Below are 181,858 nucleotides of genomic sequence, written 5' to 3' on the forward strand. Positions count from 1 at the left end.
GCTCTGGCTGTCATTGAGCATTATCAAAAGGCGGGCAAGCTCGCGACGCATCGCGATTAGAAATAGTCGGGCGTGAATTACCCTGTTTTTGACCGTTCAGGTTTTCAGTTGTGGCTGGGTTGGATGGCCTGCTGAAGGGGGCACTGAGCGTTGCAGTGTGGGCAGGATGGGGGGATCGAGTGCTATTGGACGTCGAGGCGGGGCAGTGACCGTGTTGGCGCTTCACGGAGTCGGTCGGCCGCCTGCGCGGCCGACATCGCTTCGTCAACCTCGTCGCTACGCTCCTTCGGTTTCCCTCGCTCGACTCCGAGGCGCGCCAACACGGTCACTGCCCCGCCTCGACTCGCAGAGTCTCTGATTCCCTCATCGCTGGCACGGCTGATCTACGTAGGCTTCGTAGGCACAGGCGTTTGCAAGGAGGAAGATCTTGCAGGGCCGCTATTCATGGCCGCCTACGGGCGCGGCCATGAATAGCGTTCGGGATCTGCATGCGAAGGCTTTGGCATCGGAGATGAACAGAAGATCTCTCGAGCTACGATTTCGTTATACCTAGAGATGAGCTGCGCATCATCGTCGCATGCATCAACTCTGGCCAAGCAGATCTTCCAAACTGGCAACACGCCACCCCGCCGCATGCCCGGACCGATTGCCTCGGCTCGACGTCCATAAGCACACCACCCTAGCCCCACCTAAACCCCTGACAAAACCCACAAGACAACAACCCCGCATTATCTCTATCGATACCCGCAATCGCTGTATTCAAGACCAATGAAATAAAAACGGCCAGCCCCCGCAGGAACTGGCCGTTTGATGGAATGACGGCGTCAATCAGCGCGGCAATTCGCTTGCACCCATCAGATACTCATCCACCGAGCGAGCGCATTGACGTCCTTCGCGAATGGCCCAGACCACCAGCGATTGGCCGCGACGCATGTCGCCAGCGGCAAAGACCTTATCGACATTGGTGCGATAGTCGTCAGTATTCGCGCGCACATTGTCACGTGCATCGCGATCCACGCCAAAGGCGTCCAACACCTGCTGCACAGGCGAAACAAAGCCCATTGCCAACAGCACCAGATCGGCCTGGATTTCGAATTCCGAGCCTTCGACCTCGCGCATTTTCATCTGGCCGGTGGCTTCGTCCTTGAACCATTCGACACGCGCGCCGACCAGCTTCTCGACTTTGCCGTTACTGCCTTTGAGCAGCTTGGTCGTTATCGACCAGTCGCGTTCGCAGCCCTCTTCGTGCGACGACGAGGTGCGCATCTTCAAGGGCCAGTACGGCCACACGAGCGGCTTGTTTTCCGACTCGGGCGGTTGAGGCATCAGTTCGAACTGCGTGACCGAAGCCGCGCCATGGCGGTTGCTGGTGCCCACGCAATCCGAGCCCGTATCACCGCCGCCGATCACGACGACGTGCTTGCCCTTGGCCAGCGTTTGCTTGGTCAGGCGATCGCCTGCGACGGCCTTATTCTGCTGACGCAGGAAGTCCATGGCAAAGTACACGCCCTCGAGCTCGCGGCCCGGCACGGGCAGATCGCGCGGCGTTTCCGAGCCGCCCGTCATGACGACAGCATCGAATTCATCAATCAACGATTGTGGCGTGCGCACCGTCAGTCCATCGGCTACGGCGTCGCTGGCATTGCCCACATATGTGGAGGGTGAGAACTCGACGCCTTCGGCTTCCATCTGCGCGATGCGGCGGTCGATCTGCGATTTCTCCAGCTTGAAATCAGGGATGCCGTAGCGTAGCAATCCACCGATGCGGTCGCTTTTCTCGAACACCGTCACGGCATGGCCCACGCGTGCCAACTGTTGTGCGCATGCCAGGCCGGAGGGGCCGGAGCCTACGACCGCGACTTTCTTGCCGGTCTTGCGGGCAGGGACTTGAGGCACTACCCAGCCTTCGGCCCAGCCCTTGTCGATGATGGCGTGCTCGATCGATTTGATGCCCACCGCATCGCTGTTGATGTTGAGGGTACAGGCCGCCTCGCACGGCGCCGGACAAATGCGCCCGGTGAACTCCGGAAAGTTGTTCGTCGAATGCAAGACATGCAGCGCGCGGCGCCATTCCTGACGGTAGACCAGGTCGTTCCAGTCAGGAATGATGTTGTTGACCGGGCAGCCGTTGTTGCAGAACGGAATGCCGCAGTCCATACAGCGAGCCGCTTGCTGCTTGGACTGTTCATCGGTCAGGTGCAGAACGAATTCACGCCAGTTTTTCAGGCGTTTTTGCGGAACTTCAGAGGCTTCCTGCAGCCGCTGATATTCCATAAAGCCAGTGATTTTTCCCATGATCGGTCCTTAGGCCTTATGCAGCCAATTGTTCAGGATTGGCTGCACGCCACATTTCGCCCAATGCGCGGCGGTACTCCGTCGGCATTACTTTGATGAACTTACCGCGCGAGGTTTCCCAGTCGCCCAGGATTTCCCGGGCGCGGAAGCTGCCGGTATAACGGAAGTGATCTTCGATCAGCTTGCGCAGGATCGCCTCGTCGGTGTCGCGTTCGCCACCGCGCTGGGCACTGTGCCAGCCCGATTGATCGTTCTGCGCCAGTTGCTCCGCGTGCGGCACGATGCCTTCCAGTTCGACCATCGACAGGTTGCAACGGTGTTTGAAGCTGCGATCCGGATCCCAGACGTAGGCCACGCCGCCCGACATCCCGGCCGCGAAGTTGCGGCCGGTTTCACCCAGCACCACGACCGTACCGCCGGTCATGTATTCGCAACCATGGTCGCCGGTGCCTTCGACAACGGTGGCCGCGCCCGAGTTACGCACGGCAAAGCGCTCACCTGCTACGCCATTGAAGAACGCCTCGCCAGCCAAAGCGCCGTACAGCACCGTATTACCGACGATGATGTGATCGGGACCGAAGCCGCGGAAGTCATTAGGCGAGCGCACGATGATGCGGCCGCCCGACAGGCCCTTGCCCACGTAGTCGTTGCCTTCGCCCACCAGATCCAGCGTGATGCCATGAGCCAGGAACGCGCCAAAGCTCTGTCCTGCCGTGCCATTGCACTGAATGTGGATGGTGTCGTCAGGCAGGCCATCGTGACCGTAGCGTGCCGCGACCGCGCCTGACAGCATGGCGCCGATCGTACGATTGCGGTTGCGCACCGGCGTGATGAACGAGACTTTCTCGCCGCGTTCCAGCGCAGGCTTGCTGCGTTCGATCAACAGGTGATCCAGCGCGCCGGCCAGGCCGTGGTCTTGCGTTTCGGTTTGACGCTTTTCGGTATCGATCTGCGGCTGATAGAACACGCGGCCGAAATCCAGGCCTTGCGCTTTCCAGTGCTCGATGCCGGCACGCATGTCCAGCAGGTCCGAACGGCCGATCAGGTCGTCGAATTTGCGGATGCCCAGCTGCGCCATGATTTCGCGGACCTCTTCGGCGATAAAGAAGAAGAAGTTCACGACGTGTTCAGGCTTGCCCTGGAATTTGCGGCGCAGGACGGGGTCCTGCGTGGCCACACCCACCGGGCAGGTGTTCAGGTGGCATTTGCGCATCATGATGCAGCCTTCCACGACCAGCGGTGCGGTCGCAAAGCCGAATTCGTCCGCACCCAGCAGCGCGCCGATGACGACGTCGCGGCCGGTCTTCATTTGACCGTCGGCCTGCACGCGAATGCGGCTGCGCAGACGGTTGAGCACCAGCGTCTGCTGCGTTTCGGCCAGGCCCAGCTCCCAGGGCGTGCCCACATGCTTGATCGACGAGACGGGCGATGCGCCAGTGCCGCCGTCATGGCCGGCGATCACCACGTGATCGGCTTTCGCCTTGGCCACACCCGCGGCCACAGTGCCCACGCCCACTTCGGACACGAGCTTGACCGAGATCGACGACTTGCTGTTGACGTTCTTCAGATCGTGAATCAGCTGAGCCAGATCCTCGATCGAATAAATGTCGTGGTGCGGTGGGGGCGAAATCAGGCCGACGCCAGGCACCGAGTAACGCAGCTTGGCGATGTAGTCCGTGACCTTGTGGCCTGGCAATTGACCGCCCTCGCCGGGCTTGGCGCCCTGCGCCATCTTGATCTGGATCTGATCGGCGCTGCTCAGGTATTCGGCAGTGACGCCAAAACGGCCGGACGCAACTTGTTTAATGCGCGAGCGTAGCGAGTCGCCGGCCTTCAGCGGGACATCGGCTTCGATGCGCTCGGAGCCCAGGACGGAAGCCAGCGTATCGCCATCTTTGATGGTGCTCTTGCCATCACGCATTTCGGCGCGGTAACGCAGCTCGTCTTCGCCGCCTTCGCCCGTGTTCGATTTACCGCCGATGCGGTTCATCGCGACAGCCAGCACCGAGTGGGCTTCTGTAGAGATAGAGCCCAGCGACATGGCGCCCGTGGCAAAACGTTTGACGATTTCCTTGGCCGGTTCGACGTCTTCCAGGGGAATCGCGCGCGAGGGATCAAAACGGAATTCGAACAAGCCGCGCAGCGTCATGTGGCGGCGAGTTTGATCGTTGATGATCTGCGCGTATTCCTTGTACGTGCGGTAGTTGTTCGCACGCGAAGCGTGCTGCAGCTTGGCGATCGAGTCCGGCGTCCACATGTGCTCTTCGCCGCGGATACGGAATGCGTACTCGCCGCCTGCATCCAGGTCGTTGGCCAACACGGGATCGCTGCTGAAGGCCGCGCGATGCTGGCGCAGGGCTTCTTCAGCGACCTCGAAAATGCCGATGCCTTCGACGTTCGAAGCCGTACCGGTGAAGTATTTATCAACCAGGCTGCGTTGCAGGCCGACGGCTTCGAAAATCTGCGCGCCGGTGTACGACATGTAGGTCGAGATGCCCATCTTGGACATGACCTTGTTCAGGCCCTTGCCGATGGCCTTGATGAAGTTCTTGACCGCTTTTTCCGGATCGGCCATGCGTCCCAGCGATTCCAGCGCCAGATACGGGTGGATTGCTTCGGCGCCGTAGCCGCCCAGCAGCGCGAAATGATGCACCTCGCGGGCTGAGCCGGTTTCCACGACCAGGCCCGTTGCTGTGCGCAGGCCCGAACGGATCAGGTGCTGGTGGACTGCCGACGTGGCTAGCAACGCCGGGATAGCGACGCGCTCGCTGTCGACCAGACGGTCAGACACGATCAGAATGTTGTAGCCGCTTTGTACGGCATCCACTGCACGAGCGCACAACGCGGCCACGCGGGCCTCGATGCCCTCGGAACCCCAGGCGGCCGGATAGGTGATATCCAGCTCGTAGCTGCGGAATTTCTTGCCGGTGACCTGCTCGATGTCGCGGATCTGCGCCATGGCCGCGAAATCCAGCACCGGCTGCGAGACTTCCAGGCGCAGCGGCGGATTCACGTTGTTGATGTCCAGCAGGTTCGGCTTGGGACCGATGAACGACACCAACGACATCACCATCTGTTCGCGGATGGGGTCGATCGGCGGGTTGGTCACCTGCGCGAACAACTGGCGGAAATAGTTGTAGAACGGCTTGGCGCGGTTCGACAGCACGGCCAGGGGGGCGTCGTTGCCCATCGAGCCGATGACTTCTTCACCAGACGTTGCCATCGGCTCCAGAATGAACTTGTAGTCTTCCTGGGTCCAGCCAAATGCTTGCTGGCGATCGAGCAACGAAATCGAGGATTCGGGCGCTTGCGCAGCCTGACGCGGTGTGGGCAGCGCCTCCAGTTTGAGCTGCAGGCGTTCGATCCATTGGCGGTACGGGCGGCTGTTGGCCAGCTGCAGCTTGATTTCCGTGTCGTCGATGATGCGGCCTTGTTCCAGATCGATCAGGAACATCTTGCCCGGCTGCAGGCGCCATTTTTTGACGATGCGATTTTCAGGGATCGACAGCGTGCCGGCTTCGGACGCCATGATGACCATATCGTCATCGGTAATCAGGTAGCGTGCGGGACGCAGGCCGTTGCGGTCCAGCGTGGCGCCGATCTGGCGGCCATCGGTGAAGGCCACGGCGGCAGGGCCGTCCCACGGTTCCATCATGGCCGCGTGATACTCGTAGAACGCACGGCGGCTCGCGTCCATCTGCGTATGCTGTTCCCAGGCCTCCGGGATCATCATCATCATCGCGTGCGACAGCGAATAGCCCGAGTTCACGAGCAGTTCCAGGCAGTTGTCGAACGTTGCCGTGTCAGACTGCCCTTCGTACACAATGGGGTACAGCTTTTTCAGATCATCGCCCAGCACGGCCGACTGCATCATGCCTTCGCGAGCGCGCAGCCAGTTGAAGTTGCCTTTCACGGTGTTGATCTCACCGTTGTGGGCAATCATGCGATAGGGGTGTGCCAGCGGCCAGGCGGGGAACGTATTGGTCGAGAAACGCTGGTGCACCAGCGCCAGAGCCGAAACTGTGCGCGGATCGGCCAGGTCGCGGTAGTAGCGGCCGACCTGATCGGCCAGCAACAAGCCTTTGTACACGACGGTGCGCACCGAGGCCGACGGCACGAAATATTCTTTGCCATGCGCCAGCTTCATTGCCTGGATGGCGTGGCTGGCGGTCTTGCGAATGACGTAGAGCTTGCGTTCCAGCGCGTCGGGCACCATCACGTCGGCGCCACGGCCGATGAACAACTGGCGGATGACAGGTTCGACCGAGCGCACCGTCGGCGACATCGGCATGTCGACGTCCACCGGCACGTCGCGCCAGCCCAGCACAATCTGGCCCTCGGCGCGCACGGCGCGTTCGAGTTCCTGCTCACAGGCCAGTCGCGAGGCGGTTTCCTTGGGCAGGAACATCATGGCCACACCGTATTCACCGGGCGGGGGCAGCGTGATGCCTTGCTGGCTCATTTCGTCGCGATAGAGAGCGTCCGGAATCTGAATCAGAATACCGGCACCATCGCCCATCAACTTGTCGGCGCCCACGGCACCGCGGTGATCCAGGTTTTCCAGGATCTTCAGGCCTTGTTGAATGATGGCGTGGCTCTTGCGCCCTTTAATATGTGCAACAAACCCGACGCCACAGGCGTCGTGCTCATGCTGCGGGCTGTACAGACCCTGTGCGGCGGGAATGCCGATGCGGGTTGCATCAATGGGCGTCGCCACCGGGCGACAGGAATCGGTTTGGGAATTCGAGGACATAGCGCGCTCCGCAGAGAACTGCGTCGGAATGTTGCAGTGCAAGGTCTCGACGATACTGCGGTACGGGTTAGGGTGCAACAAGAATAAATGTGGTACGTCCCTAATTTAAATGAGGCACTATTTTGGTGCTTGTATATGGGGACGTATTAAAAATTCATAATAATCAAATAGTTATAATTCGGTATTAATCCGTGTCAGAGGAAGTCGTGCTGTGATACGGCCAATCCGACATATTGCGTCCCCATTTTATTGCGATTTTTTGTTGCGGATTGGCGGCGCAGCGCTTGAATGAGCGAGCTCGCGGCCCCTCGTCATCGCCTTATGGTGCGGCGCATGAACTGATGTTTTGAGAAGAGCCGGCGCGTTGGCTCCGCAGAGCTATGAAGCTTTTGTTTCGACGGGTGTTTTGCGCGGGCGGCCTCGTCGGCCGGGGGCGACGCGGCGGCTGGCAGTATGAGTCAGGCTGGCAATGAAATCGGCGCCGCCTAGTGCCCACTGTCCAGACACCGCCTGGTCGATGCGTTGGCTTTCCTCGCGCGACAAACCCTCTTGCAGGCGTCGACGGTAATTCGCCTGACGATCAAACGGCGTATTGCCGCAGGCCCAGTAATCAGCATGATCCGACTGCCAAGGCGATGGGGGTGTGGCCGCTGCCGTATTGCCCGTGTGGCTGCCCGCCGATGACCAGGGCCAGGAATCGGGATCATGTGCCGCACCGCTGCGTACCGGATAAGTCTCGAGCCAGACCAAGGCGGGCAGCACCCACACGCCGGGCTCCAGCAAGGCTGATCGATAACGCCCGGCAAAAACCCGTCCGCCGCGCAAGCGAGCCGCCAGATTGCGGCCTAGCGTCTGCATCAAGCGAGGCAAACCCTCCTCGTCGCTGGGCGTTGCCAGCAGCAGGATGCGATCGTTGGCCAACACCCATCCGTGCACCGCAACGCGGTGCCGCTGAGCAGAATCGCCAAGCCAGGAGGCCAATTGGTTGAGCACTTCTTGGGGCGCCGGCTGCGAGGGCGCTGCCAGCGGCTGAACGAAGTTGGCCTGTACCAGTTGCGGTAACCCGGGGGCGTACAAACGGGGCAGTCGAGCCATAGCGTGTAGGGGCACCAAGCCAGAAAGAACGGTGGTGTTGACCACTATATATAAATAGTGCCACAGCCGTCGAGAGGGGATGGTACCCGTAGACAATTGTTTTTCTCTCTGCCAGCGCGGTCAGATACGCAGGTTAACATCGGCCGTATACGCAACTAGTAAGGAAAACCCTGCGCCATGGCAGACTTGGAATTGATCTCCCAGCACCGTTGCTTCGGCGGATGGCAACGTTATTACCGCCACGATTCGGTCCAGATCGGCTTGCCCATGAGGTTCTCGGTGTATGTACCCCCACAGGCGGAACAGGGGCCAGTGCCGGTGTTGTTTTATCTCGCCGGCCTGACCTGCACTGAGGAAACATTCATGATCAAGGGCGGCGCGCAACGGCTGGCTGCCGAATACGGCTTGATGCTGGTGGCCCCGGACACGAGTCCCCGCGGCGCGGGCATCGCCGGCGAGGATCAGGACTGGGATTTCGGCACCGGAGCGGGCTTTTATCTGGACGCCACGGCGCAGCCCTGGAGTACCCATTATCGGATGGAAAGCTATGTAACCGACGAGCTGTACGGCATCGTCACCCGGGAGTTGCCCGGTGATGTCCGACGCGTAGGGATATTTGGCCATTCCATGGGCGGGCATGGCGCGCTGGTGCTGGCATTGCGCCATCCTGACAAGTTCCGTTCCGTCTCCGCCTTTGCGCCGATCGCGGCACCGACCCGTTGTCCATGGGGCCAAAAGGCCTTCAACGGCTATTTGGGGCCCGATATGAACGCCTGGAAGGCCTACGACGCCAGCGAGCTCATGTCGCGCGCGCAGCAGCCTTTCCCGCATGGCATTCTGATTGATCAGGGGCTGGCGGATGGCTTTCTGGCCGAGCAACTGTATCCCGAAGTATTCGAGCAGGCATGCCAAGAGGCCGGCCAGCCACTGACGTTGAGGCGTCATGCTGATTACGACCACGGGTACTACTTTATTTCTACCTTCATGCAGGATCACGTGCGGTTTCACGCTGATCAACATTGTTAACGGTACGCCAGGAAATCAAGCTATTGTTGACGGCGGCTGCCTTGCTGTCGGTTTAGCAGGGCCGCCCTCGCCCACAAACGTGAGGATTGCCTAGTGATCAATGGTTTTGCCCCCTTCGTCTGGATGGCCCTGGCGGCCTTGGTAGTGTTGATACCGGGGATGGTCCTATTATTCGGGCGTGGCGGGCCGCGAGATGCTTCCGGGCGCCGGGTATTCAGGCTGCGGCCGATACGGCGCCTGTTCGGCGTTCTGCTGATCGCCCTGGCGGGCGTATCGGCCATGTTGGCGTTGACGCTGGTTCAGTTCGTCCGATTGACTACCGATGTGCCGGTCGCGACGGTAACCATGCATGAGCAGGCGCCGGGGCAGTTCCTGGTCACCACAGACGTCTCCGGCAAAGGCGAGCGTATCTATCCCCTCTCGGGCGATCAATGGCAGATCGATGCCAAGGTCGTACGCTGGCGCCTGCCCGCTATGCTCGCAGGTGCGCCCCCCTTGTACGCGTTTGAGCGCCTCTCCGGCCGCTACCGCGACGTCGAGCAGGAAAAAACAGCGGCACGTACCGTTCACGATTTATCCGATTGGCCCGTACCCGACCTCGCCCAGCTGAAAAAGGTATTCCCGAACTGGCTGCCGTTTGTTGACGTTCAATATGGCAGCGCTGCCTACATGCCCATGGTCGACGGCGCGCGTTACCGGGTCTACATGGACCCTCGGGGCGGCGTCGTCATCCGGCCCGACGGCCAGATAACCGAGGATGCGTTGCGCCAGCAGGGATGGTAGGGGGGAATTGAACTTTGATGCACTGCGGCAGTCGAATTAGCACTCGTATAGATAGAGTGCTAATATCAGCTGATGCCCCTGTCAATTTCCATCTTGGAGGACGCAACCATGAAGCAACCCAGTAGCTCGTTGGCCCTGTCCGGCAACGCCCTGGCGTTGGCCGTTGCCAATCCAGGCTCACTAGGTACGATCGAAGCCTACATCTCGGCCGTCAACCACCTGCCGGTATTGACCGCCGAACGCGAAACCGAACTCGGCCGCCGTTTGCGCGACCGGGACGACCTCGAGGCCGCCCGCGAGTTGGTGCTGTCGCACCTGCGACTGGTGGTATCCGTCGCGCGTCAGTATCTGGGCTATGGCCTGCCCCACGCCGACCTCATCCAGGAGGGCAACGTGGGCCTGATGAAGGCCGTCAAGCGCTTTGACCCGGAACGCGGAGTGCGCTTGGTGTCGTTCGCCGTGCACTGGATCAAGGCCGAAATTCACGAGTTCATCATCCGCAACTGGCGCATGGTCAAGGTGGCCACCACCAAGGCGCAGCGCAAACTGTTTTTCAATCTCCGCAGCATGCGTCCCGACGGCCATACGCTCGACCCCGAGCAAGTCGATCGGATTGCCCAGGAACTGAACGTGCGTCGCGAAGACGTCAGCGAAATGGAGGTCCGCCTGTCGGGCCGTGACCTGTCGCTGGAAAAACAGGACGACGAGGACGAGGCGTATGCGCCTATCTCGTATCTGTCCGACGAGGGCCACGCAGAGCCGACGCGCGTGCTTGATCGCCGTGAACACGATGATCTGCAAGGCGAAGGTTTGGCGAACGCCTTGCAAGCCCTGGACGCACGCTCACGTCGCATCATCGAGGCCCGCTGGCTCCAAGACGACGGCGGAACCACGCTGCAAGAGCTGGCACAAGAGTTCGGCGTCTCGGCAGAGCGAATCCGCCAGATCGAAGCCGCTGCGCTAAAGAAAATGCGTGGCGCCTTGGCTGCCGCCTGATCTGTCAGTCCTGTTCTACGCAAAAAAGCCTCGGCATAGCGATGCCGGGGCTTTCGCGTTTTGGCAGTGGGCATTGTTGCAGCATAATCTTCGTTATAGATACAATTTGATTCAATTTTCCGGTGCTGAAGACGGTTCCCACCGGAAACTTATTCGACGCCGCAGAGACTAAATACCTGTAGACCGCAATTGCCGCATCCCGGCGTGTAGTCTTGCATCCGTTTCGGCTTCTCCTCTTCCCCTCCCCTATGAAACGGATGCTTGCAGGGCACCTCGCATATCGGTGCCCTATTTTTTTGCCTGCAGCCAGGCGGCGTCGCTCAGGCGACGGACGCCGGTCGCCAGCGATCCGTCGCGGTACAGTTTGAGCCAGCGATAGCCTGGTGGCGAGTCGTCCAGCACATGCTGGCCATTACGAATGCTGAACTGAAAGCATGTCGACGGGGTAGCCAGCAGGCGCATGTGATGGCGACGGCGATCGAATGCCTGGTGGACATGGCCCCACAACAGCACACGCGCGCGCGGCAGATTGGCCAGACGCTGAAACAGAGCTTGCGCATTGTCCACCATCATCTTGTCGGGAAAGCTGCTGTCCATTTGCACCGGGTTGTGGTGCAGCGCAACGAGTACATGGCGGTCGCCCGCCAAAGCCGATGCTTGTTCCAGCAGGTCGAATTGTTCTTCACTGATATGACCCGCGTTCGAGTCGGGCACCGTGGAATCCAGCAAAATGATGCGCCAGGCGCCGATGTCCGTGACGGGCTGTGCCCAGAGTCCCATGGTTTCGCGCAGGAGTCGTGGATCATCGTGATTGCCAGGCAGGCAGCGAACCGGCCAGTCGGTCTGCTCCAGCAGGCTGCGCAGACGTTGATAGGCCTGCGCAGAACCATCTTGCGCTAGATCTCCCGTGGCCAGCAATAGATCAGGGCGATGCCCATTGGCGCGAACCAGGTCCATCACCGCACGCAAACTGGCATCGGTATTGACTTGGCACATGACGCTTTCTGGTTCAGCCATCAGATGCAAATCCGTCAGCTGCACCAGCAGTGTTGGCGCGTCGGCGCGGCCCGCGCTGGTAGTCGAACCCGGCAAGAGGCCTCCTGAATATCCAATAAAGCTCAGTACCATACCCAAAAAGCGTCCCCACTGGACCATTTGAACAAGCCAGAGCGGTAACGAAACGTGCGCGGCAGCGGCCTCTCCGCTGGAACGCCGTAAAAAAAGCTATCCTTGTTCTCTGTCTGATACGTTTGCGGCTTGTACACCCTTCATGGATATAGGTTTTATTGTTTTCGGTTTATCCGGACTACTTACATTGGTGTGCTTCATGCCGCCCTTGGCCGGTCGCGTCAAGCTGCCCTATTCAGTCCTGTTGGCCATTGTGGGTTGCCTGCTGGGTATCGGACTGCACTTGCATGGTTGGGCTCCTCCGGTGCTGGGGGATCTGTTCGACACCATCGAACGTTTCGAGATTTCGTCCGAAACTTTCTTGATGGTATTCCTGCCGGTGCTGTTGTTTGAAACCGCTCTGGCCATGAATGTGCGCCGCTTGATGGACGATATCGGTCCTATTTTGATGATGGCCATTGTGGCGGTGGTGGTGTGTACCGTCGTGGTCGGTTTCGCCGTCAATGCCGTGTCGTCCTACGGATTGGTGGCGTGTCTGCTGCTGGGGGCTATCGTGGCGACGACGGACCCGGTGGCCGTGGTGGGGATATTCCGCGAGGTCGGAGCGCCCAAGCGATTGACTACCCTCGTCGAGGGCGAAAGTCTGTTCAACGATGCCGCGTCGATCGCTCTGTATTCCGTGCTGCTCGCGGTGCTGGGCGGCACGGGTACCTTGTCGGTCAGCGGCATATTCACTGACTTCGTCGTGCACTTTATCGGCGGCGGCTTGGCGGGTTATGTTATGGGCCGCGGGGCATGCTTTCTATTTGCCTGGTTGCGCGGGTTCCCTACAGCAGAAATCACGCTGACGCTGACCTTGGCGTATCTGTCGTTTTTCATTTCCGAACATTATTTGGGCGTATCTGGCGTGGTCGCCACAGTGATTGCGGGGCTGGTGGTGGGCTCGACCGGACGGACCCGCATGTCGCCAGTCACGTTCGAGCATCTGGCCAGTTCCTGGGAGCAGTTCGGGTTCTGGGCGAACTCGTTGATCTTTATTTTTGCCGCGATGCTGGTCCCCAAGCTGATGGCCGCGACCGACCTGCAAGAACTGCTGCTGGTGGTCGTGGTCTTTGTGGTGACGCTGCTGGCACGCGGCATCGTCGTGTTCGGCCTGTTGCCGCTGCTCGGATTGACGCCGCTCGGCACCAAAGTCAGTACGCCCTACAAGCTTGTCATGATGTGGGGTGGCTTGCGGGGCGCCGTATCGTTGGCCCTGGCCCTGGCCGTGACCGAGCAAGCGGCGGTGCCCGAGGACGCGCGGCACTTTATCGCGGTTGTCACGACTGGCTTTGTGTTGTCGACTCTGTTTGTTAATGGCATGACCTTGCGTCCGTTGATCCGCATGCTGGGGTTGAACCAGCTATCGATGGTCGAACGCACGATCCGCAATCAGGCGCTGGTGGTTGCGCTCGAGGATCTGCAGGACAAGGCCGATGACATCGCGAAAACAGACCATATCAGCCCGGAGGCTCGCGATCGCATTCACGCGGTGTTCGATGCGAGCCTGGCCAGTGTGCACGATGGTCAGGTGAGCCAGATGACCGACGAGCAACGCGTTGCGGTGGGGCTGGTCATCCTCGCGCAGCGCGAGCAGGAAATGTTCTTTGATATTCTGAAAGCGCAGATTGTGGATTGGCGCATGGCGGAATCTTTGCTGGCTCGCTCCGAGCGTCTGGAGGATGCCATACGCTCGGGCGGGCTGGAGGGTTTTGAACGCGGCATCGTGGCGGACGTACGCTATTCGAGAGCGTTTCGCCTGGCTCTGCGCACGCACTACACGTTTGGCTTTCAAAGCTGGCTGGCCTATGAACTGGGCAAGCGTTTCGCCAGTCTGTTGACCAAGCAATCCGTGGCCCAGCGGCTGATTGTTTTCTCGCGAGAACAGATCGCACCGTTATTGGGCGAGACGGCCGCTCAGCAGATTGTGGCGGTACATCAGCGGCGTTTGGATCTGATCGCTCATGCGCTGCAGGCGCTCAATCTGCAATACCCTTCTTATGCGTTGTGGCTGCAAGAAAGTTATCTGGGACGCACGGCGCGCGAGCTCGAGCGCATCCGTTATCACGACATGCTGGAGCAATTCCTCATCAGCGGCGAGGTATATGCAGATTTGATGAACCAGTTAAAGAGCCGCTGGCGTCACATTGACAAGCATCCCCCTCTGGATATGGAGCTCGGCGCTGCAGAGTTGATTACCCGGGTGCCTTTGTTCGAGGGCTTGAGTGCGGATTCATTGCGTGCCATCAGCCGATTGCTCAAACCACGTCTGGCCTTGCCCGATCAACCCGTCTTGACGCGCGGTCGGCATGGTCTGGAAATGTGTTTCGTAGCCTCGGGGGCGGTGTCTGTGCAGTTGCCTGATGGCACGGCGATCGAGCTGGGCAGCGGTGAGTTTTTTGGCGAGCTGGCGCTATTGGGCGAACAACAAATCATGCCCGATGTCTACTCGTTGGGCTACAGCAAATTACTGATGCTCTCGCTGCGTGATTTCGAGGCCCTGTTGGCGCGGGACGTGAACTTGCGCGAACGAGTCCAGGTCGTGGCCAAACAGCGCTTGCGCGCCATCGAAGTCTGGCGGCAGTTTTCCCAGACTGGGACGACGTCGCCTTCGGCGACGCCCGTCCCGCAAGTGACTGCGCCGCTGCCCGAAACGCCTTCCGCTGCGCCCACTGAGGCAGCATCGCCGAATCCAGCGACTGCGGCTGTATCTGAGGGCAGTGCACCGTCAAAACCGGCGCCTGCGGCTGCATCCGAGGCGGAGACCCGGGCGAGGCCGCCGTCGCCCCCTTCGGCTGCCCAAGAATCGTGAGCCTCAGATTTCGCCGTGGGCGCGGCGCTGGGTGATGTCCTCGAGGATCACCAGTGCTGCTTCGACGGTGAATTCGCCATCGGCGATCTGACGCACGGCCTCGGCAACTGTGATGTGGGCGATTTCCATGACTTCGCCATCCTGGTTTGTCGGTTGTGTGTCAGCCGGCAGGACGCAGGTGCTGGTCAGCAGGTCCTCGACCTGATACCCCTCCGGCAATCGACGCTGCACGCGCAGTATCGTACGCAGCGGCGTGCGTGTCGTAAGAGACTCGGGCGCGAGGCCGGCTTCTTCTGCGCATTCTCGCAACAGTCCTTGTTCCAGATCTTCCTGGGTACTGACCAGGCCGCCTACCAAGGTGTCCCACATGCCGGGGTCCGTGGATTTGCTGAGTGCGCGTCGCGCTACCCACAGGCGGCCATCCGGCGTCCATGCATTCAGGTGTACTGCGCGCGTCAGCAGCCCGAGCGGGCGCATTGCGGCGCGCTCGATGATGCCCAGGCATCCGTCAGGGCCGAGGACGTCCATCAACTCGTCACGCCAACCACGCAGGCAGTCTGCCTCGCGTAGCGTTTGCGCAACCTGAGCCAATAAGGCGTTCAGCTCAGGTCCGATGGCGAGCCCGGCGCCGATGCGCAGCGCATCGGCCTCGACCTGTACTTTCGGCAGTCGCCTGAGCGCGTCGCAGGCGGCGTGCGTCGCCCACCCGCAACACTGACCGGCGATGTACAACGGCCGTGCCAACTCGGGGGGCGGCTCCTGTACACGTTGCGTGAATTGCGCGTACAGCGCGGCCATCTGGGCCGGTTCGTGATGAAAAGAAGTCGTCAACATGAGGCGATTTTAGTGCACCGCGAGCGCCGCAGACGGGCCGATCGCGCACAGTTGTGTATGATGCTAGAGCGCTGGATAACATCGGCGGTGGTGCGTCCGCTATAATTCCGCGGTTCTTTGTGATTCGAGTGGGGTAAACCGACTTCGAGTCTGTTTCGCACCTGCCGTCTTAAATAATTGCGTGGATTCCGCCCTCTCGCGGCTAAGCGGGCGCGGAAGAGCCCGCGACATGTTTCGGAGTAAGCATGAAGAAGTGGTGGAGAGGGATACTGGGCGCCTGTGTATTGCTGTTTAGCTGTGCCGTTGGTGCGCAGGTACAAGACATGCCCGGCGGCCCAAAAGTTGATCAGCTGAACCTGCACGAAGGCGTTACTCAGATTGCACAGGATGTCATGTGGCTGCATTGGCTGCTGCTGATAATCTGTGGTGTGATTTTCATTGGCGTCTTTGGCGTCATGTTCTACTCCATTTGGGCGCACCGAAAATCACGCGGCCATCAAGCCTCCACCTTCCATGAGCATCTGGGCGTCGAAGTCGCCTGGACCGTCATCCCCTTTATCATCGTGATCGCCATGGCGTTGCCGGCTACCAAGACGGTCGTCGCCATGAAAGACACGTCCAGCCCCGACCTGACCGTCAAGGTTACCGGTTATCAGTGGAAATGGGGCTACGAATACCTCGATGGGCCCGCTGCCGGCGTCAAGTTCCTGGCGACCTTGTCCACGCCTCGCGCCCAGATCGAGGGCCGCGAACCCAAGGGCCAGTTCTATTTGATGGAGACCGACAACCACCTCGTGGTGCCGGTCGACAAAAAGATCCGCATTGTCCTGACGGCCGGCGATGTCATCCATTCCTGGATGATCCCCGATTTTGGCGTCAAGCAGGACGCGATTCCCGGGTTCCTGCGCGACACCTGGTTCCGTGCCCAAAAACCTGGTATCTACCGTGGCCAGTGTGCGGAACTCTGTGGCAAGGATCACGCCTTCATGCCTATCGTGGTCGAGGTCCTGCCTCAGGCCGAGTACGAGGCGTGGGCCGAAGACCAGCGGAAAAAAATGGCCGCCAACGCAGACGATCCCAACAAGGAATGGACCAAAGAAGAACTCATCGCCCGTGGCGAGAAAGTCTACGGCGCCAACTGCGTGGCCTGTCACCAGGCCAACGGCAAGGGGGTACCCGGTTCATTCCCCGCACTTGATGGCGACAAGACTGTGCTAGGTCCCAAGGACGCGCAGTTGCAGACGGTGCTGCACGGCCGTCCCGGTACGGCGATGGCGGCCTTTGCCGGCCAACTGAACGACGTGGAAATCGCCGCCGTCATTACCTATACGCGCCATGCCTGGAGCAACGCGGGCAAGGGCCAAGACCCCGTGGTACAGCCCAAGGACTCGGTGGCCAAGCGCTAGTCGCTGGCCCCGGCCCTTGTTGTAGTCGCACCCGTTACGAGACACACTGGCCTCTTTAAAAGAGGCCGGCACATAGCAGGAAGGAGTCGATCATGAGCAGCGTCACTGTAGACCACGTGTCGCCAGGCCACGGACAGGGCCACGACCACGACCACGGCCACGATGACCATCACCACGCGATCCCCACGGGATGGCGCCGCTGGCTATTTGCGACCAACCACAAAGACATCGGGACGATGTATCTCATCTTCTCGTTTGTCATGCTGCTCGAGGGCGGCACGTTGGCGCTGTTGCTGCGTACCGAGCTCTTTGAGCCCGGCCTGCAGTTCTTCCAGCCTGAGCTGTTCAATCAGTTCACCACCATGCACGGTCTGATCATGGTGTTCGGTGCGATCATGCCGTCGTTCGTGGGCTTTGCCAACTGGATGATTCCGATGCAGATCGGCGCGTCCGACATGGCTTTTGCCCGCATGAACAACTTCAGCTTCTGGCTGCTGCCCGTGGCCGCCATCATGCTGACGGCATCGTTCTTTGTGCCGGGCGGCGCGACGGCTGCCGGCTGGACGCTGTATGCCCCGTTGTCGGCTCAGATGGGCCCCGGTATGGACTTGGCTATTTTTGCCGTGCACATCATGGGTGCGTCGTCCATCATGGGCGCGATCAACGTCATCGTTACGATTCTGAACATGCGTGCGCCGGGCATGACGCTGATGAAGATGCCCATGTTCTGCTGGACCTGGCTGATCACGGCGTTCTTGCTGATTGCCGTGATGCCCGTGCTGGCAGCCGCCATCACCATGGTGCTGACCGATCGCCATTTCGGTACCGGCTTTTTCAACGCGGCTGCGGGCGGTGACCCGGTGCTTTATCAGCACGTGTTCTGGTTCTTCGGGCATCCCGAGGTTTACATCATGATTTTGCCGGCGTTCGGCATCGTGTCGGCCATCGTGCCGGCCTTTGCGCGCAAAAAGCTGTTCGGCTATGCCTCCATGGTGTATGCGACCTCGGCGATCGCGGTGCTGTCGTTCATTGTGTGGGCTCACCACATGTTTACGACCGGCATGCCGGTCACCGGCCAGCTGTATTTCATGTACGCCACCATGTTGATTTCCATCCCGACCGGGGTAAAGGTCTTCAACTGGATTGCGACCATGTGGCGCGGCTCGATGACCTTTGAAACCCCGATGCTGTTCGCGGTGGGCTTTATCTTCGTGTTCACCATGGGCGGTTTTACGGGCCTGATTCTGTCGGTCGCGCCCATCGATATTCAGGTGCACGATACCTATTACGTGGTGGCGCATTTCCATTACGTGCTGGTGGCTGGCTCGTTGTTCGCCCTGTTTGCAGGCGCCTATTACTGGGTGCCCAAATGGACGGGCCGCATGTACAACGAAAAACTCGGCAAATGGCATTTCTGGTCGACGCTGATTTCGTTCAACGTGACGTTCTTCCCGATGCACTTCCTGGGTCTGGCCGGCATGCCGCGCCGTTATGCGGACTACGCCGCCCAGTTCACGACGTTCCACCAGATCGCCACCATCGGGGCATTCTGGTTCGGCCTATCGCAATTGCTGTTCCTGTACGTCATCCTGCGTTGCTACCGTGGCAAAGGCGAGGTCGCTGCCGCAAAACCCTGGGAAGGCGCCGAGGGGCTGGAGTGGACCGTGCCATCGCCGGCGCCGTTCCATACCTTTGAAACGCCGCCCGAGGTCAAGTGAATCCGACTCGCAGGTTGTCATGACTCCAGAACAACGTCGTCGTAATCGGATTATCGGGTTGGTCTTGCTGGCGCTGGTGGTTGCGATCTTTGCCTGGACCTTCTTTCGAGGTTCGGCGACGCTGGGCGGCGTAGCCGTCAAGTAGGTGGTTATGACACACGACATCCGGGATGCCTCGCGACGCAAGTTGAATTTCCTGCAAACGCTCAAAGCCGTGTTGTGGGGCATGTTCGGTGTGCGGCGTGGGGCGGGCTACCAAGAGGATGCGGGCAAACTGAACCCCGTGCATCTGATCGTGGCTGGGGTGTTGGCTGGCGTGATTTTTGTGTTGGTGCTAGTCGCTATCGTGCGATGGGCCGTGGCTAGTTTGAGCTAAGGAGAAGACCATGAGTGCAAGCCACTCGGTTCAAGGAAAAGAGGCACCGTACTACTACGTACCGGCGGATTCTGCTCATCCCGTGCGCAGCGCTGTGGCTTTGCTGGCGACAGGGATAGGCGCCGCTGCCTGGGTCAACGATGTCAGCTGGGGCAAGTGGCTGGTACTCGCTGGGATACTCGGTCTGATTGTCGTGCTGTATTTCTGGTTCGGAGACGCGATACACGAGTCCGAGACCGGCATGAACAGCAAGCGCATCGATCTGTCGTATCGCTGGGGCATGAGCTGGTTCATCTTTTCCGAGGTCATGTTCTTTGCGGGTTTTTTCGGCGCGCTCTGGTACGTGCGTACGATCACGACACCCTGGCTGGGGGACCTGGATCACAAGCTGATGCTATGGCCGGATTTCCAGGCGGCATGGCCGAATTTCGGGCCGGCAGGCGTCGTTGAGCATTTCCAGACCGTCGGCCCGTTCTGGCTGCCCACCATCAACACCGCCTTGCTGCTGTCCTCTGGTGTGACGCTGACCATTGCGCACCATGCGTTGCGTGAAAACCATCGCGGCAAAACCATGTTCTGGTTGTTTGCCACCGTGGTATTGGGCTTTGTGTTTGTGGCCTGCCAGGCTTATGAATACCATCACGCCATCACCGAGCTGAATCTGAAATTCAATTCAGGCGTGTATGGATCGCTGTTCTACATGTTGACCGGCTTTCACGGCTTTCACGTCATCATGGGCGCGACCATGCTGACGGTGATCCTGATTCGTTTGATGCGCGGGCACTTTACGGCCGACCATCATTTCGGTTTTGAGGGCGCAGCCTGGTATTGGCACTTTGTGGACGTGGTCTGGCTCGGTCTGTACCTGTTCGTGTATTGGTTCTAAATCGTCTGAGCGAGACCGCGAATGCCCCCGTCAGGGGGCATTCGCACACCAGCGATTGTGATTTGCTACGACGGATAGCACCATTCACTGGCCCTGCTGCGGCTCGCCAGCCAGGATGGTGCTCATCGATAACCGGTGCTTTCGATCCAGCCCATATGATGGGCGAACAAGACAAACAGAAACAGGGCGACCGACAGCCCGATACGTACGGTCAGTGCGTTGACGGTCCGATTGGTCGTGCCCTTGTCTTTCATCAAATAAATCAGCGCAGAGGCGAGACTGGCCAAAATACCGATGAATGCCAAGACGACAAATATGCGCATTTTGGCCTCCGGGTAAAACGGAATTATTGCAGACATGGCTCATTCAGTTCGGCGTATCTTTGTGGCTTTGGTATTGCTGGGCGTAGCCGTTGCAGTGCTGGCGTCACTGGGGGCGTGGCAATTGCGCCGCGCCGACGAACGGCGAGCCATTGCCGCCAGTATCGAGGCAGGGCGGGCACAGCCGCCATTGGTATTGACCCCCGAGACGCAGGACGATGCGCTGACTGCGTGGCGGCCGGCACAGGCCACCGGGCAATGGCTGAATCAATACAGCGTCCTGCTGGATAACCGCAATCAGGATGGCAAGCCCGGCTATTGGCTGGCGACGCCGCTATTGCTGGACGCAACGAGTCATCAGGCGGTGCTGGTTCTGCGAGGCTGGTTGCCGCGCTCGCTGTCCCCACCATCGTCTTCATCTGCCTCGCCCATGTCATCGGCGCCGCAGTTACCCGACACGCCGGCTGGTGTGCAGTCCGTCACCGGCGAACTGTCTGCGCGCGTGCCCCGTTTGTTCGAACTCTGGTCATTAGGCGGCACGTCGCAGGGGCAGTTGCCGGACATGCTGCCTGCCGCGGACGGTGGGGTGCCCCAAGTCCAGAATCTGGAATTACCCGCCTATGCCAGAGCTACCGGCCTGAGCCTGCTGCCGGCCGTGCTGATGCAAACACGCGGCGCGGATACACTGGTGCGCGATTGGCCCCAACCTTCGATCGATTACAACCAGAATCGGGGTTATGCCTTGCAGTGGTTCTCGTTCGCTGCGATTGCGGCGGCTGCCTGGTTGGTGCTGGCGTGGCGTGCCTTGCGCCGTGGGCGCGAACGTCAATTCGATGATTCCCAGAACCCTTGAGTATGTCGCCGGTCTGATCATTCATTCTTGCACAGGAAAATGCGCGTGGCCCAAGTAACCCCTACTGCTCCTGCAAAAAAACGCTCGCTGATACCGCTGGTATTGGTATTCCTGTGCACCCTGGCACCGATCCTGGCGGCCTTTGTCATGTACAACAACCCGCAATGGTGGCCGGAGGGCTCCAGCAATTACGGCACCTTGATCGAGCCGCAGCGCCCCATGCCGAGCGCGAGCGAGCTGCAATTGACTACACTAGAGGGCAAGCCTTTCGATCTGCAAAGCTTGAAAGGCAAATGGTTGCTGCTCAGTGTGGACGAGGCGGCCTGCCCAGAATCCTGCGCCCGCAAGCTTTTCATCACCCGTAATTCGCATGCCAGCCAGGGAAAGAACGTCGATCGTCTGGCGCGTGTGTGGTTCATCACCGACGACGGCGACGTTCCCGCCAAAGTGCTGGAGGCCTACCAAGGCACCATCATGGTCCGGGCGCGGCCCGAGCAATTGGCACGTTTCCTGGTGGCGCGGGGTGCCGGGGCGTCTACCACTCCCACATCTGGCCAACCGTCTGATTCACCTGTTCCATCGTTATCGAATTCATCTTTATCCGGTCAATCCACTTCATCCGCCCCTTCGGACTTATTAGGGCCCATCTGGGTCATTGATCCTCTGGGTAACCTCATGCTGCAGTTTCCCCCAGAGGCCGATGGCGTCAAGGTGCGCAAAGACATCAGCAAACTGATCTATAGCTCGCGCATTGGCTGACGGCCGGTCTTACTATGCAACACATCAAACAACGTTATCGCAAGCTGGTTTTCTTCACTTGGTTTCTGACGCTCGATCTGATCATGTTCGGTGCGTTTGTGCGCTTGACCGATTCCGGGCTCGGTTGCCCGGACTGGCCCGGCTGCTATGGCAAGGTGACGCCACTGGGCGCCATGGGCGACATTCATCAGGCCACGCAATCCATGCCCTACGGTCCCGTCACGCTTTCCAAAGCCTGGATCGAGATGATTCACCGCTATGTCGGTGCGTTTCTGGGCATGTTGATCATTGCGATCGTGTTCATGGCCTGGCGTTATCGCCGGGAACTGGGGCGTTCTCCGGTGTTGGCGGTCGTGACGCTGGTCGCGGTCTGCGTGCAGGGAGCCTTTGGCGCCTGGACGGTGACGCACAAGCTCATGCCCGCCGTGGTGACCGCGCATTTAGTACTGGGTTTGTCGCTGCTGGCGCTGATGACCTGGCTGTCGGCCCGTGAGCGCCCGCATGCGCCGCTGCCGGCCTCGGCCATCCGATGGCGTCCTTGGTTGATCGTGGGCGTTGCGCTGTTGGCGGTGCAAGTCGCCCTGGGGGGCTGGGTCAGTACAAACTATGCCGCGCTGGCATGTCTGGATTTCCCGACCTGTCACGGGCAATGGCTGCCGGATATGGATTTTCACGGTGGCTTTTCCATCATCCGGGGGCTGGGTGAATTGCCCTCGGGCGAGATGATTTCCCAGCATGCCCTGACAGCGATTCACTGGGTACACCGAAACTTTGCGTTTGTCGTGTTGATTTACCTGGGGATATTGGCGTGGCGTCTGCGGGCGGAGCCGGGCCTGAGGGGGCCGGCCACCTTGACCTTGGCCCTGCTGGCGGCACAGTTGTGCACCGGCTTGACCACGATTTTCTTCCAGTGGCCCTTGTTGATTGCCGTGTTACATAATGGGGGAGCCGCCGGGCTGACCTTGGCCTGCGTGGTCATGCTGGTGCGTCTTTCCAACGCCGGGCGCCCTGCTCCGACCGCCTGATGGCCGCCAGCGTTTAAAATAGCCCCATTATGTCCAGTCTTGCCGCTCCTCAACCCGGCCTGCTACGCCAGTATCTCGTGCTGACCAAACCGCGCGTGACGCAACTGGCGGTGTTCTGTGCCGTCATTGGTATGTTCCTGGCCGTGCCAGGCCTACCTGATCTGAACCATGTCGTTTTTGGCACGCTCGGTATTTGGCTCTTGGCCGCCGCGGCCTTCGCCATCAACTGCCTGATCGAACAGGAAGTCGACGCGCGCATGCTGCGCACGGCTCGCCGCGCTACGGCGCAGGGTACGATTTCGTCCGCCCAGGTCATTACGTTGTCGGGCTTGCTCGGCGGGGCAGGCATGCTGGTGCTGTATCACTTGGTCAACCCGCTGACCATGTGGCTGACGTTCGCCACCTTTGTGGGTTACGCGATCATCTACACCATCATTCTCAAGCCGCGCACACCGCAGAATATCGTCATCGGCGGGCTATCGGGTGCGATGCCGCCGGCCCTGGGCTGGGCAGCAGTTGCGAATTCCGTGCCCGCCGAGGCGTGGATACTGGTGTTGATCATATTCATCTGGACGCCGCCGCATTTCTGGGCGCTGGCCCTGTATCGCAGGCACGATTACGTCAAATCGGGCCTGCCCATGCTGCCGGTCACCCATGGGCAGAAATACACGCAGTTGCAGATCCTGCTGTATAGCCTGGTGCTGCTGGCTTCGACCACGCTGCCCTATATCATCCGCATGAGCGGGTTATTCTATTTGGCATCGGCGCTTGTGTTGGGCGCCATGTTTGTTGCCTATGCCTGGCGGCTTTATCGTGAATACAGCGACGAGCTGGCGCGCCGGCTGTTCCGCTTTTCGATCCTGTATCTGTCGCTGTTGTTCGCCGCGTTGTTGGTGGACCACTGGGCCGGCATATTGCTCTGACCTGGGAGATCCCGTTTCATGTCCGTGTTTTCTACCCATCGCCGTGCCGTGCTGCGTCGCGCGGCCGCTCTTGTGTTGACGAGTGCTCTCGCTGCCTGCGGTGATCCCGCGCCGAAATTCAAAGGTAACGACATCTCCGGCACGCAATTGGGTAAAGCACTGGCTCTGAATGACCATAACGGCCAGGCGCGCACGCTGCAGGATTTCGCCGGGAAAGTCGTCGTGGCATTTTTCGGCTTTACGCAATGCCCCGATGTCTGCCCTACGGCCTTGGCAGAGCTGTCGCAGGTCATGCAGAAACTGGGGCCCGATGCCGATCGCGTCCAGGTGTTGCTGATCAGTGTGGATCCCGAGCGCGATACGCCGGAGATCCTCAAACAATACGTCACGACCTTTGACCCACGTTTCTTGGGGTTGACCGGCACCCCCGATCAGGTCAAGGCCACGGCCGCCTCATTCAAGGCTTATTACGCCAAGGTCCCGACCGAGGGCGGCAAGAACTACACCATGGATCACACCGCCGCGTTTTACCTGTTTGACGGTAAAGGCGAGTCGCGCGTGCTGGCCAACAGCACCATCGGCGTTGACGCGATGGTGCACGATATCAAGCTACTGCTCGACTGATTGTCGGCCTACTTGTCGATCCAGGGCGACTCCTGCCAGAGCTTGCGAAAATTGGCTTCGCCCGTCTCCAGTTCCTTGGCGTATTCCGCTGGCGGCAGATAGCGCAGCGGGGCAAACATATCGCGCGCCTTGGCCTGGAACTCGGGATCTTGCATGGTCTTGTTCAAGGCGTCGACCAGCTTGCCGCGCACATCTGCCGGCAGACCCTTGGGGGCCGCCAGGCCGCGTAATGACGCCAGCTCGATATCGAAACCCTGTTCTTTAAAGGTGGGAACATCGGGCAGCGCTGACGAACGCGTCGAGCCCATCTGTCCCAGGAAATGCAGCGGTGTGCCGCCTTTTTTGTATTGCAGGACTTCGCCGACGTTGATGGCGCCGATCATGATTTCGCCCCCCGCCACGGCGCCGCGCACTTCGCCTGCGCCTTTATACGGGACATGAGTCAGCTTGGCGCCCGATGCGCGCGCGAATTGCAGCATCGCCAAATGATCGTCAGAGCCTGTGCCGGTCGTGCCGACGGTGGCCTCCCCGGGTTTTTGCTTGGCGTAGGCAGTCAGATCTGCCAAGGTTTTCACTTGGTTGGTCTCGAGCACCGCGAAAGCCCCGGGATCATCGACAACGTTGCCAATGAGATCAAAGCTCTTCCAGGTGAAAGAGGTTTCGCGCTCAATGGGGATCGTGAGCAGATTCGGGGTGTTGATGAAACCGATGGTGTAGCCATCGGGCTTCGCACGCGCGAGTTCCGCAAAACCGATGGCGCCGCCCGCGCCGGGCCGGTTCAGCACCACAATGCGGCTGTCGCTGCCCAAGTATTTCTGTAGAAACGGCGCCATCATGCGGGCTACCAGATCCGTGCCGCCGCCGGGGCCATACGACACGATGAAATTAATGGGGTGCGAGGGATAGCCGGCGGCCTGCGCCGTGCTTGCCAGACCTGCTGCTGCGCAAAGGCAGGCTGCGCTAGCCGTCAAGCGAATGAAGCGGCGCCGCAAATTCAGAGTTTGCATAAGGTTGTCTCCTGGTGATGGCGGATGTCCCGCTCGTTTTCAGAAAGAATGCTGGCCAAGCCGTTCTAGAAATCGTGGCCAGACATTGGGGTTCAACAGGCGCGGCGGGCGTTCGCCGCGCAGCATCATGACGAGTTGTTCTGCCGCGCCTCGCGCGACGTTGCGCCGGGCTTCGTGCGTCACGCCCGCCGTATGAAAACTTCCTACGACGTTGTCATGCTGCAGCAGCGGGGCGTCGTTGCCCGGCGGTTCCTGATCCCAGACATCCAGACCGGCACCCGCCAAGTGGCCGCTGCTCAGGGCCGCATTGAGCGCGGCTTCGTCGTGAATGCCGCCACGGGCCGTGGTGATAAATACCGATCCGGGCTTCATGGCGGAAAACTGATGCGTGCCGAACATCCCGCGGGTCTGAGCATTCAGCGGGCAATGCAGCGAGACGACGTCCGCGGTCGCCAGCAGCGAGTCCAGATCCATCGGTTCGGCTCCGCGTTCGCGGATCGTCGCTTCATCCAGCAACGGGTCATAGGCGCAGACACGCATGCCAAAACCCTGCGCGATCCGCACTACCCGGCGGCCGATTTCGCCGACGCCGATCAGACCTATGCAGGTGCCTCGTATTTCATGGCCCATCAGCGATTCACGGCTAAAGCCCGTCGCTGTGCGCAGCTGCTGATGAGACAGCACGATGCGCCGCTGTACGGCCAGCAGCAGGGCAAACGTGTGTTCGGCCACCGAATCCGCATTCATACCCGCCTGGTTCACCACCGCTACGCCCGCCTCGGTGCAGGCGGCCACATCGATGGTGTCGTAGCCGGCTCCTGACGACGAGACGCAAAGCAACTGGGGGCAGTCGCGCAACAATTCGCGTGAGACAAACCATTCGCGCGGGAGCTCGTCCTTGGCGGCCGAAGCCAGATAAGCATGTGCCTGCTGCAACTGGGCTAGCGTGTGATCGTTGTGGCCGCGGGCGGGCAATATCGATAGCGTGGCCGATTGCGCGATCAGTTCATCAAAAATCGGATTGACCCACAGGTCCAACCGGCAAACAAGAGGTGTCATTCTCAAACTGTCCTTTAACGTGCGGTGCGAGCCACGCAGCCGCGCTCGGACAAGCATGGACAATGCGCGGGGCCGGATGCCAACTCAGGCAGTCGCAGCGCAATGTCTCCATGATGTCATTTCGGCGACTGTACGGGACTGATGTTGTGAAATAAAGCGAATATTTTTCGTCGAAATAAAACGCTTTTAGGAAACAAAATTAGGGAAGAAAGCGAAAGGTCCGCGCTCGGGCGGCCGACTCAGATCATGCAACTGGGCGCGTGAAAATCAACGGTCTCCACAGCCAGTTTGCGCATGCTCTCCAACATGGGCCGGGTATCGTCGCGCCGCCATTCAAAGCAGTACTGCAGCGGCGCGAGCGGTGGAAACTCCGCCAGCAGCACCATTTCGCCGCGTTGACACAGCAGCTGTGCCCAGGCGCTCGGCAAAAAGCCTACGCCCAATCCCTGCCGGATGATTCCCGCCACTGCGCCCCAACTGTTGCACGATAGCGTACGCCCGGGGGCGAGCCGGTTTTGGGTCAGCCATTCGTCCAGGATACGGATGACGCCAGAATTATGCGGCAGCGTCACTAACGTCAGCTCGGACAGTTGGGCGGGCAGTGTCGGGCCGCGCCGACCGAGCGCGCGCCGAGTGCCCACCCATGAGAATTCCACTTGCCCAATCGTGCTCGAGGCAATGGCTGGCCGCGACGACGGGCCGCCGATGATCGCGAAATCGAGCTCTCCTTCCTCTAGCTTGTCTTCCACCAGATGGCCGACATCTGCAAAGGGCTCGACGCGTAGATCGGGATGATCGCGCTGAATGGCCTCGATAAACTGCGGCATCCACGTCCACGAGGTCAATTCCCCCACGCCGAAACAGCAGCGCCCCGAGTAGTTCAGATGCGTGCCGGCTTGCTGCATGAACAGGTCTGCCCCGCGCAGCAACTCCTTCGCATGAGGCAGCAGGTGATCGCCCAAGGGTGTCAGTGTTGCGGTCCGTGCGCTGCGATTAAAGAGTTGCGCACCCAGCGACGTCTCCAGTTCGCCGATGCGTTTGGAGAGCGACGAGACGGAGATATTCAAACGGTTGGCGGCAACGGCGAAGTTTTTGCAGATCGCGGCCCAGTAGAAGGCTTCCAGTTGTTTGAGAGTCATATCTCGCGCGACGATGGGAAAAAGCGAAATCAAATATATCAATAAATTCGCTTTTTTGAGATGAATCGTCGCGGACGCTGCGCCGGCGGTGCCCTTTCATCCATGTGCCGCGCGCCACGCCTGGTATGCGGCTAGCGCTGCAGGCGTCAACTCGGCTGGCGTGATCTCGCGCTGGTGTCCCATGATCATCAACGCGTAAGGCGTAGCCAGGGCGGCAGCCTCGGCACATAGGCGGGCCTCCTCGCCTTGCGAGGGCAGCCGGTTGCGCCAATAATTGATGGCTTGCTCCAGATCAGGCAATGAGATGGGCGTATTCATACTGGTATTGTCCCAGAACGACGCGTGACAAGTCCGCCACGGTTTGCAAAGCGTCACGATAGCAACACGCCGATACGGCGGCCAGATGCTATATAACGGGCCGTGTTGTCGATGGAGGCACATCATGAATACTCAAGTCCCTACCCCAAGCGAAACGCCGCGTCGCCGTTTGCACCCGTTGGTGGCTGCCGCCGCCGTGTCGGTCATCGTGCTGTCCACAGTCGCAGTGGCCTCGTTGCTGGGCTGGATTCCCACGCCCGGGGCTGAACCCACCGGCCAGACGCCCGTGCACGAAGCTCAAGTCCAGGCCGAAGCCGAGGCGGAGGCGCAGCAAGCCTCCGCTGACCCGGATGCTTCATCGGGCGTCGTAGGCCAAGGGGAGGCTGCTCCCCCTGCCGCCCAGGCCGATGCGTCCGCGCAAGGCCGCACCGAAGCCCCATCGCCTGCGCCCGCGCCAGCCAAGTCCGCCAGCGCCTCAAAATCGTCTGCCTCTCAAACCTCGGTAGCCGGCAAATCGTCGGCCACTTGTGCGAACTGCGGCGTGGTGGAGACCGTACGAACTGTCCAGGTCCCCAAGAAGAACGAAGGCTATAACGTGGTGGGCACCGTCGCCGGCGGTGTTGTCGGAGGTGTGGTGGGCCATCAGTTTGGCGGGGGCAGCGGCAAAGACGCACTGACCGTGCTGGGTGCCGTAGGGGGCGCTTTGGCAGGTCATGAAATCGAGCGTAATATCAGACAGCAACAGACCGTGACGCACTACGAGCTGACGGTGCGCATGGATAATGGCAGCAAGCGCACGTTTCGCAGCTCGCAGCCGTTTGCCTATGCGTCCGGCGATCACGTTCGCGTCGAAAACGACCAACTGCTGCCACGCTGAGCATTGTCTTCTGGAGACTGCATGTCCACGTCCAATACCAATCCCTTTGTTTTGCCTGGTTTAGGGCAGGACGGCGACCTTTCGGGTAACCCGTTGCTAGCCAGCATGGAGATGATGCGCAAGGCATGGGCGGGGCTGGCGGGTCCGGGGGGCTTGGCGCAGTCATTGCCTATCGCCCCCCCGATGAATATCGAGGAGCTCGAACGCCGCATTGCCGAACTGCGTACCGTCGAGAGTTGGCTGCGCATGAACCTGTCGATGTTGAGCAGCGCCATCCAAGGCATGGAGGTTCAGCGTTCCACCATTACAACCTTGCGCTCCTTTATGACCGGCGCAGCCGGAAACGGGCCATCTCCCCTGGAGGTCGTGCTGGGGCTTAAACCTGCTCAGGGAGCGGCCAAGCCTGCGCCGGCATCGACGGGGGCATCCTCCCGTTCCGAAACCCGCTCATCATCAACGGCCGAGGCATCGGCTTCCTCTGGCGATGACGGACCGGCCGCGCCCGCTGGTGTCGACACTGCCAGCATGGCCGATCAGATGAGCCAGGCCTCGCAAGCGTGGTGGAATCTGCTGCAGCAGCAATTCAATCAGATCGCGACAGCCACGGCCTCCAGCATGCCCGATCCCGCCGCCATGCAAGCGGCAGCCGATGCAGCTGCTCAAGCGGCGACCGGGACGCCTCCTGCGCAGGCGAACACTGTACCACCCGCTGCGTCGGCAGCGCCTGCGGCTCCTCGCAAGCGTGCACCGCGCAAAGCCGCAGCCAAACGCGCGCCCGCTGCACCGAAGTCATAACCTTTCTATTCAATCGTGCGATGAGCCTGTCGCTTGTCGCCCCAAAGCTGTTTCCTGAATTCTTATGCTAAACGTCGTTATTCTTGCCGCCGGACTGGGTAAACGCATGCAGTCCGATCTGCCCAAAGTCTTGCACCCTCTCGCGGGCAAACCCATGCTCGAGCACGTGCTCGATAGCGCCAGCCAACTGAATCCCGGCCGCATCACGATCGTGGTCGGACATGGAGCCGAACGTGTTCGTGGGGCGTTCGATGGCCGTGCAGACCTGAGCTTTGCCTTGCAACAGCCGCAACAGGGCACAGGCCATGCCGTTCAGCAGGCAGTTCCATTCCTGCAAGAGGACGGCAAAGACGATGTGACGCTGGTGCTATACGGCGATGTGCCGCTGGTGCAGCCCGACACACTGCGCCGCTTGCTTGAAGCGCGCGGCGAGGGCGCTGCCGTATTGACCGAAATTCTGGACGATGCAACCGGTTATGGCCGTATTGTGCGCAACGACCAGGGCCAGGTCACGCGCATCGTCGAACACAAAGACGCCAGCGAAGCCGAACGCGCCATTCGCGAGGTCAATACGGGTATTCTGGTGGCTCCCACCGCCAAGCTCAAGGACTGGCTCAGCCGTATCGACAACAACAACGCCCAGGGCGAGTACTACCTGACCGACGTGGTCGGCCTGGCTGTCGCCGATGGTGTGCCAGTAGGTGCTGCCCAGCCTGCCGCAGGCTGGGAGACGCTGGGTGTAAACAGCCGCGTGCAGCAAGCCGAGTTGGAACGCCGCTACCAGCAAGAACAGGCCCGCCGCCTGCTCGAGGCTGGCGTGACGCTAGCTGACCCTGCACGTTTCGATGTGCGCGGTTCTCTGACGTGCGGACGCGATGTAGTCATCGACGTGGGTTGCGTATTCGAGGGCAAGGTCGAGTTGGCCGACGGCGTGCGTGTCGGCCCGCATTGCGTCTTGCGCGACGTTTCAGTGGGCGCCGGCACGCAGATCGAGGCATTCAGCCATATTCAGCAGGCCGTTGTCGGCAGCGACGCGCGTATAGGCCCCTATGCCCGGCTGCGTCCCGGCGCACAGTTGGGCGATCGCACGCACGTAGGCAACTTTGTCGAGATCAAAAACAGTGTGCTGGACGTGGACAGCAAAGCCAACCATTTGGCGTATATCGGTGACGCCGATGTCGGCGCTCGCGTCAACGTTGGCGCAGGGGTCATCACCTGCAACTACGACGGCGCCAACAAGTTCCGCACGACCATCGAGGACGATGCCTTCATCGGCTCGGATACCCAACTGGTCGCTCCAGTACGCGTCGGCCGCGGCGCCACGCTGGGCGCTGGCACCACATTGACCACCGACGCACCGGCTGGCAAGCTGACCATCTCACCGCGGGCGCGGCCGAGCACGATCGAGGGCTGGCAGCGCCCCCAGAAAAAGTCGTGAGCGCCGCAGCACCGGACGAACCGGAACCTCGCGAAGAGCCTCGCCCCCGTCCTACATTGCCTGATGGCCTGCCCACACCACGGCGATATTGGGCGGCAGCTACAGTCCTGACGGGCATCAGCCTGTCGGTGCTGGATACCTCCATTGCCAATGTGGCGCTGCCCACCATTTCCGTCGATCTGCAGGCGCAGCCCTCGCAGGCGGTTTGGGTGGTCAACGCCTACAACTTGGCGGTGGTGATGCTGTTGCTGCCGTTGTCGGCGTTATCGGAGCGCATTGGGTTTCGGCGCATGTTTTCGATCGGCTTGGCCTTGTTCACCGTTGCGTCGTTATGCGGTGCAATCTCGACCTCGTTGTGGCAGCTGACCGCAGCGCGCGTCGTGCAGGGCATAGGCGCGGCTTCGTTGATGTGCATGTTCGGTGGCCTCGTGCGCAACATCTATCCGCTGCGCATGCTCGGGCGAGGTATCAGCATCAATGCTACCGCCGTGGCAGTCATGTCCGTCCTGGGGCCCACCATAGGCTCGGTGATCCTCGAGGTCGCACATTGGCGCTGGATCTTTGCCATTAATCTTCCCATCTGCATCGGCGTGATGTTTGGGCTACGTCACCTGCCTGAGGTTCCGCGCAGCAACATACGTCTGGATTGGCGCAGTGCCTTGCTATGCATGTTGACACTTGGCGTCTTTATTTCAGGCGTGGACACATTGGGCCAAAGCGCCTGGCGTGGTGTCTTGCTCATCGCGGTGGCGATTGTGGCGGGGTGCATACTGGTGCGTCGTGTGAGTCATCAACCCGCACCCCTGGTCCCTGTCGATCTGTTGCGGATTCGATCGGTCGCCTATGCGGTAGCAGCGTCCGCATGTACTTTCGCGGCACAGATGGCCTCGTTTGTGTCGCTGCCGTTTTATTTTCAACAAGTTCTGGGCCGGCCCTATCTAGAGGTCGGCATGCTGATGGGCGCGTGGCCCGTCGGTACTGCCATCGTCGCGCCATTGGCCGGCCGCATGTCCGATCGTTATTCGGCCGCCATGCTCAGTGGCGCGGGGGCGGCGGCCATGGTGTTGGGGCTGGCCACCTTGGCATTCTTGCCGCTCAGTGCGAGTAATACCTGGATCATGGTTGCGATGTTCATTACGGGTATGGGCTTCGGTTTTTTCCAGACGCCCAATAACCGTGCCATGCTGTCCTCGGCCCCGCGCCAACGCAGCGGTGCCGCAGGCGGTATGCAGGCAACGACACGCGTGTTTGGCCAGAGTTTCGGTACGGCGTTGGTCGCTATCGCCTTTGGCATGGGCGGGGCTCACGGACCGTCTGTCGCCTTGATATTGGCAACCCTATGCGCGGCGCTGGCAATAGGCGTCAACACGGTACGGGCCAACAAGCTTCGGACAGATTGAAACGCAGGAGTATCCTCGGCGCATCGTCCTCCTATAATGCGCCGATATAGGCTTCCTTAGACCCTGCGCATGAAAATCCTGCAACTCAATTTTGAAAAAGGCTGGCGCGGCGGTGAACGTCAAACTCTGTATTGCATGCGCGCCTTTCGTGCTGCGGGCCACGATGTAGAGGTGCTATGCCGTGCGGGCGCACCGCTGCAGGCACGTGCCGCCGAGGACGGCTTCGTCGCACACGGGGTACGCAACGTATTTGCGCAGCTCGCCTATCTGGCGCGTGCCGGCCATCGCTACGACATCATCCACGCGCAGACGGCCAATACCGTGACCTGGGCGGTGCTGACCAAGGCTCTGCATCGCCGCCCTGTCGTGTTCTCCCGTCGTACCTCATTCGTGGTCAAACCCAACGAAGAATGGAAGACCGGTGCCAAGTGGCGGCGTGTCGATTGCTTTGTCGCCATCAGCGAAATGGCCGCTTCCGAGCCGCGCCGCCTCGGTTTGCATCCCGTCATCATCCGCAGTGCGGTCGAGCCGCACACCATCGATACCGGCAACGTCGAGCGCCTGGTTGCCGAGTTGGGGCTGCAAGGTAAAAAGGTCTTGGCGACCTCAGCAGCGCTCATTCACGACAAAGATCCCATCACGCTGATCCGTGCCGTCGGCGAATTGGCTCGCACGCGTGACGACTTTGTTTTTGTGCACTTTGGCGCAGGAGGCGATCGCGAGGCGCAGGCTCGAGCAGAGGTCGAGGCACTCGGATTACAAGATATCTATCTGTTTGCCGGCTTTCGTAAAGGCATCGAGGACTATTACAGCATCTTTGACGTCTTTGTCATGAGCTCGCTCGAAGAAGCCCTGGGCAGCAGTGTGCTCGACGCCTTTCTGCAGCGTGTGCCTGTGGTCTCAACCGACGCCGGGGGCCTGAAAGAAAGCCTCGCAGAGGGCCGTGGCGTGTTGTGCGCGGTGGGAGATGTGCAAGGCATGGCGCAAGGCATGGCCCGTTGCCTGGATGACGCGGCTTTTCGCGCCGACTGCACCCGACGCGCCTACGATTACGTGCGCACCGAGCACGATGTCACCGAGATGGGACGGCGCTACCTCGCACAGTTCGACAGACTGCTGGCCTCACGTCGAGCGTGATCGACGCTATGCATCGGGTACTTCGACTCGTGTCTCGAACTTTGCCCGATGCACTGAAAAAAACGTGCGTACGTTGCGTACATTCGCCTGTGCCGTAAACGCCCGATGCACTAGCGCATGATAGGCGGGCATATCCCGCACCTGCACGATCACGACAAAATCTGGCCCTGTCGATACCCGATAGCATTGCTGTACAGCCTGTTCATCCATCAGGCTGCGTTCAAACGCTTCCAGACTTTCGGCCGCCTGCACATCGAGTGTGATTTCCACGATCGCCGTCAAACTGCTGCCCAGCTTTTCCGGCGCCAGGATAGCCACCTGCCGTGCGATCACACCAGATTCCACCAGTCGCCGCACCCGGCGCAGACAGGTCGGTGGCGATGCGTGCACCCGCGCCGCCAATTCCTGGTTCGTCAGCGCGCTGTCATGCTGCAGCTGATTCAGGATGCGGCGATCCAAATCATCCAGTTCAAGGGGGATGGAGTCATTGTCTTGCATTTTTATTTCACAAATACATATCACACGAAAATATATTTAATCACGTTTGTGTAAGAAAATAAGATTTCATATGTAATGAAATAAGGAAATCAAATTTCATTCCATCCGGCGCACAATCTGCCCCATACCCCAATTATTGGAGATCCACCTTATGTGCGGCATCGTTGGCGCCGTCGCTCAGCGCGACATTACCCCCATCCTGGTCGAGGGCCTGAAGCGGCTCGAATACCGTGGCTACGATTCGTGCGGCGTCGCGCTGTACATGGACGGACATCTGCGCCGTACGCGCAGCACGCAGCGCGTCGCCGAGCTGGGCGATCAGATTGCTCAAGACAAACTGTCCGGCTTCACCGGCATCGCGCACACCCGTTGGGCCACCCACGGCGTGCCCGCCACGCATAACGCCCACCCGCACTTTTCTCATCTCGGTAATGACGAGCCGCGTATTGCACTGGTACACAACGGCATCATCGAGAATCACGATGAGTTGCGCGCCGAGCTGCAGGCCGCCGGCTATGTTTTCGAAAGCCAGACCGACACCGAGGTCATTGCTCATCTGGTCAATCACCTGTACAACGGCGACTTATTCGACGCTGTGCAACAGGCTGTCCGCCGCCTGCATGGCGCCTACGCGATCGCCGTGTTCTGCCGTGACGAACCGCACCGCGTGGTCGGCGCACGCCAGGGTTCGCCCTTGGTCGTTGGCGTAGGCCAGAACGAAAACTTCCTCGCCTCTGATGCCTTGGCCCTGGCTGGCACCACCGATCAGATCATCTATCTGGAAGACGGCGACGTCGTCGATCTGCAACTGTCGCGCGTCTGGATCACCGACACCGAAGGCAAGCCCGTAGAACGTAAAGTTCATACCGTGCAGGTACACACTGGCGCTGCCGAGCTCGGCCCCTATCGCCACTACATGCAAAAAGAGATCTTCGAGCAGCCGCGCGCAGTGGGCGATACCTTGCAAGACATCGAGACCATCACGCCCGAGCTATTCGGCGACGAGGCGTACAAGGTCTTCAAAGACATCGATTCGCTGCTGATTCTGGCGTGCGGCACCAGCTACTACGCCGGGTTGACAGCCAAGTACTGGATCGAATCCGTCGCAAAGATTCCCGTCGCCGTCGAGATCGCCAGCGAGTATCGCTATCGCGACAGCGTGCCCAACCCGCGTTCGCTGGTCGTCACCATCTCGCAATCCGGCGAGACGGCCGACACGCTGGCCGCGTTGAAACACGCTCGTTCGCTGGGCATGGAGCACACGCTGACCATCTGCAACGTGGCCACCAGCGCGATGGTGCGTGAATGCAAGCTGTCATACATCACGCGCGCGGGTGTAGAGATCGGCGTTGCATCGACCAAGGCCTTCACCACGCAATTGACCGCCTTGTTCTTGCTGACGCTGGCCTTGGCCCAAGTGCGCGGCACACTGAATGCCGAACAAGAAGCCGAGCATCTGAAAGCCTTGCGTCACTTGCCCGTCGCAATCGGTTCAGTGTTGGCGCTCGAGCCTCAGATCATGGCGTGGGCCGATCGCTTTGCGACCAAGGAAAACGCCTTGTTCCTCGGACGCGGCATGCATTATCCCATCGCGCTGGAAGGCGCGCTGAAGCTGAAAGAAATCAGCTACATCCACGCCGAGGCCTATCCGGCTGGTGAGCTCAAGCACGGCCCGCTGGCATTGGTCACCGAACATATGCCCGTCGTGACCATCGCCCCGCGCGATGCCTTGCTTGAGAAACTGAAATCCAACATGCAGGAAGTCCGCGCCCGCGGCGGTGAGTTGTATGTGTTTGCCGATGCCGACAGCCGTATTACCAATGCCGAAGGCATGCACGTGATCCGTATGCCGGAACACTATGGCGTGTTGTCGCCGATCCTGCATACGATCCCGCTGCAGTTGTTGTCGTATCACACGGCATGCGCGCGTGGGACCGATGTGGATAAGCCGCGGAATCTGGCCAAGAGTGTGACGGTGGAGTGATCTGGGCGAGGTAGCGGCGATGTGTGAAAACGATAAATAAAGTCGGTTGCGTTTGGTACAGCGCTCTTTCTCATCTATTTCGCATGCGTAGTGGGGTGCAAGACATCCTCGTCGGCGTAGATTCCGACGAGGGCCTGCTTTCAAAACCGACGAACGTATAGCATCACATCTCGCGTGCCAATCGGTACGCCACCTGTATGCGCGTGGTATCGCCTCGCTGCAAACATCGGAACAAAAGCGACTCGCCGCTGTTGCCAACCTGCTGCGCAAACGGTTGTCGGCACGTGCGCTATTTAACGCAGCTCATCATGGCATTCCAATCCGGAATGAGCATGTCCACTTTTCATCTCCGTCTACCGATCTTCATGACATAGTGAAGGCTCATCAAAAAGCAAAACCGGATATCGGAGGAGAACACCATGAAGCTGCATCCCAACAGTCGGGCTACTCGTACGCAACGTCCGTGGGCGAGCCTGTCAGCCGTATTTCTGATTTTGGCGTGCTTCGGCCTTTCGCCTGTCGCGGCGGCCGCGCCGTCAGAATGGCCGTCCAAGCCCGTACGCCTCGTGGTTCCCTATGCACCCGGCGGCATTGCCGATATCGCTGCGCGCTCGGCCGCGCAAAAGATGGCCGAGCAGACCGGCCAGCCTTTCGTAGTCGAGAACAAACCTGGCGCTGATACGCGCATTGGCACGGAATATGTTGCCCGTGCCAAGGGGGATGCGTACGTCCTGTTGCTGGCCGGTGGCGGCTTTGCTGTCAACAATGCCTTGTTCGACAATCTGCCTTATGACACGGTCCGTGACTTTGTACCCGTCGGCCTGGTCGTGTCCAATCCTTTGTTGCTGGTGACGGCCGCCGACAAGCCCTATCAGAACGTTGGCGATCTGGTGCAGGCCGCCAAGAAAGGTGAGGTCATTACGCTGGCCTCCGGTGGGCGTGGCACGCTCAGTCATATGTCCATGGAGCTGTTGGCGTCGTCGACCGGGGTGCCCATTACGCATGTGCCCTACAAGGGTGGTTCGGCGCATACTGCCGATGTGGTCAGCGGGCTAGTGTCGGGTATCTTCGAGAACCCCAGTTCGGCCTTACCGTTGGTGCGTTCAGGCAAGTACAAGCCCTTGGCCGTGACCGGTGCGCAGCGCAACTCGGCGTTGCCGGACGTGCCGACGGTGATGGAAAGTGGTGTAGAGGGCTTCGAAGTGATTAACTGGTTTGGCATGTTTGCACCGGCAGGCATCGAGCCGGCAACTGCTCAGCAGATGGCGGCTGTGTTAGAGCGGGCGCTGCAGGATGAGTCTTTGCGCACGCGTTTTTCCAGCGAGGGGGTGACGGTCGGCGGCCCGCTCGGATCTGAGTTTGGCAGTTTTGTGGCTGACGAAACCAAGAAATGGGCCACCATCGTGGAAAGCAGGAATATCCGTGACAACCAATAGCATGAGCGTTTCCTTGGGTGGCCTTGATGCCGAACTGCATGCTTTTCTGCAGAAAGTAAGCAACCTGGACGCCAGTCTGATCGACAGCGGTCTGGATGATACGCAGCGTCGCCGGCACGTGAGCGAGCTAATTGCGCTGGCCTTACCGTCGCCGCCGGATATGGGTGTTGCGCGTCGCGACACTTATATCGGTGCGGCGGGCCGGGAGATTCCCGTGCGGCTGTATCTACCGCCAGGTGGGCAGGCCACTCGTCGTCGGCTGATGGTGTATTTTCATGGTGGCGGTTGGATGGTGGGCAGTGTGGCGACCCACGATGCGCTGTGTGCACAACTGGCTCTGGAATTGGGTTACGTCGTGGCGAGTGTGCATTACCGTCGCGCGCCGGAGAATCCCTTTCCGGCGCCGTTGGACGATGGCTGGGAGGCGGTGCGCTGGCTGTCGAAGCATGGTGGATTGTTCGGCGCCGACCCGCAGACGCCGCTGGCGCTTGGCGGTGATAGCGCCGGGGCGCACCTCGCTCTGGGCTGCGCCATGCAAGCCAGCGATCAGGGCGATCCTGCCATTGATCGCTTGCTGCTGTTCTATCCGCCTGTGCACAGGCATGCGGATACGCCTAGTCTGCGCGAGTTCGACCGTGGCCCCGGATTGTCGACCGCCACAATGCGCCATTTCTGGGATGCCTACATCGGTGATCCGCACAAACATGCAGACGATCCGCGCTTGCATCTCGATCTCTGGACGCGGCCGGCATCTCTTCCTCCGGCCGTCATCATGACCGCTGCCTGCGATATTCTGCGCGATGAAGGCGAAGCCTATGCACACCGGCTTGCTGAAGGTGGACTCAAAGTGGTTCTGTTGCGCGCGGCGGCCATGCCACATGGTTTTGCGCGCATGCTCACAGCCAGCGCCCAGGCTCGCGCGCACGTGAGGCAGGCATGCGTCGAATTGCTGGCGCTGGTCTAGCCATACTGCTCAGATCGGTACACCAACCACATTTTCGAGTCGCACAGTATCCCGAACGAGGCCGGGATACTGTGCTCACCGCCTTGCTTTGCTGCCGCTGTAGTGCACTCTCGTCGTCACGTTTTTTAGCCATTCGCTGGCTAACTCGTCAGCGCGCGCCTTAAGCCAATCTCCCACTTGGCGCAGCGCGCCGGCTGCGCCGACGGAGCCATCTCGCAGCACCAGGTAGTAACCGCTGCTGCCCAGCATCACTTCATCGAAAGGTGCAACCAGTTCGCCGTTGGCCAGCACCTTACGCACTAGCAGCCTGGGCACGATGCCGATACCCAGTTGTGCCTGAATGGCTTCGATCATTACCGAATAGTGGTCGTAGAACTGACCATCTTGGGTGGGCGAGAAACCGGCATTCATCGCTAAAGCCCATTCCGACCATGCGGCGGGGTAGAGCGTGTGACTGAAGCGGCGCATATGCGCGAGATCGGCGGGCGTGCGCAGTGCCTGTCGCTCCAGTAGTGCGGGGCTGGCCACCACGCACATCTCGCGGCCGAACAGATAGCGCGCCCAAACGCCCTGACCGATGCCAGCGCCAAAACGGATCTCCGCATCCAGGTCTAAGCGGGGCGACCGGGCGCTCAATAGACGCGGCGTGAGCCGCAGGTCTATATCGGGGTGCTCGAGTTCAAAGCGCGGTAGTAAGGCAATCAGCCAATACTGCAGCACGGCGGGCGGTGCCAGCAAGCTGATGACGGTCTGCTCAGTATGGGGTTGGGCGATGCGCTGCGCTGCGCGGGTGATCTGATCCAGCGGGGGTTCGATGGCTTCTAGGAACTGTTGGCCTGCTTCGGTAAGGGTCACGCCGCCCGAGCGGGTCAGCAGCGGCACGCCCAGTTGCGACTCCAGCAGACCGATATGTTTGCTCACCGCGCTTTGTGTGAGATGCACAGACTCTGCCGCGCGTGTGAAGCTGCCCAGGCGCGCAACCGCTACGAACACGTGTAGCGTGGTCAGAGAGAAAGACGGACGGTTACGGCTTGCAGGGTACATAGACTAGGCAGGTTTCTTCACGTGGGTAGTTTCGATTAATTTGGGTAAACAACGCTAGTGTGAACAACTCTTGAGTTACAAATAAGATTGTAAAAATCGCGCCGTGCCGAGATACTTCGAGTAGCAACAGACAAACCATGGACGCCATTCATCTCACAATAGGAGCAGTCGCCAAGCGCGCAGGTATCACTGTACGCACGCTGCATCACTACGACCACATCGGATTGGTATGTCCCGGCGCCAGGAGCGAATCAGGATACCGCCTCTACAGTCCAAAGGACATCGAGCGGTTGCATGCTGTTCAGTCTCTCAAGCAATTGGGACTCAGTCTCGAAGCGATTGCCGCGATGCTGGCTGAGCGCAAGTTCACGCCACAAGAGTTGCTGCGCCATCAGGTGGCAGAGGTCAGTCGCAAGCTCGAGGAAATCAAGCAGCTCAAAGACAAGCTGCAGTTTCTGGAGCACAGCGTTTCCGGAAAAAACGCCTGCGCCGCGGATTTGCTCGATGGTATCCGCCTGCTTGAAGCCCACGAGCTATACCTGCCTGTTCAACACGTACGGAAACTGCTCGGACGCTGGCATCGCGCCAAATCTCGATGGGAACCAATTGCCGAGCATTTGAATGCTTGTCTAGCCAGCGGCACTCCTGTGGATGACGCGCAAGTTCAGTTGCTCGCACAGCGCTGGATGAACATCGCGATGTCGGTCTTCGGTGGCCGGCTTGGTGTCATTTTCGACTGGGTGCGAATGCATCAGGAGGCCCCTGAAACTGCCAGGCATGCCGGACTCGACCCGGAACTCATGCAATATCTTGAACAGGCCATCGGATTGCGTCTGGCGGCGTTGCGACGCCACCTCACGCCAGCGGAACTCGAGCGCCTGGATGGTTCCACCGGACCAGAGTGGGAGTCCTTTGCCGCGCAAGGAGAGAAGCTGCTTGCAGCATCTGTCTCTCCCAAGGCGGATGCTGCGCGCGCGTTGCTGGCTCGCTATCGCGAACTCTCGCTTCGAACCGTCGCGCAAGATAGGTCGCTTGCGGTCAAACTGGCGCAGGCCTATGCCTCGGAGCCTATATTGGCGCTCGGTCACTTCGTCAGTCCGCAGTTGAGAGCCTATCTGGACGCGGCAGCCTCTTGACCCTGACGTTACGTCAGGCATGAAAGTACTCCGTTCGTTGAACCGAGCAAAGGAGTATTCCAGTGAAACCGATTGATTGCCCAAGTCCGTCAGCGATGCGCGTTGCTACTGCGCGAGCGGCCCATCAGATTCTAGAAGACGACCTGGTATTCAAAGACCCTTTTGCCGTCGCATCGCTGGGCAGTGCCAATGCGGCATCGCTGATACGAGAGCCGCTTGTACACAACGACGTCTCCTCGCGCTCGATGCGAGCGGCAATGGTCGCCCGTACACGATTCGCGGAAGACTCCTTATTGAGCGCCATCGCCAACGGGACCGTGCAATACTGCGTGGTGGGCGCTGGCCTCGATACCTGGGCATTGCGTGCCGCATCCACGCTGCCGGCTGTCGCCACGTTTGAACTGGACCAGCCTTCGATGCAGCACTGGAAAGCTCGTCTTTATGCAGAAAACAAATGGGCTCAACCAGAAAACCTGCGGTATGTCGCTACGGATCTGCGTGAGATGTCTGCCGTTGATGGTCTTCGCGCCGGCGGAGCCGACCTCTCCAAGCCTGTCAGTCTGTCTGTGCTGGGGGTGCTTGTATACCTCGACAACGATATCGTCGAGCGCGAGATTGCAACGTTGGAGCAGCTCGCTGTGGGCTCGACTATTTCGCTTGACTACCGGCTGGACGAGACACAGTTGCATCCCATGGAACAGGTCATGATGCAGTTCACGGCCAGTATGATGGCCGCCGGTGGCGAGCCGTGGAAATCATCTTGCACGCCACAGCGCATGGGCGAGCTGCTGGCACGTGCAGGCTTTCGGGTCGACGAAGACCTGGGTGCCAGCGATCTCAATGCCCGTTATTTCGCGGGCCGTAGAGATGGCCTGCAGATTGCAGGCGAGGGCTTTCGTTGTCTGAGCGCTATCAAGGATTAGGCGTATCGAAGGGCGCAGCGACAGCTGGCACCGCATCCATCGACGTCGTGTCAGGCGCACGCCTGCCGCCTTTTGATTGGTTGAATCGCCCCCGGGGCTCGTTCGAGCCTGGGGCGATTATTTTTGTTAAAACAGGATTGGAGTAGAAATTTACAGGCCCTATTGAGCGGTATAGGTAATAATTCAGCCTGCCTTTCGATAGCGTGGAGCAGTTCTTGAGCGAAAACAAAGTCCCCAAAAGAAGTATTCTTGCAGCAGTGATCGGCAATGCCCTGGAATGGTATGACTTCCTGGTGTTTGCCTTCATGACGCCCATCGTGGCAAAGCTGTTTTTCCCGAGCAACCCAGCCAATCCCGACGACAACATCAACCAGATTCTGCTGACGACGGCAGTATTTGGCGTCGGCTTTTTCATGAGGCCCGTCGGTGGCATCGTGCTGGGCATCTATGGCGACCGCAAGGGCAGAAAAGCCGCGATGGTCACCGTGACGGGATTGATGGCCGTGGCCATTGCCGTCATTACATTGGCCCCCACCTATGCTGCGGTCGGGATTCTGGCCCCCTTGTTGATCGTCATCGCCCGCTTGCTGCAAGGATTCGCAGCAGGCGGCGAGTTCGGCACCTCGACGGCCTTGCTGATTGAATTAGCGCCGCCTGGCAAGCGGGGTTTCTACGGTGCTTGGCAGATGACAGGACAGATGATTGCGCTGCTGCTTGGCGCCATGGTCGGGACGCTCATCACTGACATTTTCAGCCAGGAAGAACTCATGGCATGGGCCTGGCGTATTCCGTTTGCCTTTGGTCTGCTCATCGTGCCTGTCGCGATCTATATCCGCCGCCATGTCGACGAGCCGGAAACATTCAAGCGTCTGGTGGCTGCCAAAGCCGCCGGCACCGTCAAAGAAATGGGCTTGATGGAGATGCTTCGCACCCATGCTCGCGAAACGCTGACAGGCATGGGCCTGGTGGTGACTTGCACGGTTTCCATCTACATCACGTTCACCTACCTCATCACTTTTTCCACGGTCACGCTGAAACTTCCCCTGCATGACACGTTCTTGGTCCAGATGGCAGGTGCCGCCCTCATGGTGGTGTTGATGCCGTTCATGGGGGCTTTGTCGGATCGCATAGGGCGGCGTCCGCTACTGATCACGTCGTTGCTTGGCTATCTGGTCATCCTCTATCCGCTTTATGCGTGGTTGGTTGCAGAACCCAGCATCGGGAAACTGCTGACCGTTCAGCTAATCATCAGTTTGTTTGTTTCCGCGTTCTTTGGCGTTTTCTCGACGGTCATGGCAGAGCTGTTCCCTGCCAACGTCCGTTCGGCCGGTATGTCCATGGCTTACAACATCGCGGTCATGGTCTTCGGCGGTTTTGCGCAATTCATTGTGACTTGGCTGATTCGCGCGACGGGCTCGGCCATGTCACCTGCGTATTACGTGATGTTCGGGGTCGTACTCGGTGTGATTTCCGCTTTCATGATCAAAGAGCGGGCACACGAGACGCATATTGACGACCACTAAGAAAGGAGTTGTCTGACCCGATGCACCGCAAGCCCCGCCGGTTTCACGTGCGGGGTGGATGTGGCGGGCCACCGCTCATGGATTCGTAGCATCCTGAGGGTCTTGAGCGGCTATCGCCCGCAATCCCCCCAACGAAAAGCGGCACAGATGATCGACGATCGCATCTCGCGACATCTGGCGAGCCTCTTGCAGCGGCCCGGGGATACCGCGCGCGCCTACCAGCAGCATCAGACAGGGGGCCGCAACGCTGAGCAGGCAGCGCGTTAACGCAGGGTCGTCCGGCGGGATATTTGTGATGTCGCTGAGGATCTGCCGGACGACAGCGAGCTTTGGCTGCAGCACATTTTGAACCAGCAACTGCAGATGTGAGCTCGGCGCGAGCAGCTCACGAGCCAGCACATGCAAATGCCAGCCTTCTGGCTGGCCAATTGCGCGGTCTACCAGCAAGTCAATGAAAATCCTCAGCTTCTGGGGCGGCGAGGCCGTGCTGCCAGCGATCTGCTGCAGATCGGCATAGTTGACGAGTTGATGATGCGCTTCGACCAGCACCGCCTGATAAAGCCCGCTGCGGCTGCCGAAATGATAGTTGATCGATGCCAGGTCGACCTGTGCCTGAGTGGCGATTTCCTTGCTTGTCGTCTCGGCGTATCCCGTGGCTGCAAATAGCGCTCCGGCGGCTTGCAGTATTCGGTTGCGGGTCGCCTCTCCATCGGCACGAGGTCCGCGCGAGGCCTTAATCATCGGTGCAATCTCCTGGGCATCACAGCTTGCATTTTCTTCGATCATAAATTTAAAATCAATTTAACTTTAATCTAATGTCTGCCCCTTCTTGGAGCCATGGATGAAAAAGCCCCTCATCGCCATTGTGGCCATCGTCGTGTTGGCCCTGGGAGGCGGAGCGTGGTGGTACTTCCGCGATACCGGTGCAAACGGCACATTGGTCTTGCATGGCAACGTGGACATCAGGCAGATTGCGCTGGCCTTCGACGGCAATGGCCGGGTGATGGCGTTGCGCGTCGATGAAGGCGACCACGTCAAGGCAGGCATGGTATTGGGCATACTCGATACTCGTACCCTGCAATTACAGGCCGCTCAAGCACGCGCGCAGATCGACGTGCAGCGGCAGAATCTGGCGCGCCTGAGGAACGGATCGCGTCCGGAAGAAATCGCTCAGGCGCGCAGCCGGCTGGCCGCCTCGAAGGCTGAGGCCACGCGCGCGCAGCAGGATCTGACCCGTCTGCAAGGGATCGCAGCCAACACGCAAGGACGTGGCGTCAGTGCCCAGGATCTCGACCGCGCTCGCAGCAGTGTCCAGGTAGCCAGAGCCAGGCTGGCGGAGCAAGAGGAAGCCTTGCGCCTGACAGAAGTCGGGCCGCGCCAGGAGGATATCGACGCCGCTGCGGCTCAACTGCAGGTCTCGCAAGCACAACTGGCGTTGCTGGAACACCAAATCGCGCAGGGTGAACTCAAGGCCCCGGCCGATGCCGTCATTCGGTCCCGGCTGCTCGAGCCCGGCGATATGGCGACGCCCCAGAAGGCCGTGTTCGCCTTGGCGCTGACTCAACCCAAATGGGTGCGCGTGTATGTCAGTGAACCTGATCTAGGCAAGCTCCAGTCGGGCATGGCCGCAGAGGTCTACACGGACAGTCATCCTGATCAGGCGGTCGAAGGCACGGTCGGCTACATCTCCTCAGTGGCCGAATTCACCCCCAAGTCGGTACAAACCGAGGAGTTACGCACCAGTCTGGTTTATGAGGTGCGCGTGCTGGTCGAGGATGCAGAAGACCGGTTGCGGCTCGGACAGCCCGCCACCGTACGCTTCGCTACGGGCGAGTAGCGTCATGAGCGATGGCGACGCGATAGTCCTTGCTCGGCAATTGAGCAAGACGTTCGACTCTCCGGCAGGCGAACCGCTGCACGCGGTAGACGCCATTTCGTTGACGGTCCATCGGGGCATGTTGACCGCCCTGGTCGGTCCGGATGGCGCGGGCAAGACTACCCTGTTGCGTATGACAGCTGGTCTGCTCAAACCTGATGCGGGGAGCCTGCACGTACTGGGTCTCGACGTGGCTAGCAATCCGCAAGCCGTGCAGGACAGGATCAGCTACATGCCGCAGCGCTTTGGCCTGTACGAAGATCTCGGCGTACAAGAAAATCTCGATCTTTACGCCGACTTGCATGGCGTGCCGCACGATGTGCGCCGCGAACGTTTTGCGCGGCTCCTTGACATGACAGATCTGGCGCCTTTTACGAGGCGGCCGGCCGGCAAGCTCTCTGGCGGCATGAAGCAAAAACTCGGTCTGGCCTGCACGCTGGTGCGTTCGCCTGATCTCCTGCTGCTGGACGAACCCAGCGTGGGCGTTGATCCGCTGTCGCGGCGCGAACTATGGAAAATTCTGCAGCAGTTAGTCGCGGACGAACAGCTCAGCGTCATGGTGAGCACGGCCTATATGGACGAGGCCGAACGCTGCGCCCAGGTATTCGTAATGAATCAGGGCAAGGTATTGGCCCAGGGAAAACCGGCGGCGCTGGCCGAACAAGCGCGCGGTTTGACCTTCGTCGTGACGCCTGCCGGCGACATGCCTGCGCGCGATCTGCAGGCGCGGTTGGTCGACGCCGATGAGTTGATCGTCGACGCCGTGCCAAAGGGCGGAGCCGTACGCTTTATTCGACAGGGAAAGGCGGATGGCAAGCGGCTCGACGCCTTGCTCGGGGGCCTCACGCCAACGCCTCGTCCAGAAGAACTCGAAGACGCCTTCATGATGCTGCTGCGGCAGCATCAGGACGACGGCGATGCTGCCTCACCTCCGCACGCCGGCACATCGCAGGGCTCAGTCATAACCCGCGAGGAAAAACCGGTCATCGTGGTGCGTGATCTGGTGCGAAAATTCGGCGACTTCACCGCGGTGGCGAGCACATCGTTCGACGTGGCGCGCGGCGAAATCTTTGGCCTGCTTGGCCCCAATGGCGCGGGCAAGACGACGACCTTTCGCATGTTGTGCGGGCTGCTGCCTGCATCGAGCGGCCATCTGGAAGTCGTCGGCGTCGATCTGCGAACTGCACGTGCGCAGGCACGCGCGCGTATCGGTTATGTGTCGCAAAAATTCGCCCTATACAGCAACCTGACGGTGCGCGAAAACCTGGAGTTTTTCGGTGGCGCATACGGCCTGCGCGGACAAGGGCTGCGGCAGCGTGTCGCTGCCGTCATCGAGCAATTTCATTTGCCTGGCGACGCTGTCAGCGGCCTATTGCCTGGCGGCTATAAACAGCGCCTGGCGATGGCCGCAGCCCTGTTGCACCAACCGGAAATCCTGTTCCTGGATGAGCCTACAAGTGGCATCGATCCGCTGGCGCGGCGCGCGTTCTGGCGCACCATTACTGCCTTGGCTCAGGAAGGTGTAACCATCATCATTACCACCCACTTTATGGAGGAAGCAGAATATTGCGACCGCATCGCCATTCAGGACGCGGGCAAGATGCTGGCCTTGGGTACGCCGCTAGAGGTGCGTAACCAGGCCGGTGCTCCGCATAGTGGAGAAAAAGACATGGATATGAATAGTGCTTTCATCGCCATCGTCGAACAAAGCCGCGCTCGCGCCACCAGTCAGCCGGCACAGGGAGCGGCGTCATGATTGTGCGAGAACCGGCAAGCCGCGCGAGTGCCAGCAAGCGCAGCGCATCGTCGTACGCCTCCGGTTTTTATCGCCGATTTCTTGCCTTGCTGCGCAAGGAAGTCAGGCAGGTGCTGCGTGACAAGAGCAACCTTGCGGTTGGACTCTTGTTGCCCGTGGCGTTGATCCTGTTGTTTGGATATGGCCTGTCGTTCGACGTCAAACACGCGCCCTTGGCTGTAGTCATGGAAGATCAGTCTCCAACCGCGCGCGAAGCGGTCGATGGCTTGCGAGGCTCGGATTATCTGGCGTCGGTATTCGTATCAGACATGAGCGAAGCGCAACGCATGATGCGGTCGGGATCGGTGGATGGCATCCTGCGCGTGCCCATGGATTTTTCGCGTCGCCTCAATCATGGCGATGCACGCCTGCAACTGATACTCAATGGCGTGGATTCCAGCTCGGCTTCTACGATAGAGGGATACGTGAATGGCGCGATAGGCCTCTGGGCGCAGCGGCAGGCCGACCGCAGCGGAAATAAGCCGCCTGCCTCCGGCAGTGTCGAAGTCGTGCAGCGCATGTGGTTCAACGAAGCGGCAGAAAGCCGCTGGTATTTGGTGCCAGGCCTCATCGTATTGGTGCTGACCCTGGTAGGTGCCTTCCTGACCTCACTATTGATCGCCCGAGAGTGGGAACGCGGTACCTTGGAGTCGCTGTTTGTTACCCCGGTGCGGCCACTGGAAATCGTGCTCTCAAAAATCGCGCCGTACCTGGTGATCGGGGCCATCGATCTGTTGATGTGTCTGCTGGCTTCCCATTTTCTTTTCCATGTACCGGTGCGCGGCTCGCTTGCCATCATCGTGATGGTGTCTATGCTGTACCTGGTCGTGTCGCTGCTGCTGGGGCTGTTTATCTCCGCCGTCGTACGCAACCAGTTCCAGGCCAGCCAGGTCGCCCTGCTGGCCAGTTTCATGCCCGCCTTGATGCTCTCCGGTTTTGTATTTGATCTGCGTAATACGCCTGTATTCATTCAGGTCATCAGCCAGGTGCTGCCCGCGACGCATTTTATGGCGCTCATAAAGACCCTGTTTTTAGCGGGTAATCATTGGCCGACCATCATGTGGAGCGTTGGCATACTGACACTCTACGCTGTGGTGCTGACGGTTGCGACTCGCGCCCAGTTGCGCAAAACGTTGGAATGATGCCATGACTGCCTGGATCGCCACCCTCGCGCAGATCGGCGCATTGATACGTAAAGAGATCCTCGCGTTACTGAAGGATCCGTCCAGCCGGGTGGTTCTATTTGCGCCGGCGTTGATTCAAGCCTTGTTGTTCGGCTACGGGGCGACGTTCGACCTGACGAACGTTCCTTATGCGGTACTCGATCAGAGCCTAGGTCAGGCTGCCTCTCAATTGATAGCGAGACTGGACGGCACAGGGGTGTTTCATCGCGCGGCCACGCTCAGTTCGTCCACGCAGATCGCCCAGGTTATCGACAGCAATAAAGCGCTGGTGGTCATCGCGATTCCGGCGGATTTTGACCGGCGCCTCAATGCCGGTCAGCGTGCGCCACTACAGGTGATTCTGGATGGGCGCAACTCCTCTACTGCGGCTTTGGCAGCTGGCTACGTGGGCTCCATCGTCGCCAGCTACAACGCCTCGATAGGTGCCGGAGGGCGAGGGATCACTATCGAGCGGCGTGCCTGGTTCAATCCTAATCTGGAGTCTCGTTGGAACATCATGCCCGCGCTGATCGGCGCACTGAGCATGCTGCAGACTTTGCTGATCTCCGCGCTGTCCGTAGCGCGCGAACGCGAACAAGGCACGTTTGATCAGTTATTGGTGACGCCGCTTACGCCGATGCAGATCCTGATCGGCAAGGCCATCCCAGCCATTCTCATCGGGTTGCTCCAGTCCACAATCATTTTTCTCGTCATTCGATTCTGGTTCCAGATACCGATGAGTGGATCGATCGCGCTACTGTATCTGGGGCTGCTCACATTCACCATCGCGTCGGTGGGGCTCGGCCTTTCAATTTCGGCATTGTCGCTGACCATGCAGCAGGCCATGCTCTATACCTTCTTGCTGATCATGCCCTTGATGCTGTTGTCGGGGCTGATCACCTCGGTGAAAAACATGCCCGAGATCCTGCAGATGGCGACATACGCCAATCCGCTGCGCTTCGGCACCAGCATTGTGCGGCGTGTGTATCTAGAGGGCGCCGGCTTGGCCGATGTCGCGCTCGACTTTGTTCCCTTGCTGGTGACGGGGGCTATTACCCTGCCCTTCGCAGCTTGGTTGTTTCGTCATCGGCTTTCTTGATTCAGGTATTCGCCATGTCTGGTTATCGTCCTTTGAATCGATCGTCCACGCTTCTTGCGTCGTGCCTGGCCGTCTTGATGATAGCCGGGTGTGCTGTCGGCCCCGACTTTGCCACGCCCTCGCCCGAGGCGCCCGACGATTGGACGAGTTGGCGCAGTGCGGATGACAGTTTGCGTAGTTCAGCGATGACCAGCGCCATGTTGCCCGCAGATTGGTGGCGGGCATTTGGCGATCCCGTACTTGATGGATTGGAACGGCGCGCCTTCGAAGGCAGCCCCGATCTGCAGACCGCTGCATTGCGTCTCGCGCAGGCGCGGACACAACGCTCTGTCACTGCGGCGCAGCGGGGGCCCGATATTAACGCCAGCGGTGGCGTGAACCGGCAGCGTCAGAGTGAATACGGCGCAAGCGTGCGCTTGATTGATGCCGTGGCCGCAGAGGGCAATCGGGATGATCTCGTCAAACTGCTATCGGAGCCTTTCACCTTGTACCAGGCGGGATTTGACGCCTCTTGGGAGTTGGACTTGTGGGGACGTGTACGTCGGTCCGTCGAGGCTGCCGATGCAGATGTCGCCCAGCAGAGCGCTTTATTGGACTTGACCCGACTGACCTTGGTGAGCGACGTTGCGCGCAACTATTTCGATCTACGGACCACGCAGAACCAGATCCGTTTGACGCGCGAGGATATCGCAACCTTGCAGGATCGTCTGGAACTCCTGGAGGCACAAGTACGCGGAGGAACGATCAATCACTTGAATCTGGAGCAGCAGCGTGCTGAACTGTCGGCGTTCAAGGCACAACTGCCCGGATTGCTGGCACAGGAAGGGTCAGGCATCAACCAGATTGCCCTGCTGTTGGGACAACGGCCGGGCTCGTTGCGTGCCGAACTGACGGCGCCAGTCGCCCCGGAGCAGCCTGCATTACCCGATTTGGCTTTAGGGCTGCCCTCAGAGGTGGCATTGCGCCGGCCCGATATCCGCGCGGCCGAAGCTCGTTTGCATAGCGCCACCGCTGCCATCGGCATCGCCAAAGCGGATCTATACCCGAGTATTCGACTGGGTGCGCGATTCGGATACGAGAGCTACCTTAGCGGCGAGTTTTCGGATTGGGGCAGCCGCACATGGTCGATCGGTCCTACTTTGAACCTCCCTATCTTCGATCACGGCAGACGTACGAGCGTGGTGCAACTGCGCGAACTGCAGCAGCAGGAAGCCGCGGTGAACTATCAACAAACTGTGCTCAAGGCCTGGCAGGAAATCGATGATGCGTTGAGCGGCTACACCGCCGAACAGCAAAACCTCAGGGAGCTCGAGCGTCGCGTGCATGCGGCGCAACAGGCTTATCAGCTGGCGCAGGTCCAATACGACGGCGGTGTCGTCGATTTCATGATCGTGCTGGATACTCAGCGCGGTTATGTTGCCGCGCGCCGTGATTTGGCGCTCAGCCAGGGACGCCTGAACACTCGCTTTATCGCAGTGAACAAAGTGCTCGGCAACATACCACTTGTTTCGGACGCATCGCAAATGACAGTCCGGCAGTGATGAGGTGTTGCGTGCCAGAATCAGGCCGTGGCGTCTTGCTCGAATTGGCGAAGCTTGCGCACGGCGATCTCATGATGTAATCGTTCAACCATCATGCCGTCGAGACTGATCACGCCGGCGTTTGCGTTCTCGGGCAGGTCGTAGGCTGCCACTATTTTTCTCCACCAGGCAATTTGCTCTTCGCTGGGGCTGAATGCCTTGTTCACCGTTTCGACCTGAGCGGGGTGGATAATGGTTTTTCCGTTCATTCCCAGCGCACGTGCGACTTCGCATTCTGCACGTAGTGCATCCGTGTTTTTGATATCGTTGAGTACACCGTCGATGACCGCCATATCGAACGATTTTGCCACCAGCATGACGTGGCTGAACCAGGGCATCAGATTGCAGCGGTCTTTTCCGGGATCGATATCGCTATCCTTGACGAGGTCATTGGTACCGAGGATCAAGCATTCGAGGCCGGAATTTTTGCCTTGCTCGACGATGTTTTCCAATCGGAGGATACCGAGAGGGTTTTCCACCATGCTCCATATCTTTGGCGGCTGACGGGTCTGTGCAGAGAGCTCCACATACGCGTCATGTATATGCTGCGGCGTCGTCACTTTAGGCAGGAGCACCGCATCAGGCATGATCCGGGCCGCGACGGCGAGATCGTCTTTCCAGTAATCGGTATCATCGGCATTGGCGCGTATGACCAGATACTTTCCCTGGAAACTGGCGCGCTCCTTTGTCAGAAACTCAGCGAGTCCGGATCTCGCCTGTGCCTTCTGTTCCGGGAGAACACTGTCTTCCAGGTCAAAGATGACCGCGTCGACATGCAGGGTTGCCGCCTTACGCATGGCCTTTTCGTTGATGGCGGGTACATAAATAACGCTGCGTAGTTTTCTGTTCATATCGTTCAGGACGGGTTTGGGGCTCGTTTGATAGTATGCCAGACGTGGTTTCGTTACCTTCGTTCTCGCTACGCCCGACGGCGGCTTGAAAATGCATTCCGGGAGCCACCGCTGGAGCTTTTTGGAAGCATGGATTAAAAAGGGAGAATCCCTTTTGGAGACGCCACCCATGAACCGCTCACTAACGTCCCTTTCTCCCGAAACACAAGCTGATGCCGCTTGGCTTGCCCGAGTTCATCTTGCCGCAGCGAATCGGCTCGCCGTTCATGATCAATTGGAAGAAGGCATCGACAATCATTTCACCATGATGGTGCCCGGATATGAAGACCGCTACCTGGTACTGCCGTTCGGCCGCCATTGGTCAGAGGCCCGGGCCAGCGATCTCATCGTCTTCGACGAGAACGGACAGGTGTTGGAAGGTGACGGAGACCTGGAGCTGAGCGCGTTCTGTATTCATGCGCCGCTGCATCGGATCACCGGAGCCAAGGTCATCCTGCACACACACCAAACCTGGGCATTGGCGCTGAACATGCTGGAGGACAACCGTCTACTGCCATGCAGCCAGACAGCGGCGTTTTTCACTAAAAATATTGCGTATGACGATGACTACACGGGTCTGGCAGACACCCTGAGCGAAGGAGAGCGGCTGGCTGCCCTGATTGGCGACAAGCACGTGCTCTTTATGAAAAATCATGGCGTCCTCGTGGTCGGCGATACCGTCGCACAGGCGTACCGCCGCCTGTACAAACTCGAGAGAGTCTGCAGGGCTCAGATACTGGCGATGTCGGCGGGCAAGCCCCTTTCGGTGCTGCCGGACGCGCTCGTTGACCGGGTGGACACTCCCAACCCTAAAGACAGCCACTCGCGCGCTGAACGTGACAGGCTTTATTTCGAGGCCATGATGCGCGTGTTGGATCGGGTCATGCCTGGCTACGCGGAATAAGGTCCCGGCGCGCACGCTCATCCGCCGCGGCGGCTCCATGCTTTAGCCGGGTTTACGAAAGTCATTCTCAACCCAAGCCGTGGCTGTGCCCAGCGTGAACTTGTAGTTCGGCGCGACCGTGACCTCTGCAATGGTTTCGCCGTATTCATCCACGGCGCTGAGCATTGCAAAGGGCTGATCTTCGTCCGGGACGATGTCCAGTTTGACCGTCAGTGTGGCCTCCGGCGTTGTCACTCTGACGCTCTTGTGCAACTGCGCGTGCAGTTGTTGCTCGTGCCTGCGGATCACCTCGGATGCCGTCTTGACCAAAGTGCGAAAGGCGGTGGGGTCCAAGGGCTTAGGGTTTTTTTTGTCGCGCCCCATCGTCCAGGGGCCCACCAGCGCCGGTTCGGATTCGCCTTCGCGGGTCATCTCGACGGCCCAGCCGTCGTCTTCCTCGTTCTTGATGACGCGTGCCGTCCAGCCGTTGTCACGCCACAAGTGCGGTTCGTGAATGCTGTCGTCCGTCGTGTTGTCACCCTCGTGCTCGAGGGTGGGTGTGTCATGGCGTGTGCCCACAGTGGATGCTCCGTGTTGCGATGCCAGTCATCCAGAGTGGATACTGAAGATTCATCCACTATTATCGCAGAGCGTGCGCCCACCCTTGGGTATGCGTGGCCAAGTGTGGACGCCGCGTGCCTCCCGTCTACGAATGCGTAATGTTCGTCCCTAACACTTTCATGCACTCGCGCATGAACGCAGCCAGGCCAGTCCAGCCTTTTGCCGACACCATGGTCCCATCCACATAAGCTTCGTGTGGCTTCACATCGATGTAGGTGCCACCGGCAAGGATAACCTCGGGCTCGCAGGCGCCCAGTGCGGCTACCTTCTTCCCTCGGATCACGCCCTCTACTGCGACCAGGATCTGCACCCCATGGCATATGGTGAAGATCGGTTTTTTAGCCTCATGGAAGTGGCGCACCATGGCTTGGATACGCTTGTCAGTGCGGATATATTCCGGGCCGCGGCCGCCTGCGCAGTAGACCGCATCATATTCCTCGACGTTCACCTCGGAGAACGTCTTGTTGATTTCGGCCAGATGGCCAAATCGCTCGATATAGGTTTGATGTCCTTCGAAATCGTGCAGCGAGGTCTGGATCATTTCACCCGCTTTCTTGTCCGGGCAGATCACATGGACGGTATGGCCTACGGCCTCCATTCCTTGCTGGAACACATAGATTTCATATTCTTCGGTGAATTCACCGCAGAGCATCAGAATTTTCTTGCCTCTCATTTGGTTCTCCTTTTGGCTTTTATCACGACCGGATGGTGGTCCGGTCAACTGTCGTCAGAATGGGCTGTCAGGGAAATAGAACTGGTCGGCGTTCTCGGGGGTGATCAATGGCGCGTCGAGCTTGAAATTGCCACGCATCGGCGCCTGACCGCTGAGCTGGGCCGCCGTCATATAGATGGCCGATTTGATCATCGACGGCGGATAGGGCGTCGAGATCGGGGTGACCGGGTTCTTGGCCTTTACCAGTTCGATCACGTCTTTCATGCCGTTGCCGCCTAGCGCATATTTGATCTCGGTACGGCCGGATTGCTTGATCGCTTCCAACACACCCAGCAGCATGTCGTCGTCATTGGCCCAGACGGCGTCGATCTGGGGATACTTGGCCAGATAGTCCTGCATCAGCGTAAAGGCCTGATCCTGGTTCCAGTTGGCATACTGAATATCGAGTATCTTGATGTCTGTGCCCTTGATGACGTCGGTGAACCCCTTGATTCGTTCATCGTCAATGACGGTCGGGATGCCTCGCAGCACGACGATTTTTCCTTTTTTGCCCAACTTTTCTGCCAGCCACTTCGCCGTGTTCGCGCCGACGGCGATATTGTCGCCCGCGACATATAGATCCTGAATCGTGGGATCAGTCAGACCGCGATCCACGACTGCGATAAAGGCGCCGCCTGCCTTGACCTGTGCGACGGGGCCGGTCAGTTCTTCTGAGGTGAACGGCAGGATGACCAACGCGTCGAGGTTTCGGCCGGCGGATAGATCTTCCAATGCCGATACCTGCGCAGTCGCCGAAGGCGATGTCTTTACCACGACGTCGATATTCGGAAATGCGGCTTTTATCTCTTTCGCAGCCTGTTCTGCGTGATAAACAACGCCTCCCGTCCAGCCGTGGGTGGCCGCCGGGATGGAAACGGCAATGGTCTTTTTGCTCTGTGCCAAAGCACTGGTTGCGGTACATGCCATAAGGCTGACTGTCAGCATGGCGAGCACACGCTTGGTCATGGATGTCATTTTGTGTCTCCTGATTATGGTTGTCATTTCGTGTCTACTCTGAAAGCATCCATCCTTCGTCGTGATGGTTATTTGATGAAGCGGTGGGCCAACATGGCAAGGATGATGATTACGCCTTGTACGGCTGCGACGAGGTATTCCGAAACCATGTTGGATAGCACCATCAGATTGGCGATCATCTCCAGAATCAATGCGCCGGCGACAGTTCCCCAAATTCGCGCCTTGCCGCCTCGAAGTAAGGTGCCGCCGATCACAACGGCGGTGATGACCTGCAATTCCCACAGTTGGCCTGTCGTTGGTGTCGCGGCGCCGAGTCGAGGGATGTAGCAGATCGCCGCAATGGCGACACATAGCCCCTGTATCACAAAGGCTATGGTGCGGACCTTCGTGACCGAAATGCCCGAAAAGCGAGCTACATCGGCATTTGAGCCGACGGCCATGCAGCGGCGTCCGTATTTGGTCCGGTACAGAATGAACGCGCCGATCAGGGCAACGATCAATGTGATGGCCACCGGTATCGGAATGCCCAGCACATCGCCGAAATAGACGGGCCGGTAGGGTTCGCGTAGCGCCCGGGCCATCGGAATCGAACCACCATCGGACATCCACGTGATCAGCGCGCGAAAGATTCCCATCGTGCCAAGCGTGGCGATGAACGGTTCGATTTTGCCGACCGTCACGATCAGTCCATTGAGCAACCCACAGGCCGCACCGACCAGGATTCCCACGACCGCACCGACCAAGATAGCGTTTGCGCCGATCGATGGCTCAAGCCGGTTCATCGTCAGAATCATGATGCCCGTCACGAATGCCATCATCGATCCGACCGACAAGTCGAGACAGCGAGATGAGATCACGAACGTGGCGCCCACTGCGATGATGGCAATGAACGCCGATCGCGTGACGACATTCGCCATATTGGTCCCGGTCGCGAAGTTCGAGTTCAGCACCATGCCGGCCAACATCACCACGGCTAACGCGATGAACGGGCCCATGGCGGCCCAGCGGATGCGCCGCGGCGCTTTAATGATCGCGATATGCGTCGTCGCGCTTGTCATTCTGATCTCCTACCTTATTTATCGTTATGTGGTCTTGCTGGTCCGTCTCGTACGCGTTCCCACTGGTGGCCGCATAGACGACGTTATGCTCGGTAATCTGATCGCCGGTGAGTTCGGCGGCGATGCGTCCTCCACGCATCACCAGAACCCTATCTGCCAAGCCGACAAGCTCCGGCAGCTCTGATGAGATCACGATGCAAGCCTTATTCGATCGAACCAGGTGATCGATGAAGTCATAGATCTGGCTTTTGTTGCCGATGTCGATGCCGCGTGTCGGCTCATCGATGATGACAACGCAAGGGTCGGTCATCATCACCTTTGCCAGCAGCAGCTTTTGCTGATTGCCTCCGGACAGTTGGCCCGCGTTCAAATGGACCGATCGGGCGCGAATGTCGTAGTCGCGAACGGCTTTGTCCAGTGCGGCGGCCTCTTTGTCGCGATTTAGCGCGAGGCGCGGATGGATCCGGTCAAGAGCTTGTAAGGTCAGGTTCGGGGCCAGTGGCTCGTCCAGCAGAAGCCCCTTTCCCTTGCGGTCCTCGGTGAGATAAACCAGGCCCAGTTCTCGCCAGTCCTTGACAGAGCGGTGCTCGACGGCAGTACCCGCCAGCTCGACGCGGGTTGCTTCGGCGGGCCGCAGGCCCATCAACCCTTCAAACAATTCGGTCCGGCCAGAACCGATCATGCCGCCGATACCCAGCACCTCGCCGCGACGAACCGTCAGGCTTGCTTGGACTGCGCCATGATCGACCGATAGCTGTTCGACGGCCAGCAGCGGTGTGCCTGAAGGCTGCGAGCGTTTAGGGGGATACAAGACATCGAGTTGGCGACCGACCATGAGCTCGGCCATGCGGCGTTGCGACAGGTCAGCCGCGGGCCATGTGCCGATCATCTTTCCATCTCGCAGTACGGTGACGCGGTCGGCCAGTGCCTCGACCTCGTCCAGACGGTGCGAAATATATAGGACAGCGACTCCTTGAGCCCTCAGTCCCCGCACGACTTCCAGCAATGCGGCGACTTCGTCGTTGGCCAGGACGGCGGTGGGCTCATCAAAAATCACGACCTTGCGTGGTTGCAGCAGCGCCCGGCCGATTTGTACTAATTGCCGCTGTGCCAATGGCAGATCGCCCACATGGTCGCGCGGGTGGCAATGCGCGCCGATAGACGCCAGCACTTCGGCGGTGCGTTGGTCCATGGTGCGATCATCGATCAGGATGCCACGCGATAACTCCCGGCCAAGAAACAGGTTCTCTGCAACGGTCAGATCCGGTGCCAGCAGGATTTCCTGATGCACCAGGACCACGCCCGCGGCCTCTGCCGCAGCAGCATCGGGGAAAGCGATGGGCTGCCCCCGCATGAGCAGATGACCCGCGGTGGGACTCACGTAGCCGGCCAACAGCTTCATCAGCGTTGATTTTCCGGCTCCGTTTTCACCTATGACCGCGTGGACCTCGCCGGCGCGAATATCCAGCGTGACATCGGACAGGACGGTGACCGGTCCATAGACTTTCGTCAGGCCCTCCGCGGCAAGCGCCGCAGCGGTACGCGCTTCTGCCGCCAACGGGATGGTGGCCGATAGCGATAGCGCGTCCACGGCATTCATTCGAAGGCCGCCATCAGGCGATCACGTGAACACAGGATGTGTTCACGCATCGCCGCTTGCGCAGCGGTCGCGTCCCCCGCCCGGAACGCGGCCAGCAGCTTCTCGTGTTCTTCCAGCGCCTCTTGGGTGACGCGGCTGTGGAACATCAGGCGAAACAGGTGCAGGTGGACATGCTGGTTGAAAAGCGTGGTGCGGATGACCTCGTTTCCAGCAATTCGCATGATCTCGTCGTGAAAGTGCGAGTCGATCCGAGCAAAGCGTGAATAACGGCTGGTCCGATCTATCGGCGTTCCGCCGTCCGCCATGTCGGCGGCAATGCTTTCAAGCTGCTCCAGCGCGGCGGGGGTCATATTGAGCGCCGCTAGACGTGCGCCTTCCGGCTCGACGAGCAAGCGAAAGTTGAACAAGTCCTCGAATTGCTTGCGGCCCAACTGCGGAGCGGCGCTGTAGCCGATGAGGTGTGCCTTGTGGACCAACCCTTCGCGTTCCAGGCGCGAAAGGGCTTCCCGCACAGGTGTCTGTGAAACGTTCAGTTCTCGCGCGATCAAGTCGATGGGAATGCGGGCGCCGGGCGCAATGGCGAGCGACATCAGCCTTTCATTGATGGCGTCATAGACGTCGTCAACCACGCTGGAGCGGCGTACGGATACACCAGTTTGAGTTTCTCGTAGTACAGCCATTTTGCTCGCGCACACCCTGTAAGTTGACCTTGACATGCCCGAATGGTGACAAATACCATATCGAATGTCAAATAAAATATCCTATACGATATGATTTTTTAGGTCCGGCCGACACCCGGATGGCACGCGAACAGCGGCGGCCGACAACAATGAGGGGTCAGTGATGGTGAATTTCGGTGCAATAAGATCGCCGGGCGAAGTGATATTTGGCTGCGGACAACGCAAGGCTCTGGGACTCGTGGCGAAACGGCTGGGGCGGCGGGCGCTGGTCGTCACAGACCAACGCCTCGCCGCGGATGCCGATTTCCAGGCCATGGTGGTGGATTTGAAAACCAGCGGCCTGACCGTGCGAATCGAAAGGGGCACCTTGCCGGACGTGCCGGTCCGAGCCGCGGTCCTTGCTGCCGACGCGGCCCGCGAGTTTGCCGCCGACGTGGTGATAGGTGTCGGCGGAGGCTCTTGCCTGGACATGGCTAAATGCCTCGCGCTGCTGCTGAGCCATGGCGGGCAACCTCAGGATTACTACGGCGAACTGAAGGTGCCTGGCCCGATTCTGCCGGTGATTGCGGTCCCGACGACCGCCGGGACCGGGTCAGAGGTCACCCCGGTCGCTGTCCTGTCAGATGACCAGCGCACACTCAAGGTGGGCATCTCCAGTCCCTATCTAATCCCCATGGTGGCGATCTGCGATCCTGAGTTGACGTTGACTTGTCCGTCGACGTTGACCGCCATCGCCGGCGCCGATGCGCTGACCCATGCGATCGAGGCTTTCACCGCCGCGCGTCGCGAGGTGACGCCAGGTCTAACTCAGGAAAGGGTGTTCATCGGCAAAAATGCCTTATCAGATCAGTTTGCGCTGACCGCGATCTCACTGTTGTGGCAAGGACTCGAGGCTGTTTGCGCTGATGGCGGCAACCTGGCTGCACGATCTCAAGTCATGCAGGGGGCGACGTTCGCGGGCTTGGCTTTTGGTGTCGCCGGCACGGCCGCAGCCCATGCAATTCAATACCCCGTTGGGGCAGTTACCCACACCGCGCATGGTGCGGGGGTGGCCTGCTTGATGCCCTGGGTGATGGAGTGGAATCGTCCGGTGATCGGCACGGAGCTGGATCAAATGGCTGCCGTCATGAACCTGGCTGACGGTGGCGCCGTGATCCCCGCCGTCGCAGCGCTATTCGCCCGTATCGGGATTCCATCCACGCTAACGCAGCTTGGGTTGACCGAAGACCAACTGGATTGGGTTGCGGATCAAGCGTGCGGCATCGAGCGGCTGATCCAGAACAATCCTCGTCCGCTTGATCGCAGTAACATGCGAAAGCTGCTCGAGGCATCTTTTTTCGGTGTTGCGGATTTGATGCAGGACGTAGAGGTGGCGTAGCTGGCGCGCTCGAATTCACATAATCGCAGCATTTCACGGTGGACTTTCAACGATGGCCCAGGACCTTTATCGAAACCGTGATTTCATTCCGGACTTCGACGAGATCATTGCCGAGACGGCTGCGCGCTCTCGTGAGTTCGTCAGAGGTGTCGATATGCGGCGCGACGTGCCCTATGGTTCGGGCCCGCGTGAACGGATGGACATCATTCTTCCGCCTCGTATGGCAAAGGGTGCGCCGATCCATGTGTTCATTCACGGCGGCTACTGGCGCTCGGGCAGCAAAGAAGATCACTGGCTGGTCGCTGCGCCGGTGTTGGCCGCGGGCGGTGTTGCCGTCCTTGTCACGTACGACCTCATGCCTGGCACGAGACTGGGCACCATCGTTTCCCAAGTTCGCGCGGCTGTCCGGCATATAGTCACAATGGCTGCCGATATTGGGGCGGATTCCACCAAGCTCACTGCCAGCGGCCATTCGGCAGGCGCACATTTGGCGAGTTATTTAGCCGCGCAGGGGCCCGAGGAAGGTTCACCACCAGACTTGCCTGCGCCTCGCGGCCTGTTGCTTGTCAGTGGCATTTACAACCTGACCGATATTCCAGGCAGTTTCCTGAAGAGCGAAGCGCAGATGACGCCGGCCGAGGCCGCGGCATGGTCGCCTCTGACCTCTCGTCAATTTCCCGGTCCTCGGCGTATCGTGATGGTCAGTGAAATGGACTCCACGCCATTTCATTCTCAAGGCCACGAGTTTGCCTCTTTTCTCGAGCGCACCACGCATGACGGGCAGTTCCGGATGGAAGCTGGCCTGAACCATCTCACTGTCGTTCTCGCCTTGGGAGATCCCAAGAGTCCCGCAGGGCTTTGTCTCTCGGATTTGGTTACTGGCTGAGGTCCGCCAGTCCGGTCAAATGCGGCTATCCTCTAGTACGCAAGAGGCGTTTCGTGCCTTATCGTGATTTTGCGCATCACGGCCCCACGTTCTCTGATCGCGGGGATTCATGCCTGACCGATCATTAAGGAGACACCATGCTTTCTCATGATATTTCTAAGAAACGAGCGGTCTTCCGTGAGTTGCATCAGTCAGGTTGTTTCGTGATGCCCAATCCTTGGGACGCCGGCAGTGCCGCCTTGCTGGCGGGACTTGGTTTCAAGGCATTGGCCACTACCAGCGCTGGCTACGCCTGGTCGTGTGGCCGCGCAGACGGACAACTGACGCGTGCTGACGTGCTGGCGCATATGCGTGCAATGGTTCTGGCCACTGACCTGCCCATCAATGCCGATTTCGAGAGCGGATTTGGTGAGACGGCTGAAGGCGTAGGCGAAAGTGTGCGGATGGCGGTAGACACCGGCGTAGCCGGCATTTCCATCGAAGACTCGACAGGAAATCAGACTATGCCGTTGCGAGGAATTGACGAGTCCGTCGAACGAATACGCGCGGCACGTGAGGCAATAGACGCCAGCGGCGGCGATACGCTGTTGGTTGGCCGTGCAGAAAATTTTTTCGTCGGACAACCTGATCTCGACGACACCCTTATCCGCCTCAAGGCCTACGCCGATGCGGGGGCGGACTGTCTCTACGCCCCAGGCATCAAAACGCGTGAACAAATCACGGCGGTCGTGTCGGCCGTCGCGCCCAAGCCTGTCAATGTATTGATCGGCTGGGACAGCGATCTGACGCTGCAGGACTTGGCCGGCCTTGGTGTCAGACGCATCAGCCTCGGCGGCGCGTTGGCGCGTGCAGCATGGGGCGGCGTTTTGCAAGTCGCGCGCTCAATCGCCGAACAGGGACGGTTCGATGGCTTTGCGAACGCACCGTCCGGGCGGGAGCTCAACGTCCTGTTCGGAAAATAAGCGCCATGCTGCTGTATCGCGGACGGCGTTGACCAGGATGCTCCGGTGCGGCGAGTGAAAACTCGCCCGCTGGATTTCGCGGCAAACTCAAGACGTGTTGTGACGATTCAGGTCAATGGCCAATTCGCTGCCGAGCCAATTGATGAAGTAATGGAGCGACCGTTTAATTGTCGCAGCGATGGGAAAGACCAGTGTGTGGTTACATGCCTGAATATCGATAGATCTCCCAGTTAATGGCGCCACAAGCTTGCCTTCTGCGATCTCCCGTTGTGCAATCAGCGAAGACTCGAGCGCAACGCCTAGACCGTCTACTGCTGCGCGGACGCACAAGAAATTGCGATCGAAACTCAGCCCTTTGATTGTTGGCGCAGCAACGCCGTTGTCCGAAAACCATTGCATCCAACGGACTTGTCGGTTGTAGCTGTCCAATAGCGGCAGTTTGAGCAGATCCGCGGGCTTCTTTATCCGGCGCGCCAGATCCGGCGAGCACAAAGGCGCAATGATTTCATTGCCCAGGGGCAGTTCGCAGAGGCCGTCCGCAGATCTGTGATCAAAGACGATGTCGGCATCGAATTCATGGCGTTGAAATCGTAAATAGTCGGTGTCGGCCGACAAATGCAGCTCGATGCTCGGATATCGAGAGAGGAATGACGTCAGTCGCGGCGTCAGCCACTGTGCGGCAAAACTGGGAGCGCAATGCAAGCGCAGGCGTTCGGGTGTAGCGCCGGAAATCGCCTCTATCCCTCGGCGCAGATCATCGAATCCACGCCCCACGTACAGCATCAAGGCTTCGCCATCCGGAGTCAGTTGGACGCTTCTGCCTTCGCGTTGAAACAAGCTCGTCCCCAACTGCGCCTCCAGTTTTCGCACTGCATGACTGACGGCGCTAGGCGTCAGAAACAGCTCCGCGGCTGCTTTCGTAATCGAGTGGGTGCGTGCAGCGGCTTCGAAGCTACGCAGCAGTACGACCGGGATGTGGTTTGTCATAGTCAATATGTGAATTCAATTCAACTATTTATGTATATAACGCGTTTGTGAAAACAGCTGGGGTATCGCAGAATGAATTGAGCTGCCTATAGACAAAAAAGGCGGTGCCCGGCAGTGCCGGAGAAAAACAATAACCTACTTGGAGACAACAGAGACATGAATTCAATTTTCCGATGCTTGGCCATTGCAGCCGCCGTCATGGCGATCGCGCCATCCGCCCTCGCGCAGACCAAGGCGCGCCTCGGTCACGTATTCGCACAGGGATCGCCCGCCGATGTCGCCAGCCATAAATTCGCGGACTTAGTGAAGGAACGCACGAACGGCGAAGTGCAGATCACCATTTTTCCCAACAACCAATTGGGCGGTGACGAGGCCTTGGGCCGGGACTTGAGCCGCGGCTCGCTGGAGTTCGCCTTTCTCAATCCGGGGTCGTTAGCGGGCTTGGACCCTCTGCTGGATTTTCACTATCTCCCTTATATCGCCAGCACGTTTGAGCAAGTAGACAAACTCTTCTTCAATCCGGACGGCATTCTGCAAAAGACGTTGAGCGCTGCACTTATCAAACAGAATATGACGCCGCTCGCGTTCTTCGAGTTGGAGTTTCGTGCCGTGACCAACTCAAAGCGGCCCGTCGTATCGCCTGCCGATCTGAAAGGGCTGAAGGTTCGCGTTCCGGGCTCGGCCTCGATACGCAGCTTCTTTGAGGCTGCGGGCACGCAGACGGTGACCATGCCGTTCTCGAATTTGTTTGTCGCGCTGCAGCAGGGAACTGTGGACGGACAGGACAACGGCGCCACGATCACCTACAACTCGCGGTTGTTCGAAGCACAGAAATACATGACGTTGACCAATCATGTTTACGCCATGGGGACCGTGACGGCCAGTCAGCGATTCTGGAAACGACTGACCGACAAGCAACGTGAAATCATTACCCAGGCGGCGATCGAGGCGGCTGCAGAAGAAGTCAAGAACAGCAGAGCAATGAATGGCGAATATCTCGACAAAATCGCGGCGTCTGGCGTCAAAGTGACCCGCCTCAAACCTGAGGAAATGGCGGAATTCGTTAAGGTGGGTCAGATCGGTTGGGAGCAACTGGCATCGACCTACGGCAAAGATCGGATTCAAGCGCTCAAAGACGAAATCGCGGCTGCCTCGCGTCCCTAGGAGGCCCTCATGTCTCACCATGATGTTGGCAGGGAGGCAGGCGCCCTGGCGTCGCCGCGCCCGCTCAAATCCTGCTTGCAAAGCGCATTGGATAGATTGATGCGATTCGAACTGATCGTGGCCAGGGTGGAAAGCAAGATCGCCATGGCCAGTTGGTTGGTGGCGACGCTATCCGTCCTGGCTTCGCTGGTCATTCGCGCTTTTGCACTGCCTATCCCCGACACAGGGGAATGGGCGCTGGTTGCGATGTCCCCGCTGACATTTGTGGGTGCCGCTCTGTGTAGTCATCTGCACAAGCATTTGACGGCAGACATTGTCGAGATGCTGCCGCGCGGCGCGTTGTTGCAGATACTGGAGGCTGTTATCGCCCTCCTGTTCATTATTTTTTCGGTGTTTCTTTCCGCTTTGGCGCTCGACCTGTTTGACTATGCCTTGTCCTCCAATGAGCGGCTGACCGATCTGGGCACCCCGCTTGCCGTGCCGGTCGCGTTCATATTGCTGGGTGCCCTTCTCATGGGGTTTCACGCGATTGTTGATCTGCTGCGGGCCTGTGCGGGCCGCGAGCCTGGAGGGATCAATCCATGGTGATGATTTTCTTCCTGATGGGCATCATATTGCTTGTCGGTGCGCCGCTGGCGGTGGGATTTGGCCTGCCGATTTTTTTCAGTCTCGATGCACTGGGTCTGTCGATCACTAGCCTCAGCAATATTCCTTACGAGGAAATATCCGCCTTCTCGCTGATCGCCATCCCCTTGTTCATGTTCACCGGCGGCCTCATGAGCGCCAGTGGAATGGCCAAGGAATTGATTGCGCTTTCGGACGTGGCCTTGGGGCGGATTCGTGGCGCGTTCGGTTATATCGCCATTGCCGCGTCAGCGCTCTTGGGCGCGATCACCGGATCGTCCGTGGCCACCGTCGCCGCGGTTGGCGGCATCGTGAGTCCCGAGATGATACGGCGAGGTTATCCCGCGGGGTACGTGGCCGCATTGACAGCGACAGCAGGTCTGTTGGGCGTCTTGTTGCCCCCGTCCATTCCGCTCATCCTGTATGGCGCGACCGTAGGCGTATCGGTTTCGCAATTGTTCACGGCGACACTGTTGCCCGCCGCATTGATGGCGGCACTGTTTCTGGTCGTGCATGTGTTGCTATCACGCCGTCTCTTGCCCCAAGGCGTGGAGCAGCGCACGTCAGAAAATAACGCCGCGCTTGATCATCAGGCTGTCACCCCGTTACGGATAGCTGGCAGAGCGAGCTCCGTGCTGCTGTTGCCGTTCATTATCCTGGGCGGCATCTATGGCGGCATCATGACCCCGACCGAGGCAGCGGCGGTTGGCTGTCTATATGCAGTAGTCGTCGTGGTTCTGCGCCGCATGGTCAGCCACAAGGTGATGGCCGGCGCATTGCGCGAGGCAGTCATCACCGGCGCGGGAATCTTGTTCGTCATCGCCCTGACGGGGGTTTTCAATCGCGCCATGGTGTTGAACCAGGTGCCCCAGGATCTGGCGATATGGGTCGCTACGCACATCGAGAGTCCGCTTGTTTTTCTGCTCACCGTCAATGTCGTATTGCTAGTGGTCGGTTCGTTTATGGAAACGAATGCCTCGATCTTGTTGATGGGGCCGTTACTGGCGCCCGCCGCCGCGCAATTCAACATCGACCCGGTCCATTTCGGAATCATTGTGGCGACCAATCTAGAGATTGGCCTGCTCACTCCTCCGATGGCGGCCAACCTCTATGTCGCAGCACGCGCGGCCAATGTGCCGATGCTGAAGATGCTGCGGTATCTCGCGTATTTCTTCACTGCAGCATTGATCGGCCAGGCGCTGATCACCTATGTCCCCTTCTTTACCCTCTGGTTCCGATAACTTTCCCCCGTATTGAAATCACAGATGAATGATGACAACGAAACATACCTGGGCGCGGCGCTGCCCAGGTTTTCCAAGGCTGCAGTCGTGCGAGCATTCGGCACACCACTGGAAATCAAAGACGTGCCGATTCCGACAGAGGTAGAACCTGGCGCACTGATCGTCAAGACCTCTGCTTGCTCGATTTGCGGCACCGATGTGCATTTGGCACGAGGTAATTTGGCACTGAAAGTCGACCTGCCCGTGATCCTGGGGCATGAGATGGTTGGCCGTGTGGTTGCTATCGGCCAAGGGGCTGAGCGCGATAGCGTCGGTCAACCCGTGCGGATCGGCGACCGCATTTTATGGACGCACACTTCCTGCGGTTCCTGCTATTTCTGCACGGTCGCCAATCAGCCGACGTTGTGCGAAAACAGACGCGCCTACATGTACGAGAGCAGCGAAAAGCCTCCTTATCTGCTGGGCGGCTTTTCAGAGTACGGCTATGTATTGCCCGAGTCTGGCCGTGTTCGTGTCCCTGACAATCTGGACGATGCCGTGGCGAGCCTGTGCAGTTGTGCATTTCGATCGGTCATGAATGCGTTCGACAATCTGGGCCCGATCGACCCCTCAGAGCACGTCGCCATCCAGGGCGCGGGACCGCTCGGGATTCTCGCTGCGGCAGTGGCGCGAGTGGCTGGCGCGCGTACAGTCAGTGTGATTGGCGCGCCCGCTAGCCGGCTGCAAATGGCCGAGGATTTCGGCGCGACCCATACTTTCAATCTGGAAGGCTCCACGCACGAGGAGCGCGCAGAACAACTACGCGCCATGACGGGAGGCCGTGGGCCCGACATGGTGCTGGAGTTCACAGGGTTTCCCGGCGCGTTCAACGAGGGGCTGGATCTGGTTCGCAAGGGAGGGCGCTATCTCACCGTGGGCCAGCTTGGCGCTGGCGCGACGACATTCAGTCCCTCTCTCATCGTCAAGAAGAACATTCGCGTCATCGGTTCATTCTCAGGTGATGTAAAGTCATATTGGAAAGCCCTGCAGTTCGCGTCGGCGCATATCGATCACATTCCGTTCAGAAAAATGATCTCCGGTACTTACAAGCTGGAGGACGTGAATGTGGCTCTGGAAAAGATGCACCGCTTGGAAGAAATCAAGCCGTTGATCTTGATGGAGTGAGGCCTACGCCGAGCACTCGTTCGCCTTTTTTCCTACTTATTGGACAATCATGAAAACTTACAGCAATTTCATTGATGGCAAGGCTGTTGAACCCGTAGGCCAAACTTGGATGGACACGGTGAATCCCTATACCGGCGAGGTGTGGGCAAAGATTCCCCGCAGCGATCAACGCGATGTCGATCTGGCGGTCCAGGCCGCAAAGCGCGCTATGACAGAAGGCCCGTTTTCCAAAATGACGGCGACTCAGCGCGGCCAGATGATGTATCGTCTGGCACAGTTGATCGCTGACAATGCCAAGCGTCTGGCCGAAATCGAGGTGCGCGATAACGGCAAGCTGATTGCCGAGATGCAAGGCCAGTTGAACTACGTTCCCGAGTGGTGGCGCTACTACGGCGGGCTCGCCGACAAGATCGAGGGCTCGGTCATGCCCATCGACAAGGCTGATCACTTCGCCTACACCACGCACGAACCCGTCGGCGTCGTGGGCGCATTGACCGCGTGGAACTCGCCACTGCTGTTCGTGGGCTGGAAATGCGCGCCTGCCATCGCTGCGGGCTGCGCGGTTGTAATCAAACCCTCTGAATTCACTTCGGCTTCCACGTTAGAGTTTGCCGAGTTGACTAAACAAGCGGGCTTTCCCGACGGGGTATTCAACGTCGTGACAGGCCTGGGCCAGGAAACCGGCGCGGCGCTGGTAGAGCATCCTGACGTAGCCAAAATCACCTTCACGGGATCCGATGCAACGGGCCGCTTGATCTATGCCCAGGCTGCCAAAACGATGAAGCGAATCACCTTGGAGTTGGGCGGAAAATCGCCCAATATTGTGTTCGCCGATTGTGACGTCGACAAAGCTGCAGCGGGGGTGATCTCGGGCATTTTCGCGGCCACAGGCCAGACCTGCATCGCCGGCTCACGCCTGCTGGTACAGAACTCCATCAAGGAGGAGTTCGTGCAGCGCCTGATCAAACTAGGTACCACGGCCAAGAAAGGCAATCCCATGGAGGCCGACACCAACATCGGCCCGGTCACCACGCCGCCGCAGTATAAGAAAATCCTCGACTACATTGACATCGCCAAGCGCGAAGGCGCTCGATGCGTCTTGGGCGGGCAGGCCGCCTCCAGTATGCCCGGCGGCCAGTTCGTGGAGCCAACGATATTTGTGGATGTGACGCCTGATATGCGCGTGGCACGCGAGGAGATTTTCGGCCCCGTGTTGGCGGTGATGGGATTTGAGGATGAGGCAGAGGCCATCCGCATCGCCAACGATACGATCTATGGTTTAGGCGCGGGAGTCTGGACGGAAGACATTGGCCGGGCACACCGGGTCTCAAAGGCTTTGAAAGCCGGTACCGTATGGGTCAACACCTATCGCGCCGTCAGCTACATGATGCCATTTGGCGGAATGAAACAATCCGGCCTAGGCCGGGAAAGTGGCGTCGAATCCATACGCCACTATCTAGAAACCAAAAGCACCTGGATATCCTACGCGCAAGGCGCTCCCGCCAATCCGTTCATCATGCGCTGAGCATCCCTATCACGACACAGAACGTGGAAAGGGGCGCTTTGCTAGGCGAACAAATGGCAATATAGGCCGCTTCGCTTGGGGAGATTGCCCCAGCGAGCGGCGCCGGTACTGCACTGACCCATCCTTGCAACGATGTGATTTTTTTTTGATTACGGGAGCCTGGAAACAATAAACGAAACCTCGTATTGATGGTTCGGGTATTGGCTGTTCACCCAGGCGGAAAACTCCTCTTTCGTGACGCGATGATGGTAGGCGTTATGCAGCCATACCATGAACTCCTCTTCCTGCGCCTCAGTGTCCAGCGGCAGGCGTCTGTATTTTGGATCGGCTTTGACCTGAGTTAGGAGGGTGTTGAGCCAGCTGTTAAAAGGCTTGTCCGTCTCTGCGGCCACGACGCGCGGATCGCTCGGGCTGCTGGTGGCGCAGCCTTGGAGCAACGGGATAGTCAGTGCAAACGCGGTTACGACAGCAGCGCTCGCACGGCCAAATCGGGTCATCATGATTGGATTCCTTGTTAGTGAGTTTTAACGAAAAGACTACAGACAAGCCTTTGAGGAACACGCCTCCCTGCACGAGATCAGCTCGATTCGGGCCTTATACCTTAACTGATCTAAATGACTATCGACAGATTGCCCCGCTTCGCGTCAAACTACGGGGACCCGTTTGAAATGGCTCACCGGAGATCCCATGCCGCTGCAATTACGATCGCTTGTTCGACCCGACGCCACGCTGGAACTGTCTCTGGTCGATGTACCCATGCCAACTCCCGCCACTGCCGACGAAGTGATTGTGCGCATGGAGGCCGCTCCCTTGAATCCATCAGATATGGGGCTGATGCTGACGGGCGCGGATGTGACTCGAGCTCGCCAATCCGGCACTGCCGAGCGCCCCGTGATCACCGCCCCTTTGTCGGCGGCGGCGATGGCAGCGGTATCGGCCAGAGTCGGCCAGGCCATGCCTATAGGCAACGAGGGCGCCGGTACCGTGGTCGCTGCAGGAGACTCGCCCGCGGCTCAAGCATTGGTGGGGAAAAAGGTTGCGCTGCTGGGTGGCGCCATGTACGCCGAATACCGGGCGCTGCCTGCCAAACAGTGCCTGGCCTTGCCGGACGGCGTGACGGCAGCCCAGGGGGCATCATGCTTTGTGAATCCCCTGACATCTCTGGGCATGGTGGAGACTATGCGTATCGAGGGGCACCGCGCACTCGTGCACACTGTGGGCGCGTCCAACTTGGGTCAAATGCTGAACCGCATTTGTCTCAAGGATGGTATCCCATTGGTCAACATCGTGCGCAAACCTGAGCAAGCAGCGTTGCTGACGCAGCAGGGCGCGAAACATGTTGTCGATAGCAGCGCAGAGGATTTCAAAACCAAGCTCGTCGAGGCGCTTGCCGTCACGGGCGCGACTATCGCTTTCGATGCGATCGGCGGAGGCCGGCTTGCCGGGCAACTGCTGCACGCCATGGAGGCAGCACTGCTGCAACGACCGGGACGCGTTTACAGCCGTTATGGCACCGACACACATAAACAGGTCTATGTGTACGGCAGCCTGGATCGGTCACCGATCGAGTTTGAGCGCAACTTTGGATCGGCGTGGGGAATGGGCGGATGGCTGCTATTTCCCTTCCTGCAGCGGGTCGGCCCGCAACGTGTACAGCAACTGGAACAACGCATCCTGGACGAACTGACCAGCACGTTTGCCAGTCACTACACACAGGAAATTACGCTGCCGCAGGTGCTGACGCTCGATGCGATGAAAAGCTATTCACGTATGGCGACCGGAGAAAAAACGTTGGTCCGCATTGCGCCAGGTTGATTTGTCCAAACGACGTACGTTTATGCGGGCTGCATGTGATCTGTTCACTCAATGATGATGCCCGCTTTACGCACCACCGCTCCCCACAGGTCAATCTGCTCCTTGATAAAGGCAGCAAACTGCTCCGAACTATTGGACATGGGTTCCAAACCTTCTGCACGGAACTGCGCCAACGTTTCGGGCTCAGCCAATGCTTTGACCACCGCGGCATTCAATTTATCGACGATAGGTTTTGGTGTTCCGGCTTTCGTCAGGATGCCATACCATTGATCCGCCTGAAATCCTTCGAGCCCTTTGGTCTCGCTGATAGTCGGGACGTCCGGCAACTGCGGCAAGCGCTTCGCTGAGGCAACCGCAATCGGACGCAACCGTCCCGAAGAAAGGAACGGAGCCAGCGGTGGATAGCCCGTCAGCACGAGAGACGTCACCCCGCCAACCAGGTCGTTTAACGCCGGCGCAGTGCCTTTGTAGGGGATGTGCTGGATTTTCACATTGGCGCGCAGCGCAAAATATTCGGTGGCCAGATGCGCGGCGCTGCCGCTTCCGCCCGATGCATAGTCATAACCGTTGGGCTTGGCCCGTACGGCCTGAATCAATTCGTCTACGTTGTGCACATCCAGCTTGGCCGGATTCACCGCCAGGACATTGGGTACACCGGCAACGAGCGAAATCGGTGTGAAGTCTTTCACCGGATCATAGGGCAGACGTTTGTACAACGTCGCATTGGCACCGAATGTCCCGATGGCCCCCATCAGCAGCGTATAGCCGTCAGCCGGTTGTGACTTCGCGTATTGCACGCCGACAATGCCGCCAGCGCCAGGCCGATTTTCCACTACGACGGATTGGCCCAGGATCTCGCCAAGCTGTTTGCCCATCACACGTGCAATGATGTCGGTGCTGCCGCCGGGCGTGAACGGTACGACCAGCGTGATCGGCCGTGAAGGGTAAGTTTCCGCAGCTTGCGACGCAGCGGAGCCAACCGCCGTGAGCGTCAAGAGCGATGCAAACACGAACTTATGGAACATTTTTATCGTCTCCTCGGGGGTTGCGCGTCGTTCGTTCTATGCGGGCACGCCCAGATGGTGCGACGCTGTGCGACGGTTGATTTTCAAGCTGCTGAACAATGGTTGACAGTCGCTCCGCTTTCCAGCATGGCTTCAATCTCCCCGTCGCTGACTCCGACGCTGCGCAGCAGTTCTACACTGTGTTGTCCGATCAGCGGTGCAGGCCATTTCAGTGATGGTTCGTAGCTGGAAAACTGGACGGGATTGCGTAGATTGATGATCTTTCCCTCGGTCGGATGGTCGATCGGTTGGAATAGCCCCGTCTCGGCGAGATGCGGATCCTCCAGCACAGAGTCCAGCGTGTGCAACGGCATCGCAGGGACATCGGCAGCCTCCAGTATTTCCAGCCATTGCGCGGTGGTGCGGCTCACAAAGATCTCATTGCGGATACGGAACATCTCCCCAATGTTCTCGAAACGTGCACGCTTTTCCGCAAAACGTGGATCAGTACGCAGATCGGAGCGGCCCATCGCATCAAACATCGCGAATACCTGCTCGTCTGTATTGGCCGTCACACAGATATACCCATCGGCAGTGCGAATGGGCCGCGAATTGGGATTGAGCAGACGCGAGTCTCCTGTTTCCCCCAAGGGTGGATCAAAGGTCTTTAAAAACAAATGCTCGGCCAATACGAATGCAGTCATGCTTTCGAACATCGGTACTTCGATGATTTGCGGCCCGCCATGGCGTAGCCGCTGCACCACCGCCATCAGGATCGTGTTGGCAACCATGATGCCGACCGTACGATCAGCGATCACCATGGGGACGAACCGCGGCTCGCCGTCTCCCCCATTGTTGATCGCAGCCAGTCCGGATGCGCCTTGGATGATCGAGTCATAGGCCGGCTTGTCCTTGTAGCGCCCACCCTGTCCGAATCCTACGACACTGCAATAGATCAGATCGGGTTTGAGCTCCAACAGATTCTGTGCAGACAGTCCCAGGCGAGCTGCCGCGGAAGGCCGCATGTTGTGTATCACGACGTCGGCAGTGGCGATGAGTTTCTTCAGCGCTTCTGCGGCACCGGGTTTTTTTAAATCGAGCGCAATGCTTTTCTTGTTGCGATTCAAATGCAGGTACTTCGCCGCCATGCCGGGCGTCGTGGATTTGCCTCCTATCCAGCGAGCCAGATCACCTGTCGGATGCTCGATCTTGATGACTTCTGCACCAAAGTCCGCGAGGAACTGCGTGGCATAAGGACCCACTACGACTTGGGTCAAGTCGATGACGCGTAGTCCTTCCAGAGGGGCTTTTGCTGCGTTGGATATATCGGGAGCGGATCGCATATGGCTCATGTCGAAACTCCCGTGGCCGAACCGCGCAGCGTCGTGACGCCAGTTTGTGACACAACGCGGAATTCAACGTCACCATCACGCTCCCCGGCGCGGCTTTCTACATGAAAACTCTGTCCCTCGAATAGCGGTGCAACGTTGCGCGTCGTGATATGGGAGAACGACATACCATTCCAGGCCTGATGCAGATGTTCCGTCGCACATAGCGCCGAGAGTCCGCCGTTGACGACCAGGCCGGGATAACCCTCTACCTGCGTGGCATAGGGGTAGTCGTAGTGGATACGATGGCCGTTGAAACACAACGCGCTATAGCGAAAAATCATCACAGTATCTGCGACGATGGGCGCTGATCGGTAGCGCGCTTCGAAAGTGTCCGCAGCGGGCGTTTGGGCTGTACCTTGGCCTTTCTTACTGGCGCTCTCACGGTACACGACATCCTGTTCCTCTATGACGCAGACGCCCGCCGCGCTGCTGATCGTGTGCCGAACCGTGACAAACACCAACTGCCCCGTGCTGCCTTGCTTCGGCGTAATCGACGCAATGGTCGACACCCGTCGCAATTCATCTCCGATCAGAATGGGATTAACAAACTGGATGCGTTTGCCGGCAAACATCCGCTTGGGCAGCGGCACCGGCGGCAGAAAATCCCCGAGGGCTGGATGTCCGTCATTCCCGATTTTGGATCGCGGCACTACTCGTGGAAAAAGCACGGAATACCACATCTGCGGAAATTCGACACCGCGCTCGAACCTCATGTCGCGAGCGGATTCCAGTGTCGCCAACAATCGTTCGGTCAACTGCGGGGTCACGATATCGGTGGTCTCTTCGCTGCGATTTATCCAGGATTGCAGGGCTTGGAGCGCTTCAGGGGTTGTCTCAGAGGTCACGTTTCTTCGTTGGAATAGTTGTCCAGATGCCCATCCTAGTTCCTCGCGGGATTTCCAAAAAGTGATAGATTGTGGATGTCAATTCCTAATTGGAATACATTCCTTTCACAGACAAAAAGGTCTCAGGCCTGGCGCGCTCGAGGGCGGCCCGCGCCGGAAGCCACCCAAGGAGACGGTGTGAACCTGCAACAGATACGCGCGTTCTGCGCGCTTGTGGAAAACGACATGAATGTCTCACGCACCGCGCTGGCGCTGTACACCAGCCAATCGGCCGTGAGCAAGCAGATCGCACAGCTAGAGGAAAGACTCGGTACTGCGCTGTTGATTCGTTCCAAGAGCCGTATCCTGGCGCTGACCGAAGTGGGAGACCAGGTTTTGCGATGCATGCGGACGATGATTGCGGCGACCGAGGACATCTCCAACATCGTCGCCGACCAACAGCTCAAGGCGCAAGGGCGCTTGGCTATCGCGACCACGCATACACACGCGCGCTACGCACTGCAGGATATCGTGCCGGAATTCTGCAGGCGGAATCCAAGCGTGGCGTTGTGCTTGATTCAGGCGACACCTCTGGAGATTGCCGACCTCGTCGCCACGGGCAAAGTAGACATAGGTCTGTCTACTGTGCCACCCGTCCTGCCGCCGTCTCTGGCGGCGATCCCGTGCTACGAACTCAACCATGTGCTGGTCAGCAAACGAGGTCATCCTGTTCTCAAGGACAAACGCCTGACATTAGAGCGCATCGCGCGCTACCCCTTGATTACGTATAGCGAACAACACGCCATCGGCCGGCATATCACCCAGGCGTTCGACGCCGCAGGGCTGGCGCCAAAAATCGCAGTACAAGGCACGGACGTCGAGATCATGAAGCACTACGCCGCGTCAGGTGTAGGCCTGGCCATCATTCCCGTGATCGCGTTTTCTCAGTCCGCCGATAGAGGGCTGCAGGCTCAATCCGTCGATCATCTATTTCCGATCAGTATCGTCCATGTCCTGGCCCGACGCGGCGCCTATTGGCCGCGTCATTTATATGACTTCCTCGGGAAGCTTGCGCCGGATCTTACGCCTGGTGCGTTAGAGGAGGCGCTGATCGGCTGAGCCGCTATTCAAGCATTCGACAGGCACTTCGAACTCGGCTGCAGCAAATAACTCATCACCATTTCGCACACGTGCTGCAGGCGAGCCTCTACGCGTTCCTGCGCGCCGAGATCTACCCCCAGCACAAACGACAAGGTATACCGGTTCGATATCGAATACGACCCCAGGCCTGATATCGATACATAGAGGTCGACCCAGTCCGCGTCGGCACGAAATACGCCTTGCCTTTTGCCTCGTTCCAGAATCTCTGCCAACGCGCTCTTGAGCGGATTGAACATCGCTGGAATCACTTTGGATTTCCGGATGTGTTCGGCCTTGTGCAAGTTTTCCGTGCTCAACAGCTGAATGAATTCCGGATGCTCAATGAAATGCCGAATCGTCTGCATGACCAAGGTCCGCATGTCTTCGACAGGGTTATCGCCCAGCAAGCCGAACTGATTCTGCCGTTCTCTCATGGCGGAGTATGCCCGCTCCATGACCTCGATAAAGAGCGCTTCTTTACTTTCGAAGTAGTGGTAGACGAGGTTCTTGCTGATCTTGCTGCGTGCCACGATGCTGTCGACGCGCGCACCGTCATAGCCTTTAGAGGCAAATTCACGCGCGGCCATCTGAAGGATTTTTTCCCGCGTGGCCGCCGCGTCACGGGGCTTTGATTTTCCGCTGGGTTTCGTCGTTGGCATGGGTCCTGTCTGTCTCATTAGCGGTTCTGCCGTGCTTCTTTGATACTGCATCGGCTAACTAGTTGGTTAGTCTACACCGGATCGGGGGTGCCGCAATGGTGCCGAAATTTCAATCCCTGCAATACGTTAGGCTACGTGAAAACCCGAATTGGCTGGCCCGTTTTTCACGCTTATTGTACTGACTAGTTAGTTAGTAACTGAACGCGATCACGGCCTTGAAGCCAGTCCATCCAGGCATAGCAGTGGCTGCGTCCCCTTTTCCTTGGAGTTGCACGATGCAAGCAGGAACCAGTGCAGGCGCCCGCGTCGGGTGCGATATCGGCGGGACTTTTACGGACATCGTCCTGTCATTACCGAATGGGCAGCTCTTTGTGAACAAGACGTCCACAACGCCCCACGACCTTGGGGAGGCCATCGTTACCGGCCTGGGCGCACTGATCGAGCAGGCAGGCATCCAGCCGGGCGACATCACGGAGATCGTCCATGGCACCACCACGGCGTCCAATACGATCCTTCAAAAAGTCGGCGCCCGCACTGGCGTACTGACCACCGCTGGTTTCCGGGACGTACTCGAAATCGGCCGTATTCGTACACCCACCATGTTTGACCTGGGTTGGCAAAAACCACAACCGCTGGCCGCCCGCCGTTACCGTCGAGGCATTAATGAGAGGATGGATGCGCGTGGAAACGTCATCGTTCCCTTGAATGCCGATGAGGTCCTGTCCGTTGCCCGCGATCTGGTCGATGAAGGGGTCGAGGCGTTGGCGGTCTGCTTCTTGAACAGCTACATCAACCCTGCCCACGAGTTAGAAGCCAAGGCACTGCTGGAGCGCGAGTTTCCCCAACTGCTCGTCACGGCGTCGTGCGATGTTCTGCCGGAAATCAAGGAGTACGAGCGCACGAGTACTACGGTGGTGAACGCCTACATTCTGCCGGCGATGCGCACGTATCTGCGCCGGTTGAAAGACGATCTTGGGCGCATGGGAGTCAAAGCATCATTGCAGGTGATGGCCTCCAACGGTGGCATGATGGGCGTCGATAGCGCCAGTGAAAAACCCGTCTTTGCCGTGGCTTCCGGGCCGGCAGGAGGAGTGGCGGGCGCTGCGCAGATAGGCGCGCTTGGCGACGGCAAGGATCTCATTGTTTTTGATATGGGCGGCACGACCGCGAAAGCGTCCATCATCATGGGAGGCGTGCCCTCATTGACCAACGAATACGAATTCCGGGATGGAATCAGCGCCCCGAGCCGCTTTGTAAAGGGCGGCGGCTACGTGCTCAAGGTCCCCGCCATTGACATCGCCGAAGTCGGTGCCGGCGGCGGCTCTTTGGCCGGTATCGACCCTGGCGGCCTGTTGTGCGTCGGCCCCGAATCTGCCGGCGCGAATCCTGGGCCGGCATGCTACGGACGTGGCAACGACCGTCCTACCGTCACGGACGCCAACATGGCCTTGGGTTTCCTGAATCCCACGGCGCTGGCAGGAGGCAGTCTCAAGGTCGATCCCGAGAAATCGCAGCATGCTATTGCGACGCATATCGGCGAGCCGTTGGGGCTGGATATGCTGGCAGCCGCACACGGCATCCGTCATGTTGCCAATGTGAGTATGGCGCGTGCGCTGCGTGCGGTGACTGTCGAACGCGGCCGCGATCCGCGCGATATGACGATGATCGCATTCGGCGGCGGTGGCCCGTTGCATGCCGTCGATGTCGCCAAATTGCTAGGTATCAAGCGTGTGATTGCACCTGTGATGGCCGGCGTATTCTGCTCGGCAGGCATGCTGGGGGCAGATGCCGAGCACAACTTTGTCAAAGCGATCCTGCGTCCACTCGCCAACTGCGATAAGGAAACCATCAACGCTGCGATTGCCGAACTGCGTACTCAAGGGCTCTCTGTCCTGGCACAAGAGGGTTATTCCAAAGACGCCGTTGAGATGGCAGTCAGCTTGGATCTACGCTATCTCGGCCAGAGTTCCGAGCTCACCATTGCATTACGCAGTCCGGCAGAGCAAGCGATCGACGATGCGGCCATTACTCAATTGGTCGAAGATTTCGGCGATCAATATCGGCAGACCTTTGGTTACGGTAACGACGAACCTCTGGAACTCGTGAACATCAGGCTGAGCGCCTACGGCCGTAGCGATCAACGGCTGAAATTCAACGAGATTCGCGTTGACGCAAGCGCGCTGCAAGGCGTCTCGGGTACTCGCCAGGTTAGTTTCGAGCGCGATCAGCCGCCGTATGAGACTCGCCTGGTGCCTCGCTCGGCCATCAAGGAGGAACCTTGGCATGGCCCGCTCGTCATCGAGTCATATGACACCACGATTGTTGTGCCGCCTGGCGCCTCGGCCCATGCAGACAAGATCGGCAACATCATCATCGATATCGCCCAGGAGCAAGCATGAGTACGCAATTCGATCCCGTTACCTTTGCCGTCGTCAAAAATGCGATGGATTCCATAGTTGACGAAATCGCATACACCGTCATCCGCACTGCGCGATCGGAAATCGTCAAAGACGTGATGGACTATTCGGCAGCCATATGCGATCGCCACGGCCGCATGGTCGCGCAGGCAAAAACCATTGCTTTGCATTTAGGCGCCATTCCAGAAGCCATGGCGGCGCTGCAGCAGCGTTATGGCAATACACTGCAGCCCGGAGACGCCGTGATCGTGAACGATCCCTATGAGGGAGGAATGCACCTTCCGGACATCTTCATGTTCGTTCCCTTCTTCTACCGAGGCGAGATAGAAGGATACTGCGTAGTTATCTGCCATCACACCGATGTGGGCGGACGCGTGCCTGGCTCAAATGCCAGCGATTCAACAGAGATCTACCAGGAAGGCCTGCGGATTCCAGTGCTGAAGCTCTATGAGGCCGGCAAGGTCAACGAAACGTTGGAGCGCATCATTGCGCAGAATGTCCGTGTGCCAGATCGCGTCCTCGGTGATCTGAAGGCTCAGTATGCAGCCACTCAGATCGGAGTGCGCGAATTGACAGCCCTATTTGATCGCTATGGCAGAGATGATTCACGAGCGTACTTGAACGAGCTGTTGGACTATGCAGAACGCTTGACGCGAGAAGAGATCAGAAAGTGGCCCAAAGGAACGTTTCATTTCGTCGACTATATTGATGACGACGGACTATCGCCAGACCCCATCCGTATCGAGGTGGCGCTGACCGTACACGAAGACCGTGTGTCGGCGGACTATACGGGATCCTCACCACAGGTCCGTGCAGCCATCAATTCCACGTTGTCATATACAAAGTCATGCACCTATTTGAGTGTGCGTTGTGCATTGATCGGAGATGTCCCAAACAACGCAGGCGTATTCCGCTGCATTGATGTGCATGTGCCCGAGGGCTCGGTATTGAATCCGCTGCCTCCCAGCGCCGTGGCGGCTCGCGCTCTAACGGGTTACCGCGTATTTGATGCCATGCTTGGTGCGCTGGCTCAAGTCGTGCCGCATCGGATCCCGGCCGCAGGCGAGGGCGGCAACACCGTAGTATGCCTGTCTGGAAAAAGTGACGAAGGCAAGCCGTACATTATTGTCGACATGATCTGCGGTGCATGGGGCGGCCGCCCCGCCAGCGACGGAATTGAAGCCATCACCAATGCTTCACAGAACCTTTCGAATACTCCTGTAGAAACCTTGGAGGCTCAACATCCGGTGCGGGTCGAAGCCTACGAGCTGGTCGAGGACTCGTGCGGCGCCGGCCAATATCGCGGCGGGCTAGGTATCCGCCGCAGTTATCGCGTGTTGGCGCCAGATGCGCTGTTGCAACTTCGTGCCGATCGCATGAAATTCTCGCCTTATGGCTTGGCGGGCGGCACGCCGGCGAGCCCTGCTCGCAACGTGCTGCAGCATGGGGATGAACTGATCGAGTTGCCCAGCAAAGTCGGAATGACGATCGCACGCAACGATGTGGTGACGCATATTCAACCCGGAGGCGGCGGCTTTGGTGATCCCATGGATCGTGACTGGGATCGCATCCGCGAAGACGTGTGGAACCACAAGTTGACCGCGAAATACGTCCTTCAACATTACAAGGTCGTGGTAGATCCCCATACCGGAGCGGTGGATCACGCAGCCAGCGACGCGCTGCGCCGCAATGCCATGGCGCAGGCGGCATAGCGAGCTGCTCGGAAAAAAGCCCCGACTTCTGTTTGACGTCACCTACACATGCTCACGAGGATTACAAAATGCGTTCGTCTTTTCTGAACCGGATCCACCGGACCGTTCTGGCGGCAACGATGTTGTTCGCTTTCACCGCAACGAGTGCGCATGCGGACAGCGAGAAACTGCGAGTGCGACTGGATTTCTCCGCGTGGGGTATGCATGCGGCCATGCACCTGGCGCAACAGAAGGGCTGGTTTAAAGACGCAGGCCTAGATGTAGAAATTCAAGATGGCACAGGGACGATCAACACACTGCAACTGGTGGCCGTCGGGCAGATGGATATCGGTCAAGTGCAATTGGGCACGATGGCCATCGCCAAAGAGAACGGATTGGATCTCATCTCTATCGCTGGCTTTGCCAGGAAAGGCGACCTCGCTGTGCTGGTGGACGAAAAGCTGGACGTCAAATCTCCCGCAGATTTGATCGGCAAGAAGCTCGTATGCTTTACGACAAGTCCCTGGGCGCCTTTTATCGATCCCTATTTCAAGGCCAGTGACGTACCAAAATCCAAGACCAATGTCGTGATGGTCGCGCCTAGTGCCATGATTTCGACTTACGCGTCGGGCAATAGTGACGGGTTCCTGTCACAAGCCCCCTTTGGCCAGCCGATGGTGGCAAAGGTGCGGCCGGCCAAGACACTGCTGCTGGCCGATAGCGGGATCAATTTTCCCAGCTATGGCTTGGTGACCACGCCGAAAGCGTTGGGTGAGCGCGCGGAAGCGATCAAGAAGTTCACGCAGATTCAGGTCAAGGCATGGCAGTACATCTATGCAGGCCATGAAGACGAGGCAGTCGCCGCCATCGTCGCTCAACGGCCGAACGCGAAGCTTGATCCGGAGATTCTGCGGGCGCAGATCGTCGCGTACCGCGAGTTCTTCGAAAGCCCTTCGCAGAAAGGTGCGCCCTTTGGTGCCCAAAATGATAATGACTGGGTCGCGGCAATCCAGTCTATGGAGCAGGTAGGCGCTATCAAGCCGGGCCATAAGCCGTCCGACTATTACACCAACGCAATGTTGGAAAACTGACGAGACAGGGGCGAACATGTCGGCATTCTTAGAGATAGGCCAGCTCAACAAAATCTACCGCTCTCAGCGCGACCCGCTCTACGCGCTCAAGGACGTGAGCCTCGATATCAAACAGGGCGAGTTTGTGAGCATTGTCGGGCCGAGCGGCTGTGGCAAAAGCACCTTATTGAAATGCGTGGCGGGACTTGAGCCAATCTCGAGCGGACATCTTGCCCTGCAGGGTGACCCCATCGTCTGTCCGCCGTCGAATATGGGCGTCGTTTTTCAGCGCGATTTGCTCTTGGATTGGCGCACCATTCTCGACAATGTATTGATCTCCGCAGAGTTTCATAATCTGAATCGAAAGGACTACGAAGAAAGAGCCCGCGCGGTGTTGAATCTGTTCGGGCTGGGCGCCTTTGCCGATCGATTTCCATGGGAACTGTCGGGCGGCATGCGGCAACGCGCCTCGATCTGTCGTGCATTGCTGGTCGATCCTCAGCTGTTGCTGATGGACGAGCCCTTTGGGGCGCTCGATCCTTTTACTCGGGACGAACTGAATGAAGAGCTGCAGCGTACCTGGATGGATACGGGCAAGACGGTGCTCTTTATCACGCATTCTATTTCCGAGGCTGTCTACCTGAGTGATCGCGTGGTCGTGATGTCACGTAATCCTGGTGGTGTGGCGGCGGTCGTGCCCATCGAGCTAGATAGACCGCGCGGTTTGGCCATTCGTGAAACAAAGGCCTTTGCCGACTATGTGTCACAGATCCGCGGGATTTTCCGCGAACTCGGAATCTACAAGGGGTAGGCGATGAAAGGCTTATGGAAACGCGCCGAGGACAGCCGGCTGGCTATTTTGACGATGCTCGTTATTCTCGTGTTGTGGGAGGGCGGCGTCAGATGGTTTGCTGTCAGGGAATTCTTGTTGCCGGCACCTAGCAAGATCTTTGCCGAGTTCATGGCGCAGCCCGGGTTTCTATTAATGCAGACCCTGGATACCTTGCAGACTACGATGGCGGGCTTTGTTCTGGCCGTCGTGCTCGGCGTTGGAGCGGCTATTGGTATTGTCTATTCTCGATTTCTTGACCGTACTTTGTATTCCTTGATGGTTGCGCTGAACGCTGTACCGAAAGTCGCACTCGCGCCGTTGTTTGTCATCTGGCTCGGTACAGGTTCCGCACCAAAAATCGCCATTGCCATGCTGATCGCTATTTTCCCGATTCTGATCGATACAGTACTGGGTCTGAAATCTATCGATCCTGAAATGCTCAACATGGCGCGTGCAAATCAAGCCTCGCGCCGCAAAGTGCTGTGGAAGATCCGTTTCCCAAACGCATTGCCCAGCATCTTTGCCGGTATGAAGGTCGGTATTTCGTTTGCGCTCGTCGGTACGATTGTGGGCGAGTTCGTCGCCGGCGGCAGTGGATTGGGCTATGTCATCCTTGTCGCCCAGGGCAGTTTTGACACGCCGACAGTCTTCGTGGCGTTGGCGCTGCTTTGCATACTGGGTGTGATCTTGTTCAAAGCGCTGGAGATCGTCGAGGAACATCTATTGCCTTGGCATGCTTCTCAGCGTGGAAGACCGATTGCCGAGTCGCCATCATCCGCGCAACAGGACAAGCAGATGCCCCTGTTGGCCGAGGCAAAGCGCTGACAAACTCCGTGAGGCTCATGTTGCTTGATGAGTCGGGCGTAAGATCGATCTGATCTGACGCAGAATCTGGCTAAATATCCAGCTGTTAAGCCTTAAATAGGTAGGCTTTGGGCCGTGGGTACCTGACTTGGCACTGGTAGCTATCCGCTGTGGACGTTTTGCCAGATTATATAAAATTTTGTATGATTCACACTGTAGTCGACCCTAAGCCAATCGAGTTCTGTGGAAATTCTCTTGATGATCTTCGAGCTTTTCCGCTCTCAGCTAGACGCGAAGCAGGGCATCAGCTTGATCAGGTGCAGCGTGGCCATGAGCCTGATGATTGGAAGCCGGTGAATAGTATCGGCCGTGGTGTAAAAGAGATTCGTATTTGGAGTGCGTCGGGAACGTTTCGAGTCATTTATGTTGCTAAATTTGCTGACGGGATTTACGTGCTGCACTGTTTCCAAAAGAAGACCCAGCAAATCAGTACATCAGATTTGGATTTGGCCTCGAAGCGCTATCGTGCTTTATTAAAGGAGTTGGGTCATGAGTAATCCGCGGTTTGCCAGCGTATGGGACGCCATTGAGGATACTCCAGAAGAGGCAGAGAACATGAAGTTGCGTTCTATCTTGATGACGGCTCTGAAAAATCACCTTGCTCGTACCGGAATGAGCCAGGCACAAGCTGCAAAGCTCTTTGGTGTGACACAGCCAAGAGTCTCTGATCTAATGCGCGGCAAGATCAATTTGTTCGCTCTCGATGCCTTAGTCAACATGGCCGCTGCTGCCGGGCTTCACATTGAGATGCGAGTCCTCGAAGCAGCTTGATCTTAGATGTTGGCCAATCAGCGCCTCCTCATCCACCCGTGTTTCCACCATTCGCCCATTCACTCCACACGGCAGATGGAGGCACCGATTCGCTACCCAGCGAAAAATGTGCCTGCAAATGTTTGACGAGAATATCGAGAAACGCCGTGGCTTTGGCCGAGATTACGCGGCTTTCAAATAGCGCATACAGCATGGCAGAGGACAACTCCCAATCAGGAAGCACCCGTTCCAGCCGGTAACTCTGCAGTAATTGGTTGCCAGAGAAAGGGTAGGGAACGGGAGTGATGCCTAGGTCCCTGCCGGCGAGCTGTAGATTCAAAAGGATCTGGTTGCTGGAAAATTTCGGGCTGAGCCGAACCGTCTCGATTTCTGTGCCTCTTCTGAGCTCCCATGTGTCTGTCCCATGCATGCAAATATGCGCATGATGCTGAAGCTCGGCGGGCGTTTCAGGATGTCCCATTCGCTGCAAATAGTCATGCGAAGCCACAAGGATGAGACGAAAATTCACGAGCGGCTTTTGGATAAGAGGAGAGTCCTCTTGGCGCCCCGCCCGGATGTACAAATCCATGCCGGAAAGGTCGTTGATTTTTGTTGAGCTGCTGAGATCGAAATCGCAGCTGATTTTTGGAAAACGTTCGTGCAGCTCTTCCGAGACGCCCGGCAACAAAGGCGCCAGACCGGGCATGATCGAGACCCGCAATTTTCCCTCAGGCGACTCGAGGTATGTCTTGACCTTTTCGTGCGCGTTCAGAATGCCTTCGATTTGAGACACGCATTCGTCGAAGTAGCGTGTGCCCAAGTCGGTCAACGATACCTTGCGTGTTGTGCGTAGAAACAGCGCATATCCGAGATTCTTTTCCAGTTCCGAAATGCGTCTGGAAAGTGTAGCGACTGGCATATCCAACGCCGCGGCGGTGGCGCTGAAGCTCCCGCGCTTTGCGACTTCGACAAAGTACCAGATGTCGTTTAAAGAAATGCCTTTTTCCATTGAAAATCGCTTTTATCAGAGCACAAGCTATGGCACGGGTGACTTACCCGATCTACTCGATACTGTTTTGTAGTGCTTTCAGCCAATACGCTACGGCGACAGCGCCACCATCCGGAATGCCGACGGCTCGCTCGCCCAGGTAACTGGCGCGGCCTAGACGGGGTCGCATATGGGCAGTGTCCGCGGCGGCTTTCTCGGCTGCCTGTACAGCCTGGCTAAACGCCTCCTTGCCTGCAGAGCCAGCCGCCAACGCCGAATGCCACGCATCGTCGGCCGCCGTGAGGGCGTCGACCATTGTGCGATCGCCCGCTTTAGCGCCTCCCATCTCCATCACGGCAGCTACCGCGGCGGAGAAGGCTTTCTGCCATTGCGCCGGTGACGGCTCGGCGAGGTCTGCCAGTTCGCGACTGGCGCGTAGCAACCCTACGGCGTAGAACGGCCCGGAACTGCCCGCGATCGCCCTGCGCATCGCTTGCGCCGCCGAGGCAAAAAACTGGCTGGGCGTGTGAAAGGCCTCGGGAGCCAAGTCGAGTATGGCCTGGCCGCCACGTGCCATGCTGGCGCCCAAATCGCCGTCACCGGCTTTGGCATCCAGTTCGCCGAGCTCGGCTTCGGCGGCTATCAGTACATGCGCGACGCCTTTTGCTACTCGTTCCAGCGTTGCGGCCAACGGGCCGGCAGGCATGGATGCGAGATTTGTCTCGAGGCCACTGGGCACAGGCACAGTCGTACGCTCTGCATTGATCCGGCCGGCGTGTGTCCACGCCGGAGCGCCGCAAGGCGCATCCAGCAGCTCCAGCAGTTCGTCGTCCACAGGCAATACCGAAAGCGAACATCCGGGCATTTCCAGTGCGGTCATGTAGTTGCCCACCCAGGCGCGCGTCGGCGTCAGACCTTTGGCGCGTAAAGTAGCCAACGCGTGGCGCGCGATAATCTGCAGCTCTACGGGTGGAGTCCCTCCCAGACCGTTGACCAGCAACGCGACTCGACTGGCATTGTCAGGTACCTCGGCCAATATCTGCGCCAGGATATCGTCCACAATCGCATCTGCGGGCTTCATCTCGACGCGGCGTACCCCTTTCTCGCCGTGTATACCCAGGCCGTATTCGATTTCGGTGTCGCCCAGCGAAAAGCTGGGCGTACCAGCAGAAGGTACCGTGCAGGCACCCAGGCCAACCCCCATGGAACCTACCGCCGCTGCAGCGCGTGCGGCGACGGCCGCCACTTTTTCCAAGGGCCAGCCTTTGGCGGCGGCGGCTCCCGCGATCTTGTGCACGAATACGGTCCCGGCAATACCGCGACGGCGATCGGTGGGAACCATGTCGCGCAACGATACGTCATCGGCCACCAGGACGACTTCGACCGGAATGCCTTTTTCTCGCGCGAGCTCAGCGGCTAAACCAAAGTTCAGCCGATCGCCGGTGTAGTTTTTGACGACCAGCAAGGCACCAGCCGGACCGGCGACAGAGACGATTGCCGCCAGTACCGCATCGACGCTCGGAGACGTAAATACATCGCCCGCGATCGCCGCGGTGAGCATGCCTATGCCGACATATCCGGCATGAGCAGGCTCGTGACCACTGCCGCCACCAGAGAGCACTGCCACGGGGCGTGCCGCAAGACCGGGTAAATCACGCTGTATGACGATATTCTCGCCTTGAACCAGCGCCAAATGATCCGTGGTGTCGACCAAGCCCTCGAGTGCTTCCCGCACGATGTGGCGTGGGTCGTTGATAAGTTTCTTCATGCGGGCTCCGGCACATAAATTGGTAAGTCACCCAGCCGCCTGTCATGCTATGGACGGTTAACGCTGCGACCGTGGTGTGCAGACAAGGCAATAATAGCTGCTGCCCTTATCTGAGTGAAACATGCATGTCTCTGCGGTACTACCACGCGTGCAGCGCATTGTCTGGAAATATTCCATCCTTGACGGCGCTCACATAAGCGGAAAATGCGTTATGTACGTCACCGGTATCGTCCATAAAGTTGCGAACAAACTTCGGCATGCGCCCGATATTGATCCCCAGCATGTCATGCATCACGAGCACCTGACCTGCCGTACCCGATCCTGCGCCTATGCCGATCGTCGCGCAGGTTTGCATCTGGCTAGTGAGATCCGCCGCGAGTTTCGCCGGAATCATTTCCAGCACCAACAACGATGCGCCAGCGGCTTCCAACGCTTTCGCGTCACGCATCAGCTTTGCGGCGCCATTGTCGTCCTTGCCTTGCACGCGAAAACCGCCCAATGCCGATACGGTTTGAGGCGTCAGGCCTAGATGCCCGCATACCGGAACGCCGCGCTCGACGAGAAACTGAACCACCTCGGTTGTCCAGCCCCCGCCTTCGAGTTTGATCATTTGCGCGCCCGCTTCCATGAGGCGTACGGACGATGCCATCGCCTGATCTCGTGACTGATGGTACGAGCCGAAGGGGAGATCGGCGACGAGCAGTGCGGCGCCGTCGGCCTTTTCCAAGCCCTTGGCCACACACCGCGTGTGATACGCCATCTCATCGAGTGACACGCCCACGGTACTGTTTTTACCCTGGCAGACCATGCCGAGTGAGTCGCCCACCAGGATGCAATCAACACCTGCCGCGTCTTCGATGGCAGCAAAGGTGGCGTCGTAGGCCGTCAGCATGGCGATTTTCTCGCCCTGCCGATGCATGTCCGCAAGCCGTACCGTCGTTACTTTTTTTCGCTTTGGTATGTCAACGGAACGGCTCTGAATCCCGTAAGGCGCGGCCGTCTCTGTTCCAGCTGCCGGAGTCTCTTTCTTATCTAATGTCGTCATTGCGCGTGGAGTGAGGGTAAGAACACTGAGAGACTCCAGTGTGCCATAGGCCGGCACCCACGCGCTGATTACCCTGTTATCAGAATCGGTAGCCGATTCCCAGGCTGCCGAACACATTCGTCTTGCGTTCGGTCAACGGGCTATCGCGCGCGTCGCCCAGTACGGTACTGACGCCTAATGTGCTCATTACCGTCCAGTCCTTATTCAACTGGTAGGTCCAGTTGGCGAACAATGCGGCATTTTTGAATCCGGACGAAGCCGAGTAGGGAGACAGGTGTTCCCGGCTACGCGCTGCGTCAGATGTGCTGACGCCATACCAGGTCTGCATGTCGCTGCTATTGGCCCATTGCGTACTGACGCCCAAGCGCAATTGTTGCTGTTCGGTTTGCACCACCGCATAGGACGTGCGTATTTCCAGCGTGCCGCCGTAACCGGATTTCGCGGCTTGGCGATAGGCGGCCCCGAGCGAGTAGCGGCCCGGTGTCCATTCTAAAAAGGCGCCGTATGCGCCGTGGAAATCGATATCGTCCAGACCACGGGTGCGATCCGAATCATCCGAGTCTCGGCCCAGGCCCAGACCGACGAACACCCCGCCCTCGAGGTCGGGGGCGAACTCATAGCTCAGTCCCATCGCTGGCAAGCCTGCCCGCGGCGTAATGAAAAAATGTCCGGATCGATAGTTGATCAACGGTGTGGGGACGGCTCGATACTCGTCAGAGCCGGCATAGATGGGCACCACGCCCACTCCTATACCGATCAGATTCGTGCCCTCTGCGATGGCTGGGCCAGCTGCTGCGGCCAGGGTCATGGCGACCGCACCGCGTGTCATCGTGATTGCTTTCATGCTATTTCCCGGGATCTGAATTGACCGGCCGCCTGACAGGCGGCCCGATTTCAGCCGCTATACTGCCTTGACAGTTTTAGGAATTCTTTAAGCCTCGTATGGGTCTTAAACCAGATTTAATCCGTTGGCGTAACAATGTCGCGCGATGACGAGGACGGATCCCATGCGCACACTATTAGTCGAGGACGACGCCATGTTGGCCGAGGCGCTCCAGCTGGCGCTGCGCCGTGAAGGCGCGAGCGTCGATATTGCGACCGATGCAAGGTTGGCGCAGACGGCGCTGGTCGACCATGACTACGAATTGATATTGCTGGATTTGGGCCTGCCTGGCGGATCCGGCATGGGGATCCTGGCGCAATTGCGTGCTCGTTATGACACAACACCCGTAATTATCATGACGGCCAGGGATCGGTTGAGCGAGCGTATCGCAGGGTTGGATGCGGGGGCGGATGATTATCTGGTCAAGCCGTTTCAGATCGATGAGCTGCTTGCGCGCGCCCGCGCGACTGTCCGGCGCAGCAAGGGGCGCGTCGCGCCCGTTCTGATGGCAGGCGACGTAACCGTGGACCCCGCCAACCAAACGGTGTTTCTTGCGGGCGACGCTGTTGCGCTGAGCTTGCTGGAATACCGCACCCTGCTTGCATTGGTGGAGCGGGGTGGCCGGGCCGTCTCTCGCGCCGCGCTCGAAAGCGCCGTCTACGGTGACAGCGGCGCTACAGGGAGCAATACGGTGGCCGTTTACGTTCACCAGCTACGCCGCAAGCTGGGTGACGATCTCATTGAAACGGTGCATGGTTACGGCTACCGTGTGAAAGGGATGTAGCTCATGATCCGTATTCCTTCGCATCGATCGTTACGATGGCGTTTGTTGGTCGGCATGCTGGTGACGGTGATGGTGGCTTGGCTGATCTTGCTCACCTGGTACCAGCGTGATCAGACGCTCGAGCGCACGGGCGATTGGGATCGGAGTCTGGAGCGTGCCGGACAGATTGCCTTGCGGACCCTGCCTCAGGGGTTGGAAGCCATTGCGTTGCCGCAAGGCTATCAACTGGCGACTCAAGCAGCCTCGAAAGATAACGAGGCAGACCTGGTGTTGCAGGTCTACTCGCTCATCAATGGCCGGTTGCTGCTGCGTTCTCCGAATGCTCCGGCAGAGCCCTTTACGGCGTCACGCCAGGATGGATTCGCCACCAGCATGGCAGGCGGAGAGGCATGGCGTACTTATGCCGTCTCCGACGAAGGCGGCCGCATTCAAGTTCAAGTCGGCAAGTCGTTGAACGACCTGAAGCACGAATTGCATCACAAAATGCGGAATGCGTTGATTTTCATGGCTGCGCTGTTTTTCCCGCTGGCGGCAGTAGCGTGGGCGGTTACGTACACTGCCTTCCGGCCTGTCTTGCGGCTGTCGACATTGTTACGCCGGCGTCATCCCCTTGACCTGGATCTCTTGGCAACCCAGGATCTGCCTGACGAGATCAAGCCCTTAGTCGAATCTTTTAATCAGCAATTGGCCAGAGTCGAAGCAGCAGTAGAGAACGAGCGCCGCTTTTTGCAAGACGCCGCACATGAACTACGTACCCCTTTAGCGGTGCTGTCGTTGCAGGCTGACAATGCATTGCGCAGCCAGAATATCGACGAGGTTCATCATTCCGTTCGGCAGATACACCAGGCGACACAACGCAGTGCGCGGATCTCCGAACAATTATTGGACATGGCGATACTGGAATCGACAGGGCTGCAGGAAGCCGCTGCGCGTATCGATCTGGGCGCTGTCGCGCGCGCCGTCGTTCAGGACTATCGGCAGCGGGTGCAGGCGCGCGATCAGACCCTCACCGAAGACATCGAGTCCTGCTTTGTGCAAGGCCACGTGGATAGCTTGGGTATCTTATTGCGCAATCTGTTGGATAACGCCACGCGTTATAGCGGACATGGCAGCAAAATCCGTATCTTGTGTCGCCAGGCGGGCACCGATAATCACGTTCAACTGTCCGTGCAAGACGATGGCCCAGGCGTGCCGGCAGAATATCGCGAACGTATTCTCGATCGATTCTTTCGAATGCCCAAGGCCGAAGGGCATGGCAGCGGTATCGGCCTGTCGCTGGTTGAGCGAATTGCGCGTTTGCATGATGCAGATATCGAGGTCGGCGCGGGCATGGGCGGCAGAGGTTTGAGCATTACGCTGCATTTTGCTTCTGCAGAATAGCCATGGGCCACGCCCCGATTTCTCATGATGTTCAAAAGGCCGACGCAACATCAGTGCGCCGGCCTTTCGTTTCCCCGCATTTACAAGCTATCTGCTAGGCAGTCTGCAACTGCTCAGCGTTGCCCTTGTTTTTCCTTTTGCCTCGTCGCAGGAATGCCCAGACCTGGACCAGGATCAGCAGTGCACTGGCGCCGATGAACCAGGCGCTGATGGGATGCTCGATGAACACCGCCATATCACCTCGAGACAGCAGCAACGCACGCCGGAAGTTTTCTTCGACCATCGGTCCCAGCACGAAACCCAGCAAAATAGGTGCAACGGAAAACTCCAGCGTCATCAAGAGCGCGCCAATCAAGCCGAATGCCAGGACTTCCCAGATCTGAAATAGGTTGTTCTGCGTGCTGAACACCCCGACCGCGATAAAAAAGAGTGCCGATGGAAAGAGATAACGGTACGGCACTTGAAGAAGCTTCACCCACACGCCAATGAGCGGAACGTTCAATACCATCAGCAGTACGTTGCCCACCCAGAAACTAGCAATCAGCCCCCAGAAAATGTCCGGATGCTCGGTAATGAGTTGTGGCCCAGGTTGAATTCCTTGAATCAGCAAGGCGCCGAGGATCAATGCCATCACCGCATCACCCGGGATGCCGAGGCTCATCGTCGGGATAAAGTCTACCTGTGTCTTCGAATGGGATGAGGCTTCGGGTGAGGCTACGCCCGCGATCATCCCGGTACCGAATTTCTCCGGTGTTTTGGAGAGCTTGCGCTCTAGCGCATACGAGATGAACGTGGTGATCGTCGGACCCGTGCCGGGCATGGCGCCAAACAGTGTGCCGACCAGCGTGCCACGGACCATGGGCATGAAGGCCGTCTTCATTTCCGCTTTGGATGGACGCATATCGCGCAACTTCAGCTTGGCGCCGCTGCCGATGATGCTCATGCGATTGACGCTCATGAGGAAATCGGCAACCCCGAACAAACCCATCGAAATGGCGACCAACTCCAAGCCATCCGACAGATCCAGCAAACCAAAAGAAAGACGGATGGTGCCGGTATTCACGTCCGTTCCGACCACGCCGCACAGCAAGCCAAAGAGCGTCATCGCCACGCCCTTGAGTGCGGAGCCGCGCGACATGGTGGCCCCTGCCAACAAACCGAGCAACATGATCGAAAAGATCTCGGTAGGTCCGAACTTGAACGCAACCTCAACCAGCAGCGGCGAGGCAAAAATCATGACGATAATGCCCACCGATGCGGCAAAGAACGAGCAGATCATCGTGATGCCCAGGGCTGTTCCTCCCTTGCCTTGTTTGGTCAGAGGGTAGCCATCCAGGCAGGTCACCGCGTGAGGCGGATGCGACGGTAGATTCAGCAGAATGGCGCCGATTGCGCCACCATACTGCGAACCATAGAAGATCCCTGCCAACATGAGAATGGCGGGCACCGGCGACATGACATAGGTCAGCGGCAACAGAATCGAAATCGCCGACAGCGCGCCCATTCCGGGCAATACGCCGATGAGGTTACCCACCAGCACGCCGAAGAACGACCAAGCGAGATTGTGCCATTGAAAGGCAATGCCAAAGCCGTACCAAAGGTCCATCAAGGATTGTGAAATCATGGCGCATCAACCCCAACGAAAGAGGGGAAGCTGCAATTGCAGCGCCCACCAGAACACAACAATCGCTACCAATGACATCAGTACTGATAGTATGAGGGCTTGTTTGACCGTATTCTTGCGATCGCCCAGCGCAGAGATGAATACGATGGCGAATGTGGCTGGCAGCAGGCCGCCGTATTCCCCCAATAACAAAAACGCCAGGATGCCGAGCACGATGCAGACGCCGCCGCGCAGATCCGGTAACCCGTGCCCATGCCCTTCGCCAGGCACACTTTCACTGGGTTGGCCCGAGCGCGCTGAAAGCGCGATGAGCAGCCCCGTAATGGCCAGCAAGCCTCCCAAGGCCGCGGGAAAAAATCCCGGCCCCATATGGCTGAGAGACCCGACGTGATAATCGGTCCCCGCGTATATCGCTCCTAATCCGACTAGCACCATCAGGGCGCCGCCGTAATAGTCCTTTCTATTTATTGCCTTCTGCACGCTATCCTCCAGAAAACCGCGTCGTATCGACCTCGACGTTGCGTTCGAAACGAACGCAGCTTGGGCTTTAATGACGGTTCGGCGCACAGATTACGGAGGCAAGCTGTTGATCCGCTTTCTGTGCGCTGTCGGTTTCCTGAATTTCAGGGTATTCCCTGACGGGGCTGCAGGGGCAGACTGGCTGGAGGCGGCCGATCAGTTGTCTGCTGACTTGACGGCGGAGAGCATGTATCCCAGGCCACGTACGGTGACGATGCACACATCGCTGCCGGCCAGCTTCTTGCGCAGGCGGTGCAGAATCACTTCGATGGCGTCAGGGCTGGCATCGCTGTCGTGAGAAAAGACTTTCTCGAATAACTGATTTTTCTCGACCGGATATCCCACGCGGATCAAGAGCGCGGCCAGGGTAGCGTGCTCTCGCGGAGTGAGCATCAGCATTGAACCATCCAGCGTAAAGAGATGGCTCCCGCTGTCGTAACTGAGCGAACCGCACTGCAGTCTCGGATGATCGCGGCCGCGGCTGCGCCGTACCAGTGCGGTCAAGCGGGCTTCCAGCTCTTCGAGGGCAAAAGGCTTTGTCAGGAAATCGTCAGCGCCCATATTCAAGCCGCGCACTCGATCTTGCAGCGACCCTTGCGCGGTCAGCACCAACACCGGTGTACGGTCGTCGCGCTCGCGCATGTCGCGCAGCACGTTTAATCCGTGTTTGTCAGGCAAACGTAAGTCCAGAACAACGGCATCGTATTCACTGCCCACCATATAGCCTTCGGCGTTACGGGCATCGGCAGCGTGATCGGAAACAAAACCACTCTGTGCGAGAGCTCGACGCAGCCAGAGGGCCATGTCGACTTCGTCTTCAACTAGCAAAATGCGCATGGTATTCAAAATCACCAAGCAGGTATTAAGCATGACACCGTCACCATAGAACGGGGCATTGTCATGTGTTCACGGGAGTCGCGAGCCCTGTGAGCAGCGCAGAATGTATGGCGAAACCTGGAGGTGTGTCAAACGCCGATCTGTCTTACTTGCCTGCCTGCGCCGAACTACTGCGTTGATCTCGCGGCAGGCACACGAGTACGAGCAGTGAACATGCGCCAGCACAAACGAACGCATAGTCATAGCGTCCGCTGACGGCAACAAATGCTGCAAAAAGCGTGGGCGCCACCATGTTCATCAAGTTCACCAGTATGCTGGAGCCGGCTGACGTTTCCGAGATCATGTGTGGCGGCGAGCGCCGTGCGACTTCAGCGATTTGTACGCCATTCCAACTGGCCGCCGAGCACCCTGCGACAAACGCCAAGGCAATCACGGACCATAGCGGCCAGTCGGCACTGGTCAATCCTAGCAGTGCAGTGGTCACTGCGGAAAAAACTGCTGCAATCGTCAAGGTGATATTGGCCGAGCGCAAGTAATCCGATAGCCAGCCCAGTACGATGCGGCCGATGACGCCGCCTGCCTGCATGACGGCAAAGACCATGCCGGCCAAGGCTAGCGGATAGCCGAGCTGGTCTACAAGATAAATGACGGTGAACGTGAACCAACAGCTCTGAGCGATGGCAAAGAGGCTGCCCACCACGGATATTTTCATCAGGCCGCGATTGTGCCGTAAAGAGGCCAGCGGCACGGTGAGCGTACGCAGAGAGTCCAGCGTCGGGAAATGAAAGAAGTGATCCTTCTTGTCCGGTGTCTCGTCCAGACTGGCGCTCAAGCGCCAGGTCATCAGGGTCGGCAGCAGTACGATGAGTGCGCAAAAGAAGAGAGCAATGCGCCAACCTGTCAGCACAACCAGCAGTGGCACGAGCAGGCCCGCGATCACGCCGCCCAGAGGGACTCCAGCCTGTTTGATGGAGAACATCAGGTTTCGTTTGCCGGGAGGAGAATATTTTTGCAGGACTTCGCTGCCTGCGGGATTGGCAGCACCACCGCTCAATCCCATGAACAGGCATGCTATCAGCGCGATGGCAATACTCGGGATCAATAGCCATGCCATACAAGCGGCCCCGATCAGCAAAGTCAATTGCAATGTACGCATGCCGCCGATTTGTTTGAGCATGGCAGACCCTGCGACCAGGATCGCCAGACCTCCCAGGGAGTTGCTGGCGGTCAGATAACCGATTGTGCTGCCGCTCCAGCCGAAGTCCTCGGACATGGCCGGGGCCAATATGGGAATGAGCCGATTCAAGAACGCCGAGATGGTTTGTAGCGTGAAAATTGCCACGATGGGCATTAGCCATGTCGGTGCTGCTCGATTCATTGCGTCTACTGAGTTGTTTTTCTGAGGCTGTGGCAGGGCGACCATAGTCGCCGCCATCGGCGGGATGCCTTCTCCTTCCCCTTGATGATACTCCCACTCGCTGGCGGCTGCAGATGCGGTGCGTAGGGATGTGCCTCTGCAGCTGTGTGCGATGATCGGCCTTGGACGTGGATTTATTCCAGATCCGGATGTCTGTCTGTCAGCCGTTGGCGTCGCGCTTTCAGCTTTTCGATCTGCTGCTCCAGCACTTCGATTTCTGCGTCGACGTCTTGCACCGTTTGCTCGATATGATCGAGGGCTTGTTGCAACAGGGCTTTGGCTTCGCGCCGATTGGATGCATTAGGTGTGTCACCGCGCAATGGCCGGTTGGCGGTCTCCGGCAGGTAGAGTGAGGTGATCAAACCGATCACCGAGGCGACCATCAGATAGACTGCGGGCACCATCAGATTGCCCGTTGTTTCTACCAGCCAGGCTGCAGCGGTCGGCGTCAGGCCGGCAATGATGATCGCGATGTTGAATGAACTGGCCAACGCGCTGTATCGGATACGGGTGGGAAATAGCGCCGGCAACGTCGATGCCATCACGCCAATCATGCAATTGAGGACTATCGCAATCAATAGCAGGCCGAGGAAAATCAGGCCGATGTTGTCGCTGCCAATGAGATGGAAGGCCGGCAACGCAATCACAAACAGCCCCAGGCTGCCGACGAGCAAAAATGGCTTGCGGCCGATTTTGTCGCTAAAGAATCCGACAACGGGCTGTACGAACAGCATCCCTATCATGACCACGACGATGATGAGTACGCCATGATCCTCGGAGTAGCCCAGGCTGCTGGACAAATAGGTCGGCATATAGGTCAGCAGCATGTAATAGGTGATGTTGGTGACCAGCACCATGCCGATGCAGACCAGCAATGCCTTACGGTATTTGGAGAAGATTTCGCGAAAAGAGATGGTGGGCTTCTCTTTTACCGCCTCGCGATCTTCTTGCTCCATTTTTTCCAGTTGTTGAGTGAATGCAGGCGTTTCTTCTGCGGCATGGCGCAGATATAGACCAAGCAGCCCCAAAGGACCTGCGATGAAGAAAGGCACGCGCCACCCCCATTCCAGGAACGTCGCATCGCCCAGGATTGTCTGCAGCAGCACAACGAGGCCCGCGCCTAATACAAAGCCTGCGATCGAACCGAAGTCCAGCCAACTGCCCAGGAATCCGCGTCGCCGGTCCGGCGCATATTCGGCCACAAAGACTGCAGCGCCTGTGTATTCTCCGCCGACGGAAAACCCCTGAGCGAGCTTGCACAGCAGCAGCAGGATGGGCGCCCACAGGCCGATGCTCGCGTAGGAGGGGATCAGGCCAATGCAGAAGGTGCTGATGGCCATGATGATGATGGTGAGCGAGAGTACTTTTTGCCGCCCGAACTTGTCACCCATCACGCCGAAAAATACGCCGCCTAAAGGCCGAACCAGAAATGGCACGGAAAACGTGCCAAGCGCAGCAATGGTCTGCACCGCGGGTGATGCGTCGGGGAAAAATACTTTACCTAATGCAAACGCGACAAAACCATAGACGCCAAAATCGAACCACTCCATGGCATTGCCCAGAGCAGCGGCTGTGACGGCCTTTTTAAGCTTGCTATCGTCAATGACGGTGATGTCGTCTATCTGGAGGGGCCGGACTTCTGGTGACGCAGGGACGGTTTGAGTCATATCAGCTTCCTGTGCTGGCTAGGGATAGCGATGTGTGCGTGCTTGCCTTACTCAACGTAAAAATTCTACTTCCGATACTGTGCCCTGAGCGCAGAATTCGCGCTGTTGCGTTACTTTCAGCCAACGCGGCTCGATAATTGGCTGGCGGCGCGCCGTACCGCTGTCACATGAGCGGGGTTGTAGCGATGGACGGGAACGGTCAGTGTCACGGCGGCCGCGATGGTACCTGCCGCTGAAAACACAGGGGCCGATATGCCGGCGACCTCGGAGAGGCGATCGCCTATCGCGGCAAAATAGCCGTCGCTGCGGATCTTTCGGTACAGCTCCTGGTCCGGGCCGGGAGCGTTGCCTAGAATGTCGTCGAAGGCCGTCAGGATACGGCCGCCACTGCCTCGATCCAGAGGCAGCAAATCGCCCGCACGAATGTGATCCCGCACAGGGTGGGGAGAGTCAACGCGATACAGGCATAACCGTGCATCGCCTTGACGCACGTGGTAGGCAGCGCTTTCTCCTGTGGTGGCGACTAACTCGCGCAGCACTGGGATGACAACACGCTCCAGTGAGAACGATGCCGAGTAGATACCGTGCAATCTCGCGACCTCGGGGCCGAGGGCGTACCGTCCGTCTTCGAGGCGTTGAATCCATTGCGCGTGTTCCAGCGATGCCAAGAGCCTCAATACCGTGCTTTTGTATAGCCTGGTCCGTTCTGCGAGCTCGCGCAGGGACAACGCATGGTCGCTGCTGGTGAACACCGACATCAGGCTGAGCGCACGATCAACCGCAGCGACACCGCCTTGGGCTGCATCGGCGTCGGCGATGGATTCCGTCACAGCTTTGCGGGGCATTTTGTGTTCCGTCAATTCAGAGTTCGAGGATTCTATCTTATAGAACGTCTGGGGTCTTTGTTCGAATTTATTAGCGCCCTTATGGGGCTCACCCCGGGAAAATCGGGGCGGTTGACACGGGGCGAGGCTTGTATTTTAATTTCATACAAGAGAATGATGTTCTATCTTTTAGAATTTTACAAGCGAGACGTATATGCCGAGCCGTACCCCTCAGCCCGAGGTCTTGATTAGCGAAGTCGGCCCGCGTGACGGATTGCAGTCGGTCAAGGCCACCATGCCGACGGCAGACAAGTTCAAATGGATCGACGCACTGGTGGCGGCTGGCATTCGGGAGATCGAGGTGGCTTCGTTTGTGCCTGCCCGCTTGCTGCCTCAAATGGCGGATGCAGCCGAGGTAGTGAAATACGCGACCACGGCACATCCCAGTGTCACCATCATGGCGTTGGTGCCGAACCTACGCGGCGCACAAGCCGCGTTGGAGGCAGGCGTGCACAAGCTGACCATGCCCGTATCGGCGAGCCATGCTCACTCGCTCGCGAATGTGCGCAAGACACCGCAGGAAATGGTGCAAGAGGTGCAAGCCATCGCACAGTTACGCGATGAGCTTGCGCCGTCCGTCAAACTCGAGGCCGGCATATCCACCGCGTTCGGATGCACATTGCAGGGTGAAGTGCCAGAGGATGATGTCATCAAGCTCGCGGTCATGTGTGTACAGGCGGGGGCGGACGAGTCGGGGTTGTCGGACACCGTGGGTTATGCGAATCCCGCGCAGGTACGCCGTCTGTTTCGGCGGTTGCGGCAAGAGCTGGGCGAGCACGCTGGCGCCGCACACATGCACAACACTCGGGGACTGGGGTTGGCGAACTGTCTCGCCGCATGGGACGAGGGCGTGCGTACGTTCGATAGCTCACTGGGTGGACTGGGCGGTTGTCCTTATGCGCCCGGCGCCTCTGGCAATGTGGTGACCGAAGATCTCGTCTTCATGTTCGAGGCGATGGGCGTTTCAACTGGCGTCGATATCGAGAAGCTCGTCGCCGCCCGCGTCCCCCTCGCTGCCGGGCTGCCGGGCGAGGCGCTGTATGGAATGACGCCGGACGCCGGTTTGCCGAAAGGCTTTACTCAACACGCCTAGCATCGGCGGGATTGTCAGGCCCTTTTCTCAACATAGGTTGCAAACCCATGTCTAACAACACCGCGTCCCGTCTTCCGTACGAAGGCATCCGCGTTATCGAATTCACCCATATGGTCATGGGGCCCTCCTGCGGCATGTTGCTGGCGGATCTCGGGGCCGAGGTGATCAAGGTCGAACCGCTGGGCGGCGATTCCACGCGCAGGCTGCTGGGGTCGGGCGCAGGCTTCTTTCCGATGTTCAACCGGAACAAGAAAAGCATTGTGCTGGACCTCAAACAACCCGAAGGCAAAGAGGCGGCATTGCGTTTGATTGATTCCGCAGACATCGTCAGCGAGAACTTCAAATCGGGCGTCATGGACAAACTTGGTTTGGGATATACCGCCCTGAAGGCGCGAAACCCGAAAATCGTCTACGTCAGTCATAAAGGTTTCTTGCCCGGTCCCTATGAACATCGCACTGCATTGGACGAGGTCGTGCAGATGATGGGAGGTCTGGCCTATATGACAGGGCGTGCGGGCGACCCCTTACGCGCCGGCACGAGCGTCAACGACATCATGGGCGGCATGTTTGGTGCGATGGGTGCCATGGCGGCGTTGGCTCAACGCGCAGTCACCGGCGAGGGCATGGAAGTGCAGACCTCGCTATTCGAGAACAACGTCTTTCTCGTCGGACAGCACATGATGCAGTACGCCGTGACGGGACGTGCGGCTGCTCCCATGCCCAGCCGAATCTCCGCCTGGGCGATCTACGACGTGTTTACTGTCAAGAACGGTGAGCAGATTTTTCTGGCCGTCGTCAGCGACAAGCAGTGGGAAATATTCTGCAGAGCCTTTGGCCTATCCGAATGGTTTGCGGACCCGCGGCTCAAGACAAACAATGATCGCGTTCAGGCCAGGGATTGGCTGATGCCTATGCTGCGGGCTCATCTCGCAGATACGCCTGCGGCAGAATTGGCTGCGGTCTTTGAAAAAGAGGGTTTGCCGTACGCGCCTATCACCCGCCCGGAGCAATTGTTTGACGATCCCCATCTGCTGGCGACCGGGGGGCTGGCTCCGATCACGTTGCCTGGCGGGAAACCCTCGCACGTTCCGCTGACGCCGGTGGCATTCAATGGGGTACAGCCGCCGTTGCGTACGCAGCCGCCCGAGGTCGGCGAGCATACCGACGCGCTATTGCGCGAAGCCGGATACTCCGACGAAGAGATTCAAAGTTTGAAGGCCAGGAATATCACTCAAGGGTGTCGTCCGCAGTGAGCTGCCGGGCCTTTTACAAAAGCGCTTGAACAAGCGTTGAATAAAGAGACAGGAAAATGAATTATCGCTTGAAAACTTCGATCATCTGCCGCCGAGCATTGTCACGCGGATTGTTTGTGTTATCGCTCGGCCTGTTGTCCGGTCATGCCCATGCGGCCGATAGCGCGGCGGATTGGCCATCGGTACCGGTTCGGCTTGTTGTGCCCTATGCTCCCGGAGGCACCACTGACTATGCCGCCAGACAAGTCGCACAGAAACTATCCGAGACAACGGGGAAGACTTTCATCGTCGAAAACAAGTCCGGCGCATCCGGGACTATTGCCACTCAGGATGTGGTTCGCTCCAAGCCGGATGGCAGTTCTTTTCTGGTGACCGATACGACATATGCCATGTTGCCGTTGTCGTTTGCAAAGCTGCCTTGGGACTACGAGCACGATTTGATCCACGTGGCCGAGATCATCGAGACCCCGCTGGTATTGGTCGTTCCGGAAAAATCGCCGTTCAAGACCCTGGCTGATCTGATTGCGTATGCCAAGAACAATCCGGGCGCACTGAATTTTGGATCCGGCGGGCCGGCGAGTTCCACGCATCTTGCAGCGGAGATGTTTGCTTCCGAAGCCAGTATCAAGATGTCCCATATCCCGTACCGTGGCGCTGGTGCGGCTTTGGCTGATGTGATGGCTGGTCAGATTGACCTCCTGGTGACGGCTGCGCCGACTGCAATCCCTCCGGTGCAGGGCGGGCGCGTGCGGGCGCTGGCGGTCAGTGGTGATCAGCGTCTGGAGTCTTTGCCTGACGTCCCGACATTCGCGCAAGCGGGGCTGCCTTCGTATCAGGTCATCAATTGGTTTGGCCTGGCCGCGCCAAAGGGTACGCCCGAGCCGATCGTTGAGAAAATGAATAGCCTCGTCAATGAAGTAATGGGCGATGCAAAGATGCAGCAATTGATGGCTCGCCAAGGAGCCGGACATCGCTCGGTGGCGGTCAAGCCGTTCGGCGAGTATGTTCGGCAGCAAGTGACTTTCTGGACAGACATCGGGCGGCGTGTCGGCATCAAGCCCGAGTGAGGAGGCAGCCATGTGGAATCTTTCTTTTTCTCCGCCGATTGTCATTGAGGCCAAAGTCATCGGCTCTGTGCCGCAGGAGCTGCGTTTGCAGCGCCGCAGTGCGTGGGCAGACGCGAACAAGGCCGGACATATTGTCGATTGCTTTCTCGAGGGGCCAGTCTTTGACAAGGCCGGAGCGCTATATGTGACCGATATCCCTCATGGCCGCATATTCCGGGCCGACGATGGGGATCGATGGCATGTTGTTGCTGAAACGGGCGGATGGCCGAATGGCCTGGCGCTGCATGACGATGGCAGCTTGTGGGTGGCAGACTACCGCAAAGGCATTCTGCGTTGCGATCCCACGACCGGATCTGTGACGACAGTGCTGGGCCACCGCAATAGCGAGTCGTTCAAGGGTGTCAACGACTTGGTGTTTGATCGCGAGGGACGCCTGTACTTTACTGATCAAGGACAGACCGGATTGCACGATCCCCACGGCCGAGTCTATCGATACGACGAGCGGAGCGGACGGCTGGATCTCTTGCTCAGTAATGCGCCCAGCCCTAATGGCATCGCATTGGACGCCGCACAAAAGGTCTTGTTCGTCGCCGTGACGCGTGCCAATCAGGTGTGGCGGGCGCCGATCCTGGATGACGGATCGATCAGCAAAATGGGCGCCTTCCAGACATTCTTCGGCACCAGCGGACCGGACGGGCTAGCGACATTGCCAAGCGGTGAATTGCTGGTCGCACATGCAAGTCTAGGCGGTGTGTTTGTCCTGAACTCGCGTGGCGAGGTGACGCATTATCTGAAAAGCCCTATCGATGGCAGCACCGTGACTAACGTTGCCGTGTGTCCCGACGGCAAGCATGTGGTGTTCACGGAATCAGCCTCGGGTTCGATCCTGCAGGCTGAGTTGCCATAGGACAACATCGTTGCTCCTTCCTTCCCAGTACGACTGTCCGAGGAGGGGATGCAAACGCCGGGCCACTGGCTCGGCTCGCAGCGCAGGGTCAAAAGCCAATATCGCGGCGTTTGGAAGACTAAGGCGCAAATCGCGTAAATACATAGTCTCGATCCTTGGCGGCCCGTGCTTCGTGGCAGGCGAAGCAGGTCTGATGTTGCGCGGCGTCTGTCGGGACGCCGCCGATGAACCGTCCAAATCCCCAACCGCCCGTCGATGCATAGCGTTTCGAGTCTTTCACCATGACCTGAACCGTCGTCGCCTGACCGGGGACAGTGGCAGAGGAGAACTCGGGAGATTGCTTGCGTTTGTAGGCGAGCTTGACCAATATCGCACCGTCGGGAAACGGACCCTTCAGGTCTTGAATGGCTTTGACTGCCGCCGGATTGCCCAGCACGACGCGTAACTCATCCAGTGGCGCGGCCTCCTCTGCAGGGGCGATGAGTTGCCAACTACGATAACCTTCTGGAATAGACACACCGAAGATCGGTGAAACCGCCCGTGGCGTGGACTCCGCCGCCGATGCCGAGCCTGCAGCGGCGCACAGCATGAGTGCAGCCGACAAGAATACTCGTGCACGATGAACGTGTTGCATGTCGTGATCCTTGTTCTAGGCGTCTCACAGACGGGTAACGTCGATGATCGCTTGGGCAAAGTCTTTGGGGGCTTCTTGGGGCAGGTTGTGTCCAATGCCGCCATTGACGTTGCGATGCTGGTATTTGCCGGCGAATTTTTTCGCGTAGGCTGCCGGCTGGGGATGCGGCGCGCCGTTGGCGTCGCCTTCCATCGTGATTGACGGGATGGTGATGACCGGTCCTTTGGCGAGCTGCTGTTCCAGATCGTCGTAGCGCGATTCGCCTTGTGCCAGACCCAGGCGCCAGCGATAGTTATGAATCACGATCGCAACGTGATCGGGATTCTGGAAAGATTGGGCAGTACGGTTAAAAGTCGCGTCGTCGAAATCCCAATGGGGCGAGGCGAGTTTCCAGATGAGCTTGTTGAACGAATCTCGGTTTGCATCGTAGCCGGCTTTACCGCGCTCGGTGGCAAAGTAGAACTGATACCACCAGGCCAATTCGGCCTCAGGGGGCAGGGGTGCTTTGTTGGCAGCCTGGCTGCCGATGAGGTAACCGCTGACCGACACCATGCCCGTGAATCGTTTTGGCCACAGCGCCGCCATGATGTTGACGGTACGCGCACCCCAGTCGAATCCGCCGAGGACGGCAGTCTCGATTTTCAAGGCGTCCAGCAATCCGATCAGATCCAGCGCGAACACCGCTTGCTGGCCGTTGCGGATAGTATCGGCCGATAAGAACGTGGTCGAACCCGAGCCGCGCAGATAGGGCACGATGACACGATAGCCGGCAGCTACGAGCCGGGGAGTGACTTCGGCAAAGCTATAGATGTCATAGGGCCAGCCATGTACCAAGAGGGCAACGGGACCGTTGCGCGGACCGGCATCCACGTAGCCGATATTCAGCGGCCCTACCGAGATCTGCTTGATCTCGTCGAACGTCGCAAGTGGGTGACTCGCAGCTGCGCCGGCTTTGGCGATAGATGTTTGCGCGTGGGCCAGACCGCTCATGGTCAGTTCCATGAGGCCCAGACCGGCTACGGTGGTCTGGATCAGGCGACGACGGCGGGTATTGATGGGTTCCGACATGACTTTCACTCCTCTGAAGTTGGTAGGAGTATTGAAAGCCTTGGGTGTATCTGCCTTGTGTCGCGTCCGAGCAGGTCGCGAAACGTTGAGTATCTGTGTACAGAACCAGATACAGTGCGGTACATATCGGCTGTGCGAGCTCCCCTCAGATGGATTGCTGGTCAATCGGCGGAAAGAGAACTTTCTAGCATATCGAGGGCGAAACGGACATGGACCGCCACCGAGATGGCGAACCATGTCCGTTCATACTGGACGACAGGTCTTATTTCTTCATGGCCTCGTCGGCGCATTGCGCATCGAGATGTCCACCGGGCGCCCCAGCTACGCCAATGGCGCCGATGACTTCATCGCCCTGCTTGAGCGGCACGCCACCACCCAATAACAAGAATCCCGGGATGTCTTTCAGGTTGGCCGCGCCCGGGTTCTTCTGCGAGTTTTCCATCATGGCCAGCGTGGGTTGTTTGGCCGATGCTGATGTGAACGCTTTGGCGCGGCTCGCCTCGATCGTGTGCGGCCCGGCTTTGTCGGCGCGTGCAAAGGCTTGCAATTGGCCACTGCCATCGACGACGGCTGCGCTCACGGCGTAACCCTTGGCCTGGCAGACGGCAACGGTGTCGGTGGCGAGCTTCTGGGCATCTGCCAGCGCGAGTTTGTGTGTGGTGATGACGGCTGCATTGGCGGCTTGGGACAGGGCTGCGAGGCAGAGCAGGGCGAGGGTTTTGCGGATCATGATGGTGTCCTTGGTCTGTGTAGTAACGACAAGAACAGTGTATTGAGATACGTTGCGCGCCGGTATGCGCACGAGCACGCGCCGGTCTCCGTAGTGCTACGGAGCCTCAGGCGAGCAAAGCAGCGTACTGACGTATCAGTTGCGCCAGAGACTGTGCTTCGAGTTTGGTGAAGACATTTGCTCGGTAGGTCTCGACCGTGCGGGGCGACAGGCCCAGTTCGCGCGCGATCTGTTTGTTGCTGACACCTTCGACGACACGCCGCAGGACTTCTTCCTCGCGGCCGGATAGTGTGCCCAGGCGCTCTGTAGCCTCGAGCGTGGCGGCGAGTTTTTCGCGGCTGGCAATGTGCTGACGTACGGCAGCCTGTACCGCGTCCAGAAACACATCGTCGTCCACCGGTTTTTGCAGGAACTCGACAGCGCCGGTTTTGAACGCACGTCGGCACAGATCGACGTTGGCGTGTCCCGTCAGGATGATGGTGGGCAGATCAGAGTGCGCGACGACTTGTTCGAGCACCTGCAGGCCGCTGATGCTGGGCATACGGATATCGAGAACCAGACAGCCGATTGCATATTGATGGCCTTGGGCGAGAAAGGCTTGCGGATCGCCAAACCCCTCACTGCGTAGCCCGACGCTCGAGAGCAGCATCGACAGGCCGTCGCGTACGGCCTCGTCATCATCCACGATATAGACGAGCGGTGATTGATTGGAGTAGTCGTCCATGGCGTAGTTACTTGGCTGCCTTAGCAGTGAGCTTCGTGTTGCTGTGGCGAGGTAGACACGCCCGCGTTTTGGCGTTCGGAGTACAGCGGCAGTGATAGTGTCGCACAGACGCCACCCGCTGCGTGGTTCTGAATATGCAGGTGCGCATCCATGGTGCCCGCCAGGGTCTCGCACAGCGTCAGGCCGAGCCCCATGCCTTGAGCCCGCGTGGTATAGAACGGATCGAAGATTTTCGGCAGCTTGTCGGCGGGTATTCCAGGACCATTGTCACGCACCACGAATTCGTAGCGTGATTGGTGCACACGACCGCGGATATCTAGCAGGCGAGCGCCCGCCTGTGTAGCGAGCGCATCCGCAGCATTCTGTACCAGATTGTGCAGAATCTGCTCTAGCGCGACGCGGTCACCTAGCGCGCGTGCACCGGGGGCGTCATTGGTCCAGCTGATTCGTATGCCGGCTCGCGCCAGTTCGCTTTCACGTAAGAAACGCAGTGAAGCGATCAGGTCATCCGGGTTCAGCGCCGAACGTTGAGCAGGTTCTCCATGCGCCATCACGGCGCGCAGACGCTCGAGTATTTCGGCTGCCCGACGTGCCTGACCGGCGGTCGCCTGCAAAGCTCGGCGCACCTGAGGCTGCTCCTCAGGGTCGTCGAGCAAGCGTTGAGCAGCGCCCGTTTGCGCCAGGATAGCCGTCAATGGCTGGTTGAGTTCGTGGGCAATTCCCGCCGCCATTTCTCCGAGGGTGTTTAGCCGCCCGATTGCGGCCAAGCGTGATTGCTCCCGTTCACGCAAGGCGTAGGCTCGCGCACGTTGCCACAATGTCCAACCCGCAACCAGTGCGGCGCTGGTCAAGGCCCAGGCCAGCCAAGCCATCCACGGCCAAGACGCCGGCGTCAAGATCTGAACGGTATGCAGGATAAACGGCTGGCTTGCCGCACCTAGGGGTTTGCTGCGCTGTAGTACAAGGCCCATTGAGTTTTGCGGCGATGCTGAACTCAGTAGGTTGAGCTGCCCGGAAGGTAACGATAGCTTGACGGCGCTGAGCGTAAGGGGAATATCTTCGCGCCCCAGCAATTTCTGTGCATTGAGCTGGATACTCCAACCCGAAGGATCAACGAGCCAGTAAGAGGTGGCGGCATTTCCCGGTAACACGACAGGGTGGTTGATCTGACGGGCTTGTGCCAAGGCGTCCGCCATTCCACTTGGTGACGGGGAACTGCCATGCCATGCGTCCTCGTTCAGCCGTCCGATCGCCTCCAACTGCGGCAACGCAGGTTGCAGGCTGGGAAACAGCCGCTCAGGCGCAGGAGGGTGCGATAGCGCTGCCAAGGTCGCGAGCACGGCCTCGTGCTGCACGGCCTTTTGGCTGAGCATGCGGTGCACGATGCTCGTATCCTGGACGAACCGATCGCGCTGGCTGGCGTAGTCCTGCAAACCAATGCCGACGACGCCGAGAATGAGGAGCAGCAGCCATATCAGGGCCGGCCGCATGAAAGATCGGGGCATAGTGCACAGGATTATGGCACTGGAACGCGGGTCTTACACTCCGTACTGCTACGGAATGGCGGCCTCTCGACTAACATGCTGTCCGAACATCAACCAGTTGGAGCGCCGTGATGACCCGTCATATATCCCCGGTAGCGTTGCCCAAAGCCTATGGCGAAGAGCCCTGACCGCTGTGGAGAATTATGTCTACGTGCTGGTCGTTGCGCTGATTGCGGGTGCGTTCAGTGGCGTGGTGGGTACGGGATCGTCTCTAATGCTGTTGCCGGTATTGGTGCAGTCGTATGGGCCAAAGGCTGCCATGCCTATCATGGCGATGGCGGCCATCATGGGCAATCTGTCACGCGTCATGGTCTGGTACAAACAGATCGACTGGCGGGCGACGTTTGCCTATGGTTTGCCTGGTATTCCCGCGGCGGCGCTGGGCGCACATACGCTGCTAGCATTGCCGGCGTGGGTGATCGACGCGACCCTGGGATTTTTCTTTTGGTGCATGATTCCCATTCGGCACAAGCTGCGGCAACTGCAGTACCAAATGTCGTTGTTTCAACTGGGTGTATGCGGTGTTGTGATTGGTTTTTTGACGGGATTGGTGCTTTCCACCGGGCCGCTGAGTATCCCGGCATTCACTGCCTATGGGCTTAGCGGCGGGGCATTTCTGGGGACCGATGGCGCCACGTCAGTGCTGCTGTATATCAGCAAAGTGAGCACGTTTTTCGCTCAGGACGCGTTGTCCATGCAAACGGCGCTGCAGGGCGTGTTGGTGGGGGCTGGCATCATGCTCGGGACCGTTGCCAGCAAACCTCTGGTGCTGCGGCTTTCGTCAAACGCCTTTGCCCTCATGGTCGATGTGTTGCTCTTCGTCTCCGGGGCTGCGCTGTTATATAGCGCATGGTCGCATGGGTAAAGCCATGCGACGGTCCTTGATCAGCGTGTGGTAGTCGACCAACGAGTCAGAGGATAAGCCCCCGGGACGTAGACTAGGCACACGAATGCCATCGACTAACGTCCCGGGCGCTACTTGCCTTAATCCGTCGACAATACGCCGCGGCGCACTTGGTCGCGTTCGATGGATTCAAACAGCGCTTTGAAATTGCCCTCGCCAAAGCCGCTATCGCCCTTGCGTTGGATGAACTCAAAGAACACCGGGCCTAGCAAGGTCTCGGAGAAAATCTGCAGCAGCAAACGGCGCTCTCCACCCTCGGACGTACCGTCGAGCAAAATGCCGCGCGATTGCAGCTCTGCTGTGGGCTCGCCGTGAGCAGGCAGACGGCCTTCCAACATCTCGTAGTACGTCTCGGGCGGTGCAGTCATGAACTTCGTGCCTTGGGCTTTCAAGGCATCCCAGGTCTTGATCAGGTCGTCGGTCAGAAATGCTACGTGCTGGATACCTTCGCCGTTGAACTGCATCAGGAATTCTTCGATCTGGCCGGCGCCCTTTGAAGACTCTTCGTTCAAAGGGATGCGGATCATGCCATCGGGCGCCGTCATGGCCTTCGAGGTCAGGCCGGTATATTCGCCTTTGATGTCGAAGTACCGGATCTCGCGGAAATTGAAGAGTTTTTCGTAGAAATCGGCCCAATACGCCATGCGGCCACGATAGACGTTATGGGTCAGGTGGTCGATGATCTTCAGGCCGGCGCCCACGGGGTGGCGGTCTACGCCATCGATGAATACAAAATCGATGTCGTAAATCGACGAGCCTTCTTCGAAACGGTCGATCAGGTAGAGCGGCGCGCCACCAATGCCCTTGATGGCAGGCAGGCGCAGTTCCATGAAGCCGGTATGAATCTCGACCGGCTGAGCACCCAGTTCCAATGCCCGCTTGTGAGCCTCTTGCGCGTTGCGCACGCGAAACGCCAAGCCGCATACAGAGGGGCCGTGCTCGGCCGCGAAGTAGGCCGCGGGGCTGTGAGGCTCGTTATTGACGATGGCGTTGATGCCGCCTTGGCGAAACAGGGAGACTGCCTTGGAACGATGGTTCGCGACTTTGGTAAACCCCATGCTTTCGAGCACCGGCTCGATGACGTTGGGCGTGGGCGAGGCGAACTCGATGAACTCAAAACCCATGAGTCCCATGGGATTGTCGAAAAGGTCTGCCATTTTCTGGCTCCTGAATGTGCAAATGGTGAATGTGAAGCTTGCGATGCAGCCGATTCACATTGGGGGCGCACAGGGGCGGCCCCGCACGCTGCGCGCCAGGTAGTCGCCAATCAAGAGTTGAAAACCCAGAATTTTCATAATGGTGGGGTTACAGAAGGATGCAGAGACGTTTAGGGTCTCAATCTGACTATACTCCACATCTGCCATGTCCTCTGGGCGCTATCGCGCTTTCGGCCTGGAGACGAGAAATGTTTTCCGGGGATAGAAACTGCAGACGCAGCGCCAGAAGTCGTGCGATAAGTTGGCTCAACTTGCTGATAGTAAAGAGAATTTTATGGCCGGACGACGCGATCTCCTCGGAATCGGATCCTATAGCGACCGTCATCTATGATCGTCAGACCTAGACAAAGCTGGTTTCGGCTGCTGTTCATTTGGAACGGCTCGGTATTGCAGTCGATCATTCCGCAACTGTGCTTCATTGCCGCCATCAGTGGTGTCGCGGTCGTGACCCACGGAACGATTTTCGGGGAAAAGATTCCGCTCAATACCACGCTGTTGACGTTGTTCGGCCTGACGCTGGCGATATTCCTGGCCTTTCGTAACAACGCCAGCTATGAGCGTTACAACGAAGCGCGGCACATGTGGGGCAATCTGCTGATCGCGTCGCGTACGTTGATGTCGCAGATACTGCGTTACGCGCCTGATTCCGCCTCGCACAGGCATCTGGCGGACGCGCTGATCGCAAGTATCTATGCACTGAAACATCAGTTGCGCGATACCGATCCTGCACAGGATCTGCGCCGCTTGCTGGGTGATGAGCGGGCGCGGGCGGTGTTGGGAAAACAATACCAGCCCATCGCGCTATTGGACCAGATACGCGGCCGCCTGGCGGCCTTGCACAGTGCGGGCAATGTCTCGGATACCGAACTATGGATGCTGGATGCGCAGCTAAACGAGTTAGGCAAAGCCATCGGGGGGTGTGAGCGTATCGCGTCCACCCCCATCCCATATGCGTATGGCGTACTTTTGCACCGGACGATCTACACGTATTGCGTCATGCTGCCATTTGGTTTGGTGGATGCGGCTAATGTGTTCACGCCGCTGCTATGCGTGTTTATCTCGTATACGCTCATTGCCTTGGAAGCCATTGCGAACGAAGTGAGCGAGCCTTTTGGCCTGGCGCCTCATGCGCTGGCGCTGGATGCCATGTCGAGGGGGATCGAACGCACCGTGCTCGAATTGTGCGGCCGCGATTTGCCGCCGGAGATCAAGCCGGATCAGTTTTATCGGCTGACTTGACGTGCGATGTTCTCTGGTATGGTTGCGCCGGACAGGTAGCCTCTTGGTATCACTTGGTCTATTACTTATCTAAGAAATTCTTCAATCCATGACTAGTAACAATCCTCAACCCCAAGCTGTCACCTGTCCTCTCACACGGAGTGCAATTTTCCTTGTCGCGACGCTAGGAGAAGCCAGCGAGGCAGACAAGATTCGCGCATTGTGCGGAAATCTCGCTGCACTGGTGCGCTCAGTAGGCAAGCGTGTGCCAGATGGCAAATTGTCCTGTGTGCTCGGTTTCAGCTCAAATGCCTGGGATACCTTGTTCGGTCACCCGCGTCCGGCGCAGCTGCATCCTTTCCGTGAGTTTCACGCCGACAATCGCCATGCACCCGCGACACCTGGGGACCTGCTGTTTCATATTCGTGCCGAGCAGATGGATTTGTGCTTCGAGCTGGAGACGCAGATTCTCAATCAGTTAGGCGCGGCGGTGACCGTGGTGGACGAAGTCCAGGGTTTCCGCTATTTCGATATGCGCAGCATGGTGGGCTTCGTCGACGGTACCGAGAATCCGGAAGGGCAGGACGCCGTGGATTTCGCTTTGATCGGTGACGAAGATCCCGAGTTTGCCAATGGCAGCTATGTGCTCGTGCAGAAATACCTGCATGACATGGCGGGCTGGAATGCACTGCCTGTGGAGACTCAGGAACGCATTATCGGCCGCACCAAGCTATCGGATATCGAGCTGGACGACTCGGTCAAGCCCTCGTCGTCTCATAGCTCGCTGACCACGCTGACCGAGAACGGCGAAGAAGTCAAAATCTTGCGCGAGAACATGCCGTTCGGGCGACCTGGCGCAGGCGAGTTCGGCACTTACTTTATTGGATATGCCAAGTCCCCAGCTCCTATTGAGCAAATGCTGGAGAACATGATTGTCGGCCGGCCTGCAGGCAATTACGACCGTCTGCTGGACTTCAGCCGCGCCGTCACGGGCGGGCTGTTCTTTGTGCCTTCGGCGCCATTGTTGGAGGAATTGGAAGAGCGGCAAAAATAAAGGAGACGAACGCTCGTCTCCCTTGTGACTGGCCCCGTCGTGGTTGGCGGGGTTAGCATTTGCACGTGTTGCTGTTACTTCATCGGATGTGCCAAGTCATCCGCTAATAACGCGATGCAACACGCAGCCGAAGCCTGTACTGCCCGCGCCGGATCTGTCGCCATGGCCAACGCTTGCGTGGCGGCATGGGCTGGTTCGGCGCCGTATTGGCTTTGCACCCAATCTACCAACAGCGCCGACAATGGCAGGCGCTCGGCGAGTGCCTGCGGCGCCAGGCGCTCAATGGCTCGTTGTGCGGCGTCACTCCCGGTGATGGCGGCAAGTGCGTCCGAGCAACTCTCAGAAAATACGACCTCGTACAGTGAGTCGATGTGCGCCTGCATCCGCGATGAGTGGACGTGCAGTCCCTCTGCACTGTGCCGCAATGCGGCCGCAGCGGCATAGACGTGACGCCATAGAGGCGCCCACATGGAAAGCTCAGCCTGCCATTCTCCCAAGGCCCGCTCATGAGCCTGCGGCATTGCCGAAAGCAGGTTTGCGGCGATGCCTGGCACGGGCTGCGTCTGCGCAATGGCCTGCATGCAATAGACGGCATTGCGCTTATGTGGCATCGCGCTGGACGTTCTGCCCCGAGGTGCCTCGGTCAGCTCTCCGACCTCGAACTGCGACATCAACGACCAGTCTTTCGCGAGCTTTGCCAGGCTGCCTGCGCAGACAGCTGCTTCCATGGCGAGCCGCATCCACGTATCGCGTTGGGTGTGCCAACTATGGCCGCAAGCCGTCAAGCCGAGTTCGGAGGCCAGCGCACGTTCTACACGCTGGGCTTGCTCGCCTAAGGTAGCGCGATTGCCTACAGCCCCGCCTAGTTGCACACACAGCGCGTGTTCGGACAGAGCGCGTAGTTGTTCGATGCTGCGCTGTATGGCGCCAGCGGATTGCGCACATTTCAATCCGAAACTGGTGACCTGAGCAGGTTGTAGCAGGCTGCGCGCCAGGATCGGCGTGTGCGCGTGGGTGCGAGCCAAGGTGCGCAAGGCAGCATGTAATCCGGTCAGCTCCTGCAACAGTGCTGATAATGCTGTCTTGGTCAATAGAGCATGCGCCGTGTCGACGGCATCCTGAGTCGTGGTGCCCCAATGCAAATAGGGCACGGCGTCCTTCGCATGCTGCGCCAAGAATGCCCGTAACGGATCCACCAACCCTATGCCCAGTGCGCCCGTACGCTGCGCGCGCTCGACGAAGGCGGAGCGCTCCAGCTCGACATTGGCGCATGCGTGAGAAATGGCCGCTGCTGCGCTGGCGGGAATGAGCCCGCAAGCCGCTTGCGCGCGGGCCAGCCCGGATTCAAAATGTAGCAGCGCATCGAACCATTGTGCATCAGTAAACAGCGTGGCGCTGCCGTTCGGGGTCAGGCTTTCTTCGATCAGGGATGCCATCATGGCAGGCTGACCCGCGGTCATACGGAGGCGCCAGAGGTGGTCACGACTTTGCCCCATTTGCGGCTTTCTTCCTGGATTTTTGCGCTGTATTCCTTTGCATTGCCGAGCAGCGGCTCGGCGCCTTCGACTTCGAGTTTGGATTGGAACGCGGGCTCGGCGGCGACCTTCAGGATTTCCGCTTCGAGCTGACGCACTGTCTCGACCGGTATGGTTTTAGGAGCCAAAATCCCGTAGGTCAGGGTGCTGTCGAAGTCCTTCAGCGCGGGGACACCGGATTCAGCCATGGTGGGAACATCGGGCAACAGTGCCATGCGTTTGGTGCTGGTGATGGCCAAGGCGCGCAGCTTTCCCGATTTGATCATGGGCATGGCGGCCGGAATCACGCTGAAGCTGAAGTCCACCAAACCTGCTGCCACGTCGGCGACTGCTGGCGCGGTGCCTTTGTAGGGAACATGTACGGCTTGCGCGCCGAGCGTCTGCAGGAACATTTCTCCAGTCAGATGGCCGCCAGTGCCGTTGCCGCTGGACGCATAATCCATATCAGCGTTCTTGCTCGACAGCGCCTCTGCCAACTGCGCGACGCTCTGAATCGGAGAACTGGCCGGTACGACCAGCAGCAGCGCCGAGGAGGCAAACATCGCCACAGGCTGTAAATCGGTCGACGCATTAAACTTCAGGTTCTTGTACAGAGCGGGGTTGATAGAGATCGTACCGGTGTGGCCCAGCAGAAAGGTGTTGCTTTGCGCAGACGCACGCACGACCTGCTCGGTACCCAAGTTTCCGCCTGCGCCGGGTTTGTTTTCGACGATCACATCGCGCTTGAATGTCTCGGTCAGGCCATGCGCCAACTGGCGCGCCAGTACATCGTTCCCGCCGCCAGGAGAAAAGGGGACAATGATGCGCATGACTGGCGTGTTCTGGGCCCAGGCGGGCGTCAAGGATACGACCGTCAGCCCCAGCGCCGTTGCCAGCGCGTGGCGGCGAGAGGGGGAACGCAGGATGGGCGGGTGCATGGTGTCTCCTGGATTGGAATAGTTGAATTCACTGGTATTGTCGCCGTTGCGGGCCACCGGAATACAGTACGTATTGCTTTCATCAATTAAAAGAAAATGCAGGCTTATGGATATCCGTTACCTACATAACTTTCTGAAAGTCGTCGATCTGGGCTCCATGTCCGAGGCAGCTCGCCAGTTGGATGTGAGTCCGGCTGCGATTGCACAACAGATGCGTACGCTTGAGCGTGAATTGGGGGCGTCGCTGTTGGTGCGGCAGGGGCGCAGTGTGCAGCCGACTGCCGCCGGACAGCGTTTGCTGGAGCGGGGCCGCATATTGGTACAGGATGCCGATGCCTTGCGGGATTGGGTTGTGACGGATGAGGACGAAGGCGAGTTGCGGCTGGGGACCGTGAATACGGCATTACATAGTTTCTTGCCCGATATCTTGCATTCCTTTGCCAAGCATTACCCTGGGGTGCGAATTGCGTTGCGCAGCGCGGTTACGCCAGCCCTGTATGCGGCCTTGACGCAATTCGAACTTGACGCAGCCCTGTGTTTAAAGTCGCCTTTTGACTTGCCCAAGACCGTGCGCTGGACCTCGCTTCGTCAAGAACCCTTGATTGTGCTGGCGCACGCGAGTGACGCTGAACGTGACCCGTTGGAGTTACTGCGTACTGAGCCGTTCGTGCGTTACGATCGGCAATTGGCGGGCGGTAATTTGGCTGAGCGCTATCTGCAGATTCAGAAAATACGACCGCATGAGCGCGTGGAGCTGAATTCCATTCTGGCTATTGCTTTATTGGTGCAGCGCGGGCTGGGTGTAGGCTTGGTGCCTGATATTGGTCAGGGTATAGAGGGGCAGGGCCTGTGCAAGTTGGCTGTGCCTCCGGTCTCGGGATCGGAGGACGGGCTGCCGTTGCCCGCCCGAGAGCTGGGGTTGCTGTGGCGCCATCAGTCCCCACGAGGGCATTGGGTGCAGACGTTGCTGCGGTGTGCACGAGATGTGATGGCTCGAGACTGAAACGAAGAAGCGAGGGCGCCTGGTGATATCAAAGCGGTCGACTGAGCGAAGGAGCCTGCGGTAAGCCCAATCCGAGTTGTCCCGTCAGATATTCCACTGCTTGGTGTGCGCCCGCGCGAATGGCAAAGGTTATGGCGTCATGACCGGCATTGTTTTTCTTCGCGACGTCCGCGCCTGCTTCGACGAGCCACCGCATTAAGTCGTCTCGGTTCAAACCACTGGCTATCATCAAGGGCGTGATGCCGTTGTTATCGGCTGCATTGACATACTGCCTGCAGGCTTCGTCGGGATTGGCTGACGTTCTTCTGAGGACCTTGAGCAGTTCCTGAGCGCACATGAGCGAGCCGTCGTCGATAGCGGCTCGCAGCGGAGTTATCCCAGCGGAATCCGCCAAGGTAACGTCCGGATTGAGTCGCAACAACATGTCCAACATGAGGCTCTTTTTTCGAATCGACCATAGCACCGGAGAACTGCCGTCGGGGTACCTGGCGTTGATATTCGCTCCCGCTGCATGCAGCTTGTTCATCAGCTCGACGTCGAGTTGCTCCAGGGAGAGCATGAAGGGAGTCAGTCTGTCTTCATTGCGTATTTCGAGGTTGGCTTCGTGTTTGAGCAGGATTGCGACCATAGGCATATGCCTCCTTTTCCCAATTGCCAATATCAGTGCGGTCGAGCCATAGTTGTCTCTGGCATTGACGTCGGCGCCTATCTCAAGCAGAGCCGTAGCCGCTGCCATGTTGCCTGCCGCTGTCGCGATCAGCAACGCCGTTTTTCCTGAAAGCGTATTGACAGTGGGGCGGGGGCCGCGGTTCGGGGGCGGTGCTACATGGATGGAGCGTGCTTCGAGGTTCGCGTGGTACTTATGCAGCACGCGAATGACAGCCGCTTTATTGGACTCCGCTGCCAGCATCAATAGCGTGTATTTACGGCGATCAGTCACGGCAATATCGGCGCCTGCCTGAATGAGCGCCTCTACCGCGTCCGCGTGACCGGCAGAAACTGCTGCTGTGAGCAGTGCATGTCCGGTTTTGCCTCGCACACTGAGTGTCGGATTTCCTTGCAGCAGTTTTTCGATCAGCGAGGCATCGCCAAGTTGTACGGCCCTCTCTAGCAGGGTCTCGCAATCGTAGGGTGTCGCAACGGCGAGGGCGCCGCGCTTAATCAATGCCGCCGCGGACTGGAGTTGGTGGGATTGCGTCGCGAGCCTGAAAGGACTGCACCGCATCAGGAAACTTTTTTTCATCGATGCCCCGGCATCGAGTAGCTTGTCGATTGCCATGATCTGGGCATGTGCGATGGCAAACATCAATGCCGTGAATCCGCTTGTGGGCGTTTCGAACGGGTTCGGATAATCGGGGTCGCCATAGACGGCCAGGCACTTTAGATCCTGCTTTTCAGCGGCGTAAACCGCCTCTTGGATTGACATCGCGTTGTCGTCAACCTCCGCACCGGCGTCGATCAGGTCCTGCATGAGTGTGAGGTGTCCACCGTGTGCGGCAATCATCAACGCCGACAAGCCATTGCGGTCCTGTGCGTCGAGAAATTTGAAGTCACCTGTTTTGTCGCCACGCCGGTGTTTTAGTTCGGCAACCGCCATTCTGGCTAGCCATTCGTCGCCGTTGCAAGTGAGCACATCCTTACCGTCTTTATGATATTGGATCAGATCGGCAGCGGCCTCGACGTTGCCACGATCCGCAGCGACGTGCAGAAGAGTCTGGCCATCATCATTGATTTGGCTGAGATCCAGGCCTGGCGATTTGAGAAGTTCCTTGATAGTCAGCTGGTCGTGATTGGCAATCGCATCGAAGAGCCGGGACTCTGGGCTCATGCTGTCTATTTCTGTATGCTCTAAGTATTCGGTTTTGACTGACGCCGGGTGGTTGGCGGGCGCGAAGTGATCGGAATTGGGCATGTCGATTTCCTCGGAGAATGATGAGTGAGTTACCAGATCATGCCGAAGGTTCCAATGGCGGTAGCCCAATAAAAAACGCCTCGATATCAGAATCGAGGCGTTATTTTTTCACTGTGGAATCAGTACGGCTTAACGCACGGGTTGTGGCGTTGCGCCCACTTCCTCACGCACCTTTGCCACCTGGTCTGCCGTCACGGCCGGCGCTTTATTGCCCCAACTGGACCGCACAAAGGTGAGCACCGACGCGACTTCTTTGTCGGTCAAACGCCAGTCAAAGGCCGGCATGCCGTACTGCGTTGGCGCAGCGGTCGTACCCGGCAATTGCGCGCCCTTGAGCACGATGTGGATCAAGGAGGTCGGGTCCTCCGAGTTCACAGTGGAGCTCAACGCCAACTGCGGGAACGTCTGCTCGTAGCCCTTGCCGGTCGTACGGTGGCAGGCCGCGCAGTTGTTCAGGAAGTCCATTGCGCCTTCGCTGTTGGCTTTGCCGGTGCGCAATGCCACGGAGGCTGCCTCGTCATAGGCCAAGGGTTGGGTCGCATCCTTGTTCACTGGCGAGAGCGTCTTCAGATAGGCCGCGATGGCGTTCAGGTCGGCATCGTTCAGATGCTGAGTACTGTCGGCCACGACTTGCGACATGCCGCCAAACGTCGCAGAGTGCTTGTTCATGCCACCCTTGAGAAAGGCCACGATGTCTTCCTTGGACCAACTGCCCAGACCGTCCGTGGCGTCGCCACGCAGGTTTTTGGCCAGCCAGCCTTCGACGACGCCGCCAGACAGGAACTCGGTGCCATCGGCATCGGTGAGCGCTTTTTCCTGCAAGGCCACGCCACGCGGCGTGTGGCAGGTGCTGCAATGGCCCAGGCCCTCAACCAGGTACTTGCCGCGCAGCACTTCGGCCTGGCCCGCATCGGCCGAAGCACTTGCCGGAGCCGGGGCAGCCTCGACGGGATCTGGCGAGAACATCCAGCGCCAGATACCCAGAGGCCAACGCATGGACAGCGGCCAGACAATGTCGGTGTCTTTATTGGCTTGATTGACGGGCTCTACGCCATGCATGAAGTAGGCATACAAGGCCTTGACATCATCGGGCGAGACCTTGGCATAGGCGGTGTATGGCATGGCCGGATACAGCGAGTGGCCGTCCTTTGCGACGCCATGACGGACCGCGCGGTCGAAGTCTTCCAGTGTGTACTCGCCGATACCGGTTTCCTTATCGGGCGTGATGTTGGTGGAATAGATCATCCCCAACGGCGAGTCGATGCCCAGGCCGCCCGCAAAGGGTTTGCCGCCCTGTGCGGTGTGGCAGGCAATACAGTCGCCTGCGCGCGACAGATATTCACCTTGTTTGACGAGCTGTTGATCCGCCGTATCGGCAGCCCATGCGGAGCTGGCTGCCAGCGCGAGCAGGGCGGTGAGGGTGTGTTTAAGCATGTTCATCTTCGCCGTCCTCTTATGCCTGCACCAAGGGGCGGCCCTGGTTCTTCATGTACTGTTCGCGGATGGCTTTGACAGACCAATAGGCCAGTGCGCCGACCAGGCCGGTGGGGTTGTAGCCCATGTTGTACGGGAACGTGCTTGCGCCCATGACGAACAGGTTGGGTACATCCCAGCTTTGCAGATAGCGGTTGAGCACGCTGTCTTGCGGGCTGGTGCCCATGATGGTGCCGCCGGTCAGGTGAGTGCTTTGGTACACGCGCGTATCCCAATGCGAACCGGGCTTGCGCACGTTGACCACGTACTTCTCCGGATTCATGGCTTTGGCGACCTTTTCGACCTGGCTGCCGACGTAGTCGAGCATCTTGTACTCGTTGTCGTGCCAATCGAACGTCATGCGCAGCAGCGGCAGGCCGTGCGAGTCTTTGTAGGTCGGATCCAGCGACATGTAGGCGTCGCGGTAAGGCATCACCGAACCGGACATGCCGATGTTGAACGAACGCTGATACGCGTCTGCCATACCTGCTTTCCAGCCCGAACCCCACGTGGGCGAGCCTGGCATGGGCGATGCCTGTTTGATGGGGCGTCCGCCGGTGGTGGCTTGGCGTACAACCGCGCCGCCGATGAAGCCCAACGGTGCGTGATCGAATTGATCGGCATTCAGATCATCAAAGGCCCATGCACTGGCACCCGCGCCTTCGAAGGGGTTGAAATAGTTCCCCTTGGGCATGATGATGCGGATGCCGCCGTTCATTTGATAGGCGAGGTTCTTGCCCACGACGCCTTCGCCCGTGGCCGGGTCGTAGGGAGTACCGATACCTGAGAGCAGCATCAAGCGCGTATTGTGTGTCTGGAACGCACACAGAATGACCAAATCTGCCGGCTGTTCGACTTCGCGGCCTTGTGCATCCACATAGGTGACGCCGGTAGCCATCTTGCCGGATTTGTCTACGTTGACCTTGGTGACGTACGCGTTCGTGCGCAATTCAAAGTTGGGTTTCTTCAACAGTACCGGCAGGATCGTCGTCTGTGGCGACGCCTTCGAGTACATGAAGCAGCCGTAGTTTTCGCAGAAGCCGCAGAAATTACAAGGGCCCAGGCGCACGCCGTACGGATTGGTATACGGGCCAGACGCGTTGGAGGCAGGGGCGGCAAAGGGGTGGTAACCGACGTCGCGTGCAGCTTTTTCAAAAAGCGATTGCGCGTAGGTCTGTTGCAGCGGCGGCAGCGGGAATTCGTCCGTGCGCGGGCCTTCCAAAGGATTGCCGCTTTCCTGAATTTTGCCGTTGATGTTGCCGGCTTTGCCCGAGGTGCCGCAGACTTTTTCGAAGAAGTCGTAGTGCGGCTCCAAGTCTTCGTAAGTGACGCCGTGGTCTTGCAGCGTCATGTCCTTCGGGATGAAGTCTTTGCCGTAGCGTTCTTCGGTGCGCGTGCGCAGAACGAGTTCTTCCGGCAGGTTGCGGTAGTGCATGCCGTTCCAGTGGAAACCCGCGCCGCCCACGCCATTGCCCAACAGGAACGAGCCGTGTTGGCGATAGGGCACTGCGGTTTCGCCCAGGCTGTGGCGGATGGTCACGGTTTCCTTGGACAGATCCTGGAACAGCTTACCGCGCACTGAATACGCTAGCTCGTCCAAGACTTTTGGATACTCTGCATCATTGGGCGTGTCCTGCATGGGTCCGCGTTCCAATGCCAGCACTTTCAGGCCGTCATTGGTGAGCTCTTGGCCCATGATTGCGCCGGTCCAGCCGAAACCGACCAGCACCACATCAACTTTTTCTTTCTTGATAGATGCCATGGTGTTAAGCCTTTTCGCCAGAGATAGAAACAGGGCCGTACGGATACTTCACATTGCCCTGGGCAGGCCAATCCATGAATTCGCCGCGTGCGCCGGGAAAACCGATCATCTTCCAGCCCACCATGCCTTTGTTGCCGCCATACTGTGGATCGGCGAAAAAACCTTCTTTGGTGTTGGACCACAAGAAACTGAAGAAAGTCTTGGAGGGGACTTTTTCGAACTTGATCTTGCCGGTTTCCAGGTCTCTGAGGACTTGTACTTGAGTGGATTGATCCAAGCTGGCGTAGGCTTTGCCGAATTGTTTTTGGCAATACTCATTACAGGATGAGATGCCGTGGCGGTACATGTCGCGCGGGGGCACATTCAGCTGGTAGCCGTAAGTCGGATCCACATCGGGGTGAAATGGGCCCTGCATGTACCAGAGCTTGCCATGGCCGAACGGGGTTTCCATCTGACGATCGATGAATTCGGGGACTCCCGCAGCAATGGCGCCCGGGCCGAGTTCGTCGGCCGGGATCAAATGGTCTACCGCTGCATTGATGAATGCCCACTCGTCTTGAGTGAAATAGGTAGGGCTGTATGTTTTTTTTGCTGAGCCGCTTTCGGCTTCGCTGGCCTGGGCCGTTTGCGTGACGGCGACACTGCTGGCCAAGGTAGACGCGGGAACAAGCGCGATAGCCTGCTGCAGGAATCGTCTGCGAGGCCGGATTTCTTCTGTCATTGAGACTCTCCGAGGTTTACGTCTGCTGTCTCGATCAGGCGGAGAACATGCATTCTTGAAAACACGGCTACGAGCTTGAGACAGCATCAGTGATGGCAGATGACCATTCCTCTTTTGGGTAATAGAGGACACTGATCTTTGCATTATGCGCTCTCAGTGCAACTTTAAATTGCAATCTTGAGTCGACAACTCGGATTTCAGGACTTCGTAAAGTTATATCTGTAAATTCCGAAAACCCCGATATTGTTTGACGATTTTTTCACCGCAATTCCTCTGCGCGGTGAGCGTTCCCACGTCTACATATATGGCCGCACACGTGGCCAAAAATGCAATAAGGAATGACGTGGAACTATAGCCGGCGCTTCGCCACCTATACGGACATTCATCACAGCAGTCACATTTTCGATAGACATATGCATTGAGGCGATACGCGTCAATACACGATGGTGTGCTATCGGAATGTGGAGTGCATCGAGTCGCATGCGTGCTCGAGCATCAAAAGGGAAAAAATGTTCCGTAAGATCAGATTCATCAGCATTGCTGCGTTTGCTTCCATCTTGGCCACCGGTTGTGCGACGGAGCGTTCACAAGCTGTGGCCGTTCCAACGGTCGCCTCGGCGGGTTCCCCATATCAGGGCGTGCGCAGCCCGATCTCGGTCGGCAAATTCGATAATCGCAGCGATTATCTGCGTGGTGTTTTTTCGGATGGAGTGGATCGCCTCGGAGGCCAGGCCAAGACGATTTTGATCAGTCATCTGCAGCAGACGGGACGATTCCAGGTGATGGATCGCGAAAACCTCACCGAAATCACTCAAGAAGCCGCGTTCAACAAGCAAGCGAACCGCATCCAGGGCGCGCGTTATGTGGTCACTGGCGATGTGACCGCGTTTGGTCGGAAGGTGACTGGCGATCATCAGCTCTTTGGCATCCTCGGACGCGGCAAAGAGCAAGTGGCTTATGCCAAGGTCGATCTCAATGTAGTGGATGTGGTGACATCCGAAGTCGTCTATTCCGCCGCCGGCGCAGGCGAGTACCGCTTGTCGAATCGCGAAATCGTCGGCTTTGGCGGCACCGCCAGCTACGACTCCACTCTCAACGGAAAAGTGCTCGATCTGGCCATACGGGAAGCCGTCGACAAACTCGTGTCCGGCATTGAGCAAGGCACGTGGCAGCCCTCTAAAAACTGATCGTCGAGACAATCATGCTGAATCAATCGAGCAGGGCTTGGTGTCACGCCCCAGGATCGGTACGTCTATTGCAGATAGGTCTTCGCCTCTCGGCTGCTTGTGTGGCGGGTGGGGTGTTGGCGGCATGTGTGCAAGCCCCCAAGCACATGTACAACTGGAAAAGCTATCAGCCCGCCGTATACGCCTATCTGAATGACGAGGGCGTGGACTACGCTGCCCAGGCCCAAGACATGGAGCTGAACGTCGAGACCGCTCGCTCATCGAACACGGCTTTGCCTCCGGGCTTTCGCGCCCATTTGGGCTTGCTGTATTTAAAACTCGGTGAAGACAGCAGGGCGGTGGAACAGCTGCAAGGAGAAAAACTCGCGTTTCCTGAGTCGACCTCGTTCATGGATTTTCTGATGAGGAATCTGTCGCCAGTATCGGCAGCGCCACAGAAGGGCGAGCCTGAGCCCATCGACACGGACCCGAACGGCGGGACGTCAGGACTGAAAACCGTCAAAAAAGAAGGAGCCTGACGATGATGACAGGTCTATTGCGCGGACTCGCTTGCGGGCTGATTCTGATGCTCTCGGCTTGTGCCGCGCCACAGAGTAATGTGGACTACGCGGCATTTCGCGAAAGCAAGCCAGCGTCTATCCTGGTTTTGCCCGTGCTGAATATGTCGGTCGAGCCTGCCGCATCTGCCGCTGTGTTGGCACAGGCGACGTTTCCACTGGCAGAGTCTGGTTATTACGTGGTGCCGGTCGCTGTGATGGAGGAAACCTTCAGACAGAATGGCGTGGCTTCTGCTGACGATGTTCATGGCTTACCGGCGTCTAAACTCAGGGACATATTCGGCGCCGACGCCGCGTTGTATATGACAGTAAAGCAGTATGGATCGAGTTACCAGGTGTTGCTCAGCACGACCACTGTCGAAATAGACGCGACGCTGATTGATTTGCGTAGCGGAACAAAATTGTGGGAAGGGTCCAGGACCGTCGTTCACAGCAACAACAATAGCGGTAGCGGAATCATCGGTATGTTGGTACAGGCCGTCGTAGACCAGGTCGTCAATACGCTATCCGATCGCAGCTATGACGTTGCCGGGATGGCGGACAATCAACTGCTTAGTGCAGGCCAACCCGGTGGCATACTGTATGGGCCGCGGTCGCCACATTATGAGATGCAATAAGGCACTGCTGATCGAATGGCGACGTGTATCAGCGCTCGCAGCCTTGGACTGATTTAAGGCAGTTCTGCCGTCTAGGGGCGATGTCAGCGTAATATTCCGACTGGACACATCTACCAAGTCCTTTTCGGATGGATTGCTACTGATATGCGTCGTCTTTCGTTCGTGCTCGAAACCAGGCGTTGGCGTGGCCTGATGCGTGTTTTTTGCGGTGTCGCCCTGCTGATCACTGCGGCAGGATGCGCCACTCAGGGCTTTAAATCCACACCGCGCAGTACCAGCGACGTAAACGCAGACCTTCTACGGATGCTGCCAACTCAACTATCCGACCGGGAAGGGTGGGCGCGGGATATTGCCGTTTCCTTTACCGCGCAAGGGCTGGATCCGAGCCAAGAAAATCTATGCGCCGTGGTGGCAGTGACGGCGCAGGAGTCGACATTTCAAGCAGATCCCGCAGTGCCGGATCTGCCTAATATCGCCAAGCGGGAAATCGAGCGTCGCACGCAGGCCATGCATCTGCCCGGTTTCCTGGTCAACGCGGCATTAGGGCTGAAATCCCCCACAGGAAAAACGTACAAACAACGGCTCGATACGGTACGTACGGAAAAACAACTGAGCGAAATCTTTGATGATTTCATAGGCATGGTTCCGATGGGCCGCCAATTGTTTGGCGGCCTGAATCCCGTGCATACGGGTGGGCCCATGCAGGTGAGCATCGAATTTGCGCAGACGCATGCGCAGGACTACCCCTATGCCGTCGAGCATTCAATTCGACGTGAGGTATTTACTCGGCGGGGCGGAATGTACTTCGGGATCGCACATTTGTTAGGGTATCCCGCGCATTACGACTCGGTGCTGTATCGCTTTGCCGATTTCAATGCAGGCTGGTACGCCAGTCGAAACGCGGCTTTTCAGGCAGCGGTGAGTCGCTTGTCAGGCATCGACCTGGCGTTGGATGGCGATCTGTTGATAAACGGCGCGATCGATCCTAGTAAAACCGAGCGCGCGGTCCGCGCGATCCGACGTCAGCTGGACATTAACGAAACCCGGATTCGCCCTGAGCTCGAAAAAGGAGACAGTCTGGAGTTCGAGGAAACAGATCTCTACGAACGGGTCTTCGAGTTGGCGGACAAGGATGCAGGCAAGCCATTGCCGCGCGCGGTGTTGCCCGGCATCAAATTGGAAAGTCCCAAGATCACTCGAAACTTGACTACCGCCTGGTTCGCCAATCGTGTTTACGACCGTTGGAAGCAGTGCATGTCCCGCGCCGGGCGTTCATAGCAGAAGCGTTCAGCCATCGCGCTGCGACCGTCGTTGGCTGCAGCGACGGTTGGCCATTATGCGGCCGTAGGCGCAATCGCGAGCGGGCTCAGTTCATCGGCCTGGCTGGCATAAATGGAGAGCGCGGTCTGGCCGTTCCACCAATACACGCGCGCTACGGGGACGAGGCGCGCGATCTCTACTGCCTGGGCAAGTTCGCTTTCGATGTAGTGTGTGTGAAAACCTGCCATGAGCGCCTGAGCCTTGTGCTGTGCGGTCTGTTCGGGGCGATATCGGGTTTCGTCACGCATGGCGAGCGGGCCATGAAATCCATGGCGGTCCAGCCACCCTTGGGTACGTGCGCGGTCTTTTTCGGGGCGGCCCGTGATGATGGGGAGGTGGCGTAAATCCCGCCCCGGGAGGATCGCGCTGGGCGCGAGCGCGTCGCGCTGTGATAGTGCGCCTGCCAGATCGGATTCGTATACATGAGCGGGAACGTCTGGCAACAAGATGCCATCGAGATCGATGGCCCAGGATGCATAAGTATCGGCGGCGCGATCAGGCAGGTTTCCGGTGGCGCCATACGCGGGAGTGATGGATTCGCGTTCCCAGGGAAACCAGGCGCGAAAACCGTCGGGGATCTTGAAACCGAAATCGGGCCGTATCCGCGATTGATCGTCGTGAGCGAGCGTGAAGACATGCAGCTTGTATCCGGCGTTCGACAGAAAATCGATGCTGTCCGACAGTGTCGTGCCACGTCCGGCGATGTCTTCTATCAGCAGCACGTGAGCGCCTGCGAGCGGAGTCTGCGATGTGAACCAGGAAACGTCGCGCGTGCGGCGATCGTATGAGAGCGCGTACATGGGCAGATCCAATGCCGTGCTGGCCACGAGCGCGGGCGCCAAGCCTCCTCGTGCAATCGCCACGATCGCGTCGAAGGCCATGTCGCGCCATTGCGGGATATACGCAGCGACAGCCTGTTCGACACGGGCATAGTCGTAGGGGAACAGGGCAGGGGAAATAGACATGGCAGATCAGGTGACAAAGGAACGCGTGGAAATTTTGCCACAAACCTGAATGGACGGGTATGGTGCTGCGCAGCGACGTCATACCCGTGGGGCGTGGGTGCGCATGCACCACATGCATGCCACGCACTCGCTGGTCCTGGCTGCTCAAATCAATGCTTGGCGAGCGGCCTGCAGGCGGTGCAGCGTGATTTTCCGCACTTCGGCCTTGCTGATCTCGATATGGGATTTCAGCATGCGTATGGCTTCGTCGGCTCTGCGTGCAAGGATGGCGCGGAGGATGGCGCCGTGCTCCTGATACGTCGCGTCGACGCGATAGTCTTTGGTGAAATCGAGTTGGCGAATGATGCGGATTTTCTCTGTGACGTCGCGGTGGATGCTGGCCATCTCCGGATTGCCGGCTGCGGCAACCAAAGAACAATGAAAGGCTTCGTCCCGTTCGGCGACCTGTTTGCCGCTACGCAAGCGTTCATCGGGTGGCACCAGCCAGAATTGTTTGAGCGCGGAGAGCTCGCCGTTGCTGTCCATGTCTTGCAGCCCGCACAGACGGGTGACGGCGGCTTGCTCCAGCACGATGCGCACATCGTACAGCGCTTCGAAGCGTTCGAAATCAAACGGATGTACGCGCCAACCACTGCGTTGGCGCAGCAGGACGAAGCCTTCCCGTTCGAGCCGGTAAAGCGCTTGCCGCACAGGGGTTCGACTGACGCCGAGGCGTGCAACCAGATCGCTTTCGGTGAACTCGTCCCCGGGCAAGAGGCGGAACTCGAAGATATCGCGCTTGATGAGTTCGTAGGCTTGCCCGGCGAGGGTGATGCCGGAGGGATGGGCAGCAGAGGCCGGGGATAGCGTGGTCAGGCTCAGTCGCATATCAAGAGGCCGCATACTGGATTTCGCCATCGATGGGGTTGCCGTCTTCTTCCGCGAGGGATGGGATGGCTCCGGTATCAATGACCACCAGCATGTCTCCGCTATTGACGGGTTTGCCCTGTGTGCAGCGTATGGCGGTGATCGTGCCGTTGAATGCCGCCTTGATCGACAGTTCCATTTTCATGGCTTCGACAATGACGAGTGTGTCACCGGCCTTTACGTATTGGCCCACACTGACGGGGATCTTCCACACGTTGCCGCACAGATCGGCCGATACGGCGCGTTCGGTATCAGAGAGCGCCAGGGCTGTGTCGTCAGTGATCTCGGGCTCGACGGTGATGGACTCTTCTGCTTGCCACAGTGCGACTTCCGATTCGAATGCTGCCTGCTGTGTTGCTTTAAAGGCCTTGATGTCGGCGGCATGTTCGGCCAGAAAGCGCTGGTGTGCCGCAAAATCGAAATCCTCTTCCTCGATGCGCAGTGTGGCGCGACCCTCGCGGAAGTCCTCGCGTAGCGCGGTCAGCTCGTCCTCAGAAACTGGGTAAAAGCGCACTTGATCGAAGAATCGCAACAACCACGGCTCGCCATTCTGGAACATGGGGTTCTTCAGGAACTTGTTCCAGATAGGCAGTGTGCGGCCGACGAGTTGATAGCCGCCGGGGGAATCCATGCCGTAGATGCACATGTACACGCCACCGATGCCTACGGTGCCTTCGGCGGTAAAGGTGCGTGCCGGATTGTATTTCGAGGTCAATAGGCGGTGCCGCGGATCGATGGGCACCGCGCAGGGAGCGCCCAGGTAGACATCGCCCAAGCCCAGGATGAGGTAGCTGGCATCGAAGACGATACGGCGTACGTCGTCGCGTGACTCGAGCCCGTTGATACGTTGAATGAAGTCCACATTGTTTGGCAGCCACGGCGCATTGGCACGTACGGTTTCTTGATAGCGCTGTACGGCGCCCAAGGTGGCGCTGTCCTCGAAAGCCATCGGCAGATAGACCACCCGTGTCGGAATCTTCAGGGTCGAGACGTCGGGCAGCGTGTCTTCGATCTGTAGCAGGCGCTCGATTAATGCGTGTTGGCTGATCAGGTGGCTGTCGTACTGGATTTGCAGCGAGCGCACGCCGGGCGAGAACTCCAGAATCCCTGTAACGGGGGTTTCGGTGAGAGCTTGCATCAACAGGTGCACGCGCATGCGCAACGCCAGATCCAGAACGTTGTCACCATATTCCAGCAGCAGATAGCTGTCTCCTGCCTGCCGATAAGTGATGAGCGGTCGCGAGTCCTTGGCGGGTAGCCGAACCAGAATGGGCGACGAATCGCCTGGCAATTCCGGTGATGACGAGGATGTCAAAGCCGTCGTCATTGGGTGCGCTGCCGATGGCGATGCCGATTTACCGCTCTGGCCAACGAGTGCGGTGACGGCGGGTGTGCTGGCTGCGAGCGTTGCGATCGCGGCCTCTTGTTGCGCCTGTAACGCCAGAGCATCCTCGATCGTCAATGGGATAAAGCGAATGCGATCACCCGGGCGGACTTGACCGACTTTCCATAGCTCGGCTTTGGCAATGGTGACAGGACACACGAATCCACCGAGGCTGGGGCCATCTCGGGTCAGGATGACCGGACTGTCTCCGGTGAAATTGACGCTGCCAATCGCGTATTCGCAATCGTGAATGTTGGACGGGTGCAGACCGGCCTCGCCCCCGTCTTGCCGGGTCCAGACGGGTTTCGGGCCGAGCAGGCGTACGCCGAGCCGATTGGAGTTGTAGTGCACCTCCCAATCGGCGGCAAAGAACGCCGTTATGGATTCTGGGGTAAAGAAATCCGGGGCGCCATGCGGCCCGAGCAGTACTCCGATTTGCCATTGCGTGGGATAGTCGGGTATCAGCGCCGGATCGAGTGCAGACGGCGTTGCATTGGGGGCTGGCGTCAGGCTGGCAGGCAGTTCCGGTTGGGCTATGGGCAACATGTCGCCGACGCGCAGGCAACGCCCCGCATGACCACCAAACTGGCCTAGCGCAAAGGTGGAGCGGCTGCCCAAATAGGAGGGCACGTCCAAGCCATTGCGGATGGCCAGATAGCTGCGGCAACCCGAAAGCGCGCGGCCTATGACGAGGATCTGGCCCGGGCGTACGTGCAGCGGTTGCCACATGGCGACAGGCTGATCATCCAGCCATGCATCCATCTTTGCGCCGGTCAGCGCGATGACCGCATCGGTGTGAAATTTCAGGGTGGGACCGATGAGCGTGCATTCCAGGCCTGCCGCCTCGGCAGCATTACCGATGATGCGGTTGGCCAACTGGAATGCATAGTCGTCCATCGGGCCGGAGGGAGGCACACCAATATTCCAATAGCCCACCCGTCCGGGATAGTCTTGGACGCTGGTATAGGTACCGGCTTCTAGGATTTCGATGGCGGTGGGCTGGAAATCAAAGTTATCTAAGAATCGCGTGGAGAGCGCACCCGTTTCAAAACGGGCGTCTGCCGTGATTTGACGCAGAAACTCCAGGTTCGTGGCGATGCCGTGCAATTGCGTATTCGCCAGCGCATCGCGCAGTTTTCCCAGGGCCTCGGTACGATCGGAGCCATGCACGATCAGCTTGGCCAGCATGGGATCATAGAAAGACGCGACCTCTGTACCGGTTTCCACCCAGCCGTCCACGCGCGCCCCGGCCGGAAATGAGACGTGAGTCAGTACCCCGGGGGACGGTTGGAAATCGCGAACGGGGTCTTCGGCATAGAGGCGGACCTCGATCGCGGCGCCTGAGGGCGGGCGTTGCAAAGCCGCCCAATCCAGCGTATCTCCAGCCGCGACACGCAGCATGCATTCGATCAGGTCCAGGCCCGTGACAGCCTCGGTGACGGGATGTTCGACTTGCAGGCGAGTGTTGACCTCCAGAAAGTAGAACGCGTCACGGGCACTGTCGTAAATGAATTCGACCGTACCGGCGGATCGATAGGAGACAGATTCGCCCAGCATGACCGCAGCGCGTAGCAAGGCCTCTCGCGTGGCCGTTGGTAACCCCGGCGCAGGTGTTTCTTCTATGACCTTTTGGTTGCGGCGCTGGATGGAGCAATCGCGTTCGCCCAGAGCGACGACCTTGCCCAGGCCATCCCCGAAGATCTGCACTTCAATGTGGCGTGCCTGGTCGACATAGCGTTCCAGAAAGGCGCCGCTATCGCGAAAAAAAGTCTGTCCCTGATGCTGTACCGCGCTATAGGCGGTGGCTAATTCGTCGGCGTTGGCGCAACGTGACAGGCCGATGCCACCACCGCCGGCGGTACTTTTCAGCATGACGGGATAGCCGATATCCTCCGCTTTGGCCAAGGCTTCGGTGACATCACTCAGCAGGCCCGTGCCTGGTGTCATCGGGACGTGGGCGGCCGCGGCGAGTTCGCGCGCGCGATGTTTCAGTCCGAACTCGCGCAGTTGCGCTGCTGTCGGGCCGATGAATGCGATGCCGGCGATGTCGCATGCTTCAGCGAATTCAGCGCTCTCGGAAAGAAACCCATAGCCTGGAAAGATGGCTTGTGCACCGGTGGCTTGTGCTGCTTCCAGAATACGGTCGATGCGCAGATAACTGTCGGAGGCTTTATCTCCGCCTAGTGCTACGGCGACATCGGCATCGCGGACATGGGCCGCATTGCGATCCGCGTCAGAGTAAACGGCAACGCTTTTGATGCCCAGACGCTTCAATGTGCGGATGGCCCGCACGGCGATCTCGCCGCGGTTTGCAATGAGTACGGTATGGAACATATTGGTTTTCCCCTTGGAGTACTGCTGAGCGATGGGCCTTCGCACCCGTGGACGCCGCGATGCGCGTTTTATTGCGTGGCGGTGTTTTTCAGATGATCGAGATAGGCGCGCCAACCTCCGAACTCGGTGATATCGCGCGCACCGGCGATGCCGCATGGCTCGCAGATAAATCCTTTGACGAGACGTCCGTCTGCGAGCTCGAGCGTGCCTATGCCTAGCGGTGGCGGGATTTCCGCCACGAACTCACCAAATGCCGTGTGGGATAGTTCCCAAAGTTCCAGAGCGATAGCGGCGCCGTCGCTGACGCGAGCCATGCCGGGCTTGGCTGGCGTGCTGTTGGCCAGGGCATAGAGGCGGTATGTGGGCGCGCTGTGCGTGGCCTCGACAAATCGTGCATGACGTGAGGTCAGTTGATGATTCAGCGGCATGCCGCGCAGATGCGCACCGACTACAGCCACCGTTACGGTCTGAGGCGCACCGGCCGGCGTGGCGGCCGCGGCTGGTGCGGCGTTCGATTTGAACCGTCCGGTAGCGCCCAGGGTGCCAGACTGCCTGTCTTCCCAGCGACGGCCCAGCTCGGCGAGGATGCGATCCTGCCAAGCCAGTCCGATCAATGTGATGCCGCTCGGCAGTCCATCTGCGCGCAGTCCGGCTGGCACTGCCAGCGCGGACAGATCTGCCAGATTGGTGAAATTGGTATAAGTCCCCAGCCGCGTGTTCAACGCAATCGGATCCTCGCGCAACTGCGCGATGGTATAGATGGACGGGGCAGTGGGCACGACCAATGCATCGAAGCCGGACAAGGCTTGCTGAATCGTGCGTGTCAGCGCCGCGCGGCGGTATTCTGCTTCGAACGTGTCGACTGCGCTGTAACGGGCGGCTTGTTCGATAATGCTGCGTACAACGGGATCGATCTCATCAGGCGCGCGTTCGTATAGTTCGCGTACGGCGGCGTAGCGCTCGGCGACCCAGGGGCCTTGATATAGCAGCTCGGCCAGTTCCCGAAACGCGGAATAGTCGATGGGCTCGAGTGTGGCGCCCATGTCCTGCAGCGCCTGCAACGCCTCTTCATAAGCGGCCTGCGCATGGGCATCGCCATAGAACTCGAGCTGGGCGGGTATGGCGAGCCGTGGTTCGCGTGCCAGATGAGCAGGCATGGCCGGCGCGGGGCGCGAGTACGGATCCTGGGCATCATAGCCACCAGCGATCGTCGCGATGCTGTCCGCGTCGGCTACGGTCAGGGCGAAGATCGACACGCAGTCCAGCGTGCGGCAAGCCGGTACAACGCCGCGCGTGCTGAACCAGCCTTTGGTAGGCTTCAGGCCGACGATGTTGTTAAAGCCCGCCGGAACGCGGCCGGATCCTGCGGTGTCAGTGCCGAGAGAAAAAGCCGCCAGCCCACGCGCGACAATGCTGGCCGAGCCTGAACTGGATCCGCCGCTGACATAGGCAGGATTAAACGTGTTGGGGACAGCACCATGCGGCGAGCGCGTGCCGACGAGTCCGGTCGCGAACTGATCGAGGTTTGTTTTGCCGATCAGAATGGCGCCGGCGGCGCGCAAGCGCCGCACGATCTCGGCGTCTTCCGAGGCGGTGTAGGCGTAGGCGGGGCAGGCCGCAGTGGTGGGCCAACCCGCGGCATCGATGTTGTCTTTGATGGCAAATGGCACACCATAGAGCGGCAGGCGCGTCAGCTCGCCGTCGACTGCTGCCAACCGCTGGGCGAGCGCATCCAGCTGACTATTCAGTCGAACGCTGTCGGCGCAGCAGATCCAGGCCGGGTCGGTCGGATCAAGATCGGCGATGAGCTTGCCCAGCAGTTCAGCAGGTTGAGCGCCATGTATGCGATAGGCAGCTTGCCATTCGGCCAATGTCCAGCCTTTGGGTTGATCGATGACAGCGTTGCGGTCCATCCCGGAATCCTCGTGGGTATACAAGTCCTTCATCTCAAGCAATCAACGTGCCAGTTATCGAGAATCGGCTTTAAACCCAATAGTGGCGCGGGTTCTGAAGGGTCGAGGTGTTGTGGGAGGATGGGGGTAGGACGAATTGGTCGGTGCATGAAATCGGTGCGAGCGCACTCCTATCGCGCATCGATGCACCGTTGTCGCGCATTTTTTTATGCGCTCATGCGCGTCGAGAGACACCGGCAGCTTGTGTGACTACGTTGATGTACAGGGCATATGGCTCGACAGCCCCATGGCTGCATCGTTTGACTGCCTGCGCAGTACACCTCGCATTTGAATTGGCATAGGAATTGCTTGAGTCTCGAGGCGCTTACTGCCAAGGCGAAGTGCTTTCGAGAGTTCGCCGCGAAGCTGACTGCAAGCCGAGGGCGAGGTGTAAGGGGTTTGTTCGTTGCACAGGCAGATTACGCCGGCTAGTCCGGTTCAAAGAAAAGGATCCGAACGATGAAACGCAGACTTGTACTGAAGCAATTTACCGCTGCCAGCGTGCTGGCCATGGCTGGCTGGATGCCATCGGTGTGGGCCGCGGACACGATAAAAGTAGGCATCTTGCATTCCCTGTCCGGCACGATGGCGATTTCCGAGACGTCGTTGAAAGACGTGGCCTTGATGGCTATCGAAGAAATCAATGCGCAGGGCGGTGTACTGGGTAAAAAGTTGGAACCCGTGGTGGTGGACCCTGCTTCGAACTGGCCGCTGTTTGCCGAAAAAGCGCGTCAGTTGCTCACGCAAGACAAGGTCGCCGCGGTGTTTGGGTGCTGGACATCGGTGTCGCGCAAATCCGTATTGCCGGTGTTCAAGGAACTGAATGGCTTGCTGTTCTATCCCGTGCAATACGAAGGCGAGGAACTGGAAAAGAACGTGTTCTATACAGGTGCTGCGCCCAATCAGCAAGCCATTCCCGCCGTGGAATATCTGATGAGCGAAGACGGCGGCGGTGCCAAGCGCTTCGTGCTGCTGGGCACGGATTACGTCTATCCGCGCACGACCAACAAGATTCTGCGTGCGTTCCTGCATTCAAAAGGCGTGAAGGATGAAGATATCCAAGAGGTCTACACGCCATTTGGGCATTCCGATTATCAAACCATTGTGGCGGACATCAAGCGTTTCTCGACAGGGGGGCGCACTGCGGTGGTATCGACCATCAACGGAGACTCCAACGTCCCGTTCTATAAAGAATTGGGTAATGCCGGCCTGAAGGCCACCGACGTACCTGTAGTCGCATTCTCGGTAGGCGAAGAAGAACTGCGCGGTGTCGATACCAAGCCTTTGGTAGGCCATTTGGCCGCGTGGAATTACTTCGAATCCATCAAGAATCCGGCCAATGCAAAGTTCATAGAAAAATGGAAGGCCTACGCCAAAGCGAAGAATCTGCCCAACGCCAACACTGTCGTGACCAACGATCCGATGGAGGCCACGTATATCGGCATTCATATGTGGAAGCAGGCGGTGGAGAAGGCAGGAACAACCGATGTGGATCCTGTGATCAACGCCATGGCGGGTCAGACATTTGATGCGCCGGACGGTTTCAAGATTGAAATGGACAAGACCAATCATCATTTGCACAAACCGGTTTATATCGGCGAGATCAAGGCTGATGGTCAGTTCAATATCGTCTGGAAGAGCAAAGGCCCCATCCGCGCCCAACCGTGGAGCCCCTACATCCCTGGCAACGAAGGCAAGCAGAATCTGTGAGCCAACGGGGATAAACGATGAGATGCAGCGCATTTTTTATACGGTTCCTGCTCGGTCTGGTTCTGGTCTGGATGTCGGGTTTGTGGGTTCCGGCTGCCAGTGCAACTGGGCTGGATCCGGCGCTGCTTGCGCCTTTGGCCGGCGATGACACTGATGCCAAACTGGAGGCCATCACCCGTCTCGGGACTGAGGCGTCGCCACAGGCTACTGTGGTGCTCGATGCGTTGGCGAATGATCGCTTGTATGTCACCCCCGGGGCGCAGTTATTGGTCGAAACCTCTTCGGGTGCCGTCGACGCGATAACGGGAGAGCCGGTTTCTGCCATGCCGGCGCAGGCCGAGACGGTGTCCGTGAATAATCGCCTGCGTCGTGCTATTGCTGCGGCCTTGTCAGCGGCGCGCTTGCATGCAGCGGACCCTGCACAGCGTTTGGCCGCGGCCAGGGGCCTGCAACGTGGCGCCGATGCGGCGGTCCTGCCCACGCTCGAAAAAGCGCTGGCCGATGAGCAGAACGCCGAGGTAAAAGCGGCCTTGGCGATAGCGGTTGCCGCACTGCATTTGAAGAGCGATACCGCATCGCTGCGCATTCAGGCGGCCGAGACATTGGGTAATACCGGCAATGCTGCATTCCGTCCGGTACTGCAGGCCGTGTTGCAACAGGAGGCGCAAGGCGTGTATGCCGAGCCCGATGCTGAGGTACGAGCGGCTGCGACAACCGCCTTGCATCGTATCGAACGCCATCTCTCCATGCTGGAGTGGATCGGGAACCTGTTCTATGGCGTGAGTTTGGGCAGTGTGCTGTTGCTCGCTGCGCTGGGGTTGGCGATCACGTTCGGCCTGATGGGCGTCATCAATATGGCCCACGGCGAACTCTTGATGATAGGGGCATACGTCACCTATGCCGTGCAGGCATTGTTCCGGTCCTGGTTTCCGCAATGGCTAGACGCCTATGTGATTGCGGCGATGCCTGTGGCCTTTGTGGTGACAGCGTTGGTGGGGATGGCGCTGGAACGCACGGTGATACGGTGGCTGTATGGCCGGCCGTTGGAGACTCTCTTGGCGACGTGGGGAATCAGCTTGATGTTGATGCAAGCGGTCCGTACGCTGTTTGGCGCGCAGAACGTCGAGGTCAGCAATCCCTCGTGGATGAGCGGCGGCGTGACTGTGCTGGGCGGTCTGGTGTTGTCCTATAACCGTATCGCCATCATCATTTTTGCGATTCTGGTCGTGGCATTTGTCTGGACCTTGTTGAACCACACGCGATTGGGCTTGTTTGTGCGAGCCATCACCCAGAATCGCCGCATGGCCGATTGTGTTGGCGTGCCCACAGGGCGCGTGGATATGTTGGCGTTCGGCCTGGGGGCAGGAATCGCAGGGCTGGCTGGTGTTGCCTTGTCTCAACTCGGTAACGTGGGGCCGGATCTGGGGCGAGGCTATATCGTCGATTCATTCATGGTGGTGGTGTTGGGCGGCGTGGGTCAATTGGCCGGCACGGTGGTTGCCGCCTTGGGGCTGGGTGCCGTCACGAAATTCCTCGAGCCGTATTCCGGCGCGGTCATGGCCAAGATTGTGATTCTGGTGCTGATTGTGCTGTTCGTGCAGAAACGTCCGCAAGGTTTGTTTGCACCGCGAGGCAGGAGCGCAGATTGACTATTGACTTCACTGAGCCAGGCAGAGGCGCACCATGACTCACGCATCGGAGCAAAGGATGAATTCTGCAAGTTCGAGAGCCGGCGAGTTATACACGGCCGCGTTGCGCCGGCCGTTGTTCAGTCCCAAGGCGTGGATCGCATTGGCGGTGGTCACCATGGTGCTGGCACTATTGCCGCTGCTGAACCTGATGTTTCCCTCGGGACATACGCTGCACGTTTCGGCTTATGCCGTGGCGTTGCTGGGAAAGTTCATGTGCTATGCCTTGGCGGCGTTGGCATTGGATCTGGTGTGGGGCTATGCCGGGATTCTGTCATTGGGACATGGACTGTTTTTCGCGCTAGGCGGTTATGCGCATGGCATGTATTTGATGCGCGCCATTGGCCAGGATGGGGTGTATCAAAGCAACGTGCCTGATTTCATGGTGTTCCTGAACTGGAAGGACTATCCCTGGTACTGGGCGTTTACCGAGCATTTCTGGTACGCCATGCTGCTGGTGGTGCTGGTGCCGGGCGGGCTCGCATTTTTGTTCGGCTATTTCGCGTTTCGTTCGCGCATCAAGGGCGTTTATTTTTCCATCATCACCCAGGCGCTGACCTTTGCTGCCATGTTGCTGTTCTTTCGCAACGATACGGGGTTTGGCGGGAATAACGGTTTTACCGATTTCAAACGGATCCTCGGTTTCGATATCACGGCGCCGGGTACGAGGGCCACCTTGTATTGGGTGACGTTGGCAGTGTTGCTGGGGGCGTTGGTATTAGCACGCGCTGTCACCCAGTCCAAATTGGGTCGAGTGCTGACAGCGGTGCGCGATGCGGAAAGCCGTGTGCGGTTCATTGGTTATGAGCCGCTGGGGTTCAAGCTGTTTGTCTGGACTTTGTCGGCTGTGATGTGCGGGATCGCCGGTGCGTTGTATGTGCCGCAGGTGGGCATCATCAACCCCGGTGAAATGTCGACGGAGAATTCGATCGAAATGGTGATCTGGGTGGCAACGGGAGGGCGCGGCACGCTGATTGGCCCGATCATCGGGGCCGGTACGGTCAATGGTCTAAAGACATGGTTTACCAGCGTGTTTCCGGAGTTCTGGTTGTATGCCTTGGGATTGATCTTTGTGTTGGTGACGCTGTTTCTGCCGCAAGGGATCGTAGGGTTGGCGCGTCGCTGGATGACACGCCGTCAGGAGCGTGCGATATGAGTGCTGAGTGGCAGGCATTGCATCAGGCCGATGCAGAGGGGCCGAACGATGACGGAGGCCCCAGCGGGCAAGCCTCGTATGGGCGAGTCAATCCCAGAGGTGTCGATACTACGCACGGTGCGATCTTGTATCTGGATGGCATCACGGTCAGCTTTGACGGGTTCAAGGCCTTGAATGACCTGACCTTGGATATCGGCGTGGGAGAGCTGCGTTGCATCATCGGTCCTAACGGGGCGGGCAAAACCACCATGATGGACGTCATCACGGGCAAGACGCGCCCCACCGCCGGATCCGCGTTTTTTGGCCAGAACATCGATCTGACGACGCTGAACGAAGCACAGATTGCCCATGCAGGGATCGGCCGCAAGTTTCAGCGGCCTACGGTTTTCGAGCAACACACGGTGCTCGAGAATCTCGAACTGGCGATGAAAACGGATAAGCGCGTACGTCCCACCTTGTTTTCCCGGTTGACGTCGGAGCAAGCCGACCGTATCGCGCAGACCTTGGCGCTGATTCGGTTGACGGATGAGGCGTATCGCGTGGCAGGCCTGTTATCGCATGGGCAAAAACAGTGGCTGGAAATCGGCATGTTGTTGATGCAAGAGCCGCAGCTGTTGCTGCTGGACGAGCCGGTTGCAGGCATGACCGATGCTGAAACCGAACGTACAGGCGAACTGCTGCATGAATTGCGTGGCCATCATTCTTTGATGGTCGTTGAGCACGATATGGATTTTGTCTCGAGAATCGCCGATGGAGGCAAGGTGACCGTGCTGCATGAGGGGGCAGTGCTGGCCGAAGGAACGATGGCGCAGGTGCAAGCGGATGCGCGGGTTATTGAAGTGTATCTAGGGCGCTGATTTCCTGCGGGCCTTATTCCGCTATCACTAGTCCTATTGCTATCACCGAATGCGCAGCGGTTCGCCGCATGAATCCCGAAAGGAAGCCAAATGTTGGAAGTTCAAGCCATTGATCAATACTATGGCGGCAGCCATACGCTGCGCCAGGTGTCATTATCCTTGCAACAAGGCGAATGTCTGGGCCTCTTGGGACGCAACGGCGTAGGCAAAACGACCTTGCTCAAATGTCTCATGGGCGTGTTGCCCATCGCTGGAGGCAAAGTCATGTTTGAGGGGCTGGATATTTCCCGGTTATCCCCGCACAAACGGGCAGCGCTGGGAATCGCGTATGTGCCGCAGGGCCGCGACGTGTTTGCGCGGTTGACGGTCGAGGAAAACATCATCATGGGAATGGCTCGCTTTCCGGGCGCACGGGCGCGCCGCGTCAAAGACGAGATATTCGAACTCTTTCCTGTGCTGAAAACCATGCTGGGACGCCGCGGCGGAGACCTGTCGGGCGGGCAGCAGCAGCAATTGGCTATCGCACGCGCGCTGGTGGCCGAGCCCCGGCTGATTATTCTGGACGAGCCTACCGAGGGAATTCAGCCATCCATTATTAAAGACATCGGCCGAGTGATCCGGTTACTGCGCGAGCGCGGCAATATCGGTATCTTGCTGTGCGAGCAATATTTCGATTTTGCGCGCGAATTGGCCGACCATTTCGTCGTGCTATCCCGCGGCGAGGTAGTCGCGCACGGGCCGCGCAGCGAGATGGACGGCGAGGACGTACGGCGGCATTTATCGGTATAAAGGGCGGTGGAGTGCCGAGAGGCGAGCAGGCTCAGATTCAAATGCATAAGCCTGTTACATCGTTTCTTGGTACCCTTCAGGGCGGAGATTTTTTTACCGCCGGGCCGCCCCAAGGTAAAAACGCCCCCTCGGGGGGCAGCAAGCCGAAGGCGCGGCGTGGGGGTATTCTTCTACCGCCGGGCCGCCCCAAGGTAAAAACGCCCCCTCGGGGGGCAGCAAGCCGAAGGCGCGGCGTGGGGGTATTTTCTCCTTTTAGCCACTTATTCCGATACTTTGTCAGTGTTTGCCATTTCAACCCCTTCCGTCTCGTACACGGTCTCCAGCCGTGATTGGGCAACGCCCGCCTGGCACCGTATTTGTCTGGTGCTGTGTCTTTGTTTGGCCATCGTGTTGGCGGGATGTAGCAGTACGGGTTCCGGCAAGGTCGAACCCGGGTATTACCGCGTACAGGCCGGCGACACGCTCAATAAGATCGCTCGCCAGCACAATACCAGTGTATCGGCGTTGATGCGGCTGAATAATCTGTCCAACCCCGACCGCATCACCAAGGGGCAGCTGTTGCGCGTGGATGGCGCCAGCGGCACTGCTCCGACGGAGAGCGCGAATGAAACAACCGGCAGCCGTACCAGTGGTACCCGTGTCCCGGCGGCTTCATCGTCATCGTCCGCGGCGGTGGTGCGGGGATTGAAACTGGTATGGCCCGCTGAGGGAACGCTGACGCAACGGTATAACGGCAGCTCGTCCAAGGGGCTGACGATCGTCAACAAGGCCGGTACGCCGGTCAAAGCCGCAGCGGCCGGAAGCGTAGTCTACGCAGGTAACCGCCTGCGCGGCTATGGCAATCTCGTAATCGTGCAACACTCGGGTGATTTCCTGAGCATCTATGCCCACAACAGCAAGCTGCTGGTCAAAGAGGGACAAAAGGTTTCCCAGGGGCAACAGATCGCCGATATGGGTAATACGGACCGCAAAGGGCCCGGCCTTTATTTTGAGTTGCGGCATCGGGGTCAGCCGGTTGATCCGTCGGCCGCATTGCCGCAGCGGTGATCATCTGCCGGTGGTGGTTTTTCCTGCTGTATAGCGTTGCTCAATAGCTCAAGCATGAATATGCGAAACCGTGTGCGGTTTCGTGGTGGTTCGCAGGCGTCAAACGGTCTGAAAAAGTCTGCACTCCTGGATTAAGCCGTGCGTTTAGATTACGTGGAGATCATGATTATCACCATGTGCTTTTCACTTATGTGCTTTTTGCCAAGGAGATCTCATGCACACCGCAATTGAATCTATCGTCATTCAAGACCATCAGCCTCGTTTGCCGCAACTGTCGGCGGGTTTGGCTGCCCAGGGCTGGGTGGTCCGCGCCTGCCAGACGACGAGTGCTTTGGCAGATCTGGTCGAAGTTTCCGTGCCCCAGGTGTTGATCCTGGAAAACGGCGAAAGCGACCTGCGTACCGCTGTAGGTATTGCGCGTTATGCAGCCCCCAATGCGGCACTGATCGTCCTGGTCGATGATGCCGACGTGGACGCACGGATTGTTGCCTTGGACGCGGGCGCCGATGCTTGCTGCCTGATGTCGACCGACGTGCGCGAACTCTGCGCTCTAGGGCGTTCGTTAAGCCGGTTGCGTACGCTTTCACCTGAGCGTTCTGCCCGAGAGACGCCGCTATGGCGGCTGACGCATTCCGGACGCGTGCTGGCGGGGCCGCGCGGTCAGCACCTGCCCTTGACGTTCACCGAAAGCGCGTTCTTCCTACGTTTGCTGTCTTCACCTGGGCATCGCTTGCCGCGCGAGCGTCTGGTGGCCACGTCGGTAGCGGCAGGGCCACGCAGCCGGCACTCGGCGCGCAGTGTGGATGTCATGGTCTCGCGCCTACGAGCCAAAGCGGAACGGCTGGGAGTCGGGCTGCCGCTATTGGCCGTACGGCAGTGGGGTTACATTTTCCTGGCTGATGCGGTGCCCGAGGGTGGTGCCTTTGAAGAAACGCCAAAGGCATCGCCGGCCAGCTATGTCAACTAAGTGATGACCAGGTTATCTCGATGCATTAATTCTGGGTCGCTCATGCTGCCCAGAATCGATGCAATCCGAGACGACGGCTGACGCAAGATGCGTCGCGTGTCGGTTGACGAGTAATTGATCAAGCCGCGCGCGCACTCGGTACCTTGCGCGTCCAGGCACGCCACCACGTCGCCCCGCTCGAATTCGCCTTGTACGTCGACGACCCCGATCGAAAGCAGGCTCTTGCCGTCATGGAGCAGTGCTCTGACTGCACCCTCGTCCAGAATGACCCGGCCGCGCAAGCGCAGGTGGTCTGCCAGCCATTGCTTGCGGGCCGACCAGACGGGCAATGTGGCGCGCAATTCGGTGCCGATACATTCCCCTTGTGCCAGGCGTGTCAGTACGTCGCGTTCGCGGCCAGAGGCGATGACTGTGTGTGCTCCACTGTGTGCCGCGCGTTTGGCGGCCAGGATCTTGGTGAGCATGCCACCGGTACCGATACCTGAACCGGCGCCGCCAGCCATGGCTTCCAACGCAAGATCGCCAGCCTGAGCATGTGAGATAAAGACCGCATTGGGATTCTTGCGCGGGTCAGAGTCATAAAGACCGCGCTGATCCGTCAGGATGACCAGCGTGTCCGCCTCGATCAGGTTGGTGACCAAGGCCCCCAGGGTATCGTTGTCGCCCAAGCGGATTTCGTCGGTGACGACCGTGTCATTTTCATTGACGATCGGCACCACGCCCATGCGCAACAGGGAAAACAGGGTGCTGCGTGCATTCAAATAGCGGCGGCGATCGGCCAGATCCTCATGGGTGAGTAGAATCTGCGCGGTACGAAGTCCATGCTCTGCGAATGCTGCCTCGTACGCCTGGCACAGCCCCATCTGGCCCACGGCTGCTGCCGCCTGGAGCTCGTGCATGGCGGAGGGGCGCTTGCGCCAGCCCAGCCGGGCCATGCCTTCGGCAATGGCGCCACTGGATACGAGAATGACTTGTTTGCCTTGCTGGCGCAATGTGGCGATTTGAGCCGCCCAGTGCGCGACGGCGATGCGGTCCAGCCCTCGGCCTTCGTTGGTGACCAGAGAGGATCCGACTTTGGCCACCAAACGGGTGGCCGAAGCAACAACAGAAACAGCGGTGTGATCGGCAGTCATGGCAATGACCGAAGTGTCGCGATGATGAGAGTGGTGGCCGCACATATGTCATGTACGGCGACCGGCGGAAAACGAAAATGCGATTATGGCTTATTCGTCACCGCTACGCGGCGTCTGACTGACGGACGCGTCGCTACGTGTGGCATCAAAACGAGGGTCTTCGGCGACGTAGGTGCCGTCCGCCTGATCCTGGGCGATATGATCTTTGCGCTGTTCGGCGTCCAGGTAGTCCTGGAGCGCCCAGATCAGATCTTGAGTGCCATCGCCGCTGAGGCCCGAAATGGCATAAACCGGACCTTTCCAGCCGAACTGTTCGATAAAGCGTTCACGTGCGGACTCGGGGTCGGTGACCACGTCCAGCTTGTTCAGCACCAGCCAGCGCGGTTTGTTGGCCAATTCCGGGTCGTAACGGCGCAATTCCTCGACAATGGCGCGAGCGTCGGTTACCGCCTGGTCGATAGGATCCACGTCGGGATCGACGGGTGAAATGTCAACCAGATGCAGCAGTACCCGGGTGCGAGCCAAGTGCCGCAGGAACAAATGTCCCAGGCCGGCACCCTCGGAGGCGCCCTCGATCAGGCCGGGGATATCTGCCACGACAAAGCTGCGCGATGGGGAGGTGCGTACGACGCCCAGATTGGGGTGCAGTGTCGTGAATGGATAGTCGGCGACTTTGGGGCGCGCATTGGAGATGCGGCTGATCAGCGTCGATTTGCCGGCATTGGGCAGCCCGAGCAGGCCTACATCGGCCAGGACTTTCAGTTCCAGGCGCAGGCGGCGTTGCTCGCCTTCTTTGCCGGGCGTCCATTGGCGTGGCGCGCGGTTGACGCTGGATTTGAAATGGATATTGCCCATGCCGCCTTGCCCACCCGCAGCCAGCGTAACCTTTTGATCGTGGCGGCTGAGATCGAACAAGAGCTCGCCGGTATCGGCGTCATGGATGACGGTGCCCACGGGCACGCGCAGCGTGATATCGGGGGCGGCCGCGCCATACTGATCCGAGCCACGGCCGTTTTCGCCGTTTTTGGCCCGATGCAAACGGGCGTAGCGGAAATCGATCAGCGTATTGATGTTGCGATCAGCGATGGCAAAGATGCTACCGCCGCGTCCGCCGTCACCGCCATCGGGACCGCCCTTGGGGATAAACTTTTCGCGGCGAAAGCTCGCCACGCCATTACCGCCTTTGCCGGCGATGACTTCGATGGTGGCTTCGTCTACGAATTTCATAAGTAATTTCTGCCTGAAGCAAAAAAGCCCTGCCGCGTGCGACAGGGCTTTTGCCGTTTATAAAACGGTTGCCGTTATCCGGTAACCGTTATTCGGCCGCCACAACCGACACGGTCTGCTTGTTCAATGCGCCTTTGAAGCCGAATTGAACTTTGCCGTCGACCAGCGCGAACAAGGTGTGATCCTTGCCGATGCCGACGTTGGTGCCGGGGTGGAAACGGGTGCCGCGCTGGCGCACGATGATCGAGCCAGCCGGGATGAGTTGGCCGCCAAATGCCTTGACGCCCAGTCGCTTCGATTCTGAGTCGCGACCGTTTCGCGTAGAGCCGCCGCCCTTTTTCTGTGCCATTTTTGATTAGCTCCTGCTATTCAATAACCGAGTCGTATCGTTAGGCCGTGATGGCTTCGATGCGGATTTCGGTGTAGTTCTGACGGTGGCCCTGGTGCTTCTGATAGTGCTTGCGACGGCGCATCTTGAAGATCTTGACCTTGTCGTGCCGGCCATGCGCAAGAACCGTTGCCTTGACCACGGCGCCAGCGACGATCGGAGTACCAACTTTCAGTTGGTCGCCTTCGCCCACCGACAGGACCTGGTCCAGGGTGATTTCTTGCCCAATGTCAGCCGGTATCTGTTCTACCTTGAGTTTTTCGCCAGCGGCAACGCGATACTGCTTGCCACCGGTTTTTACGACCGCGTACATGGGGTATTCCTTAAAAATAGGGATTTCGGTATTGACCGAACCAAAGATTCTAACTCGGGGTTGCGGAAAAGTCAAAATTTCCTTATGGGGCGGGTGGTTAGCCCGACTGGAGCGCTCGGTTCGCGGGGCGGTTCCGGCCTGCTGGGCGTTTTACCTGCCCGTGGCCAGCGTGCTGGTGATACCTCGTATAATTTGCGAGGCCCCGACAGCAGCGCGATTGCCTGCGTTGATACATCACAGAGCCTCGGGTCGGCTCTCCCTAATACCTGCCGGATACGTTTTGAATCTCCCTGAGCTGATCGCCCCTATTTCCGATGATATGAAAGCCGTCGACGCGGTTATCCGCGGACGTTTGGATTCGGAGGTCGTACTGATCCGGACGATTGCGGATTACATCATCGGCGCAGGCGGCAAACGCATGCGGCCGGCCATGGTGCTGATGATGGCGCGGGCGCTGGGTTATCAGGGTGACCATCACCATCTGCTGGCGGCTGTGGTCGAGTTCATTCACACGGCGACGTTGTTGCACGACGATGTGGTTGACGAGTCTGATTTGCGCCGCGGTCGAGAGACGGCCAATGCCATGTTCGGCAATGCGGCCAGCGTATTGGTGGGCGATTACCTGTATTCGCGCTCGTTCGAGATGATGGTCGAGGCGGGCTCGATGCGCATCATGCAGATATTGTCCGAGGCGACCACGGTGATCGCCGAGGGCGAGGTGTTGCAATTGCTCAACGTCCATGATCCGGATGTCTCGCAGGAGCGCTATTTACAGGTCGTGCGTTACAAAACAGCAAAGCTGTTCGAGGCGGCTGCCCAGGTCGGCGCTGTGCTGGCGGGGGCGACGGCCGAGCAAGAGGCCGCCGCGGCTGCTTATGGTCGCCATATCGGTACCGCGTTTCAGTTGGTGGACGATGTGCTCGACTACAGCGGGGACGCCCAGGCGCTGGGTAAAAACGTCGGGGACGACCTGCGCGAGGGCAAACCGACGTTGCCGTTGATCTGGGTGATGGAGCAGGGCACGCCCGCCCAGCGCGAACTGATTCGTAACGCGATTCAAACGGGTGATGCAGACTTTGCGGCGGTGGCCGAGGCCATCCGGGCGACAGGGGCGCTGGAACACGCGCAACAGGCCGCTTTGGCCGAGGCCGATATCGCCCGGCGGGCACTGGATATCCTGCCGATTTCCGTTTATCAGAAATCCCTGTTAGAATTCTGCGCTTTCGCGGTCAATCGAGATCGTTGAAGAAAACGCTGCATAAGCGAATCGGGGCGTAGCTCAGCCTGGTAGAGTACTGCGTTCGGGACGCAGGAGTCGGAGGTTCGAATCCTCTCGCCCCGACCACTGATTGGTGGTCGAATTTTTACGGGTGTGCCCGACACCCGTAGCAAGAGCCGGAACTGTGAATACAGTGTCCGGCTTTTTTGTTGCCGGGCCACTCCAAAACAAAAACGCCGCCTCGGGGGGGCACAGCAGGCTGAAGTGCGGCGCGGGGCTTTTTTCGCGTCTGCAGTGCGGCGGCCTGACTCTGGAACCTGGAACAGACTCGTAAGTATTGCTGCCGGCCTGTCGCTATTCTTTAATGAGGCGCGCGGCGACGGTTTTGATGGCCGTTTCGGCCAAGCCTACCGCTGCTCCCACCAAAAAACATCCCGCCATGCCCGCGGAGGCCCTGTCTTGCGGGTTGAGTCCCGGACCATCCCAAAGTGGATGTGCGGCGAACCCGCTGATGAGCATGGCATTGGCAGCGCCCATTTTCGTTTCAGAGCCTGGGGCCCCCCACCGTTGCAATGTGCGCACGACTGCCACGTATCCGATAACCGAATTGGCGGTCCCAAACGCGCGCAGGGTTGCGCCGACTGTGTCAAATCCGCCCGGAACAAGTTGAAGGTCTGAAGACGATAATTCACGCATGGTGTTTTGAGTGACGAAGTTATGGATATTGGTGGTTGACGAAATAGAACGAAGACGCGCGTCAGCTTTTTTGCCTGACGTTCGAAATGGCTGCCTTGGCCATGTCTTCGAATAATCCGACGCTGGCACCGCACACGAAACTCGTCGCTAAACCGGCGGCCGAGCGGTCCTCGATGGGTAGGTTCTGGTCATCCCACATTGAATGGCTGACGAAGCCGCCAATAGCGTTCGCGCCCGTGATGCCCTCGATGGTTCCAGAGGTGTTGAGCCCCACTCTCCGCTTTATTTGTACGGCGAGCATGTAGCCCACTGTCGAACTGATGGCTCCCAGTGCTCGCATTGTTGCAATGTTGGGAGTGGATCCGCCGGAAACTGATTGAAGGTCTGAAGAGAACAATTCTTTCATATATTTTTTAGCAGGATTGGCGCGTAACGACGCGGACACGTGGCAGAGATATCAAGTTTTTTAATGATGTTCTGAAGAGTTGCGTAGCTGCGCCTCTTCGGCGACGCTCAGGAAAACGCCCCAGAGAAAACCGAGGACCATTCCGACATATAGGCGGTCGTTTCTGATGACATATTCCGGCTCATTCCATAGTGAGAGCGCTATGTTTCCCCCTCCAAACGCTGCGAGGCACGTGCCGATCTGCGTTTTTCCCTCGCTGAGGTTCAACGTCTGCATGACGTTTTTCATAAAGTCATAGCCCGCTAGAGAATTGACCATGCCGGCAACGGATATCGCGTTGTGGTCGAGCACTATGCCGCCAGCGACACATGAAAGCTCTGAAATCGGCAGTTCGCGCATGGGTGTCCTCCCGGGTGATGACAGGTATGTTGTGTGCCTTGATAGTCGGAGCGTTGGATATGAAACCACCAAGAAAGCGAGGGAAACCGGCCATGTTCAAAAACATTCGGTCCAATCATCGTTCTCGTCGACAACGAACAACGCGATCGCCACAGCAACGCCTATCGCCACAATGGCGGACTTTAATGTCCATCTCAGCAATGGATTTTCTATGCCGTCTATGAGCTGTCCGGGGCCTTCTAAGTCCATGGCGATGGGGGCGAATTCGGCTAATGGACCTTCGCCGTGATCGTATTGGCGGCGCAATCTGCCTGCCGCCATCGCAACGTCAACGTTGTGCAGTTGACAGAATCCGCCGGAAATTTCTGTAAGCTCATGGTGAGATAGTGTTCGCATGGCGATAACTCCAACGCCAAAAAAGAAGATATGAATGCTATGAGTCAACCGTACTAATGATCACCAAGTTGATCAGGCGGCAGCGTATCGAGCGCAACGGCAACGCGGAACTGCGCCGCGAGTAATTCGTAATGCACGTCGATGGCGGCTTGTTCGACACTGGCGAGTTCGTCTTGCGCCTTGAGAAGCTCGACGACGGTGCCTACCCCTTGCTGATAGCGGATCTCGGCGCTGCGGTAGGCTTGTTCTGCACTGGCTTTCGCGTCTTTGAGCAGAGCGGCCTTTTGGGCGGCGCTGGTCATGTGATTGAAATCCGTGAGGAGCTTCCGTCCTTCTTCGAGCCATACGGCGCGTTCGGTTTCACGGGCTGCACGAGTTCGAGATCGAGCGGCATCGGTGGCGTAGCGGGTAGCGTTGCCGTCGAAAATGGGAATATGCACGGTGAGGCCGACGGACCAGCTGTTGACGTTTTCTCTGGCGACGGCGTTGGCCGGAGGCGTGACGCCGAGGCGACGATCGGCTTGCAGGCTGACCTTGGGCAGGTGCTGGGCTGCAATGGCCTTGGTTTCGGCCTCGGCAGCCTGTGTATTGGCGCGTGCGGCTGCGAGTCGCGGATGATTGCGAATGGCGGAGGCGATGTGCTCGTTGACGGTGGAGGGAGTCGTGGCGGGCGTTTCGGCAGCAATTGCTGTGGGCGTGTTGTCCGCGGCAGCCAGACTGAGGCGAGTGTGGCTGGGCAGACCGATCGCGGTGATGAGAGCTATCCTTGTGAGCTCGGCTGCCGTAGTTTTGGTCTCGGTGTCGACGAGGTGACGTTGCCACGCGACTTTGGCGAGAAGCTCGTCGGCAATGGAGCCGACACCGCCCTCACGCAGGCGTTGCGTGGCGTGGAAGTTTTTCTGGGCGCGAGCGGCGGCGTCGCGAGCAGCCGTGGCGTTGGCTATGGCGCTGCGCGCCTTGTAATAGCTGTCGGCGACGGTGATGGCGCGATCGCGATTGACGAGCGCTTTGTTGTACAAGGCTGCGCTCAGTTTGGCATGTGCATTGTCGTATTGCGCGCTGCGCTCTCCGGAGTCGAACAGCAGCCAATTGAGCCCGAGCCGCGCATTGCCGCTGTATGCATGGAGATCGTAATTGCCCGCAGGGTGAGCAGGGTACTTGACGTGTTTGCCGATGCGGCTGGCGTCGGCATCGGCATTCAAGGTGGGCAGATACTTGGCGTTTGCGGCATCCAGGTTGGCGGCATTTTCTTCGATTGCGATAGTGGCCTGGTGTACATCCGGCGTTCTGCAAAGTGCAACCTGGACTGCATCGCGCAGACTCAAGCCCATTAATGTAGGAGGCATTTCACAGACGTCGGCAGCAAGGTTGAGCTCGAGGGGTGGTGGCAGGTCAAGCGGCCGCCCGGCTGCAATGACTGGGTCTGCCGCCATCACCAGACTGGCAGCCAGAAGAACGGTAAGCGACGCAGGCGTGGTGCGCTTCAAACGGCTAATCATGTTCGTGCGCGGACAGAATGTGCTCATGGATTCTCCCGTGCTTGAGCTCCAGCACGCGCTCTGCCGAGGCGATGGTCTGGGGCCTATGGGCGACGACGATGCGGGTGATATTGAGCGTTTTCAGCATATGGACGACTCGTGCTTCAACCGCGAGATCGAGATGGCAGGTGGCCTCGTCCAGAATGAGAATCTTGGGGCGATGGTAAAGAGCGCGTGCAATCAATAGCCGCTGTTTCTGACCACCGGAAAGGACCGTTCCCATGTCACCGACCAGCGTGTGATAGCCCATGGGCAGCGCAGCAATCTCGTCATGGATGGCGGCGTGTCTGCAACAGGTTTCAATCCAATCACGGTCTATGTTCTGGTCAAAGAAGCTGACGTTGTCTGCAATGGAACCCGCAAACAGAACATCGTCCTGAAGTACCGACGCCGAGATGGATCGTATGCCGCGTGCTCCTAGTATGTGATACGGAATGCCGCCAATCGTCGCTTCGCCTTGCGTGGGCTGCAGAATGCCCAGCATGAGTTTGAGCAGTGTCGATTTTCCGGCGCCGGTGGTGCCGACGATGGCGACGGATTGCCCCTCTGCGATTTCGAACGAGGCTTGGTCCAGCACCAAGGGATCCGCGTCGCCATAGCGGAAACTGACATTGGAAAACGCCAATGTGCCGGAGAGCCGGTCCACTGGGCGTTGTGAATCGCGCCCGGGGGCTTCGGGGGCGGTGAGTACGATGTCGGATAGCCGTTCGCCCTGAATGCGCAACATGCGCAGTTCGAACAGGTTGTCAATCAACGCGCCCACTCGCTGGTTGAATTGCGACTTATAGGCGAGAAAGGCCATCAGCATGCCCACACTGAAGCCGCCGGAGATAACGAGTTGAGCGCCCGCCCATAGGATGATCAGCCCTTCTAGGCCGAAGATGACGGCGTTGAACTGTTCGAAGACGAGCTTGAGTTTCTGGACCTTGATGCCCGAATTGAATTGATCTACGAGCAGCGCCTGCCAGGCGGCGCAGCGATCCTGGGCTTTTTGAAATACCTGTAAAGTGCGTATGCCGCGCAGCGTTTCGAGAAAGTGAGATTGCGTTTGCGCACTCTTGATGATGGCATCGTGCGAACGCGCTTTGAGCGGCGGATACGAGACGATCCGAATAATGCCGTACAGCACCATTGCCACGATCGCGACGAGGGACAGCTGCCAGCTGTAAAGCCACATCAATACCAAGGTAATGACCGTCATGAGGCCATCGAGGATGCCCGCGATCAACGAGGCATTGAGCGTCTGCTGGATGGTGTCTATCGAGCCAAATCGCGACACGATATCGCCGATGTGGCGCCGCTCGAAGAATGCGGTAGGCAGCTTGATCAAATGCGCAAACAAATTGCTCTTGCTCTGAAAGGACAGGCTGGTGCTCAATTGCATGCCGACGTAAGCACGCAGCGTAGAAACGGCTGTTTGCATGATCAGCAGCAAGGCAAAGCCGATCAGCAGTGTCGTCAATAGGTCTGTGTCGGCGGAAACAATGACGTCGTCTATCACCCACTGTGTGAGTACGGGTGTTGCCAACGACAGCATTTCCAGCACAAGCGCCAGGATGATGATCTGGAGCAGCGCGCGCTTGAGCCCAAATACAGCCCCTACTAGTTTGCGCAATGGCATGGGGGGTTGAGGCGGCGATATCTGAAAAGTCTGCGCGGGCCAGAGCTCAAGCGCGACGCCCGTAAAGGCCTCGTTGAGTTCAGTATGGGAAATCTTTCGCCGCCCCGTAGAGGGGTCATGAATGACCGCAGTCCGACCGTTGGTCGAGCAAAGCACGACAAAATGATTGAATCGCCAATGCAGAATGCAAGGCGTGCGCAGCTTGGTCAGGTCGTGGAGTTCTAGGGTGACGGCACGGTACTGCAGGCCCAGTTGCTCGCACATATTGGCAACCTGCAGAAGGGTCACACCCTTTAGGGAGATCGGGAACCGTTGCCGTAGTTGATGAACAGTGAGTGATTGGCCGTAATAGCTCGCTACCATGGCAATGCAGGCGTTGGCGCATTCCGCGGCTTCGGCTTGCAGGATGACAGGCACCGTGGGGCGCCCTGACATCAGACGTTTGAGGTCTGCCAGTGTGAACGAACTCATTACGATACCTTTCCGGTGATGCTGTACAACGGCTCTAAGACCCATTCGTAGATTGCGCGGGTTTCGCGCAGGATGTCGACTTCCAGGGCCATGCCTGTGGCTAACGGTCGTGCGTCGCCATAAGCGAGAATGTGTTGCGCATCCAGACGGAGCGTGGCGCGGTAGTACAAGTCTTGTGCTGTGTTTTGATCTAGGCCGGGAATGGCGCCGGAGATGTTCACGATTTCTGCTGCAGGCACGGCGGCGGTGGAAATAGAAGCGACTTTGGCGCCGTGCATGCCGAATTTCTGATAGGGATAGGATGCATAGCGAATCAGCGCCCGATCGCCCACGCGCGTGAAACCGATGTCTTTGTTTTTGATATAGATGTCCGCAATCAACTCGGTGTGTTGAGGAACCAGGCTGAGCAGGGCCTTGTTCGGATCGGCGTGCTGTCCGATCTCGGCAAGCAGGCTGCTGACTTGGCCGGTTTCAGGGGCGAGTATGACGAGATGGCGTTTGGCTTCGCTTTCGGCGAGGTCTTGTGTGATGGCGAGAATCTCGCGTTCGATTTGCGTGGCGGCTGCTTGTTGTTTTAGTGGTAGCGTGCGTTGCTCGCTTTCGTGTCTGGTCAGTTCTTTGACAGTTTCCGCGCGTTGTTGAGTCAGATCGGCAAGCCTGGTCTGTTGCTCCAGGTAGATGGCTTGTTTCTCCTGTAGTTGATCACGCGAGACGAAGCTTTCGGACGACAGGACTTCGTATCGATGCGAGCTGTCTTGCGCGAGGGCCACGCGCTTGCGTTGCAGCGAGATCTGTTTGTCGATGCGATCCAACGCTTGCGAGAGTGTGGCGATGGTGTGAGCCAGCGTAGCGGATTCCTCTCGATGGATGGTGTCGAGCTTGTCGCGCTCGTGCTGCAGAAGATCGAGGCGGCGCTGCATGCGGCTGCTGATGGTTTCCTGCGTGGCGGTGCCGGTTTGGGTGTAGCGTTCGCTGGAGATGGTGAGCAAGTGGTCGCCCTTTTGGACGATTGTGCCTTCGGTGACGTGCTTGGCGATGATGACGCCGGTTTGGGGCGCGTAGACTTTGACCAAGCCGCTGGCAGGGATGAGTTGTCCATAGACTTTGACGCGTTTGGTATAGGAGCCAAAGCAGAAAAACAGCACCAGGCTCAAGCCGAATATCGCGAACAGGCCGACTAATAGGGAAGTAGACAGCGGCCGCAGGGCAATGACGGTTCCCAGCGGATGCGATTTGGCGGCGTCGAGTGCGGCTTTGCGAAACATGGGGATAAAAGAGCTGGTGACGTTGATCGGGTAGCGTTGTCGGAGACTGCAGGAGCCTCATCCGCATGGAGCGGGCGACGAGCACCGCGCGCAGCCGTACGCTCTGCACGACATCGAAGCGCGTGCATACGTCAACAGAAAGCGCGGGGAATGGAGCTGACACTCATCCTGCAGGCCATTCTAGAGAGATGACTGCAGGACGAAATGACAATGAGAGATTTGATCTGCGATATCAGACGATTCCGAGAAGGGAATCGTCATGACGGCGCGGTAGATGAAACGACAGTGTGAGCATGAGGACCGCGACACTGTCGCTGCGAGAAACGCTACGACAGGTAGCGGTTGGGAAGGCTCAGGTTTCAGTGGGAACGCAGTAGCGTTGTTCGCGGTAGGCCCAACTGGGCCAGAGCGCGTGCGCCAGGGCTTCTTCGGCGAGTGCGGCGTTGGTATCCGTCGGGGCAAAAGTCTCTGGCGCGCTGTAGCGGAATTGCACCGGCGCCTTGCCCGGCAGGAGCACCAGCAGATCGTCGCCCTTTAGATAACCGTAGTGGTTTTCATATTGCATGATGGCGCGATTTGGTGCGCTGCGCGTCAGGTCATGGCCCAACATCGGGTGCGTGCAAGTGACCCCGGCCAGCGACAGCAGCGTGGGTGGCAGGTCGATCTGACTGATGATGCCCTCGTCGCGCCGCGCCTGGATGCCGCCACCTAGAATGACGGCGGGGATATGAAAATGGCGTACGGGCACGAGGGTGTCGCCAAACACACGCGAGTCGTGATCGGCAACCACCAGGAAAATAGTGTTGTCCCAGTAGGGAGCCTGGCGCGCACGTTCGAAGAACTGTCCTATCGCCCAATCCGCGTAACGGACGGTGTTTTCAACGGTTGCAGGGTTGCCATCGACCGTGATGCGGCCCGCAGGATATTCCCATGGGGAGTGGTTGGATACGCTGAATGCCAGCGTGAACGACGGTTGATTGTTGTCGGTGTCGGTGCGTAGCCGCGCATCCAGCTGGGTGAACATGTCTTCGTCTGATGCCCCCCATGTGCCGACGAAGGCTGGATTCTTGAAGTCGGGGAGGTCAACGATTTCGTCAAAGCCATTTCCGAGGAAAAAGCCTTTCATGTTGTCGAAGTGCGATTCACCGCCGTAGATGAAACGAGAGTGATAGCCGTGACGGCCCAGCACGTCGGCCAAGGTAAAGAATCCGCGTTGCGCGGCGGGCAGTTTCAGTACGGCCTGCGCGGGAGTGGGCAGAAAGCCCGCCGTGACGGCCTCGAGTCCGCGGACTGATCGCGTGCCGGTGGCATAGGTGCGCGTGAAGGCCCAGCCTTCGCGTGCCAGCGCATCCAGATGGGGCGTGAGATCTTTGTCGCCGCCCAACGCCGCGCTGTACTGAGCGCCCAGGCTTTCTTCAAGGATGATGACGATATTGGCCGGGCGGGGACGCGTGTGCGTGGGAGTTTGCTGGTGCACGCTAGGATGCGTTTCCAGCGCAGGGGGGTAGGGGAGCCCTGCGCGGGATAGGACGATCTCTTGCATGCGTTCGCCCGGCATGCGGCCATAGACGGCCGCAGCAGATTTTTCGTGTTTCATGCTGTAGATGGCATAGGACACGTTATAGAGCGAGTTCAAAGCCAACGTATTGAGCAGCCCATCGTTGCTATATGCGACTGTCGAGGGATTGATCGGCCGGTGTCCCAAGGTGCCCCGTATGGCGAGGATGACAGCAGCGAGGATGACGAGGCTGCCCAGCGCCATCTGCCACCAGGACCAGCGGGTCTCGACTTGAGGGTCGCCGAACAAGGCATGGCCAATGGCCAGCAATACGATAACTGCTACCAGCGCAGCCGCGAGTTCCAATTTGTAGCCGCGCCACAGCATGCCGGAGACTTCTCGCGGATGCTTCAGGTATTCCACGAACAGACGATTGGGGCGTGTGTCGTATTCCATGATGAAGGCCGGCGTGGCGACCTCCAGAAAGCCCAGCACGATCCAGCATACCTGCAGCCAGATTCCGGTGGCAGCAGCAGCGGCCGGCAAGTGGGCGAATAGCGGCGAAAGCACTGCAGGCAGCGCGACCAGGACGGCGATCTGGTTCGTGTCGATGCGCAGCCCGCCCAGCAGCAGAGGGCGTAAGCCTCCGGCCTTGGTGACGCGGCGCCATTGCCAGGCAGCCAACGCCAGCCGGCTGACAACGAGCAGCACGAAGGCGGCGATGATGAATAGAAGAGTGGAATGTCGCATGAGAGATTCCGCTGCCTGCGGCACTGATAGTCAGGCGCTGCAGGCGGGCGGCATGGGTATCAGGAGCTTGTGCCGGCGGGTAGATTGGCGCGGACCAGGCGGCCGGCAATGGATTCGCGCATAGGAATATCGGGCAGCGTGTCGCCAGGGCCGTACCAGTGAGCTTCCGCGATTTCGTCTTCTTGCACTCGGATCTCGCCCTCTACATATTCGGCGGTAAAGGCGATCATCAGCGAATGGGGGAAGGGCCACGACTGGCTGCCGAAGTAGCGCAGGTCGGTCACGCGCAGGCCGACTTCCTCGTAGACCTCGCGATGGATGGCGTCCTCGATGCTTTCTCCCGCCTCGACAAAGCCTGCTAATGCGGTGTGGCGCGCCGTCGCATAAGTCGCGTGGCGCGCCAGCAGAATGCTGTCGCCTTTGCGCACCAGCACCATCATGGCGGGGGATATGCGGGGATACGCAGACATCCCGCAAGCGGGGCAGCGCATGCAGAGCTCGTGGCCCACCGGCTCCATAGGGGTTGCGCAGACTCCGCAATATCGATGAGTACGGGCCCACTCTGCAATCTGGAAGGCGCGTCCGGCCACTGCGGTGCGCTCGCCCAGTTCGCTGAACAGCGCGCGCAGCTTCAGGAAAGCGTAGCCAGCGGGCGGCTCGGTTGTCAGCGGGACGTGGGTGGTCCGGATGTGCGGGTTGTCCAGCCACACTTGCTGCAAGCGTTCGGGCTGCAGGCTGAGCGCAGCGCAGACCGCGGCATCAGGGAGTTCAAGGCCGGTCTCTTGGACTAAAAGTTCGTTGCCTCGGAAAATGAAATTCAAGATGCTTCCTTGACGCCCACAGGCGATTTTGCAGCCGCTACTTTACTGCGGGAACGGGCCCCGAGGAAGCGGGGAGAGGCTAAACGGGGGCGGGCCTGCTTGGCGCTCAGGCGGCATTTCCCCGCTGAGTCAGACGGGCGATCGCCATGTCCAGTGGCCAAGCCAGGGTCTCGACCAGGTCCGCGACGGCTTCGATGTCATCCAAGGCGACGTGGGGCAAGGGATGGTCGTTCGAGTCTGTATCGCTGGCGATGGCCCCGATACTGGGGTCGTCAAGGTAGAGCCAGGGCTTGTTGTTCTCCCGGCGGTGGACTTCGATCTTGATGTGCGCATTGCGCTTGAATCCCTCGACGAGAATGAAATCGACGGCACTCATGGCGCTGAGCAATTCGCCTAATTCGGGTTCGGGCGCACCACGCAGTTCGTGCATCAGCGCCCAGCGGGCGGATGAGGCGACCAGGACTTCCGTGGCACCGGAGGCGCGGTGCAGAAACGAGTCCTTGCCCGGCGTGTCGATGTCGAACGCGTGGTGGGCGTGTTTGACCGTAGAGACACTATAGCCCCGGGCTTTCAGACAGGGGATCAGTTTGGTCAGCAACGAGGTCTTGCCTGCGCCGCTCCATCCGGCAAAACCGATAATTTTTGTCATGTGGGGATTCGTCACAGGGAATCAGGTCTGGAAACGGCTTAAATCAGGCCGTCAAAAGGCAGCACGTCGACCAGGTCGCCGGCGGCGACGTTGCCTTGATCGTGGTGCAATACCATCAGGCCATTGGCCTCGCTCATACTGCGCAAAATGCCCGAGCCTTGTGAACCGGTGATGCTGGCTTGCCACCCGCCGCCCGTCGCCGGGGTCACGATGGCGCGTTGATACTCCGTGCGGCCTGGTTTTTTCCGAATAGGTTGTGCGGCCGTGCAGCGCAGCAAGGGCAGCGTATTCGATGTAGCGCCCGACATGGTCAATAACGCATCACGCACCAGGGCGTAGAACGTCACCATGACGGCAACCGGATTCCCCGGCAAACCAAACAGAATGGCGTCGCCATGGTCGGCGCGGATGCGGCCGATGGCCATGGGCCGGCCCGGACGCATGGCGATCCGCCAGAACAGCACATCGCCCAGTTCGGCCATGACAGTCTTGGTGTGGTCGGCTTCGCCGACGCTGACGCCGCCCGAGGTGATGACGGCATCCGCGTTGGCGGCCGCGGTACTGAAGGCGGCGGCGAGCGCCTGCGGGTCATCGCGTACGACGCCCAGATCCAGGATCTCGACGCCTAGCCGCTGCAACATGCTCCACAGGGTATAGCGGTTGCTGTCGTAAACGCAGCCTTCGTCCAGCGGTTCGCCAATGGAGCGCAATTCGTTGCCGGTAGAGAAAAAGGCGACGCGCAGCCGTCTTTGGACCGGGACTTCAGCTTGGCCCAATGAGGCGAGCAGGCCAATGTCGGCGGGACGTAATACGCGGCCTGCAGTCAGGGCGTTGTCGCCGATGGCCAGGTCTTCGCCTGCCAAGCGCCGGTTGTCGCCGGCGCGCAAGACATTTGCGGGAATGATGATCCGGTCGCCGTCCTGTTGGACGAATTCCTGAGGGACGACGGTGTCCAGGCCGGCGGGCATGACGGCGCCAGTCATGATGCGTACGCACTGGCCTGCGCCGACGGGGCGGGCGGAGGGGTCTCCTGCCAGCAGCGCGCCGGTCACTTGCAACACCGTATCAGTATCCTCGGCCAATTCGCTGCCGGCGAATGCGTAGCCGTCCATGGCCGAGTTGTCGTGCGCCGGGACATTCAGATGCGACACGATATCGCGTGCCAGCACGCGTCCCAGCGCTGAACGCAACGGCAGCATTTCCACTGTGTTCAGGCGCGGCACCAGTTGGTCAATAAAGGCGCGGGCCTGCGGAATCGGCAGGGCATTGGGGTCGTAGCCGCTGATACAGGAAACGATGGAGGCCAGACTGGGAGGCAGGGGACGAGTCATCAGGAAAGTTGTTGCAATTCGGCCAGAGTATTGGCGCCGGCAAAGGCCTGCGCATCTTCGAAGGTTACGTCGATGCAGTGGTGTTGCGCCGTCCAGATGTCGATTTTGCGCTGGCCGCTGTGTAAAAACTCCAGCAGACTGGACAGCAGCGACGTTTTCATCAGGCAGAAAACGGGCTGGGTACGTAATTTGCCGTCCTGCTGAGTGGCGGCCATGGCGATGTCGGCGTCTTGTTCGGTGAGCGCTTGAGCCAGACGCTGCACCAGATCGAGCGGAAACCGGGGACAGTCGCACGGCACCGTGACCAGGTAAGCAGTTTCGCAGCGCTCCAGTCCGGCAGCCAATCCCGCCAGGGGGCCGGCGAAATCCGGCAGATTGTCAGGCCAGACGGCAACCCCCATGGCCTCGTAGGCGGCCAGATTGCGGTTGGCGTTGATCATGGTGTCGCCGACCTGCGGTGCGAGACGCATCAACGCATGCAAGGCCATGGGCATGCCTTGATAGTTCTGCAGTCCTTTGTCTACGCCGCCCATGCGGCTGCCCCGTCCACCCGCGAGGATGAGGCCCGTAATATCGTTAGTATGGATCATGGCACACGATAAAACGCGCCGCGCTCAGCGCCGCGCAATGGCGGCCAGTATAGACCAGCCTCATCGTGCCGGCCGAACAGACGCCAGACCCAACTGCCGCTCTGCTAACATGCCCGAAGGTGGCCGCCTAGCCGCTTTGGCGTGAAATCGCTCCCGCCGGGGGCGCCGGACCAAAGGCACGGCCTTCGTCGTCTTTATTAACGACTTCTTTCTCTTTCGCTGATTTCAGAGACAGACCCTTCATGGTCACTTCCGATACTTTGCTTCAGGCCCTGCAGGCCGTCATTGATCCCAACACGGGCAAGCCCTTGGCCGAAGCCAAGGCGGTCAAAAACCTTCAGATCGATGGCGCCGACGTGGCGTTCGATGTGGAACTGGGTTATCCGGCCAAGAGCCAGATCCCGGCATTGCGCAGCGCATTGATTGCGGCGGCGAAATCGGTGCCGGGTGTGGGCAATGTGTCCATCAACCTGCGTTCGGTGATTGTGGCGCACGCGGCACAGCGCGGGGTGGCGCTACTGCCCAACATCAAAAACGTCATAGCGGTGGCGTCAGGCAAGGGCGGCGTGGGCAAGAGCACCACGGCCGTGAATCTGGCGTTGGCCCTGGCGGCCGAAGGCGCCCGGGTCGGAATTCTGGATGCGGATATCTATGGTCCCAGCCAATCCATGATGATGGGCATCAACGCCCGCCCGCAGAGCGAAGACGGCAACACGATGGAGCCCCTGGAAAACTACGGGGTGCAGGTGATGTCGATCGGCTTTTTAGTCGATGCCGACGAGGCCATGATCTGGCGCGGCCCGATGGCGGTGCAGGCGCTGGAACAGCTATTGCGCCAGACAAACTGGAAAGATCTGGATTATCTGGTGGTGGATATGCCGCCGGGCACGGGTGATATTCACCTGTCGCTGAGCCAGAAAGTACCGGTGACCGGGGCTGTGATCGTGACGACGCCTCAGGACATCGCCTTGCTGGATGCGCGCAAGGGCGTCAAAATGTTTGAAAAAGTCGGGGTGCCGATTCTGGGCGTGATCGAAAACATGGCGGTTCACGTCTGTAGCCAATGCGGTCATGCCGAGCATATTTTTGGATCGGGCGGAGGCCAGAAGATGGCGGCCGATTATCAGTTACCGTATTTGGGCGCCCTGCCCTTGGACATCAATATCCGCCTGCAGGCCGACGGCGGCCAGCCTTCTGTGATCGCGGATCCGGATGGCGAGGTCGCGGGTTTGTACAAGTCTGTCGCGCGCCAGGTGGCTGTGTCGGTGGCCGGCATGGCCAAAGACCATTCTTCGAAGCTGTCGGCGATTTCGGTCAGTCGAGCGAAGTAGGTAAAGCGTCATGAGCGATTCCTTGCCTGTCAGTCTGGATGTAGCGGTGGTGATGCGCAAGGAGCGCATTACCGGCCCCATGAGCCGCTGGCAGGAATGGCGCTGGGTGCTGGATGATGTGGTCGTCAACGAAACGGCATTCGGGCCGACGGCACGTCTTTTATATAAAGACGATGCCCAAGAGCGCTGGCTGCATCCCGGCTATACGGTGCGCTTGTTCAGAGATGACGCCGAAGGCTATGTGTTGAACGCGACGACGGCAGCGCCGTGCTGGTTTGTGCTGTGGCGTATGCATGATGCGGAAGACGGCGGCGAGCCCTACGCCCGGCCCGAAATCGTGACGCTGAGCTACCACGATGCGGGCCGCTGGCTGGATGCTCAGGAAACGGTAGAGCAGGTACCCGCGCCGCCGTCGGTGGTGCAATGGATGAATGCCTTTATTGCCGCGCATTATGTGCCCGAACCTAAACGGCGCAAGCGTCCGGCCAGTTTCCAATCGCTGCAGGACCGTTTTGGTAACCCTGCTTCGGTGTCGACTCTGAAGAAATTTCGCGGCGAGGGTTCGTCATGACGACGGACGATCGAAGCGGTTTTCTGCATCGCTGGTCCAGACGCAAGATCGAGGCTCGCGAGAGAGGAACTCCGGATGAAGACCGGCCGCAGCAGCAAGCGCCTGCGGCAGAAGCTGCGGCCGCAGGTGATCTGGCGACGCAGGATCCCGCTAGGGACGAAGTTTCGCAGCGGACATCTGCGGCCTCGCCTACAGAGGGCGTTTCTGAAACGGGCGACCGTGGCGCCGGGAGCGAGGAGCCGCCGTTGACGCTGCAGGACGTGCAGGCGCTGACCCGGGATTCGGATTTCGCACCATTCATGACGCGGCAGGTCGCGCCCGAGGTCAAAAACGCAGCTTTGAAAAAACTGTTTTCCGATCCGCATTACAACGTGATGGACGGGTTGGACATCTATATCGATGACTATTCGAACCTGGAGCCGTTGCCGGCGCCCATGTTGCGGCGATTGGTGAGCGCGCAGGCGCTCAAGATGTTTGAAGCCGACGTGGAGGATGGCGACAGCCCGCGCGCCGAGGGCGGGGAGGCAGACGTTAACGCGGCGGGCAGTAACCCAGGGCACGCAGCGGATCAGGCCGAGACGGAGGATAAGCGCGACGCAGAGCGTGAACAGGTGGCTTCTGAGGCAGACCCCGCAGCACCGGCAGACCCGACGGCACAGGCAGATTCAACAGTACACACAGACTCAGCAGTACAGGCGGCCGAATCAATTCCGGCCGTCAAATCATCCAGGTCATGATATGAATGCTTCTCGGTTCTTTTTCAGCATTGCGTCAGCGTAAACTCTTGTCGTTGGACCTTTTATTTTCTTGCGCTCATGACGACTTTAATCTGTGACTGCAACCGCACTATGCCGCTGGCTCCCGATGAGTTGAGCCGCGCGCTGGGTGAGCCGTTGGCGCCTCATTCGTTGCTGTGCCGCAGTCAGGCGGGCGATTTTCAGCAAGCGATCCGCGGTACGGATCAGGTCGTGGTGGCCTGTACGCAGGAAACACGGCTGTTCGGCGAACTCGGGCGCCGCACCGAAGGCGCGATCGCGCCGGTGCGTTTTGTGAATATTCGTGAGACAGGCGGTTGGAGCCGCGATGCCAGTCAGGCCATGCCTAAATTGGCCGCGTTGCTTGCCGCCGCCCATCTGCCTGAACCGGATCCGGTGGCCACGGTGACGTATCGCAGCGCGGGCCGCTTGCTGATCATCGGGCCGCTGGACCGTGCCGAGCAGGCGGCGGCGCTGCTGGACGATGTACTGGAAGTCACCTTGTTTGCAGATGGCCACGGTCATGCAGGCGGTACGCAGGCACGTCAATACCCTGTGCTCGCGGGCAGGCTCGATCGTTTGCAGGGCAGGCTGGGCGCGTTTGAACTGTCGTGGTCGCAGCACAATCCGATTGATCTGGATCTGTGCACGCGCTGCAATGCGTGTGTGGCCGCCTGTCCAGAAGGTGCGATCGGTCTGGATTATCAAGTGGATCTGACGCGTTGCACCGGGCATCGAAGCTGTACGGCGTCCTGTACGGTGGCGGGCGCGATTGATTTTCAGCGTCCGCCGAGGCAACTGACGGAAACCTTCGATCTGGTGCTGGATCTCGGCGCGACGCCGCAGTTTCGCCGTCATGAGCCGCCGCAGGGGTACTTCACCTGGCCCGACAATACGCCGGGGACATTGCTGAAACTGCGCGAGATGGTGGGCGAGTTCGAAAAGCCCAAATTTTTCGACTACAAACAATCTCTGTGCGCCCATAGCCGTAACGAAACGGTAGGCTGCCGGGCTTGTGTGGATGTGTGCTCGGCCGAGGCGATCAGCAGCGACAAGCATCATCAACGGATTGTGGTGGACCCGCATTTATGCGTGGGATGTGGCGCCTGCACGACCGCGTGCCCGAGCGGAGCACTGTCCTACACGTATCCGCGCAATCCCGATCAGGGGCTGAAACTGCGCACGCTGCTGGGGACGTATGCCCAGGCCGGCGGACGCCACGCCGTACTGCTTTTGCATAGTCAGCAAGCTGGCCAGAAACTGGTCGAGGCGCTGGGCCGCGCGGCGCAGTTGAAGCAGGCGCACGGCGTGCCTGCCAATGTGATTCCGGTTTCGCTGTGGCATACCGCCGGCGTAGGAGCGGACCTCTGGTTGTCGGCTATTGCGTTTGGAGCGGCCCAGGTGGCGGTATTGCTGACAGGCGAAGAGGCGCCGCAGTATCAAGAGGCCCTGAGGGCCCAGATGGACATCTCGCAGCGTATTCTGAATGGCTTGGGCTATACCGGGCAGCATTTGCATTTGCTGCACGCTACCGAGGTCGGGGCACTGGACGGCGCTCTGCAGGAAGTGGCGAGCCGGCGGCCTACTGCGCCCGCCGAGCCAGCACGTTTTGCGGTAGCACCGGAAAAAAGAACGACGCTCAGTCTCGCGCTGGATCATTTGGTGGCCTTGGCGCCCGAGCCTTTACCGGAGGCGATCGATCTGCCTGGCGGCGCACCTGGCAGTGGATCGCCGTTCGGTGCGGTCACGGTCAGCGCCGATGCCTGTACGCTGTGTATGAGTTGTGTGAGCGCCTGCCCGGCCAACGCACTAAAAGACAACGCGCAGCTCCCGCAATTGCGTTTTATCGAGAAAAACTGCGTGCAGTGCGGCCTGTGCGAGCAGACCTGCCCCGAAGACGCGATTCAGTTGGTCCCACGGCTATTGCTGTCCGAGCGCCGCAAGGAGGCCGTGGTTCTGCATGAGGCCCAGCCATTCCATTGCGTTCGGTGCAACAAGGCCTTTGGTACGCAAAAGGGCGTGGAAACCATGTTGCAGCGTCTGGGTGGACACGCGATGTTCCAGGGGGCGGCGCTGGAGCGCTTGAAAATGTGCGGCGATTGCCGTGTTATCGACATGTATTCGTCTCCCAACGAGGTCCGCATTACTGATCTATGACGATTATTCCGCCTACTGCCACCGAACCCGCCAGCCATGACGAAGACTTTGCGCGGGCAGAAATCTATAGCCTGCTGGCGCACTTGTTCTATGCACCGCCTGCGCCAGAGTTGCTGGCACAGCTGCGCAACGCCGATGATGATGATTCGGACAGCGTGCTGGCGCCTTCGTGGAACGCCTTGCTCGCCTGCGCGCGCGAACTGGACGTGACCGCCATACAGGCCGAGCACGATACGTTGTTCGGGGGAGTCGGCAAACCAGACGTTTATTTGTTTGGATCGCATTACCTCGCGGGTTTTCTCAACGAGAAGCCCTTGGTCCGCTTGCGCGATGACCTGGCTGCTTTGGGCCTCACGCGTGATCCTGCCATGCCGGAAACCGAAGACCACATCGCTTATTTGTGCGAGGTCATGCGTTTTCTGATCACAGGCGCGGATGCCGACACGTCGAATCTGGCCCGGCAACGAGAGTTTTTTTCGGCGCACATCCGACCGTGGGCAGACGATTTGTGCGCTGCAATCGTGCAGCAACCTGCCGCACGATTTTATGCGCGCTTGGCCGAATTTTTCCGGGATTTCAACAACATAGAGGCACAGGGCTTCGACATGCTGCCTTAGCTTGGGCGTGTTGCAGTCCGGAAGGCACCTTTTTATGTTGCGAGGCCAATAGCCACACTATGGAAAGGGAATTGGCCTTTGTCCGTTATCGCGGTACAGTATGCAAAGAGTTTCATATCTAGTAGCCCCGGAGGGGATCGACATGTCACAAAAGAATCCTCGACTTTCGCGCAGGATGTTTTTGGCCGGCGCAGCCACAGCGGGTGCTGCGGCTGCTGGGGCGGCTGTCCTGCCTGAGAACCGCCAGACTGCTCAGACCCAAGCGGACGCCAAGCCGGCGCCCAAGACTGGGGGCGGCTACCACCTGAGCGAACACGTCAAGCGCTATTACAAGACCACCCTCGTGTGACGGAGTCCGGCATGTTGCTGACCAAGAAAACCGCTGCCGCGCGCGATAGCGCGGTGGAATCCAATTTTGTGCAAAGCCTGCGTCGGGGGCTATCTCAGGCTTTGCCTACCATGGATCGGCGCACGTTTCTGCGTCGTTCAGGTATAGGCGTCGGCGCCGGGCTGGCCGCTGCGCCCCTGGCGTTGGTGAGGCAGGCGGATGCCGCGCAGACCAAAGAGGTCTTGATCGGCAAGACGAAAACGTCCGTGCGTCGCACGGTCTGTTCGCACTGTTCGGTCGGCTGTGCGGTCGACGCCGTCGTGGAAAACGGCGTCTGGGTACGGCAAGAGCCTGTGTTCGATTCGCCCATCAACTTGGGGGCGCACTGTGCGAAAGGCGCCGCCCTGCGCGAGCACGGCCATGGTGAGCACCGTCTGCGTTATCCGATGAAGCTGGTCAACGGCAAGTACCAGCGCATCAGCTGGGACACCGCGCTGACCGAAATCTCCGAGCAGCTACTGAAGCTGCGCAAGGACAGCGGGCCGGATTCCATTTACTGGATCGGCTCGTCCAAGCATAACAACGAGCAATCGTATTTATTGCGCAAGTTTGTCAGCTATTTTGGCAGCAACAATTGCGATCACCAGGCGCGCATCTGCCATTCCACGACGGTTGCCGGCGTGGCCAATACATGGGGCTATGGCGCCATGACCAACTCGTACAACGACATGCAGAATGCCAAGGTCGCTTTGTACATTGGGTCTAATGCGGCCGAAGCGCACCCCGTGTCGATGCTGCACATGCTGCACGCGAAAGAAACCGGCTGCAAAATGATTGTGGTGGATCCGCGTTTTACGCGGACCGCCGCCAAGGCCGATCAACACATTCGCATCCGGTCGGGTACGGACGTGGCTTTCTTGTTTGGCCTGCTGTATCACATCTTCAAGAACGGCTGGGAAGACCAGGCCTACATCGATGCGCGTGTCTACGGCATGGATCAGGTCAAAGCCGATGTATTGGCAAAATGGACGCCGGACAAGGTTCAGGACGTTTGCGGTGTCGACGAAGCCACCATGTATGGCGTGGCCAAGTTAATGCACGAGAACCGGCCCGGTACGTTGGTGTGGTGTATGGGGCAGACGCAGCACTCCATCGGTAATGCCATGGTGCGCGCGTCCTGTATTGTGCAGCTGGCGTTGGGAAATATCGGCAGATCGGGCGGCGGAGCCAACATTTTCCGCGGCCACGATAACGTGCAAGGCGCCACGGACGTGGGTCCCAACCCGGACTCACTGCCGGGATACTACGGCTTGACCGAAGGCTCGTGGAAACACTTCGCCAACGCATGGGGTGTCGATTACGAGTGGATCAAGAGCCGGTATGCCTCGCCGGAGTTGATGACCAAACCTGGCATCACCGTATCGCGTTGGATCGACGGCGTGCTGGAGAGTCCCGAGGTACTGGATCAGCCTACCAACCTCAAGGCCGTCGTCTATTGGGGCCACGCGCCCAACTCGCAGACGCGCGGGTTGGAAATGAAACGGGCCATGGACAAGCTAGATCTGCTGGTCGTCGTGGATCCTTATCCGTCGGCGACAGCGGCCATGGCGGCCATGCCTGGCAAACCCGAAGAGCTCAATCCGAATCGCGCGGTTTATTTGCTGCCGGCTGCGACGCAGTTCGAGACCAGCGGTTCCTGTACGGCCTCGAACCGCTCACTGCAATGGCGCGAAAAGGTCATCGAGCCGCTGTGGGAAAGCCGCAGCGATCACATGATCATGTATCAGCTCGCCGAGAAACTGGGTTTTGGCAAAGAGTTCGTCAAGAACTACGCGCTGCAAAAAGTCAACGGCATGGACGAACCGGTGATCGAGGACGTCCTGCGCGAGATCAATCGCTGCTGCTGGACAATCGGGTACACCGGCCAGAGTCCCGAGCGCTTGAAAGCGCACATGCGCAATATGCACGTGTTCGATGTGAAGACGCTGCGCGCCAAAGGCGGCAAGGACGCCGAGACAGGCTATGACCTGACGGGTGATTATTTCGGCTTGCCGTGGCCCTGCTGGGGCACCCCCGAGATGAAGCACCCGGGGACGGCGAACCTGTACGACACCAGCCTGAACGTGATGCAGGGGGGCGGGAATTTCCGCGCGAACTTCGGTGTCGAGCGTGATGGCGTGAGCCTGCTGGCCGAAGATGGCTCGCATTCGAAAGGCGCCGATCTGACGACAGGCTATCCCGAGTTCGACCATGTGCTGCTCAAGAAACTGGGTTGGTGGGGAGAGCTGACCGATGCGGAAAAGACCGCGGCCGAAGGTAAGAACTGGAAAACAGACCCTTCAGGCGGGATCATCCGTGTGGTGATGAAGAACCATAGCTGCTATCCATTTGGCAACGCCAAGGCCCGCGCCGTGGTGTGGAATTTCCCGGATCCGATCCCGCAGCATCGCGAGCCCATCTATGGCACGCGTCCGGACCTGGTCGCGAAATATCCCTCGCACAACGATCTGAAGACATTCTGGCGCGTGCCGACGTTGTACACGTCGCTGCAGCAAAAGAACGTCGCGGACAAACTGTACGAAAAATTCCCGATTATTTTGACGTCGGGCCGCTTGGTCGAATACGAGGGCGGGGGCGAAGAGACGCGTTCCAATCCATGGCTGGCCGAGTTGCAGCAGGAAGCTTTCGTCGAAATCAATCCAAAAGCGGCAGCAGATCGCGGCATTCAGAATGGCGATCGGGTATGGGTGCATACCCCCACGGGTGCACGCCTGAACGTTCAGGCGTTGGTCACACCGCGGGTGGGTCCCGACACGGCGTTTATGCCATTTCACTTTTCGGGTCATTGGCAAGGACAGGACATGCTGGCCAGCTACCCGGAAGGCGCGGCCCCGATTGTGCGTGGCGAAGCCGTCAACACGGGCACCACGTACGGGTATGACTCCGTCACGATGATGCAAGAAACCAAAACCACGATCTGCAATATCGCAAAGGCTTGAGGAGAGCGTTATGGCGAGAATGAAATTCGTCTGCGATGCAGAGCGTTGTATTGAATGCAACAGCTGCGTCACGGCCTGTAAGAACGAACACGAAATCCCGTGGGGCGTTAACCGCCGCCGCGTGGTGACCTTGAACGACGGCGTACCCGGCGAGAAATCCATCTCGGTTGCCTGTATGCACTGCAGTGATGCGCCGTGCATGGCGGTCTGTCCGGTGAATTGCTTTTATCGCACCGAGGAAGGCGTGGTCCTGCACAACAAGGACACCTGTATCGGTTGCGGTTATTGCTCGTATGCCTGTCCGTTCGGCGCGCCGCAGTTCCCGTCCGAAGGGGCGTTCGGCGTGCGTGGCAAGATGGACAAATGCACGTTCTGCGCGGGCGGACCCGAAGAGCACGGCAGCGCTGCCGAGTTCGAAAAGTATGGCCGCAACCGCCTGGCCGAGGGCAAGCTGCCAGCGTGCGCCGAGATGTGTTCCACCAAGGCTCTGTTAGGCGGCGATGGCAATGTGGTGGCGGATATTTTCCGTACGCGCGTGTTGCATCGTGGCAAGGGCGCCGAGGTCTGGGGCTGGGGCACGGCCTATGGCTCGCAACAGGCTGGTCAACCGCCTGCGCAATCGCAGCCGGCGACGGACACAAAGGGTAAATCATGAGCGCACGTTTCGCCTTTGCCGTGATCAGTGCTCTGGTGCTGTCGGCCTGTACAGAGGCGCCACAGGAAATGCACCCCAACGCGGGTCATGGCGCGCCCGAGTATGCAGGCACCGGCAGTAATTTTGTCGCGCCGGGTTGGAAGCAGGGTGACAAGACCAGTTGGACCAGCGAGATGACCGCACGAACCCAGCGCGGGCAGAACGAGTACAACAAACTTAACTGACCGGAGATCGCCATGTTACGGTCATTTTCCCAAGGTAAGAAACGCCTCCTGGGGGCTTGGGGAGCGCTGTGCGCGGCGATGCTGACGACAGTCGTATTGCTCGCGCCTGCGGCAGCCCAGCAAGCCGCTCCCGCCGGCGGTGGGCTGGGTGGTATCCAGAGCGCCAATATTTTTGAGGTCAAGCCTGATGCCAATGAGCAGCCGGGCTACGCCGAGCAGACCAATGCCGAGCGGGCCAAAGTGCAGCCCGGCAATAACGCACCCATGTGGCGCCAGGTCAATTCCGGCGAGCCGGGATATAGCAGCTTGCCGCATAGCCAGGCGCCCGAAGCTGGCGTGCTGATTCAGCGCTTTGTGCAATATCCGGGATCGCAATACACCACGGCTGGTGAAGCCTGGCGGCAGGTGCGAAATAACTGGCTGATTCCCTATGGCGGCGCATTGCTGCTGATTGCATTCGTGGCGATCGCGCTGTTCTATGTGGCCAAAGGGCCGATCAAGGTCCACGGCGCGGAAACGGGCCGCAAGATCGAGCGTTTCACGTATTTCGAGCGTGCCGCGCATTGGGTGAATGCGGCCGCATTCGTCATCCTGGCCTTGTCCGGCATCGTGATGGCGTTTGGCAAGTTTTTCATGTTGCCGTGGATGGGCTCAGCCATCTTTGGCAAGCTGACCTGGTTCTTGAAAACCGCGCACAACTTCGTCGGCCCCGTGTTTGCCGTGTCCCTGATCGTCGTGTTGTTGACCTTTGCCAAGGACAACCTCTGGCGCCGTTACGACTGGACGTGGTTGCGCAAGGGCGGCGGTTTGTTGCGCCCTCAGCATGTGTCGTCGGGACGTTTTAACGCTGGTGAAAAACTCATGTTCTGGGGCGGCATGCTGTTCCTGGGCATGGTGGTCGTGGTGTCCGGCCTGTTCCTCGACCATGTCGTGCCGGGGCTGGCATATACGCGCGGCAATATGCAGATTGCCCATATGGTTCACGGGGTGTCGGTGACCCTGATGATGTGCATGCTGCTGGGGCACATTTATCTGGGTACGATCGGAATGAAAGGTGCATTCAAGGCCATGCAGACCGGGTACGTCGACGAAACGTGGGCGCGCGAGCACCATGACGTCTGGTACGACGACATCAAGTCGGGCAAGATCCCGGCGCAGCGCAGCGCCGATCGAGCGTCGAGAGGGCGTAGCCAAGCGATGGTACGGCCGACATCGGGGTCACATTGAACAAGCGAGTGCTTGCGTAAAAAGGTCTTGCGCAAGCAGGTCCGAGCCATGCGTGACATGGAAAGAGAGGACGGATGAAGACGAAATTCGCAGCATGGTCATTGGTGCTGGGAGCGTTGAGCACGCAAGCCGCATGGGCGGCAATGAGTGCGCAAGACGAGGCCAAGGCCGCAGAAGCCAAAGCCAAGGCCGCCTGGAGCACCAAGGTGGCCGCCTATCAATTGTGTGCGGCGCAGGATAAGGTCGCAGAGCAATATCGTGCACGCTTGAAGGCGGCCGGCAAAGATGCGCCCGAGCCGGTGGCCACGCCTGCCTGTTCAGATCCGGGGCCGTTTGCGTATGTACCTGCGCAACCGCCGCAGGCCCGAGAAGGCTCTGGGGCGCATTCCCCGGCAGAAACGGCATCGCAGCCACCGAGTTCCCCCCAGCCCGATAATGCCGGCAAGCCGCTAGCTAAGTGAGCGTAGCCCCGTTGTTGCCCCGACTGACCCAGGCAAGTGCGCCGTTGACCCGCGAGGTGACGGTCGTAAACGAGTTTGGCGCTGCCGAGACGGTATCCATTCCGGCAGAGCGGCCTTTGACGATTTATGTCGATCGGCGCGAGATTGTGACCCTGATGACGTTAGGCGCCATGCCCGAGCTATTGGTGCTGGGGTACTTGCGTAATCAACGTTTGATCCGCGAGGCCGGCGACGTACTGTCCATCATGGTCGATTGGGAGGTCAATGCCGCAGCGGTTGAAACGCGCCACGGCATTACGGATATCGATGCCAGGACTGCGCAGCGTGTGGTGACGACCGGCTGCGGACAGGGCAGTGTATTCGGCGGCCTGATGCAGGAGTTGGATCAAATCCAATTGGCCGAGCATGCCCAGGTGACACAGACCGAGTTATATGGCCTGCTCAATGCCATTCGTCTACAGGAGACGACCTATAAGTCGGCAGGCTCAGTGCATGGCTGCGCACTGTTTCGCGGAGCCGAGATGCTGATGTTTGTCGAGGACGTGGGACGCCATAACGCCATCGATACTTTGGCTGGCTGGATGTGGATGCAGCCCTCGTCCGAGCAGCGCGGCGACGACAAGATCTTTTACACGACGGGGCGGTTGACCAGTGAAATGATCATGAAATCCGCGCAGATGGGCGTGCCGGTCGTGGTGTCGCGCAGCGGGATGACCCAGATGGGATACGAAATCGCACGGGATCTGGGATTATGTGCGATTGGCCGCGCCATCAATCGGCGTTTTGTTTGTTATACCGCGCCTGAACGTCTGGTGTTGCAGCCGGAATTGGCAGCGTCGCGTGTGGCGGGCGATAGCCTGAGCGCTGCAGGCAGATCCTGATTGCCAGCGCGACGCCTATGTCGGCGTCTCAGGCAAACAAAGGTGTGCGTCAACTCACCTTGCGCACAGCGCGTTTTGTTGGGCGTGCTTGCGGGTGTGTTTTTTGGGTATTGAATGTCCACCATGGCAATACCCGTTTCATCGAGAGAACTTGGCCGCTTTGCAACGGCCCGTAGCCCGGCATCGCGGACAGCGCTGCCTGCCATTGCGGGCTGCGTAGAATGGCAAGCAGAGCCTGCGTAGAGGGCTGATCCAGGGTCGATTTGAGACAGACCAGGAAATAATTTTCCTGTACCAGCGGGACATAATCCAATGCATGTCCGCGCACGGCGGGCTCGATGCCGAGGCCGGCATCTGCATGGCCACTCGCAACGGCGTGAGCGACTGCGTTATGCGAGGGCTCCGTGCGTTCGTAGCCATTGATTGCCGCTGCCGGGATGCCCGCTTGTTCCAGCAGCTCGTCAAACAGGACGCGGGTGCCTGTACCGAGGGCGCGATTCACATAGCGCACGTCAGAGCGGCGCAGATCGGCCAGGGCGCTGATGCGTTTGGGATTGCCGCGCGCGACGATCAGCCCCTGGCTGCGTTGGGCAAAGCCGATGATTTTGTGCAGCCCTGGTTTGAGCAGAGGCTTGTAGATGCGTTCGGTCAGCGAGCCCGGCACGGGGTCCTGCCGCGTATGAAAACCCGCAATGACGCAACGCCCCTCGTTGAGCCCGCGGATCGCATCGACGCTGCCGGTATAGCGGATGTCCAGATAGAGTTTGTCGCTGGTAACGGCGTGCTCGCGCAGCGCGCCCAAGGCATCGTCATGACTGGCGTACAACGGCACCACGTGAGCTGCGTCGTCAAACGCCATGGCGAAGGCGCGCTCTAGATCGGCGCGCAGTGCGTTGATCTGCGGAGCCAGCCGGGCTTGTGCCTGGCGTTCGGCCCACAGCAATTTTTCACCGAACTCGTTCAAGCGCGCGGGCTGCCCCTTGTCCCAGACGATGAGGGTGCGGTCCAGAATCTGTTCCCATCGTTTGAGCTCGCCCCATACGTGGCGGTAAGACAGCCCTAGCGCTTTGGCGGCGCCCGAGATTGAGCCGTGTTCGCGCACGGCGAACAGCAAGTCCATCAGCGCGTTGCCGATGACGGAAGGGCCTGCCGACGTGGCGCCCAATTGGTAGGAGAGGTCGATACGATGCACGACGGAAGTATGCCCTAAATGCGCGTTGGGGGCGGTCCTCTGCAGATAGTAAGCCATGCCTATGCAAAAGTATTCATATGGTGAGCGGGGTTTTGGTGAGATACCCTCAGCACATTGCGCGGTTCGGCTCCGTATGCCTCATGCCGTGCGGCCGTAAATCCAGATAGAAAAATGACATTGTGTTCTCTGCTCGCCTTCCATGAATACCGTTTCTGAAAGCATATCGACGGCTTTTGAACTGATCATCTCAGCTGATCCGGTGCTGCTGTCCATCGTGTTGCGTTCGCTCGCGGTGAGCGCCTGCGCCTGTGCGCTGGCATGCGCAGTAGGGATGGTGGCCGGCGCATGGCTGGCGGTCGCACGGTTTCGTGGCCACGGGTTCGTGCTGGTGCTGTTGAACACCTCGCTGGCATTGCCGTCCGTGGTGGTGGGGTTGGTGGTGTATTTGCTGCTGTCACATTCCGGTCCTTTGGGATTTCTGGGCTGGTTGTTTTCGTTTCAAGCCATGGTGCTGGCCCAAGCAGTACTGGTTTGCCCGGTTGTGACGGCGCTCGTGCGTCAAACGATTTCCGATGCAGAGCGGCTGCACGGCGAGCAATTGCGCTCGCTGCGCGCGCGTGAGTGGTTGCGTGGCCTCTTGCTGGTCTGGGATGAGCGTTTTGCGTTGTTGACGATTGTGATCACAGGCTTTGGCCGCGCGATTTCTGAGGTCGGCGCCGTGATGGTGGTGGGCGGAAATATCGAGGGCTACACACGCGTGATGACCACTGCGATTGCATTGGAAACCAGCAAGGGCGATTTGCCGTTGGCGCTGGCATTGGGACTGTTGCTGTTGTGCGTGGTGTTGCTGTTGAACATGTTGGCCGCGGTCGTTCGGCGTTGGCGCGAGCGGCGTGATGCGGGGTTATCGGGTTTATTTGGCCGGGTGGGGGCGGGCACATGACTCGCGCATCGCCTTTCAAGACCTTGTTTGATCTGCGCGATGTGGACGTGGATTTCGGCAGCGTGCAGGCCCTGCGTGCGGTGTCCCTGACGATACGGCCGGGAGAGTGCGTGGCGCTGGTGGGCGCGAACGGCAGCGGCAAGAGCACGCTGCTGCGCGTGTTGCATTGCCTGCTGCAACCCTCGCGCGGCCAGGCTTTATGTGTGGCGCGCAAGCACCAGGCCATGTTGTTTCAACAGCCATATATGTTGCGCATGTCGGTGCTGAACAATGTGGCCTTGGGGCTATGGTTGCGTGGCATGCGTTGGCGCGATGCTCGCGCGCAAGCTGGTCCTGCATTGGCCAGAGTCGGTATGGAGGACCTCGCCGCACGCAGTGCCAAGGCCCTGTCCGGCGGACAGCAGCAACGATTGGCGATGGCGCGCGCCTGGGCCCTGAAGCCGGATGTGCTGTTGCTGGACGAGCCAACGGCCAGCCTGGACCCCCACGCCAAGCGTGAGGTCGAGCAGATGATGCATGACTTCGTGCAACCGATGGTGGCGCCAGATGAGGCCCCTGATGTGCCAGACGAACCACAGCGCCGGCCCGCGATGGTGTTCAGCAGTCACAACCTGGGCCAGGTCAAACGGTTGGCGCAACGCGTGATTTATTTAGAGCGTGGCCGGGTGGTGGCCGATTTGCCCGTTGACGAATTTTTTCACGGCTCGCTGCCCGAAGCAGCCAGTTTGTTCCTAAAAGGAGAACGCCTATCATGACACTCTCGACTCTATTGCGACGCGCCGCGATGCCGGCATTGTTTGTCGCAGCCACGTGGGCAGCACCGGCGGTCCAGGCAGCAACCATTGTCATGGCTTCGACTACCTCCACTGAGCAGTCAGGCTTGTTCGCGCATTTGTTGCCTGCCTTTAAAAAGGCCAGCGGTATTGACATCAAAGTTGTTGCGCAGGGTACCGGTCAGGCATTGGATACCGCGCGTCGTGGCGACGCCGATGTCTTGTTCGTGCACGATCAAGTTGCCGAAGAAAAGTTCGTGGCCGAGGGCTACGCCACTAAGCGTTATCCCGTCATGTACAACGATTTTGTCTTGATTGGGCCGGCTGACGATCCGGCAGGAATCAAGGGCAACGATATCGTTCAGGCCCTGAGCAAGCTGGCCAAGGACAATGCGTCTTTTGTCTCTCGGGGCGACAAGAGCGGCACGCATGCTGCCGAGCTGCGATTCTGGAAAGCAGCGGGCGTCGAGGACATGGGCAAGGGCTATAAAGCCTGTGGTTGCGGCATGGGGCCGGCGTTGAATATGGCTTCGTCGATGGGTGCTTATGTTTTGTCGGACCGTGGCACGTGGCTCAGCTTCAAGAACCCTGGCAATCTGAAGATCCTGGTCGAAGGCGACAAGCGCTTGTTCAATCAGTATGGTGTGATGGTGGTCAATCCCGCCAAGTTCCCGCACGTTAAAGCCAAGGACGCCCAGCAGTTCGTGGATTGGGTGACATCGCCAGCGGGGCAGGACACCATTGCCAGCTACAAGGTCAACGGGCAGCAGTTGTTTTTCCCGAATGCGGAGAAATAAAGTGGAGCCTCTGCTATTTGCTGCATGTCAGCAGCCGCGGATGATTTAACGGTGCGGGGCTTGCATCGCGGATAGAGGGCATGGCAGTCAAATCAGGCTCGATGAATTCGAGCCTGTTCTTTTTGCTGTCGCTTATTCCTGGGCGCTTTGTACCACCATGTCCAACACGTACACATAGCGCGACGCGTCGGCTGGCACCGGGTTGCGTTCATAGCGTTTTACGCGTAATACGTTACGTACGCCCGGCTGATGGGTATAGCCTTCGATTTCGCTGTAAAAAGCCTGCCATTCGCCTCGACCGGTCTGAATGCCATTGGCATCGTATTGCACTTCGCGCACCCGCAGGCATTGCATATTGGGGATGACGGGGTGCGAGCAACGCATACGCTGCGAAGCGATCTCCAGGAACTGTATTTCGCCTGTGCCACCATAGCGGGTCTCGTCGGTGGGGGTGCCCGTCAGCGTCCATTGCGCGCCATCGGCAAAGCCTAGCGTCAATAACGGCCCAGTCGGGCTCTGCGTGATCTGCCAGGTGGAGGCTTGCGGCAAACGTTGGCCAAAGGCATGTTCGTATTGCATGAGCGCACTGTCGTTGCAGGCCATCATCGTGCCGGCGGCGCCCGAGATTTTGATCTTGTTCGCATCCAGGCTATAGCCTGCGCCCAGCCGGTTGCACAGGCCAGACACGGAGAGGCGTTGATCCTTGAAACTCAGGCGCAAAGGCGCGCCATCGCGCGTTTTGGGCGGCGCCCATTCGGTTTGTGCGGCGCCGTTGGCATCGCGGGCAGCGGTCAAGTCCCAGTGATAGGCCGAGAGCGTTGATGCGGTGGTGTTTGTGTCCGTAGTGGGCGCACCAGTGGTAGACGTTGTGTTCGTGTTCATCGCGCAAGCACTCAGTACGCTGACCGTGGCAGCAAGTAATAAACGAGAAAGCAAAGTGTTCAATGGCATGGCGCGTGGTCCTGATAAAGCAAGTTCAAGGCTTGATTATGGACTGAATTGATGCGGATAGCTGGCATTGACAGGAATGCCGTGTGAAGAAGCGCTACGTCGTGATGATTTGTGTAATACGCAGGTGATTTGTGTAACGTTCACCTTGTTTGCCAGACGCCAGAGCTGCCACGGCGATGGCTGTCAACCAGATGCGTGTCTATCATTCCCGTGGCTTCCATCAATGCGTGCATGGTGGTTGGCCCGACAAAAGCAAAACCTCGCTTGCGCAGGGCTTTGCTCAGTGCAGTGGACGCCTCCGACACGGTAGGGATTTCCGCCAGCGTGCGGGGAGCAGGGGTTTCTGCCGGTTGAAATGACCAGATGAAATCCACCAGTCCGCCGTCGGCTCGCAGTGCGATCGTCGCAGCGGCGTTGTTGATGGTAGCCAGGATTTTCGCCCGGTTGCGTACGATGCCGCTATCGGCCATCAGGCGTTCGACGTCTTTTTCACCGAAAGCCGAGACGACATCGGGATCGAACTGGCGAAACGCAGCACGAAACGCCTCGCGTTTGCGCAGGATCGTCGCCCACGACAAACCCGATTGAAAACACTCCAGGCTCAACCGTTCGAACAAACCATGCTCGTCGCGTACGGGCATGCCCCACTCGGTATCGTAGTACTGGCGCATTAAGGGATCTTGCGCGGCCCAGGGTGGGCGCGCCAAGCCGTCTTCACCGATGATGACGCCGGTGGGTGAGTTCATCTGTTGCTCCGGAAAACTGCGGCATGCATGCTGGAAAAAAGGGCAGCGGCCATGCTGCCCCACGGAATAATAAAACGTCTACGCGGCTGTGGCGCTGTGTTCGAGGCCCAGCAGCAATTCCTTCGCCGGTAATCCTCCGGCAAATCCGGTCAGTGCTCCGGATGCGCCAACGACACGATGACAAGGCGCGACGATCGAGATCGGATTGCGTCCGTTGGCCGCTCCAACGGCACGCACCGCTTTGGGCCGACCGATTTGCGTCGCGATGTCGCGATAGCTGCGCGTCTGGCCGTAAGGAATGGTCAGCAGCGCAGCCCAGACTTGCTTCTGAAACTCGGTGCCGACGAAATCCAGCGGTAGTTCAAAGCGTTCGCGTCGCCCTGCAAAATATTCTGCCAATTGCTGCTCGGTCTTTAGCAGAATGGGGTGCTGGGTGTTCTCTTGCATCGGCCCCAGGCGTACACGGCCTGGCCGGTCGTTTTCCCACAAGATGGCAGCCAGGCTGGCATCCTTGGCGACGAGCGTCAATCGGCCCACGGGAGAGGCGATGGTCTTGTAGGCATAGGACATGATGGTTCCTTTCACGGAGGGAGCGGATCTAGGTTAGCGGTGAGCTCGGCTGTGCCGGATGCAGAGCATCGCTTTGCTGTATCACCATGTCTGTAGTCTAGGGATCGCGCCCCAACGGTGCACTCGTATTCTTGCCGTCGAACTTGGTTTTCACGAACTCTGCCGATCGGGCGGGAAAGGCGTCATTGCGTTTTATACAAGAAAATCATGGAAATAAATAATTCTCATTTATAAAATGGTGGTTCTTTGTCGAATCTACAGGGGACGCGAATGGACGGCGTGATCAGTACGGTCGAGGCTCTGGAGTCTCAGGTGGGCGCGCGTGCAGAGGCTGTAGACCTGAAGGTGATTGATCATCTGGATGCACATGCGCAGCGTTGGCTGGCCGTTTCGCCGTTGGTATTCGCGGGGTTCAGCGACACACAGCAGATCGAGGTGACGGTGGCTGGCGGCAGTCCGGGGTTTGCGTCCGCATCCGGCGCGGGCCTGTTGCGTATTCCGCGTGCGGCGCTGGATGAGCCGCTTTATGCCAAAGTGGGGCGCGGGGCAGGGTTGCTGTTCCTTATTCCGGGCCTGGGTGAGACTTTGCGGGTGAATGGCGCGGTGGAGGCGGTGACCGGTGATGATGTGGTGATTGCGGTGCATGAGTGCTATGCCCATTGCGCAAAGGCATTGCTGCGATCGGCATTCTGGTCAGCTGACGAACCGGCTGCGCAAACGGGTATCGACAATCTGCCACGCTTGCTGGCGGTGTGCCGCTTTATGGCCCTGGCGACAGCCGATGCCGAATTGCGCACCGATTTGAGTCCGAAGGGTGATCCCGCGGGCCTGTTGATGCAGGGGGACTCAACGCAGCTTTGTTTTGCCGATCGTCCCGGCAATCGCCGTACGGATAGCATGCGCAATATGCTGGTACGGCCGCAGGCAGCCATCATGTTGCTGGTGCCCGGGTCTGCCCAGGTCGCCGTGGTGAAAGGTCGTTCGCACATGACGGCGGACACCGCATTGAGGCAGAGATTCGAAGTGCAGGGCAAGGTTCCAAAGGTCGTGACCGTATTGGAGTCACCACACGTCATACTGCGAGAGAGCGCTGCGTTGTTGCGAGCGAGACCGTGGATGACAGCGTCGGCGCCAGAGGACATTGATCCTGCCGCGGTCTTCGCCGCGCACGTCAAACTGAATAAGACTCGTGGCTTGAGCGCGGCGATTGCGCGCGGGATGGTGTCTATTCCCGGGCTGATGCGTAAAGGGCTGGAGCAGGATTACAAACGGAATATGTATTGATCCGCACCTGGTTATACGTAGAACCCGCAGTGTGACAACTGCGAATATCTTGGTGTGACGATGCTGTGTACGCTTGTTTTTTTTGCATGCGTATACAGGAGTCCCTCTTGCGTGAAATATTCGATTGCGCTGTTCTGATGACCCCCGGCCATGAGGGCTGGGTACGGGACTGGGTTGATAGCCATCAGGGACAATTCGGCCGTTTGCGGCTGTACGTCCTGGATGTCGCCGGTCTAGACGCCGGGGCGCCCGCCGACACGCAGTGGCTGTCACGGGCTCAATTGGCATTGCGGCGCTTTGATGGCTGTATATTGCCGGTGGCACCTGAGTCGCTTTCGTGGGTGCGCACCGTGTTGGCCAGTGCTGAGGCGAGATTGCGCATTCCGCTGATCGCCGTCGTTTTCGATATCACGGCGCCAGGCATATTGGATCTGCTGTCGCTGGGTGTTGCCGATTTTGTGCGGGCGCCAGTCTGTGCCGACGAATTGCGGGCGCGTCTGGTGCATTGGCACCGCCAGGCGCGGCCACATGGGCTCACAGAGTCTGCGACGGCGCTGTCGTTGATGTCGTCGCCGGCTCCGGTATCGGAGGCGGACCGGACCCTCCGGCCTCGCAACAGACACCCCAGCGGGTCCATACAGGAGCCTTTTCGCGTCTACGGCGGTCTGCCGGGCAGCAAACCCCTATCAACCAGAAAGAAATCGCCTCGGCCTGCTACCGAAAACGATGTCTTTGACATCGGTGCGATCGATCAGCCATTCCGTCAAGCCAAGGCCCGGATGGTAGAGGATTTCGAGTGCGCCTATTTGCGCCATGCTTTGTCCCGCCATTCGGGGAACGTTGCTCAGGCTGCGCGGGCGTCCAGCAAGCACAGGCGCGCGTTCTGGGCGCTGATGCGCAAGCATCGCATTGATGCCGCTCATTATCGCGATAACGCCTCTCTGCCTGAGCCGCCGGCCTGATTCGGACACGGTGTACGGCAGCATGCTGGCGCAGATCAGGCAGGTGACCGCGCGGTATGCGCCTAGGCAGTAAAATCACGGCTTCCGAAATCGAAGGATAGCTGTGTCCGCTGCTCCCCTGAAGAACGATGTGTTTCTGCGCGCCCTGTTGCGCCAGCCCGTCCCCTATACCCCCGTTTGGCTGATGCGCCAGGCGGGGCGCTATCTGCCCGAGTACAACGCGACGCGCGCGCGGGCCGGCTCGTTCATGGGACTGGCACAAAATCCCGATTACGCCGCAGAGGTCACGCTGCAACCCTTGGCCCGTTACGACCTGGATGCGGCCATTCTGTTTTCCGACATCCTGACGGTGCCGCATGCCATGGGCCTGGGGCTGGATTTCGCTCCGGGCGAGGGGCCGCGTTTTGCGCGGCCGCTGCGCACCGAGGGCGATGTGGCGCAGCTCGCGGTGCCCGATATGGATTCACTGCGTTATGTTTTCGACGCTGTGACGGTCATCCGTCGAGAACTGGATGGCAGAGTTCCCCTGATCGGTTTTGCAGGCAGTCCCTGGACTATCGCTTGTTACATGGTCGAGGGGCGTGGCAGCGCCGACTATCGCCTGATCAAGACCATGCTGTATTCGCGCCCGGATTTGCTGCATCGCATCCTGGATATCAATGCTCAAGCGACCCAGCAATACCTGAACGCCCAAATCCAGGCGGGGGCGCAGGCCGTCATGTTGTTCGACAGTTGGGGGGGAGTGTTGGCCGATGGCTTGTTCCAGCAGTTTTCGTTGGCTTATACCCGCAAGGTCGTATCGGGCTTGATCCGCCAGCATGAAGGACGCCAAGTGCCTGTCATCGTCTTTACCAAGGGTGGTGGGCTCTGGCTCGAAGATATCGCAGCCTGCGGCTGTGATGCCGTGGGACTCGACTGGACGGTGAACCTCGGACGGGCTCGCCAGCGTCTCGGCGATGCCGTCGCCCTGCAGGGCAACCTCGACCCGATGACATTGTTTGGTGGCAGCGAAGCCATCCGGGCCGAAGTCCGGCGCACGCTGGACGCTTTTGGCCCGGTAGGCGGGGGCGGGCATGTCTTCAACCTGGGGCATGGCATCTCGCAGCATACGCCGCCTGAGGCGGTCACCGCTTTGGTGGACGAGGTGCACGCTTACAGCCGGTTGTTTCACGCTTAAGTAAGTGTCCGCTAGCGCGCGAAAGGCCTAGTCTATGCGCTGCTCGCTGAGACTTGTGCACAGCAGCGAAATCCCCTCGGGCAACACCAAAAATTTGGGATAAATTCTTGAATGTTTTTATAAGTCCTTGAATTTAAAATAAAAATATAATGTCAATAGGCTGCGGGCATTTATTTTTATATTAAGCACCTTGACAGGAAATCAAGTTATTGGATGTTTTTCCCCAAAGTTATCCACAGGCTGTGTGATTCGAGGATGTTTCACGCAGATTTGACAGCTTGTTAGCTCAGAAATCGAGAATTCACTTTAAGTTGTCCACGTCTATCGCCATGCTTTTGATACCCGCCGCTCATGTCTGACGCACCGGATGGCCTCCGTCTCGGCGCCGGGTTCTGGGTGCGCGTGGCACTGGATGTCCCGCTGCCGGGGCCTTTTGATTATCGCGCTCAGGCCGCTGTGCCGGTCGGCGCGCGGGTCATTGTGCCTTTTGGCCGTCGCAAATTGGTGGGCGTCGTTGTGGATAATCCTGCCGAGCCCTCAATTGACCCGGCTCAGGTGCGCGAGGTAGAGCAAGTCCTGGAAGATTTGCCCCCCTTGCCCGCCGATTGGCTGCGGTTGGCGCGGTTTGCGGCCGATTACTATCAGCGGCCGCTAGGCGAAGTCATGTTGCCGGCCATGCCGCCGCCGTTGCGCAAACCCTCGGCTTACCAAGGTAAACGATCCGGACAAGGCCCGGTGGCGCGTTTGGATGCACGCAAGGCCAAGCGCGTTGTCGCCGCGGCCACGCCCGATCAGGCACCTGTACTGAATGAGGACCAACAGGCAGCGGTAGATACCGTTGCCGCGCTAGAAGGGTTCAGGCCTGTTTTGCTGCATGGGGTGACTGGCAGCGGCAAGACCGAGGTCTATCTGCATATTGCCGAGCGCGTGCTGGCGGCGGGACGCCAGGTCTTGTTGCTGGTGCCCGAAATCAATTTGACGCCGCAGCTCGAGGCGGCAGTGCGGGCACGATTGGAATCGGTGCTGGGCATTGATGGCCTGGCCGTGATGCATAGCGGGCTGTCGGACGGCGAACGCGTGCAGGCTTGGGCCCGTGCGCAACGCGGCCAGGCGCGCATGTTGTTGGGCACACGGATGGCGATTTTCGCGCCGCTGACCGAGTTGGGCCTGATCGTGGTCGACGAAGAGCACGACGCCTCGTACAAACAGCAGGACGGTCTGCGGTATTCCGCCCGCGATCTGGCAGTATGGCGGGCGCGTGATCAAAATGTCCCGGTGGTGCTGGGCTCTGCCACACCATCGCTGGAGAGCTGGTACCACGCCGGGCGCAACCACTATTTGCGTCTGACGCTGCCGGGCCGCGCGCGGGCGAGCAGCTTGCCCGCGATTCGTTTGATAGATACCCGCCGCCTGGCGATGCGTCAGGGGATGTCGCCACAACTGATCGATGCGATCAGTCAGCGGCTCGAGCGTGGCGAGCAATCGCTGGTGTTCCTGAACCGTCGCGGTTACGCACCCGTGCTGCATTGCGCCTCTTGTGCCTGGGTCAGTCATTGCCCTCGCTGCTCGGCCTTTACCGTGTTGCACCGAGCAGTAGGGCGCGGCAATCGATTGCATTGCCACCATTGTGGCTATCAGGCGCCTGTGCCACGGGCGTGCCCGGAATGCGGCGATCAGGATCTTGAACCCATGGGGCGCGGAACGCAGCGTGTCGAAGAACATCTCGCAGAGCTCTTCCCCCAGGCGCGGATTTCGCGTATCGATGCGGACAGCACGAGGCGTAAAGGCAGTGCCCAAGCTTTGTTCGCAGCCGTGCACGCGGGCGAGGTCGATATCCTGGTGGGCACCCAGATGGTGGCCAAGGGACACGATTTTGCGCGATTGGGCCTGGTTGGCGTGTTGAATGCCGATTCGATGTTGTTTGCCCACGATTTTCGGGCGCCTGAGCGGTTGTTCGCTCAACTGATGCAGGTTGCGGGTCGCGCCGGCCGTCATGCCAATGGAGGCGAGGTCCTGATTCAGACTGGCTATCCCGAGCAGCCCGTGTATCAGGCCTTGCTGCGTCACGATTATGCGGGCTTTGCTCGTCATGCCCTCGAAGAACGCGAGACAACGGGGCTGCCGCCGTTTGCATATCAGGCGTTGTTGACGGCCGAGGCGCGCGAGTTGGCGCAGGCACTGGCGTTTCTGCAAGAGGCTCGTGATGTTGCCGAGCAGGGCGGTTTTTCAGGCGTGTCATCGTTGACGCTGTACGATCCTGTACCGCTGCGGGTGGTACGTGTGGCCAATATCGAGCGCGCGCAGTTGTTGCTGGAAAGTACGAGCCGGCCAGCCTTGCAAGCGTTTTTGACGGAATGGTCGGGACATTTGCCGGCGCTCGCGTCACAATCGCGTGTCCGGTGGCAATTGGAAGTCGACCCTCTAGAGATTTGATTTTTTGTTTTCTATGTCTGATAGCGCACCCATAGGCCATGGCTTGAATCCCGCTCAGAAAGAGGCGGTGCTGTACCTGGACGGACCATGTCTGGTCCTGGCGGGGGCGGGCAGCGGCAAGACGCGTGTGATCACACAGAAAATTGCGTATTTGCTGCGCGAGTGCGGCTATATGGGGCGCAACGTTGTGGCATTGACGTTCACGAACAAGGCCGCGCGCGAAATGGACGAGCGTCTGCGCACCTTGGTCGATCGGAAGCTGGCCAAAGGCCTGACTATCAGCACATTCCATTCACTCGGCGTCAAGATGCTGCGCGAAGAGGCCCGTCATGCGGGGCTCAAGCCCCAGTTTTCGATTCTGGATGCGGATGACGCCATGGCCATCATCCAGGAACTGCTGGTGACCACGGATCGTGGCCGTCTACGCACTGTGCAGTCGACGATTTCGTTGTGGAAAAACGCCTTGCTCAGTCCGGATGATGCGGCACGCGTTGCTGCGACGCCAGCTGAATCAGAGGCTGCGACGGTATATCGTCATTACGCGGCGACGCTGGCGGCCTATCAGGCAGTGGATTTCGACGACCTGATTCGTATCCCCGCGCAGTTGCTCGATAGCAATGAGGAAGTCCGTACGCGTTGGCAAAATCGCGTGCGCTATTTGCTCGTCGACGAATACCAGGATACCAATGCCTGTCAGTATCGCCTCGTGCAGTTGCTGTGTGGCGACCGGGCGATGTTTACCGCCGTGGGTGACGATGATCAGGCCATTTACGCATGGCGCGGCGCCACCATGGAAAATCTGGCCAAGCTCACGACGGATTACCCGCAACTCAAGCTCATCAAGCTCGAGCAAAACTATCGTTCGGTGCAGCGTATTCTGGCCGCGGCCAATACGGTGATCGAAAAAAACCCAAAGCTGTTCGAGAAAAAACTCTGGTCAGATCTGGGGGTGGGCGAGCCGATCGTGGTGTCGCCTATGGATAATGATGAACACGAGGCCCAATCGATCGCGATGAAGATTTCGGCGTCGCGTTTTGAGCGTCAGGCGCAATGGAAAGATTTTGCGATCCTGTACCGGGGCAACCATCAGTCGCGCATTTTGGAACAAGCGCTGCGCAATCTGAAAATCCCGTACACGATAGCGGGCGGGCAGAGCTTTTTTGACAAGGCCGAAATTCGCGACATCCTGGCGTATCTGCGCTTGATCGCCAACGACGATGACGACCCCGCTTTCATTCGTGCTGCTACGACCCCCAAACGCGGCATTGGACAGGCCACGTTGCAGGTCCTGGGCCAATACGCGGCGCAACGCGAAGTTTCTTTGCTGGCGGCTGCAGCCGAGTCTGGGTTGGAGAGCCTGCTGCAGCCCCGCCAGCTAGAGTCATTGCGAACCTTTGCGGAATACATTCGACGTCTGCAATGGCGCGCGGGGCGTGGCCACACGGATGGCACGGGCTCTCCTGAGCCTGCAGGCGCGATTCTGGACGACATGCTGGGCGCGATTCAATACGAGCGCCATCTGTACGACACGCTGGAGGAAAAACCCGCGCAGACGCGCTGGGAAAACGTGTTGGAACTCACCGGTTGGCTTAAACGCAAAGCCGAGGAAGACGGCATGTCACTGTTTGATCTGGTGCAGCACGTCGCCTTGATCACCATGCTGGAACGCGGCGAAGAAGAAGAGCCCGACGCTGTCAAAATGTCGACACTGCATGCATCAAAGGGATTGGAATATCCCCACGTTTATCTGGCGGGTGTGGAGGAAGGTCTGTTGCCTCACCTCGGCAAAGACGACGAGGATGGCGATCCCGCGCGCGCCGCGGAAAACCTGGCCACGCGGATCCAGGAAGAGCGTCGCTTGATGTATGTGGGGATCACACGCGCACAACGCAGTCTGCATCTGAGCTGGTGCAAAAAACGTCGCCGCGCACGGGAGGATATCATTCGCGAGCCTTCCCGCTTTATCGAGGAAATGGGGCTGGGCGACGTGCGTGTCGAAGAAGATGACGCGACACGTGCGATGAGCCCTAAAGAGCGATTGGGGATGTTGAAGGCACTGCTGAAGAAGTGACTGCGCGGCGGAGTTTGCCGGGGGTGAGTGATTGGTCGGCTGAATCTGCTTGCTCAGGCTTGAGGTTTAAGTTGGTGAGGGGGGCGTGTTTGTTGGACGTCGAGCCGAGGCAATCGGGCCGTGCGGGCTTCACAAAGCCGGTCCGGCGCGCGGGCGCCGGACATCGTGTTCGCTCGTCTCGTCCGCGCCTTCGCGCTCCCTTCGACGTCCGCTCCACTCGGCTTTGAGGCGCCCGCACGGCCCGATTGCCTCGGCTCGACTCGCAGTCATTCAAGCTCATCACATCGCTGGCACGGCTCTCTTGCTTGGCATTTTTCTGCCGTCGCGTTGGCAAAGAGGAAGATCTTGCAGGGCTGCTATTCGCGCGTGCCCTGCACACGCGCGAATAGCGATCGGTCCGGGCATGCGGCGGGGTGGCGTGTTGC

Annotated in this window: 161 protein-coding genes, 1 tRNA gene and 2 pseudogenes (1 of these 164 only partly in view); 92 read left to right on the top strand and 72 right to left on the bottom strand. The window is 58.9% G+C overall.

Annotated elements, in window-relative coordinates; translation table 11 throughout:
- Window positions 1–60, top strand: partial view of an aspartate/glutamate racemase family protein gene (locus CAL20_RS01365; protein ID WP_256981317.1) — the 3' portion only. It extends 675 nt beyond the left edge of the window; 60 of the gene's 735 nt are visible here — the last part of the coding sequence; its start codon lies off the left edge, out of view; its stop codon occupies window positions 58–60.
- A 768-nt stretch (window positions 61–828) separates the two neighbouring features.
- On the opposite strand, the gene CAL20_RS01370 is transcribed toward CAL20_RS01365, so the two are convergent.
- From CAL20_RS01370 to CAL20_RS01380, 3 genes are all read right to left on the bottom strand, one after another.
- Window positions 829–2,295 carry a glutamate synthase subunit beta gene (locus CAL20_RS01370; protein WP_094836994.1) on the bottom strand — a complete coding sequence of 489 codons (1,467 nt, stop codon included), beginning with the start codon at window positions 2,293–2,295 and terminating at the stop codon, window positions 829–831.
- Between the two features lie 16 nt (window positions 2,296–2,311).
- The gene (locus CAL20_RS01375; RefSeq protein WP_094819479.1) at window positions 2,312–7,048 is read right to left on the bottom strand and encodes a glutamate synthase-related protein; all 4,737 of its coding nucleotides are present in this window, start codon (window positions 7,046–7,048) and stop codon (window positions 2,312–2,314) included.
- A 378-nt stretch (window positions 7,049–7,426) separates the two neighbouring features.
- A complete protein-coding gene (locus CAL20_RS01380) occupies window positions 7,427–8,143 on the bottom strand; it encodes a hypothetical protein (RefSeq protein ID WP_094819480.1) in 717 nt (238 codons plus the stop codon).
- A 177-nt stretch (window positions 8,144–8,320) separates the two neighbouring features.
- On the opposite strand from CAL20_RS01380, the gene fghA reads away from it, so the two are divergent.
- The 3 genes from fghA (at window position 8,321) to rpoH (ending at window position 10,948) form a co-directional block, all read left to right on the top strand.
- Window positions 8,321–9,169, top strand: a complete 849-nt coding sequence (fghA, locus tag CAL20_RS01385) for an S-formylglutathione hydrolase (RefSeq protein WP_094819481.1) — start codon at window positions 8,321–8,323, stop codon at window positions 9,167–9,169.
- A 93-nt stretch (window positions 9,170–9,262) separates the two neighbouring features.
- Entirely contained in the window at window positions 9,263–9,952 is a 690-nt protein-coding gene (locus tag CAL20_RS01390) for a hypothetical protein (protein ID WP_176456422.1), read from the top strand.
- A gap of 108 nt (window positions 9,953–10,060) precedes the next feature.
- The gene (rpoH, locus tag CAL20_RS01395; RefSeq protein WP_176456423.1) at window positions 10,061–10,948 is read left to right on the top strand and encodes an RNA polymerase sigma factor RpoH; all 888 of its coding nucleotides are present in this window, start codon (window positions 10,061–10,063) and stop codon (window positions 10,946–10,948) included.
- A 288-nt stretch (window positions 10,949–11,236) separates the two neighbouring features.
- Here the strand turns inward: rpoH and CAL20_RS01400 are convergent, their stop codons facing one another.
- On the bottom strand, window positions 11,237–12,040 hold the full coding sequence (locus CAL20_RS01400) for a phosphodiesterase (protein WP_254923877.1): 804 nt from the start codon (window positions 12,038–12,040) through the stop codon (window positions 11,237–11,239).
- A 178-nt stretch (window positions 12,041–12,218) separates the two neighbouring features.
- On the opposite strand from CAL20_RS01400, the gene CAL20_RS01405 reads away from it, so the two are divergent.
- A complete protein-coding gene (locus CAL20_RS01405) occupies window positions 12,219–14,927 on the top strand; it encodes a cation:proton antiporter domain-containing protein (protein WP_094819483.1) in 2,709 nt (902 codons plus the stop codon).
- Window positions 14,928–14,930: 3 nt separating this feature from the next.
- Here CAL20_RS01405 and CAL20_RS01410 read toward each other — a convergent pair whose 3' ends face one another.
- Window positions 14,931–15,761, bottom strand: coding sequence for an NUDIX hydrolase (locus CAL20_RS01410; protein ID WP_094819484.1), 831 nt, complete (start codon window positions 15,759–15,761; stop codon window positions 14,931–14,933).
- Between the two features lie 245 nt (window positions 15,762–16,006).
- On the opposite strand from CAL20_RS01410, the gene coxB reads away from it, so the two are divergent.
- The 5 genes from coxB to CAL20_RS01430 all read left to right on the top strand — a co-directional run bounded on the left by coxB (window position 16,007) and on the right by CAL20_RS01430 (window position 20,147).
- A complete protein-coding gene (gene coxB, locus CAL20_RS01415) occupies window positions 16,007–17,167 on the top strand; it encodes a cytochrome c oxidase subunit II (protein WP_094819485.1) in 1,161 nt (386 codons plus the stop codon).
- 92 nt (window positions 17,168–17,259) lie between these two features.
- Window positions 17,260–18,885 carry a cytochrome c oxidase subunit I gene (gene ctaD, locus CAL20_RS01420; protein WP_094819486.1) on the top strand — a complete coding sequence of 542 codons (1,626 nt, stop codon included), beginning with the start codon at window positions 17,260–17,262 and terminating at the stop codon, window positions 18,883–18,885.
- A 19-nt stretch (window positions 18,886–18,904) separates the two neighbouring features.
- Window positions 18,905–19,030, top strand: a complete 126-nt coding sequence (locus CAL20_RS25695; RefSeq protein ID WP_217903900.1) for a cytochrome oxidase small assembly protein — start codon at window positions 18,905–18,907, stop codon at window positions 19,028–19,030.
- Window positions 19,031–19,036: 6 nt separating this feature from the next.
- The gene (locus CAL20_RS01425) at window positions 19,037–19,261 is read left to right on the top strand and encodes a DUF2970 domain-containing protein (RefSeq protein ID WP_094819487.1); all 225 of its coding nucleotides are present in this window, start codon (window positions 19,037–19,039) and stop codon (window positions 19,259–19,261) included.
- 10 nt (window positions 19,262–19,271) lie between these two features.
- On the top strand, window positions 19,272–20,147 hold the full coding sequence (locus CAL20_RS01430) for a cytochrome c oxidase subunit 3 (protein WP_094819488.1): 876 nt from the start codon (window positions 19,272–19,274) through the stop codon (window positions 20,145–20,147).
- A 122-nt stretch (window positions 20,148–20,269) separates the two neighbouring features.
- Here CAL20_RS01430 and CAL20_RS01435 read toward each other — a convergent pair whose 3' ends face one another.
- Entirely contained in the window at window positions 20,270–20,470 is a 201-nt protein-coding gene (locus tag CAL20_RS01435) for a twin transmembrane helix small protein (RefSeq protein ID WP_094819629.1), read from the bottom strand.
- A 34-nt stretch (window positions 20,471–20,504) separates the two neighbouring features.
- Here CAL20_RS01435 and CAL20_RS01440 point away from each other — a divergent pair, with 34 nt between their 5' ends.
- Genes CAL20_RS01440 through CAL20_RS01460 form a run of 5 tightly spaced genes read left to right on the top strand, consistent with a single transcriptional unit; the run spans window position 20,505 to window position 24,651 of the window.
- On the top strand, window positions 20,505–21,320 hold the full coding sequence (locus CAL20_RS01440) for an SURF1 family protein (RefSeq protein ID WP_094819489.1): 816 nt from the start codon (window positions 20,505–20,507) through the stop codon (window positions 21,318–21,320).
- Between the two features lie 39 nt (window positions 21,321–21,359).
- Window positions 21,360–22,079, top strand: coding sequence for an SCO family protein (locus CAL20_RS01445; RefSeq protein WP_094819490.1), 720 nt, complete (start codon window positions 21,360–21,362; stop codon window positions 22,077–22,079).
- A gap of 14 nt (window positions 22,080–22,093) precedes the next feature.
- A complete protein-coding gene (locus CAL20_RS01450; protein WP_094819491.1) occupies window positions 22,094–23,104 on the top strand; it encodes a COX15/CtaA family protein in 1,011 nt (336 codons plus the stop codon).
- Between the two features lie 29 nt (window positions 23,105–23,133).
- Window positions 23,134–24,027, top strand: coding sequence for a heme o synthase (cyoE, locus tag CAL20_RS01455; protein WP_094836995.1), 894 nt, complete (start codon window positions 23,134–23,136; stop codon window positions 24,025–24,027).
- Between the two features lie 18 nt (window positions 24,028–24,045).
- On the top strand, window positions 24,046–24,651 hold the full coding sequence (locus tag CAL20_RS01460) for an SCO family protein (protein ID WP_094836996.1): 606 nt from the start codon (window positions 24,046–24,048) through the stop codon (window positions 24,649–24,651).
- A gap of 8 nt (window positions 24,652–24,659) precedes the next feature.
- On the opposite strand, the gene CAL20_RS01465 is transcribed toward CAL20_RS01460, so the two are convergent.
- The 4 genes from CAL20_RS01465 to CAL20_RS01480 form a co-directional block, all read right to left on the bottom strand.
- Window positions 24,660–25,658: a tripartite tricarboxylate transporter substrate binding protein gene (locus CAL20_RS01465; RefSeq protein WP_094836997.1), complete on the bottom strand. Its 999-nt coding sequence runs from the start codon at window positions 25,656–25,658 to the stop codon at window positions 24,660–24,662.
- A gap of 39 nt (window positions 25,659–25,697) precedes the next feature.
- Window positions 25,698–26,717, bottom strand: coding sequence for a hydroxyacid dehydrogenase (locus CAL20_RS01470; RefSeq protein ID WP_094836998.1), 1,020 nt, complete (start codon window positions 26,715–26,717; stop codon window positions 25,698–25,700).
- A 239-nt stretch (window positions 26,718–26,956) separates the two neighbouring features.
- Entirely contained in the window at window positions 26,957–27,856 is a 900-nt protein-coding gene (locus tag CAL20_RS01475) for a LysR family transcriptional regulator (RefSeq protein ID WP_094819630.1), read from the bottom strand.
- A gap of 96 nt (window positions 27,857–27,952) precedes the next feature.
- Complete coding sequence (locus CAL20_RS01480) at window positions 27,953–28,174, bottom strand: DUF3717 domain-containing protein (RefSeq protein WP_094819496.1); 222 nt, start codon at window positions 28,172–28,174, stop codon at window positions 27,953–27,955.
- A gap of 124 nt (window positions 28,175–28,298) precedes the next feature.
- Between CAL20_RS01480 and CAL20_RS01485 the strand changes: the two genes are divergently transcribed.
- The 5 genes from CAL20_RS01485 (at window position 28,299) to CAL20_RS01505 (ending at window position 33,821) form a co-directional block, all read left to right on the top strand.
- On the top strand, window positions 28,299–29,051 hold the full coding sequence (locus CAL20_RS01485) for a glycine zipper 2TM domain-containing protein (protein WP_094819497.1): 753 nt from the start codon (window positions 28,299–28,301) through the stop codon (window positions 29,049–29,051).
- A 21-nt stretch (window positions 29,052–29,072) separates the two neighbouring features.
- Window positions 29,073–29,846 carry a PhaM family polyhydroxyalkanoate granule multifunctional regulatory protein gene (locus tag CAL20_RS01490; protein WP_094819498.1) on the top strand — a complete coding sequence of 258 codons (774 nt, stop codon included), beginning with the start codon at window positions 29,073–29,075 and terminating at the stop codon, window positions 29,844–29,846.
- A 64-nt stretch (window positions 29,847–29,910) separates the two neighbouring features.
- Window positions 29,911–31,284, top strand: coding sequence for a bifunctional UDP-N-acetylglucosamine diphosphorylase/glucosamine-1-phosphate N-acetyltransferase GlmU (gene glmU / locus CAL20_RS01495; RefSeq protein WP_094819499.1), 1,374 nt, complete (start codon window positions 29,911–29,913; stop codon window positions 31,282–31,284).
- Complete coding sequence (locus tag CAL20_RS01500) at window positions 31,281–32,684, top strand: MFS transporter (RefSeq protein WP_094819500.1); 1,404 nt, start codon at window positions 31,281–31,283, stop codon at window positions 32,682–32,684. Before glmU ends, CAL20_RS01500 begins: the two co-directional genes overlap by 4 nt.
- A gap of 69 nt (window positions 32,685–32,753) precedes the next feature.
- On the top strand, window positions 32,754–33,821 hold the full coding sequence (locus tag CAL20_RS01505; RefSeq protein WP_094819501.1) for a glycosyltransferase family 4 protein: 1,068 nt from the start codon (window positions 32,754–32,756) through the stop codon (window positions 33,819–33,821).
- A 6-nt stretch (window positions 33,822–33,827) separates the two neighbouring features.
- On the opposite strand, the gene CAL20_RS01510 is transcribed toward CAL20_RS01505, so the two are convergent.
- Window positions 33,828–34,319, bottom strand: coding sequence for an Lrp/AsnC family transcriptional regulator (locus CAL20_RS01510; protein ID WP_094819502.1), 492 nt, complete (start codon window positions 34,317–34,319; stop codon window positions 33,828–33,830).
- A gap of 151 nt (window positions 34,320–34,470) precedes the next feature.
- Between CAL20_RS01510 and glmS the strand changes: the two genes are divergently transcribed.
- From glmS to CAL20_RS01525, 3 genes are all read left to right on the top strand, one after another.
- Window positions 34,471–36,303, top strand: coding sequence for a glutamine--fructose-6-phosphate transaminase (isomerizing) (gene glmS, locus CAL20_RS01515; protein WP_094819503.1), 1,833 nt, complete (start codon window positions 34,471–34,473; stop codon window positions 36,301–36,303).
- A gap of 419 nt (window positions 36,304–36,722) precedes the next feature.
- Complete coding sequence (locus CAL20_RS01520) at window positions 36,723–37,739, top strand: Bug family tripartite tricarboxylate transporter substrate binding protein (protein WP_094819504.1); 1,017 nt, start codon at window positions 36,723–36,725, stop codon at window positions 37,737–37,739.
- The gene (locus CAL20_RS01525; RefSeq protein ID WP_141217642.1) at window positions 37,726–38,703 is read left to right on the top strand and encodes an alpha/beta hydrolase; all 978 of its coding nucleotides are present in this window, start codon (window positions 37,726–37,728) and stop codon (window positions 38,701–38,703) included. The genes CAL20_RS01520 and CAL20_RS01525 overlap by 14 nt, the downstream gene beginning before the upstream one ends.
- Before the next feature lie 75 nt (window positions 38,704–38,778).
- Here CAL20_RS01525 and CAL20_RS01530 read toward each other — a convergent pair whose 3' ends face one another.
- Window positions 38,779–39,747, bottom strand: a complete 969-nt coding sequence (locus tag CAL20_RS01530) for a LysR substrate-binding domain-containing protein (protein ID WP_094819506.1) — start codon at window positions 39,745–39,747, stop codon at window positions 38,779–38,781.
- 137 nt (window positions 39,748–39,884) lie between these two features.
- Between CAL20_RS01530 and CAL20_RS01535 the strand changes: the two genes are divergently transcribed.
- From CAL20_RS01535 to CAL20_RS01545, 3 genes are all read left to right on the top strand, one after another.
- Window positions 39,885–40,883 (top strand): MerR family transcriptional regulator, encoded by a 999-nt coding sequence (locus tag CAL20_RS01535; protein WP_094819507.1) that lies wholly within the window; start codon window positions 39,885–39,887, stop codon window positions 40,881–40,883.
- Window positions 40,884–40,945: 62 nt separating this feature from the next.
- Complete coding sequence (locus CAL20_RS01540; protein ID WP_141217643.1) at window positions 40,946–41,806, top strand: class I SAM-dependent methyltransferase; 861 nt, start codon at window positions 40,946–40,948, stop codon at window positions 41,804–41,806.
- A gap of 215 nt (window positions 41,807–42,021) precedes the next feature.
- The gene (locus CAL20_RS01545; RefSeq protein WP_373558258.1) at window positions 42,022–43,329 is read left to right on the top strand and encodes an MFS transporter; all 1,308 of its coding nucleotides are present in this window, start codon (window positions 42,022–42,024) and stop codon (window positions 43,327–43,329) included.
- A 75-nt stretch (window positions 43,330–43,404) separates the two neighbouring features.
- On the opposite strand, the gene CAL20_RS01550 is transcribed toward CAL20_RS01545, so the two are convergent.
- Entirely contained in the window at window positions 43,405–44,070 is a 666-nt protein-coding gene (locus tag CAL20_RS01550) for a TetR/AcrR family transcriptional regulator (protein WP_094836999.1), read from the bottom strand.
- Window positions 44,071–44,170: 100 nt separating this feature from the next.
- On the opposite strand from CAL20_RS01550, the gene CAL20_RS01555 reads away from it, so the two are divergent.
- From CAL20_RS01555 to CAL20_RS01575, 5 genes are read left to right on the top strand one after another with little or no spacing between them, the layout of a single operon-like run.
- Window positions 44,171–45,166 (top strand): HlyD family efflux transporter periplasmic adaptor subunit, encoded by a 996-nt coding sequence (locus tag CAL20_RS01555; protein WP_094837000.1) that lies wholly within the window; start codon window positions 44,171–44,173, stop codon window positions 45,164–45,166.
- Between the two features lie 4 nt (window positions 45,167–45,170).
- Window positions 45,171–46,961, top strand: a complete 1,791-nt coding sequence (locus tag CAL20_RS01560; RefSeq protein ID WP_094837001.1) for an ATP-binding cassette domain-containing protein — start codon at window positions 45,171–45,173, stop codon at window positions 46,959–46,961.
- On the top strand, window positions 46,958–48,142 hold the full coding sequence (locus CAL20_RS01565) for an ABC transporter permease (protein WP_094837002.1): 1,185 nt from the start codon (window positions 46,958–46,960) through the stop codon (window positions 48,140–48,142). Before CAL20_RS01560 ends, CAL20_RS01565 begins: the two co-directional genes overlap by 4 nt.
- Before the next feature lie 4 nt (window positions 48,143–48,146).
- Window positions 48,147–49,262 (top strand): ABC transporter permease, encoded by a 1,116-nt coding sequence (locus CAL20_RS01570; RefSeq protein ID WP_094837003.1) that lies wholly within the window; start codon window positions 48,147–48,149, stop codon window positions 49,260–49,262.
- Window positions 49,263–49,276: 14 nt separating this feature from the next.
- Window positions 49,277–50,803 (top strand): efflux transporter outer membrane subunit, encoded by a 1,527-nt coding sequence (locus tag CAL20_RS01575; RefSeq protein WP_094837004.1) that lies wholly within the window; start codon window positions 49,277–49,279, stop codon window positions 50,801–50,803.
- A gap of 20 nt (window positions 50,804–50,823) precedes the next feature.
- Here the strand turns inward: CAL20_RS01575 and CAL20_RS01580 are convergent, their stop codons facing one another.
- A complete protein-coding gene (locus tag CAL20_RS01580; RefSeq protein ID WP_094837005.1) occupies window positions 50,824–51,864 on the bottom strand; it encodes an HpcH/HpaI aldolase/citrate lyase family protein in 1,041 nt (346 codons plus the stop codon).
- On the opposite strand from CAL20_RS01580, the gene CAL20_RS01585 reads away from it, so the two are divergent.
- Window positions 51,848–52,636, top strand: a complete 789-nt coding sequence (locus CAL20_RS01585) for a class II aldolase/adducin family protein (RefSeq protein WP_179266605.1) — start codon at window positions 51,848–51,850, stop codon at window positions 52,634–52,636. The two genes, CAL20_RS01580 and CAL20_RS01585, sit on opposite strands and share 17 nt — an antisense overlap.
- A gap of 42 nt (window positions 52,637–52,678) precedes the next feature.
- Here the strand turns inward: CAL20_RS01585 and CAL20_RS01590 are convergent, their stop codons facing one another.
- The 6 genes from CAL20_RS01590 to CAL20_RS01615 all read right to left on the bottom strand — a co-directional run bounded on the left by CAL20_RS01590 (window position 52,679) and on the right by CAL20_RS01615 (window position 58,210).
- Window positions 52,679–53,194 carry a hypothetical protein gene (locus CAL20_RS01590; protein ID WP_094819521.1) on the bottom strand — a complete coding sequence of 172 codons (516 nt, stop codon included), beginning with the start codon at window positions 53,192–53,194 and terminating at the stop codon, window positions 52,679–52,681.
- A gap of 127 nt (window positions 53,195–53,321) precedes the next feature.
- Entirely contained in the window at window positions 53,322–53,909 is a 588-nt protein-coding gene (locus CAL20_RS01595) for a DJ-1/PfpI family protein (protein ID WP_094819522.1), read from the bottom strand.
- Window positions 53,910–53,963: 54 nt separating this feature from the next.
- Entirely contained in the window at window positions 53,964–54,923 is a 960-nt protein-coding gene (locus CAL20_RS01600; RefSeq protein ID WP_094819523.1) for a substrate-binding domain-containing protein, read from the bottom strand.
- Between the two features lie 68 nt (window positions 54,924–54,991).
- Window positions 54,992–55,981 (bottom strand): ABC transporter permease, encoded by a 990-nt coding sequence (locus CAL20_RS01605; RefSeq protein WP_094819524.1) that lies wholly within the window; start codon window positions 55,979–55,981, stop codon window positions 54,992–54,994.
- The gene (locus CAL20_RS01610) at window positions 55,947–57,581 is read right to left on the bottom strand and encodes a sugar ABC transporter ATP-binding protein (RefSeq protein WP_094819525.1); all 1,635 of its coding nucleotides are present in this window, start codon (window positions 57,579–57,581) and stop codon (window positions 55,947–55,949) included. The genes CAL20_RS01605 and CAL20_RS01610 overlap by 35 nt, the downstream gene beginning before the upstream one ends.
- Window positions 57,578–58,210 carry a GntR family transcriptional regulator gene (locus tag CAL20_RS01615; RefSeq protein ID WP_254923878.1) on the bottom strand — a complete coding sequence of 211 codons (633 nt, stop codon included), beginning with the start codon at window positions 58,208–58,210 and terminating at the stop codon, window positions 57,578–57,580. Before CAL20_RS01615 ends, CAL20_RS01610 begins: the two co-directional genes overlap by 4 nt.
- Window positions 58,211–58,424: 214 nt before the next feature.
- Here CAL20_RS01615 and CAL20_RS01620 point away from each other — a divergent pair, with 214 nt between their 5' ends.
- The 3 genes from CAL20_RS01620 to CAL20_RS01630 all read left to right on the top strand — a co-directional run bounded on the left by CAL20_RS01620 (window position 58,425) and on the right by CAL20_RS01630 (window position 61,487).
- A complete protein-coding gene (locus CAL20_RS01620; RefSeq protein WP_094837006.1) occupies window positions 58,425–59,639 on the top strand; it encodes an iron-containing alcohol dehydrogenase in 1,215 nt (404 codons plus the stop codon).
- Window positions 59,640–59,691: 52 nt separating this feature from the next.
- Window positions 59,692–60,525: an alpha/beta hydrolase gene (locus CAL20_RS01625; protein WP_094819528.1), complete on the top strand. Its 834-nt coding sequence runs from the start codon at window positions 59,692–59,694 to the stop codon at window positions 60,523–60,525.
- 137 nt (window positions 60,526–60,662) lie between these two features.
- Entirely contained in the window at window positions 60,663–61,487 is an 825-nt protein-coding gene (locus CAL20_RS01630; protein WP_094819529.1) for an isocitrate lyase/PEP mutase family protein, read from the top strand.
- Between the two features lie 87 nt (window positions 61,488–61,574).
- On the opposite strand, the gene CAL20_RS01635 is transcribed toward CAL20_RS01630, so the two are convergent.
- Window positions 61,575–62,474, bottom strand: coding sequence for a LysR substrate-binding domain-containing protein (locus CAL20_RS01635; RefSeq protein ID WP_094819530.1), 900 nt, complete (start codon window positions 62,472–62,474; stop codon window positions 61,575–61,577).
- A gap of 156 nt (window positions 62,475–62,630) precedes the next feature.
- Between CAL20_RS01635 and CAL20_RS01640 the strand changes: the two genes are divergently transcribed.
- From CAL20_RS01640 to CAL20_RS01660, 5 genes are read left to right on the top strand one after another with little or no spacing between them, the layout of a single operon-like run.
- Window positions 62,631–63,638: a TRAP transporter substrate-binding protein gene (locus CAL20_RS01640; protein WP_094837007.1), complete on the top strand. Its 1,008-nt coding sequence runs from the start codon at window positions 62,631–62,633 to the stop codon at window positions 63,636–63,638.
- Window positions 63,639–63,647: 9 nt separating this feature from the next.
- Window positions 63,648–64,226, top strand: coding sequence for a TRAP transporter small permease (locus CAL20_RS01645; RefSeq protein ID WP_094837008.1), 579 nt, complete (start codon window positions 63,648–63,650; stop codon window positions 64,224–64,226).
- The gene (locus tag CAL20_RS01650; RefSeq protein ID WP_094837009.1) at window positions 64,220–65,503 is read left to right on the top strand and encodes a TRAP transporter large permease; all 1,284 of its coding nucleotides are present in this window, start codon (window positions 64,220–64,222) and stop codon (window positions 65,501–65,503) included. Before CAL20_RS01645 ends, CAL20_RS01650 begins: the two co-directional genes overlap by 7 nt.
- Window positions 65,504–65,527: 24 nt before the next feature.
- Entirely contained in the window at window positions 65,528–66,667 is a 1,140-nt protein-coding gene (locus tag CAL20_RS01655) for a zinc-binding dehydrogenase (protein ID WP_094837010.1), read from the top strand.
- A gap of 49 nt (window positions 66,668–66,716) precedes the next feature.
- The gene (locus CAL20_RS01660; RefSeq protein WP_094837011.1) at window positions 66,717–68,192 is read left to right on the top strand and encodes an aldehyde dehydrogenase; all 1,476 of its coding nucleotides are present in this window, start codon (window positions 66,717–66,719) and stop codon (window positions 68,190–68,192) included.
- 149 nt (window positions 68,193–68,341) lie between these two features.
- Here the strand turns inward: CAL20_RS01660 and CAL20_RS01665 are convergent, their stop codons facing one another.
- On the bottom strand, window positions 68,342–68,692 hold the full coding sequence (locus CAL20_RS01665) for a hypothetical protein (RefSeq protein WP_094837012.1): 351 nt from the start codon (window positions 68,690–68,692) through the stop codon (window positions 68,342–68,344).
- Window positions 68,693–68,879: 187 nt separating this feature from the next.
- Here CAL20_RS01665 and CAL20_RS01670 point away from each other — a divergent pair, with 187 nt between their 5' ends.
- Complete coding sequence (locus CAL20_RS01670) at window positions 68,880–70,007, top strand: zinc-binding dehydrogenase (protein WP_094837013.1); 1,128 nt, start codon at window positions 68,880–68,882, stop codon at window positions 70,005–70,007.
- Window positions 70,008–70,051: 44 nt separating this feature from the next.
- On the opposite strand, the gene CAL20_RS01675 is transcribed toward CAL20_RS01670, so the two are convergent.
- The 3 genes from CAL20_RS01675 to CAL20_RS01685 all read right to left on the bottom strand — a co-directional run bounded on the left by CAL20_RS01675 (window position 70,052) and on the right by CAL20_RS01685 (window position 73,247).
- Entirely contained in the window at window positions 70,052–71,032 is a 981-nt protein-coding gene (locus CAL20_RS01675) for a Bug family tripartite tricarboxylate transporter substrate binding protein (protein ID WP_094837014.1), read from the bottom strand.
- 83 nt (window positions 71,033–71,115) lie between these two features.
- Complete coding sequence (locus CAL20_RS01680; protein WP_094837015.1) at window positions 71,116–72,363, bottom strand: CaiB/BaiF CoA transferase family protein; 1,248 nt, start codon at window positions 72,361–72,363, stop codon at window positions 71,116–71,118.
- Window positions 72,360–73,247 carry an FAS1-like dehydratase domain-containing protein gene (locus CAL20_RS01685; protein WP_094837016.1) on the bottom strand — a complete coding sequence of 296 codons (888 nt, stop codon included), beginning with the start codon at window positions 73,245–73,247 and terminating at the stop codon, window positions 72,360–72,362. The genes CAL20_RS01680 and CAL20_RS01685 overlap by 4 nt, the downstream gene beginning before the upstream one ends.
- A 177-nt stretch (window positions 73,248–73,424) precedes the next feature.
- Between CAL20_RS01685 and CAL20_RS01690 the strand changes: the two genes are divergently transcribed.
- Entirely contained in the window at window positions 73,425–74,345 is a 921-nt protein-coding gene (locus CAL20_RS01690; RefSeq protein WP_179266606.1) for a LysR substrate-binding domain-containing protein, read from the top strand.
- A gap of 8 nt (window positions 74,346–74,353) precedes the next feature.
- Here the strand turns inward: CAL20_RS01690 and CAL20_RS01695 are convergent, their stop codons facing one another.
- A complete protein-coding gene (locus tag CAL20_RS01695; protein ID WP_094837018.1) occupies window positions 74,354–75,025 on the bottom strand; it encodes a TetR/AcrR family transcriptional regulator in 672 nt (223 codons plus the stop codon).
- Window positions 75,026–75,300: 275 nt separating this feature from the next.
- Here CAL20_RS01695 and CAL20_RS01700 point away from each other — a divergent pair, with 275 nt between their 5' ends.
- The 7 genes from CAL20_RS01700 (at window position 75,301) to CAL20_RS01730 (ending at window position 82,670) form a co-directional block, all read left to right on the top strand.
- Window positions 75,301–77,424: a hydantoinase/oxoprolinase family protein gene (locus tag CAL20_RS01700; protein WP_094837019.1), complete on the top strand. Its 2,124-nt coding sequence runs from the start codon at window positions 75,301–75,303 to the stop codon at window positions 77,422–77,424.
- Complete coding sequence (locus CAL20_RS01705; protein ID WP_094837020.1) at window positions 77,421–79,154, top strand: hydantoinase B/oxoprolinase family protein; 1,734 nt, start codon at window positions 77,421–77,423, stop codon at window positions 79,152–79,154. The genes CAL20_RS01700 and CAL20_RS01705 overlap by 4 nt, the downstream gene beginning before the upstream one ends.
- A gap of 68 nt (window positions 79,155–79,222) precedes the next feature.
- Window positions 79,223–80,224, top strand: coding sequence for an ABC transporter substrate-binding protein (locus CAL20_RS01710; RefSeq protein ID WP_254923880.1), 1,002 nt, complete (start codon window positions 79,223–79,225; stop codon window positions 80,222–80,224).
- A gap of 16 nt (window positions 80,225–80,240) precedes the next feature.
- A complete protein-coding gene (locus CAL20_RS01715) occupies window positions 80,241–81,014 on the top strand; it encodes an ABC transporter ATP-binding protein (RefSeq protein WP_094837021.1) in 774 nt (257 codons plus the stop codon).
- Between the two features lie 3 nt (window positions 81,015–81,017).
- On the top strand, window positions 81,018–81,860 hold the full coding sequence (locus CAL20_RS01720; protein WP_094819545.1) for an ABC transporter permease: 843 nt from the start codon (window positions 81,018–81,020) through the stop codon (window positions 81,858–81,860).
- A 182-nt stretch (window positions 81,861–82,042) separates the two neighbouring features.
- Entirely contained in the window at window positions 82,043–82,396 is a 354-nt protein-coding gene (locus CAL20_RS01725) for a type II toxin-antitoxin system RelE/ParE family toxin (protein ID WP_094819546.1), read from the top strand.
- A complete protein-coding gene (locus tag CAL20_RS01730) occupies window positions 82,389–82,670 on the top strand; it encodes a helix-turn-helix domain-containing protein (RefSeq protein WP_094819547.1) in 282 nt (93 codons plus the stop codon). The genes CAL20_RS01725 and CAL20_RS01730 overlap by 8 nt, the downstream gene beginning before the upstream one ends.
- Window positions 82,671–82,698: 28 nt before the next feature.
- On the opposite strand, the gene CAL20_RS01735 is transcribed toward CAL20_RS01730, so the two are convergent.
- The 4 genes from CAL20_RS01735 to CAL20_RS01750 form a co-directional block, all read right to left on the bottom strand.
- Window positions 82,699–83,658 (bottom strand): LysR family transcriptional regulator, encoded by a 960-nt coding sequence (locus CAL20_RS01735; RefSeq protein WP_094837022.1) that lies wholly within the window; start codon window positions 83,656–83,658, stop codon window positions 82,699–82,701.
- 52 nt (window positions 83,659–83,710) lie between these two features.
- Window positions 83,711–85,405, bottom strand: coding sequence for a dihydroxyacetone kinase family protein (locus CAL20_RS01740; protein WP_094837023.1), 1,695 nt, complete (start codon window positions 85,403–85,405; stop codon window positions 83,711–83,713).
- 139 nt (window positions 85,406–85,544) lie between these two features.
- Window positions 85,545–86,450 (bottom strand): 3-methyl-2-oxobutanoate hydroxymethyltransferase, encoded by a 906-nt coding sequence (gene panB, locus CAL20_RS01745; RefSeq protein WP_094819550.1) that lies wholly within the window; start codon window positions 86,448–86,450, stop codon window positions 85,545–85,547.
- Between the two features lie 79 nt (window positions 86,451–86,529).
- Window positions 86,530–87,294: a MipA/OmpV family protein gene (locus tag CAL20_RS01750; protein WP_094837024.1), complete on the bottom strand. Its 765-nt coding sequence runs from the start codon at window positions 87,292–87,294 to the stop codon at window positions 86,530–86,532.
- Window positions 87,295–87,457: 163 nt separating this feature from the next.
- On the opposite strand from CAL20_RS01750, the gene CAL20_RS01755 reads away from it, so the two are divergent.
- Both CAL20_RS01755 and CAL20_RS01760 read left to right on the top strand, forming a co-directional pair.
- Entirely contained in the window at window positions 87,458–88,117 is a 660-nt protein-coding gene (locus CAL20_RS01755; RefSeq protein WP_094819552.1) for a response regulator, read from the top strand.
- Window positions 88,118–88,120: 3 nt separating this feature from the next.
- Entirely contained in the window at window positions 88,121–89,497 is a 1,377-nt protein-coding gene (locus tag CAL20_RS01760) for an ATP-binding protein (RefSeq protein WP_094837025.1), read from the top strand.
- A gap of 94 nt (window positions 89,498–89,591) precedes the next feature.
- On the opposite strand, the gene CAL20_RS01765 is transcribed toward CAL20_RS01760, so the two are convergent.
- The 6 genes from CAL20_RS01765 to CAL20_RS01790 all read right to left on the bottom strand — a co-directional run bounded on the left by CAL20_RS01765 (window position 89,592) and on the right by CAL20_RS01790 (window position 96,406).
- Window positions 89,592–91,121 carry a tripartite tricarboxylate transporter permease gene (locus tag CAL20_RS01765; protein WP_094819554.1) on the bottom strand — a complete coding sequence of 510 codons (1,530 nt, stop codon included), beginning with the start codon at window positions 91,119–91,121 and terminating at the stop codon, window positions 89,592–89,594.
- Between the two features lie 6 nt (window positions 91,122–91,127).
- Entirely contained in the window at window positions 91,128–91,556 is a 429-nt protein-coding gene (locus tag CAL20_RS01770) for a tripartite tricarboxylate transporter TctB family protein (protein WP_094819555.1), read from the bottom strand.
- 240 nt (window positions 91,557–91,796) lie between these two features.
- The gene (locus CAL20_RS01775; RefSeq protein ID WP_094819635.1) at window positions 91,797–92,477 is read right to left on the bottom strand and encodes a response regulator; all 681 of its coding nucleotides are present in this window, start codon (window positions 92,475–92,477) and stop codon (window positions 91,797–91,799) included.
- Between the two features lie 145 nt (window positions 92,478–92,622).
- Window positions 92,623–93,855 (bottom strand): MFS transporter, encoded by a 1,233-nt coding sequence (locus CAL20_RS01780; RefSeq protein ID WP_094819636.1) that lies wholly within the window; start codon window positions 93,853–93,855, stop codon window positions 92,623–92,625.
- Between the two features lie 173 nt (window positions 93,856–94,028).
- Window positions 94,029–95,561 (bottom strand): glycine betaine/L-proline transporter ProP, encoded by a 1,533-nt coding sequence (proP, locus tag CAL20_RS01785; RefSeq protein WP_094819556.1) that lies wholly within the window; start codon window positions 95,559–95,561, stop codon window positions 94,029–94,031.
- A gap of 116 nt (window positions 95,562–95,677) precedes the next feature.
- Complete coding sequence (locus tag CAL20_RS01790) at window positions 95,678–96,406, bottom strand: IclR family transcriptional regulator (protein ID WP_094819557.1); 729 nt, start codon at window positions 96,404–96,406, stop codon at window positions 95,678–95,680.
- A gap of 193 nt (window positions 96,407–96,599) precedes the next feature.
- Between CAL20_RS01790 and CAL20_RS01795 the strand changes: the two genes are divergently transcribed.
- The 4 genes from CAL20_RS01795 to CAL20_RS01810 all read left to right on the top strand — a co-directional run bounded on the left by CAL20_RS01795 (window position 96,600) and on the right by CAL20_RS01810 (window position 100,765).
- Window positions 96,600–97,538 carry a hydroxymethylglutaryl-CoA lyase gene (locus CAL20_RS01795; RefSeq protein ID WP_094837026.1) on the top strand — a complete coding sequence of 313 codons (939 nt, stop codon included), beginning with the start codon at window positions 96,600–96,602 and terminating at the stop codon, window positions 97,536–97,538.
- A 47-nt stretch (window positions 97,539–97,585) separates the two neighbouring features.
- Complete coding sequence (locus CAL20_RS01800) at window positions 97,586–98,791, top strand: CaiB/BaiF CoA transferase family protein (protein ID WP_094837027.1); 1,206 nt, start codon at window positions 97,586–97,588, stop codon at window positions 98,789–98,791.
- A 68-nt stretch (window positions 98,792–98,859) separates the two neighbouring features.
- Entirely contained in the window at window positions 98,860–99,858 is a 999-nt protein-coding gene (locus CAL20_RS01805; protein ID WP_256981318.1) for a Bug family tripartite tricarboxylate transporter substrate binding protein, read from the top strand.
- 10 nt (window positions 99,859–99,868) lie between these two features.
- On the top strand, window positions 99,869–100,765 hold the full coding sequence (locus CAL20_RS01810) for an SMP-30/gluconolactonase/LRE family protein (RefSeq protein ID WP_094837029.1): 897 nt from the start codon (window positions 99,869–99,871) through the stop codon (window positions 100,763–100,765).
- A 118-nt stretch (window positions 100,766–100,883) separates the two neighbouring features.
- Here CAL20_RS01810 and CAL20_RS01815 read toward each other — a convergent pair whose 3' ends face one another.
- The 5 genes from CAL20_RS01815 to CAL20_RS01835 all read right to left on the bottom strand — a co-directional run bounded on the left by CAL20_RS01815 (window position 100,884) and on the right by CAL20_RS01835 (window position 105,426).
- A complete protein-coding gene (locus tag CAL20_RS01815; RefSeq protein ID WP_094837030.1) occupies window positions 100,884–101,399 on the bottom strand; it encodes a cytochrome P460 family protein in 516 nt (171 codons plus the stop codon).
- A 24-nt stretch (window positions 101,400–101,423) separates the two neighbouring features.
- Window positions 101,424–102,467 (bottom strand): alpha/beta fold hydrolase, encoded by a 1,044-nt coding sequence (locus CAL20_RS01820; protein ID WP_094819563.1) that lies wholly within the window; start codon window positions 102,465–102,467, stop codon window positions 101,424–101,426.
- Window positions 102,468–102,729: 262 nt separating this feature from the next.
- Window positions 102,730–103,197, bottom strand: coding sequence for a GlcG/HbpS family heme-binding protein (locus CAL20_RS01825; protein ID WP_094819564.1), 468 nt, complete (start codon window positions 103,195–103,197; stop codon window positions 102,730–102,732).
- A 106-nt stretch (window positions 103,198–103,303) separates the two neighbouring features.
- A complete protein-coding gene (locus tag CAL20_RS01830) occupies window positions 103,304–103,921 on the bottom strand; it encodes a response regulator transcription factor (protein ID WP_094819565.1) in 618 nt (205 codons plus the stop codon).
- A 20-nt stretch (window positions 103,922–103,941) separates the two neighbouring features.
- Window positions 103,942–105,426, bottom strand: coding sequence for a sensor histidine kinase (locus tag CAL20_RS01835; protein ID WP_094819566.1), 1,485 nt, complete (start codon window positions 105,424–105,426; stop codon window positions 103,942–103,944).
- A gap of 172 nt (window positions 105,427–105,598) precedes the next feature.
- Here CAL20_RS01835 and CAL20_RS01840 point away from each other — a divergent pair, with 172 nt between their 5' ends.
- Window positions 105,599–106,330 (top strand): sulfite exporter TauE/SafE family protein, encoded by a 732-nt coding sequence (locus CAL20_RS01840; protein ID WP_217903901.1) that lies wholly within the window; start codon window positions 105,599–105,601, stop codon window positions 106,328–106,330.
- A 119-nt stretch (window positions 106,331–106,449) separates the two neighbouring features.
- Here the strand turns inward: CAL20_RS01840 and hppD are convergent, their stop codons facing one another.
- Window positions 106,450–107,526, bottom strand: coding sequence for a 4-hydroxyphenylpyruvate dioxygenase (hppD, locus tag CAL20_RS01845; RefSeq protein ID WP_094819568.1), 1,077 nt, complete (start codon window positions 107,524–107,526; stop codon window positions 106,450–106,452).
- 387 nt (window positions 107,527–107,913) lie between these two features.
- Here hppD and CAL20_RS01850 point away from each other — a divergent pair, with 387 nt between their 5' ends.
- A complete protein-coding gene (locus CAL20_RS01850; RefSeq protein WP_094819569.1) occupies window positions 107,914–108,825 on the top strand; it encodes a bestrophin family protein in 912 nt (303 codons plus the stop codon).
- 88 nt (window positions 108,826–108,913) lie between these two features.
- Window positions 108,914–109,849: pseudogene (locus tag CAL20_RS01855) on the top strand (Dyp-type peroxidase); the annotation flags it as partial.
- Window positions 109,850–109,932: 83 nt separating this feature from the next.
- Here CAL20_RS01855 and CAL20_RS01860 read toward each other — a convergent pair.
- Together CAL20_RS01860 and CAL20_RS01865 are read right to left on the bottom strand one after the other, a co-directional pair.
- Entirely contained in the window at window positions 109,933–111,318 is a 1,386-nt protein-coding gene (locus CAL20_RS01860) for a lyase family protein (RefSeq protein ID WP_094819571.1), read from the bottom strand.
- Window positions 111,315–112,310, bottom strand: coding sequence for a Bug family tripartite tricarboxylate transporter substrate binding protein (locus tag CAL20_RS01865; protein ID WP_094819637.1), 996 nt, complete (start codon window positions 112,308–112,310; stop codon window positions 111,315–111,317). The genes CAL20_RS01860 and CAL20_RS01865 overlap by 4 nt, the downstream gene beginning before the upstream one ends.
- Window positions 112,311–112,416: 106 nt before the next feature.
- On the opposite strand from CAL20_RS01865, the gene CAL20_RS01870 reads away from it, so the two are divergent.
- Window positions 112,417–113,313 (top strand): LysR family transcriptional regulator, encoded by an 897-nt coding sequence (locus tag CAL20_RS01870; RefSeq protein WP_094819572.1) that lies wholly within the window; start codon window positions 112,417–112,419, stop codon window positions 113,311–113,313.
- Window positions 113,314–113,341: 28 nt separating this feature from the next.
- Here the strand turns inward: CAL20_RS01870 and CAL20_RS01875 are convergent, their stop codons facing one another.
- From CAL20_RS01875 to CAL20_RS01890, 4 genes are all read right to left on the bottom strand, one after another.
- Window positions 113,342–115,225 carry an ankyrin repeat domain-containing protein gene (locus CAL20_RS01875; protein ID WP_094837031.1) on the bottom strand — a complete coding sequence of 628 codons (1,884 nt, stop codon included), beginning with the start codon at window positions 115,223–115,225 and terminating at the stop codon, window positions 113,342–113,344.
- 129 nt (window positions 115,226–115,354) lie between these two features.
- Window positions 115,355–116,659 (bottom strand): c-type cytochrome, encoded by a 1,305-nt coding sequence (locus CAL20_RS01880; RefSeq protein ID WP_094837067.1) that lies wholly within the window; start codon window positions 116,657–116,659, stop codon window positions 115,355–115,357.
- 19 nt (window positions 116,660–116,678) lie between these two features.
- Entirely contained in the window at window positions 116,679–118,460 is a 1,782-nt protein-coding gene (locus tag CAL20_RS01885) for a GMC family oxidoreductase (protein WP_094819574.1), read from the bottom strand.
- Between the two features lie 4 nt (window positions 118,461–118,464).
- Entirely contained in the window at window positions 118,465–119,181 is a 717-nt protein-coding gene (locus CAL20_RS01890; protein ID WP_094819575.1) for a gluconate 2-dehydrogenase subunit 3 family protein, read from the bottom strand.
- A gap of 509 nt (window positions 119,182–119,690) precedes the next feature.
- On the opposite strand from CAL20_RS01890, the gene CAL20_RS01895 reads away from it, so the two are divergent.
- The 4 genes from CAL20_RS01895 (at window position 119,691) to CAL20_RS01910 (ending at window position 122,820) form a co-directional block, all read left to right on the top strand.
- Window positions 119,691–120,368, top strand: coding sequence for a CsgG/HfaB family protein (locus tag CAL20_RS01895; RefSeq protein WP_094837068.1), 678 nt, complete (start codon window positions 119,691–119,693; stop codon window positions 120,366–120,368).
- 14 nt (window positions 120,369–120,382) lie between these two features.
- A complete protein-coding gene (locus CAL20_RS01900; RefSeq protein WP_094819577.1) occupies window positions 120,383–120,886 on the top strand; it encodes a DUF4810 domain-containing protein in 504 nt (167 codons plus the stop codon).
- Between the two features lie 2 nt (window positions 120,887–120,888).
- Window positions 120,889–121,542 (top strand): DUF799 domain-containing protein, encoded by a 654-nt coding sequence (locus tag CAL20_RS01905; protein ID WP_094819578.1) that lies wholly within the window; start codon window positions 120,889–120,891, stop codon window positions 121,540–121,542.
- A gap of 144 nt (window positions 121,543–121,686) precedes the next feature.
- On the top strand, window positions 121,687–122,820 hold the full coding sequence (locus tag CAL20_RS01910) for a DUF1615 domain-containing protein (RefSeq protein ID WP_094819579.1): 1,134 nt from the start codon (window positions 121,687–121,689) through the stop codon (window positions 122,818–122,820).
- Between the two features lie 56 nt (window positions 122,821–122,876).
- Here the strand turns inward: CAL20_RS01910 and CAL20_RS01915 are convergent, their stop codons facing one another.
- From CAL20_RS01915 to atzF, 4 genes are all read right to left on the bottom strand, one after another.
- Complete coding sequence (locus CAL20_RS01915) at window positions 122,877–123,827, bottom strand: phosphoribosyltransferase (protein ID WP_094819580.1); 951 nt, start codon at window positions 123,825–123,827, stop codon at window positions 122,877–122,879.
- Window positions 123,828–123,971: 144 nt separating this feature from the next.
- Entirely contained in the window at window positions 123,972–124,694 is a 723-nt protein-coding gene (locus tag CAL20_RS01920; RefSeq protein WP_094837032.1) for a GntR family transcriptional regulator, read from the bottom strand.
- Between the two features lies 1 nt (window position 124,695).
- On the bottom strand, window positions 124,696–128,451 hold the full coding sequence (gene uca / locus CAL20_RS01925; RefSeq protein WP_094837033.1) for an urea carboxylase: 3,756 nt from the start codon (window positions 128,449–128,451) through the stop codon (window positions 124,696–124,698).
- Between the two features lie 68 nt (window positions 128,452–128,519).
- Window positions 128,520–130,364 (bottom strand): allophanate hydrolase, encoded by a 1,845-nt coding sequence (gene atzF / locus CAL20_RS01930; protein ID WP_094837034.1) that lies wholly within the window; start codon window positions 130,362–130,364, stop codon window positions 128,520–128,522.
- A gap of 498 nt (window positions 130,365–130,862) precedes the next feature.
- On the opposite strand from atzF, the gene urtA reads away from it, so the two are divergent.
- From urtA to CAL20_RS01965, 7 genes are all read left to right on the top strand, one after another.
- On the top strand, window positions 130,863–132,113 hold the full coding sequence (gene urtA / locus CAL20_RS01935) for an urea ABC transporter substrate-binding protein (protein ID WP_094819584.1): 1,251 nt from the start codon (window positions 130,863–130,865) through the stop codon (window positions 132,111–132,113).
- Between the two features lie 17 nt (window positions 132,114–132,130).
- Window positions 132,131–133,762 carry an urea ABC transporter permease subunit UrtB gene (gene urtB, locus CAL20_RS01940; protein ID WP_094837035.1) on the top strand — a complete coding sequence of 544 codons (1,632 nt, stop codon included), beginning with the start codon at window positions 132,131–132,133 and terminating at the stop codon, window positions 133,760–133,762.
- Between the two features lie 58 nt (window positions 133,763–133,820).
- Window positions 133,821–134,957, top strand: a complete 1,137-nt coding sequence (urtC, locus tag CAL20_RS01945) for an urea ABC transporter permease subunit UrtC (protein ID WP_094837036.1) — start codon at window positions 133,821–133,823, stop codon at window positions 134,955–134,957.
- A complete protein-coding gene (urtD, locus tag CAL20_RS01950; RefSeq protein ID WP_094819587.1) occupies window positions 134,954–135,814 on the top strand; it encodes an urea ABC transporter ATP-binding protein UrtD in 861 nt (286 codons plus the stop codon). Before urtC ends, urtD begins: the two co-directional genes overlap by 4 nt.
- Window positions 135,815–135,904: 90 nt before the next feature.
- Window positions 135,905–136,603, top strand: a complete 699-nt coding sequence (urtE, locus tag CAL20_RS01955) for an urea ABC transporter ATP-binding subunit UrtE (RefSeq protein WP_094837037.1) — start codon at window positions 135,905–135,907, stop codon at window positions 136,601–136,603.
- A 279-nt stretch (window positions 136,604–136,882) separates the two neighbouring features.
- Complete coding sequence (locus CAL20_RS01960; protein ID WP_256981319.1) at window positions 136,883–137,650, top strand: M23 family metallopeptidase; 768 nt, start codon at window positions 136,883–136,885, stop codon at window positions 137,648–137,650.
- A gap of 214 nt (window positions 137,651–137,864) precedes the next feature.
- Window positions 137,865–138,617, top strand: coding sequence for a response regulator transcription factor (locus CAL20_RS01965; protein ID WP_094837038.1), 753 nt, complete (start codon window positions 137,865–137,867; stop codon window positions 138,615–138,617).
- Here CAL20_RS01965 and proB read toward each other — a convergent pair.
- The 4 genes from proB to rplU all read right to left on the bottom strand — a co-directional run bounded on the left by proB (window position 138,614) and on the right by rplU (window position 141,678).
- Window positions 138,614–139,750 carry a glutamate 5-kinase gene (proB, locus tag CAL20_RS01970; protein WP_094819589.1) on the bottom strand — a complete coding sequence of 379 codons (1,137 nt, stop codon included), beginning with the start codon at window positions 139,748–139,750 and terminating at the stop codon, window positions 138,614–138,616. The two genes, CAL20_RS01965 and proB, sit on opposite strands and share 4 nt — an antisense overlap.
- Before the next feature lie 90 nt (window positions 139,751–139,840).
- Complete coding sequence (gene obgE / locus CAL20_RS01975; protein ID WP_094819590.1) at window positions 139,841–140,977, bottom strand: GTPase ObgE; 1,137 nt, start codon at window positions 140,975–140,977, stop codon at window positions 139,841–139,843.
- 88 nt (window positions 140,978–141,065) lie between these two features.
- On the bottom strand, window positions 141,066–141,326 hold the full coding sequence (gene rpmA / locus CAL20_RS01980; protein ID WP_094819591.1) for a 50S ribosomal protein L27: 261 nt from the start codon (window positions 141,324–141,326) through the stop codon (window positions 141,066–141,068).
- 40 nt (window positions 141,327–141,366) lie between these two features.
- Window positions 141,367–141,678 carry a 50S ribosomal protein L21 gene (rplU, locus tag CAL20_RS01985; protein ID WP_094819592.1) on the bottom strand — a complete coding sequence of 104 codons (312 nt, stop codon included), beginning with the start codon at window positions 141,676–141,678 and terminating at the stop codon, window positions 141,367–141,369.
- 280 nt (window positions 141,679–141,958) lie between these two features.
- Here rplU and ispB point away from each other — a divergent pair, with 280 nt between their 5' ends.
- The gene (gene ispB, locus CAL20_RS01990; RefSeq protein WP_094819593.1) at window positions 141,959–142,924 is read left to right on the top strand and encodes an octaprenyl diphosphate synthase; all 966 of its coding nucleotides are present in this window, start codon (window positions 141,959–141,961) and stop codon (window positions 142,922–142,924) included.
- 22 nt (window positions 142,925–142,946) lie between these two features.
- Window positions 142,947–143,023: transfer RNA gene (locus CAL20_RS01995), tRNA-Pro, on the top strand.
- Between the two features lie 228 nt (window positions 143,024–143,251).
- Here the strand turns inward: CAL20_RS01995 and CAL20_RS02000 are convergent.
- The 12 genes from CAL20_RS02000 to mobA all read right to left on the bottom strand — a co-directional run bounded on the left by CAL20_RS02000 (window position 143,252) and on the right by mobA (window position 155,328).
- The gene (locus tag CAL20_RS02000) at window positions 143,252–143,434 is read right to left on the bottom strand and encodes a hypothetical protein (protein ID WP_094837039.1); all 183 of its coding nucleotides are present in this window, start codon (window positions 143,432–143,434) and stop codon (window positions 143,252–143,254) included.
- A gap of 220 nt (window positions 143,435–143,654) precedes the next feature.
- Window positions 143,655–143,999, bottom strand: coding sequence for a hypothetical protein (locus CAL20_RS02005; RefSeq protein ID WP_143277039.1), 345 nt, complete (start codon window positions 143,997–143,999; stop codon window positions 143,655–143,657).
- Between the two features lie 60 nt (window positions 144,000–144,059).
- A complete protein-coding gene (locus CAL20_RS02010) occupies window positions 144,060–144,398 on the bottom strand; it encodes a hypothetical protein (protein WP_094837041.1) in 339 nt (112 codons plus the stop codon).
- Window positions 144,399–144,494: 96 nt separating this feature from the next.
- Entirely contained in the window at window positions 144,495–144,794 is a 300-nt protein-coding gene (locus CAL20_RS02015) for a hypothetical protein (protein ID WP_141217646.1), read from the bottom strand.
- Window positions 144,795–144,847: 53 nt separating this feature from the next.
- Complete coding sequence (locus CAL20_RS02020; RefSeq protein ID WP_094837042.1) at window positions 144,848–146,320, bottom strand: TolC family protein; 1,473 nt, start codon at window positions 146,318–146,320, stop codon at window positions 144,848–144,850.
- A complete protein-coding gene (locus tag CAL20_RS02025; protein WP_256981320.1) occupies window positions 146,286–148,424 on the bottom strand; it encodes a peptidase domain-containing ABC transporter in 2,139 nt (712 codons plus the stop codon). The genes CAL20_RS02020 and CAL20_RS02025 overlap by 35 nt, the downstream gene beginning before the upstream one ends.
- Window positions 148,424–149,689 carry an HlyD family secretion protein gene (locus tag CAL20_RS02030; protein WP_094819599.1) on the bottom strand — a complete coding sequence of 422 codons (1,266 nt, stop codon included), beginning with the start codon at window positions 149,687–149,689 and terminating at the stop codon, window positions 148,424–148,426. Before CAL20_RS02030 ends, CAL20_RS02025 begins: the two co-directional genes overlap by 1 nt.
- Before the next feature lie 352 nt (window positions 149,690–150,041).
- Window positions 150,042–151,937, bottom strand: a complete 1,896-nt coding sequence (locus tag CAL20_RS02035) for an LTA synthase family protein (RefSeq protein ID WP_094837043.1) — start codon at window positions 151,935–151,937, stop codon at window positions 150,042–150,044.
- A gap of 59 nt (window positions 151,938–151,996) precedes the next feature.
- Entirely contained in the window at window positions 151,997–152,758 is a 762-nt protein-coding gene (nudC, locus tag CAL20_RS02040; protein WP_094837044.1) for an NAD(+) diphosphatase, read from the bottom strand.
- Window positions 152,759–152,864: 106 nt separating this feature from the next.
- Entirely contained in the window at window positions 152,865–153,407 is a 543-nt protein-coding gene (mobB, locus tag CAL20_RS02045; protein WP_094837045.1) for a molybdopterin-guanine dinucleotide biosynthesis protein B, read from the bottom strand.
- Window positions 153,408–153,445: 38 nt separating this feature from the next.
- Window positions 153,446–154,738 carry a molybdopterin molybdotransferase MoeA gene (gene moeA / locus CAL20_RS02050; RefSeq protein ID WP_094837046.1) on the bottom strand — a complete coding sequence of 431 codons (1,293 nt, stop codon included), beginning with the start codon at window positions 154,736–154,738 and terminating at the stop codon, window positions 153,446–153,448.
- Window positions 154,738–155,328, bottom strand: coding sequence for a molybdenum cofactor guanylyltransferase MobA (gene mobA / locus CAL20_RS02055; protein ID WP_094837047.1), 591 nt, complete (start codon window positions 155,326–155,328; stop codon window positions 154,738–154,740). The genes moeA and mobA overlap by 1 nt, the downstream gene beginning before the upstream one ends.
- A gap of 242 nt (window positions 155,329–155,570) precedes the next feature.
- On the opposite strand from mobA, the gene apbC reads away from it, so the two are divergent.
- From apbC to CAL20_RS02115, 12 genes are all read left to right on the top strand, one after another.
- The gene (apbC, locus tag CAL20_RS02060; RefSeq protein ID WP_094837048.1) at window positions 155,571–156,659 is read left to right on the top strand and encodes an iron-sulfur cluster carrier protein ApbC; all 1,089 of its coding nucleotides are present in this window, start codon (window positions 155,571–155,573) and stop codon (window positions 156,657–156,659) included.
- A gap of 10 nt (window positions 156,660–156,669) precedes the next feature.
- Window positions 156,670–157,230 carry a DUF3305 domain-containing protein gene (locus tag CAL20_RS02065; RefSeq protein WP_094819606.1) on the top strand — a complete coding sequence of 187 codons (561 nt, stop codon included), beginning with the start codon at window positions 156,670–156,672 and terminating at the stop codon, window positions 157,228–157,230.
- Window positions 157,227–157,967, top strand: a complete 741-nt coding sequence (locus tag CAL20_RS02070) for a DUF3306 domain-containing protein (RefSeq protein WP_094837049.1) — start codon at window positions 157,227–157,229, stop codon at window positions 157,965–157,967. Before CAL20_RS02065 ends, CAL20_RS02070 begins: the two co-directional genes overlap by 4 nt.
- A gap of 78 nt (window positions 157,968–158,045) precedes the next feature.
- Window positions 158,046–160,142: a 4Fe-4S binding protein gene (locus CAL20_RS02075; protein WP_094837050.1), complete on the top strand. Its 2,097-nt coding sequence runs from the start codon at window positions 158,046–158,048 to the stop codon at window positions 160,140–160,142.
- Window positions 160,139–160,759: a TorD/DmsD family molecular chaperone gene (locus tag CAL20_RS02080; RefSeq protein WP_094837051.1), complete on the top strand. Its 621-nt coding sequence runs from the start codon at window positions 160,139–160,141 to the stop codon at window positions 160,757–160,759. Before CAL20_RS02075 ends, CAL20_RS02080 begins: the two co-directional genes overlap by 4 nt.
- 142 nt (window positions 160,760–160,901) lie before the next feature.
- Window positions 160,902–161,108 (top strand): twin-arginine translocation signal domain-containing protein, encoded by a 207-nt coding sequence (locus tag CAL20_RS02085; RefSeq protein WP_094819642.1) that lies wholly within the window; start codon window positions 160,902–160,904, stop codon window positions 161,106–161,108.
- Between the two features lie 11 nt (window positions 161,109–161,119).
- Window positions 161,120–164,086 carry a formate dehydrogenase subunit alpha gene (locus tag CAL20_RS02090; RefSeq protein ID WP_094837052.1) on the top strand — a complete coding sequence of 989 codons (2,967 nt, stop codon included), beginning with the start codon at window positions 161,120–161,122 and terminating at the stop codon, window positions 164,084–164,086.
- 10 nt (window positions 164,087–164,096) lie between these two features.
- Window positions 164,097–164,741, top strand: coding sequence for a formate dehydrogenase FDH3 subunit beta (gene fdh3B, locus CAL20_RS02095; RefSeq protein WP_094819611.1), 645 nt, complete (start codon window positions 164,097–164,099; stop codon window positions 164,739–164,741).
- Complete coding sequence (locus CAL20_RS02100; protein WP_094819612.1) at window positions 164,738–164,965, top strand: hypothetical protein; 228 nt, start codon at window positions 164,738–164,740, stop codon at window positions 164,963–164,965. Before fdh3B ends, CAL20_RS02100 begins: the two co-directional genes overlap by 4 nt.
- Window positions 164,966–164,977: 12 nt before the next feature.
- Entirely contained in the window at window positions 164,978–166,192 is a 1,215-nt protein-coding gene (locus CAL20_RS02105) for a formate dehydrogenase subunit gamma (RefSeq protein WP_094819613.1), read from the top strand.
- Window positions 166,193–166,266: 74 nt separating this feature from the next.
- Entirely contained in the window at window positions 166,267–166,653 is a 387-nt protein-coding gene (locus CAL20_RS02110; RefSeq protein WP_094819614.1) for a hypothetical protein, read from the top strand.
- Window positions 166,650–167,534, top strand: coding sequence for a formate dehydrogenase accessory sulfurtransferase FdhD (locus CAL20_RS02115; RefSeq protein WP_094819615.1), 885 nt, complete (start codon window positions 166,650–166,652; stop codon window positions 167,532–167,534). Before CAL20_RS02110 ends, CAL20_RS02115 begins: the two co-directional genes overlap by 4 nt.
- Window positions 167,535–167,583: 49 nt before the next feature.
- Here CAL20_RS02115 and CAL20_RS02120 read toward each other — a convergent pair whose 3' ends face one another.
- Window positions 167,584–168,726: a substrate-binding domain-containing protein gene (locus CAL20_RS02120; protein WP_094837070.1), complete on the bottom strand. Its 1,143-nt coding sequence runs from the start codon at window positions 168,724–168,726 to the stop codon at window positions 167,584–167,586.
- Window positions 168,727–168,925: 199 nt separating this feature from the next.
- On the opposite strand from CAL20_RS02120, the gene CAL20_RS02125 reads away from it, so the two are divergent.
- The 3 genes from CAL20_RS02125 to CAL20_RS02135 are packed head-to-tail and all read left to right on the top strand — an operon-like array spanning window position 168,926 to window position 171,239.
- Window positions 168,926–169,669 (top strand): ABC transporter permease, encoded by a 744-nt coding sequence (locus CAL20_RS02125; protein WP_094837053.1) that lies wholly within the window; start codon window positions 168,926–168,928, stop codon window positions 169,667–169,669.
- Window positions 169,666–170,424, top strand: a complete 759-nt coding sequence (locus CAL20_RS02130) for an ABC transporter ATP-binding protein (protein WP_094837054.1) — start codon at window positions 169,666–169,668, stop codon at window positions 170,422–170,424. The genes CAL20_RS02125 and CAL20_RS02130 overlap by 4 nt, the downstream gene beginning before the upstream one ends.
- Complete coding sequence (locus tag CAL20_RS02135; protein ID WP_179266607.1) at window positions 170,421–171,239, top strand: extracellular solute-binding protein; 819 nt, start codon at window positions 170,421–170,423, stop codon at window positions 171,237–171,239. The genes CAL20_RS02130 and CAL20_RS02135 overlap by 4 nt, the downstream gene beginning before the upstream one ends.
- Before the next feature lie 132 nt (window positions 171,240–171,371).
- On the opposite strand, the gene CAL20_RS02140 is transcribed toward CAL20_RS02135, so the two are convergent.
- The 3 genes and pseudogenes from CAL20_RS02140 to CAL20_RS02150 form a co-directional block, all read right to left on the bottom strand.
- Window positions 171,372–172,190, bottom strand: coding sequence for an META and DUF4377 domain-containing protein (locus tag CAL20_RS02140; RefSeq protein ID WP_094837055.1), 819 nt, complete (start codon window positions 172,188–172,190; stop codon window positions 171,372–171,374).
- A 140-nt stretch (window positions 172,191–172,330) separates the two neighbouring features.
- Window positions 172,331–172,936, bottom strand: coding sequence for a DNA-3-methyladenine glycosylase I (locus CAL20_RS02145; RefSeq protein ID WP_094819619.1), 606 nt, complete (start codon window positions 172,934–172,936; stop codon window positions 172,331–172,333).
- Between the two features lie 84 nt (window positions 172,937–173,020).
- Window positions 173,021–173,506: pseudogene (locus CAL20_RS02150) on the bottom strand (methylated-DNA--[protein]-cysteine S-methyltransferase); the annotation flags it as partial.
- A gap of 270 nt (window positions 173,507–173,776) precedes the next feature.
- On the opposite strand from CAL20_RS02150, the gene CAL20_RS02155 reads away from it, so the two are divergent.
- The 5 genes from CAL20_RS02155 (at window position 173,777) to CAL20_RS02175 (ending at window position 181,433) form a co-directional block, all read left to right on the top strand.
- Window positions 173,777–174,790, top strand: a complete 1,014-nt coding sequence (locus CAL20_RS02155) for a pyridoxamine 5'-phosphate oxidase family protein (RefSeq protein WP_094837057.1) — start codon at window positions 173,777–173,779, stop codon at window positions 174,788–174,790.
- A gap of 107 nt (window positions 174,791–174,897) precedes the next feature.
- Complete coding sequence (locus CAL20_RS02160; RefSeq protein WP_176456429.1) at window positions 174,898–175,752, top strand: helix-turn-helix domain-containing protein; 855 nt, start codon at window positions 174,898–174,900, stop codon at window positions 175,750–175,752.
- Between the two features lie 103 nt (window positions 175,753–175,855).
- Window positions 175,856–176,929, top strand: a complete 1,074-nt coding sequence (gene hemE, locus CAL20_RS02165) for a uroporphyrinogen decarboxylase (RefSeq protein WP_094819623.1) — start codon at window positions 175,856–175,858, stop codon at window positions 176,927–176,929.
- Between the two features lie 351 nt (window positions 176,930–177,280).
- Window positions 177,281–179,362, top strand: coding sequence for a primosomal protein N' (locus CAL20_RS02170; RefSeq protein WP_094819624.1), 2,082 nt, complete (start codon window positions 177,281–177,283; stop codon window positions 179,360–179,362).
- Between the two features lie 13 nt (window positions 179,363–179,375).
- Window positions 179,376–181,433 (top strand): UvrD-helicase domain-containing protein, encoded by a 2,058-nt coding sequence (locus CAL20_RS02175; protein WP_094819625.1) that lies wholly within the window; start codon window positions 179,376–179,378, stop codon window positions 181,431–181,433.
- Window positions 181,434–181,858 lie beyond the last annotated feature (425 nt).

This window comes from Bordetella genomosp. 4, assembly GCF_002261185.1.
Taxonomy (GTDB): domain Bacteria; phylum Pseudomonadota; class Gammaproteobacteria; order Burkholderiales; family Burkholderiaceae_B; genus Bordetella_A.

Excerpts from the sequence above, each read along its gene's own strand:
- CAL20_RS01765 (WP_094819554.1), bottom strand. The coding sequence starts at position 91,121 with ATGATTTCACAATCCTTGATGGACCTTTGGTACGGCTTTGGCATTGCC.
- CAL20_RS01740 (WP_094837023.1), bottom strand. The coding sequence starts at position 85,405 with ATGAAGAAACTTATCAACGACCCACGCCACATCGTGCGGGAAGCACTC.
- cyoE (WP_094836995.1), top strand. The coding sequence starts at position 23,134 with ATGTCCAGTCTTGCCGCTCCTCAACCCGGCCTGCTACGCCAGTATCTC.
- CAL20_RS01860 (WP_094819571.1), bottom strand. The coding sequence starts at position 111,318 with ATGACCGCGGGTCAGCCTGCCATGATGGCATCCCTGATCGAAGAAAGC.
- CAL20_RS01665 (WP_094837012.1), bottom strand. The coding sequence starts at position 68,692 with ATGATGACCCGATTTGGCCGTGCGAGCGCTGCTGTCGTAACCGCGTTT.
- CAL20_RS01710 (WP_254923880.1), top strand. The coding sequence starts at position 79,223 with ATGCGTTCGTCTTTTCTGAACCGGATCCACCGGACCGTTCTGGCGGCA.
- proP (WP_094819556.1), bottom strand. The coding sequence starts at position 95,561 with ATGACTCAAACCGTCCCTGCGTCACCAGAAGTCCGGCCCCTCCAGATA.
- CAL20_RS02140 (WP_094837055.1), bottom strand. The coding sequence starts at position 172,190 with ATGCCATTGAACACTTTGCTTTCTCGTTTATTACTTGCTGCCACGGTC.
- CAL20_RS01460 (WP_094836996.1), top strand. The coding sequence starts at position 24,046 with ATGTCCGTGTTTTCTACCCATCGCCGTGCCGTGCTGCGTCGCGCGGCC.
- CAL20_RS01625 (WP_094819528.1), top strand. The coding sequence starts at position 59,692 with ATGGCCCAGGACCTTTATCGAAACCGTGATTTCATTCCGGACTTCGAC.
- CAL20_RS01885 (WP_094819574.1), bottom strand. The coding sequence starts at position 118,460 with ATGGCATCTATCAAGAAAGAAAAAGTTGATGTGGTGCTGGTCGGTTTC.
- CAL20_RS01380 (WP_094819480.1), bottom strand. The coding sequence starts at position 8,143 with ATGGCTCGACTGCCCCGTTTGTACGCCCCCGGGTTACCGCAACTGGTA.
- CAL20_RS01405 (WP_094819483.1), top strand. The coding sequence starts at position 12,219 with ATGGATATAGGTTTTATTGTTTTCGGTTTATCCGGACTACTTACATTG.
- CAL20_RS01825 (WP_094819564.1), bottom strand. The coding sequence starts at position 103,197 with ATGATCCGCAAAACCCTCGCCCTGCTCTGCCTCGCAGCCCTGTCCCAA.
- CAL20_RS01670 (WP_094837013.1), top strand. The coding sequence starts at position 68,880 with ATGCCGCTGCAATTACGATCGCTTGTTCGACCCGACGCCACGCTGGAA.
- CAL20_RS01370 (WP_094836994.1), bottom strand. The coding sequence starts at position 2,295 with ATGGGAAAAATCACTGGCTTTATGGAATATCAGCGGCTGCAGGAAGCC.
- CAL20_RS01445 (WP_094819490.1), top strand. The coding sequence starts at position 21,360 with ATGCGCGTGGCCCAAGTAACCCCTACTGCTCCTGCAAAAAAACGCTCG.
- CAL20_RS02000 (WP_094837039.1), bottom strand. The coding sequence starts at position 143,434 with ATGGGCGCTGCCAATGCCATGCTCATCAGCGGGTTCGCCGCACATCCA.
- CAL20_RS01645 (WP_094837008.1), top strand. The coding sequence starts at position 63,648 with ATGTCTCACCATGATGTTGGCAGGGAGGCAGGCGCCCTGGCGTCGCCG.
- fghA (WP_094819481.1), top strand. The coding sequence starts at position 8,321 with ATGGCAGACTTGGAATTGATCTCCCAGCACCGTTGCTTCGGCGGATGG.
- atzF (WP_094837034.1), bottom strand. The coding sequence starts at position 130,364 with ATGGACCGCAACGCTGTCATCGATCAACCCAAAGGCTGGACATTGGCC.
- CAL20_RS01375 (WP_094819479.1), bottom strand. The coding sequence starts at position 7,048 with ATGTCCTCGAATTCCCAAACCGATTCCTGTCGCCCGGTGGCGACGCCC.
- CAL20_RS01480 (WP_094819496.1), bottom strand. The coding sequence starts at position 28,174 with ATGAATACGCCCATCTCATTGCCTGATCTGGAGCAAGCCATCAATTAT.
- CAL20_RS01425 (WP_094819487.1), top strand. The coding sequence starts at position 19,037 with ATGACACACGACATCCGGGATGCCTCGCGACGCAAGTTGAATTTCCTG.
- urtE (WP_094837037.1), top strand. The coding sequence starts at position 135,905 with ATGTTGGAAGTTCAAGCCATTGATCAATACTATGGCGGCAGCCATACG.
- CAL20_RS01570 (WP_094837003.1), top strand. The coding sequence starts at position 48,147 with ATGACTGCCTGGATCGCCACCCTCGCGCAGATCGGCGCATTGATACGT.
- CAL20_RS02065 (WP_094819606.1), top strand. The coding sequence starts at position 156,670 with ATGAGCGATTCCTTGCCTGTCAGTCTGGATGTAGCGGTGGTGATGCGC.
- CAL20_RS01505 (WP_094819501.1), top strand. The coding sequence starts at position 32,754 with ATGAAAATCCTGCAACTCAATTTTGAAAAAGGCTGGCGCGGCGGTGAA.
- CAL20_RS01800 (WP_094837027.1), top strand. The coding sequence starts at position 97,586 with ATGTCTAACAACACCGCGTCCCGTCTTCCGTACGAAGGCATCCGCGTT.
- CAL20_RS01795 (WP_094837026.1), top strand. The coding sequence starts at position 96,600 with ATGCCGAGCCGTACCCCTCAGCCCGAGGTCTTGATTAGCGAAGTCGGC.
- CAL20_RS02170 (WP_094819624.1), top strand. The coding sequence starts at position 177,281 with ATGTCTGACGCACCGGATGGCCTCCGTCTCGGCGCCGGGTTCTGGGTG.
- obgE (WP_094819590.1), bottom strand. The coding sequence starts at position 140,977 with ATGAAATTCGTAGACGAAGCCACCATCGAAGTCATCGCCGGCAAAGGC.
- CAL20_RS01475 (WP_094819630.1), bottom strand. The coding sequence starts at position 27,856 with ATGACTCTCAAACAACTGGAAGCCTTCTACTGGGCCGCGATCTGCAAA.
- CAL20_RS01790 (WP_094819557.1), bottom strand. The coding sequence starts at position 96,406 with ATGCCCCGCAAAGCTGTGACGGAATCCATCGCCGACGCCGATGCAGCC.
- CAL20_RS01835 (WP_094819566.1), bottom strand. The coding sequence starts at position 105,426 with ATGCCCCGATCTTTCATGCGGCCGGCCCTGATATGGCTGCTGCTCCTC.
- CAL20_RS02105 (WP_094819613.1), top strand. The coding sequence starts at position 164,978 with ATGTTACGGTCATTTTCCCAAGGTAAGAAACGCCTCCTGGGGGCTTGG.
- ctaD (WP_094819486.1), top strand. The coding sequence starts at position 17,260 with ATGAGCAGCGTCACTGTAGACCACGTGTCGCCAGGCCACGGACAGGGC.
- CAL20_RS02125 (WP_094837053.1), top strand. The coding sequence starts at position 168,926 with ATGAATACCGTTTCTGAAAGCATATCGACGGCTTTTGAACTGATCATC.
- CAL20_RS01410 (WP_094819484.1), bottom strand. The coding sequence starts at position 15,761 with ATGTTGACGACTTCTTTTCATCACGAACCGGCCCAGATGGCCGCGCTG.
- CAL20_RS01725 (WP_094819546.1), top strand. The coding sequence starts at position 82,043 with ATGATTCACACTGTAGTCGACCCTAAGCCAATCGAGTTCTGTGGAAAT.
- urtC (WP_094837036.1), top strand. The coding sequence starts at position 133,821 with ATGAATTCTGCAAGTTCGAGAGCCGGCGAGTTATACACGGCCGCGTTG.
- CAL20_RS02025 (WP_256981320.1), bottom strand. The coding sequence starts at position 148,424 with ATGAGTTCGTTCACACTGGCAGACCTCAAACGTCTGATGTCAGGGCGC.
- CAL20_RS01535 (WP_094819507.1), top strand. The coding sequence starts at position 39,885 with ATGGACGCCATTCATCTCACAATAGGAGCAGTCGCCAAGCGCGCAGGT.
- CAL20_RS01770 (WP_094819555.1), bottom strand. The coding sequence starts at position 91,556 with ATGGTGCTAGTCGGATTAGGAGCGATATACGCGGGGACCGATTATCAC.
- CAL20_RS01635 (WP_094819530.1), bottom strand. The coding sequence starts at position 62,474 with ATGACAAACCACATCCCGGTCGTACTGCTGCGTAGCTTCGAAGCCGCT.
- panB (WP_094819550.1), bottom strand. The coding sequence starts at position 86,450 with ATGACGACATTAGATAAGAAAGAGACTCCGGCAGCTGGAACAGAGACG.
- CAL20_RS02110 (WP_094819614.1), top strand. The coding sequence starts at position 166,267 with ATGAAGACGAAATTCGCAGCATGGTCATTGGTGCTGGGAGCGTTGAGC.
- CAL20_RS25695 (WP_217903900.1), top strand. The coding sequence starts at position 18,905 with ATGACTCCAGAACAACGTCGTCGTAATCGGATTATCGGGTTGGTCTTG.
- mobA (WP_094837047.1), bottom strand. The coding sequence starts at position 155,328 with ATGATCCATACTAACGATATTACGGGCCTCATCCTCGCGGGTGGACGG.
- CAL20_RS01705 (WP_094837020.1), top strand. The coding sequence starts at position 77,421 with ATGAGTACGCAATTCGATCCCGTTACCTTTGCCGTCGTCAAAAATGCG.
- CAL20_RS01895 (WP_094837068.1), top strand. The coding sequence starts at position 119,691 with ATGTTCCGTAAGATCAGATTCATCAGCATTGCTGCGTTTGCTTCCATC.
- CAL20_RS02080 (WP_094837051.1), top strand. The coding sequence starts at position 160,139 with ATGACGATTATTCCGCCTACTGCCACCGAACCCGCCAGCCATGACGAA.
- rpoH (WP_176456423.1), top strand. The coding sequence starts at position 10,061 with ATGAAGCAACCCAGTAGCTCGTTGGCCCTGTCCGGCAACGCCCTGGCG.
- glmU (WP_094819499.1), top strand. The coding sequence starts at position 29,911 with ATGCTAAACGTCGTTATTCTTGCCGCCGGACTGGGTAAACGCATGCAG.
- CAL20_RS01915 (WP_094819580.1), bottom strand. The coding sequence starts at position 123,827 with ATGTCTATTTCCCCTGCCCTGTTCCCCTACGACTATGCCCGTGTCGAA.
- CAL20_RS01650 (WP_094837009.1), top strand. The coding sequence starts at position 64,220 with ATGGTGATGATTTTCTTCCTGATGGGCATCATATTGCTTGTCGGTGCG.
- fdh3B (WP_094819611.1), top strand. The coding sequence starts at position 164,097 with ATGGCGAGAATGAAATTCGTCTGCGATGCAGAGCGTTGTATTGAATGC.
- CAL20_RS01655 (WP_094837010.1), top strand. The coding sequence starts at position 65,528 with ATGAATGATGACAACGAAACATACCTGGGCGCGGCGCTGCCCAGGTTT.
- CAL20_RS01620 (WP_094837006.1), top strand. The coding sequence starts at position 58,425 with ATGGTGAATTTCGGTGCAATAAGATCGCCGGGCGAAGTGATATTTGGC.
- CAL20_RS01560 (WP_094837001.1), top strand. The coding sequence starts at position 45,171 with ATGAGCGATGGCGACGCGATAGTCCTTGCTCGGCAATTGAGCAAGACG.
- CAL20_RS01965 (WP_094837038.1), top strand. The coding sequence starts at position 137,865 with ATGCACACCGCAATTGAATCTATCGTCATTCAAGACCATCAGCCTCGT.
- CAL20_RS01580 (WP_094837005.1), bottom strand. The coding sequence starts at position 51,864 with ATGGGTGGCGTCTCCAAAAGGGATTCTCCCTTTTTAATCCATGCTTCC.
- CAL20_RS02135 (WP_179266607.1), top strand. The coding sequence starts at position 170,421 with ATGACACTCTCGACTCTATTGCGACGCGCCGCGATGCCGGCATTGTTT.
- CAL20_RS01595 (WP_094819522.1), bottom strand. The coding sequence starts at position 53,909 with ATGAGAGGCAAGAAAATTCTGATGCTCTGCGGTGAATTCACCGAAGAA.
- CAL20_RS01865 (WP_094819637.1), bottom strand. The coding sequence starts at position 112,310 with ATGCACCCGCCCATCCTGCGTTCCCCCTCTCGCCGCCACGCGCTGGCA.
- CAL20_RS01600 (WP_094819523.1), bottom strand. The coding sequence starts at position 54,923 with ATGACATCCATGACCAAGCGTGTGCTCGCCATGCTGACAGTCAGCCTT.
- CAL20_RS01435 (WP_094819629.1), bottom strand. The coding sequence starts at position 20,470 with ATGCGCATATTTGTCGTCTTGGCATTCATCGGTATTTTGGCCAGTCTC.
- CAL20_RS02155 (WP_094837057.1), top strand. The coding sequence starts at position 173,777 with ATGGACGGCGTGATCAGTACGGTCGAGGCTCTGGAGTCTCAGGTGGGC.
- CAL20_RS02075 (WP_094837050.1), top strand. The coding sequence starts at position 158,046 with ATGACGACTTTAATCTGTGACTGCAACCGCACTATGCCGCTGGCTCCC.
- CAL20_RS01890 (WP_094819575.1), bottom strand. The coding sequence starts at position 119,181 with ATGACAGAAGAAATCCGGCCTCGCAGACGATTCCTGCAGCAGGCTATC.
- CAL20_RS02030 (WP_094819599.1), bottom strand. The coding sequence starts at position 149,689 with ATGTTTCGCAAAGCCGCACTCGACGCCGCCAAATCGCATCCGCTGGGA.
- rplU (WP_094819592.1), bottom strand. The coding sequence starts at position 141,678 with ATGTACGCGGTCGTAAAAACCGGTGGCAAGCAGTATCGCGTTGCCGCT.
- urtA (WP_094819584.1), top strand. The coding sequence starts at position 130,863 with ATGAAACGCAGACTTGTACTGAAGCAATTTACCGCTGCCAGCGTGCTG.
- mobB (WP_094837045.1), bottom strand. The coding sequence starts at position 153,407 with ATGACAAAAATTATCGGTTTTGCCGGATGGAGCGGCGCAGGCAAGACC.
- CAL20_RS01910 (WP_094819579.1), top strand. The coding sequence starts at position 121,687 with ATGCGTCGTCTTTCGTTCGTGCTCGAAACCAGGCGTTGGCGTGGCCTG.
- CAL20_RS02015 (WP_141217646.1), bottom strand. The coding sequence starts at position 144,794 with ATGCGAACACTATCTCACCATGAGCTTACAGAAATTTCCGGCGGATTC.
- CAL20_RS02010 (WP_094837041.1), bottom strand. The coding sequence starts at position 144,398 with ATGCGCGAACTGCCGATTTCAGAGCTTTCATGTGTCGCTGGCGGCATA.
- CAL20_RS01760 (WP_094837025.1), top strand. The coding sequence starts at position 88,121 with ATGATCCGTATTCCTTCGCATCGATCGTTACGATGGCGTTTGTTGGTC.
- moeA (WP_094837046.1), bottom strand. The coding sequence starts at position 154,738 with ATGACTCGTCCCCTGCCTCCCAGTCTGGCCTCCATCGTTTCCTGTATC.
- CAL20_RS02100 (WP_094819612.1), top strand. The coding sequence starts at position 164,738 with ATGAGCGCACGTTTCGCCTTTGCCGTGATCAGTGCTCTGGTGCTGTCG.
- CAL20_RS02020 (WP_094837042.1), bottom strand. The coding sequence starts at position 146,320 with ATGAGCACATTCTGTCCGCGCACGAACATGATTAGCCGTTTGAAGCGC.
- CAL20_RS01440 (WP_094819489.1), top strand. The coding sequence starts at position 20,505 with ATGGCTCATTCAGTTCGGCGTATCTTTGTGGCTTTGGTATTGCTGGGC.
- CAL20_RS01680 (WP_094837015.1), bottom strand. The coding sequence starts at position 72,363 with ATGAGCCATATGCGATCCGCTCCCGATATATCCAACGCAGCAAAAGCC.
- CAL20_RS01555 (WP_094837000.1), top strand. The coding sequence starts at position 44,171 with ATGAAAAAGCCCCTCATCGCCATTGTGGCCATCGTCGTGTTGGCCCTG.
- CAL20_RS01610 (WP_094819525.1), bottom strand. The coding sequence starts at position 57,581 with ATGAATGCCGTGGACGCGCTATCGCTATCGGCCACCATCCCGTTGGCG.
- hppD (WP_094819568.1), bottom strand. The coding sequence starts at position 107,526 with ATGGCAGACCTTTTCGACAATCCCATGGGACTCATGGGTTTTGAGTTC.
- CAL20_RS02035 (WP_094837043.1), bottom strand. The coding sequence starts at position 151,937 with ATGCGACATTCCACTCTTCTATTCATCATCGCCGCCTTCGTGCTGCTC.
- CAL20_RS02175 (WP_094819625.1), top strand. The coding sequence starts at position 179,376 with ATGTCTGATAGCGCACCCATAGGCCATGGCTTGAATCCCGCTCAGAAA.
- CAL20_RS01695 (WP_094837018.1), bottom strand. The coding sequence starts at position 75,025 with ATGCCAACGACGAAACCCAGCGGAAAATCAAAGCCCCGTGACGCGGCG.
- CAL20_RS01715 (WP_094837021.1), top strand. The coding sequence starts at position 80,241 with ATGTCGGCATTCTTAGAGATAGGCCAGCTCAACAAAATCTACCGCTCT.
- CAL20_RS01850 (WP_094819569.1), top strand. The coding sequence starts at position 107,914 with ATGATCGTCAGACCTAGACAAAGCTGGTTTCGGCTGCTGTTCATTTGG.
- CAL20_RS01430 (WP_094819488.1), top strand. The coding sequence starts at position 19,272 with ATGAGTGCAAGCCACTCGGTTCAAGGAAAAGAGGCACCGTACTACTAC.
- CAL20_RS01810 (WP_094837029.1), top strand. The coding sequence starts at position 99,869 with ATGTGGAATCTTTCTTTTTCTCCGCCGATTGTCATTGAGGCCAAAGTC.
- CAL20_RS01575 (WP_094837004.1), top strand. The coding sequence starts at position 49,277 with ATGTCTGGTTATCGTCCTTTGAATCGATCGTCCACGCTTCTTGCGTCG.
- uca (WP_094837033.1), bottom strand. The coding sequence starts at position 128,451 with ATGTTCCATACCGTACTCATTGCAAACCGCGGCGAGATCGCCGTGCGG.
- CAL20_RS01775 (WP_094819635.1), bottom strand. The coding sequence starts at position 92,477 with ATGCGCATTTTGCTAGTTGAAGACGAAGTCGACATGGCCCTCTGGCTG.
- CAL20_RS01920 (WP_094837032.1), bottom strand. The coding sequence starts at position 124,694 with ATGCGACTGAGCCTGACCACGCTATCCCCGGCCTCTGCTGCCCATCCC.
- CAL20_RS02005 (WP_143277039.1), bottom strand. The coding sequence starts at position 143,999 with ATGAAAGAATTGTTCTCTTCAGACCTTCAATCAGTTTCCGGCGGATCC.
- CAL20_RS01780 (WP_094819636.1), bottom strand. The coding sequence starts at position 93,855 with ATGAATCGAGCAGCACCGACATGGCTAATGCCCATCGTGGCAATTTTC.
- CAL20_RS02145 (WP_094819619.1), bottom strand. The coding sequence starts at position 172,936 with ATGAACTCACCCACCGGCGTCATCATCGGTGAAGACGGCTTGGCGCGC.
- CAL20_RS01510 (WP_094819502.1), bottom strand. The coding sequence starts at position 34,319 with ATGCAAGACAATGACTCCATCCCCCTTGAACTGGATGATTTGGATCGC.
- CAL20_RS01450 (WP_094819491.1), top strand. The coding sequence starts at position 22,094 with ATGCAACACATCAAACAACGTTATCGCAAGCTGGTTTTCTTCACTTGG.
- CAL20_RS02130 (WP_094837054.1), top strand. The coding sequence starts at position 169,666 with ATGACTCGCGCATCGCCTTTCAAGACCTTGTTTGATCTGCGCGATGTG.
- CAL20_RS01735 (WP_094837022.1), bottom strand. The coding sequence starts at position 83,658 with ATGGAAAAAGGCATTTCTTTAAACGACATCTGGTACTTTGTCGAAGTC.
- CAL20_RS01630 (WP_094819529.1), top strand. The coding sequence starts at position 60,663 with ATGCTTTCTCATGATATTTCTAAGAAACGAGCGGTCTTCCGTGAGTTG.
- CAL20_RS02070 (WP_094837049.1), top strand. The coding sequence starts at position 157,227 with ATGACGACGGACGATCGAAGCGGTTTTCTGCATCGCTGGTCCAGACGC.
- CAL20_RS02090 (WP_094837052.1), top strand. The coding sequence starts at position 161,120 with ATGTTGCTGACCAAGAAAACCGCTGCCGCGCGCGATAGCGCGGTGGAA.
- urtD (WP_094819587.1), top strand. The coding sequence starts at position 134,954 with ATGAGTGCTGAGTGGCAGGCATTGCATCAGGCCGATGCAGAGGGGCCG.
- CAL20_RS01490 (WP_094819498.1), top strand. The coding sequence starts at position 29,073 with ATGTCCACGTCCAATACCAATCCCTTTGTTTTGCCTGGTTTAGGGCAG.
- CAL20_RS01520 (WP_094819504.1), top strand. The coding sequence starts at position 36,723 with ATGAAGCTGCATCCCAACAGTCGGGCTACTCGTACGCAACGTCCGTGG.
- CAL20_RS01675 (WP_094837014.1), bottom strand. The coding sequence starts at position 71,032 with ATGTTCCATAAGTTCGTGTTTGCATCGCTCTTGACGCTCACGGCGGTT.
- CAL20_RS01550 (WP_094836999.1), bottom strand. The coding sequence starts at position 44,070 with ATGATTAAGGCCTCGCGCGGACCTCGTGCCGATGGAGAGGCGACCCGC.
- CAL20_RS01875 (WP_094837031.1), bottom strand. The coding sequence starts at position 115,225 with ATGCCCAATTCCGATCACTTCGCGCCCGCCAACCACCCGGCGTCAGTC.
- glmS (WP_094819503.1), top strand. The coding sequence starts at position 34,471 with ATGTGCGGCATCGTTGGCGCCGTCGCTCAGCGCGACATTACCCCCATC.
- CAL20_RS01815 (WP_094837030.1), bottom strand. The coding sequence starts at position 101,399 with ATGCAACACGTTCATCGTGCACGAGTATTCTTGTCGGCTGCACTCATG.
- CAL20_RS02085 (WP_094819642.1), top strand. The coding sequence starts at position 160,902 with ATGTCACAAAAGAATCCTCGACTTTCGCGCAGGATGTTTTTGGCCGGC.
- CAL20_RS01530 (WP_094819506.1), bottom strand. The coding sequence starts at position 39,747 with ATGTACCCTGCAAGCCGTAACCGTCCGTCTTTCTCTCTGACCACGCTA.
- coxB (WP_094819485.1), top strand. The coding sequence starts at position 16,007 with ATGAAGAAGTGGTGGAGAGGGATACTGGGCGCCTGTGTATTGCTGTTT.
- CAL20_RS01905 (WP_094819578.1), top strand. The coding sequence starts at position 120,889 with ATGATGACAGGTCTATTGCGCGGACTCGCTTGCGGGCTGATTCTGATG.
- CAL20_RS01755 (WP_094819552.1), top strand. The coding sequence starts at position 87,458 with ATGCGCACACTATTAGTCGAGGACGACGCCATGTTGGCCGAGGCGCTC.
- rpmA (WP_094819591.1), bottom strand. The coding sequence starts at position 141,326 with ATGGCACAGAAAAAGGGCGGCGGCTCTACGCGAAACGGTCGCGACTCA.
- CAL20_RS01465 (WP_094836997.1), bottom strand. The coding sequence starts at position 25,658 with ATGCAAACTCTGAATTTGCGGCGCCGCTTCATTCGCTTGACGGCTAGC.
- CAL20_RS01830 (WP_094819565.1), bottom strand. The coding sequence starts at position 103,921 with ATGGACGACTACTCCAATCAATCACCGCTCGTCTATATCGTGGATGAT.
- CAL20_RS01605 (WP_094819524.1), bottom strand. The coding sequence starts at position 55,981 with ATGACAAGCGCGACGACGCATATCGCGATCATTAAAGCGCCGCGGCGC.
- urtB (WP_094837035.1), top strand. The coding sequence starts at position 132,131 with ATGAGATGCAGCGCATTTTTTATACGGTTCCTGCTCGGTCTGGTTCTG.
- CAL20_RS01660 (WP_094837011.1), top strand. The coding sequence starts at position 66,717 with ATGAAAACTTACAGCAATTTCATTGATGGCAAGGCTGTTGAACCCGTA.
- CAL20_RS01820 (WP_094819563.1), bottom strand. The coding sequence starts at position 102,467 with ATGTCGGAACCCATCAATACCCGCCGTCGTCGCCTGATCCAGACCACC.
- apbC (WP_094837048.1), top strand. The coding sequence starts at position 155,571 with ATGGTCACTTCCGATACTTTGCTTCAGGCCCTGCAGGCCGTCATTGAT.
- CAL20_RS01720 (WP_094819545.1), top strand. The coding sequence starts at position 81,018 with ATGAAAGGCTTATGGAAACGCGCCGAGGACAGCCGGCTGGCTATTTTG.
- CAL20_RS01485 (WP_094819497.1), top strand. The coding sequence starts at position 28,299 with ATGAATACTCAAGTCCCTACCCCAAGCGAAACGCCGCGTCGCCGTTTG.
- CAL20_RS01900 (WP_094819577.1), top strand. The coding sequence starts at position 120,383 with ATGCTGAATCAATCGAGCAGGGCTTGGTGTCACGCCCCAGGATCGGTA.
- CAL20_RS01700 (WP_094837019.1), top strand. The coding sequence starts at position 75,301 with ATGCAAGCAGGAACCAGTGCAGGCGCCCGCGTCGGGTGCGATATCGGC.
- CAL20_RS01870 (WP_094819572.1), top strand. The coding sequence starts at position 112,417 with ATGGATATCCGTTACCTACATAACTTTCTGAAAGTCGTCGATCTGGGC.
- CAL20_RS01750 (WP_094837024.1), bottom strand. The coding sequence starts at position 87,294 with ATGAAAGCAATCACGATGACACGCGGTGCGGTCGCCATGACCCTGGCC.
- CAL20_RS01730 (WP_094819547.1), top strand. The coding sequence starts at position 82,389 with ATGAGTAATCCGCGGTTTGCCAGCGTATGGGACGCCATTGAGGATACT.
- CAL20_RS01880 (WP_094837067.1), bottom strand. The coding sequence starts at position 116,659 with ATGCTTAAACACACCCTCACCGCCCTGCTCGCGCTGGCAGCCAGCTCC.
- CAL20_RS01470 (WP_094836998.1), bottom strand. The coding sequence starts at position 26,717 with ATGACACCTCTTGTTTGCCGGTTGGACCTGTGGGTCAATCCGATTTTT.
- proB (WP_094819589.1), bottom strand. The coding sequence starts at position 139,750 with ATGACTGCCGATCACACCGCTGTTTCTGTTGTTGCTTCGGCCACCCGT.
- CAL20_RS01565 (WP_094837002.1), top strand. The coding sequence starts at position 46,958 with ATGATTGTGCGAGAACCGGCAAGCCGCGCGAGTGCCAGCAAGCGCAGC.
- CAL20_RS01640 (WP_094837007.1), top strand. The coding sequence starts at position 62,631 with ATGAATTCAATTTTCCGATGCTTGGCCATTGCAGCCGCCGTCATGGCG.